The sequence below is a fragment of the Nocardioides sp. genome (assembly GCF_050246775.1).
Lineage (GTDB): Bacteria > Actinomycetota > Actinomycetes > Propionibacteriales > Nocardioidaceae > Nocardioides.
Genome location: NZ_JBFWVK010000005.1, coordinates 112,748 through 305,681, shown reverse-complemented (window position 1 = coordinate 305,681; position 192,934 = coordinate 112,748). Strand labels below are relative to the sequence as shown.

Below are 192,934 nucleotides of genomic sequence, written 5' to 3'. Positions count from 1 at the left end.
GCAACCTGCGCGATCCGCTGCTGGGGGTCATGGGCCCATCTTCGCTGATGCGCGGTCCCGGCACAGGGGTGCTGGGTCCACCCCCACACGGGGGCCTGCCGCCCCTGACGAGGGCAGCGCCCGTCGCGAGGCTGGAGTCCTCGACTCACCCATCTTCTCGAGGAGCACCGACATGGCTACCCACAACCCATTCGCGAACCTCCCTCTTCGGGCGGCACGCTGGAGCGCCACCCATCCCTGGAGGGCGATCCTGGCCTGGCTGCTCCTGGTCGCCGTGGCTGTCCTGCTGGCCATGTCGGTCCCGACCGTCACGACCACCGACGCCGACTACCGCCTCGGCGAATCCGGCCGTGCCGACGCCATGATCTCGGCTGCGGGGTTGGAGCACCCCGACGCGGAGAGCGTGCTCATCACGTCGTCCTCGGGCGGTGTGCTGGGCGACGACGCCCTCGCCGCGGCCCGCGGTCTCGCGGGCGAGCTCGCCGCACTCGAGGCGGTGACCGCGGTCTCGGAGCCGGCCTGGAGCCAGGACCGGACGGCCCTGCTCCTGTCGGCCCAGCTGGCCAAGGACCAGGATGACGCCGAACCCCTGCAGGACCTCACCGCCGCCGCCCAGGAACGGCACCCCGATCTGGAGATCCGCCAGGCCGGGGACCTGTCGGTGGACGCGGGCATCGAGAACCAGGTGGGTGAGGACCTCGGCGCTGCCGAGGGCATCAGCCTGCCGGTCACCGTGGTGCTGATGCTGCTGGCGTTCGGCGCTCTCATCGCTGCGGGCATCCCAGTGCTGCTGGCAGTCACCAGCGTCGCGGTCACCATCGGGATCACCGCGCCGCTCTCGCACCTGGTCCACGCCGAGTCCACCGTGAGCAGCATGATCGTGCTGATCGGCATGGCCGTTGGGGTGGACTATTCGCTGTTCTACCTCAAGCGCGAACGCGAGGAGCGGGCCGCGGGAGCCACGACGCTCGACGCCGTCGAGATCGCCGCGGAGACCTCAGGACACTCGATCATGGTCTCGGGCCTCGCCGTGATCGCGTCGATGGCCGGGCTCTACGTGATCGGTGGGGCCACCTTCAACTCCCTGGCCACCGGCGCGATCCTCGTGGTCGGCGTCGCGGTGCTCGGCTCCATCACGGTGCTGCCCGCCCTCCTGGCCAAGCTCGGGCGCTGGGTCGACCGGCCCCGGGTGCCGCTGCTGTGGCGCTTGAACCGTCGGGTCGGTCGAGGCGGTCTGAGCCGCCGCATCCTGGCGCCCGTCGTACGGCATCCCGCCCTGGCGTTGCTGATCTCCTCGGCCGCCGTGCTGGCTCTGTGCGTGCCGGCGCTGGGCATGAAGATCCACTCCGCCAACCTCGACACGCTTCCCGGCACGATCCCCGAGGTGCAGACCTACCGCGATCTCGTGGACAGGTTCCCGCAGGAGGGCTCGACGGCCAGCGTGGTGGCCACGGGCGAGCGTCGTGAGGTGCGTGCGGCCCTGGCTGACCTTCGCGAACGCGCCCGCTCCGACGCCGACTTCGTGGTCGAGGCGCCCGCGCCCATCGAGACCTCCGCCGATGGTCGGACGTCTCGACTCACCCTGGCCATGCCCTACGCGGAGTCGGACCCGCGGGTCGACGATGCCGTGACCCACCTGCGCACCGATCTCGTGCCGGCGACGTTGGGCCCGGTGACGTCGACGTACGCGGTGGGTGGCGGGCCGGCCGAAGCGCTGGACAGCTCAGACCGGTTGTCGACGTACCTGCCGATCGTGATCGGGTTCGTCCTGATGCTGACCATGCTGATGATGGCGCTCTCCTTCCGGAGTGTGCCGATCGCGCTGGTGTCGACCGGACTCAACCTGGTGTCGGTCGGAGTGGCGTTCGGCCTGATGACCCTGGTGTTCCAGCACGGGTGGGGACACCAGCTCCTGGACTTCACGACACCAGGACTCATCATCGACTGGATCCCGTTGTTCGTCCTGGTGGTGTTGGTGGGGCTGTCGATGGACTACCACGTCTTCGTGCTCAGCCGGATCCGGGAACACGTACGGCGCGGGCTGCCCGCAAGGCTGGCTGTCGAGGAGGGCCTGGTCGACACCGCTGGGGTGGTGACCAGTGCGGCAGCGGTGATGGTGTCGGTCTTCGCCATCTTCGCCACCCTGAGCATGCTCGAGATGAAGATGATGGGAGTCGGGCTGTCGGCCGCCATCCTCATCGACGCCACGGTGATTCGCCTGGTGATGCTGCCCGCGATCCTGATCCTGCTCGGCGACCGTGCGTGGTGGCCCCAGCGGCCGCAGCGTCCCGTGGGGGAACGGGTGGTCGAGGACGACCCAGCACACGTGAGACTGGTGGACGCCTGAGATGCAGGTCAGCTGGCCTGGATGAGCGGGAGGGTGGGCCACCGGTGGCTCGCCCATGCCGGCCAGCTGGCCAGGCCGGCCGGGGGACCCGGCATGGGGCCGTAGGAGAGCTCGTCGTCGGTGGGCGGCTGATAGTGGGAGACGAAGCGATCCTGATCCGCCTGGGTCATCTCGAAGGTGGTCTCGGGCGCCAGCAGCCAGCGACGATCGCAGCGGGCCCGTCGTTCGGACTCGGTGATCTCGACGTGTTCCAACGTGAAGTTCGCGTCGGCCACCTCCGCGATGGAGCGGATGGCGTAGCGCTCCTCGGGTGACCAGCATCCGAAGTCCAGCACGACCGACGCCCGACTCAGCAGCACCTGGTGGGCGACCCAGATCATGCGGCCTTCGAGGATGTCGCGGCGTCCGCCGGCGTCACTGTGTCCGAAGAGCGGCGCCATCCACTCGTCCGGGGTCAGCCGCAGCAGTGTCTTCTCGCGGGCCAGCTCCAGTGCGCGAGTGGTCTTGCCGGCACCGGGAAGGCCGACGGTCAGGAACAGTGTCGGGCGAGGGGAGGGCATGGACGACTGTGACTGCCGGATAGGCGGTCACGCAAGCCGATGGGCTCACGATGCAAACTCGTCCAGCTCTCGCACCATCAGCAGGGTGACGCCTTGGCCAGGGGCGGGTTCCCCCCGCCCCGACTCGAGGAACCCGAGCTTCGCAAGCACCCTTCGCGAGGGGGTGTTCCAGTCCCAGACCCCAGCCCGCAACCGTCGGTAGCCAGCCTCGCGGGCCCAGGCCACCACGGCCCGAGCGGCCTCTGTTGCGTAACCGCAGCCCTGAGTGGCACGCAGCAGCTCGAAGGCCAGCTCGGGCTCGTCGGGGGATCCTCGCCCGTGGGGGATCAACCCGCAGTAGCCGATCACGTCGCCGGTGCCCTTCCGCTCCACTGCCAGGATGCCTGGTCCCGGATCCTGCTGCGTTGCGCGGATCTGGAGGACGATGTCGGCCACCGTGGGTCGCCCCTCGGGGTCCACCCGTCGCCCCGCCGGCACGCGCTGGTCGCGCTCGAGCCACAGCTGCCGGTAGATCGCAGCCTCCTCTGCTCGGCGCGGCCGAAGGACGAGTCGATCCGTCTCGAGAGTCCCCAGGGAGCGACCCATGCGTCACCTCGCTCCGGTGAGTCGGCCCAGGGTCACGGTGGGCGTGCCCAGCAGTCTCTTGGCCTCGCGGACGCCGCTCGTCATGGCACCGTCGGCGTAGCCGAGGCGAGCGCTCTGCGTGTGCTCGCCGGCGAAGAGCAGGCGCCCGGCCACGGGCGTCGCGAGCAGGTCGACGTCGGCATCGCAGGAGCCTGGGGGTACGTGGGTGTAGGCGCCACGTGTGTAGGGGTCGTTCCCCCAGTCGGTCACGGCGACGGCGACCGGCTCGGGGCAGGACGCACCAAGCGCCGCCGTGAGCATGCCCATCAGCCACCGGGCCGCAGCGGTCGGTGAGGTTCCCTTCAGGTGAGCAGTGGCCGAGTGGAACGTGTGGCACACCAGGATCGGATCAGCACCGAACGCGTGGAGATCGAACACCCACGATGCGGGTTCGTCCGCCTCACGAGGGAACAGCACCAGGTGCGACCAGCCGGCTCGCTGCCAGAACGGTTCCTCGAACTTGAGCGCCACCTTCTCGTAGCGTCCGAAGCCCAGCCGGCCCACGGCCTCGGCCTGCTCGGTCGGAAGGGATGGCACGAATCTCGGTGACTCATTCTTGAGCGCACCGAGCGGGACCGCGACAACGACGTGGGAGCCGACCTCGGTGGCGCCGGACGCCGAGGTGAGGCTCACGGCTCCGTCGGCCACCTCCACACGAGACACAGGCCAGTCCTGGCGCACGTCGAGGCCGCCGGCCATGGCGTCGACCACAGAGGCATATCCGCCCTCAGGTTGGACGCCGAAGTAGTCGCCCCCGTACTCCGCCTGAGTCCAGAGCCACTGCAGCGACTGGTGCTCGGCGGCACCCGCAGCGTCCGCCTCCACGCTCGCGCGCAGCCCTTGCCGGGCTCGTCGTAGCGGCTCGCCCCTCAGGCCGGTCGCAGCCAGATGGGCTTCGATGCCCTCCGCCGCCGACGCGTCCGGCCCCAGCCGGGTGCGCAGCCCGCTGAGTGCCTGGGCGAAGCCCTCGAGCTCGACGGTCAGGCTGGCCTCGACGTCCGCATGCGACAGCCAGAGCCCGGTCCTGCAGTCGAAGGCGGTCAGCTCCGGGAGCGGGGTGGCGGATCGACTCCCGATGCCCGCTGTCTGTGCGAACCGCATCAGGGGGTTGCCCGTCGGGTGGTGGATCCACGAGCCGCCGAGGTCTACGGGTGATCCGGCCAGGTCCGTCGTGTACAGCCTCCCGCCGATCCGGCTCCGGGCCTCGAGCACCACGCACTCGACCGCCGCGTGGGCCAGCGCGTTCGCCACGGTGAGGCCGGCGATGCCGGCACCGACGACCAGAACACGCTCGACGGGCCCGACCACCCCGTCTGGGATCTCGGACTGTCCATCGTCGAAGAAGATTGCCATCGCGCCGTCCGGTGAGTCTGGCGAGTCCGGGAAGTCTAGACCGATGATCGCCTCTGGGCGCGTCGGCCGCGGCCGAGCCTTCAGGCGGTCACGGTCACCGGCACCCCGCTGAGGGCGGCGTTCCCGGAGATGTCGAGGAGCTCGGGATCGGTGAGGTCGTTGATGGAGACGCCCTCCACCTGCGCGGCGCCCTGCATCCTGGTGCCGGGAAGCTGGTGCCCGAAGCCGTGCGGCAGGGACACCACTCCGGGCATCAGGTCCGAGGTGGACTGCACTTCGACGCGGACCGTGCCCACTCGCGACGTCACGGTGACCGTGGAGCCGTCGCGCAGTCCTCGGGCAGTCAGGTCACCCGGGTTCATCAGGAGCTGGTGGCGTTCGCGGCCGCGGGTCAGCCTCGAGGCGTTGTGCAGCCAGGAGTTGCAGTCACGCTGGTGGCGGCGACCGATGAGAAGCAGGTCGTCAGTCGGTGGGGGATCAGACTCGGCGAGTCGCACCAGGTCGTCCATCACCAGGTCGGGCGCGGCCATCACGAGCTTGTGGGAGGTCTGCAGCCGGGCTGGGAAGGCGCCTGGCCGCAGTGGGCCAAGATCGACCCCGGACGGGTGGCGGCGCAGCTGGGAGATCGTCACGCCCGCCTTGTCGCTGCGCAGCAGTTGACCGATCAAGAAGGTCGGGCTCACAGCCAGGCGGGCCCGGCTGAGCAGGCGCTTCTTCAAGGGCGGCTTGCGGTTGAGTCGACGACCCAGCCGGCGCGCCACCTCGCGGTAGATCTCCCAGTCGTGACGCTGCTCGCGCGACTTGTCGAAGACCGCAGGAGTGAACCGGGCGGTGTTGCGCACCGCCAGCGTCTGGAAGACCAGGTCGTAGTGGTCCCGCTCCAGGGCCGTGGTCGGCGGCAGGATCACGTCGGCATGACGAGTGGTCTCGTTGATGTAGATGTCGACGGCGGCCATGAAGTCCAGCCCGGCCAACGCCCGATCGAGTCCGGCCCCGTCGGGAGTGGAGAGCACCGGGTTGCCCGACATCGTCAGGACGGCACGGATCTGGCCCTCTCCGGGCGTCTCGATCTCCTCACGCAGTGCGGCCACCGGCAGCTCGCCACCGCTTTCGGGAAGTCCGCGGACACGGCTCTTCCACAGCCCGTGGTGACCTTTGCCGATCAGCCCGCGACCCACCGCGTCGATCGCGGGCGAGGTGAGCATCGTGCCGCCTTCGCGGTCCAGGTTCCCCGTCACCAGGTTCAACACCTGGAGCGCCCACTGCGCCACCGTGCCCCAGGCCGTCGTGGAGACACCAATCCTGCCGTACGCCGCGGCGGCCGGCGCGGCGGCGAACTCACGAGCGATCCGCCGGATCTCGTCGGCCGAGACCCCGCTTGCTCGCTCGGCCCGCTCGGGGGTGAAGGCCGCGACGGCGTCGGCGACGACCTCGAGGCCGGTGACGAAGGCCGGGGGAGCGGTCAACGACTCCTCGAAGAGCACCTGAAGCATCGCGAGCAGCACGTGGACGTCACTGCCGGGCCGGATGAAGTGGTGCTCGGTCGCGACCTTCGCGGTCTCGGTGCGACGTGGGTCGAAGAGCACCATCGCACCGCCGCGGGCCTTGAGGTCGCGCAGTCGCTGCGGGAAGTCTGGAACGGTCATCAGGGACCCGTTGGAGGCCATGGGGTTGGCACCGAAGACCAGGAAGTACGAGGTTCGGTCGATGTCGGGCACCGGGAGCATCAGCTGGTGGCCGTACATCAGATGGGCGACGAGCTGGTGGGGAAGCTGGTCCACTGACGTGGCGCTGAACCGGTTGCGGGTCGGCAGGGTCTTGACCAACGCCTGACCGTGGGTCATCGAGCCCAGGCTGTGCACGTTGGGGTTGCCCAGGTAGATCCCGACGGCGTCGCGGCCATGGTCGTTGGTGGCTCGCGCCAGGCCGTCAGCCACCAGGTCGAACGCCTCCTCCCAGCCGATCTCGTCCCAGTGCGCCTCCCCGTCGAGCAGGATCCGCCGTACCGGCTTGCGCAGGCGGTCGGGGTCGGCGTACACGTCACCGATGGCCACGCCCTTGGGGCAGATGTGTCCTCGCGACAGGGGGTCGGCGTCGTCGCCGCGGACGGAGAGCACCGTGCGGTCCTCGACGGTCAGCTCCAAGCCGCAGATCGCTTCGCAGAGGTTGCAGACGCCGATGCGCTTCTCCATGCGGCCCATGCTGCCAGACGGCACAGACCGTCATAACCTACTAAACATACTGAACTAGTCATGTTACGGTCACATCATGAGACCTGAGACCTGAGACCTGAGACCTGAGACCTGAGACCTGAGACAGAGCCGGTCGCCAGCCGGCGCACCTTCCTGGCCGCGTCAGCACTCGCCGGCGGGGCGGCGTTGGGACTCCCACGGGTTGCCGAGGCGCAGGACGCCGGCCCCATCCTCAAGCCGTTGCCACCCAGCAGGTTCGTGGACTTCGGCACCAACGCCGAGATGCGCTGGGACTCCGTGCGCACCCGCGACTACCTCACCCGACAGTCACGGCTCTTCGTCCGCAATCACACCGCAACCCCGCTGATCGACGCCTCGACCTACACCCTGGCCATCTTCGGCGATGCGCTGCGCCTGGTGGTGCCCGGATGGGTCGGTATCGCCAGCATCAAGTGGCTGGGCTCGCTCGAGGTGTCGAGTGCCGAGCTGACCTCGCCGTGGAACACCACGTGGTACCGCATGACCGGACCCGGCTACCCGGCTGATGCGCCACCGCTGGGCGTCAACCCCGTGCGCTCCGCCTGGGAGCTTCCCTGGGACGCCGTCCTCCCAGCCCGCCCGCACCTCGAGGTGACGGGCCGCTCCTGGAGCGGAGCCGGCCCCGTTGCCCGCATCGACGTCAGCACCGACGGCGGCCAGTCCTGGTCGCGTGCCACGGTGCTGCGGCCGGGGCATCGAGGCGGATGGACGCAGTGGGCGCACATCTGGCGTCACCCGTCCTCAGGCGACCACGAACTCCTGGCCAGGGCGACGGACGTGCTCGGGCGCACGCAACCGCTCAGCACTCCGTTCAATGACGGCGGCTACTTCTTCGACGCGGTCGTGCGGCACCCGGTCACCGTCGGCTGAGCGCAGGCACCCTCAGTACGTCGTGATCCGTAGGGACCTCATCCGGGCATAGAGGGTTGTGCGGGACACCTCCAGCTCCGCTGCGGCGCGCACCTTGTTGCCGCCGCAGCGCTGGAGCGTGGCCACGATGACGTCGCGCTCGGCCTGCTCCAGCGGCGCGATCGGCTTCTCCGGGACTCCCGAGCGATACCCCTCCGGCAGGTCGCCCACCGTGATCGCGTCGGCCCACCGTCGCTGGACGGCGTGGGACATCACGGCCTTGAGCTCCCGCAGGTTCCCGTGCCACGACTGGGCACTCAATGCCGTGATGGCGCTCGGCGTCAGGTGCACCGGCGACCCTGGCTCCAGTTCCTCGAGCATCCGGGCTGCCAGGGCCGGGATGTCCTGGCGGCGGGCCGAGAGCGCCAACGTCTCCTCCCGTCGGGTCGCGGAGCCCGCCAGTGCCGCGGCGCGGCCCGTGAGGTCGCCGACCGGGCCGGAGGTGAAGATCAGGTGTGGACGGTCTCGGGTGTCGACCCGCAGGCCGACCAGCTCCAGCAACCTGTCGGACAACAGATCGATCCCGTCGATGCACACCGACCCGGTCTTGCGGCGCATCAGCGCCTCGAAGTCCCGCGCCCAGGCGGTGTCACCGTCCAGGAGCGCCGCGCCCGGGCTCAGCACGGTCAAAGGCTCGTGCTCGGCGAGCTCACGCGCCCGAGTCGTCCGGCCACTTCCGGGCGGGCCCCACACCAGAAGAGGGCTGGAGTACTGCTCGCGCGAAGTCCACGAGCGGCGCGTCACGGTCCTGGCACGGTCCTGGTCCAGCGGCTCGACATGGAGCAGCGCACCCCGGCGCGCGCCGGTGACGGGGGTGACCTCGACGGTGACCGCTCGACCCGACTCCAAGGAGAGATCCAACCGGGCGCCCCGGCGCTCGGCATCGATGGCGAGCATCCGCAGCATCGCCACGTCGCCTGGACCCAGCAGGTCCAGGGCTGCCTGATTGGACAGGACGACATCCTCGCCGATCGCGACCATGGCTCGGCGGTGGCGACTCGTTGCGGCCTGGAACGCGTCGAGGAGGCTCTTCTCGGACGCCCGGCTGCCATCGAGCAGTCGCTGCTCGATGTCGAGGACCGCGCGGTCGATCAGAGCGGGCAGCAGCGGGTTGGCCTCGGCCGCGATCGCCGTGATGTCCAGGACGCCTTCGATCCGCCGGGTCAGGGGATGGCGGATCGGGTGGCCGTAGCAGCTGAAACCGCGCAGCGCCTCCGCGTAGTGCTCAGCGCCGTTGATGAAGATGCTCTCCCGCGTCTCCAGGACGGTGCCGAGGGCGTTGGTCCCGATGTCCTCCTCGAGCAGGCTGGTGCCGATCCCCAGGTGCAGATCCTCGAACCCGGCGTCGATGCGACGGTCGTCGGACCAGCGCCGCACGATCCGGCAGTCGCGATCCACGAGGATCGTGGAGTACTTCGTGTCCCGCAGGCGCCCGTCCAGCTCGTCGAGGACCGGACCGGCAGCGATCATGAGGGTCCCCTCGGCATCCACGTCCACGCGCTCCAGGTGGTCGAACGTGGCAGCCGGGTCCAGGCCGACACGGTCGGCGCGCCGCCAGGACTGGGCGATCGCCGGACGCAACGGCAGGGAGGACTCGTCGGTCACGGGAACCGACATCAGCACCCTCCCGTCGTACGACACTCTGGTGGCGATCCGCGCCCCCAACGCAGTACGTTGCTCTTCACAGTAGCCCGCCGTCGGCTGCGCGGGAATGTCCAACTCCTGAACAGTCCGTCCGTGCAGGACATGTCAGTGTGGTGGGCATCACACGCCACCTGGAGGAATCCGCATGAAGACCATCGCCGCTGTCGTCTACGAACCGGGCAAGCCGATCGAGATCGAGGAACTCGAGCTGGACAAGCCGCGCGAGGGAGAGGTGCTGATTCGCTACACCCACGCGGGCCTGTGCCACTCCGACGTACACGTCGCCCACGGCGACCTCGAGGCCCGGCTGCCCATGGTGCTCGGGCACGAGGGTGCCGGGATCATCGAGGAGGTGGGCCCCGGCGTCACCCGGGTCAAGCCCGGTGACCACGTGGTGTGCTCGTTCATCCCCAACTGCGGGTCCTGCCGCTACTGCGCCTCCGGCCAGCAGTCGATCTGCGACATGGGCGCCACGATCCTCGAGGGCTACCTGCCCGGTGAACGGTTCCCGATCAGCGGGCCGCGCGGTCAGTACGGCGCCATGTGCATGCTCGGCACCTTCAGCCAGTACGGCGTGATCCACCAGAACTCGGCGGTCAAGGTCGATGACGACCTTCCGCTGGAGAAGGCCGTGCTGGTGGGCTGTGGGGTGCCGACCGGATGGGGAGCAGCCGTGAACACAGCGAACGTCCGGCCCGGGCAGACCGTGCTGGTCGTGGGGATCGGCGGCATCGGCATCAACGCGGTGCAGGGAGCCCGGCTGGCCGGGGCGAAGAACATCATCGCGATCGACCCCTTGGAGAACAAGCGGGAGAAGGCCATGGAGCTCGGCGCCACCCACAGCTTCGCCAGCACCGAGGCGGCGATGGAGGCCATCACCGACATGACCCGCGGGCAGATGGCCGATTCCGCGATCCTGACCCCTGGGCTGATGACCTCAGAGATCGTCGCAGGCGGCTTCCACGCCGTCGGCAAGGGCGGTGTGGTCGTGCTCACCGGTCTGAACAAGATCATGGAGCAGACCATCGAGCTGCCAGGCACGATCATGACGCTCTACCGCAAGTCTCTGAAGGGCAGCCTCTTCGGCGACTGCAACCCCACCGTGGACATCCCGCGGATCCTGGGGCTCTACCAGAGCGGTGACCTCAAGCTCGACGAGATCGTCACCAGGACCTACACGCTCGAGCAGGTCAACGAGGGCTACGACGACCTGCTCGCCGGCAAGAACGTCCGCGGCGTCGTGGTCCACGAGCACGCATGACCGGTGCCCAGCACCCCGTCGTCGACCGGGACCTGGAGGCGCAGCTGCTGGAGGCCGCGCTGCTCAGCGGCGCGCACGTGCTCCTCGAGGGACCGCCGGGGACCGGCAAGTCCACGCTGCTGCGCCAGGTGGCCTCGGGTCGGCACGTGCCCTTCGTCCTGGTCGAGGGGAATGCGGAGCTGACCCCAGCACGCCTGGTCGGGCACTTCGACCCCGCGTTGGTGCTCAGCAAGGGCTATCGGCCCGACATCTTCGTCGACGGGCCCCTGTTGGAGGCTATGCGCAGTGGTGGCCTGCTCTACGTCGAAGAGCTCAACCGGGTCCCGGAGGAGACCATCAACGTGCTGCTGACGGTGATGTCCGAGGCTGAGATCACGGTGCCGAGGCTCGGCCGGGTGCCGGCGGCACCCGGCTTCGGGCTGGTCGCGGCCATGAACCCGTACGACGCGGTGGGGACCGCGCGCATCTCCTCGGCTCTCTACGACCGGACCTGTCGGATCGCCATGGGCTACCAGTCCGAGGCGGCCGAGCGACGCATCCTGGCGATGCGCACCGACTGTCGCGACGAGCCTTGGCGAGACCGCATGGTGGAGCTGGTGCGAAGCACCCGAGATCACCCCGACGTTCGCATCGGGTCGTCGATCCGTGGGGGCATCGATGCGGTGGGGCTGGCCGGCGAGCTGGCCCGCCTGCGCGGCGTACCCCTCACGGACTGGACGGTGGGACTCCAGTCGGCCATGGCGGCCCTGACCGGCCGGATCAGGCTGCAGGAGTCGTGTCCGCGGACCCCCGAGGACGTGGTTGCCGAGCTCTACGAGAAGGCGTTCGGGCCCCGACCCGATCCCGAGAACGAGAGTGGGGACGCGCCACCGGGGGAAGCCTGAGCCCGCCTCCCGCGGCGGGCGCCCCACAGCCCCAGGGCCGGCCCCCACCGAGTCCCCGCGATCGGGAGCCGGGTCGACGTAGCACGGGGCGCAGCGAACTGGCGCGCAATCCGCGCTTCGCCGAGCTGTCCCCCGAGGTCGGGGAGCTCGACCACGAGGCCCTCCAACGAGCACTCGCCGAGGACCCGGACGACACCCTGACGCTGTTGGTCGCGATGGCCTCCGCCACCGACGAGAACCTCCGACGACTGGTCCGGGCACTCGCCCCACGACTGATCCTGGACCGGTGCCGGGTCGGCATGCCGCGGCGGCGCGGCGTCGGTCGCCCCCGCAACGTCGCGGCCCACCTCGGCGGCGAGATCGACATCGACGCCTCCATGGACGCGATCGCGACCGCCGCCGGCGAGGGACGCATGCCGGGGCTCGACGAGCTGACGGCGCGGGACTGGGGACGACCCGAGCTTGCGCTCTGCCTGGTGGTGGACCGCTCGGGCTCGATGTCCGGAGCTCGACTCGCCACAGCCGTGGTCACCGCGGCGGCCTGCCTGGTCCGGGCGCCCCGCGAGCACGCGGTCATCGCCTTCGCGAGGTACGCCGACGTCCTGGCCCCGCTGGGCGGCTCCACGGATCCAGGGCGGGTCGTGGAGGACGTGCTCGCGCTGCGCGGTCACGGCATGACCTCGGTCAGTGCAGCGCTCGAGCAGGCGCGCGTGCAACTGGCCGGATCGCGGGCCAGCCGTCGGGTGACGGTGTTGCTGTCGGACTGCCGCAGCACCGACGAGGTCGACCCGCTCCCCGCTGCCCTGGCCCTGGATGAGCTGGTGATCCTGGCCCCGGCAGACGATTGCGACGAGGCGCGCAGAGTGGCGCGCGAGAGTGGTGCGCGTTGGGGTGAGATCACTGGTGTGGACGAGGTGCCGGCACTGCTCGACCGGCTGCTGGATCACGCCTGACAGCCCCGCCGGAGCTCGGGCGGTGACGGCTGGCGGTGGCGGAGACCGCGTCACCCAAGGCGACCATCGACACCGCCAGCGGCAGGATGTCGACTGCTGACTGGGTCGGGGTCAGACCGCCACCGGAACGCACGAACAAGGTAACCCCCAGTTCGGCCTCGAGGGCACGCAACTGCCGGCTGATACCCGAAAGGCTGTAGGACAGTTGTCGCGCGGCGTCGGTGACCGACCCCAGCTCGGCGGTGACGATCAGTGCTTGCAGATGTCCCACGTTCATGTGACGGCTAGCCCCCTCGGTCGATCTCGGACAGCTGACAGCTCCCGATGTTCGGCGCCAGTTCCCTTGCCTACGAGCATGCTCGGAGCGGGACCGCCTCACCAGACGAACAACCGGCCACGGCAGGTTGTGACTCGGAGCGATAGCAAGCCCCGGTGTCTGCGTCAACGCCTGTGCGCACCTCCGCAAAAGACGGCCTCGTTCGTTGCGCTGCAGTCCCCGCCGTTCGATGGTCCTTGCACCCACAGATCGTGGGTTCGACAAAGTTGGAGGGTCAATCCATGGAAATGAAGAAGTCCGGAACTCTGGGACTCACGCTCATCCTGGCAACGCTCGGAATTGCCACGGCTGGTGTCGGACTTGCCTGGGTCGCCGGCTCCCTGGGCATCTCGGCGTCTGCAGCCAGTCAGATCGTCAGCGCGATCATGGCCGGTGGCTGGGCACTCACCGTCGTGATGGCCATCTTCGGCGGGGGCATCATCAGCGCGATCGCAGCGACGGTGCGCTGGTACGTCGTGAAGAAGGGGCGCGCGGTCGCGATCGTCTGAGCGTCGGCCAGGGACTTCGGAGGAGAGGAAGCAACCGTGGACGCGAATCGGTACCGACTGCACGAGGTCGCGACATCGCTGATGCTCGCGCTCGCCCTCTTCTCCGGAGTCGCCGCCCTGACGGCGGTCCTGGTGGACCCGTCGACGCTGTCCGGTGTCGATCCAGGAGCCCAGGCTCGCTCTCCGGGCTTCCTCGAGATCCTCGGCCGCAACCTGAGCGCCGCTCTGCTGCTGTACTCCGGGGTGGTGACGGTCGGCCTGACGGCGATCCTCGGACTGATAGGCGTCGGCGCGTTCGTGGGCGGCACCCTCGATGTCGCCGTACACAACGCGGGCTGGTCTGGCGTCCTCGGGTCGACGTGGCCCTACATCCTGCTGGAGTTCGGCGGAATGGTCCTGGCTGCCGCAGCCGGCCTGCATCCCCTCGTCAGCACGCTCCTCACCGCTCGGGACGGCGCTCGGACCCGAACCGTGAACCGCTACCTCGCTGCTCTGACTCCGAGCCTGAAGCTCCTCACCGTGGCGGCCGCCATGATCCTCAGTGGCGCGGCCGTCGAATCCCTCGTCATCTCCCGTCGCTAGTTCCCGGAGGACCCCTTGACCACACCAACGAGCTTCCCGAGAGCCTCGATGACCGTTGCGCCTCGAACGTCGCCGCCGCACCCGGAGAGGACCACCATCGAGGTGGAGCGCCGTCCCACGACGACGCGGATGTGGGTTGCACTGATCGTGCTGGACCTCGCCATGTCGGCTGCCCTCATCCCCAGCCTGCTGGAGGACCTGCGCGCACGAGTGCCCGCTGACATCGTCGAGGGGGTGGGCGACGACCGGCTTCTCGACCTTTCGCTCCGTGTGGGGGCCTATCTCTCGGTTCCGGTCCATGCGGTGGCCCTGATCGTGATCGCACTCGTGGCGCGAAGCCTGGAGCGCCACGTCTTCCGGGCTTCGAGGACCCTGACTCCATCGCTGCGCTTCGGAGCCTTCTGGCTCCTGGTCGCGGTCACGCTCGTGCCGATCCGAGTGCTGAGCCTGAGCGGGATGGAGCTGCCCAGTGGATGGTTCATCGCCCATCTGGTGGTCGCCACGGCGGTCATGCTGTGTGTGTTCTGGACCGATTGGGTCAAACTCGGTTCAGGATCCAAAGGCGTCACCCTGGCAACCTCGGTCCTCCTGGTCGCCGCCATCTCCTGGGGAAAGTGAGACAACTCGGTGTCAAACCTCACGATCATCAGCGTTCGCGCAGTGGCCTTCGTGGCGCTCGCCGTAGCACTCCTGAGCGTCGTCTCAGCCGTCACGCTGGGAGCCCACGATCCAGGGAACGGGGTTCCTGCGCAGGTCTATTCCAGTGTCGTCGCCGGGTTGTGGATCACTGCGGCACTGGCGGGCATGGTGGGGGGGCTGCCCCTCGTCAATCACCGAATGGGTGATTCGCCCAGGATGGCCGTCGTCTCCGCGGTCGTCCTTGCCTCTTGCCTCATCGCCAACGCGGTCGCCCTGAGTGGCGAGCTGTCCCGGTTTCCCCAGTCCTACACGTCCCTCCTCGCGGCCGTCCTGGCGCTCATCGGTGCGGTGTTCTCCGTGCTGTCGATGACTGCCGCTGAGTCAGGGCGAGATGACTACAGCAGTCTCTGAGGCCGGCTGCGCCGCAGAGGGACCCCTGAGCCAGCAGGAACGTGCCGTCCGCGAACTCCAGGCTTCAACGGTATGGATCGCGATGGACCTGTACCTCTGGGAGAGCCTCGTCGCACTCCGGATTCCGTGGACCCTGCGCACGTTCCGGCTGGTGGTTGTGGTGGGGGGCGCCGCGTGCTGCCTGGTGCTGTGGACCGTGAGCGCGTTGGTGGCCCACGCCCTGCTGGACATGAACGACCCGGGTCTCGCGCTGACCGTGGCGGTGACGGCCTCCCTCACGCTGACCTACCTCGCGTCTGCCCACGTCGTTCGTGACCTGCTGTCCGGCCTCAACCCGGCCACACGGCACGATCCAAGGCACGCGCTGCTCAAGGCCCTCGACCTGCCGATCGCGACCGTGGCGATTGTCTACGCGCTCGCGCCCCGGCTGCCGGTCGCCGTCGCTGGCACGGGAGTCGTCGGTGCGCTGTACCTGCCCCTGCGCGAGCAGCTCGGACTCACCATTCCTGAGCTGGTGCTGGTCCTCACTGCGCCGAGCCTGCTCGCCCTCGCCGGGGCCACGCTCGTTGCGGCGTCGGCCATCACACGCGTGGAGCGAGGCCTTCCTCGGCTACGCACCGTCCTGACGCTGGGGCTGATCAGTCTGGCGGTCGGGGGAGCCACCGGGGAGGTCGTGTCCGGACTCGTGCTCGTCAACACAACCGACCCCGAACCGCGATCAGTGCTTGCTTGGATGCCCCCCGCATCGGTGGTGCTGGCGGCTGTGAGCGCCGCGTGTGTCGTGAGGTTGGTGCGTCACCGCCCGGATCGGGTCGCGGTGCCGGGGGCCAGCGATGTCGGCCGGCGGTCATCGTCTCGATCTGCGGCGACCATGATGATCCGGGGACTTCTCGCCGAGGTGGTCGCGGCGCCCACATTCCCTGTGGTCCGCAACACGGTGGTCGGCCTGCTCTGTCTCGGTCTCGGCCTCACCGGAGCTTCGCTCGCTGGGTTGTCCTTGACAGACCTCCCGACGACCCAGGTCCGCACCGTCATGCTCACCGTGGTGGTGACCATGATCATGGCGCTGTGCGAAGCGCTGAGTCGGCCCGTCGGCCCGATCCGCCTTGCGCCGGTGCTGCGCCAGCTCTGGGAGCTCGGAGCTGAGCGAGGCCAGCTCGCCGTCGTCGTGCTAGCCGCCTACGCGCTGCCGGTGGGCACCTCGCTGGTGCTGTCGACACTGGCGTATGCGTTGGTGACCGGGACGCTCAGCATCGCCCCCGCGCTGGCCCATCTCATCGGCCTGGCCGCGTGGGTCATTGCGGAGTGCGTCGTACCGCCGGTGACGAACGCGGATGGATCGGCGATGTACAACGCCGTGACCGGGGTCGCGATCCTCACCATGACCGCACCCGTTCTCCTCGTCGTGCTCCATCCCTCAGTCGTCGTCGACGTTCTGCTCTGCGCCTATTCGCTGCTTCTGTCTGGAGGTGCTTTCACGTGTCTGTCCAACCGAGTTCTCCACATGCCGTCCGTCTCTGCGAGGTGACGGCCGGATACGTCACCGCCAGCCCCGTCTTCGACGGGCTGAGCGTCGACCTCACGGGGCCCGGACTCGTCGGCCTGCGCGGCGCCAACGGCACCGGCAAGTCGACGTTCCTGGAGCTGTGCAGCGGGTACCTGCGACCCATGGGCGGGTACGTCCTGGTCGATGGCGAGCCGGCGCACAGCCCACGTGCACGGGCGTCGCGGCGGGTGTGTCGATCGAGCGCGGCCCTCCTGCCTGAGATGTCGGCCCGTGACCACTTGGTCCTCGCCGCGCGAAGCAGCGGGACCGACCTGGCGCAGGCCATCGGGCGGGCGGATCGCTTCGGGTTGCAGCCGTGGCTCGGCGCCCGTGCACGCACTCTGTCGAACGGGAATCGCCGCAAGCTGTGGATGCTCATGTGCACACCGGGCAACTTTCGACACGTCTGGCTCGACGAGCCGTTCCAGGGGATGGACGAGGAGGGCGTCTGTGCCCTGATCGACGAGATCGGGCACTGGCGTCGCACCTCACTGGTGATACTGATCGCCCACGACTGGCCAGAGCAGCTCGTCCCCGACCTCGAGTGCGTCCTCGATCCGGTCGAGGGGGTGGCGTCATGACGCTCGTCGAGGCCCGGGCGGTCGGCAAACGGTACGGCGCGCACCTGGCTTTGTCGGACGTCTCCTTCACGCTGGTGCCCGGAGTGGTGACCGCCCTCGTCGGAGCAAACGGATCAGGCAAGAGCACCTTGTTGAAACGGATGATCGGCCTGGTGCTCGGCAGCGGTCAGACCACGTTCGACGGTCGTACCTATCCCTACCTGGACAATCCCGTCTCCACCGTGGGACTCGCCCTGGACGTGCAGCAGCTCGATACGGCCCAGACCCCCCGGTCCCACTTGACTCGCGTCGCGAGGGCATGCGGCGCCCCGGCGGCGGCCATCGACGAGTTCTTGGCCGTGCTCGACCTGTCCCACGTCCAGGGCAAACGGGTTGCCAAGCTCTCCCTCGGCATGCGTCAGCGGCTCAGCCTGGCCGCGGCGCTCCTTCCGGATCCCGAGGTCCTGCTCCTGGACGAACCGGGCAACGGCATGGATCCTGCGGGCCTGCACTGGCTTCAGGACTTGGTCAGGAGCCGCGCCGAGGACGGGCGCACGGTCCTGCTGTCCTCACATCTGCTCACCGATGTCGAGGCATGCGCCGACCGAATCCTCGTCGTGGACCGGGGGAGACTGCTGTTCGACGGTGATCTGGAATCGTTCGTCCGGCCCTGGGGTGCAGCCGAGAGAGTCATCGCGAAGTGTGGGAATCCGGAGTTGCTGCTGGAGGCGGTCCGGGGTTTCGGGGCGGTGAATGCAGCCATCGACGACTCAGGCTCGGTTGCGGTGGACGGGCTCGACGTACACGCGGTCGCCTCGGCCGCGGTCGCCGTCGGGGCCGTCCTGCACGAGGTGCGCCCCGACCGTCGTGACCTCGACACGGCGTACTTCGACCTCCTCGCCACTCGCACTGCGACACCGGCCCGAACAGAGGCGGTCGACCGTGTTCTGGCATGAGGTCCGGTGCCTGCTCCGCTCTCGCCTCTTCGCGATCTGTGCGGTCGCGGTGGGGGCATTCTCTGCCCTGGGTGGCCTGGTGTTCACCGGGGTGGGGCTCGCCATGATCGATGCGGGGGAGGTCCTGGGGCTCGACCAACTCGTGCGCGCGGCCGTCATCAAGGGGACGGCCGCCCCGGTGGTCTCCGGGGTGCTCGGTGCCGTGGCCGTCGGTCGGCTGTTCCGCAATGGAGGGCTCGCCACGTCCCTGTGGCTGGTGCCGCGGCGAGGCAGACTCTTCGCCGCGATGGTGGGTGCCGTCGCCGTGATCGGTGGACTGCTCGGGCTGGTCGGCTGTGCGGCTGTGGCCTCCGTCAGCCTGTGGGTGGGTAACGACCTTGACTCCCCGCCATCGGGCTCCGTGCTCGCGCTGGTCGCGCTGGCGCAGGTCGTGATCTGTGCGACGAGCGCTGCCGTCGGCGCAAGCGTGGCGATCGTGTTGCGGTCGCAGGCCGCGGCCATGGCCACCATGTTGATCGGTCCCCTGGTGCTCGAGCCGATGGTGCGAGCCTCAACGACCAATCTCGGAGGCGGCGGCCCCGTCGGTCTCGTTGCTGACTACCTGCCGGTCGCCCTGATGGAGCGAGTCCAGATCGACTCTGGAAACCCGGTGGTGCCCGTGTCGGCCTCTGCACCGCCCCTGGTCATCGCGGTGGGGGTCCTGACCTTGGTGCTGGCGGGCGTTCTGCAGGTGGCTCATCGACGCCTGGCAACTCTCGACGCCTGAGGTGCGTGCACCGCGGGGAGTACGCCGTGGTGGCGTTCGCGAGGTACGCCGACGCCCTGCCCACCCTCGGCGGCTCCACGGAGCCAGGGCGGATGGTCGGTGTGTCGCACTGAGGAGTACCGCGCATAACGTAGTACCGTGCAGTGCATGGACAGCACCCAACTCCTCAAGGGCGTACTCGACCTGACCGTCCTGGCGGTCCTCGACGACGAGGACGGCTACGGCTACGACATCGTCCGCAGGCTGCGCGCCGGCGGCCTCGAAGGAGTCGGGGACGCCTCGGTCTACGGCACCCTGCGCCGCCTCTATGCCGGCGGAGCCCTGACGTCGTACGTCGTCCCGTCCGAGGCCGGCCCCCATCGCAAGTACTACGGCATCAGCGCGTCCGGACGTTCGATGCTCAAACGACAACGAGACGACTGGCTCCACTTCTCCACGACCGTCACCACCATGTTGCAGACCAGGGGAGCATCCGCATGAACAACGATCTGGAAGTCGAGACGCGTCCGGAGATCGTCGGCTTCGTCGAGAGTGTGCGAGCCCGGCTCGCTTACCTCGAACCTGAGGTGCGCGAGGAACTGACCGACGGACTCGAGGCCGACCTCTCCGAGCTCGTCGCTGATCACGGGGGTGACCGACCGCTCGGAGAGGTCCTCGGCGACCCCGCCAGCTATGCCGATGAGTTGTGCGCAGCCGCCGGGCTGGAGCGTTCGCGCCCGACCCGACGCGGCCTGCACGGTCGCGGGGTCGGCCTGTGGGCCCGATCTGCTGCGGCAGTGGAGGCCGGAGGTCGCCGGATCGAGCGGGAGGTCTCGACCCGGCCGTGGGTACAGGCGCTTGTCGCCTTCCTCGTCGCGCTCCGCCCCGCCTGGTGGGTGCTGCGGGCCTGGCTGGCTGTTCAGCTGGTCGACCGGTGGTCAGGCCCCGACGAGACGTTCGAAGTGATCCCTCGGCTGGGCCTTGCGCTCGTCGGTCCGATCGTGCTGCTCGCCGCCGTCGTCGGCAGCGTCCAGCTGGGACGAGGAGCCTGGTGGCCGGCGACCCGGCAGGGCACCTCACGGGTCGCTCGAGGGGCCCTCGTCGCCGCCAACGCGTTCGCCCTCCTGGTCGCGCTGCCGTTGGTGCTCGACGGCACGGACAACGTCGCGTACACCTCCTCGGGTGGCGGGGGACGAGTCCCGGGGCTCGTGAACGACGGCCACTACGTGTCGAACATCTACGCGTTCGACAGTGACGGCACGTCGGTCACCGGAGTCCAGCTGTTCGACCAGGCCGGACGTCCGCTGTCGGTCGACCCGCAGTGGGCGGGGGGCTACCGGATCCCGGGCGAGCCCGGCCGGATGGCGCCGTACCCGTGGTTCAACGGCACCGCTCGGCTCTACAACGTCTATCCACTTCCGGTGCGGGCCCAGAGCTACGTCGCCTACCGGGCGAGCGCGTGGGACTCCGACCGACCGCCGGTGCTGCCGCCGGCTCTGTTCGCGAGCGTCCCGGGCGTGACCCTTCCCGGCGCGGCGCTTCCCGAGCCCCCCGAGCCGACCACCGAGCCGGTGCCCCAGAATCAGCCGACCGACGGGCGCTCGCCGAGGCAGCGATGATCGCTCGATTGGGACTTGCGTCCCGCGCGCTGATAATCTTCACCGGTTGTCCTTGACGGGACGACGACTGCCGTCGAACGGCCGCGGATCCAGAGCGCCCAGGTGATCAGCACCCGGGCACCGCGCAACGGATGAAACCGGAAGGAGCCCCGCATGTCTATCGGTACTGACGCGGAGACCAAGAAGAAGATCATTGCTGAATACGGCAAGTCCGAGGGTGACACCGGTTCGCCGGAGGTGCAGATCGCTCTGCTGAGCTTCCGCATCGCGCACCTGACCGAACACCTCAAGACCCACAAGCACGACCACCACAGCAGGCGCGGCCTGCTGCTCCTCGTGGGCCAGCGTCGCCGTCTGCTCAACTACCTGCAGAAGACCGAGATCGCGCGCTACCGCTCGATCGTGGAGCGTCTCGGCCTGCGTCGATGACATGAGGGGAGCGGTTGTCCGTCTGGACGGCCGCTCCCTTTGCTCTTGCTAGGCTCGAACCAGCAGAACTGAACACCCAAACCTCCCCAGGAGCGACCCGCACACGTCTGGCCCGGTCCTCGGTAGTGGCTCTCAGATTCTTGATCTGCGGGCCTCGATCGAAGACCGGCCCCCTTGAACACAAGGGAAGGCGGGTAGCACTTCGAGTACCCGCCTCGGGCTCAACAGCCCGGGCGCGACGAAGCGGCAAGCTCCGCTAACAGAAAGGGACACCCTTGACTGAGGGACCCGTCATCTCCGCCGTCGAAACCGTGATTGACAACGGCAAGTTCGGCACCCGCACCGTCAAGTTCGAGACCGGGCTCCTTGCCCGCCAGGCCGCCGGTTCGGTGACCGCCTACCTCGACGACGACACGATGCTGCTCTCGGCCACCACGGCCGGCAAGCAGCCCAAGGACCACTTCGACTTCTTCCCCCTGACGATCGACGTCGAGGAGCGGATGTACGCCGTGGGTCAGATCCCCGGCTCGTTCTTCCGCAGCGAAGGCCGTCCTGGTGAGGACGCGATCCTCACCTGCCGTCTCATCGACCGGCCGCTGCGTCCGACCTTCAAGAAGGGTCTGCGCAACGAGGTCCAGGTCGTCATCACCGTGATGGCCCTCGACCCCGACATGCCCTACGACGTGCTGGCGATCAACGCCGCGTCGATCTCCACCCAGCTCTCCGGCCTCCCGTTCTCCGGCCCGGTCGGTGGCGTCCGCGTGGCGCTCATCGAGGGCCAGTGGGTGGCGTTCCCGTCCCACAGCCAGCTCGAGAACGCCGTGTTCGACATGGTGGTCGCCGGGCGGGTCACCGACACCGGTGACGTCGCGATCATGATGGTCGAGGCAGAGGCCACCGAGCAGACCTGGACCTTGGTCCAGGGCGGCGTCCAGGCCCCGACCGAAGAGGTCGTCGCCGGCGGCCTCGACGCGGCCAAGCCGTTCATCAAGCAGCTGTGCGAGGCTCAGGCCGAGCTGGCCAAGGAGGCCGCCAAGCCGGTCGCCGAGTTCCCGATCTTCCTCGACTACGAGGACGACGCCTACGCAGCGGTCGAGGCCGCTGTGAAGACCGAGACTGCAGCCGCCCTGCTCACTGAGGGCAAGCTGGAGCGCGAGGAGAAGCTCGACGCCGTCAAGGCATCGCTGCTCGAGAAGGTCGGTGCCGACTTCGAGGGCCGCGAGAAGGAGATCGGCGCTGCCTACCGGTCCCTGACCAAGTCGCTGGTGCGCGAGCGCGTGCTGCGCGACAAGATCCGCATGGATGGCCGCGGGCTGGCCGACATCCGCCCGCTGCACGCCGAGGTCGGCGTGATCCCGCGGGTGCACGGGTCGGCGCTGTTCGAGCGCGGCGAGACCCAGATCCTGGGTGTCACCACGCTGAACATGCTCAGCCTCGAGCAGAAGCTCGACACGCTCTCCCCGGAGAAGACGCGTCGCTACATGCACAAGTACATCTTCCCGCCGTTCTCCACCGGCGAGACCGGTCGCGTCGGTTCGCCCAAGCGTCGCGAGGTCGGTCACGGTGCGCTTGCTCGCCGTGCCCTGCTCCCCGTGCTGCCGACGCGTGAGGAGTTCCCCTACGCGATCCGTCAGCTCTCCGAGGCCATGGGCTCCAACGGCTCCACCTCGATGGGCTCGGTCTGTGCCTCGACGTTGTCGTTGCTCCAGGCCGGTGTCCCGCTGAAGGCTGCCGTCGCCGGCATCGCCATGGGCCTGATCTCCGGAGAGGTCGACGGTGAGACCGAGTACGTCGCATTGACCGACATCCTCGGCGCCGAGGACGCGTTCGGGGACATGGACTTCAAGGTCGCCGGCACGCGGGAGTTCATCACCGCGCTCCAGCTCGACACCAAGCTCGACGGGATCCCCGCCGAGGTGTTGGGCGCAGCCCTCACCCAGGCCAAGGGCGCCCGCGTCGCCATCCTCGATGTGATGGCCGAGGCGATCGATGCTCCCGAGGAGATGTCGCTGCACGCGCCGCGCATCATCACCGTGCGCATCCCCGTCGACAAGATCGGCGAGATCATCGGCCCGAAGGGCAAGATGATCAACCAGATCCAGGACGACACCGGCGCCCAGATCTCGATCGAGGACGACGGCACGATCTACATCGGTGCCAGCAACGGCGAGTCCGCCGAGGCTGCCCGGACGATCATCAACGGCATCGCCAACCCGACGATGCCCGAGGTGGGCGAGCGCTACCTGGGCACGGTCGTCAAGACCACCAACTTCGGTGCGTTCATCTCCTTGATGCCCGGCAAGGACGGACTGCTGCACATCAGCAAGCTGCGCTCGCTGGCCGGCGGCAAGCGCGTCGACGCGGTCGAGGATGTCGTCTCGGTCGGTCAGAAGATCCAGGTCCAGATCGCCGAGATCGACGACCGCGGCAAGCTGTCGCTGATCCCGGTCGACGAGTCCGAGGCGGCTTCCGAGCCTGCCGAGGCCGCTTCCGAGTGACCTTGCACCACCTGACGACAGCCGGCCAGCAGAACTCTGCTGGCCGGCTGTCGTCTGCCCAGCAGATCGGCGGCACCCGCACCGTCCTGACCAGCGAGGACGGACTGGTCCGGCGCAGCGTCCTGCCCGGCGGGCTCAGGGTGATCACCGAGCAGATGCCCGGGGTGCGCTCGGCCAGCATCGGGGTGTGGGTCGGTGTGGGGTCGGTCGAGGAGACTGTCAAGCAGCACGGTTGCTCGCACTTCCTCGAGCACCTGCTGTTCAAGGGGACCCCCGAGCGCAGTGCCATGGACATCTCGGTCGCGCTCGACGCGGTCGGCGGGGAGTTCAATGCCTTCACCGCGAAGGAGTACACCTGCTTCCATGCCCGGGTGCTCGACCAGGATCTCCCGATGGCCATCGACGTCCTCGGGGACATGATCACCAACTCCACCCTGACCCCGGCTGACGTGGAGGCCGAGCGCGACGTCATCCTCGACGAGATCGCGATGCACGAGGACGATCCAGACGACGTCGTCCACAACCTGTTCGCCGAGCAGGCCTGGGGGAGTGCTCCCGTGGGGCGCAACATCGCCGGCAGCGTCGCCTCCATCGAAGCCATGACGCGCGGGCAGATCCTGCGGTTCTACCGACGCCACTACCGGGCCCCCAACATGGTGATCTCGGTCGCCGGCAACCTGGAGCACAGCGCTGTCCTGCAGGCCGTCGGGGCCGCGTTCGGTCGCAACGGCTTCCTGCTCGGCGACCAACTGCCAGCGCCGGTGAAGGGCACTCTGGTGCCGCGACGGGTGCATCCGGGCGTAGCACGACTGCACCGACCCTTCGAGCAGGTCAATCTCGTGCTCGGGATGCAGGGGATCACGCGCACCGACGAGCGTCGCTTCGCCCTGTCGGTGCTCAACGCGGCGCTGGGGGGTGGCACGTCGAGCCGGTTGTTCCAGGAGGTCCGTGAGGTTCGCGGCCTGGCCTACTCGGTCTTCTCCTTCGCCTCCCACCACGCTGACGCCGGGCTCGTGGGCATCTCGGTGGGCTGTTTGCCGGGCAAGATGGACGCAGTGCTGGAGACGGTGCGCGCCGAGCTCGCGAAGATCGCGGCCGAGGGGATCACCGCTCTTGAGCTGACGCGGGCCCAGGGCCAGCTCCGTGGCGGCATCGTCCTGGGCCTTGAGGACAGCGCAGCGCGGATGTCGCGGCTAGGCAAGGCGGAGCTGGTCTACGACGAGCTGCTGAGCGTCGACGAGGTGATCGGCCGGCTCGAGGCGGTCACTCTCGAGCAGGTGCGTGAGCTTGCGGCGGACCTGTTCAGCGCCCCCGAGATCCTGGCCGTCGTCTCCCCGGGGCCGTCAGAGCAGTAGGAGCACGGCTCCGGCGCACGCGGCCGCCCACAGGGCACTCGTGAAGGTCCCGATGATGAACCGTTCCGCGGTGCCGGAGTTGTGGCCACTGCGCAGCTCGGGATAGCGGCCCAGGCCCTTGAGGCCCAGCACCACGGCCAGTCCCTCGGGCCAGCCCGCCATCAGCGTTGCGAAGACCGCCGCCCGCTCGAGGACGCCGATCCACGCACCCCCACGCAGCACCTGCCCGGCCTCCTCCATCGAGCCACGGGCAGAGCCCTGGTCGGCTCGAGGACGGTCACGGCCATCGACGAGGCCGAACACGGCAGCCGTCAGCGGGCCGCCGCCACCCACGGCGAGCAGGCTGGTCGCGGCCAGCAGCAGCAATCGCAGCCACGGGGCCGGTGGGCCTGAGGGGTCGTGCACCACCCCGATGGCAGCCACGACAGTGAGCAGCGCCCCGGCGAGGCCGACGCCCACCAGTCCGGGACCTCGGCGCGGGCTGAGCCACCCGACGAGCACGGCCGCCAGAGCCAGCACGAGGAGCACCAGGCTCAGCACCACCATCACGTCCCTCCTTCGGCCATCATCTCTGCGATCAGCTGCCGGGCCAGCCGGGCGGCCCGGTCGCCCTCGACGACCCCCGCGGTCCTGGCTCGCTGGCTGACCGCGGACTGCGTCACGCCCAGCCGGGCGCCCGCCTCCGCGTGGGAGATGCCCTCGGCGATCAGGTCGGCCACCTCCCAGCCGCGTGCACTGCGTCGCTGGAGCAGATCGGCCCAGAGCCACAGGACCGTCTCCAACTGCTCGGCACGATAGCCGTCCACGCCGACAACGCTGACGTGCGCCGGGACGGTCTTGGCCCGGTTGACGGCCTCGCGGGCCTGCAGGTAGGCCGCACCGCGGCCCGCCCGTGCCTGGGGCGGAAGCGGGGTCTCGACCGGGCCGATGCCGATCCCGATGTTCCATTCAGCACCGCGCAGGAGCAACGCGAGGGCGGCCACCACGACGTCCGGGTCGTCGATGACACCTTGGATCTCGTCCCCTGCTGTGCGTTCGAAGGCTCGCAGGGTGGGGAGCGTGGAGAGCGCCTCGACGGTGGCCGGCACGAGGTCCGGCCGGGTTCGGCTGGCACGCTGGTCGACGGTGAGGACCACCAGATTCATCAGGCACCTCCATCAGGTCAGATGCTGATGAGAGTATACATAAGGTTTTGAACTTATGAAGTCCCAATAGAAGGTCTGAGGCTGATGTCAGCGTCGGCCGATGATCCCGATCACCGGTGGGTTGCGGCTCTCCACGACCGACACCCGGAATCCTCCGGCCGTGAGCGCGGCCGAGGCGCCCTCGACGATCTGTGGCACGCGGTCGCGGTGGGTGGCCTCGTAGAACAGGTAGACGCCACCACCGGGTGAGACCCGTTCGTGCAGCAGCGCCACCTCGTCGGCGCAGGCGCGCACCCAGAAGAGGTTGACGTTGAAGGCGAAGACCTTGTCGAGCCGCTTGACCGGCACCCGCAGGGTGGCCAGGTCGATCTGTCGCACCGTGAGCCGCCCGGCAGCGACGTACTTCGCGTTGCGCCGCTTCGTCCGGTCGACGCCGGACTCGGAGCGGTCGATCGCGAACAGCTTGCCCTTCTCGAGCCGGGCGCAGATCAACTCGGCAGCTGCGCCGGGTCCGCACCCGATCTCGAGGACCTGATCGGCGGGTTGGACGTCGAGAACCCCGACCGCCCATGTGATCCGCGCAGGGACCTGCTGCTGTGCCATGGGGGACAGCCTGCCACTACCGGGCGCTCGCGTCAGTCAGTGCCACGCTGGGACGGCTCAGAGTCCCCTGTCCGGTTCAGTAGGCTGACGGCCGTGAGTGGACTGCGAGTGGGCGTGCTGGGCGCGCGAGGCAAGGTCGGCGGCGAGGTCTGCAGGGCCGTGGACAGTGCTCCCGATCTCGAGCTCGTCAGCGCCATCGACGCCGGAGACCCGATCGAGCAGCTGCTGGAGGATCGGGCGGAGGCGGTGGTGGACTTCACCCATCCCGACGTGGTGATGGGCAACCTGGAGTTCTGCATCACCCACGGCATCCATGCGGTTGTCGGGACCACCGGCTTCGACGGGCCGCGACTCGCCCAGCTCGAGACGTGGCTGGCGCGCGCACCGTCCACCGGCGTCCTGATCGCCCCCAACTTCTCCATCGGTGCGATTCTGATGATGAGGTTCGCTGCGGTGGCCGCGCCGTACTACGAGTCCGTGGAGGTCATCGAGATGCACCACCCGGACAAGGCCGACGCCCCGTCCGGGACAGCGCGTCGTACGGCGGAACTGATCGCGGCCTCCCGGCGCGAGGCGGGGGCGGAGCCCATACCGGACGCCACCAGCACCTCGTTGGAGGGGGCCCGCGGAGCCGACGTGGATGGCGTGCGTGTGCACAGCGTGCGGGTGCGTGGCCTGGTCGCGCATCAGGAGGTGCTGCTCGGCGGTCTGGGTGAGACGCTGACGATCCGTCACGACTCCCTCGATCGGGTGTCGTTCACTCCCGGGGTGCTGCGCGGCCTGCGGGCCATCGGGGCCCGTCCGGGCCTCACCGTCGGCCTGGAGCACTTCCTCGATCTGGCCTGAGACAGCACGAGAGGCCACGCCGGTCGAGCGGTGTGGCCCCTCGTGGGTCCCGTGGGGTGTCGGTCAGGGAACGACCGTCACTTTGATGGCGCGCCCCTCCTTGACGATCTGGAAGGCCTCCAGGGCGCGCTCGAGGGGGATGTGCTCGGTGATCAGGTCCTTGACCGGCACCTGACCGGTGGAGATGTACTCCAGGGCGCGCTTGTTGTGCTCCGGCGCCGAGCCGTTGGCGCCGTGGATGTGCAGCTGTCGGTAGTGCACCAGGTTGGAGTCGCACTTGATGAACGGATCGGTCTTGGGCAGCCCGCCGAAGAACGAGATCCGACCGTTGCGTGCCGCCATCGAGATCGCCTGTTCCTGGGTCACGTTGGCTGCGGTGGCGGTGATGATCACGTCCGCGCCGCGGCCACCGGTCAGCTCCATCACCTTCTCCACGACGTCGACCTCGGCACCGTTGATGACCTCGTCGGGCTGGACCGCGTCCGCCGACATCTTGAGCCGGTCGGCGTTGACGTCGACGAGGAAGACGCGCCCGGCCTTGTGGACGCCGCGAGCGATCCGGATGTGCATGCAACCGATCGGGCCGGCGCCGAAGACGACGACAGTGTCACCCTCCTCGATCCCCAGGAGCTCCTGCGCGTTGATCGCACATGCGAACGGCTCGGCTGCGGAAGCCTCGTCGTAGCCGACGTTGTCGGGGATCCGGTTGAGGCCGTCGACCTTGAGCACCTGGCGGGGGATGATGATGTACTCCGCGAACCCGCCGTCGTACTGGTAGCCCACCGACGTCTGGTTCTGGCACACCGCCATCCAGCCCTTGTTGCACTCGTAGCAGTCACCACATGGCACCGCCGCGATCACCTGGGCACGGTCGCCCGGCTTCCACTCTGCGCCGTAGGTCGCGTTGACGTCCGCCCCTACCTCGACCACCTCACCGGCGATCTCGTGGCCCATCGTTGCCGGGGGAGTGATGTTCTGGTGCCCGTTGTAGAAGATCTTCACGTCCGTGCCGCAGGTCGAGCAGGCCTTGACCTTCAGCTTGACCTCGTCGGGACCGCATTCCGGCTCCGGGACCTCCTCGAGACGTACGTCCTCAGGGGCGTAGAAGCGCAGGGCCTTCATCTTCTCCTCCAGTTGCTGCTGTGGGTTCAGTCGCGGAGCCACGATCGTGGCGACGGTGTGGTCTGGCTCACTCTAACGGCGTGCCCGTCGAAGTCACCAGACTCGGGACCATACCTTATTTGCGTGGTTATCCCTGTGAACATGTTGGTTTGAGGGTCTTGACGTGGAGTGGGGTCACTAGATATAAACACAATCACAGATACGTGACTGGCATCACAGCCCCGTGATCCAGCTCCGGTCACCGCTCAGGGACACCGCCTCGCCGGTGTCGGTCCAAGGAAGGTCTTCATGGCCACATCAACGAGTACGTCCACCAGCAGTGGTGGCATGCGAGTCCACGTCCAGCGTTTCGGCACGTTCCTGTCCAACATGGTGCTGCCCAACATCGGCGCCTTCATCGCCTGGGGGCTGATCACCGCCCTCGTCATCAAGACCGGATGGATCACCCTGGTCGGCGACTGGCTGTTCCACGGCGGCGACAAACAGAACCCGGAGAACTACGGCATCATCGCCAAGCTCGGGGGCTGGTCCATCAACCCGGACTCCTGCTCGGCCACGATCACCGGTGTGGATGGCGTCGTGACCACCCTCGCTGACGGGCTCCAGTCCTGCTCCAACTGGGGCGGCATCGTGGGCCCGATGATCACCTACCTCCTGCCGCTGCTGATCGGCTACACCGGTGGCCGGATGATGTACGACGACACCATGCGAGGCGGCGTGGTGGGTGCCATCGCGACGATGGGTGCGATCGCGGGTGCCCCGGTGCCGATGTTCCTCGGCGCCATGGTGATGGGCCCGCTCGGTGGCTGGTCGATGAAGAAGCTGGACGCACTCTGGTCCCACAAGATCCGCCCCGGCTTCGAGATGCTCATCAACAACTTCTCGGCAGGCATCTGGGGCATGATCCTCGCCTTCGCGGGCTTCCTGGTCGCGGCGCCGTTCGTCAACGAGTTCAGCAAGTTCGCCTCGACGGTGATCGACAAGCTCGTCGAGAACAACCTGCTGCCGTTGACCTCGATCTTCATCGAGCCCGCCAAGGTCCTCTTCCTCAACAACGCCGTCAATCAGGGCATCCTGACCCCGCTCGGGGTCTCGGAGGCTGCCGAGAAGGGCAAGTCGATCCTGTTCCTGCTGGAGGCCAACCCCGGCCCCGGCGCGGGTCTGCTCATCGCGTTCATGTTCTTCGGCAAGGGCGCGGCCAAGGCCTCGGCTCCCGGAGCGCTTCTCATCCAGTTCGTCGGTGGCATCCACGAGATCTACTTCCCGTACGTCTTGATGAAGCCGAAGCTGATCCTTGCCACGATCTTGGGTGGCATGACGGGCATCGCGACGAACCTGGTCTTCGACTCCGGTCTGCGTTCGCCGGCTTCGCCCGGCTCGATCATCGCCGTCTGGGCAGCAGCTCCGCCCAGCAGCCTGTTCGGCGTGACCGCCTCGGTGGTCACCTCGGCCACCGTGTCGTTCCTGGTCGCCGCCTTCCTGCTGAAGACGGACCGCACCATCGACGAAGGCGACCTCACGGCCGCCACGGCTCAGATGGAAGCCACCAAGGGCAAGAAGTCCTCGGTCTCCGCGATGCTCGCCGGTTCCGCAGGGGCCAGTGGTGGGGCGATCCGCTCCATCGTGTTCGCCTGCGATGCCGGGATGGGGTCCTCTGCCATGGGCGCCTCGGTGCTGCGCAAGAAGGTCCAGGCGGCAGGATTCAGCGATGTCACCGTCGTCAACAAGGCGATCTCGAGCCTGACCGACACCTTTGACCTGGTGGTGACCCACCAGGACCTCACCACCCGGGCCCAGGCGAAGACCGGATCGGCGATCCACGTGTCGGTGGACAACTTCATGAACAGTCCGAAGTACGACGAGATCGTGGAGCTGCTCCAGCAGACCAACGTGCCGAGCTCCGTGGGTGCCGGCTCGCATGGCGCGCCGGCGGCTGCAGCACCATCCGCAGCGACCGGAGACTCGGAGCTGCTCTCGGCCAGCTCGATCGTCCTGGACCCGGGGGCCGACTCCCGCGACCAGGCCATCACCCGGGCCGGTGAGCTGTTGGTGGCAACGGGTGCGGTGGATGCGTCGTACGTCGCGTCCATGCATGCCCGCGAGGAGTCCGTGTCGACCTACATGGGCAACTTCCTGGCCATCCCGCACGGCACCAACGAGGCCAAGCCGTCGATCAAGCGGACCGCACTCTCGTTCGTGCGCTACTCCGACGGGATCGACTGGAAGGGCAAGGAGGTCAAGTTCGTGGTCGGCATCGCCGGCGCGGGCAACGACCACCTGAAGCTGCTCGGCCAGATCGCGGAGATCTTCCTCGACCCGAGTCAGGTCGAGCGTCTCGAGGCGGCCACCACGCCGCAGGAGATCCTCGGCGTGCTGGGCTCCGTGCAGACCCCCTGAAACACTGCCAGTGCTGCGGCCCTGGTCCGGCTCACCCGAGTCGGATCAGGGCCGCTGTGCTTGCTGCGGCGATCACCACCAGCAGGAAGGGCGCGCGCAGCAGGAGGGCCACGAAGGCCACGGCAAGTCCCGCCAGCCGAGCGTCCACCCCCAGCTGTGGCCCGTCGGTCCCGTTGGTCGAGAACACCTGGACGGCGATCAGTCCCGACAGCAGGGCGACGGGGAGCAGGTCGGCGACCCGGGACACGACGGGGTTGTCCAGCACCCGTGACGGGACCGACAGGCCAGCGAGCTTGAGCAGGTAGCAGCCGACCCCGCAGGCCAGCACCGCGAACCAGATCACGAGGCCTCCTGGCGGGTGAGGATCCCCATCGCGATGGCGACCACGGACGCCGCGAGCACGGGGACCCCGGCAGGCGTCAGAGACACCAGGCTCAGGGCGAGAGCCGCTGCGAGCAGGGCGACGAGGCGGTTGTGCCAGTCCGTGAGCCGGGGCCAGAGCAGAGCCAGGAAGGCGGCGCCCACGGCAGCGTCGAGCCCATAGCTGCGCGGGTCCCCGAGCTGGTCGCCGGCAAGAGCCCCGAGCAACGTCGCCAGGTTCCACAGGACGAAGATGCCGACCCCGGTCGAGACGAACCCGATCCTCGCTGCCTCAGGAGACTCGCGATTGACCGACATCGCGGTCGACTCGTCGATGAGGATATGGGCGCCGGCCAACCGGCGTACGCCGCGCAGACCAAGCAGGGGAGCGAGCCGCAGGCCGTACAGCGTGTTGCGGGTGCCGAGCAGCAAGCCGGTCAGCGCGCCCGACAAGGGGGCTCCTCCCGAACCGAGGACTCCGACCAGGGCGTACTGGCTCGCTCCGGTGAAGATGAGCAGGGACGCTGCACAGGCCTGCCAGACATCGAGTCCCGACGTGACGGCGATGGCCCCGAAGGAGATGCCGTAGGCGCCGGTGGCCACCGAGACGGCCGCGGCATCACGGATGATCTGACGTCGCCGCGCCGACGAGACTGCACCCATGCAGGATCAGCCGTCGAGCGCCGTGTGCAGGCGGACCTGCTTCACCGTGACCGAGCCGTCGCCGTACAGGTCGAGTTCGCGGTGGGCCTGGTCCGCACCCCACCCGGCCTCGACGAAGAAGGTGCGCAGTACGTCGTCGGTGGCGTTCACCCAGGTCACCGCCCGCGCGAACCGGTCGGCCACGAGCGTGTCGATCACCGCCTGCTGCAGCCGGGAACCGTGGCCCTTGCGTTGTTCCTCGGGCAGCACCGTGAAGTCCGAGACCTCCCCGTCGGCCACCGGGTCACAGTCGGGGTCCGCGGCGGGGGACACGATCGCGAAGCCGACGATCCGGTTGCGCTCGAGAGCCACCAGGACCCGGTTGCGAGCGTCCTTGGGTCGGGTCAGTGAGGCATGCCAACCGGCAGCGAAGGAGATCGGGTCGAAGCCGGCCAGCTCCTCGGCCGGCAGCAGACCGGCGTACGCCGTGCGCCACGCAGCGACCTGGACCTCCGCGATGCCGCGGGCGTCGTCAGCCCAGGCGATCCGGACCGAAACGTCTGCGGTGGGGGAGCTCATGCGGCTATCCTGCCCTGCTCGCGACTCAGGACGATCGTGGCCCCGGTGGCCACGACCAACCCGAGCAGCACAGCGGTCCAGGAGCGGACCCCGTCGCCCAGGGCGATCACGCCCACCGCCGCCGGGACGAACGTCTGGGCGACGATGAGCGGGCCCGTTGCGGCTGCGACCGAGGACCGGTCCAGCGCACTCGAGTAGATCCAGAAGGCCACCAGCCCGAGCACCGGGACGCTCAGTGCCGTGACGACCACCACGAGCGTCACCGGGGTCGCGACACCGCGCACGGCGATGGCCGACCCGGCGTAGCCCATCCCCGCCAGCGTGCCGAGCAGGCCCCCCGGCCACCCTCCCGATCGGAAGCCCAGGGCGACGATCAGCCCTGTGGCCGCCCAAAGCGCGATCGCGAAGCCAGCGGTGGCCTCGGCGGTCCCGGCCTCACCGGATCCGATCGCGAGCAGCGCCAGTCCGAGCGTGACGCCGACCACCGCGGCCCAACGCACGGCACCCAGCTCCTCCTGCAGGTGCACGATCGCGGCAAGAGCGGTGATCGGCATGGACAGCGAGATCGCGGCCTGGGCCAGGTAGAGCGGCAGGTACCAGATCGACACCGCGTGCAGCACGAATCCGCCGAGGTAGGCAGCGACGACCGCGAGCATCAACGGGTCGCGCAGGGAGTGCAGCACGAATCCGACCAGGCCGACCCCCGACGGCATCCGCCGGGCAGCCTGCGCCTGGACCACGGCGGCAACCCCGAACAGCAGGGCTGCCAGGAGTCCCGCAGCCAGACCGACGAGCACGTCAGCGGTAGGTCTCGGGCAGGTCCTGCCCGATCTTGACCCGCGACTTCGGCAGGCGCATGAACCGCATCTGCAACGCCCGCATCAGGGCGTAGTAGGTGGTGCCCTTCGTGGGCTCGTTGGGGAAGCGTCGCCTCAACTCGCGGCGCAGCCGGAGGCGCAGCATCACCATCTCCACCGCCACGAGCAGCAGGGTGCCGAGCAGGATGGAGTTGCCGATCCGGGCCGCTGCGTCGTTGCCGGAGTAGCCCAGGACCAGGGTCAGGATCATGAGGGGGATCATCAGCTCGACGAACGAGAAGCGGGCATCGACCATGTCGCGGATGAAGGCCTTGACCGGGCCACGGTCACGAGCCGGCAGGTAGCGGGGGTCGCCACCCTTCATCGCGGCCCGCATCTTCTGGCTCGAGTCCAGGCGCCCCTCTCGTTGCGCGGCCGCCATCTCCTTGCGGGTGCGCGGCGCCTTGGCGCGGGCCTTGGCAGCCGCCTCGGCCTCCTTGCGGGTGGGCGTTGCTCGACCCTTGCCGCCCTCCTTGACCTCGGAAGTGTTCGCGGCGTGGTCGGTCTTGGTTCTGCGGAACAACGAAGGGTCCTTCTCGGACTGCGGATGAGTGGTGCGCTGCCGGGTCCACCTTACCCGGCGTCCACTCTCGTCGGGACTTGCGTTTCCCTCTAGGGTTGAGCCATGAGTCTCATGCAACGCATCAGCCTGATCTTCCGCTCCAAGGCCAACAAGGTGCTTGATCGCGCCGAGGACCCGCGCGAGACGCTCGACTACAGCTATCAGCGCCAGCTCGACCTGCTGACGAAGGTGCGCCGCGGCGTTGCCGACGTCGCGACGAGCCGCAAGCGCGTTGAGCTTCAGGTCAAGCAGCTCGAGAGCCAGGCCGCCAAGCTCACCGACCAGGCTCAGAAGGCCATCGCCATGGGCCGTGAGGACCTCGCCCGCGAGGCCCTGACCCGCAAGTCGGGGCTGGCCCAGCAGATCACCGACCTCAAGGCCCAGCACGCCCAGCTCCTGGGCGAGGAGGAGAAGCTCACCCTCGCGCAGAAGCGCCTGCAGGCGAAGGTGGAGTCGTTCCGGACCCGCAAGGAGACCATCAAGGCGACCTACACCGCGGCCGAGGCCCAGACCAAGATCAACGAGGCGATGTCGGGCATCGGCGAGGAGATGGGCGACGTGGGCATGGCCATCCAGCGGGCCGAGGACAAGACCGCTCAGATGCAGGCGCGTGCCGGAGCCATCGACGAGCTGATCGCCTCGGGTGCGCTGGACGACGTCTCGGCTGTCGGGTCGGGCGACGACATCGCCCGCGAACTCGACTCCATGAGCTCCCAGGCCGATGTCGAGGCCGAGCTGGCCGCGTTGAAGGGCATCCCCGCCCCGTCCGCCTCGCCGGCCATCGAGGCCGGTCAGGACGGAGGAGACATCCTCCAGGTGGAGCCCACCAAGCAGGAGGGCCAGGCATGATCGTCCGGATCCTCGGTGAGGGCCAGTACGACGTCGACGACGCCGCGCTCGACCAGCTCAACACGCTGGACTCCGGGGTCGAGGCGGCTGTCGAGGCGGGCGACGAGCCTGCCTTCGCGTCGGCACTCGCCGCCCTGCTGGACGGCGTCCGTTCGGCAGGCACGGCGCTGGCGGATGAGGCTCTCGACCCCTCCGACCTGATCCTCCCGCCGGCCGACGCCAGCATCGACGAGGTGCGCGACCTCCTCAGCGATGACGGACTGATCCCCGGCTGACGGTGGCCAACTCCCGCTTCATCAAGGACACCGGACTGACCGTCCGGATGACCGCAGTGATGTTCTTCCTCGGCGCCCTCTTCGTGGCGGTCGTGGTGACGCTGCTGTTCGTGTTCCCGCCGCAGTACGCACCGTTCATCGGCCTGATCTCGTTGGGCTTCGTGTTCTACCAGTGGTGGACCTCGGACACGGTGGCGATGCGGGCCATGCGGGCTCGCGAGGTCAGCCCGGAGGAGGCGCCGGAGCTGCACGGGATGATCGATCGGCTCTGCCAGCTGGCCGACATGCCCAAGCCCCGGGTCGGGATCTCCGACATCGACCTGCCGAACGCCTTCGCCACCGGCCGATCACCCAACCGGTCCGTGGTCTGTGTGACGACCGGGATCCTGCAGCGACTCACGGCCGAGGAGCTCGAGGGCGTGCTGGCACACGAGCTGTCGCACGTGGCGCACCGCGACGTACTCGTGATGACGCTGGCGTCGTCGGCGGGCATCGTGGCCGGGATGCTGACCCGCTCGGCCCAGTACGGCGGCTTCGCGCTGGCCGGGCGGCGCAACAACAGTGACAACGGTGGCGCTCCGGCCTACCTGGTGGTGCTGGCCGTCAGCCTGGTCGTCTATGCGATCAGCTTCTTCGCGATGCGCCTGCTCTCGCGCTATCGCGAGCTCTGTGCCGACCGTTCCGGGGCCTACCTGACGCAGAAGCCGGGGGCACTGGCCTCCGCGCTGCAGAAGATCACCGGCGAGATGGCGGCGATCCCGCAGAAGGACCTGCGCGCCAGCAGTGCGATGAACGCGTTCTTCATCGCCCCCGCGATCAGCGGTGTCAGTCTGAAGACCCTCACCTCGACGCATCCGTCGCTGGAGCAGCGCCTGGAGCAACTGGCCGAGATCGCGACCGAGCTGGGGCGTCCCCTGCCGTGAACTTCATGGACTCGATCCTGGGGCGCAATCGCCCCCGAGCCGCCCGCCTGGACGCACTGTTCGGCCTGCCCAACGCGGCATTGACCCTCGAGACGACGTCAGGGTTCCGGCCGGTCGGGTCCGGGGCGGTGTGCTACCGGGCGGCCGAGGGCGCGGCTGCTGCCCAGACCCGCGCCGACATCATCGAGCTGCTTGATGCCGACGACGACGGCCCGGACCTCGAGACGGTCACCGACTCGTTCGGTTTCACCTGGCTCATCACCCGGCAGGACGACATGTCGGTGTTGTGCACCGACCTGCACGCCATCAACACCAGCCTCGAGGAGCAGGGCTTCGGGTCCGGTCTGCTGTGTTCGATGGTCCCGTTCGCCGACGCGCAGGGACGACACTTCGGACTGGTCTACCTCTACAAACAGGGCACCTTCTACCCCTTCGCGCCGAAGGAGCCGCCGACGCGAGACAACCTGCTCGAGCTCCAGGTCCGCGACCTGCTCGCCGGAGAACTCCCCGTGGAGAAGGACCTCACCCGGTGGATGGCGCTGTGGGGGGCGCCGGGTCTCTAGGTTTCCCCGGTCGCCCGGTGAAACTCGCGGTTGTCAGCCATCGCAACGGCTGACAACCGCCAGAACCCCCGGCCGACCGGTGATTCCTGGAATACAGAGTGACCTGGTGGCAGGCGCACACGCGCGCCCCTGCCGAGCTTCACACCCCGGGTCGCTTGTAACTTGGCCCCATGAACGATGTGCCCTGGATCGAAGCCGCCACCATCGGCAGCGAAGCCGCCCGGGAGACCTGGGCACTGGCCGCCCGGCACCTCCTGGCAGACGTCGCAGCCGACTATCACGCGGTGATGACGGTGCAGGAGCTCGGCGAGGGAGTGCAGCAGCGCAGCCGGATCCGGACCCGTCAGGCCGTCCACTACTGGATCGGCGACGTGCTGTTCCGGGTGGCTTCGGACTGCGAACGCCGACGTGAGCCCAACCTGGGGGCGCTGTGCATCCGTGCCGACGGCACCATGGGGGACTGGTACGCCGACACGATCCTCACCCTGCGCTCGGAGTCGGTCAACGACGCGGACGAGCACGCCGCGTTCGAGCGGCTTGAGTGCTACCGACGCCACGGTGCCGAGATCCCGCCCGGTGGGGGTGAGCCGGCTCGTACCGTGCGGGTGCCCGGTGCGCGCACACGCCCCACCAGCCGGGTCGGCGCCCCGGCCCGGAGCCCCCGGGCTGGGAAGCCGACCAAGCCGGCCCGGGTCGCCAAGAGCGACGCACCACCGCCCAAGGTCTGCGACCGCTGCTTCATGGCGCTCCCGGCATCAGGGATCTGCGACTACTGCGACTGATCAGCCCAGCACGGCCGCGATGACCACGATCAGTGGCACGCACAGGCACGTCGTCACCAGGATGGCGTCGCGTGCCAGGAGTTCGCCGCGGCCGTAGCGCGTCGCATGGGTGAAGACGTTCTGCGCTGTCGGCAGCGCACTGAGGACAGCGACCGCGAGCAGCGCTGTGCCCGACAGCCCCAACAGGCTTCCGGTGAGCGTGGCCACGAGTGGCTGCACCACGAGCTTCAGGGCGCTGACCACGGTGATCTCGCCGATGCTGCCGCCCGCGCCGAAGCCTCCACCCAGTCGCAGGGAGATCCCGTAGGCGACCAGCACCGAGGGCACTGCCATCGCCCCGATCAGGTCGATGGGAGCCAGCACCGGCCCCGGGATCGATGTCGCTGTCAGCGACAGGGTCAACCCGGCCAACACCGCGACCGTCAGCGGGTTGGCCAGGGGCAGCAGAAGGGCGCTGCGTGGGCGGTCGCGCTTGGCATCGTGGTCGAGCAGGCCCACGCCGATCGGGGTGAGGACCGCCAGTTGGAGCAGCAGCGTCGGCACGACGTACGTGACGTCGCCCAGGGCGTAGGCCGCGACCGGCAGCCCCAGGTTCCCGGCGTTGACGTAGGAGGAGCAGAATCCACCGATCACCGTGTCGCCCAGCCCACGGTGCCACACCCAGCGTGCGGCTGCGACGTAGATGGCCAGCGGGACCAGGACGCCGACGACGGTGGCCAGCAGTTGGCGCGAGAGCACGTGTGACACGTCGGTGCGCGAGACCAGCGACAGGATCAGCGCCGGGCTGGCCACGAAGAACGACACCTGCGACAGCACCCGGGCCGCGGAGAGGTCGACGATCCGCAACTGGGCGAGCAGGGCTCCCAGGGCGATCACCACACCGATGGTGGCGAACCCTTCAAGTACGCCGGACAACCGCCGGGGTCAGTTCTCAGTCACGGTGGGACTTGCCCGGAAGATCCAGCATCCGCTGCAGGGCGATGTTGGCCCAGTGCTCGGTGTCGGGGTCGACCGAGATGACATTGACGACGTTGCCGGCAACGAGGGACTCGAGCGCCCACACGAAGTGCGGGAGGTCGATCCGGTTCATGGTCGCGCAGTAGCAGACGTTCTTGTCGAGGAACATGATGTTCTTGTCAGGGTGGGCGCCGGCCAGGCGCTTGACGAGGTTGAGTTCGGTGCCGATCGCCCAGCTCGAACCGGCTGGCGCTGCCTCGATGGTCTTGATGATGAACTCGGTGGAGCCCACCAGGTCGGACTTGAGGACGACGTCGTGGGTGCACTCCGGGTGCGCCAGGATCTTGACGTCCGGCACCTTCGCGCGAAGCTCGTCGACCACGGCGGCGGAGAACCGACCGTGCACCGAGCAGTGCCCCTTCCACAGGATCATGCGAGCAGCGCGCAGCGCCTCGACGGTGTTGCCGCCGTTGGGCTGGCGCGGGTCCCACACGACACAGTCGTCGAGGGAGAAGCCCATCTTGAGCACGGCGGTGTTACGACCGAGATGCTGGTCGGGCAGGAAGAAGATCTTGGCGTCGGGCACCTGCTCGAAGGCCCATTCCAGGGCGACGTCGGCGTTGCTCGACGTGCACACAGCGCCGCCGTTGCGGCCGCAGAACGCCTTGATGTCGGCGCTGGAGTTCATGTAGGTGATCGGGACGACGCTGTCGGCGATCCCGGCCGCGACCATGGCGTCCCAGGCGTCCTCCACCTGGCCGAGCCGGGCCATGTCGGCCATGGAGCATCCCGCCGCCAGGTCGGGCAGGATCACCTGCTGGTCGGGAGACGTGAGGATGTCGGCGGACTCGGCCATGAAGTGCACACCACAGAACACGATGTATTCGGCCTCAGGTCGGGCCGCGGCGTCTCGGGCGAGCTTGAACGAGTCCCCGGTGACGTCGGCGAACTGGATGACCTCGTCGCGCTGGTAGTGGTGCCCGAGCACGAACAGGCGCTCGCCGAGCGCCGCCTTGGCTGCCCGCGCGCGCTCGACCAGGCTCGGATCCGAGGCAGCAGGCAGGTCTCCGGGGCATTCGACTCCGCGTTCGGAGTCGAGGTCCTTGCCTTTGCCGAGCGGGAGCAGGGGCAGGTCGATCGTCGTCATGGAGCCATCGTAGTCCGGCTCACAGGAAGGCTCCGTTGTGGAGGTACGGCGCGGGCAGGGTCATCCGGCGCAGCGCCAGGTACCCCTCCTGGTGCACATCGAGTCGGGCGGCGAGGCCCACGTCGAGCGCCCACTCGTTGGCCGCTGTGAGGTGGCCGACCGTGGCGGAGTCGCCGCTGCCGGCCAGGGCCTCCCAGAGCAGGCGTACGGCGGTGCGCCGGTTGGTCGCGGCCAGCAGCTGCACCTGCGAGCGTTCATCGAGATAGGCGTAGCCGGAGCCGGTCGTGGTGTCGGAGACGATGAGGCGCCACAGGGACTGCATCACCGCGTGATCGGGCCCATGGGCGGCGCCGCGGGTGCGCCGGTCGATCGAGTCCATGAGGTCGATGTCCGCGGTCGACCCCTCGCGCACCTTCTCGATCACCGGAATGGCGGCCCGGTCCACCGAGCCGGTCAGGAACATCTGGGGATGCAGTGAGAAGCCGGCCATCCGGTAGCGCCGCACTGCTTTGGGGTCTGACGAAGCCGCGATCATGCCGCGCAGCGAGCCGTCTCCGTGGCGCAGTGCCGCGGCGAGCAGTTGCTTGCCGATCCCGCGACCCTGCAGCCCGGGGAGCACGGCGTACGTCGCGAGACACCACAGCTTCTCCCGGTTGTACGACGTGGCGACCCCGAGCATCCCGCTGTCGTCCTCCGCGACCCAGGAGCCCCCTGGATCGGTCTGGAGGAAGTGGGTCGTGCGGGCGACCCACATGGTGGCCCGGTGCGGGGGGCGCAGCTCCGGCTCGGGCAGCGCCGGCGAGGCCGAGCGGAGGTCGAGCTCGTGGAAGCTGAGCGCGCTGAGGCGCTCCGCGGCAGGAACGTCCTCGGGTCGCATCGGCCGAATCGTCACCTCGGTCACCGGGCAAACCTAACGGGAGGTCAAGATGGGCGCATGCGGGTATTGATTGCTCCGGACAAGTTCGCCGGGACGCTGAGTGCGGTCCAGGCTGCCGAGGCCATCGCGGAGGGTTGGTTGCGCCGCTCGCCCGGCGACGAGCTCGATCTGGCCCCGATGTCTGATGGCGGTCCCGGCTTCGTCGACGTGATCCACACCGCACTGGGGGGCGAACTGCTCGCCGCCACGGTCGAGGGCCCTTTCGGCGATCCGGTGCCGGCGTTGATCCTGCGCGAGGCGGACACGGCGTACATCGAGAGCGCCCAGGCCTGTGGTCTGCCGCTGACCCGGGACGGCGACCCCGAGAAGGCGTCCTCGTACGGCGTCGGGCAGCTGCTGGCAGCCGCGATCGACATGGGGGCGCGGCGGATCGTGGTCGGCCTCGGCGGCAGCGGGACCACCGATGGGGGCGCGGGGCTCCTGGCGGCGTTGGGGGCCCAACCGGCCGAGCTGTTGCACGCAGGCGCCGCCGGCCTGGCCGGACTCGACACTGTCTTGCTCCCTGGCAGGCCGGAGGTGGAGATCGTGATCGCCTCCGACGTGGACAGCCCGCTGACCGGACTCTTCGGCGCAGCCAAGACGTTCGGCCCCCAGAAGGGCATCGCGGAGGATCGGCTGCCGGCTGTCGACGGCCTGCTGGAGCACTTCGCTGCCCGCACGGACCGCAGGCTCTCCCTGGAGAAGGGTGCGGGCGCCGCGGGAGGACTCGGTTTCGCGCTCATGCTGCTGGGCGGACGTCGAGAGCCGGGCATCGATCTGGTGGCCGGCATCGTGGGACTCGCCGACCGGGCCCGCAAGGCCGACCTCGTGGTCACCGGGGAGGGGGCGTTCGACTTCTCGAGTCGTTCCGGCAAGGTGCCCTACGGCGTGGCCGCGATCTCGGCCGAGGCCCTGCGGCCGTGCATCGCGCTGGCCGGTCAGGTGCTGATCGGTTCGAGGGAGATGCGGGCGTTGGGCATCGAGGCCGCCTACTCCCTGGTGGACCTGGTCGGGGAGCAGCGGGCCATGGGCGACCCAGCGGCGTCGCTGGCCGAACTGGCGCAGCGTACGGCGCGGACCTGGTCCCGATAGGGACGTTGTGTCAGTCCCGGTAGGGACGTTGTGTCAGTCCCGGTAGGGAGGCCCCGGGAATAACCGCCGGTGTGCGAAGATTGGAACCTGCAAGACCACAGACTTTGGGAGCAGACACATGACTGAGCAGGCATACGAGACCCGCACCGACCAGATCAACCTGTCTCCGGTGGCGGCCGAGAAGGTCAAGAGCCTCCTGGCGCAGGAAGGTCGCGACGACCTCGCGCTGCGGATCTCCGTCCAGCCCGGCGGCTGTTCGGGACTTCGCTACCAGTTGTTCTTCGACGAGCGCACCCTGGACGGCGACGTCGTGACCGACTTCGACGGCACGTCGGTCGTGGTCGACCGGATGAGCGTTCCCTACCTCAACGGTGCGGTGATCGACTTCGTCGACAGCATCGAGAAGCAGGGCTTCACGATCGACAACCCCAACGCGACCGGTTCGTGCGCGTGCGGTGACTCCTTCAGCTGAGACCACAGCACAAGAGCCCTGCCGGAGCGATCCGGCAGGGCTCTTGTGCGTTGAGTGACTAGTCCTGGTAGAGCGCGGCGGCCAGTCGGGCGGTCGCCTCGCTGACGGATATGTCGCGCTTGGCCACATCGACAGGGTGATCCTCGTAGCGCAGTGACGGCGCCGGCTGCGAGGCGGCCTTGGCGATCCGGTCGAAGCGGAGCTTGACCTCGATGCTGTGGCAGTCGGCGACCATGTCGAGGGGAGTGGCCAGGTCGTCGTAGGCGCGTCGGTCGGTGTCCATGGTTCGAGGCTAAGCGCTACTTGCCGGTATCCCCAGCGACACAGCCGGGTAGGGTTTCGCAACATGTCATTGCTGATCACCGGCTCCATCGCCACCGACCACCTGATGTCCTTCCCCGGACAGTTCTCCGACTCGTTGGTCGTCGATCAGCTCGACAAGTTGTCGGTGTCCTTCCTGGTCGAGGACCTCGAGGTGCGGCGCGGAGGCTGCGCTGCCAACATCTGCTTCGGTCTCGGCAACCTGGGCCTGCGCCCGGTCCTCGTGGGCGCGGTGGGCGAGGATTTCGCCGAGTACCGCTCCTGGCTGGAGCGTCACCTGGTGGACTGTGACTCCGTCCATGTCTCCGAGACCCGCCACACCGCACGATTCGTGTGCACCACCGACACCGCGATGGCCCAGATCGCGTCGTTCTACGCGGGGGCGATGAGTGAGTCGCGTGAGATCGAGCTCAAGCCCATCGTCGACCGGGTGGGTGCGCCGGACTACGTCCTGATCGGGCCCGATGACCCGGCCGGGATGCTGCGCCACACCGAGGAGTGCCGTCAGCGGGGCTACCAGTTCGTGGCCGATCCCTCGCAGCAGCTGGCGTTCGGCGACGGTGACCTGATCCGTCAGCTGATCGACGGGGCACACATCCTGGTCTCGAACGAGTACGAGGCCAGCATGATCACCCAGAAGACCGGCTGGACCCGCGATGACGTCCTCGACCGGGTCGGCACCTGGGTGATCACCCTGGGTGCGCAGGGCGTGGCCATCGAGTCCCGCAAGGCTGACCGGATCACCGTGGCGGCCGTTCCGGAGATCCGCAAGGTGGAGCCCACCGGGGTCGGCGACGCCTTCCGCGCCGGCTTCCTCGCCGCCCTCACCTGGGGCCTGGACCACGAGCGGGCCGCGCAGCTGGGCTGCCTGCTCGCGGTCTATGTGGTGGAGCAGGTGGGCACCCAGGAGTACGTGCTGTCGCGTGCCGAGTTCGTCCGGCGCCTCGAATCCGCCTACGGCCCGGATGCGGTCGCCGACATCGAACCGCACCTGGCCACCTTCCGCCCCTGACCCCTGCGTCAGCTGAGTCGACGCACCAGGTAGCGCGGGGTCCCGTCCTGGGCGGTGTCCTGCCCGACGTACTCCTGTGCCCGCATCCGGCACCAGGCCGGTACGTCGACGGCCGCGGCCAGGTCGGTCGACACGACCGCCACCATGCCCCCGACGTCGATCTCGGGCAGCGCCTTGGCGAGCTCGATGATGGGAAGTGGGCAGCGCAGGCCACGGCAGTCGAGCTCGGTGATCACAGCCCCGCCTCGCTGCGGATCCGAGCCACGATCCCTGGCAGGACGCGCAGGAACTCCTCCACCTGCGCCGAGGTCGTCTCGCGGGTCAGGGACACCCGCAGGTTGCCGTGCGTGAGCACCCCCATCGCCGCCAGGACGTGGCTCGGGGCCAGGGTCGATGCGGTGCACGCGGAGCCACTGGCCACGCTGAAGCCGTGGCGGTCGAGCTCGTTCACCAGGACCTCCCCGTCCACGTAGAGGCACGAGAAGGTGAGCAGGTGGGGGAGGCGGTCCTCGGGATGGCCCACCACCTCGACATCGGGAATCTCGCGCTGGACCACGGTTCTGATGCGCTCCACCAGGGCATGGAGGCGCGCCGACACCTCGCTGCGCTCGGCGACCACGGCCTGCAGGGCAGCGGCCGCCGCGAGCGCCGCCGGGACGTTCTCGTAGCCGCTGGTGCGCTCGTCGATCCGGTCATCACCCGGGAACGGGTTGCGCCAGCGGGTGCCCTTGCGCACCAGCAGCACTCCGACCCCCGAAGGCCCACCCCACTTGTGTGCTGACAGTGCGGCCGTCGACCAACCGGATGGCAGGTCGGTGTGCCCGGCCAGCGCGCATGCGTCGACGAACAGGGGTACGCCGTCCAGCCCAGCAGCCACCTCGGTGACCGGCTGGAGTGTCCCGAGCTCGTGGTTGGCCGCCTGCAGGGCGACTGCCGCGACCCCGGGCAGGGCTGCGGCCCGGATCGTCTCCGGTGCTGACACCCGGCCGAACCGGTCCACCTCCAGCGCGAGGTGGTCCTCGACCTTGGTCCATTGCAGGGCGTGCAGGACCGCCGAGTGCTCGACCGAGGAGTGGACGACCCGGTGTCCGCGCCGTACCTGCCCGTGAGCGAGGCCGAGCAGCCCGCGATGCACCGCGTCGGTGCCCGACGTGGTGAAGGTGACTTCGTCCGGCCGGACCTCGAGGCACGAGGCGAGGACCTCGCGTGCGTTGTCGAGCAGCAGACGTGCGGATCGGGCCGGGTGATGCAGCCGGCGCGGGTCGGCGTACCCCTTGTCCAGAGCGGCGGCGAACACGTCGCGAGCGGCGGGGTGCAGGGGTTGCGAAGACGCAGCGTCGAAGTAGCCACCGATGGAGCCGGGTCCGGCCTCCGACGCTTTTGTCACACGCCGAACCTACCGGGCGACCTGCCGTCCACACCGGGGGTGAAGTCCAGTAGTGTTCTTGCTGTCCGCTGTAGTTGAGAGAGGGGCTCGTTCGTGGGTCTGCACCTCCCCAAGACTGCTCGACGTCTCGGCGTCGTGGCACTGCTGGGTTTCAGTCTGCTGATGCTCGCCGGATGTTCCCAGGAGACCCAGGACCAGGCATCGCGTTTCGCCATGCCCGCGGACTCTCCCGCGACCATCCAGGGTCAACACATCGCAGACCTGTGGAAGTGGTCATGGGTCGCCGCTCTCGCCACCGGCATCGTGGTCTGGGGGTTGATCTTCTTCGTGGTGTGGCGCTACCGCCGCCGCAGCGACGACGAGATCCCGGTCCAGACGCGCTACAACCTGCCGCTGGAGATCTTCTACACCATCGCGCCGATCATCATGGTCGTCGTGCTGTTCCAGCACACCGTCCTGGCCCAGAACGCGGTCCTCAAGCTCGAGGACAACCCCGACCACGTCGTGAAGGTCGTCGGTCAGCAGTGGACGTGGACCTTCAACTACATGGACGAGGACGTCGCCGACGGCCAGGTCGTCTACTCAGCCGGCACGGCGCGCGACATCCCGACGCTCGTGCTGGTCGAGGGCCAGACCGTCGAGTTCCAGCTCAGCAGCCCTGACGTGATCCACTCGTTCTGGATCCCAGCCTTCCTGATGAAGATGGATGTCGTCCCGGGGCGCAACAACCGCTTCCAGGTGACGCCCAACCAGATCGGCGAGTTCAAGGGCAAGTGCACCGAGCTCTGCGGCGTCTACCACTCGCGCATGCTCTTCAACGTCGAGGTCGTCTCGCAGGCGGACTTCGACCAGTACCTCCGCGACCAGATCGCCAAGGGCTACGTCTCCGACGAGCCGCTGCTCGGCGGCGACGACGCCACCACCCTAACCGGCCTCAGCGACTCCGAGGGAGGCTCCGAGTGAGCACCGCAGCAGCAGTGGACCGCCCGGTCCGCAAGCCTCTGGGCCAGTTGCTGGTCCGGATGATGACCACGACCGATCACAAGCTGATCGGCAAGATGTACCTGGTCACCTCGTTCGCCTGGTTCCTGATCGGTGGCCTGATGGCCATGTTGATCCGATCCGAGCTGGCCTACCCGGGCATGCAGGTGGTCAACGACGAGGTCTACAACCAGCTGTTCACCATGCACGGCACGATCATGCTGCTGTTGTTCGCGACGCCGCTCTTCTTCGGGTTCGGCAACGTGATCATGCCGCTCCAGATCGGTTCGCCCGACGTCGCGTTCCCGCGACTCAACATGTTCAGCTACTGGCTGTTCCTCTTCGGCGGACTGATCGCGGCCTCCGGCTTCCTCACGCCCCAGGGCGCGGCCGACTTCGGCTGGTTCGCCTACACGCCGCTCTCCGACGCGGTGCGCTCGCCGGGCATCGGTGGCGACCTGTGGATCATGGGTCTGTGGATGGCCGGTCTGGGCACCATCCTCGGTGCGGTCAACTTCATCACCACGATCATCTGCATGCGCGCCCCCGGCATGACCATGTTCCGGATGCCGATCTTCGTGTGGAACACCTTGATCACCTCGCTGCTGGTGCTGATCGCCTTCCCGATCCTGGCCGGCGCCCTGCTGTCGCTCGAGGCTGATCGACTCCTCGGTGCCCACGTGTTCGACGCGGCCCATGGTGGGCCGATCCTGTGGCAGCACCTGTTCTGGTTCTTCGGACACCCGGAGGTCTACATCATCGCGCTGCCGTTCTTCGGCATCGTGACCGAGATCCTGCCCGTCTTCAGTCGCAAGCCGATCTTCGGTTACGTCGGCCTCGTCGGCGCCACGCTCGGCATCGCGATCCTGTCGGTGGCCGTGTGGGCCCACCACATGTTCGTCACCGGTGCGGTGGACCTCCCGTTCTTCTCCGGCATGACGTTCCTGATCGCGGTGCCCACCGGAGTGAAGTTCTTCAACTGGATAGGCACGATGTGGGGGGGATCTCTGTCCTTCGACACCCCCATGCTGTGGACGATCGGCTTCCTCACCACGTTCCTCTTCGGTGGGCTGACCGGCATCATCCTGGCCTCGCCGCCGCTCGACTTCCACGTCTCCGACTCCTACTTCGTGGTGGCGCACTTCCACTACGTGGTCTTCGGCACCGTCGTGTTCGCGATGTTCGCCGGGTTCTACTACTGGTGGCCGAAGATGACCGGTCGGATGCTCAACGAGCGCCTCGGCAAGATCCACTTCTGGTTGCTGTTCGTGGGCTTCCACACCACCTTCCTGGTCCAGCACTGGCTGGGTGTCGAGGGCATGCCGCGCCGCTACGCCGACTATCTGCCCGACGACGGCTTCACCACCCTCAACCAGGTCTCCACGATCGGCGCCTTCCTACTGGCGGCCTCGACGCTGCCGTTCTTCTACAACGTGTGGATCACCCGCAATGCGCCGATGGTGGGCGTGGACGATCCCTGGGGCTGGGGACGGTCCCTTGAGTGGGCGACCTCGTGCCCGCCGCCGCGACACAACTTCGTCAGCATCCCGCGGATCCGCTCGGAGTCGCCCGCCTTCGACCTGCACCACCCGGAGATCGCGGCCCTGGAGTACGACGACAACAACGGCCTGGAGACGGAGGCCGAGGTCGCTGACGCCCCAGCCATGGAGGGCCGGGCTGAGATGCTCAAGGACCGGATCGACGGCCAGGAGGACGACCACCGATGAAGGACGAGACCTGGATCTTCGCCATCACCACGGGATTCCTCGTGCTGGTGTCCCCGGCCTACTGGTTCATCACCGGAGACTGGACCGGGACCTCGGCACTCACCATGGCCACCCTGCTGGTGCTCATGATCTCGCTCTACCTCGGGTTCCACGCCTCCAAGATGGAGCCGAGGCCCGAGGACCGCAAGGACGCCGAGATCGCGGACGGAGCCGGGGAGCTGGGCTTCTTCCCGCCGTACTCCTGGTGGCCGCTGTGGTGCGGGCTCACCTTGGCCATCTGTGTGCTCGGAGTCGTCTTCGGCTGGTGGCTGTTCATCCTGGGCGCGGCGCTCGGCATCATCGCGCTGAGCGGTTGGGTGTTCGAGTTCTACCGCGGCGAGCACGCTCACTGAAGATCTCGCTCTCGCGTCTCTCTCGCGCAAGCAACCAATCCGCCCGGACTCGCGTCTAGAGTCCGGGCGGTGTTTTTGTGTTGTTTCGTCCGCCGCCTACCCTTTTACCTAGTCAACCTTCTCTGGGGGAACCGAACATGTCTGTGCGCCGAATCGTGACGGCGTTGAGCATCGCCGCTCTGACGACTGTCTGCCTGACAGCGTGTGACGGCAGTGCCGGCGCGCCTGCGGCCGAGTCGACTGACGGCAGCTCATCCTCCGGCACCCCGTCCACCTCTGATTCGTCTGAGGCCACGCCGGTGACGGTGACCGCCAACGTGAAGGGTCGCGGCGTCGCCGTCGACTCCGTGGTCAAGATCTCGGCCGAGGGCGGCACGCTGGAGAAGGTCACCGTGAAGTCGCCCGAGGGTGCACTGGCGGGGGCCATGGAGTCGGACGGCACCTGGGTGGCCAGCGACCTGCTGGAGCCCGGGACGACGTACGTCGTGAAGTCGGTGGCCATGGCCTCCGACGGTTCGAGCCAGCGCAGCCGCAGCCAGTTCCACACCAAGGACCTGACGCTCGACCAGCAGACCTATGCGTCCGTGGCTCCGCTCGATGGCGAGACCGTCGGTGTCGGCATGCCCGTCATCGTGACCTTCGACGTCCCGGTGACCGACAAGGCATCCATCGAGAAGCACCTCAAGGTCACCAGCACGCCTGCCCAGAAGGGCAGCTGGCACTGGATCAGCAGCCAGGAGGTCCACTGGCGACCGAAGACCTACTGGAAGTCCGGCACTGACGTCGCGGTCGACATCGACGTCAACAGTGTGCCGGCCGGCAACGGCATCTTCGGCCAGGAGGACCGGCACATCGACTTCCACGTCGGGTCGGCCAACATCTACAAGGTCAACGCCCAGACCCACCAGATGAAGGTCTACTCCAACGGCGAGCTGCTGCGGACGCTGCCGATCACCACGGGCAAGCCTGGGTTCACGACCCGCTCGGGCACGAAGGTGATCATCGAGAAGTTCTCCAGCAAGCGGATGAACTCCGAGACCGTGGGCATCGCCGCGGGAAGCCCGGACGCCTACGACATCGACGACGTCAAGTGGGCGATGCGGGTGACCTACTCCGGTGAGTTCATCCACGGGGCGCCTTGGTCGGTTGCCTCGCAGGGCTACGACAACGTGTCGCACGGCTGCACCGGTATGTCGGATGCCAACGCCAAGTGGCTCTACGACATGTCCAAGCGTGGCGACGTCGTCGAATACACCGGGACCGACCGGCAGATGACCCTCACGAACGGCTACGGCGACTGGAACGAGTCGTACGCGACCTACGCCGGCGGCTCCGCTCTCTGACCTGTCGCAGATGTACGTCTGATCCGCGCTGACCTGTCGCAGATGCACGTCTGATCCGCGCTGACCTGTCGCAGATGTACGCCTGATCCGTGCTGACCTGTCGCAGATGTACGTGGGCGCATGCCTGGCTGAGCACGGTTGTCCACAGAACGCTGATTTGCCGCTGGTGTGTGAGCGACAGCGGCGGCACCTTTGCGGGCATGCGCCCGATGCCACAAAGTCCGTTCCTCGACGACACCGCACCCGTCCCGCTGGACAGGCCGTTCTCCTCGGCCGAAGCGCGCGCCTGGGGGGTGAATCGACGGGTGCTGTCGCGCTGGGTGCGCGACGGTCTGCTCATCCATCCGATCCAAGGGGTCCATCATGTTGCTCAGCTTCAGGATTCACTGGAACTGCGGATCGCGTGCCTGCGGCTCGTCGTACCGTCGGACTCGGTCGTCACAGACCGCACCGCTGCCTGGTTGTTGGGCGCGCCCATGGCGCTGGCGCCCGGCGACCACCTTGTCGTGCCCAGGGTCTCGCTCTTCCGACCGCCGGGCTACCGCCTCCGCAACTCGCTCGCGGCCAGCGGAGAGCGGACCCTGGCAGCAGACGAGGTGACAACGGTCGGTGGTGTCCGGGTGACGACCGCGGTCAGGACGGCGTGTGATCTGGGCCGACTGCTGCACCGGGATCAGGCGCTGGCGGCAATGGACGCGATGATGCGCGCGGGCAGCTTCTCGTCCTCCGAACTGCTGGACAGCACTCGGCGCTTCAGGGGCTACCGGGGCATCCGCCAGCTCCGCTCGCTGGCCCCCATTGTCGATGGGCGCGCGCAGTCGCCGGGCGAGAGCATTCTGCGGCTCAGATGGATTGACTGTGGGCTCCCGACGCCCACCCCGCAACTCAGGGTCGAGGCACCGTCCGGCTTCTACTTCCTCGACCTGGCGGTGCCAGATCTTCGTTACGCTGCAGAGTACGACGGGGCTCAGTGGCACGGCCCGGAGCAGGAGCGGCATGACGCGACGCGGCGCGCCTGGGTGGTCGAGGCGTTGCACTACGAGTGCGATGTGTTCCGTGCTGCGAACATCCATGGTCCCCTTCAGGATGCCGACCTACGCCTGAGGGCGGGGATCGCGAGAGCGCGGCGCCGATTCGGTCGCGCAGCCTGAGCGCACATCTGCGACGGGTCGGCGTGAGGTGCGTGTACATCTGCGACGGGTCGGCGTGAGGTGCGTGCACATCTGCGACAGGTCAGGGGATGAGGGCGGGGTCGGCGAGGGTGCGGATGCTGGCGGCCGCGCCGTCGAACCCGTAGGTAGGGCCTTGGGCACCGCGATCCAGGTGAACTGCCTCGAGTCCGGCAGACAGCGCTCCCTGGACGTCGGTGGTCAGGTTGTCCCCGACCATCCGCAGTTCGGCGGGGGAGTGGCCCAGGCTGCTCGCAACGGCCCAGTAAGCGCTCGGGGCCGGCTTGGCGACCCCGAGGGCCGACGAGGCGAAGATCGGGCCACAGTGCTCGATCAGTCCCGTGGCCCGTAGTTTGGCGGTCTGTTGGTCGAGGTCTCCGTTGGTGAGGACAGCGACGTCAAGACCCGCCGCCTGGGCCCCGCGCAGCGCGTCGAGGGCGTCGTCGAAGGCGCGCCAGGCAGCTGAGTAGGCGGCCAGGTAGTCCAGGAACGCGCCCTCCAGGTCCACGGTCGCGTCCAGGCCCAGTGCGTGCACGAACTCCTGCATCCGCAGGCGGCGCTGGCCTGCGTAGCTCAGCCGACCATCGAGGTAACCCTGGTAGTGGCGGGCGTCGAGAGCGAACCACAGAGCCTCGATCTCCTCGGGCGCCAGTGACGTCGGGCCCAGGGTCGGCGCCCAGGTGCGGAGTCCGTGGCGCGCGGCACCCTCGTGGTCGAACAAGGTGCCGTCGAGGTCGAAGACGATGGCCTTGATCACAGGATGACACTCCCTCTCCGGGGTTGACGGGCAAAGCGAAGGCCCCCGATCCGCACAGCTGGATCGGGGGCCTTCGTCGTGGTCAGTGACCTGGGCGGATCGGCTCTTCGTCGATCGTGTGTCGCCCGTCGAACTGGTGACCGTCAGCCGGGTGGTCCAGCCCCGCCTCGAGCTCGTGCTCGTGCTCGGCGTGGTGGTGGCCCTCCTCGAGTTCCTCCGCGGTCGGCGGCGCGATGTTGTCGGCGTACATCAAGGTCGACAGCTTCGCGCGCAACTTCTCCTTCAGGGTCCCCGGAGCAGCCACGCCGTTGGCGTCGGTCGCGCCCGGACCCGTGTAGACCTGATCGGCTTCACGCGCGGTGAGCTTGTAGGCCTTCTCGACCGGGAGCGGCAGGTGCTTCTCGCTGTAGCCACCCTCGGGCGAGCGCATGATCACGCCCGACTCGTAGCCGTGCAGCACCGTCTCCTTGTCGTGACGCTGCAACGAGATGCACCAGCGCCGCGCGATGATGAAGGCGATCACCGGCCCCACGAACACAGCCACCCGGTTGAAGTAGGTGATCTGTTCGATGCTCAGGTGGAAGGTGATGCCGATGATGTCGTTGCCACCGGCCATCCAGAGGATGCCGTAGAACGTCATCAGCGCCACCATGACCGCCGTGCGCGTCGGAGCGTCGCGCGGTCGGTAGAGCAGGTGGTGATCGCGTTTGTCCTGGGTGATCCAGGAGTCGATGAACGGCAGCATCATCAGGATCGTGAACATCAACCCGGGCAGGACGATGATCGGCAGGAACACGTTCCACGACAACGTGTGGCCCCACAGGTGCGTCTCCCAGCCGGGCATGATCCGCAGGGCGCCGTCCGGCCAGCCCATGTACCAGTCGGGTTGGGAACCGGCGGTGACCTTGGAGGGATCGTAGGGTCCGAACTTCCACACCGGGTTGATCGTCAGCAGCCCGCCCATCAGGGCGACCATGCCGAAGACGATGAAGAAGAACCCGCCGGCCTTGGCGGCGTAGACCGGCAGCATCGGGTAGCCGACGACGTTGTCGTTGGTGCGTCCGGGGCCGGGCCACTGAGTGTGCTTGTGGTAGACGAGCAGCAGCATGTGGGCCGCGATCAGGGCGAGCAGCAGGCCCGGGATCAGCAGCACGTGGACGGTGTAGAGACGCGGGATGATCGACTCACCCGGGAACTCACCACCGAACAGGAAGAACGACATGTAGGTGCCGACCACCGGCATCGACTTCATGAAGCCGTCCGCGGCACGGATGCCGGTGCCGGACAGCAGGTCGTCGGGCAGCGAGTAACCGGTGAAGCCCTCGAGCGTGCCGAGCAGCAGCAGCAGGGAGCCGATGACCCAGTTGAGCTCGCGGGGCTTGCGGAACGCACCGGTGAAGAAGACCCGCAGCATGTGGATCATCATCGAGGCGACGAACAGCATGGCGGCCCAGTGGTGCATCTGCCGCATCAGCAGTCCACCGCGCACGTCGAAGGAGATGTCCAGGCTGGAGCGGAACGCCTCCGACATGGGTACGCCGCGCCACTGGGCGTAGGAGCCCATGTACTCGACCTCGGCCATGCTGGGGCGGTACCACAACGTCAGGAACACGCCGGTCAGCAGCAGGACCACGAAGCTCCACAGGGCGATCTCACCGAGCATGAAGGACCAGTGGTCGGGAAACACCTTGCGCAGGTTCTTCTTGGCCAGGGTGGCCAGGCCCAAGCGTTCGTCGGCCCACTCAGCTGCTGCGCCGGCCGGGTTGGCCTTCTTGGCCTTGGCGGCGGTCTTGCCGTTGGTGCTGGCGACCTGATCGGTGGCACTCATGACGAGTCACGCTCCCAGAAACTCGGGCCCACGGGTTCGGTGAAGTCGCTCTGTGCGACGAGGTACCCCTCTGAGTCGACCGCGATCGGCAGTTGGGGCAGTGCACGGGCGGCCGGCCCGAAGATGACGCGCCCGGAGTCGGCCAGGTCGAACGTCGACTGGTGGCACGGGCACAGCAGGTGGTGCGTCTTCTGTTCGGCCAGGGAGATCGGGCAGCCCACATGGGTGCAGATCTTGGAGTAGCAGACCACCCCCGACACCGACCAGTTCTCCCGATCCTTGTTGGGCACGATCTCATCGGGGTTCATCCGGATCAGGATGACCGAGGCCTTGGACTTGCCGACCTGCATTTCCAGGCCGGTGAGCTCGGGGTAGCCGTTCTCCTCCGTGGGGAATAGGGCTTCGGGCTGCGCGTTGGCCAGGTCACCGATCTGCAGGTCCGAGAGCAGGATCGGGGTGCCGGTGACATCGCGCACGATGCGCATGTCCTTCTCCCAGATGGTGCTCAGCAGCTTGTCGCCCGGTAGCGGGCCGAGGTCACGCAGCCCGACCACGAGCGGGATGCCGATCAGGCTCACCGCGCCCAGCAACGTGTTGCGGATCAGCGGGCGACGGCCGAGGCCGGACTCCTCGAGTCCCTGGGAGAGCGCCTCCAGGGTGACCTCGCGGTCTTCGTCGGACGACTTCGCCGGGTGCCGCATCTCGGAGATCTCATGATCGGCCATCAGCTTGCGGGCGAGCTGGATGATGCCGATGCCGATGAACAGCAGGGCGAGCCCGAAGGTCAGGCCCAGCGCCACGTTGGAGGCACCGAAGCCGGCGAAGACGGTGGCGTCCTCGCCGATGCTCAACGTGAAGTAGGCGACCACGAACAGCACGGTGCAGACCATCGACAGCCCGAAGAGCATGGCGACCTGGCGCTCGGCGCGCCGTTCGGCCTTGGGGTCGACGTCGGTGGGGCGCCAGTGGTGCTCAGGCATCCCCGGGTTGGGGATGACCTCGACGATGCCGCTCGTCTCAGCGGGCAGGTTGTCGTTGGATTCGCTCACGCGGACGCCTCCTCGTTCTTGGTCTTGCTCGATCGCGTGGTGTGCGCAGCGATCCACACGGCGAAGCCGACCAGGATGCCGATGCCGATCAACCAGGCCGCCATGCCCTCGGTGACCGGTCCGAGTCCGCCGAGACTGAGGCCGCCGTACTCCGGGGACTCGCGGATCGACTCGAGGTAGAGGATCACGTCGCGCTTGTCCTCGGGGGAGATGTTGCCGTTGGAGAAGACATCCATCTGGCCCGGGCCGGTGAGCATGGCCTCGAAGATGTGGATCGGGCTGGTCTCGGTGAGCGAGTAGGCGATCTTGCCCTCCGGCATGGCGCCACCGTTGCCGCCGAAGTTGTGGCAGGCGGTGCAGTTGGTGAGGAAGATCTGGCCGCCGTTGGCGATGGCCTTCTCCTTCTCCTCCGCACTCATGCCCTCACTGCTGAACTCCGACTCGTCCGGGATCGCCGGGCCGGGGCCCAAGGAGGCCACGTAGGCCGCGAGCTGGAGGATCTCCTCCTCGCTGTAGACGACCTTCTTCGGCGGACCCTGCGGGCCGGGCTGGGCCAGCGGCATGCGCCCGGTGCCGAGCTGGAAGTGGGCGGCAGCCGCGCCGACGCCGACCAGGGACGGCCCGAGCTGCTGGGTGCCGTCCTCGGTCAGGATGCCTTCGCCGTTCTGGCCGTGGCAGAAGGCGCAGCCGACCAGGAACAGCTTGCGGCCGGCCTCCACCTGTGCGGCGTCGGACTCCTGCTGACCTGCGTTGGCAGGCGCGAAGGCCGCGAAGAGTCCGCCGGTGAGCAGCAGGCCCAGCACGATGACAAGGAAGCCCGCGAGCGGACCTCGACGGTGCCGGGAGATTCGTCCGGCGGAGCGATTCAAGAAGCGCACAGATTCAGTCCTGGTTCTCGTCCGGGCCGGTGTTACTTGATCAGGTAGATCGTGGCGAACAGGCCGATCCACACCACGTCGACGAAGTGCCAGTAGTACGACGTGACGATGGCGCTGACGGCTTGTTCATGTGTGAATCGCCGGGCCAGGAACGTGCGTCCGAGCACGAACAGGAAAGCGATCAGACCACCGGTCACATGGAGGCCGTGGAAGCCGGTGGTGAGGTAGAACATCGTCCCGTAGGCCGAGTCCTGGATGGTGACGCCCTCGTGGATGAGCGCGGCGTACTCCGTTGCCTGGCCGGCGATGAAGACCGCGCCCATGACGTAGGTGAGCACGAACCACTCGCGAAGACCCCACTTGGAGACGTTGAACACCGAACCTGAGCGGCCGACCTGGCCGCGCTCCGCCGCGAACACACCCATCTGGCAGGTGGCCGAGGAGAGCACCAGGATGGTGGTGTTGGCGGCCGCGAACGGCACGTTGAGCAAGGCCGTGTTCTGCGCCCACAGTGCCGCCGTCTCCGGCGTCGCCGCACGGATCGTGAAGTAGCACGCGAACAGGGCCGCGAAGAACATCAGCTCACTGGAGAGCCAGATGATCGTGCCCACACTGACCATGCTCGGACGGTCATGATGTCCGTGCAGTCGGGATGCCGGGATAGCCGTTGCAGTCGCCACAGAGACATTATGTCCATGACCTGGCTGGGAGGGCACCCCGACCCCCTGACTTTCGTCGGGACTTAATGTTGCAGCGTGCTGATGTCCGTGCCCGACCTTCCCCGCTTCACTCTGTCGAGTGTCGTCACCGAGTGGGGGATCGACCCGCTGCTGTTCATCGGCACGGTCTGGGTGGCCGGTCTCTACCTGACCGGTGTGCTTGCGCTGCGCCGCCGGGGCGACGCCTGGCCGGTCGGGCGGACGGTCGCGTTCGTGGTCGGCGGCACGGGCAGCTTCTACGTCGTGACCCAGAGCGGCATCGCGACCTACGACACCACGCTGCTCAGCGTGCACATGGTGCAGCACATGGTGCTCTCGATGGTCGTGCCGCTGTTCTTGGCCCTCGGGGCTCCGGTGACCCTCGCCCTGCGCACCCTTCCCGGTACGCCGCGCCGCTGGTTGCTGGGGGTCCTGCACTCCCGGGTCGCGCGGGTCCTGTCCTTCCCGCCGCTGACGCTCGCGCTCTTCGTCATCTCGCCGTGGGCGCTCTACTTCTCCGGGTGGTACGAGGCCTCGCTGAACTCGGTGTTCGTCCACGAGATGATGCACGTGCACCTGGTCACGGTCGGCGCCCTCTTCTTCTGGCCGCTGATGGGCATCGACCCCATCCCAGGGCGGGTGGACTACCCGTTCCGGGTCCTGCTCGTGGTGCTCACCCTGCCGTTCCACGCCTTCCTCGGCGTCACGATCATGGGTGGCAGCACGCTGCTGGGTGGGGACTGGTACCCGTCGCTGCACGACGGACCCATGGGGTCGTGGCTGCCCGATCCGCTGGACGACCAGCACCTGGCCGGCGGCATCCTGTGGGGCGCCGGCGACTTCATCGGGCTGCTGTTCTTCGCGATCCTGTTCACCCAGTGGGTGCGCTCCTCGATGCGGGAGGCCGTTCGTGAGGACCGGCGGCTGGACCGCATCGACGCCCGCGACGCGCGGGCCGCGGCGAGCCCCCTCCCGGTCGTCGAGCCCGCTGCACCGGCGCCGCCCGATCCGGCTACGATGCACGAGTGACCGCCAAGGCCTTGCAGGTGCTCGTCTACAGCGACGACTCCAACACCCGTCAGCAGGTGATCCTCGCCCTCGGGCGGCGCCCGCACCCCGACCTCCCCGAGCTCGAGTACGTCGAGGTGGCCACCGAGCCCGTCGTACTCCAGCAGATGGACGCCGGGTCGATCGACCTGGCGATCCTGGACGGCGAGGCCGTGCCCGCCGGTGGCATGGGGATCGCCAAGCAGCTCAAGGACGAGATCTACCAGTGTCCGCCGGTGATCGTGTTGACCGGACGGGTGCAGGACGCGTGGTTGGCCACGTGGTCGCGGGCCGAGGCCGCTGTGCCGCACCCGATCGACCCGATCCAGCTGGCTGAGGTCGTCATCTCGTTGTTGCGCTCGCGCGCCGCCGTCTGACGATGAGCTTCACCTGGCCCGAGGTCCTGGGCTCCCTCGTCGCGGGTGTCGACCTGAGCGCCGAACAGGCCACCTGGGCCATGGCACAGGTGCTCTCGGGAGACACCACCCCGGTCCAGATCGCCGGTTTCGCCGTCGCCTTGCGCGCGAAGGGCGAGACCATCGAGGAGCTGTCGGGGCTGGCTGAGGCCATGCTTGCCGAGGCCAACCCGATCTCGGTGTCCGGTCGGGTGCTCGATGTCGTGGGGACCGGGGGAGACCGGTCGATGTCGGTCAACATCTCCACCATGGCAGCGATCGTTGCGGCCGGCGCCGGGGCCAGGGTCGTCAAGCACGGCAACCGCTCGGCCTCGTCCAAGGCCGGCACCGCCGACGTCCTGGAGAAGCTCGGGATCCGTCTGGACCTGCCACCGGCGCGGGTCGGTGCCATCGCCGAGGAGGCCGGCATCACGTTCTGCTTCGCCGCGGCCTTCCACCCGTCGTTCCGGCACGCCGCCGTGGCGCGTCGAGAGCTGGGCATCGCCACCAGCTTCAACCTGCTCGGGCCGTTGACCAACCCCGCCCGACCTGCCGCCCAGGCGATCGGCTGCGCCGACCGTCGTTCGGCTCCACTGATGGCGGGCGTGTTCGCGCGGCGCGGCGTCGATGCCTGGGTGTTCCGTGGCGACGACGGCCTCGACGAGCTCACCACGACGACCACGTCCTCGGTGTGGGTGGCCCGGGACGGGGCCGTCAGCGAGCGATCCATCGATCCGCGCAACTTCGGGCTGTCGCTCGCGAGCCCCGAAAGCCTCCAGGGCGACGACCCCGCGTTCAACGCCAACGTCGTGCGACGGCTCCTGGCGGGTGAGAAGGGCGCGGTGCGCGACGCCGTGGTGCTCAACGCCGGCGCGGCGCTGGCGGTGTACGGCGCCGCCACCGACAACCTCGACCAGGCGCTCAGCGAAGGGATGGCGCTGGCCCGTCAGGCCATCGACTCCGGCGCCGCTCAGGAGACGCTCGAACGCTGGGTGGCAGCGAGCTCAGCGGGCACCTGATGGTGCCGTGAGCAGCACGAGGTCGGGTGAGGACTGCACGACCTGCCAGTCCAGCTCGCTCTGGAGACGTTCGGCCAGGGCGGAGTCGGGCACCAGCAGCGCGTAGGAGGCCCCGGTGGAGGCCAGGGTCCGCTCCCATCCGGGGGCGGTGTCCAACAGGGCCACCAACCGGTCGATCTCGGGCTCGGTATAGGTGTCGACATACCCGTGCATCCCGATGTCCAGATCAGGGTGCCGCCACATGAGGTAGCCACCGTCGACCCACTGGTTCAGCACCAGCGTCCCGGCGGGCAGGTCATCGAGGGCCGGATCGATTCCGGGCTTCTGGCTGGGGGTCACGTCGATCAGGGGGAGCAGCGCCGCCAGGGCGACCAGCCCGGCAACGAAGCCACCGAGCACCAGCCTGCGTTCCCGCCTGGTCACGCGTTGACGCGGCGGGAGGACGCTCTGCAGGGCCTGGGCCAGGAGGGGGGCCACCACAGCTGCCGACACCGCTACGGTGCGGCCTGAGTAGACCGCCCAACCACCGGCCAGCAGCAGGAGCAGGGTCTCGGACCAGGACATACCACCGGTGCGTACTCGGATGAGCAGTAGCGCCGAGAACATCGCCGCCAGTGCCAGGGGGCCGATGGTGGTGAAGTCGGGCGCGGCCCACTCGGGGATGTAGGAGGCTCGTGACCCGACAGCCACCACCCCGCCGTACGACGCCAGCCCCAGCGGAGTCAGCCCGGCGGCCACCAGGGAGAGCAGTGGAACGGCCAGCTCCCGCGCCGACTGGCGCAGGGTCCGGTGCTCGGGGAACCCCCCGGCGACGGCGACCAGGCCGATCACGATGCCAACCGGCCACATCCCGTGGAGCATGGTCCATACCCAGGTCAGGGGGATCAGCCACCAGCGGACTCGTGCGTCGCGTCGGGTGCGCAGCCAGGCATCGGTGACTACGACCACCAGGACGTAGCTCAGCACCTGAGGCCGGCCCGAGAGCCCTCCGCCGGCAGCGATGACGGCCAGCAGGGTGGGGATGATCGCAGCCTGCGGCGAGCCCCAACGTCGGCAGGCACCGAACAGCACCAGGCCGAAGGTGAGCACCTGGAGGCCGGTCAACCAGGCCACGCCGCGCAGGCCGAACCAGTCCTCGAACCGGGCGAACACCACTTCTGAGAGCCACTGGGTGGGCACCCAGGGGCTGGTGGCGAGGCTGCTCACGCTGCCCGGGTGCCGCAGCGACCAGTCGGTCAAGAACTCATGGCCGAAGCGCAGATGGAACAACGTGTCGGCATTGTCCACCGGGACCGTGGCCGAACGCAGGAGGGCGGCGAACAGGCCCAGCAACAGGATGAAGGGGAAGACCCGAAGGACGCGGGCCACGAGCTCGTCCGAGCGCGGCTTGACATCAGGCGGCGTGGACACGGCAGAACGATCTCACGCACGCGGGCGCCGCCGTGGCGGAATGGGTCAGTGGGGCAGTTCGAGCACCCAGGAATCGCCTTCGCGCCGGAACCCGAGTCGGTCGTAGTAGGCGCCACGCATTCGCGCCGGGGTCACCACGCGGTTGACCTCGAGGCTGGCCAACAGGTCGCTCTGGCGCCAGACGAACTCACCGGGGGAGAAGTCCCGGAACCGGGGGGTCACGTAGTCGAGATCCACCAGGGCCGTGCCGTCCTTGACTCGCAGCACGACGACCCCCACGGTCTCGTCACCCTTCTGCACCAGGTAGACGACGCTGCCCGGCGCTGCACCGGCGAAGTCCGGCTGGAAGGACTCGATGTCGGCGCGGTGCACCCGTAGGACGTGGGCGAGGTAGGCGTCGGTGGAGCGCACCCGGAGTACGTCGAAGACCGCCTCGTCGTGACGCTCACGCAGCAGGGCCACGATGAACCACAGGTTGATGGCGCTCAGGACGGCGTTCATCGCCACCATCGGCCAGATCCCGAGGATGGCGTTGAATGCCAGGAGGATGACGCAGGCCACCAGGTTGAGGACCCGGAAGCGCAGTACGCGCGTCTGCAGCAGGGAGATGACGAGGAGGGCGCTGCCGCCCCAGCCCATCGCGTCGAGCCAGTTCACCCCGGGAGGCTAGCGGGCCAGGTGCCGGAACAGCGATCTGACGGCGACGCGGTCACGGGTCCGCACCGCCGCCGGGAGCAGGGCCGCGGCGTGCAACCGGGATGTGAGGTGCATCCGGGCCGCGCGGGCCGCACGCGGCCATCCGCGCTCGTCGAGCCGTTTCGCGACCTCTACGAAGAACGCCCGCTCCTCGGTGAAACGTCGGGTGTCGACGGCGGCCACGGACGAGGCGCTGTCGCCGTGGCGTCGGTAGGCGAAACAGACCTCCTCCAGCAGCACGAAGTCCGCTCCGGCTGAGACCAGGTCGAGGATCAGCGCGAGATCCAGGGCGAGGTCGAGTCCAGGACGAAACCCATGGTGGAGTGCCTGGCGGCGGTCCCAGCAGATCGCCGGGAAGTAGGCCCAGTTGCCCGTCAGCAGTCGACGAGCGAAGTCCTCACCCGACAGGGTCAGGCTGCCCTGGACATCGGGCATCAGTCGTCGCTTGACCGCGTCGGTCAACGTGCGCACGGGCTGCCCGTCAGCGTCGATGACCTGCACGTCGCACTGGACCATCGCTGCCGAGCTCCGGCGGGCCGCCGCACCCACCACCTCGACGTAGCGCGGCAACATGAGGTCGTCGCAGCCCAGGAAGGTGACGTGATCGGCCTCGGCAAGCTCCAGGCAGTGCTGGAAGTTCCGGTTGACCCCCAGGTTCTCGGGGTTGCGGGAGTAGACGATCCGGGACTCACCCAGGCTCGACAGCCAGGGTTCGACGGACTCACCCGGGTAGCAGTCGTCCACCACCAGGAGCCGCCAGTCCGCGCTGGTCTGGGCTTGCACACTCTCGACCGCCCGGCGCAGCAGCCCGGGGTCGCCGTAGAACGGCAGGAGGACGTCGATCACGCGCCCATGATCCTTGAACGCCAGACGATCAGTGGTCCTGACGCGCCCGGTCGGCCGTGCGCAGCGCCAGTTCCCTGGAGAGGTCCGTCAGGCGTCGCTCCAGCGTGTGCACCCGCTGGTAGAGCCCGATCGTCACGAAGAGGAACGCCACCACGAGGACGTAGAGCAGCAGGTCGGTGCCTCGTCCGACGCCGACGGCGTTGGCGGCGACCACGGTGATGTCGGGGAAGAGCACCGAGAGCGCGCCTGCCATGAGGAACGCGACGGCTGCGATCCGGCGAATGGCCAGGTGGTTGCCGCGGGCCTGGGTGCGCATCGCGAACCACACGGCACCCGCGAGGGCGGCGACGAGCAGGACCTTGATGATCATGCCGGCGACCAGAGACGCGTCAGGGCCAGGTCGACCACGATATTGACCGAGTTGAGGTTGCGCTGCCCCTTGCCGAGGCTGTAGTCGGTGTAGAGCACGGTGACCGGGTGTTCGGCGTACGTCACGTCATCGGCTCCCAGCGCGGCGATCAGCTCACTGGCATAGCCCATGCCGGCGATCGTGAGGCGTAGACGGGTGGCGAATCGCCTGCTCAGAACGCGCAGCCCGTTGTGCGAGTCGGTGAGCGCGACGCCGGTGGTGACCCGGGTGAAGAGGGCAGCAGCCCGGAGCAGCGCACGGCGACTGGCGGGCATGTCGCTCTCGAGACCCAGGAAGCGTGAGCCGAGCACCACGTCCAGATCGTTGGTGCGGGCGAGCTCGACCATGGCCAGTGCGTCGGAGACCTGGTGCTGCCCGTCGGCGTCGAAGGTGACGAAGTGCGTGGCGTCGGTGACCTCGCTCGCGTAGCGCAGGCCCGTCTTGAGGGCGGCGCCACCGCCGAGGTTCACCGGGTGGGTGACGACCAGCGCGCCCGCGGCCCGGGCGATGGCCCCGGATCCGTCACTGCTGCCGTCGTCGACGCAGACAACGTGGTCGAAGCACTGCACGAGCTCGGTGACGACGGGACCGACGACTGCTGCCTCGTTGTACATGCGTACGACGACACACACGTCAGTGCTCTTCATGGTGGTCCTCCCTACCCGTCGCTTCGAGGCTAAGGGCAGCGCCGCACCCGTGCTCCGGGTTCGTGGGCAGATGGCCCGTTCGGGCTATCTGGTTCGAACCGATCAGGCGACCCGGCGGCTGTGCAGCCCCGCTGCGACGAGGCTGTAGCCCGTGACGGTCAACACCACGACGATCCAGACCGGCCCGACCTGGCCAGGGGGATTCACGTTGTCGGAGAGCACCAGAGAACGAGCACCCAACTGCCCGATCAGACAGGCGGCACCGGCGATCACACAGCTCGACACAGCGAGCACGCGGCTGGGGGCCGACCACGCGCGGGTCCGGTCCAAGGCAAGCCCCGCAAGGAGGAACACCCCGAGGGAGACGGGGAAGCCGTAGCGCCCCTGCCACGCCACGCCGATCTGCTGATAGCTGGCCACCGTGAGGGCGACCGGAACGGCAAGGCTCACCGTCGCAACGAAGACCAGAGGCCCGCGACGTCGAGCGAAAAGACCTGCAGCGACCAGGGGGATCCAGAGGATGAGGAAGAGCAGGTAGGTGGTGGCGGGTGCCGGCTCATTGCGCAGGGGGAACGCCCCGATGGATTGGAAGACCCACAACGGGATCGCGGTCGGCAGCTGCGCCCAGACACTGCCCGGGGACGCGTCGCTGTCGCTGGCCGGGTTGTTGGGGTGCGCGGTCAGGGTCCAACCGGCACCCCATGCCAGTCCGGCTGCGGTCACCAGGCCAACCACCAGGATCAGGCGGCGGTGTCGCAGCCAGAGCTCGTGGCAGCCGTGCCGCCCGATGAGCCAGAGACCGGTGAGGAGGATCACGCCCAGCCACAGTGGCCCCAAGGACCGAACCGTGGCCAGACATGGCGCAGCGACGGCGGCGGCGATCAGCAGGTGTCGCTCCAGCTGCGGAGACGGCCGCGTGGACAGGCCCAGCAGTGAGATCCACAACAAGATGGCCGCCGACAACTCCACGCCGTTGGGTGCGGCGACGACGTTGGAGTAGGTGACGATTGGTGAGACAGCGGCAACCAGGGCCACGGCCGGCCAGACCGTCGTGCTCCATCGCCACATCAGACTGGCTGCGGCGGCGATCAGAACTGCGCACAACAAGGTTGCGACCGCACGCATGACGTAGAGGGCGGTGAATCCGTCGAAGGGTCGGGCCGCGGTGCCGATGATCCAGTAGAAGGCCGGGTTGTAGCGAGCTGCGGCGCTGGCCACCAGGACTTCGCCATTGCCCACGTCGCGGACTCCGCGGCAGTTGTCGGAGCCGTTGTAGACCAGCCACGTGCAGACCGGGTAGGCCGCCTCGACGACGTCCTGCCGCACCGGGATGAGGTCTCCGCGCCCATCACGTGGCGTCAGGTAGTCCGGTCGCCAGTGGCCCTCGGCCACCGAGGCAGCCCGATACGCGTGCTCGATCTCATCGACTCCGCGGAACGCGGGCACCACCAAGGCCCAGGCCAGTTGGACGAGGAGAAGGGCAACGAGGGTGAGCAGGAACGGGACACCGCCACGCAGTCGTGGCGAGGGTGCCTTCACTCGGCACCGAGGGAGAAGGCCGCTTCGAGGTCGTGGCGTGAGTAGGCACGGAAGGCGATGTGGGTCTCGGTCTCCGCGACTCCGTCGATCTTGTTGAGGCGGTCGGCCACGACGTTGGCGACGTCGTCGTGGTTCTTGACCCGGACCAGGGCGATCAGATCGATCTGGCCGGTGACGGAGTAGACCTCACTGACGCCCTCGAGCGCCGCGATGGCCTCCGCGACTTCCGGGATGCGCGCGACGTCGGCCTTCACGAAGACGATGGCGGTGATCATGGGCACACGCTAGCGGGCCGGGCGATGCTCCGGCGACCGGTCGCGCCGATCGTCGAAGGGCACGAGGCTCAGCCGTGATTGGTTGACCGCATCGTGCAGGGCGAGGTGTCGCGTCGCGCCGGCGACCGGACAGGTCCACTCGCCATCGACGTCGACGAGGCGGATGCCCGGCGACTCCAACCACCGCAGCACCCGCTCGGTCTCCTCCGCCGTGGCGGCAGGGGTGGGTCCTGGCGCTGACGGCACGGTCTCGGCCGACATCCGCAGACCGGCGACGTAGTCGCGGGCATCCGAACCGGGCGGAATCACGCCGGCGGCGGCCAGCCGCCCACGGCGCACGACGTGCACCGCCCAGCGCCCGTCGGACTCACGACGGGCCGCGACCACCTCGGGGCAGCGGGTGAGGGCGGAGAGCCGCTGGGTGCGCGCGGCGGCACGGATGAAAGCGGCCAGCCGGTCACGATGCACCCCCGCCTCCTCGAAGCGCTCGCGATCCGCCAGCGCGGACATGCGCAGGTTGATGGCATCGACCACCTGATCGGGGCGCTGGGACAGGGTGTCGCGCAGGGCACGCACGACGGCGCCGTACGCCGACTCGTCGGTGCTGCCGTCGCACGGCGACAGGCAGCGCCCCATCTCGGCCAGCACACAGGCCGATCGCGTGGGGGTGAGCGTGAGCCGGTCGGAGCACTGACGCACCGGGAAGGTCTCGTGGAGGGCGGCCAGGCACTTCTCGGCGGTCTTGCGCGAGGAGAAGGGCCCGAGGTAGTCGGCGCCGTCATCGAGAACCCGACGGACCAGGGACAGCCGTGGCCAGGCCTCCCGGGTCAGCTTGATGAAGTGGACCTTCTCCGGGAACCGGGATCGGCGGTTGTATTTGGGCTTGTGCTCGGCGATCAGGCGCAGCTCGCGGACCTCCGCCTCGAGCGGTGTGGCGCACTCGATCCCGGTGACGGAGTCGGCCAGCGCGACCATCTCGCCCATGCGGGTGCGGGTCTCCGAAGCGGTGAAGTAGGACCGGACCCGGGTGCGCAGATCGCGCGAGGTGCCGATGTAGAGGACCCGGCGCTGCTCGTCGCGAAACAGGTAGACCCCGGGGGAGTGTGGCAGCCCCTCGGCAAGGTGCCGCTTGCGGCGCTGGGCCGCGCTGACCCGGGCCGAGAAGGTCTGCAGCTCCTCAAGCGTGTGGACGCCCAGCCCGCCCAGCCTCTCCATGAGCCCGTGGAGCACGTCGACGGTGGCCCGTGCATCTGACAGCGCCCGGTGGTTGGGCGTGGTGGACGCGTTGAAGAGCCGCGCGAGCGAGGAGAGCTTGCAGTTGGGGGCATCGTCGCGGGTGATCACCCGGCGCGCGAGCTTGGCGGTGTCGAGCACCTCGAAGCGCGGCCAGGCCCGATCCTGGCGCTCGGCGAAGTGCTTGAGGAAGCCGACGTCGAAGGGCGCGTTGTGGGCCACGAGCACGCACCCCTGCGCGAACTCCAGGAAGGCGGGCAGGGCCGACTCGATGGTGGGGGCGTCGGCCACCATGTGGTTGCTGATGCCGGTCAGGACTGCGATGAAGGCCGGAATCTCGGTGTGCGGATTGACCAGCGTCTGGAACTCGCCCAGCCACTCGCCACCGCGGACCTTGACCGCGCCGATCTCGGTGATCATCGATCCACCGGCCGCCGATCCGCCGGTGGTCTCGAGGTCGACGACACAGAAGGTCACCTCGCGCAGGGGGCGGCCGAGCTCGTCGAAACTGCGTTGCGACTCCCAGCGGGAGCCTGCAGTCTGAGTCACCACCGCCATGCCCTGACCTCCATGACCTGGACGGTAGATGTGGGCACCGACAATCGGTGGACGCCGCGCGGAATAGGCTGGCGTCGACCGCCACTCCCACCAGGAGCACCCGTGAGCGCAGCACTCCCCGACGACACCCAGCGCTGGCGATGTGCGGGGTGCGGCAACCTCACCCGCTTCGACGTGACCCGAACCCGCCTTACCACGGAGTACTGGCACTTCGACCTCGGCGGATCCCATCGCGTCGAGGAGGTGAACCTCAGGTCGCAGACCCTGGAGACGGTCTCGTGTCGCTGGTGTGGCCGCGACGACGCCATCGAGGTGGTGAGCCGTGACGCGGGGGTCGGGGGCGATGGATCTGCGGTGCCTCCGCCGTGAGTGCCGACGCGTCCGAAAGCGCGGGGCTGCCGGAGCAGGTCCGCTCCCGCATCATCGCGCTGGCAGCCGAGGTGCTGCCGCAGGTGACACCTCTTCCCCCCTCGCTCAAGCGGGTGGCGGACTTCACCCCCGCCCGTCGAGCGCGGCTCGGCGGGCGTCAGATCGGTGTGACGATCGGACTCGACGACGAGTTCCGGGGTCATGTCGCGACCCAGGCCGCCGTGCTGGCTCCTGAACTGGCGGCGGCTGTGAAGGACGGGGAGGTGCCCGACACGGCCGACCCCATCGAGGTGTCCGCACTGCTGTGGCTGCTGCGTCCCGAGGGCTGGGAGGCCGCCCTGGCCTTGGCGACCGAACGCGTCGAGACGCGCCAGCACTCGAGCACGGTGGGCCGCGAGGCTGATGAGGTCGAGCGGCTCAAGGCCCGGTTGTCCGAGCGCGAGCAGGCGCTGCGCGAGCAACGTGCGCGGGCCCGGGAGCAGGTGGAGACCCTCAAGGCGGAGAACGCCTCGCTGCGTCGCAAGCTGGGGGAGGCGAGATCCGCCCAGCGCACCTCCCAGTCCACGGCGCTGGAGGCGGCCGCCACGTCGCAGCGCCTGCTCGGCGCCGCGGAGACCGCTACGGCGGCCGCCGAGGCGGAGGTACGTCGGCTTCGGGCCCGGGTCGCCGAGCTGGAGGCGGCGGCCGGCGCCGCTCGTCGTGAGTCGCGGGCAGAACGCGACGACAGCGCCCTACGCGCCCGGCTGCTCATGGACACCCTGCTGGAGTCGGCCCAGGGACTACGCCGGGAGCTGTCCCTGCCTGCTGTCCCTGGTGCGCCGGGTGATCGCCTGGAGGCTGAGCTCGCCGCAGACGAGCCTGGAGTGCGCAGCACGTCGGCGGCGGGCACGCTCGGCCCCTCGAGTCCTGCGCTCCTGGAGAACTATCTGGCGATGCCGCGAGCGCGCCTCATCGTCGATGGCTACAACGTCAGCAAGTCGGCCTGGCCGGAGTCCTCACTTGAGGCCCAACGCATCCGACTGCTGGCAGGGATCGCACCACTGGTCGCCCGCAGTGGTGCGGAGACGACTGTGGTGTTCGATGCGGCCGCGAGCGGCACGCGGCCGCCGGTCCATCCGCCGAGGGGCGTCAAGGTGATCTTCAGCCCCCTCGGAGTGATCGCCGACGACGTGATCCGCGACCTGGTGGCCGCCGAGCCGCAGGGCCGGCTGGTGGTCGTGGTCACCAGTGACCAGGAGGTCGTGCGCGACGTACGTCGGCTCGGGGCGCGCACGGCCGAGGCCGCGGCTCTGATCGGCGTGCTGACCCGTTAGGGCAGGTGAGCCAGCACGTTGAACTCGTTGTAGGTGAAGAATCTCCCGGTGGCTCGGGGGAACGGAAAACTGCGCCATGGGTCGGGCCGGAGTCCCACGTCGCGGGCCAGCGCCTCGAGGTCCTCGCCGGTCGTCCAGCGCTCGTGGGTCTCGTCCGAGGCGTAGCCACGCTCCTGTGGGCAGATGAAGAGGACCTTGCCGCCGGGCCGGAGGAATCCGAGGTAGTCCTGCACGAGGGTGACTCCGGCACTGGCGCTCATGTGCTCGATCACGTGCGCGATCAACAACGAGTCGAACGACTGGGCAGGGTAGGGGCGGGACTCGGCCCACTCGGCGCTCGTGTAGGCCTCGTGCCCGGCTCCGCGCGCAATGGCGATGGACGCGGGGTTGTGGTCGACCCCGACCGAGCCAGGAGCCAGGGACCCCAGGTTGCGCCCGATGCCGCAGCCCACGTCGAGCGTGCGCCCGAGGGCCTTGCGGCGCAGGTTCCACTGGTAGGGCGCCTGGACGTTGAGCAGGCGCTTCCAGCGCGCGCCGCTCTTGGTGCTGAGGCGGCGTGCGTAGTTCTCGCCTTGGGTGCCGGGCATGCCTGTGAGGATAGGCCTCCCGAGGTGACGCCGGGGCGCTTTGACCCCATCACCGGTCGCAGTGTCGGTGGCGTCTGCGAACGTCGGGGACATGACGACAAGAATCGACTGCGACACCTGCGTGGTGCGCGGACTGGCCTGCCACGACTGCGTGGTCACCGTGCTGCTCGGCCCACCACCCGAGCTTTCCTTCGAAGACGACGAGCGGGCCGCGCTCGATGTCCTGGCCCAGTCCGGGCTGGTGCCGCCCCTGAGACTGGTCACGCCGGTCTCGGGGCCCCAGACCGAGTCGGCGTGAGCAGGTGCGGCCGACACGATCCCCAGCATCCGGTCCGAGGGTTTGCCCGACGGTGTCCCGGCACCGTAGCCTTGTGCGCTCAGGCGCCCGTGCCAGCAGATCACACGGATTTGTGCGGGTGCCACGCCTAATTCAGGGCCATGGGCGGGGGAGTTCATGGGCCTGGAGCCGGGGACCCACATATCCCTGGGGTGAATCGTCTGCGAGGCGCTCGCGCGTGGAGCAGACGTAGGGCTTTCTTTGTGCCCGAACCCGTCAGCTCACCCGGTAGGCGTAGACAAAGAGGAGATCGTCCGCGCGTGCTTCACGGCCGGAAGCGAGCCACGCTCGCACTGACCGCCGCAGCAACGATTGTGTGTGTTGCGCTGGTCCCCATGTCCCCGTCCTCCGCCGAGCCCGACATCGACGATGTCAAGGTGAAGGTCGACCGCCTCTACGAACAGGCCGAACACGCCCAGGAGCGTCTCAACGACGCCAAGGTGAAACTGGCCGACGTCACCGCTGATCTCGAGGCTCTCCGTCAGGACCAGGCCCGTCAGCAGGCCCGGCTCGATGCGGTGCGCAGTCAGGTGGCTGGCTCCATCGTCGACCAGTACCAGGGCCAGGGCATCTCCGCCGTGGGCCAGGTCGTGGTCTCCGACGACCCGTCGGCGTTCCTCGAGCAGTTGACGACCATGTCGGAGTACAACGACATGCAGTCGGACATGTTCGGCGACTACGCCAAGGAGCTCAAGGCCCTCAACATCCGCAAGTCCGAGACGCGCGAGCGTCAGGATGAGGCTGAGGCACTCGAGAAGGATCTCGCCGCCCAGAAGGCCGAGGTCGACAAGAACTACGACGCCGCCAAGGCTCTGCTCGGAGATCTCGAGGAGAAGGAGCAGGCCGCCATCCTCGAGGCGTCGCGCAGCGGCGACATCAGTCGGTTGCCGGACATCTCCGCCTCCGGGCGAGCCGCAGCAGCCGTGCAATACGCGATGGCACAGGTGGGCAAGGCCTACGTCTACGGCGCTGCTGGCCCCAGCGCGTTCGACTGCTCCGGGCTCACCATGATGGCCTGGGCCCAGGCCGGCGTCGGCCTGCCGCACTCGTCGTCCGCTCAGTTCTCCTCGGGACCCCGCATCTCGGAGTCCGACCTGCAGCCGGGTGACCTGGTGTTCTACTACAGCCCCATCAGTCACGTCGGCATGTACATCGGCAACGGGCTGATCGTCAACGCCGAGAACCCCAGCGCCGGGGTCAAGGTCACTGGCCTGCACGCCATGCCGTACGTCGGCGCGGTTCGCCCTGGCTGATCCAGCCTTCGTGAAGGCCGGTCGTCCACGCTGGTGGGCGGCCGGCCTTTCGTTGTGTCTGCTCCTGGGCCTGTTCGCCGCCGTCGTCGTGACCCGGGAGAAGCAGCGCACCCCGGACCAGGCACCAGGCACCCACCCGGCAACCGGTCGACCGGATCGAGCGCAACGTGCAGCCCTCGCTGGCGACGCCCTGCGCAGACTGGAACGCGGAGTCAGGTCGGGATCCCAGTCTGACTCCCGGCCCGACTCCCAGGTCGAGCGCGTCGTCATCGACAACGCCCGAGCCCTGAGGGTCGTCGACTTCACGTTGCGCTTTCGCGCCGAGGAACCGGGCGCACTCACCGAGGGCACGGGCGAGTGGGCTGCCGAGGTGGGCGTCACCTGGTCCTTCGGGGGGGTCGACGACGGCGTGGCCGAGAGTCCCGTCTCGTTCACCTTCCGGCTCCAGGACGACCACGCCGTGGTCGCCGGCGTCGGGGGAGGCGCCCGGCGTACCCCCGTGTGGTTGTCACAGCCCGTCGAGGTGGCTCGGAGTCCGGGCGTCCTGGTGCTCACGGCCGGACAGCCGCCGGCACGCTACCTGCCCCTCGCGCGCCGGGCGGCAGGCAGCGTGCGGCGGGTGCTGGGTGACTGGCCCGGCGGACTTGTCGTCGAGGTGCCGTCGACGGCCACCGCCCTCAACCAGGCGCTGGGCGCGAGGTCGGGTGAGTACGACGACATCGCCGCCGTGACCACGACCGTGGACGGCTCACTGGACAGGTCCCGACCGGCGCACGTGTTCGTGAACCCTGAGGTCTTCGTCCCCGGTCGTGCGCCGGGCGCGCAGGTGGTGATCACGCACGAAGCAGTGCACGTCGCAACCGGGGCGGCCACGGCGACGGCGCCGCTGTGGCTGGTCGAGGGCTTCGCGGACTTCGTCGCGCTGCGTCACGTGGACCTGCCGTCCGGCCAGACCGCTTCGGCCATCGTGAGCCAGGTGAGGTCGCAGGGACTGCCCGAGACACTGCCCGCGGACGCCGAGTTCGCGACGACGGGCGAGCGGCTCGAGGCCTCCTACGAGGCTGCGTGGCTGGCATGCCGCACGCTCGCCCGGCTCGGCAGCCCGGACCAGCTGACCGCCTACTACCGAGCCGTCTCGGCGGGTGGCGATCCCCGCGCCGAGCTGCGCAAGATCTTCGGCACAACTCAGGCTTCCTTCATCACGGCCTGGCGGGTGCGCCTGCAACACTTGGCCAGGTGAAGAGCAGCCCCCGATCGATCGCCCTCGTCGTCACCGGGATCGGAGCGGTGGGGTTCGCAGGCCTGGCGCTGTGGCTCGTTCCGTGGCACCCGGTCCCAGGTGGAGTGCCGGCTCCTGTGCCGGCCAGCGAGGTGTTCTCGGCCGCCCAGATCGACCGTGCCGAGTCCTTCGCCCGGCAGGCGCGGCTGCTGAGTTGGGGTTCGCTCGCCCTGTCCCTGGCGGTCGCCTCTGTGCTGGGCTTCTCGCCGTTGGGAGCCCGGCTCATGGGCCGGCTGTTCGGTCCGTGGTGGTGCCGGGTGCTGCTCGGAACCGGACTGGTCCTGCTCGTGGGCCGGGTGATCACCCTGCCGTTGTCGCTGCTCCTGCGACGCCATTACCTGGCCTACGGCCTCACCAACCAGTCATTCGGTGGTTACGTGCGCGACCTGGCGACGAATGCGGCCATCGGCTGGCTGGTGAGCAGCCTGGTGCTGCTGGTGCTGATCGGGTCGGCGCGCCGCTGGCGGCGATGGTGGCCTGCGATCGCGGGCACCGCCCTGGCAGCGCTGGTGATGCTGGGAAGCTTCGTCTACCCCGTGGTCATCGAGCCACTGTTCAACCACTTCGAACCACTGCCCGACGGCACGCTGCGCACCGAGATCCTGGCCCTGGCGAGGACCGAGGGCGTTCGGGTCGACGACGTCCTGGTCAGCGACGCCTCGCGGCGTACGACGACCCTCAACGCGTATGTCTCGGGCTACGGGGACACCCGGCGGATCGTGGTCTACGACAACCTGGTCAACGACCTCCCGCAGGCCGAGACCCTCTCGGTGGTCGCCCACGAGCTGGCACACGCGAAGCACGACGACCCGCTCGTCGGCTCGGCGCTCGGAGCGCTCGGTGTGCTGGTCGCCGTGGGCCTGCTCGGCCTCGTGCTCGGCTGGCGGGCCGGCCGTGAGCGGCCGCGGATGGCGACGGCTGGGGTCGTGCCCCTGGTGCTTGCGCTGTCGGCCTGGGGGACGTTGCTGGTCAGTCCCATCCAGAACACGATCTCGAGGAATGTGGAGACCCGGGCCGATGTCGAGGCGCTGAGGGCGACCCGAGATCCCGAGGCCTTCATCGCCGTACAGAAGCAACTGGCGGTGCGGGGTCTGAACGACCCCACACCGCCAGCAGTGTCACAGTTCTGGTTCGGTTCGCACCCCACCGCGCTGACGCGGGTGGCCATCGCCGATCAGCGTGCCGCGGATCTCAGCAGCCAGTCCCCTTGATGGTGCCGGCCACGGTGCCGCAACTGTTCCCGAAGAGGTCGCCGATCACGTGTCCGAAGGAGAAGATGACCAGCACGACCACTGCCGCCACACCGGCGATCAGCAGGCCGTACTCGACTGCGGAAGCTCCACGTTCGTCACGGCGCCGGGCCGTTACGTCGTTGCTCTCCATGATTTCACCTTCTTTGTGCTCCAAGGCGTGGTGGCCGCGGCTCCGAAGAGTCCGCGGCCACCAGGCTCCGAACTGAGATCAGCAGGCAGAGCTGGCCGCAGCGCCCGACTTGACGGCGGTGCAGGTGCCCTTGAACACGTCGGAGATGACGTGACCGAACGCGAAGACGACGACGACGACGAGCGCCGCGATGCCGGCGATCAGCAGACCGTACTCAACGGCGGACGCGCCGCGCTCGTCCATCTTGGCCTTCTTGGCGTCGAGCATGATGATCAGGTAGTCCAACATAATAATTTCCCCTCCGGAAAGTTTTGGTTTCAATCCCACTTGAATTTGATTGCCGACCGGTGTGCAGGTTGGCAACCCGATCTGAGGACAATCTTGCTGCCTGCGAGCGGCCCCCGGTATCGGGTGTTCGTTTCGACCCCAGTAGTCACTTGTGACTACTCGCAGGTGTCCTGGGATTCGTGTCTGGGGGATCCTTCGCGAAACGCCCACATCGGGCGCCGAAACACGGTAGGCAGGACGTGTGGTTCAGCTGTTGGGGTTGACGCTGGAGAGCAGCCCCATGCGCATCGCGGTGACCAGGGCCTGGGCCCGGTTCATCGCCCCCAGCTTCTGGTAGATCCGGGCGATGTGGGTCTTGGCCGTCGATTCCGACATGTAGAGCTGACCGGCGATCGCGCCGGTCCCCAGACCCTCGGCAAGCAGGTCCAGGACCTCCACCTCGCGGGCTGACAGCTTCGGGACGTCGGAGGAGCCTCGCCGCAGCATGGCGCCTGCCAGGCCCGCGCAGAGGAACGATCTCGGCGACATGTAGGCGTGGCGTGCGGACGCCACCACCTCGCGCGAGGGGGCGTCCTTGCCGACGAAGGCCGAGGCGCCTGCCTCCATGGCAGCGAAGATCTGGTCGTCACCGGAGTGCATCGTCACCATCACCAGACCGACAGTCTCGTTCTCGGCGCGGATGGCTCGGATGATGTCGTGGCCGGAGCCGTCCGGCAACTGCATGTCGGTGACCAGGACGTCAGGTTGCTGTTCCTTCCAGGCGGCGAGCGCCTGGACGACGCTTCCGGCCAGGCCCACCACCTGCATGGACTCGTCGCGCTCGAACGCGCGGGCGAGACCCTGTCGGACCAGCTCGTGGTCATCGACGAGTACGACGCGGATCTTCTCTGTCTCGGTCATGGCAAGACGGATTGTTGCACCTCACCCGCAAGATGCGGGGCAGGAGACACCACGACACGCATGACGACCCCTCCACTCTCGCCGTTTTCGAGCGTGACGGCGGCGCCGATCAGGCGTGCGCGTTCGTGCATGATGCGTACGCCGTGCGAGTCGTGGCGCAGGTCGCCCAGGCCCCGGCCGTCGTCACGCACGATGACCTCCGCGGACGGGGCCGCGACCGTGCAGTGCACCCAGATGTTGTCTGCGCGGGCGTGCTTCACGGCGTTGTTCATGGCCTCCTGGGTGATCCGCAGGAGCTCGGCCTCGACCTCCCAGCGCAGGCGACTCGATCCCTCGTCCAGGGTGAGGTGCACCGGGATCCCGGCCACCGTGGTGACGTGGCGAGCCAGGGCGCCGATGCTCTCACCCAGGCTGCCGACCGTCGTCGCATCGTTGCGCAGGCTGAAGACCGAGCGACGCAGCTCTGCGACCACACCGGTGATCTCACGGCGCAGGATGCCGAAGAGCTCGACCTGGGTCGGGCTGGTGGCAGACTCCTCGAGATCGTCGACCATGTAGCCCAGCGAGGCGATGTCCTGCGCCACTCCGTCGTGAACCTCGCGGGCCAGGCGCCGGCGCTCCTCCGCGGTGGCCTCGGCCCGGACCGCGTCGAAGAGCAGGGCGGTGTCCAGCTGCAGTGCTTCGGGGCGGAAGCGCAGGGACAGCGCCTCGAGCGTCTCCTGCACCGGCAGCCGTGAGACGAGCTCGGGGGCGAGCCCGGCGGCCACCACGGCCACCACCCCGGAGTCGTTGCGCAGCGGGAAGGCGATCTCGCCGGCCTGGACGGCCGGCGCGGCGGTCGACCAGACCCGTTCGACGAGCTGTTCGCGCGAGCCGGTGTCGAGCCCGGCGTGCTCGGCGGATTGGAGCAGGGGGGTGAGCTCGTCGTCGCGGCGGACGTAGACGACCGCCCCCACGAAGGGCAGCTCCTCACGTGCCTCGGCGATGACGTTCTGGCTGATGGTGACGGCGTCCAGGCCGACACTGAGGTCGCCGGTGAGGTCCAGGAGCTTGGTGATCAGCGACTTGGCATCTCGGTACGGCGTCAGCTCGTCCTCGTCGGCGTGCTGCAACGAGCGCGCGAAGGAGGCAAGCAGCCCGAAGCCCAGCCCGGCCAGCAGCCAGGTGAAGATCGCGCTGCCCTGGGTGGGGTCGGGCCGTTGGGCGATGATGGCCATGGTGAGCGATACGGCGCCCAACTGGACGGCCAGCGTCTCGATGACGCCACGCACCCCTCTCGACAGTCCCCCCACGAAGGGAGTCACGGCGAGAGCGGGAGCCAGCAACAGGGTTGCCTGGAGCGAGGCACCGACCACGCAGCCGATCAGCCCCGCTTCGACCATCAACACGATCCAGCGGGGGATCCGGAAGAGACCGGCGACCGTCAGCGACCCCATCCACACCAGCGCCAGGCCCAGCACCCCGACGAGGGCGTCGGGCTCCAGGGCGGACCACATCACCGGGACGGCGATGGAGAGTAGGGCGAAGACCCGGGCTAGGCCACCGACTCCGATATAGCGGGTCTGCTTGCGGAGCAGGGTCACTACACGATTCCGCTGTTCATGATCTGGATGACGGCCGGCCCGAGCACCGCGATGAACAGACAGGGCAGGATGCAGAAGATCAGCGGGACCGTGATCTTGACCGGCACCTTCTGGGCCTGCTCCTCAGCCCACTGGCGACGCTTGATCCGGATCTCGTTGGACTGGACCCGCAGCACCTGGCCGACCGGGATGCCGAAGGCGTCGGCCTGCACCATGGAGGAGACGAACGACTTCAGGTCGGGCATCGAGTTGCGCTCACCCAGCGCTCGCAGGGCATCGGATCGGCCCATGCCGAGCTGCATCTCCCGGATCACCCTGCTGAACTCGCCCGCCAGTGGGCCATCGGTGTTGCGCGAGACCTGCATGAGCGCGGCGTCGAAGCCGAGCCCAGACTCCACCGAGATGGTCAACAGGTCGATGGCATCGGGCAGCTCGGACTGCATCCGCGCGGTGCGATCGAAGGCCTGTTGGTAGAGGTACATGTTAGGCCCGAAGAAGCCGGCCACCGTGCCGCCTGCGATCACGACCAGGGAGACCGAGAGCCCGAAGCCGAGCAACAGCGAGAAGACCCCGGCCATGCCGAAGCCGCAGACCGCGCCGACGATCTTCCCGGCAGAGACCCGGTCCACGGTCCACCCGGGAGGGTTGCCGGCCAGGTCGAGCTTGTGCCGGATCCGGTCGGCCGCGTCGGCGCCGGTGATCCGCCGCCCGAGCTTGGTGACACGCTCGTAGAGCGGCGCCAGGACTCGCTCGCCGAAGGGGGCGTCGTACTCCTTCGCCATCTCGGTCGGGGCGGAGGTCATCGCCTCCAGCACAGCCAGGGACCGGTTGACACCGCGAGTCTCGGACTGCAGGCCACCGATGGCCGCGAAGACCATGAAGAGTGCCACGAACACCAGAGCAGCACCGAGGAAGAACACCATGCCCGTCACACCTTCACCTTGATGACCTTGTTCATCCATAGGATGCCCGTGAACAGCAGCACCAGGGCGATTCCGAGCATGCCCCAGCCGATCGGCTCCTTGAACATGGGCTTGACATAGTCCCCGTTGGTGAGCAGCAGATAGACCATGAAGACCGGCGGCAGCCCGCCCAGCACCCACGCCGACAGCCGGCCCTCGGCCGAGAGCGACGCGACCTGGCGGCGCAGGTACTCGCGCTCGCGCAGGGTCGCGGCAACGGTCGTGAGCAGCTCGGCCAGGTTGCCGCCGACCTCTCGTTGGATCTTGATGGCCATGACCACCCAGGAGAAGTCCTTGCTCTGCATCCGTTCCGAGACACCTGCGAGCGCGTCCTCCAGGGTGACGCCGAGGCGCGCCTCCACCAGGACCCGCTTGAACTCGCTGGTCACCGGCTCGCTGCCTTCACGCACGATGGTGTCGACCGACTGGGCCAGGGAGAGGCCGGCTGACAGGCTGCCCGACATCAGCTGAAGCGTGTCGGCCAAGCCGGCGTTGAACGCCTTGAGGCGCTTCTTGCGTTTGCGGCCCAGCCACAGCCACGGAAGCAGGGCGCCGAGGACCAGGAAGATCAGCAAGCCGATGGGACCCCACAGGAGCACCCCGACGATGCCGGCCCCGAACGTGATGGCCGCGTGCACCAATAGCCACTCGGAGGGCTTGAGCGCCGAGCCCGCAGACTCCAACCGGTTGGCGATGCGGGCCTCGAGGGACTTGTTGCGCTCCAGCATCTGTGCGGCCGCGGTGGAGGCTTGGGCTCGCAGGTCGGTGTCCTTCTCGGACTTGCGCTTGCCTTCCTTGCGGCCGCTGGTGAACTGCGAGATCCGCGCCTCGGGGCTGTCGTCGCTCGGGCGGATCGTGGCCATCCGGGTGACCATGATGATCATGGCCAGCAGGCCGACGCCGAACGCCCCCAGACCGACCAGCATGAGGTTGCGGGTGACCTCCAGGCCGAACCACATGCCTGAGCTGCTCGGCGCGAGCTCCGTGGCCTGGTCTGCCGACTGGATCGGCACGAAAGCCTGCGCCTCGAGGTCGGCCCCGTCGCTCGTGGTCAGGTTGACCTCGACCTGGGCCTCCGTGGCCGTGACGCCCTCGGGGACCTGGGCGGTGATGAGGATCTGGCGGGCCAGGGCGTCGGCCTCGGCGGCGAACGTCGCGCGCAAGGCCTCGGGGTCGGCGTTGATCAGCTGCCCCTTGCCTGCCTGGGCCATGGACAGCAGCGGTCCGGACTCCTGCTCGGACTGCTCGAGGGCAACTGCCTCCACCAGGACGTCGGCGTCCTCGATGGCCGTGGTCACCGAGTCGAGTTCCGTGTCGCTGGTGTCGAGACCATCGGAGAGGATGAGGATGCTGCGCTGTCCCTCCGTGCCGGCCATCGCCACGGCCTCGAGCACTCCGTCGTACAAGCGGGTCTTGAGGTTCAACTGGAGACCATCGACCGTGGCGCGCGCGGCGTCGCGGTCCAGGCTGGGCTCCAGGACCCGCTGGACGGTGCTGTCGAAGGTCACGATGCCGACCATCACATTGCTGGGCACGGCGTCGAGGTAGGCGTCGGCCGCGAGCTTGGCCGCCTCGAAGCGGGCGCCGTTCATGCTCTTGCTGGTGTCGATGGCCAGCACGGCGGTGCGCTGGACCTCCTCGTCGGACGAGGCGGAGGTGGCGGTCGCGGGGGCATCCTTTCCAGCCACCGTGACCGACACCTGGTCGAGGTCGACCTCGGTGCCCTGGGGCACCGAGACCAGGATCTGGATCCCGTCGGCACTGGGCTCCACGTGCGAGATCGCCACGTCGTCGGCGGCCATGGCGGGTGCGCCGAGGACGACGACGAGACCGGCCAGGAGCCACAGCGCCGTGGTCCGGCCGAGCTGGCGCAGCAGTGCGGTCATCAGCGACCGTCCGTGGCGAACACCATCGGATCGACAGCGACGTTGGAGTGCAGCATCTTGTCGAGGAACTTCGGTCGCAGGCCGGTCGCGACCAGGCGGCCGCGGCTCTTGCCGTTCTCGTCGAAGCCGGCGCTGTGGTCGTAGACGAAGATGTCCTGCAGGGTGATCACGTCACCCTCCATGCGCTCGACCTCGGTGACGTGGGTGATGTGGCGCGAGCCGTCACGGAACCGGGCCTGGTGCACGATCATGTCGACCGCGGAGGCGACCTGCTCGCGGATGGCCCGGATCGGCAGGTCCATGCCCGCCATCAGCACCATGGTCTCCATGCGGGAGAGCGTGTCGCGAGGCCCGTTGGAGTGCAACGTACAGATCGACCCGTCGTGACCGGTGTTCATGGCCTGGAGCATGTCGAGCGCGGAGGCGTCGCGGACCTCACCGACGATGATGCGGTCAGGTCGCATGCGCAGGCTGTTCTTGACCAGGTCCCGAATCGCGACCGCACCCTTGCCCTCGATGTTCGCCGGGCGGCTCTCCAGGCGGACGACGTGGTCCTGGTGGAGCTGCAGCTCGGCGGCGTCCTCGATGGTGACGATGCGCTCGTCGGTCGGGATGAAGGACGACAGCACGTTGAGGGTGGTGGTCTTGCCGGCACCGGTCGAGCCGGACACGATGATGTTGAGCCGGCCCCGGACGCAGGCATCGAGGAAGTCACAGGTCCGCTCCGAGAGCGAGCCGAAGCGGATCAGGTCCGTGGCGGTCAGCGGGTCGGCGGAGAACTTCCGGATGGTCAGCGACGAGCCGTCGACGGCGAGCGGGGGCACGACGGCGTTGACGCGGCTGCCGTCGGGCAGACGGGCGTCCACCATCGGGCTGGACTCGTCGACGCGGCGACCGATGCGCGAGACGATCTTGTCGATGGTGCGGCGCAGGTGTGCCTCGTCGCTGAAGCGGGCGTCGACCTTGGTGAGCTTGCCGGCCTTCTCCAGGTAGATGCTGTCGAAGCCGTTCACCATGACCTCGGTGACGTCCTCGTCACGCAGGAAGGGCTCGATCGGCCCGTTGCCGAGGATGTCGTCGGTGATCTCCTGGGTGACCCGGGACCGGTCTGCGCCGGAGAGCGGACGCTCCTGGGCGCCGAGCACGTCCTTGAGGACCTCGCGGACCTTCTTGGCCAGCTCGGACTGATCGACCTTGATGTCGTAGAGCTGCGGGCCGAGCTGCTTCAGCAGCTCGGCGTGGATGTGCGACTTGAGCTCCTCGATCCGGTCGTTCTGGGTCGTGACGAAGGCCTTGCGGCGGACCTCGGCGTCGTGGGTGGCGCTCGCTGCGCTGCTGTTGGCCGTGGAGCTGTTGTTCGGCGGCGGCGGGGGCGGCTGGTGGCCCCGGACCGGCTCGGCGGTGACCGGGGCCAGCCGACGACCGGGTGAGGACTCGACGAACGGCGCATCGGAGGCCGGCTCGGCGGCCGTGCCCAGGGCGGCGTACGGCGACGGGGGAGCGGCACCGTCGGCGGCCACACCGGCCGGGGTCTCGGCACCGTCCTGACGCGAGGTGGCTGCGGCGAGACGGTCTCTCAGGCTGCCCATGGTCATCCCCTCCGGAATATCTTGCGGTTGCCGCGCCGTTCGGCGTCGGGCTTCTTGGTGCCGTTGCGGCTGGTCTCGGGATCCAGGACGTCGTCACCGGCAACCGCGCGCGCCAGGTCGCGGAATGCGCGGCTGGCCGCATGGTCGGCGTTGGCCAGCACGATGGGTCGCCCGGCGTTCGTGGCGGCGGCCACCTCGACGGCGGTCGGGATCGGCACCGAGATGGCCACCCCGAGGATGGCCTCGACCTTCGCATTGTCGAGACCAACCGCGTCGTCGGCCCGGTTGAGCACCAGATGACGGTGGTCGACGGCGATGCTCAACAGGTCCAGGGTCTCGAAGGCGACCTTGACGTTCTTGAGCGTGGGTACGTCGAGAGTGGCTACGATGACGCACTCATCGGTCTCGTCGAGGGCCTGCAGCGTCTGCTCGTCGAAGCTCGGAGCGGTGTCGACGACGACGAAGTCGAACTGCTGCTTGAGCGTGCGCAGCATCTTGGACACCAGGCGCGCGGTGATCCGGTCCCTGGCGTCGGGCAGCGCGGGCGCGGCCAGCACCATCAGCGAGTCCTCGTGGCGGGTCAGGAGGGTCTCGATCATGGCCTCGTCGAGTTGGTCCTCCGCCCCGATGGCCTCCTCGATCGTGTGTGCCGGCACCAGCTGCATGGTGATGGCGACGTCGCCGAAGGCCAGGTCGAGGTCGACCAGGCACACCTTGCGTGCACCGCCCTGGGACAGGGCGAGAGCGAGGTTGACCGAGGTGGTCGTCTTGCCGACGCCCCCTTTGGGTGAGAAGACGGTGATGATCTGCCCGACGTGGGCCGCTCCTCCGGGTCCACGTAGCGCCACCCACAGGGTCTGGGCGCGGTTCACCGCGGCGATCACCGCCCCGTGGTCGGTGGTGAGCACGACGTCGCGCGCGCCCGCCTGCATGGCCTTGGACAGGATCTCGGTGTCGACGACGTCACGCACGATGACGACCGTGGTGCTGGGCTGCGTGATCCTCAACTGGTCACAGAGCGCCGTGGCCTCGTCCATGGGCACGTTCGGACCGAGGAAGACGACGTACTCGTCACTGCGGTTGTTCAGCCACGCCAGCAGCCGGTCGGCGCTGTCGACCGCATGCGTGCCCGGAGGCAACATGGCGCTCAGTGTCGCAATGACCTGGGGGTCACGATCGACGATGACGGGCATCGGGATTCCTCACTTGAACAGTTCGGACTTGAAGACGTCGGGGTAGTAGATCCCCGGACCCTGCGGGACCTCGGAGTCCTCGGTCAGGAGACCGAACGCGATCTCGGCATTCTTCGTGGCATACAGGACCCGCTCCGCGTCTTCCTTGCTCACCGCGATCGTCAACAGCGCATTGGGCAGCACCTCGGTCGTGGCGGTGCCGTCGGTCGCGGTCGTCGTGGTCTTGCCTGGGGCCGTGGATCCGACACCGAGAACAGTGACGCGCGGCAGCATCATCCGTGCGAACGCCTGGTCCTGCTTGCGAGCGTCATTGCCCATGTAGAAGATGGCCACCTCTGCGCCGGGACTCACGAACCCGGCCACCCGGGCGGGGTCGGTGAGGTTGACCGTGACAGCCATCATGCCCTTCGGGATCGGGAGCACGTTCGACTCGGCGGTGCCACCGAACTTGGAGGCGATGATCTGCTCACCGGGGTAGATGGTCGTGGTCGCGACCTTGCCCTCGAGACTGGTGGTGTCGGCCAGCGAACCGGCGAGCACCTGGTTCTTGGGCACCGGCTGGAGCTCGAACTTGCCCGCGGCCTGCGCGTCCTCCACGGTCTCGCCCGGTGCGATCACCTTCACTGCGCGTAGCACGTCCACGGTCTCGAACGGCTCAGCGGCGCGGTCGTCGGCGCCGTTCACATAGAGGAAGACCAGCAGGGTGCCGAGCGCGGCAATGATCGCAGCGACGGTCAGGAGAATCCCGCGACGGGCCATGTTTGGGTACCTCTACTCGGTCAATTGACCGCGACGCTGGGCTGCTTCCCCCGGACGGCACGGCCACGCATGTGAACTCCGCCAACTTTGCCGAAACACCGACCCCAGTGACGGGCGAATCGCATCACACCACCCGGAATGACTACATATCGGGCACTAGTCTAGTCATTTCGGCTCATGCCGTTCGGACAAGTCAGGTGTAAAGCGCTGCGACATCGTCGCGGAAGGCCCGCATGACCACATTGCGCTTGAGTTTGAGGCTGGGGGTCAGCTCTCCGGTCTCCTCGGTCCAGTCCATCGGGAGGATGGTGAACTTGCGGATGGACTCGGCCTTCGACACCGCCTTGTTCGCGTCCTCGACGGCGGACTCGATCTCGGCACGCAGGTCGGGGTCGTCGACGAGATCGGCGATGCTGCCCGACTTCCCGTGCGCCTCGGCCCACGCCGGGAAGGCATCGGGGTCGATGGTCACCAGCGCCGCGATGTAGGGCTGCCCGTCGCCGACCACGATGCACTGGCTGACCAGCGCATGGGCCCGCAGCCGGTCCTCGAGCACGGCCGGGGCGACGTTCTTGCCACCGGCGGTCACCAGGATCTCCTTCTTGCGCCCGGTGATCCGCACGAACCCCTCGTCGTCGACCTCGCCCACGTCACCGGTGTGGAACCAGCCGTCGCGGGCCAGGCTCTCGGTCGTGGCGGCCTCGTTGTTCCAGTAGCCGGAGAAGACCTGGCCGCCGCGGAACAGGAGCTCCCCGTCGTCGGCGACGCGCACTGCCGTGCCGGGCAGCGGTCGCCCGACAGTGCCGATCTTGAGGGCGGTCGGCTGGTTGACCGTCAGGGCCGCGGTCGTCTCGGTGAGTCCGTAGCCCTCAAGAACGGTGACGCCGATGCCCCGGTAGAAGTGCCCCAGCCGGTCACCCAGCGGTGCGCCACCGGAGATCGCGTATTCACATCGCCCACCCAGGGCATCACGCAACCGGCCGTAGACGAGCCGGTCGAACACCGCATGCTGGGCGCGGACCTTCCACGACGCCTTGCCGGTGTCCTGGGCGCGCGACCAGGCGATGGCAGTCTCGGCGGCCCGGTTGAAGATCTTGCCCTTGCCGTCCGCCGTCGCGTTCTGCGAGGCGGTGTTGAACACCTTCTCGAAGACTCGCGGCACGGCGAGGATGAAGGTCGGCTTGAAGGCACCCAGATCGGCCACCAGGTGCTTGATGTCGGCCGAGTGCCCCATCCGGGCCCGCGACTTCACGCAGCCGATCTGCACGATGCGCGCGAAGACGTGGGCCAGCGGGAGAAAGAGCAGCGTCGAGGAGTCGTCGTGGAACAGCACGTTCAGCTCATCGACGCCCACGCCGAGCTCGAACATGAAGTTGCCGTGGGTCAGCATGCAGCCCTTGGGTCGCCCGGTGGTTCCACTGGTGTAGATCAGCGTGGCCAGGTCCAACGGGGTGGCAGTGGCACGCCGCTCCTCGAGCGCGGCGTCGCCGATGTCCTCGCCGAGGCGGACCAGGACCGAGATGGCGTTGTCGTCGAGCGACCAGACATGGTTGAGCTCGGTCAGGCCGTCGCGGACGGACCGGACCCGGGCCAGGTGGTCAGCGCCTTCGGCGACCACGGCCTTCGCCCCGGAATCCTGCAGGATCCAGCCGACCTGCTCCGCGGAGGAGGTCTCGTAGATCGGCACGGTGACCGCACCGGCGAACCAGATCGCGTAGTCGAGCAGGGTCCACTCATAGCGGGTCTTGGAGATCAGGGCGACCCGGTCGCCAGATTCGATGCCGGCGGCGACCAGGCCCTTGGCCACCGACTGGACCTCGCTCAGGAACTGGGCTGCCGTGACGTCCACCCAGGCGTCGCCGGTGTTGCGGCTGAACACCACGTCGGCGCCGTGCTCGCGGCCATTGGTGACCACGTCGTCGGTGAGGTTTCCGACCTTCGGGATCTCGATGGTCATGGGGGTGGAGAACTCGCGCACCCTGGCCTCCTGTTCGCTACCAGCCGTGTGAGGGTAACTGGAGGCAGACTACTCGTCCGTAGCGTTCCCGAGTCGGTGGGTCGATCACCGGGATCCGGTAGGGTCGGGCCACCACCGCTCATGAGTTGTCAGGGGTTCCACAATGGCCGAGCAGACCACCTCTTCGATCGTGATCGACGCCCCAGCGGCGGAGGTCATGGAGGTCATCGCCGACTTCGCGTCGTACCCCTCGTGGGCCAAGGGCGTGACCATCGCCGAAGTCCGTGAGACCCTCCCCGACGGGCGGGCCAAAGAGGTCTTCTTCAAGATCGACGTCTCGCCGATCAAGGACGAGTACACCCTTGCCTACGTGTGGGACGGCGACCGTGAGGTCACCTGGTCGCTGGTCGAGGGCAAGATGCTCACCGAGCTCGACGGCTCCTACCTGCTGGCCGACCTCGGCAACGGCACCACCGAGGTCTCCTACCGGTTGCTGCTCAACGTGTCGATCCCGCTGATCGGGATGCTCAAGCGCAAGGGCGAGAAGATCCTCATCGACACCGCCCTGAAGGGATTGAAGAAGCGCGTCGAGTCACTGTGACGTTGCCTCCTACTGGTCCCCGGATCCTGCTGTTCACCGGCAAGGGCGGCGTGGGGAAGTCGACGATCGCGTCCGGCACAGCGGCGCTGGCTGCTGCGACGGGTCGCCGGACCCTGGTGTTGTCCACCGACTCCGCGCATTCCCTGGCGGACGCGTTCGGCATCGAGGTCGGCTCGGAGCCGACGCCGGTGGCCGACAACCTCTTCGTGCAGCACATCGATGCCCAAGCCCGGTTCGAGCGCTCCTGGGCCGACATCCAGTCCTACCTGCTCTCGGTCTTGACCGTGGCCGGCGTCGACTCGGTGAGCGCCGAGGAGCTCACGATCCTCCCCGGCGCCGAGGAGATCTTCGCCCTGCTGGAGCTTCGCGAGCGGGCACTGGAAGGTGCCTGGGACGTCGTTGTGGTCGACTGCGCACCCACCGCCGAGACCCTGCGCCTCCTGGCGATGCCGGAGGCACTGGGGTGGTACATGCAGCGCCTCTTCGGACTCCAGCGCTCCCTGGTCGCCAGCCTGCGCCCGGTCCTCACCCGGGCCACGGGAATGCCACTTCCCGGCACTGCGTTCTTCGAGGCACTCCAGCGGCTGCACGGTGAGCTCGAGGAGGTGCGCACCCTGCTCAGCGGCCCGCGGGCCAGCATCCGGGTGGTGCTGACCCCGGAGCGGATGGTGGTGGCCGAGGCTCGGCGTGCCTACACGACCCTGTCCCTGTTCGGCTACCGCGTCGACGGTGTGGTGGCCAACCGGGTCTTCCCCGAGGTGGCCACCGGCCCGAGGGATTCGTGGCGAGACGGGTGGGTCGACGCCCAGCGGGGTGTGCTCGCCGACGTCGAGGCCTCGTTCTCGGGTCTGTCCATCTGGCGCGCGGCCTACCTTCCCGGCGAGCCTGCCGGGGTCACCGCGCTGCGCTCCCTGGCGACGGAGCTGTACGGCGCTGACGACCCCTTCGCCGAGCCTGAGGCGGGGCCGCCGCTGCGGATCACCAGCAGTGACCGGGGTGCCGTGCTCCATCTGTCCCTGCCCCTCGCCGGTCGCCGCGACGTCGATCTCGCCCGGACCGGGGACGAGCTGGTCGTGACCGTCGGTTCCTACCGTCGTCTGCTGTCGTTGCCCGCGAGCCTGTCTCGCCACCAGGTGAGTGCGGCACGCCTCGAGCAGGGCGAGTTGCAGGTCCGCTTCCACGAGGTGAGCGTGTGAACGGGGGCGGGGAGCAGGCCGGGGCGGATGGGCCCGAACCCGTGGGCAGTGTCGCGGAGGAGGCAGCGAAGCTGTTCGGCGCCCTCTCCGGCTGGGCTCGCGAGCACGGCGACGGTCTGGCCGACGTGGTCGGACACGGCTTCGCGGAGGCGGTGGGCGATCTCGCGGACGCGGCCACCGACGTCAACGAGCACCTGGCCACGGGCAGCCAGGAGTGCACCTACTGCCCGGTGTGCCGAGGGGTCCACCTGATCCGCAGCACGAGCCCTGAGGTGAAGGCCCATCTTGGTGCAGCGGCCTCGTCGCTGCTGCACGCCCTGAGCGCACTGATGGCGCCGCCGAGCGAGTCGAGCCGGGACGCCCGGCCGACGCCGGTGCAGCACATTGACCTGGACGAGACCGGGTGGACCGATGAGAGTGGAGACGATTCGTGAGTGGACTGGCGTGTGGCATCGATGTGGGTGGCACCAAGATCGCCGGGGGAGTGGTCGACACCGACGGCACGATCCTGGCGCAGGCCAGGGTGGAGTCCCCGGCCACCGACTCGGACGCGATCGAGAACGCCATCGAGCAGGTCGTCCGACTCCTCCAACTCGACCACGACATCACCTCGGTCGGGATCGGCGCCGCCGGCTTCGTCGACAAGCTGCGCTCGACGGTGATGTTCGCGCCCAACCTGGCGTGGCGCGACGAGCCGATGAAGGCAGACCTGGAGCGCCGGCTGTCGCTGCCGGTCGTGGTCGAGAACGACGCCAACGTCGCCGCCTGGGGTGAGTTCGAGTTCGGCGCCGGCAAGGACGTCGTCGACCTGCTTCTGGTGACGGTCGGGACGGGCGTGGGCGGTGGGATCGTGCTCGATGGCGAGCTCTACCGCGGTGGGTTCGGAGTTGCCGCCGAGATCGGTCACCTACGGGTGGAGCGCAACGGCCGTGCCTGCGGTTGTGGCAACCGTGGCTGCTGGGAGCAATACGCGTCCGGCTCAGCGCTGGTCCGGGGCGCCCGCAAGGCGGCCGAGAACGGTTCCCTGCTCGCGCAGGGCCTGCTGGACCGGGCGGGGGGAGTCCCCAAGGACATCACCGGGCCGATGATCAGCGAAGCAGCCGCCGAGGGAGATCGTTTCGCCATCGAGCAGATCGAGCTCCTCGGTCAGTGGCTCGGCGAGGGCATCGCCCAGCTCGCCGCAGTGCTCGACCCTGCCGTGGCGGTGATCGGTGGCGGGGTCTCCGAGGTGGGAGACCTGCTGCTCGACCCGATCCGGGCAGCCTTCCGCACCAACCTGACCGCTCGGGGACACCGCCCGGAGCTGGAGATCCGCAAGGCTGAGCTCGGCAACGCCGCCGGCATGATCGGTGCAGCGGACCTGGCCCGGCGCGGCTGACGGACTCGGCGCGCCTACTCGATCAGGCGGACCGGGTCGCCACCGATGTTGGCATCCCACGTGGTGAAGTCGGTCAGGTTGCTGCCGGAGCTGAACGTGATGGTCACCGAGAACCAGCACCCGCCCAACGTCGCGGGGTTGCAGTCGTAGTCGCTCGGCAGCGGGATCACCACATGCTGCAGCTGGCCGTTGTGGGTCGATGCCGTCACCGGCACACTGCAGTTCGTGAGCGCCGTGTAGGCGGCGTTGTTCAGGGCGCCCTTGCACCCGGGGATGTTCGAGGTCGCCTTGATGGAGCCGGTGGCGTCCGCTGGCGCGGTCACCTTCACGCTCCCCGTGCCCGACGATCCGTCGGCAGCGTCGAAGAAGTCGAAGGCGACGTACTGACCACGTGCGTTCGGGAGAGCCTTGATCAGGTTGAACGTCGCCGAGCTGGTGGTGGCGTTCTGCAGGATCGGCATCCGTGAGTAACCCGCGACCGAGATGTCATCGCGCAGTGCGGAGCTGGCGGGGACCGCACGCAGGGCGAAAGAGTTCAGGCCGAGGTCGTTCTCGTCGTCGCCGGTGGCCGCCGCTGCTGCGGCGTTGCCTGCGTAGATCAGGGACGGCTTGGTGACTCCCGACGAGTTGACGTTGGCGGCGGTGGTCCCCCCTGCCGCGACGTTGGTGCGGACCTGGAGGTAGTAGTCGCCGCTGCGGGTGGGAGTGAACGTGCAGATCGAGGTCCACGCATGGAAGATGCTGGCCAGCTGGGGATTGTAGGCAGAGTTGCCGGTGGTCAGCATGTTGACGGTCGGCACGGTCGAGCTGCCGACGTACTGCCGTGTGCACCCCGAGACCACGGCACCCTTCATGGGGTCGCCGGTGTCGGTCTGCTCGCGGACCACGAAGGAAGTGGTCGGTGGCGTAGCCGGTGCCGAGCTGAAGCCTGGGTTGTAGTCGCCCGAGCAGTACTTCTGGGCGCCGGCGTTGACCACCGAGCCCGAGGTGTTCTTCCACTGGGTGTAGCGCAGCTTGCCGTCCGTGGTGGCGTACGCGTTCATGTTGTTGGACAGCGAGCCGGTCGAGGGCAGCGAGGAGCAGCTGATGGTCGTGTAGATAAAGGCCGGGTCGTAGGCCTGGACGTCGATGGGGGTGTTGACCGCGGCCGGCTCGACGTGCAGGGCGAAGAAGTAGCCCTCCGGGTGCTTCTCGGAGTTGGAGTTCGAGGCACACCCGAAGGTCCCCGAGGTCGTGCACGGCGAGGTCATGTAGCGGTCGCCCTGCACCTTGTCGGTGGCAGGGCCCTCGATGGCCGCCCAGAACTGGGGCGTCGAGGTGCAGTTCGGGAAAGGCACAGCGGGCAGAGCGGTGCCGGTCGGCTGGGCAGCGCCGTCCTGGCTGGGGGGCTCGTTGCCGAAGGTGTTGCAGGGGCTGCCCATGGGTGCCGGAGCGGTGAAGTCCGCCACGGCATACCTGCTCACCGGCTGGTTGGCGGTGCCGATGAACTGTCCGAAGGCATTCTTCACCGAGCTGGTGATGGTGACCTTCAGTTGGCTGGCCCGATCACCCTGGGTCACCGAAACCGTGGTGGCGCCGCCGGTGGCGTAGCCGTTCTTGGCTGCCACGGCGATGGCCGTCGACTTGGCTGCGGCCAGATCGGCAGGGAGGTAGGGCACGCCAGCCAGTGCGGCGGCGTCGGCCGCCTTCTGCATGCGCTCCAGCTCGACGTACCAGCGGGCGGTGTCGACGCCGAGCGCAGCGAGTCCCAGGAAGACCGTAGGCACCAGCATCGCCACCATGATGGCGGCGTAACCCGCCTCGCGACGCCGCTTCCAGCGCGAGAGCGCCCACCTCATGTGTGGGCTCCTGGGGCGCAGGTCAGCGTGGGCAGCGGCTCGAAGGCGAACACGGCGTGATCGTCGATCAGCGTGCTGCTGGAGAACAGCCCGGTGAGGAACTTGTGGTTTGCCACGATGTAGATCCCCACCGAGTCCGGCGGGGAGGCCGCGCACCCGTTGACGGTACCGGAGAGCCAGGTGCCGCTGTAGTAGCGGAACTGGTCCTTCGCGGCGACCCACTTGTACTTCACGCAGTTGCTGCTGCAGGTCATGGTGGTGTTGCCGTTGGAGCCCGGGTATCCCTTGTCGTTGGCCTTGTAGACCCAGAACTCGGTGATCGAGTCCTTCGGCATCGCACTGCCGGCCTGCTGCACGGCGTTCGCGGCGAGCTGGGCGAACATCGGGGCGTTGGCCGGACTGCACGGGCTGACGCAGTCACCGGCCTCGTTGACGCCACCGGGGCCGGCATCGGCGTTGGCCGAGGCCACGCGCCCACCCGCGCGGGTGGCCGAGGTGAGAGCGGTGTCGTCACGCATCAGCAGTGCGAACTCGATGATGCCGAAGACGAGCATCAGCAGGAGCGGCGTGACGATGGCAGCCTCGACGGCCACAGCGCCTCGTTCGCCGCGCCGGGCGCGCAGTCTGTGCATGAACACGATTCCCCACCTCTTCTCGAGCACACAGTAGGAGGGACTGGGGTTGCGCATACCCGAAATCGGGGGATTCGCGCTCAAATGATCGTGAATGAGGATGAGGTGCGCCGACCCGGGTAGTCCGAACGGGCTATGGCACTCGTGTCGTGTCGCGGGCCCGGAACGTGCGCACCCGGCCCGCCGTCGGGGAGACTGTGCTCATGCTCGAGTCCCTAGCCCCGCCGGTGACCATCGGCGTCGACGTCGGCGGCACCAAGGTGCTGGCCGGTGTGATCGACGCCGACGGCTCCATCCGGCGTACGGCGCGCCGCTCCACCCCGGGGCGCCGCGTGCCGCCGGAACTGGTGGAACGGGCCATCGCCGAGGCCGTCGTGGAGGCCGCCGGAGGCGTGCCCATCGCGGCGGTCGGGGTCGCGGCCGCCGGGTTCGTGGACCGGGACGGTAGCCGGGTCATGTTCGCCCCGCACCTGCCCTGGCAGGGCGAGGACGTGCGGGTCCGGCTCCAGAAGCGGATCGCGGCTCCGGTCATCCTGGACAACGATGCCAATGCCGCGGCCTGGGCCGAATACCGGTACGGCGCGGCGCGTGGTGCGGGCAGCGCGATCATCGTGACCATGGGCACCGGGATCGGCGGAGCCATCGTGCTCGGTGGCCGGCTCTGGAGGGGTCGCAACGGCATGGCCGGCGAGTTCGGGCACATGCAGGTGGTGCCCGACGGGCAGCGGTGTGAGTGCGGCGGCCAAGGGTGCTGGGAGCAGTACTCGTCGGGCAACGCCCTGGTGCGGGTGGCTCGCTCCCGGATGGGCGTGGAGCCGTCAGTGCTGGAGGACCTCTGCTCGGGCCAGCCCGACCTCCTCAACGGACCGATGGTCACCGAGGCCGCCGAGGGGGGCGACCTGGTGGCGCGCGCCGCGTTCGCCGACGTCGGCGACTGGCTCGGCGTCGGCCTGGCCAACCTGGTGGCCGCCTTCGACCCGGACCGGATCGTGATCGGTGGAGGCGTCTCAGCGGCGGGGGACCGGCTGCTCGAGCCGGCGCGCCGGGCCCTGGTCCGCTCGCTGGTCGGGGCCGGTCACCGCGAGGTCCCGGACGTCGTACGCGCCGCCTTCGGGCCCGAGGCGGGCATGGTCGGTGCCGCCGACCTCGCCCGGCTGCACGGGGCCCGCGAGACCATCGGGTGGCGCTGGCGTCCGCGCACCCGGCGCCTGCTGGCCGAGGCGGGGGAGCCTACGACCGGTAGCCGGGCACGAGCTCGACGGCGAGCTGCTCGAGGAACAGACCGACGTCGGTGACGATGCCGCGGGCCTGGGAGGACCCGCGGTCCGACAGCTTGGTGACGGTCGCGGGGTTGATGTCCACGCACACCAGGGGGACCGAGGCCGGCAGGATGTTGCCCGTGGCGACCGAGTGCAACATGGTGGCCACCATGAGGCAGAACCCGACATCGGTGAGCTTGGCGCGCATCGCGCGCTGGCCGTCGATCACGTCGGTGTAGACGTCCGGCAACGGGCCGTCGTCGCGCACCGACCCGACCAGCACGAACTCACGTCCGTGGGTGACCAGGGCGTGCATGATGCCACCGGTCAGCGTGCCGCTCTCGACCGCGGCCCTGATCGAGCCCTCCTTGCGGATGGTGTTGAGTGCCCGGATGTGGTGCTCGTGGCCGTGTTCGACACCACGACCCATGGCCAGGTCGACCCCGAGGCTGGTGCCGTAGAGGGCGGCCTCGATGTCGTGGGTGGCCAAGGCGTTGCCGGCGAAGAGGACATCGACGAAACCGGCGTGCACCAGGGCCACCATGGCCGGCGCCGCGCCCGTGTGCACCACACCGGGGCCGCCGACCCACAGCACCTTCTTGCCGGCTGCCTTGGCATCGCGCATGCCTTCAGCCACCTGGCGCACCAGCACCGCCTGCGGCTTCTCGCTGGACACGTCGGACTCCATGAAGCCGAAGGCACCCTCGCGCTTCTCGGTCACCGGGACCTCCACGCGGATGCCGTCGGCCCCGACGACGACGTTCATGCCTGAACGCACGTCGGCCATCGGCAGCGTGTAGACCCGCACCGGCCGGCGGTCGTCGTCGAAGTCGATGATCAGGCCGCAGTCCATCTCCGGGTTCTCCACCGGGAACCACCGACCGCCCATCCTGATCCGGGTGACCAGGTTGGTGGTGGAGTAGAACCCGTCGGGGAACACGCCGTCCTGCTCGCAGGGCGCGACCCCGACCTCGCCGGGGTCGACCTGGTTGACGCCGCGAGTCTGCAGGCGCATCAGCAGGCGCTGCAGGGAGTCGTCGTCCTCGGCGCTCACCGTGATGGTCGCGCGCGAGGTGTCAGCCGCCTCGTGTCCCACGTCGAATCGGTCGATGACGTAGTCACCGCCGTACTCCCGGATGTCGTCGAGGATCCGGCTGAGGATGCCGGTGTCCATCAGGTGGCCGGTGACTTCTACGCTCTCGCTCTCGCTCACGCCCGGCAGCCTAGACCAGCGCTGGCGGGTTCAGAGCCGGGCGCCGTCATCCCACGGGTCGTCGCGCTGTTTCGGCATCTGGTAGACGAGATAGAGGAAGCCGCCGAGGAACCACATCACGACCAGGGTCGAGATCGTGGAGGGCAGCCGCAGGTTGAGGAAGAGGCTCACCAGCAGCAGGACGGGTGAGCCGAAGATGCCGAGCCAGGCGAACAGCCGGGCGCCGCGAGGACGTGGCAACGGCGGGGGGTCAGGCGGCACGAAGCGCTCGAGCTCGGGGACCTCGTCGGCCGGGTCGGCGAACGGCTCCGCCTCGGGTACGCCGGGCTCGGAGTCAGCCCCGGGCCCCGGCTCGTCGGCCGGCTCGTCGGGGAACTCCGGGGCATCGCCGTAGTGTTCGACGATCTGTCGCCAGGCGTCGTCGTCCCTGCTGCTCACCGGGTGCTCACTGCTGCGCGGTCACTCGCGCGATGAAGTCGGCCGACGAGTCGAAGATCGTCGGGGCGTCGTTGTCGAGGGTGGCCACGTGATAGCTGTCCTCCAACGCGGTCCGGGTGACGTCACGCGAGGAGATCCTGCTCAGGATCACGCGCTCGGACAGGCCGTCGACCACGTGGTCGACGCTCGAGCGCAGGTAGAGGATCGGGGCGGTGATCTGCGGCAGATCGGCGCGCAGGGCCTTGTAGCCGGCGAACATCGAGGCGGCCGCCCGCAGCGGCGTCCGGGTGTAGCCGTGCTCTTCGATGCCGGGCTTCTTGATGTCGTTGGCGATGCCCGGGAACGAGCCGATGACGTGCTTGAGGACCGGCAGGAGCAGGACGTCCTTGCGTTCGGTGCCGACGGCCGGGTTCACCACGACCACACCGGCGATGCGGTTGGGACGGTCTGCTGCCAGCCGGAGCACCAGGGCTCCGCCCATCGAGAGGCCGCACACCACGACGGCGTCGTTCTCGGCGTCGAGCTTGTCGAAGCAGCGCTGGATCTCGGCGTACCAATCGGCCCACGTCGTCTTGTTCATGTCCTGCCAGGACGTGCCGTGACCCGGCAGCCGGGGCACCTCGACGGCGTAGCCGCGAGCCGCGAGCGACTCACCCCAGGGCCGGATGGAGGCGGGGGAGCCGGTGAAACCGTGGGAGAGCAGCACCCCGATCCGGCGTCCTGCGGTGAGCTCGGGTCGGGCACTGGCCGACAGGGGTGTGGCAGTGGCGTCGATAGGCACAGGGTGATTCTGCCCCAGCCTCGCAACACTGTCAGTGCCCGACCGATTTCGCTCACCCCATCGGGAGCATTTCGGGGCTACTCTCATCGCGTGCTGTATTGGTTCATGAAGTGGATCGCCCTCGGGCCCGCGCTTCGCGTCATCTTCCGTCCCCAGGCCTCCGGCGTGGAGAACGTCCCCGACGAGGGGCCGGCGATCCTCGCCAGCAACCACCTCTCCTACGCCGACTGGCTCTTCATGCCCATGATGCTCAGCCGGCGCGTCACCTTCGTCGCGAAGGCCGAGTACTTCACCACCCCCGGGCTCAAGGGCTGGTTCCAGAAGAAGTTCTTCTCCGGTGCCGGCCAGGTGCCGATCGACCGGGCGGGGGCCAACGCCGCCGAGGGGGCGATGAAGTCCGCGGAGCAGATCCTGGCCAAGGGCGAGCTCTTCGGGATCTACCCCGAGGGCACCCGGTCCCACGACGGCAAGCTCTACCGCGGCAAGACCGGGGTGGCCCGGCTGGCGTTGGAGACCGGTGCGCCGGTCATCCCGGTGGCGGTGGTCGGGACCGATGTGGTCGCGCCTCCGGGGAAGAAGTTCGGCACGTTCACCCGGCCCCTGGTGCGGTTCGGTGAGCCCTTGGACTTCTCGCGCTACGAGGGCCTTGAGAACGACCGTTACATCCTGCGCTCGATCACCGACGAGATCATGTACGAGATCATGCGACTCTCGGGCCAGGAGTACGTCGACATGTACGCGACGCGCGCCAAGGAGGAGTCCAAGAAGCCGGCCGAGGCTCCCGCAGCGCCGGAGAAGAAGGCGTCCTGACCGCACAGCCCCGGCCGTGGGACGACCCCGCCGCCGTCGCCGTCGAGGACCGGATGTACCGCGCCCTCGCGGTCTTCCGGATCGTCCTGCTGCTCAACGGGATCGCCCTCAACTTCGTTCGGCGCGACAACTTCGAGCATCCCGCCTGGGGGACAGTCGCCGTCGTGGTGATGGTCCTGTGGACGGCCTTCGCCGTCTGGGCGTACGCCGCTCGCCGCAGGCGCGTCCCGGTGTTGCTCATCGCCGACCTGGCGGTGGCGATCGGGCTGATGCTGGCCTCACCGCTGATCAAGGGCGAGGGACTCCAGGCGACCGTCCCGGGGTTCTGGGTGGCGGCCACCCTCCTGGCCTGGGCCATCCACTGGCACTGGAAGGGTGGCCTGATCGCGAGTGGCCTGATCACCCTGACCGACGTGCTGATCCGCAACGAGATCACCCAGACCAACTACGGCAACATCTTCCTGCTGATGATCGGCGGGCCGATCGTGGGCTACCTGGCGGAGTCGATCCAGCGGATGGCGACCGAACGCGACCGCGCCGAACGGGCCGCCGCGGTGGCCACGGAGCGGGCGAGACTGGCCAGGGCCGCCCATGACGGGGTGCTCCAGGTGCTCGCGCTGGTCAAGCGCAAGGGCGCCGAGCTCGGAGGAGAGGGCGTCGAGCTGGCCCGGCTGGCCGGCGACCAGGAGTCGGCCCTGCGCGCCCTGATCCGACAGCAGGACGCCCTCGTCCAGGCCTCGAGCGACACCACCCGGGACCTCACCTCGGCGATCGAGGAGTGCGGAGCGGGCCGGTCTCTGGAGGTGAGCGTGGTGACGCCGGGCACCCCTGTGCTGCTGCCCGCCACCATGGTCGAGGAGCTGCTGGCGGTCGTCGGGGCGTGCCTGGACAACGTGGCGGTGCACGTCGGAGAGCTGGCCTCGGCCTGGGTCTTCCTCGAGGACCTGCCCTCATCGGTGGTCATCTCGGTGCGTGACGAGGGTCCGGGCATCCCCGAGGGCCGGCTGGACCAGGCCGTCGACGAGGGCCGGCTCGGAATCTCGGAGTCGATCCGGGGCAGGCTGTCCGACCTCGGTGGGCAAGCTGACCTCGACACCGGCGCGCACGGGACCGAGTGGGAGCTGACGGTGCCCAAGCCGTGAGCATCCACTCGAGCAACCCGTTCCTCGACCCCTCTCCGGACCAGGCCCGCCGGCTGCGCGGCCGCTTGGGTGGTGCGGTGAGCCTGTGGACCAGTGGGTCCGGACCTGGCCGGGCCGGGCTCACGGTCTCGAGCATCATGGTCGCCACGGGGGAGCCGGCGCAGGTCGTGGCGCTCGTCGATCCCGACGGCGACCTGCTCGCCGCCCTGACCGACACCGGCCGCGCAGTCGTCCAGCTGCTGGAGTGGCGTCATCGACAGCTCGCGGAGATGTTCGCGGGGCAGGCACCGGCTCCTGGCGGGATGTTCGCCCAGGCCACGTTCGTCGAGACCGATTGGGGTCCGCTCCTGGAGGGCGCAGGCACCTGGGCCGGGGTGGCTCTCGACGACTCCCGGGTGCTCGGATGGTCGCAACTGGTCCAGTGCACCGTCGAGCACCTGGTCGTCGGTCCCGACTCCGAGCCGCTCCTGCATCGACGCGGTCGCTACGAGCGACCGGCCGGGTAGGGTGCCGCTCGTGGACGAGCAGCCGATCCGGGTCATGGTGGTGGACGATCACCCGATGTGGCGTGACGCCGTCGAACGAGACCTGCTGGCCGCAGGCCTGCACGTGGTCGGCGTTGCGGCCAACGGCAACGAGGCGCTCGCCCGCTTTCCCGCGGCCCGTCCCCAGGTGCTGGTCCTGGATCTGCAGATCCCGGGGCCCAACGGGGTGGAGGTGACCGCCGAGGTGGTCAAGCAGGATCCCTCGGTGCGGGTCCTGATCCTCTCGGCCTCCGGTGAGCAGGCCGACGTGCTCGACGCGGTCAAGGCAGGCGCCACCGGCTACCTGGTGAAGTCCGCGTCGCGTGAGGAGCTGCTCGATGCGGTCCGCCGGGTCGCCCGCGGCGACACGGTGTTCACGCCCGGTCTGGCCGGGCTGGTGCTGGGGGAGTACCGCCGACTCCTCGACGGACCTGCCGACGACCCCGCCGCCCCGAAGCTGACCGAGCGTGAGACCGAGGTGCTGCGCCTGGTGGCCAAGGGGGTCTCCTACAAGGCGATCGCCGAGCGGCTCTTCCTCTCCCACCGCACCGTGCAGAACCACGTGCAGAACACGTTGCGCAAGCTCCAGATGCACAACAGGGTCGAGCTGACCCGCTGGGCCATCGAGCAGGGACTTGACGACGACGACGAGTGAGCTGGCGCCGTACCTCCTGCGACTGGGGTACGACGAGCCACCGCCGCCCACGCTGGAGACCCTGCACGACCTGCACCGCCGCCACCTCAGGTTCATCCCCTACGACAACCTGTCCATCCAGCTCGGTGACCCCGACCCCGTGGACCGGGCCTCCTGCCTGGAGCGGGTGGGCCGCACCGGGCGTCTGGGCTACTGCTTCCACCAGAACACCGCCGCCGAGGCACTGCTGCTCGGTCTGGGTTATGGCGTCGAGCGGCGCCACGGGCACGTGTTCGCCGCAGCCGAGGACGACGACGCCCTCAACCACTTGGTGCTGCTGGTGCGCGTCCCCGGTGCCGCGGGCCCACCGTGGTGGTTCGACGTGGGCCTCGGTGACGCGTTCGATGCCCCACTGCCCCTGGTGGCCGGTGCCGTGCGGGACCCGGCAGGCTTCGAGTACTCGCTGGAGGACGTCACCGAGTCCGGGTGGACGTTTCGTCATGATCCATCCGGGACCTTCGCCGGAGTCAGGGTGAGCCCACTGGACGCCGGCCCGCGGGCGGTCGCGCCCGCCCACCGGGTGCTGTCCACCGATCCGGCGTCGGGGTTCGTCCGGATCCTCGCGGTGCTGCGCCGCGACGCCGCCGGTGTCGACGTGCTGCGCGGGTGCATGCTGTCGCGGGTCCTGCCGGACCGCACCGAGGCCCAGGAGGTGGCCGTCTACGCCGACTGGCGCTCGGCTCTCATCGATGCGGTGGGGCTCCCGGTGGACGATGTGGAACCTCAGGCGCTGCGAGCACTGTTCGAGCGCACCCTCGCCGCCCACCGGGCCTGGACCGACGCCGGTCGTCCCTGACTCCCGCGGCGCCCGTCGCGTGCATAGAGTCAGCACCGTGAACCGGCTTCTCGAACTCGCGGACGAGCTCTACGCCCTGGGTCTGCCCGACTTCACACCCCGGCGCGACGACCTGGCCAAACAGCTCAAGGCCGACGACAAGGAACTGTCCGTGGCCGTCAAGTCCCTCAAGAAGCCGTCGTTGGCGGCCTGGGTGGTCAACCTGCTGGTACGCCGCGAGACCGCGCAGGTCGACCAGGTCCTGACGGTCGGTGTCGCCCTGCGCGAGGCCCAGGCCAGCCTGGACGGTGACGAGCTGAGAAACCTGACCCGGCAGCGACGTCAGCTGACCGCGGCCGTCACGACCCAGGCGCGCGCCCTCGCCGGCGAGGCCGGGGTCAAGGTCACCTCGGCCGTGGCGGACCAGGTGGAGGCGACTCTGACCGCGGCCATGATCGACGAGCGCGCAGCGGCAGCGGTCCGCAGCGGGCTGCTCGTGGCCCCGTTGAGTGCCACCGGCGTCGGCGAGGTGGACATCTCGGTCGCGGTCGCGGAAGCGTTGGGCTTCACCGCCAGCACCACGGTGGCCGAGCCCGTGGCGCGCCCCGAGCTGCACGTGGTGCCGGATCCGGATGCCGACGCCAAGGCACTGGCGGCGGCGCAGCGAACGCTCGAGGAAGCCGAGGGAGAGGTTGCCGAAGCCGCCGCCGCGCTCACCCGGGCCAGCACAGAGGTGGCCGAGCTCGAGGCGCGTTCCATGCAGCTCCAGGCCGAGATCGATGAGCTCAAGCGCAAGCTCGTCGAGCTCGACGCCGCGAGCGAGGAGGTCGACGACGAGCTCTCCGACGCCGAGGACACCAAGGCGGAGGCCGAGGACACGGTGCGCGCCCTCACCCGCGACCGCGATGCCGCCGCCGCCGCGGTCGCCCGACTCGAGCGATGATCAGGCGCCCAACCGCAGCGGCACGTCGAGGCCCAGGAACACCGAGGGTTCGGTCCGGCCCACCATCGTCCCCGCAGCGACCTTCTCGGGCAGCGCTACGGCCGGTGCGGCCAGATCAGCCTTGACGCTCACGTGCCAGGTGCCCCGGGTCAGTCGCGCCACCAGGTAGGACTCGAGAGTGCCCACCGCGTAGCGGCCCTGCTCCACGAGTGCCCAGGTGTGGGGTGCCTGAGTGGGGAGGAGGTCGAGCTCGGCCGGCTCCAGGAGGGGGCTCGGTGACCCGAGGGTCTCGACGTCCCACACCGCGACGAGGTCGCCCGGGCAGACCACCTCGAGCAGGGACACGACGTACGGTCCGGCCCCCAGGACGGCGCGGGTGGCGGTCAGCGCGGCTCTCCAGACCGAGTCGGGGGTCTCGTCGTAGGGCTCGACCCCGACCAGCGGGCCGAGCGTGGCGCTCACCTGATGTTCGCCCAGGAGGAGCCGGAGCATCGCCGGGCCGGTCAGGAGTCGCGCAGGATGGCCAGAATCCTGCGGTCGATCCAGGAGGCGTCCGCTGCGACCCGCATCTCATAGTTCTCGGTCCCGACCCACGCCAGGAAGTCCCGCGAGCCGGCGGCCCGTGCGGCCGCCTCGAGCTCGTCGCGCAGCTCGGTGGTGACCTCCACCTTCTCGTCGTCGCGCGACGCGGTCAGGTAGAGCCTGTTGAGCTCGAGCAGCCGGGCGAGCTCGTGGCACGGATCGGGGTGGTCGTCGACGCGCAGGTCGACCGCGATGTCGTCGTTGCCCCCGTAGCCGGCCTGGTCGCGAACCACGAGCAGCGCCGCGGACTGCCGACCGCGGCTGTCGCCACCGGCCGCGTCCCCTGCCTCCAGCGCCGCGAGCAGCCGGTCCTCGAGCGGTCCGTCGACCTCGGAGTCGAGGAAGGCTCGTTCCATGGCGGCCACGACCTCGGGACCGGTGAGGATGTTGCCCTGGATCGCATACCCAGCACCGGTCCGGCCGCCGGCCCAGTCCAGGCACTCGGAGCCCGTGTGGGTGGCCGCTGCGCCGTCCACGTCCACGATGCCGACCTGGCGGTGCTCTCGGCCGTCGTCCTCCTCGAGCAGGCGGGTCAGTGCCACCGAGGCGGTCGCGCCCTCGTCGAGATGCGCCAGCGCCATCCCCTTGTAGGCCACGTTGGCATCGGCCTGCGTCGCGATGGCACCGACTTGGGCCACCGCGGCCGGCACCGCCGAACCCACGGCAAGGAACTTCGAGGCCACCGCGACTCCCCAGGACTCGCCGTCTGCTGACCTGGCCACGATCGAGAACGTCATGGCATGAGCCTACTGACTTGTCCCGGTCCGATAACCGATGTCCTCATGGACGGCGGACGCCGCACAATGAGCGGGTGCTGCACAGACTCGGGTTCCCGTCGGTCGGACGCCATGGACGCTTCGTCACCGCCATCGCGGTGGACGCCGTGGGCAGCGGCGTGTTCATGCCGGTGGCGATCCTCTACTTCCTGGTGACCACCGACCTGTCCCTGGTGCAGGTCGGTGCCGCGATCTCGCTGGCGTCGGTGCTCGCGCTGCCGATCGGGCCGATCGTGGGGGGAGTCGTGGATCGCGTCGGCGCCAAGCAGGTGTTGCTCGCGGGCAACGCCCTGCAGGCGCTGGGGTACGCCGCCTACCTGGTCACCGACTCGTTCCTCGGCGTCGTCGTCTGGACGGTGGTCGTGACCGTTGGCCGGACCGCGTTCTGGGGCTCCTACGGCACCATCGTGGCGGCGATCTCGGTGCCGGGTGAGCGCGAGAAGTGGTTCGGGTTCCTCGGGGCCCTGCGCAATGTCGGCTTCGCGATCGGTGGGCTGGTGAGCGGGTTGGCGATCACCATCGGCACCCCGGCCGCCTATGCGGTCGTGGTGATCGTCAACGCGGCGTCGTACGTCGTCGCCTTCGCCCTGCTGCTGGCCGTCCCAGCCACCGCGCACACCCCGCACGCGCGCCGACCCGGCAGTTGGGCGGTCGTGCTCCGCGATCGTCCCTACCGCTGGCTCTTCGCCTGTCAGTTGGCCTACTCCACGGCGATGATGGCGCTGAACTTCGCCATGCCGGTCTACGCCACGACCGTGCTCGGACTGCCCGGGTGGGTGACCGGAGCGTTGTTCACCATCAACACCGTCATCGTGGGCTTCGGGCAGGGACTCGCGGTGCAGGCGATGACCGGTCGGGTCCGCTGGCGCGTCCTGGCGTTGGCCAACCTGGTGTTCGCCGCGTCTTTCCTGATCCTGCTCGGAGCCAACTGGCTCTCAGCGACCCTGGCCGCTGCGGTCGTCCTGGTCGGCTCCGCCATCTACACGATCGGGGAGGTGGCCGGAGGGCCGGTCCACGGGGCCCTGTCGGTCGAGGCTGCTCCCGAGCACCTGCACGGGCGCTACCTGTCCCTGGTCCAGCTGGCCTGGAACCTGTCCGGCGCCCTCGCGCCGGTGAGCTTCGCCTGGCTCCTGGAGCGGGGTGCCGCAGCGATCTGGCTCGCCCTGTGTGCGCTGAGCCTGGTGGGTGCCAGCCTCGCCGTCCGGCTCGGTCGTGCGATGCCCGCCGCCGCCGGCGTCGTCACCAACCGCTCCACCCAGGAGCCGGTCGGACCCTGAACCGGTCAGAACAGGTTGTTGAGCAGGCCGATCACCAAGGGCCCGAGGAAGACGAGCAACAGTGCCCACGCCACGATGCGATGGGAGAGCTTCGAACCGCTCAGGGACCCGGCCATGCCGATCAGTGCACCTTCGGTGGTGTTGCGATCCAGGCCGAGCATGCGGGCATCGTCCGGGATCCCCTGCATCGCGTGCACATGGGCATGGAGCTCCGGCACGTCGTCGACGTCGTCGCGATCCTCCATGCGCACACGGTAGCTGCTTCCCAGCCATCGGACAGTCGTGGTCGCCTTGCCCGCTGGTTCGTGGCAGGCTGTGACGTCGGTCATGTGAACGTTCCAACCTCAAGGAGAATCCCATGCGCGTCGGCGTGCTCACCGGTGGTGGCGACTGCCCAGGACTCAACGCGGTCATCCGCGCTGTCGTACGACGCGGGGTCCGTGAGTACGGCTTCGAGTTCGTCGGCTACCGAGACGGCTGGAAGGGTCCCCTCGAGGGCCTGACCATGGAGCTGGGCGTTCAGCAGTGTCGCGGCATCCTGCCGCGTGGCGGCACGATCCTGGGCTCCTCGCGCACCAACCCCTTCAAGGTCGACGGTGGCGTCGAGAGGATCAAGGACAACCTGGCCGCTGACGGGGTCGACGCCCTGGTCGCGATCGGCGGCGAGGACACCCTCGGGGTGGCGACCAAGCTGGCCGAGCTCGGCGTCAACGTCGTCGGGGTTCCCAAGACCATCGACAACGACCTGTCCGGCACCGACTTCACGTTCGGCTTCGACACGGCCGTCAACATCGCGACCGAGGCCATCGACCGGCTGCACACCACCGCCGAGTCCCACCACCGGGTGCTGGTGGTGGAGGTGATGGGACGCCACGCCGGGTGGATCGCGCTGCACGCGGGGATCGCGGGGGGTGCCTCCACGGTGCTGATCCCCGAACAGCCCTTCGACATCGCCGAGGTCTGCGCGTTGGTCGAGTCGCGCTTCGAATCGACGTACTCACCGATCCTGGTGGTCTCCGAGGGGGCGGTGCCCAAGGAGGGTGGCGACATGACGCTGGTCTCGGGCGAGAAGGACGCCTTCGGTCACGTGCGCCTCGGCGGCATCGGTGACCGGATCGCCAAGGAGATCGAGGATCGCACCGGCAAGGAGGCGCGGGCCGTCGTGCTGGGCCACATCCAGCGCGGTGGCACTCCGACCGCGTTCGACCGCTGGCTGGCCACCCGGTTCGGGCTGCACGCGATCGCGGCGGTCAAGGACGGCGAGTTCGGCACGATGATGGCGCTGCGTGGTGCCGACATCGTGCGAGTGCCGCTGATCGAGGGCACCGGCGAGCTCAAGCTCGTCAGCACCGAGGAGTACGCCGAGGCCAAGGTGTTCTTCGGCTGATCGGTTGCACGGTGACAGGGACTCCCGGCAGAGTGGCCCCTGACTCGGGAGGTCGACATGAGCACACAGGCAGCACCAGAGGCTGATCTCAACGGTTCCGAACCCGACCTCAAGCGGGTGATGGGGCCCAAGCTCCTCTTGTTGTTCATCGTCGGTGACATCCTCGGCGCGGGTGTCTACGCCGTGACCGGGAAGATCGCCGGTGAGGTCGGCGGGATGGCGTGGCTGCCCTTCCTGGTGGCGTTCATCGTGGCCACGTTGACCGCCTTCTCCTACCTGGAGATGGTCACGAAGTATCCCCAGGCGGCCGGAGCGGCGCTCTACGCCCACAAGGCCTTCGGCATCCACTTCGTGACGTTCCTGGTGGCCTTCACGGTGGTCTGCTCGGGCATCACCAGCGCCTCGACCTCCTCGGGCCTGCTGGCCTCCAACCTGCTCATCGGGCTCGACGAGGTCTTCGGCAGTGTGCCGACCGGGTCAACGGCATCGCTGATCGTCGCCCTGCTGTTCATGGGGCTGTTGGCCGTGATCAACCTGCGCGGGGTGGGGGAGAGCGTCAAGTTCAACGTGGTGCTCACCCTGGTCGAGATGAGCGCGCTGGCGATCGTGATCGCCATCGGCTTCCTGGCGATCGGGCGCGGCGACGCCGACCTGGGTCGGGTCACGGTCTTCGAGTCACCCGACGACAAGGGCATGTTCGCTGCGGTCACGGTCGCCACCGCCATCGCGTTCTTCTCGATGGTCGGCTTCGAGGACTCCGTGAACATGGTCGAGGAGACCCAGGAGCCCGAGAAGATCTTCCCGCGCACCATGCTCACCGGCCTCGGGATCGCGGTGGTGATCTACATGCTCGTGGCTGTCTCGGTGGTCGCGGTCATCCCCGCCGGCGACATCCTGACCCCGGAGAACCCGGATGCCGGGGTCCTCCTGGACGTAGTCCGCATCGGGGCACCCGACATCCCCATCGACAAGCTGTTCCCGTTCCTGACCGTCTTCGCGGTCGCCAACACCGCCCTGATCAACATGCTGATGGCCAGCCGCCTGATCTACGGCATGGCACAGCAGGATGTCCTGCCCCGCTCGCTGGGCAGGGTGCTCCCGGGGCGTCGTTCCCCCTGGGCAGCGATCCTGTTCACCACGGTCCTGGCGCTGGCACTCATCATCGTGGTGAGCACCCAGTCCGACAGCACCATCGTGGCTGCGCTGTCCGGCACCACGGGACTCCTGCTGCTGTGCGTGTTCAGTGTGGTCAACGTCGCCTGCCTGGTGCTGCGCCGCGATCCCACTCCGAGTCGCTTCCGCGCGCCGACCGCGATCCCGGTGATCGGAGCCGTGGCGTGCGCCTTCCTGGTCGGGCCGTGGGCGCGCAACGAGGCCGACTACGTGCAGTACAAGATCGCAGCCGGACTGCTCGCGCTGGGCATCGTGCTGTGGGCCCTGACCTGGCTCACCAACCGCGGCATCCGGGCCAAGAAGACCGGGTTCCGCGACATCGAGCACCTCGAGTAGGCGATCAGGCGTCCACGGTCGGGTCCGTGGGCGCAGCGCTCACGCCTCGACGCGTAGGCTGGGCCGGTGACTCGCAGCATCCCCGACCTTGCCTCCCTGCACGCCATGGGCGCAGCCCAGCAGCCGTCCTACCCCGACTCCTCGGCCGTCGACGCAGCCGTCGCCAAGCTCCGCACGGTGCCGCCGCTCGTCTTCGCCGGCGAGTGTGACGAGCTGAAGGAGAAGATCGCTGCCGTCAGCCGGGGCGAGGCGTTCCTGCTGCAGGGCGGTGACTGTGCCGAGACCTTCGAGGGCGTCACGGCCGACAACGTGCGCAACAAGCTGCGGGTGCTGCTGCAGATGGCGGTCGTCCTCACCTACGCCGCTTCGGTGCCGGTGGTCAAGGTGGGTCGGATCGCCGGACAGTACGCCAAGCCCCGCTCCTCCAACGACGAGACGCGTGGCGGCGTCACCCTGCCGGCCTACCGGGGCGACGCGGTCAACGGTTTCGACTTCACTCCCGCCTCCCGCATCCCCGACCCGCAGCGACTGGTGGACGTCTACAACTCCTCCGCGGCCACCCTCAACCTGGTCCGCGCCTTCGTCACCGGTGGTTACGCCGACCTGCGTCAGGTGCACACCTGGAACACCGACTTCGTGCGTGAGTCGCCGATGGGACAGAAGTACGAGGCGATGGCCAACGAGATCGAGCGGGCACTGACGTTCATGCAGGCCATCGGCGCGGACCCGGACGAGTTCCACCGCGTCGACTTCCACTCGAGCCACGAGGCGCTGGTGCTGGAGTACGAGCACTCCATGACCCGCATCGACTCCCGGACCCAGCAGCCCTACGACGTCTCGGGTCACTTCATGTGGATCGGTGAGCGCACCCGGCAGCTGGACGGCGCGCATGTCGAGCTCCTCAGCCACATCAGGAACCCGATCGGGGTGAAGCTCGGCCCGACCACGTCCCCGGACGACGCCCTCGCGCTGGCGGCGAAGCTGAACCCCGACAACGAGGCGGGTCGCCTGACCTTCATCACGCGCTTCGGTGCCGGCCGCATCCGCGACGGGCTGCCCAACCTGGTGGAGAAGGTCACCGCCGCCGGCATCCAGGCGGCCTGGGTCTGCGACCCGATGCACGGCAACACCTTCGAGGCCTCCTCCGGTTACAAGACCCGCCGCTTCGATGACGTCATCGAGGAAGTTCAGGGATTCTTCGATGTGCACCGCGCCCTGGGCACGTGGCCGGGGGGCGTGCATGTCGAGCTCACCGGTGATGACGTGACCGAGTGTGTGGGTGGCGGCGAGGAGCTGCTGGAGGTCGACCTGGGCAACCGCTACGAGTCGGCCTGCGACCCGCGCCTCAACCGGGTGCAGTCGCTGGAGCTGTCCTTCCTGGTCGCCGAGATGCTGCGCAAGGCATGAGCCTGGGCGACCGGTCGCGGGTCGACCTGCGCTCCGACACGCTGACCAGACCCACGGAGTCGATGCGGGCCGCCATGGCCCGCGCCGAGGTCGGCGACGACGTGTACGGCGAGGATCCGACCGTCCGGAGGCTCCAGGAGCAGGTGGCCGCGCTCTTCGGTCACGAGGCCGCGTTGTTCACGCCCACGGGGTCCATGGCCAACGTGCTGGCCGTCCGCACCCTGGTCGGTCCCGGGCAGGAGGTGCTGTGTGAGTCCAGCGCCCACATCGCCCGGGCCGAGCTGGGTGCCCACGCGGCGTACTCCGGGATCACGATGCGCACCTGGACGGGGGACCGTGGCGCTATCGACCAGCCCATGATCGAGCGGATCTTCGCTCCCGACATGGGCCCGTTCTTCGTGCCCACCACGGCGATCTCGGTGGAGAACACCCACAACTTCGGCGGTGGTTCGATCCAGCCGCTCGCCGACCTCCGGGCACTGCGTGCCTTCGCCGACGAGCGCGGTGTCGCCATCCACCTCGACGGAGCCCGGATCTGGAACGCCCACGTGGCCACCGGGACCTCGCTCGCCGACTACGGCCGTCTCGCCGACGTGCTCGCCGTCTGCCTCAGCAAGGGACTGGGGGCACCGGTCGGCTCCCTCGTGGTGGGCAGTCAGGCTGCCATCGACGAGACCCGCACCTGGCGCAAGCGCATGGGCGGCGGCATGCGGCAGGTCGGCATCCTGGCCGCCGCCGGGTTGCACGCTCTCGAGCACCATGTGGAGCGTCTCGCAGAGGACCATGCCCACGCCCGGCTGCTGGCCGAGGCGTGCGGGGTCGACCCGGCCACCGTCGACACCAACATCGTCGTCGTCCCTCGCGCCGACGCCCCGGGCTTCGTCCGGCAGGCCGCGGAGCAGGGTGTGCTGGTCTCGGCTGTGGGACCGACCGCCGTGCGGATCGTCACCCATCTCGACGTGGACACGGCGGCTGCCCAGCGGGCGGCGGCCGTGCTGGCAGATCTCACCGCCGGATCAGGGCGCCCGACGTAGCCTGCGCGTATGACCGCTCTCCACCGTTGGTGCATCGTCGCGCTCGGTGTGGTCCTGGGGGCGGGCACCCTGCTGGTCTGGCGCTCGCTCCCGGCCTCCGAGGAGGAGGTCAGCGCGGCCGAGCTGCTCTCGCGGGTCGAAGGATCCTCCGATGCCGCCTACTCCGGCTACGTCGAGACCCTGGGGACCCTGCAGCTGCCCGTGGCCGACCAGTTCACCGATGTCGGTGACCTGTTCGGTGAACGCACCCGGATGCGTGTCTGGTGGCGCAGCAGCGACCAGTGGCGGGTGAACAAGCTGCTTGCCGCGGGTGAGACCGACCTCATCCACCGGGACGACACCACCGTGCGGTGGAGCTATGAGTCGGCGAAGGCCACCCGTTACGTGGACCCCGACATCCGGCTCCCGCGCACCGCCGACCTGCTCCCACCCGCACTGGGGCACCGGCTGCTCGAGGATGTCGCCGCCGACGAGCTCTCCCGGCTGCCGGCGCGCACGGTCGCCGGGCGAGACGCCCTCGGCCTGCGAGTCTCCCCGGGATCACCCCAGTCCAGCATCGATCACGTCGACCTGTGGGTCGAGCCGGACAGCGGCATCCCGCTGCGGCTCGACGTGTACGCCGAGGACGGTCAACCCGCAGCCTTCACGACCGAGTTCCAGGAGTTCTCGGCGGCCACGCCGCCGTCGTCGCTGACGGCCTTCACCCCACCTCCCGGCGCCGACGTGTCCTTCGACGACGTGCTCGACATCGCCGACGCGGCGAACCAGTACGCCGACGTCGTGGCTCCCTCGCAGCTCGCCGGGCTGTCCAGGTCGGCGGACTCGCGTCGCGCCGTGGGGGTCTACGGCACCGGAGTCACCCAGTTGATCGCGATCCCCCTGTGGGACCGTGCCGCCGAGCCCCTGCGCGAGCAACTGGCGGTCACTCCCGGCTCGCTGGCCCTGGCGCAGGGCAGCTTCGTGCAGGTCGGCCCGCTCGGACTGCTCCTGACCGACCTGCCGGGTGGCGCCGGCTGGCTGGTGGCGGGCACCGTCACCCAGGAGACGCTCCAGAGGGCCGCCCGCACCCTCGACGACCAGGTCGAGGGTCGCCGATGATCCGGACGACCTCGCTCACCAAGCGCTACGGGCCGATCACCGCGGTCGACGGCATCGACCTCGACGTTCGTGAGGGTGACATCTACGGCTTCCTCGGAGCCAACGGCTCGGGCAAGACGACCACCGTCCGCATGCTGCTGGGTCTGGTGCTCGCCACGTCGGGGTCCGTCGAGGTGCTGGGGCACACGATGCCGGCTTCGGCGCGCACGGTGCTGCCGCAGGTCGGCGCCCTTGTCGAAGGTCCTGCTGCCTACCCCCAGCTGTCCGGGCGTGCCAACCTGGCGCTGTTCGACTCGATGGGAGCGGCGGGAGAGCGACGCACCCGGGCTGGTCGAGTCGACGACGTGCTGGAGCAGGTCGGTCTCGGGGGGGTGGACAAGCGACCTGTGCGCGCCTACTCCCTGGGCATGCGTCAGCGACTCGGGCTGGCCAACGCGCTGCTGGGCCGACCTCGGCTGCTGATCCTCGACGAACCCACCAACGGGCTCGACCCGCAGGGCATCCGGGAGATCCGCCGCCTCCTGCTCGACCTGCACGCCGGGGGCACCACGATCTTCCTGTCCAGTCACCTGCTCGCCGAGGTCGAGCAGCTGTGCACCCGGGTTGGCGTGCTCGATCGTGGTCGGGTCGTCCTTCAGGACCAGCTGAGCGAGCTCCAGAAGCCCACCGGACGCATCTTCGTGAGCACCCCGGACGTTGCCCGGGCCCGCACCCTGCTCGACGGTCAGGTGGAGGCCCACGACGCCTCCAGCATGTTGGTGCGGGTCAGCGACGCCGCCGCGCTCAACGCCCGCCTGGTGCAGGCCGGTGTCCGCGTGGAGGTGCTGACCCCGGAACGACACTCGCTCGAGGACGTCGTCCTGGCCGCGACGCAGGCCAGCCCCGACCGGGTGGAGCTGTCATGATCGCCGTCGAACTGCGCAAGATGGTCCGCAGCAGGCGGACCTGGGTCACGATCCTGCTCATCAATGCCCTGCCCACCCTCGTGGCGGTGCTGCTGGGCACCACCGACGTGGGTCCACGTCCGGGCACCGGGCCGGCATTCCTGTCGGCAGTCCTGACCGACGGCACCCTCTTCCCCCTTGCCGCGATCGCCATCGTGGTGCCGCTGCTGCTGCCGATCGCGGTCGCCATCACCGCCGGAGAGGCGATTGCGGGCGAGGCACAGGCGGGCACCCTGCGCTACATGCTGATCCGCCCGGTGGGCCGGACCAGGCTGCTCGTCGCGAAGCTGGTGAGTGTCATGGCGTTCGTCCTGCTCACGGTCGTCGTGGTGGCCGCCTCGGCCTACGTCCTCGGCGCTCTCCTGCTGGGCAACGAGCAGGTCGCGGCGGGGTCGACCAGCATCTCGGGCACCAGCCTGTCCACCCGGGAACTCGTGCTGCGCACCCTCCTGGCGCTGGCCTACGCCATGCTCTCGATGCTCGGAGTGGCAGCCATCGCCCTGTTCCTGTCCACGGTGGTGGACACGCCTCTGGCCGCTGCCCTGGGCGCACTGGCGGTCCTGATCGCCTCGTCCCTGCTCCTCACCCTGGACGCCGCTCAGGCATTGCAACCCTGGCTGCCGACGCGCTACTGGCTGGCGTTCGTGGACCTCTTCCGCGATCCGATCCTCTGGCGCGACGTGGTTCGAGGCGCCGGACTGCAGGTGCTGTACGTGGTGGTGTTCCTGGCGGCGGGCTGGGCCAACTTCACCACCAAGGACATCACCGACTGACGCACACCTTCGCGGTCGGGATCGCCGGTTCGCGCGCTCCGAGCTCGGCCAGCGTCATGGCGATCACCGACGGCGTGCGCGGCAGGTCCCGGTGGGCGACGACCTGACCGGGGCACACCGACTGGACCGTGAAATCCAGCGCCCCCTCGAGGGAGGCAGAGTCGGGCGGGACGACGGTCTGGTCGTCGGTGGTCCAGATCGAGACCCACTGAGGACCCGCCGGTGACTCGTCCTTGGCGTTGAGGCTGCGCAGCAGATCACTGTCGGTGGCCAGTTGCTGGCAGGCGACCGGGCACCGGTCGCCGGCGACGTCGAGGGCGAGGGCGGCCACGTCAGTGCCGTGGTGCGGAGAACCCAGGGTGACCACACGGCGCGCGACGTTGCCGCCCCCGTGGTCCCTCATCCACAGCCGTAGCGTCACCCCGCCGGCCGAGTAGCCGACCAGGTCGACCGATGGTGCCCCCGTGCGGTCGAGGACGCGCCGTACGGCGTCCTCCACCACCTGTGCCTGCTCGTTCAGGTCGCCCGTGCCGTCGCCCGCCAACTCCACCACGGTGGCGTCGCGACCCCGCTCACGCAACGCAGCCGCCAGGATCTCGAGTCCCGCCGTCGAGCCGCCGTACCCCGGGATGAGCAGGACCGGCCCCGGGCGGTCCTGCGCGACGGGAGTCACCGGCTCGTCGCGGCCCCGGAGACCCAGGGCCACAGCAACGACAACCGCGATCGCCGTCAGCGCGGCGATGCTCAGCACGAATCGTCGACGCGCGGGAGACAGGGAGGCGAGCACGCCACGATCCTGCCTGCTGCCACCAAGAGGGGTCAGTCGCTGAGTTCAGTGATCAGCTGGTCCTTGGACTTGCGGGAGTAGTTGGCGATGCCACGGGCCCGCGCGGCGGCGCGCAGGCGGGTGACGTTCCAGGTCGCGTCGGGCGCGTCGACCGCGTCGACCGCGGCCACGGGGCTGGCCACGGGGCTGGCCTCGCCGGCGGTCGGCTCGACTGCGGTGGGCTCGACTGCGGTGGGCTTCGCTGCCGGTGCGCTCCGCTGCTTCTTGCCCTTGGCTTTCGCCTTCGCCAGCGCCCGTTCGGCCTTGGCCAGCTGCTTGGCGTTGGCAGCGGCAGCAGCGGCGTGCTTCCTCGCCTTGGCCCGCCAGCGATCGGCCTTGGCCTCGGCCTTCTCCAGCTGGGAGCGCAACGATTTGATGGTGGAGTCGAGCTTCTTCGTCGATCCGGACTTCTTGGGCATAGTGCTCCTTTTGGGACGATACGGGTCATCTTGCCTGACCCGAGTGAACACCCCGTGAACGTCCCTGCCGAGCACACCTAGCCGCCGATCAAGGTGACCTCGCTGATCGGGGTGTAGTCGCGACCATTGCTGGACGCCGGTGCGGTGACCTCGAGCAGCCTGAGTCGCACCCTGGTGGTCCGGGTCGGCTCGATCTTCAGTGTCTGCATGCGCCGGGTGTCCTCGAGCTGCTGGTCCACCGTGGACCCGTCGTCGAAGAGCCAGCGAACCGCGGTGATCCGCCGGTTTCGCTCGTACCAGTTGATCGGACGCCCTCGTGGAGCCCGGTCGAGCTTGGCGTAGCCGTTGATCAGGCCCACCCGGGTCAGCACCGACTCAGAGGGCAGCGTGAAGGTCAGCGTGCGCCCGGTCCCGTCGCCGGGCATCCGCCAGGCCGTCGAGGCGATCTGGTCGAGCATGTTGGCGGCGTCGTAGCGCACCCGGTTGCCCCGGACGTCGAGGTTCGGGGGAGCGGTGATCGGTGCTTCGGCGCGCGAACCACCGGCCAGCTCCACCGGGTCGTCGGGGGCCGGTTCAGGCTCGCCCGTCCCTGGTCTGGTGCTCGCCGACCCCGCGGAGGGCTCGGCGCCCGGCTCGGCCGTGGTGGAGTCGTCCCCGGAGCCGAGCAGCCAGATCCCCCCTGCGACCACCAGCACGATGACGAGTGCTGCCCCGGCGAACACCGGCCAGAGCGAGCGCTGCCGCCTCGGCGGCTCCGCCCAGAGGGTCGCCGTGGGTGGTCCCGCGTGAGGGACAGCGTGTGGCTGGGTGACCTCGTCGGCGTACAGCGGGAACCGTGCGCCGTACGTCGGCGGGGGTGGCGGCACGTCGGGCATCGCGTCGGGAAACCGCAAGGCCGGCCGTTCGGCGGTGTCGGTGCGCTGCCTGTCGAGGTCGGCGACCGCCTCAGGCGCCTTGCTGGTTGCGTCCGGGTGAGGGCGCCCGCACTGCGTGCAGAACCTGCTGGTCCCGAGGGCGTGACCACACTCCGGGCAGTACGTCATCTTCCACCTCCTGCGCCGATCAGATTAGTGCACCGGGTCAGACGGCGATGTGGCCCACTTCGCCCTCGACCTTGCGTCGGGGCATGAGTTCGACGATGAGCATCGCCGAAAGCACCAGCGCACCGCCGGCCAGGAGTCTGGCGGTTGCCGACTCGCCACCGAAAAGGACGGCGAACGTGGCCGCGAACACCGGTTCCATGCTCATGATGATGGCGCAGCGGGTGGGGGATAGGTGCGCCTGCGCCCAGGTCTGGCCGGCCATGGCGAAGGCGCCGGCGAAGACGGCCATGTAGACGATCGCCAGCCAGTCACCGCCTTGGTCGGGTACGGCGATCCCACCTGGGGCGGCACCCGCCAGGCACACCACCGAGATGGTGGCCAGCTGCACGATCGACATGCCCATCGCCTCGCCCGGGGTCGACCAGGCGCCCAGCCCGACGATGTGCAGGGCGTAGCCGACCGCTGCGATGAAGGTCAGGGTCTCGCCGTACCCGAACGCGAAGCCTCCCGGCTGCAAGGTCAGCAGCGCGATGCCGGCCATGGCCAGCGCGACGGCCAGCCAGGTCAACCCACCGATCCGGGTGTGCAGGATGAGGGCGGCCAGGAGCGGCGTGCACACGACGTACATGCCGGTGATGAACCCGGATACCGAGGCAGCCGTGTGAGCCAGCCCGATGGTCTGCAGGATCTGGCCGAGCGCATAGAGGACGCCGAGGACGACGGCATGGCGGCGGGCCTCGGGACCGAGACGGCTGACCGCCTTCGGGAAGATCAGGAACAGTGCGACCGTCGCGATCGGGAACCGGATGGCGAGGAAGTCGATGGCGCTGACCCGGTCGCTGAGGTCGTGGATCAGGAAGAAGGTCGAGCCCCACAACGCGGTGACCGACAACAGGGCCAGGGTGGCCAGGAGGGCCAGGCGACGCTCAGTCATGGCCTGGCCGCCGCGCGCACCCGCTTGAGCAGGGGCAGGTCGTCGTTGCCGAGATCACGAGACCCGGGGGTCTCCAGGATGAAGGGCACGCCGACCGTTGCCGGGTGGGCGAAGAGCTCTGCGAAGGCCCCGACGCCGATGTGCCCCTCACCGATGCGCTGGTGTCGGTCGAGGTGGGCTCCGCGCACGTCCATCGAGTCATTGGCGTGGATCAGGCGTAGCCGCCCGGCGCCGCCGATCTCCACGATCCGGTCCGCGGTGTCCCTGGCACCACCGGGCTCGTCGAGCGGTGCTCCCGCGGCGAAGACGTGGCAGGTGTCGAGGCAGATGCCGGCCCGGGGATGGAAGTCCAGTGCGGCGAGGTATCCAGGGAGGTCCTCCACCCCTGCGCACAGTGAGCGTCCCTGGCCGGCCGTGGGCTCCAGCAGCAATGAGGGTGACTGGTCATCCAGCGCATCGAGCAGCGGCAGGAGTCCCTCGCGGACCTGGGCCAGCGCGTGGTCACGGAGGCCGTCATCCGGTTGCCCACGATCGACGTACGAACCGGTGTGGACCACGACTCCCTCGGCGCCGATCTCGACCGCCCGGCGCAGGTTGTGGGCCACGAGGGCCACGGAGCGCTCATAGGTGGCCGGGGTCGGGCTGCCGAGATTGACCAGGTACGGCGTGTGGATGAACGTGCGCATCCCGGCCGCCTCGGTCAGTGAGCGGAACCTACGGTCCTCAGCAGGATCCCCGCCCGACAGGGCCCAACCCCGCGGATTGCCCACGAAGACCTGGACGGCTTCGCAGCCGAGCTCCGAGGCGGTGACGAAAGCCCCGCTGGCCAGCCCGCGGCCCACCTTGACGTGGGTCCCGATCGGGTTGCGCCGCGCAGGCTCGAGCGCATCGGTGGTGGGCATGGAGACAGGAAACCAGATGTCAGATCAGGTACAGCGTGATGGTGCTGCCCTTCGGCACCATCTCACCCTGCCCCGGCGACACGGAGTAGACGAAGCCCAGCCCCAGTGAGTTGTCGGACTGCTTGACGTCGACTCGGAAGCCGAGGTCCTCCAGGGTGGTCCTCGCCGACTCGACGCCGCTCGCGATCAGGCCACCGGGGATCTCCACCAGTTCGGGTCCCTGGGAGACCACCAGGGTGACGTCGTCGCCCTTGAACAGGGTGCCGGAGTCGGGGTCCTGGGAGATGACCCGGCCCTCGGGGACGCTGTCGTTGTACTCCTCGGAGCGGTTCACGACCAGTCCGAGACCGCTGAGCACCGACTCGGCCCGGTCGGCGCTTCGACCGGTGAAGTCACGGATCTTGATGGGACGTGGTCCCTTGGACAGGATCAGGTCGACCGCGGTGTCCGGCTTCACGCTCAGGCCGGCCTTCGGATCCGACCCGATGACGGTGCCTTCGGGAAGCTTCTCGCTGTACTGGCCGATGCTGCGGCCGAAGCTCAGGTTGGCAGCGAGGATCGCGTCCTGCGCCTGGTCCTCGGTCTTGCCCCTCAGCTTGGGCACGTCGTAGCGTTCCTTGCCCAGCGAGACGACCATCGTGACCGTGCCGCCGTCGAGGACGTTGGCTCCTGGGTCGGGGTCGGTGCTCATCACCTGGCCCTTGGCCACGGACTCCGAGTAGACGCGCTCGCCGACCTTCGCCTGCAGGCCCTCGGCCTCGATCTTGCTGGTCGCCGCGGCTTCGGTGAGCCCGATGACACTGGGGGTGGGGGTGTAGCGACCGGAGCCGAACCACCACGCACCCACGCCTGCGCCGGTGGCGAGCAGGAGCGCCACGAGGAAGAGGATGATGCCTCGGCGGGACCGCTTGCGGGGCAGTGTGGTGATGGAGCCCGCAGCCACCGGAACGGCGGTGCGGCCGGGAGCAGGGGTGGCCGGTCCGGTGGAGGCAAGCGTCACGGTGTGCTCGGGGAGCGCGGGAATGCGCTCCAGCGTCGATTCGCTCAGGTCCTCGGGCACGTAGGCGATCTCGTCGTCCACCGGGTCGGCCGAGGGCAGCGGCATCAGGTCGGCGGTCAGTTCCGGGTCGTCCTGGACACCTTCGGCGAGCGCCTGACGCACCCGGTGCACCTGATGCAGGTAGACCCCCGCATCGGCCGGTCGGTTGTTGCGGTCGCGCGAGGTGCCGCGGGCCACGAGAGCATCGACGTACGCCGGCAGCCCCGGGACCTCGGCGGAAGGCGCTGGGACGTCCTCGTGCACGTGCTTGTAGGCGACCGCGATGGGCGACTCGCCCTCGTGGGGCTTGTGGCCGGTCAGCATCTCGTAGAGGACGACCCCGGCCGCGTAGACGTCCGCGCGGGCGTCGGACGTGCCGTCGATGACCAGCTCAGGCGCCAGGTAGGAGACTGTCCCGATGAGCACCCCGCCGGTGGCGGTGTGCTGGGTGTCGGTGCTGACGGCCTTGGCCAGACCGAAGTCGGCGACCTTGATCCTGCCGTCGTCGGCGATGAGCACGTTCTCGGGCTTGATATCGCGGTGGATGAGGCCCGCGCGATGGGCCGCGGCGAGTGCGGACAGCACCGGGTCGATCAGCGACATCGCCCGGGTGGGCGACATCGGCGCCTCCTTGCGGATGACGTCGCGCAGGGTGTGTCCCGGGACGTACTCCATCGCCAGGAAGACGGTCCCCTGATCGGTCCCCTGGTCGAAGACGCCCACCACATTGGGGTGCGACAGCCTGGCTGCCGCGCGCGCCTCGCGCACGAAGCGGGCCGCGAACTCCTCGTCGTCCCCGAGACCGGGATGCATGATCTTGACCGCGACCGTGCGGTCCAGCCGGATGTCGGTGGCCTCGTAGACACTGGCCATGCCGCCGCGGGCGATCCGTGGGCCGATGCGATAGCGGCCCTCGAGGACTCGACCGATCAGGGGGTCAGCGACTCGGCCATCACGCCGATCTTCGCGAGATGGCCCCTGGGCGTCGACGTCCACAGCGTGCCTCCAGACGACCGGACGGGGAAGGATCCGGACCCCTATCGTACGGTCGCGCCCGCCTCAGGGCCGATTTCCGGGCGGTCAGCGGCGTGGCGCAGCAGGTCGCTCACCCAGGCGGCAGGCCGCGTTCGAGGCGGTGCTTGATCGCACGCACATTCGCGACGTAGCGATGGGTGTCGTCGTACCAGCCGTCTTCGCGCACCGCGCCCACCCCCTGGTAGTAGCTGGCGATCAGGTCGCCGCGCCCACGGGTCATCTGCGCCAGGACCTTCAGGAGCAGGACGCCCGCGGTCACGTTGTCCCTGAGATGGCGCAGGTGCAGGGGTCGCCCGGCGTAGATCTCCATCCATCGTCCGGTGTCCTTGATCACCTGCATCGCCCCGAACGCGCCGGCACTCGACACGTGGCCCATCTGCCAGCCGGCCTCCTGCCAGGACACGGCCAGCGCGAGCTCGGGGTCGACTCCGTGGCGCTCAGCGGTGCGGGCGACGACCGCGCGCACGTGCGCGCGGCTGGGGCTGCGGCCGGGGCTGCGGCCGGTGGTGTGGCTGGCGGTGGCGTGATCGCGGGTCCCCGGCTTTGCGGGGCCCACCACGGGGATTCGGATCCGCTGGCCGACGTAGAGCCTCGCCGCCGGGCCGAGATGGTTGAGGGCGATGAGCTCCGCGGTCCACGCGTGGAAACGCACCGCCAGCCCGCTGGCCGTCTCGCCGGGGCGGACCACGTGAGGCACGATGTGGCGATCTTCGGCGCGGGAGGGAGCTGTGGCGTCCGCGTGCGGAGTCACGGTGAGGAGCAGGGTGCCCACCAGGATGGCTGCCAGGGAGCCGGTCAGCGTGCGGGTCGTGAAGGTCATGGGGAAGTCCCTTCCGGTCGGGCAGTGGCACGACAAGCCATCGACGTTACGCATGTGACGGGTGGGCTTCAAGTGACGACGGTCCCAGGCGTGTCCGAGAGCCCCTGAACGCGCCGATTTCAGGGGTCGCCGGGGTGGTGGAAGAGTGGATGCCATGAATGAGCACGAGACCTCGGTCGACCTCGGGGCCCTGGTGCCGCAATGGCTCGACTGGGCGGCCGCAGCCCAGGAACTGGGCGCCAGTGTCAACCAGATCCGGACCATGATCCGCGAGCATCGCCTGGCTGCCGCCGTACCGTCCCCCGGAGCCGGCCAGCAGATCCCGGCCGCCTTCATCATGGAGGGTGAGATCGTCAAGGGTCTGCCCGGCCTGCTGACCGTCCTGCACGACCACGGCTTCGATGACCGCGAGGCCATCGAGTGGATCTTCACCGATGCCGAGTTGCCCGGGGCACCGATCGACGCCCTGCGCGAGAACCGCGGGTCCGAGGCCAAGCGCCGCGCCCAGGCCCTCCTCTGAGTTCAGGCGCACCGATGTCGACGTCGCAGCGGCGGGCCCTGGCCGGCGTGGCACTGGCCCTGGCAGTAGCCGTGCTGACGTGGTGGGTCCAGGGCAACGACTCCTCGAACACCGAGGCCGACACGCGCACCACGCCGTCGATCGTGGCCGCTGCGTCGCCCACGGCCGACGGGGACTCGAGACTGGGGACGATGTCGGTCGGCGAACTGCCGGCCGAGGGCCAGGACATGCTCGACCTGATCGATCAGGGTGGCCCGTTCCCAGGATCCCGAGACGGCGTGACCTTCGAGAATCGCGAAGGCATCCTGCCCGATCACGAGCGCGCTTACTACCACGAGTACACCGTGCCGACCCCCGGATCCAACGATCGCGGTGCGCGACGAATCGTCGTCGGCGACTCCGGCGAGTTCTACTACACCGACGACCACTACGACTCCTTCAGGAGGATCGCGCGATGACGGGTTTGGCTTCGCTCATTGCCGGACGCCACGAGCCGGGCATCTACCGCTGGCACGCCGCCTTCGAGGTCGAGGACGTGCGCCACACCGTCGAGCACGCCGGGGCACGGTTCGCCTACCTCGACGGGTGGAAGACCGAGACCAAGGCCGAGTTCCTGACCGCCATCGGGGAGTCCTTCGGGTTCCCGGACTACTACGGGCACAACTTCGACGCCCTGCTCGACTGTCTGCGCGATGTCGGCAGCTATCCCGAGGATCCTGAGGAGCAGGGCGGCACCATCTTCCTGTGGGACGGGTGGGGGCCGTTCGCGCGGGCCGACGAACGATCGTTCTCCGTCGCGCTGAGCGTGTTGTCGCAACGCGTCGACGAGATCGAGGCGGGTCGTTTCAGCGTCCTGCTCCGCGGCGACGGCCCGGACCTGGTCGACGTCCCCTCGTTGGACTGAGCGGTTCCTCAGACTGACCGCTGGGTCACAGCGTCGGCCAGGGCACGTAGGGCGGCACGAGCATCGTCGTCGATGGCGGCCCGCTCCAGCCCCTCCAAAGACAGCCGGGTGAGCTCGTCGATGACGGACTCGACCTGATGACTGGCCCCGGACTCGGAGATGATCCGGCGCAGCTCCTCGACCTCATCGGGGCCGAGGGCGGTGCCGAGGGCTGCATCGAGATGTGCTCCGTCGGCCGCCGCGGCGGCGTCGAGCGTCAGGGCCACCAGCACGGTGCGCTTGCCTTCCACCAGGTCGTCGCCGGCAGGCTTGCCGGTGCTGGCGGGATCACCGAAGACGCCCAGCTGGTCGTCGCGCAACTGGAACGCTTCGCCGAGCGGGAGCCCGAAGGTGCTCAGCACGGCGAGCTGGTCGTCGCTGGCTCCGGCCAGCGCTGCTCCAATGTGCAGGGGCCGCTCGATGGAGTACTTGGCGGACTTGTAGCGCAGCACCGTCATGGCTGTCTCCACGTCGGCGCGTCCTCGGGCCTGCACCGAGACGTCGAGGAACTGTCCGGCGATCACCTCGGATCGGCACTGGTCGAAAACCTCCAGGGCCCGCGAGACCCGGTCGAGGGGGAGCCCACAGCGGCGCAGGAGCTCGTCGGCCCAGCTCAGCAGCAGGTCACCCAGCAGGATCGCGGCCGCGGCGCCGTACTGCCCCGGCTCGCCCTCCCAGCCTGCCTTGCGGTGCGCTGCCTCGAATGCCACGTGGGTGGAGGGACGGCCCCGGCGGGTGTCCGAGGCGTCCATCAGGTCGTCGTGGACCAATGCGCTGGCGTGCAGCACCTCGAGCGCCGCACAGGCACGCAGCAGCGCCGTCTCGTCTGCCACGCTGCCGGCGTGTGCCCGGAAGCCCCAGTAGCAGAAGGCGGCTCGGAATCGTTTGCCCCCCGTGACCGATCTCCTGGCCTCGGTCACCAGCGCCGCTGCGTCAGGTCCCAGAGGTGCCAGCCGGTTGGCCTGGTGGAGCACGAAGTCGTCGAGGACACCCTGGATCCGGGCGGCGAAGGCAACGGAGTCGAGGGGAGAGCTCACCGGGGGAGCGTATTCCCATGTGGAACCGGTCCGCGGTGCCGGGGTGGGCTTCCTAGACTGGTGCCATGAGTTCTCCCAGCAGACGCGGCATCGGGCAGCGCTTGCGGGAAGGGGAGCAGTCCTTCTCGTTCGAGTTCTTCCCGCCGAAGGACGAAGCAGGCGAGGCGCAGCTGTGGGACGCGATCCGCGAACTGGAGCCCTATCAGCCCACCTTCGTCTCCGTCACCTACGGCGCCGGGGGCACCAGCCGCGACACGACCGTGCGGATCACCGGTCGCATCGCGCGCGAGACCCCGATGCTCCCGCTGGGCCACCTGACTTGTGTGGGACACACCCGCGACGAGTTGCAGGCGATCCTGGCCTCCTATGCCGAAGCCGGCGTGCACAACGTGCTCGCCCTCCGCGGGGACCCGCAGGACGGACCTCGGGCGGAGTGGACCCCCACCCCTGGTGGTCTGACCTATGCCAGCGACCTCGTCGAGCTCGCTGCCCCGGACTTCACGGTCGGCGTCGCGGCGTTCCCCGATGGACATCCCTCGGCACCCTCCCTCGAGCGCGATGCCGAGGTCCTGCTCGCCAAGGAGCGGGCGGGCGCGGAGTTCGCGATCACCGACATGGTGTTCCGTGCCACTGACTACTTCGCGCTCCTGGAGCGAGCGAAGGCCGTCGGCGTCACCATGCCGATCCTTCCGGGCATCATGCCCATCCTCAATCTCGGCCAGGTGCGTCGGATGGCTGAGTTGTCAGGCCGGGATCTGCCAGCCGAGGTGGTCCAGCGCATCACCGCTCACGCCGACGACCCGGTCGGGCTGCGTGCCGAGGGCATCGCGGTGGCCGCCGAGATGTGCGAGGCACTGTTGGCGGGCGGAGCGCCAGGCCTGCACTTCTACACACTGAACCGGTCGAGGGCGACGCGCGACATCTTCACGGCCCTGCGGATCACGGTCTGACGATCTTGGTGCGGCCACTAGCCTTCACGTCATGACTCGTACCGTCTCTGTCACCGGCCGGGGCCATGTCCGGGTGATCCCTGACTCCGCAGTCGTCCGGGTGGCCGCCGCGCACCGTGCCGCCTCGGTGGGCGAGGCGTTCGCGGGGGTCGGCTCGGCCGTGGCTGCCATCACCGAGACCGCTCGTGGCGAGGTCGAGGAGTCCCGCATCGGTTCCAGCGACCTGAGTGTCTGGCCGGTCACCGACCAGGACAACCACCCGGATGGTTTCGAGTGCCGGCACGCGCTTGAGATCCGGTGTCCCTCCCTCGATGTCGCCGGCGCCCTGCTGGAGGCGCTGGTCGGAGCCGTCGGTGACCGACTCCAGGTCGAGGGGGTCTCGCTGGAGGTCACCGACAAGGGTGCGGCTCAGGTGCAGGCACGGGCGGCGGCCTACGCCGACTCGGTGGCTCGGGCCACCGAGCTGGCCACGCTGTCCGGGGCCCGTCTGGGCCAGGTGCTGTCGCTGGCCGAGGGAGACAGCCACTCCGGCGGGGTCCGAGCCTTCGCGGCTTCCGCCAAGGCGGACTTCCAACCCGGCGAGCGGGCGCTGGCGCTCTCGCTGGACGTCACCTTCGAGCTTCTCGACCTGTCGTCCTGACTCGTGGCCGGCGGACACTCCCACTCCCGCGGCGGCTCCAGTGACGTCGCGGCCAGCGCACGTCCGCGGCTGATCCTGCTCCTCGCCCTGGCCCTCGTAGCCGTGGCCACCCTCGTCGGCCTGTTCCGGCTGTGGCCGGACGAAGCCACCCTGCGAGAGGTTGGTGGGGAGGTGGAGTTCAGTGCTCCCGGCGTCACCTACCCACACGCGACGATCACCGAGGTCCAGCGGCCGTGTACCCAGGCGTCCGGTGGCGCGGACCAGGGTGCGAAGTCCTGTGGCCAGATGTCGGTGACCCTCGACACCGGCCCCGACAAAGGGACCGAGGTCATGGTGCCGCTGGTGGGTCCGCAGGCGCAGGCCGGCCTGCGCACCGGTGACAGTGTTCAGATGCAGCGGATCCCCGGCGAGGGCGGCGGCCCGGCCAGCTATGCCCTCTTCGGAGTCGATCGCGGCCACTCGCTGCTGTGGATGACGCTGCTTTTCGTCCTGGTCGTGGGTGCGGTGGCGAGATTGCGCGGACTCCTGGCGCTGGTGGGGCTCGCGTTCAGCGGTGTGGTGATCGTGAAGTTCATGATGCCGGCCCTGTTGTCGGGCGGATCCGGACTCGCGGTGGCCGTGGTCGGCGCCACAGCCATCATGTATGTGGTGCTCTACGTGGCCCACGGGCCGACGATCCGCACCAGCACCGCTCTGGCCGGCACGCTCATCGGCGTGGCGATCACGGCTGCGCTGGCCCACGTCGCCGTCGATGTCAACCGGCTCAGTGGGATCGGGGACGAGACCTCACTGAGGCTGCAGTCGCTCGTAGGGGACCTGGACTTCCGTGGCCTGCTGACCTGCGCGATCATCGTCGCCGGTCTCGGGGTGCTCAACGACGTGACCATCACGCAGTCCTCGGCGGTCTGGGAGCTGCGCGCCGCCGCGCCTGACCTGCCTCGACGCGAGCTCTTCACCAGCGCGATGCGGATCGGTCGCGACCACATCGCCTCCACGATCTACACGATCGTCTTCGCCTACGCCGGAGCGGCCCTGTCCGTGCTCCTGGTGCTGTACCTGTATGACCGACCGCTGCTCGACCTGCTCGGCACCGAGGACATCGCGATCGAGGTGGTGCGCACGCTGGCCAGCTCCATCGGACTGGTGCTCGCCGTGCCCGTCACCACGGCGATCGCCGTGGCCACCGTTGCCGGCCCCGGCGACGCGACACCACGCCGGCACCGGCACTGACTCAGTCAGAGGTCAGCGTGGCCAACAGTGCCGTGCTGACCTCGACGATCTCCTCCTGAGCGGCGCCACGGCTGACCGACGGCTCGCCGTCGCCGGGCTGCACACCGTAGTCGCCGAAGAAGGAATGGACAGCACCCTCGATCGCCACGAACGTGGCGTCCGGCGGCAGGTCGGCGCGACTGGCCTCGATGTCGGCCGGCGTCGCCAGGGCGTCCTGGGTCCCGGACACCGAGGTGACGTGAAGCTCGGTCATCGCGGCCAGCGAGTCGAGCGGGTAGGACGCCCACAGCAGCAGACCCGCGATCTGGGCGGGGTGGCGCTCGACGTACCAGGACGCGGCGACGCCGCCGAGACTGTGCCCTCCGAGCACCCAGTGGTCGATCTCGTCGTGGTCGGCGATGATGCCGGTTGGCGCGCCGAGGGCGGTGAAGCCGATCCCGAACGGCTGCTTCACGATCACCACGAGGTAGCCAGCCGCGGCCACCGGTTCGAGAAGCCGGAGGTAGGCACGTGGGTCCACCCGGGCACCCGGCTGGAAGATCAGCGCGGTGTCCGGGGCAGTGCCCACCGGGGTGAGGGTCAACCGTGTCGTCGAGTCGTCCACCCTGACCGCGCCGCTGTGATCCACCAGCGCGATCGCGTCGTCGGTGGCACTGAACGGACGCAGGTAGACCAGCGAACCCAGCACAGCGGCACTCACGAGCAGGGCGAGCCCGCGCCACGCGAGGACCAGCCACCGAGCGCGCGTCGGCACGGACAGCCCGGCCCGGCGTCGTGCGAGTGCGACGACTGCCAACGCCAGCACGATGACCCCCACCAGGCCGGCGAGGGCAGCCGTGACGGCATGGGCGGGATGACTGGCGAGCAGCACGTCGGCGCTGGTCACCCAGGTCCAGGTGGCCACCGACAGCCACGCAGCACCCAGGATTGCACGCCACCAGATCCGACCAGCCGGGACGTTGCTCTCGTTCACCCGGGCAGTCTGCCGCACCGGCCGGGGAGCTCCTCCGGGCGAGCCGAGGTCAACTAGGGTCTCGGGCATGGCGGGCGTGGTGGTGGTGGGCGGTGGCCTGGGCGGACTGGCCAGCGCGGCCCGCCTCGCCAAGCTGGGCCATCAGGTCACCCTGGTCGATGCCGGCCAGACCCTCGGCGGCGCCCTGCGACCGGTCGAACGCGACGACTACATGTGGGACTCGGCGGCCACGTACTCCCTCCTGCCCGCCGTCGTGCGCGACCTGTTCCGCAAGTCCGGGCGTCCGATCGAGCGTGAGCTGGAGCTGATCAAGGTCCCGGTGCTCCGCGAGCACCGGTTCGCCGACGGCAGTCGTGTGTCGGTCCATGGTGGTTCGAGAGCCGAACAGCTGGGTGCCTTCAATGCCCTCGGCCCCGGGCTCGGTGACCAGTGGTGCGACTTCGTCGCCGCCTATGCCGACGACTGGGAGCTCATCCGCCGCAACTACCTGGAGCGACCCTGGGCCCCCGACGTGGCGCCCCGCGAGCTCGCCCGCCGACTGCTCTCGCGTGAGTCGCTGCACCGCAGGATCACGGGTGTCCTGGCCGATCCGCGACTACGCGAGGTGGCAGCCTTCCCGCATGTGTACGCCGGGCACGACCTGCGCTCGGTCCCGGCCTGGCTGGGCACCACGTCGTACGTCGAGCAGGCCTTCGGTGGTTGGACGCTGCCGGGAGGCATGGCCACTCTGGCCACCGCGCTGACCAGGCGGCTGGCCACGCGAGGGGTCACGGTGCTCTCCGGCACCGTCACCGATCTGGTGGTCCGCCACGACCGGGTCGTGGCCGTGCGGATCGGTCCCGAGGAGCTCGCCGCCGATGCCGTGGTCGTGGCGGTGGACCCGAGGCGGCTGCCCGCCCTGGCACCCCACGTCCGCCGGACCATCCCGGTGACCCCACCGGCCACCACCTACCTCGGTCTCAGCGGGGAGGTGCCGGCTCTCGCCCCCGAGACCGCTGTGCACGGTGCGGGTCTCCTGGTGGTCCGTACCGGTGGCCGGGCCCCCTCGGGACACCACGCGTGGACGCTCCAGCATCGCGGCTCGCCAACCGACCCGGTCGAGGCACTGGCCGCCCGCGGGATCGACGTCCGTGAGCAGGTGGTGGTCCGGATCGACCGCACGCCGGTCGAGCTCGTGGCGGACTGGGGCGGTTCACCCGACGGTCTGCTCTGGCAGGGACGTCGCACCATCCGTGACCGACTGGGCCCCCGGACTCCGATCGGCGGGGTGTACGCCGCCGGCGCGCACGCCGCTCCGGGCGGGGGACTGCCGTTCGTCGGACTCTCTGCGGCTCTGGTGGCCCAGGCGATCGGGCCCGCGACCTGACTCAGCCCACGCCCTGGCGCACCGGCCCGCGGCCCTTCCAACGCCGCCACCCACGACGGATGAGCTTGGCGACGAAGTAGAGCAACACCAGCCCGAACGCCAGCAGCACGCCGGCGATGGCAGCCGCGGCCCGGGGATGCTCGATCGCGAACCACACCACCGACAGGACCGCGGCGTCCTCGGCCAGGCTGGCGCCGATGTTGGACAACGGTTCCGGGGAGGAGTTGATCGCCAGCCGACTGCCCATCTTCACCGAGTGCGAGGCCAAGGCGGTGCCGCCGCCGACGACTCCCGAGATCGCCTGGTCCAGGGACGTGGCGTCACCGGCCAGCAGCACGCCGATGACCGCGCCGACAGTGGGTCGGATCGCAGTGGAGATGACATCCCAGGTGGAGTCGATGAAGGGGATCTTGTCGGCGACGAACTCCATGGCATAGAGGAAGCCGGCGAGCGCGAGGACCTCCCACCGGCCCAGCACGTTGGGAATCTGGTCGAAGTCGTTGACCCGGTCGGCGATGCCGAGCACCAGCACCACGAGATAGCTGTTGATGCCACTGGCCCAACCGCTGGAGAACGCGAGCGCGAGTGAGTCCACGGAGGTCAGCATAGGGCTGGGCGGCGCTGGGCTCACTCGGCGTCACGGACTGAGTATCCGGACCCATCCGCCTGTCGGTGATCACCGGCAGGATCGGTCGTGAGCCCGGTCCGGGGCTCCACGGGGGTGGGTCCGGGCCGGGCTTCCAGCTGTCAGTTCACCGTGAGCTCACGGGCGCCGGTGAGTTCCTGGAGCTCGTCGTACGTCGTGGAGAACACCGCGGCCGGGTGCCCGGCCGCGGCCCAGAGCACCTCGTAGCCGCGCAGCGCCGTGTCCAGCCACGTCGGGACCGGAGCGGGGTGTCCGATCGGGGAGACCCCGCCGATGACCTGCCCGGTGTGCTCACGCACGAACTCGGGTGTGGCCCGCTTCAGCGCTCCGGTGTGCTCTGCCACGAGGGCCGTGTCGACCCGGTGTGCACCCGAGGTCAGGATCAGCACGGGGGAACCGTCGGACTCGAACAGCAGGCTGTTGGCGATGGCGCCCACCTCGCAGCCGAGGGCCTCGGCCGCCAGCGCTGCTGTGTGCACCGAGTCCGGGAGTACGACGATCCGGCCGGTGCCGCCGAGGCTCTCGAGAGTGGTCCGGAAGTGGGTGATCGAGGAATGTTCAGCCATGCAGGTGACCCTAGATGAGGTCAGCGGCCGGCGAGTGCAGCCAGACTGATCGCGCTGACGTGTTCGTGGTTGGTGCCGCAGCAGCCGCCCAGGACGCTCAGGTGCGGGAGGTCTGCCCGGAGCTCGGCGTAGTCCTGGGCGAGTTCGACCGGATCACCACCGTCGAGATCCTCGGCCTCGTCGAGCTCGGCATGGCTGAGTCGTGAGGCGTTGGCGCGAAGACCGCGGATCCGCTGGGTCCACGGTGCGTCTGCAGCCAGGACGTGTGCGAAGTGGCTCGGGTGGGCGCAGTTGACCATGTAGTACGCCGGGTAGCTGTCGGTGGCGGCGTCGACGGTCTCGATGGACTCGGCCAGGCTCTCTCCGCTCGGGAGCAGGCCGTCGATCTCGACGGTGAAGGAGATGACCGCGGGGATCCCCTCGGCTCGGGCGGCAGCAGCCAGACCGGTGGCCTCGGCCGAGTAGGTCATGGTGAGGCCGGAGACCAGGTCGGCCCCGGCTGCGCGGAGGGACCGGATCTGCGGGGCGTGATACTCCTGCGCCTGGCCGGCGGTCATGGCGGAATCGACGACGTAGCCGTCGCCACGGGGTCCGAGGCAGCCGCTGATGACCACGGGGGAGCCGGGCGTCTGCCAGCGGCCCCTGATCTCGTGCAGCAGGTGCACCGCGTCGCGGTTGGCGGCGTCGAGTGCTGATGGCGAGTAGCCCAGGCGCTCGGCCCAGTCGGGATTGGCACGCCACGTGGGGGTCTCCAGGACTACGCCCAGGTCGTCGCGGCGGGCGATCTCGGCATAGCGGTCGAAGTAGCGGACCAGGGCAGCGCGGCCGTCGGGGTCCTGGAGCAGGACGAAGGCGGCGAAGTCGGGGAGGTCGAGGCCGTCCTCGAAGATCAGGGTGGTCTCGAGGCCACCATCGGTCAGGAACAGATCTGCTTCGAGTTGCGGCATGGCGCTCACAGTCACTCCTCGCGGTGGGGACGGTCTCAGTTTCTCGGTTGGTGGCTGTCGTCCACAAGTGATCAGGAAGGGATTGACGGACTGTCGGCGGGCAGGTGTATCTTTGGCTCTGTTCGAACACGTGTTCGAACAACTCAGCTCCGGTGGGACGACCTCGACCCCCGTCTCGCCGGAGCTGCCCAGGGGTCGATCCGGTTCGCGAAGTGCTCTGGGGAAGGAGCGGTCGATGCGACGTTACGACGACCCTGTTGAAGTGCGTAGGGGCATGGTGGGGGAGCCAGCCCTGGAGGCTCCTGAACAGTTCCTCTGGCACGGGCGACTGTGGAAGGTGCGCGATGTGGTTGCGCACTGGGTGGAGACCGGGCCCTGGTGGCAGTCCAGCGGGGTTCGGGCCGTGATCGGGTCCGACGACCCCTCTACTCCCGAGCTCCGGGGGACCGACCTCCTGGGAGAACGCGAGTTCTGGCGGGTCGAGGCCGGTGTTGGGCCGGCTTCCTCCGGAGTCTTCGACCTGGCCTTCGACTGGGCCGATGGCAACTGGCAGCTCGTCGGCTGTGTGGACTGAGGTGATCTCGATGCCACCCATGGTGCTGCCAGCCACCACCCACTCCTACCTCGCTCGCGCCGCTGAGTCCTTGACCGAGGCCATGACCTCGACCGACGTTCCCACGCGCTATGCCTGTGCGCACGTGTCTGCCCTGCGGGCCACCGCTGCGCTCCTGGCGGCGCGGGCCCATCCGTCCCCGCCCCGGCGCAAGGCCCAGAAGAACGCGTGGGTCCTCCTGGCCGACGTGGCTCCCGAGCTCTCGGAGTGGGCTTCCTTCTTCGCCTCGGGCGCCGCCAAGCGTGCGGCCGCTGAGGCAGGGTCGCGACGGGCGGTGAGCGCCCGTGAAGCTGACGACCTGATCCGCGACGCCGATCGGTTCCTCGGGGTCGTCGAGATCGCACTCGGGCTCACCCCCCACGTCCCCTACGAGGAGCAGTTGTTCGCCAACAGGGGCGCCGGCAGGGGTAGGGGAGAGCTGAGTGCCTGACCCGTTCGTCCATCTCCACGTGGCGTCGGGTTATTCACTGCAGTACGGCGCCTCCCATCCCCACGTGCTCGTCGAACGAGCCGCGGAGCAGGAGATGGACACCTTGGCACTGACCGATCGCGACGGCACCTACGGTGCGATCAAGTTCGCCAAGGCCTGTCTGCGTGCCGGGATCCGCCCGGTGCTGGGTGTCGACCTGGCCTATAGCCCCCTGCTCCCAAGCCCGCCTGACGTCGTTCAGGTGAGACGTCGCAACCCGGTCCGGGGAGGGTCGTTTCGCGAACCCTGGCTCCCCAGGGCCACCTTCCTGGCGAGCGCAGGGTCGAGCGGCAGTGCCGGCTGGGCTGCCATCTGTCGCCTGGTCTCCACCACCCAGCTCGCCGGGGAGCGCGGTCGACCGGTGGTGTCACTCGACCAGATCGCCGAGCACCTCGCCGGCGGTGACGTGATGGTGCTGCTCGGACCCACCTCCGAGGTCGGGGTGGCTGCCGCTCAGCGGCGTGATGACCGGGCGCAGGCCGCACTCGCCCGGTGGCGCGAGATCGTGCCGGCGGAGAACCTCGTCGTGGAGGTCGTGTCCCATCGGTTGCCCAGCGCCTCGCACGGATGGGGGCCGGGGTCCTCACCCCACGCGGCCCGGATGACCGGACTGGCCCGACGGCTCGGGCTCGGCGTGGTGCTCACCAACGCCGTGCGCTACGCCAATCGGCTCGATGCGCCGACCGTCGATGTCCTCGACGCCGCTCGGCGACTGGTCGCCCTGGACCACCGCCATGTGGACCGGGGCAATGCCGAGGGCTTCTTGAAGTCCGGCAAACAGATGCACGAGATGGCCGAGGAGATCTGCCGCCTTGCCGGGTTGGGGGAGCGGGACGCCCGCGACCTGCTGGCCCGCACCCGCACCCTGGCCGACCGGTGTGCGCTCGACCCGCGTCGTGACCTCGGACTGGGGGAGGTGCACTTCCCGGAGTTCGAGCTGTCGGCAGCCGCGACCGGTTCGAGCACGGCTACCACAGCCGACGGTCTGCTGCGGGCGCGTTGCGAGGGGGCGATCGGCAATCGTTACGGCTCCGCTCCCCGACAGCGGATCTGGAAGCGGCTCGACGACGAGCTCCAGATCATCGGACACCTCGGCTACGCGTCCTACTTCCTCACCGTCGGTGACGTCACCGACCTGATCCGGAGGATGGGAGTGCGATGCGCTGCTCGCGGTTCGGGAGCAGGCAGCCTGGTCAACTACCTGCTCGGCGTCTCCGGGGTCGACCCGATCCGTCACGGACTGCTGATGGAGCGCTTCCTCTCACCCCTGCGACAGGCCCTGCCTGACATCGACGTCGACGTGGAGTCCGCCCGTCGGCTGGAGGTCTACTCCGCGATCCTCGACACCTACGGTGGTGAGCGCTGCGTGTGCGTCTCCATGATGGACACCTACCGGGTCCGTCATGCGGTCCGGGACGTCGGGGCAGCCCTGGGGATGCCGCCCGGCGAGACCGACGCCATCGCCAAGGCGTTCCCGCACATCAGGGCCCGAGACGCCCGAGTGGCTCTGCGCGAGTTGCCCGAACTTCGGGCCTCGGGGCTCGGGGAGGAGCGGCTCGACCTCATGTTCCGGCTCGTGGAGCGTCTCGACGGGCTGCCCCGCCACATCGCCGTTCACCCCTGCGGGGTGCTGCTCTCCGACGCGACCCTGCTCGACCGCACCCCGGTCGAGGCGAGCTATGCCGGGTTCCCGATGAGCCAGTTCGACAAGGACGACGTCGAGGACCTCGGCCTGCTCAAGCTCGACGTGCTCGGCATCCGCATGCAGTCCGCCATGGCTCACGCTCTCGAGGAGATCAAGCGGGTCGACGGGCCAGAGATCGATCTGGACGACGAGACCCAGGTGCCTTTCGACGACCCGGCGACGTACTCGATGATCAGTCAGGCCAAGACCCTCGGGGTCTTCCAGATCGAGTCTCCCGGCCAGCGTGAGCTGGTTGGGAAGTCCGGGATCGAGAGCTTCGAGGACATCATCACCGACATCTCGCTGTTCCGTCCCGGACCGGTCAAGAGCGACATGATCACCCCCTACCTCAATGCCAAACAGGGGTGGAAGGCACCCAGCTACCTCCATGACGACCTGCGGCCGATCCTCGGCCAGACCCAGGGCGTGGTGGTCTTCCACGAGCAGGTGATCGAGATGATCGCCCTGTTCACCGGTATCTCCTACGCGGAGGCCGACGAGAAGCGTCGTGCGCTCGGCGACGTCGACGGGATGGCCGAGACCAAGCTCTGGTTCTTCCCCCGGGCGATGGCACGCGGCTACTCGTCCCGGGTCGTGGAGCAGATGTGGAAGGTGTTGGCCGCCTTCGCGTCCTTCGGCTTCTGCAAGGCCCATGCGGCGGCCTTCGCGTTGCCGACCTATCAGTCCGCATGGCTCAAGGCACACTGGCCGGCGCACTTCCTGGCCGGTGTCCTGACCCATGACCCGGGCATGTACCCCAAACGCCTGATCCTCGACGACGCCCGCCAGTTCGGCATCGCCGTGCTCGGCCTCGATGTCAATGCCAGCGCCAAGACCTACGTCGTGGAACCGATGGGTCCCCTCGACGAACCACCACCGGGAGTACTGGGACAGGACCCACGTCCGGTGGAACCCGGGCTGCCCGACGGTCGGGCGTGGGGGATCCGGCTCTCGCTCTCAGAGGTGAAGGGCATCAACGAGGCCGAGGTCGACAGGATCATCGCGTCCCGACCGTTCCACTCCCTGACCGACTTCTGGCACCGGGCCCGGGTGTCACGACCGATCGTCGAGCGGTTGGTGCTGGCCGGTGGTTTCGACTCGGCCTACGGGATCGGCTCCAGTCTCGGAGCAACCGATGGCGTCCGCCGCCGCGGCAAGGTGACCCGCCGCGACCTGCTGCTCCAGGTCGCCGAACTCGACCGGCATGCCCGGGCGGTCGAGAAGGCTGGCCGCGGGCGTGGTCTGGCCGGTCGCCGGGTCGCACTGGCGATCCGGCCTGCCGACGTCACGGTCGACCAGGCCGGGGAGCGCAACAGCAGTGACCCGACGACCCGCGCCGGGTCTCGACAGGCTCGACCACCGAAAGCCGACGAGCACTTCGTCGACGGTCGACCGCCCCGCGACGGAGTCTGGGCCAAGGCCGCCGCCCAGTCGAGGGCGACCCGGACACCGCCTCCCGTGACCTCCGTCCAGCTCACTCTCGATCTCGGCGACGAACCAGGGGAGGGACAGGTGAGCGGACTGCCGGAGATGAACCCCCAGGAGCGCATGAAGGCCGAGCTCGAGATCCTCGGTCTCGATGCCAGTCGCCACGTCGTCGACTCCTACGCCGAGTTCCTCGACGAGCTCGGGATCACCCGCAGCAAGGACCTGCTCACCAGACGCAGCAAGTCCGAGCTGCTGGTCGGTGGCGTCAAGGTGGCCACCCAGACCCCACCGATCAGGTCCGGACGACGGGTCATCTTCCTCACCCTCGACGACTCCACGGGCCCGGTGGACGCGACCTTCTTCGAGGATGCCCAGGGCCCCTACGCCGCCACCGTCTTCCATTCCTGGCTGCTGGTGGTGCGCGGCGAGCTGCGGCGCACGGGGCGTCGTGGGGTGTCGCTGCGGGCCACCGGCTGCTGGGAGCTCCCTGACCTGCACGCCCGGTGGCGCAGCGACGGCATGGCTGCGGTCCGGGAGTTCATGGCGATGGTGCCCGAGGGCTACACCAACGCGAGCGAGGATGCCATCACAGGAGCGGCTGAGAGCCGCAGCACCCGACCGGTGATGGCGCCCACCGAGGCGGACGGCCGGGGTGCAGCCGGCGGTATGGGGCGACGGCGGGTGCTGGTTCACTCCAGCGGTTTCAAGATGTCTCCCTACTCCGACATCAAGCCGGCCGGGGAGGAGACTCGTGACGTCGCGCGCAAGTTGTGGCATCGCAGTCCGGGGAGCGCAGGATGAACCGGGGTGTCCCACTAGGCTGGGAGACATGTCGAGCGACCGTTCTGCCAGCGAACGCCGAGGTGCCGCCCGCACCGCTGTCGTCTGGGGCGCCCTGCACCCGGTCCTCGACGGTGACGGTCACAAGGACGTCCTCGACATCGGGGGCGGGACGGGAGGATTCGCCGTCCGGGTGGCCGAGCTCGGGCACCGGGTGGTGGTGGTCGACCCGAGCCCTGACGCCCTCGCGGCGTTGGGGCGTCGCGCCCAGGAGCGCGGAGTCCCCGACCGGGTCACAGGACACCAGGGTGATGCCTCCAGCCTGCTCGACGTGGTCGCCCCGGGCAGCGCCGACGTGGTGCTGTGCCACGGCGTCCTCGAGTACGTCGACGACCCGGCCGCCGCTCTCGCCTCGATCGCCGAGGTGCTCCGCCCAGGGGGCACGCTCAGTCTCCTGGTCAGCCAACGGCACGCAGCTGTCATCGCCCGTGCCATGGCCGGTCACTTCCAGCAGGCCCGGGCGCTGCTCGACGACGACACCATCGGTGCTGCCACCTCGATCGGTGGACGTGGCACCGGTCGCAGGTTCACCCGCGACGAACTCCTCACCCTGCTCCCGGCCGCCGGTTTCACCCTCAGCACGATCCATGGCGTCCGGGTGTTCGCCGACCTGGTCCCCGGCTCCCTGCTCGACCTCGAACCCGGTGCGGCCGCCGCCTTGGTCGATCTCGAGCAGGCGGTCGCCGAACGACCCGAGTTCCTTCCGCTCGCCACGCAGCTGCACGTCGTCGCCCGACGCTGATCGTCCAGATCACAGCGGGTCGCTCCCATGACCCGCCGGGACGACGCCCTGCGTGAGCAGTCGCGCGAGTGCCACATCCTGCACATCGACATGGATGCCTTCTATGCCTCCGTGGTGGTCCGCGAGCGACCCGAGCTGCTCGAGGTCCCTGTCATCGTGGGCGGCGGCAACCGGGGCGTGGTGCTTTCGGCCAACTACCTCGCCCGTCAGTACGGCGTGCACTCGGCCATGCCGATGACCCGGGCTCGGCGGGCCTGCCCCCAGGCAGTGGTGATCGCTCCCGACTACGAGACCTTCACGCTGGTCTCGTCCTCGGTGATGGAGAACTTTCGTCAGGTCACCCCGCTGGTGGAGGTGCTCTCCCTCGACGAGGCGTTCCTCGACGTCAGCGGTTCGACCCGTCGCCTCGGCACTCCCTACGACATCGGAGAGAACCTGCGCGCCCGGATCCATGACGAGCAGGGCATCACCTGCTCGGTGGGGATCGCCGCTTCGGTGTCGGTGGCCAAGCTGGCCAGCCGGCGCGCCAAACCCGACGGCCTGGTGGTCGTCCCCCCCGCCGCCGTCACCTCCTTCCTCCACCCACTCGACGTCGGCGACCTGTGGGGAGTGGGGGAGAAGACCCAGGCGATGTTGCACCGGCTCGGGCTGATCACGGTCGGCGACGTGGCGCACACCCCGTTGCCCACGCTGCAACGTGCAGTTGGCACGGCTCTCGGCACCCAGCTGCACGAACTGGCCTGGGGCACCGACCGTCGGGTGGTCAGCACGGGGTCGGTCGGGTTCTTCGGGCTCGGTGGCGGGGCAGACACGACGCCTGACAAGAGCATGGGCGCCCAGCAGACCTTCGGTCGCGACATCGACGATCGCGAGCTCGTGCTCCGCGAGGTGCTGAGGCTGACGGCGAAGGTGACCGGGCGGATGCGTGGGGCATCGGTGGCCGGCCGGACGGTCACCCTGACCGTCCGGTTCGCCGACTTCACCACCATCACCCGGTCTCGCACCATGCCCGAAGCCACCGACGTGACCCAGGAGGTCTACCGGACCGCCACCGCGCTCTACGATGCCCTCGGTCTGCAGCGCGCCCGGATCCGTCTGGTGGGGGTGCGCGTGGAGGGACTGATGGTGCGCTCCAGCGTGCATCGACAGCTCGTCCTGGGAGAGCCGGAACACGGGTGGTCCGACGCGGACCGGGCCGTGGACCGCGCCGTACGCCGCTTCGGAGCATCCGCTGTGGGACCGGCCAGCCTCATCTCATGATCAGGTACGAAAATTATTCCCGTTGCCTACCCCATATGTTGAAGGCCTGCCTAGACTTGAGGGTGGACCCGCAGACCGGGTGGATCCACGACAACGAGTTTCGAGCCGGGGAGGAAGACGTGCCGCTCTCGGAAGAAGAGTTGCGACTGCTCGAGCAGATGGAGCGCGCGCTCGTCGAGGAGGATCCCAAGTTCGCCTCGGCCCTGCGAGGCACGTCATTTCGTCGCAACGCCCGACGCCGAGCCATCGTGGCCGGGGTCGTCTTCGTGGCCGGGGTCGTCGGGCTGATGGCCGGTGCGGTGCTCAGCATCGCCCCCCTCGGCATCGCCGGGTTCGTGGTCATGCTGCTCTCGGCGACCGTGGGTCTGACTGCCATCCGCGGCCAGTCCAACCAGGCCACCACCACGGAGTCGGGTGAGGCCCACCCCGGCCTCCGCGTCGTCGACGGTGGCCGCAGCCGCAACCGCCGCAGCCGCAACCAGTCGCGCGGATCCTTCATGGACCGCATCGAGGAGCGGTGGCGCCGCCGCCGCGAGAACGGCTTCTGAGCCTCACTGCCCCACGTGCTCGACGATCTGGTCGGAGTTGGTGACTGACTCCACGTCGTCAGGGTGAGGACGAGCACTCGGTCGTCCGCTGACCAGCAGTGAGCGCGGCAACCACTCGGCCTGACGACGTCGGCGATCGTTGACCCCGTTGCGCAGCGCAGAGACACAGACGATCACGTCCTCGCGCAGTTGTGCCGTCGGGACCTCCAGTGGGCGGGGGGCATAACGCTCGATCTCGAGGGCCAGCACCAGCCGCTCCAGCGCGGCACTCGCCACCGGGTCCGTGGCGCGTCCCAGGACCGGGCGAGCCAGGTCGCCGACGGCCGCGAAGTGTTCGCCGAGCTGGTCACCGGTGGCCCGCGGCGAGCGCCCCGGAGGACACGGAACCCCCAGATCGGTCGCCGCATCACGCAGCTCGGCCCAAGCGGCCTCGGCTGTCCCCAACCGCCATCGCGCCTCGCGTCGCAGTCGACGCAGGGTGCGCGGCACCATCACCAGGACGACGAGCAGCATCAGCCCCAGGAGCAGCAGCAGCGCACGCACCCACGGGAAGCCACTGGTGTCAGCGCTGTCCGTGGCCCCCGCGTCCGGCGCCACCGTCGGCTTGTCCGCGCTGGCTGTCGCCGCCGAGGGCTCCTGGCTCTGAGACGCGCTGGCACTGGTCGAATCGGTCTGCTCAGGCTCCGGCAGTCCGCCACGGGTGTACGCCGGCGCAGCGCCGGTGCGTCCGCCCGGGCCACCGGGAGTGGGCTCGAAGCGCACCCAGCCTGAGCCTTCGAAGTAGAGCTCGGGCCAGGCGTGCAGGTCCTTCGAGGAGTAGACATAGCTGTCGACACCAGTCTGGTCGGGAATCAGGAAGCCCACCGCCACCCGCGCGGGAATCCCGATGGAGCGCGCCATCACCGCCATGGCCGAGGCGAACTGTTCGCAGTAGCCGACGCGACCATTGGGGCCGTCCGACAAGAACGCCTCCAGGTCGCTGGAGCCGTTGCCGCTCGACGTCGCCAGGCTGTACCGGAAGCCGCCATCGGAGCGGAACCAGTTCTGCAGGATCACGGCGCGCTCGAAGTCCGTGGTGCGTCCGACCGTCAGGTCGAACGCGAGTTTGCGCACCAGCGGCGGCAGGCCCTCGGGAAGCTCGGTGAAGTCGGTCAGGATCGACACCGGGGGAGCCCCGGCCGCCAGCAGCTGATCCTGCGTCAGATCAAGGTCGACGCCGGTCGCCGCATAGCTGAGGTCGGTGGCGAACTCGTTGTTCCCGGAGAGGAAGTCCATCGTCGAGCGGTCGTACTTCCACAGCCCCGGCGCCTCCACGGTGGCTGCGGGGAACGGCACCGGCAACCAGTAGGACCGGAAGTCGTCGGTGCTCTGGTAGGTGGCGTCGTACGTGGTGGTCGGCACCGACTTGTCGACCCCGACGGGGGCCGGCAAGTCCTTGCCGTTGGCGGTCTGGTCGCCAGGGATGGCCCGGTCTCCCGTGGTCCACTCACGACCGTTGAAGTTGGTGAGCACCGAGTAGCGCAGGTAGCTGGGGTCCGGCTGGTCGGTGGTGACGAAGAGGAGCGGCACGTCGCGCCCCTGTTTCAGGTCACGGCGCAGATCGGTCATGGGGTTGACGATGGTGACGTTGTCGCCGTTGCCCGGCCCGCGACCGTTGCCCAGCAGGTCAAGGCTGAGGGTCGGGATCAGGGCAGGCAGGATCAGTGCGGCGAGGGTGGCCGTCGCGCCCACCGTGAAGGCATTGCTCCGCGCAGATCCGGTCCGGACACCGAACCCGGTGTCGTTGGCCGCTGACGGCTCCGCGGTGATCTGCCGGCCCCATTGGGAGAACCGTTCGTCCTCGCGCAGGAACAGCATGACCAGGAAGCCACCGGCGGCGAGCACGAACACCGACCAGGTGATGCTGCGTCCCCAGATGGTGACCGGCAGCGTGTAGACCATCAGCAGCACCAGCCCGCTGGCCGGCACTCTGCCCAAGCCGCCGGCCAGGAGGTCGACGAGGATCAGCGCGAGTGCGCCACAGCCCACCAGCAGTGGGGCGACCGTCGGGACACCCGCGGGCACGGGGGAGGCGTAGTCGCGCGCCGTGGCGACCGAGTCGCGGATGGCCTGGATGGTGTCGGCCACAGCGGCCGGAGTCGGTAGGTGACCCGAACCGGAACCGTTCCCGAACCACGCCACCAGGACGAGGCCGGCAACAGCCAGCTGCACCAGGGGTACGACGAGGACCGGGGTCCGCAGCCACCGCAGGGCCGCGCCGCCGATGGGCAGCACCAGCGCCAGCACGAAGAGCGGGGTGAGGAATTCTCCTGACTCCTGGGCGAACCCGGTCCAGGTGAGCAGGGTGAACCAGACCGTGAGCCCGGTGACGACGGCGAAGAGGAGTCCCTGGCGTAGGGAGACCCGCGGCCGGCTCATCCCGACACCTGCCCGTGAACCTGGGCCACCGACAGCGACGCGCCGGAGCGACCCAGCTCCTGCCAGACGGTGGCCAGTGAGTCGCGCGGTCCCAGGGCGGCCGAGCGCCACCCCTGGCTCGACAACCAGCTCGGTTCGCGATGTGCTGAGGCGGTCGACGGTGACTCCCAACGGGCGACGTCCAGCGCGATGGCCAACGCGGAAGCAGCGTGCAGCTGCATCCGGCGCAGGGCTGCCTGGTCCTTCTCCGTGACAGCTCCGAGGACCGCCACCGTCAGGCCGGAGCGACTGCTCTCGGCCATCCACGAGGTGTTGATCCGTGCCTGGTTGGTTGATTCCAGGACAGCCAGGGACTCCAACAACGGGGTGGTGTTGGTCGAGGACGCCCGGTCGTGCCACACGGTGCTGGGATCCTCGCCGTGGGCGGTGACCAGGCGGACGGCGAAGCCGCGCTGGCTGAGGTGCAGGGCCACGGACGCGGCGGCCGACACGGCCGCCTCCAAGGAGGAGGCCACCCCGTGGCCGCGATGTGCGACGGCACGGTTGTCGATGAACAGGGTGGCGCGCGACTGCCAGGGCTGCTCCTCGCGGCGCACCATGAGCTCGCCGACCCGGGCGCTGCTGCGCCAGTGCACCCGGCGCAGATCGTCACCCTGCCGGTAGTCGCGCACCATGACGTCCTCCGCCGAACCGATGGCGAACGCGCGCGGGCGATTGTCTCCAGACCCGGTGAGGGCGCCGTTCAAGGGAATCGGTGGCAGGGGGACGGTTCGAGGGGTCACGATGAGTGGAACGCTGGTGTGGAAGGAGCGTCCGAGCTCCACCAGACCGAAGGGGTCGTTGACGCGCACGGTCATAGGACCGATCTCGTAGCGGCCCCGGATATCGCTGCGGACCTGGTAGGCGACGTGGCGCCGCCACCCACGGGCGATGCCCTCCAGGACGAACCGGGGTCGGTTGCCCAGCACGTAGGGCAGGTGCTCCTCCAGGAGCAGCACGCCGGTCGGCGCGCGGCCCTCGTTGGTGAGCTGGAGCTCCACCCGGGCCGGCTGGCCCGCTTCGATGATCTGGGGAGAGATCGTGCGCACGAGCGCGAACCGGTAGCGGGCCTTGCCGATCACGTAGGCGCTCATGAGGGGAAGGGCCACCACGAGCCCCCCGATGCGCACCAGCGACGACTCGCCGAGCACGATCGCGCACACGATGGCCGAGATGCCCGCTGCGAGGAACGCCCGCCCGCGGATGGTGAGGCCCGAGAGTCCACTTCGCACGGTGTCGCCCCCCGGACCCGTCAGCCCTGGGCTTCTGGCACGGCGACGGTGCCGATCACCTGGTCGAGGATCGTGGCGGCGCTGCGTCCACCCATCGCCGCTTCGACGCCGGGCAACAGTCGGTGCACGAGCACCGACCTGGCCAGGCGATGGATGTCGTCGGGGAGCACGTAGTCGCGCCCGGCCATCGCCGCGGAGGCCTTGGAAGCCCGCACGAGGTGAAGGGTCGCGCGCGGCGACGCCCCCAAGGTGAGGTCGGTGCTGCGCCGGGTCGCGGTGGTGAGGGCGACGGCGTAGCGCTGGACGCCCTGGGAGACGTGGACCTGCTTCACGATATCGATCAGCTTGCCGATGCCGGCCGCGTCGGTGACCGACTCCAGGTCGTCCATCGGGCTGACCCCGGTGTGGGTGGTGAGCATGGCGATCTCGGCGGCCTCCACCGGATAGCCCATCGACACCCGTGCCATGAAGCGGTCGCGCTGAGCCTCGGGCAGGGCGTAGGTGCCTTCCATCTCGATCGGGTTCTGGGTCGCGATCACCATGAAGGGGGTGTCGAGGTGGTAGGTCGTGTTGTCGACAGTGACCTGACGCTCCTCCATGCACTCGAGCAGCGCTGACTGGGTCTTCGGCGAGGCGCGGTTGATCTCGTCGCCGACGAGGATGTTGGCGAACACGCCACCGGGGCGGAACTCGAACTCGCGGGTGTTCTGGTTGAACACCGACACCCCCGTCACGTCGGAGGGCAGCAGGTCGGGGGTGAACTGGATCCGGCGTACCGAGCAGTCGATGGACCTGGCCAGCGCCTTGCTCAGCATCGTCTTGCCGACGCCCGGAACATCTTCGATCAGCAGGTGGCCCTCAGCCAGCATCACGACGAGCGCGGTGTTGATGACGTCGCTCTTGCCCTCGATGACGCGCTCGATGTTGGTGCGCACCTGGGTGGTGATGCGCGCCAACGTGTCGAGGTCGGCTCCCCCTGAGGTCGGATCCGTCACTGTCTGCCTCCGTAGCCACGCGAGCGGGCGACTGCTGCCCGTCGTTTTCGAGTCAACCGTATGCGTGCAGCCAAGTTGCCGCACTCCCCACCCTTCCCCCCACTTTGCACCACCCCTGTCGGATTCGGCCGCGATCGAGCCTGAGGACGCTGCTGCGACCGGGTGTGCGTGGGGAGCAGGCGGGTGCGAAAGAGGGTGCGTCGTGAGCGCAAAACACCCGGAATATGGTTGACGGTGGGTGAAAGTGGGGTAAGGTGGAGCGCAGTGGAGGAGCAAGGGTCAGGCGGGGAGGTGCTGGATGTTCTTCGGCACCTACACGCCCAAGTTGGACGACAAGGGCCGCCTGTTCCTCCCGGCCAAATTTCGAGACGGATTGTCGGAGGGGCTCGTGGTCACACGCGGACAGGAACGGTGTCTCACCGTCTGGTCCAACGCTGACTTCGACCGTCTGACCGAACGTCTCGGAGAGGCGTCGCAGACCAACAAGGGCACCCGGGACTACGTCCGGATGCTGTTCTCGGCCGCGACACAGGAAGTTCCCGACAAGCAGGGCCGCATCTCTATCCCGTCGGTGCTGCGCGACTACGCAGCACTGCGCAAGGACGTGATGGTCATCGGCGCGATGAACCGGATCGAGATCTGGGACCCGGCCTCGTGGCAGCAGTACTCGGAGGAACAGGAGCAGAAGTTCTCCGAGCTCAGCGACGAAGTCTTCCCCGGCATCTGACCCACACCAGCATCACTGCACGACAGCACCACGGAATCGCAGAACGAGGTCTCGAGCCCGCTTCCCGACGTCATCTGGAGCACCTTCCCCGGCGCCAGAGGACATCCCACCACTGGGAAGCGGGCAGGGACCTGGTTCGGCGAAGCCAGCCACCAGCCGGCACAACCGATTCATCGGGGTCGAGACCATGAGCATCACACCAGCAGCCCAGAGACTGGGCCCGCCCGCCGTACGACGGGTCCGGCACCAGGCCCGCGACGTCCTGGCGCTCATGGCCTTCTCGGCCGGCGCCTCCCTCGCCATCGCCCTGCTGCTCATGCTTCTCGCGGCTGCTGGTCGATAGGTCGCTGTGATGGTCAGCCCCAGCCACGTCCCGGTGCTCCTCGACCGGGTCGTCGCCCTCGTCGCGCCCGCGCTGCAACGGCCCGGCGCCACCCTGGTCGACGCGACGCTCGGCCTCGGCGGGCACACCGAGGCGATCCTCGAGGCCTACCCCGAGGTTCGCGTGATCGGCATCGACCGAGACCCGCACGCCCAGGAGCTCGCCGGTGCGCGACTGGCCCGTTTCAGTCACCGCTTCACCGGGGTGCAGGCGGTCTACGACGAGATCCCTGACGTCCTCGACGAGCTCGGCCTCACTGACGTGGCAGCAGTCTTCTTCGACCTCGGTGTCTCCTCGATGCAGCTCGACGTGCCCGAGCGGGGGTTCGCCTACTCCATCGACGCCCCGCTCGACATGCGGATGAACGACGGCGAGGGTCCCACTGCAGCCGACGTCCTCAACACTTACGCGGTGGGGGACCTCACCCGCATCCTGCGGGTCTACGGCGAGGAGAAGTTCGCCGGCCGGATCGCCCGCGCCGTGGTCGACACCCGCGAGAAGGCGCCGTTCGATCGCTCCGGACGGCTCGTGGAGCTTCTGTACGACGTCATCCCGGCCCCGGCACGACGTACCGGGGGACACCCTGCCAAGCGCACGTTCCAGGCCCTGCGCATCGAGGTGAACGACGAGCTCAATGTGCTGAGGCGGGCCATCCCGGCGGCCATCGACGCGATCGAGGTCGGCGGCCGGGTGGTCGTGGAGTCCTACCAGTCGCTGGAGGACCGGATCGTCAAGCACGCCTTCGCCGACGCCACCCGCAGTGACGTGCCGCACGACCTCCCATTCGTTCCCGCCGGCCACGAGCCGACGCTGCGCCTGGTGACCCGAGGGGCCGAGAAGGCCGACACCGCTGAGATCTCCGCCAACCCCCGCGCCGCCAGTGTCCGGCTGCGTGCCATCGAACGAATCCGCCTCGACCCAGGAGCCAGGTCATGAGCAGCCCCGCCCCCCAGATCCGAAGCCGGATGCCCCGCCTGGCCGAAGGTGCCGTCGACCGGGCCTTCAACCGGGCCCGCCTGACGGTGGTGCCGCGGGTGCGCAGTCGGGCGCCTCGTGTGCCGTTCGTGACGCTCGTGACCGTCATCATGCTGGCCGGGGTCGTCGGCCTGCTGGTGTTCAACACCTCGATGCAGCAGTCCTCGTTCGCCACGACCAACCTGCAGCAGGAGGCCACCAGCCTCGGACTGCGTGAGCAGACGCTGCAGCTTGAGCTGGAGAACCTGCGCGATCCCCAGCGGGTGGCGCTCAAGGCCCAGAAGATGGGAATGGTGCCGGTCGGGACGCCGGCCTTCCTCGACCTCGGCACCGGGAAGGTCATCGGCAAGCGAGTCCCTGCGACCGACACCGGCCTCCATATCCGCCCCTACGCGGCCCTCAAGCCGCGCTCGCTCAACCCTCCTCCGACGATCGTCACTGAGCAGCCGGCCGACGCAGACGCCAACCCCGATACCAACACCGATGCCAACACGAGGGCCGACACGGGCGCGACCTCACCGGAGCGACAGGGCGCAACCGGTAGGAATGACTGATGCGCAGCTATCGGGGCGGAGCCCGCGGGTCGTCCATGTTCCGCCTCAGGTTCGGGTTCGTGGTCATCGCCATGGTGGTCTCGGTCTTCGGCGCCCGGCTGATCCAGCTCCAGGGACTGGACCCGCACGCCTACGCTGCCGCGGCCGCTCAGGAGGGCCTCGTGGAGGCAGTGCTTCCGGCGCGCCGTGGCTCCATCAACGACCGCAACGGTGAACCCCTCGCCAACTCGATCGACGGCCTGATGATCGTGGCCGACCCGGTCCAGACCGACGAGCACGCCGCCGAGATCGCCAAGATCCTGGCCAACCGGCTGGGGATCGACTACCTCGACGCGAAGAAGGCCCTCACCCGCAAGTTGCTCCCGGGCACCAGCGACCAGTACTACCGCTTCGCCTACGTCGCCCGGCGGGTGCCCTCCACGCTGGCAGCAGACGTCCTCGCGGAGCTGCGGGCCGCGGGCTACAAGGGCATCGACACCCGCATCGACCCCGTGCGCGACTACCCGGCGCACGACGTGGCAGCCAACCTGGTCGGCTTCATGGATGCCTTCAACACGCCGTTGGCCGGCTTCGAGCAGGCCTTCGACAAGCAGCTGAGCGGCGTCGACGGGTCGGAGCGCTACGAGGTGGGCGGCGGCAATCGGATCCCTCTCGGTCTCAATGACCGGGTCGCGCCGGTCAACGGCAGCGACCTGAACACCACTCTGGACCGGGACACGCAGTGGTACGTCCAGCGGGTGCTGGCCCAGGCGATCCGCGAGGCCCGGGCTGACTCCGGTTCGGCCGTCGTGCTCGACACCCGCACCGGCGAGACCCTGGCCCTGGCCGACTACCCGACGTACGACGCGGACGAGCCGGGGGACTCCTCGGCCAAGGACCGTGGCACGCCGTCGCTGAGCAACCCCTACGAGCCGGGCTCGGTGGAGAAGACCCTGACCATGGCCGCGCTGCTCGACCAGCGACTGGTCACTCCGCTCACCAAGATCTCGGTTCCCTCCGACCTCGACGTCATGGGCGAGACCATCCACGACCACTTCGAGCACGGGGTGCTGGACCTGACCCTGACCGGGGTGCTGGCCAAGTCGTCCAACATCGGCACGGTGCTGGCCACCCAGAAGATCTCGGCCAGCCTGCTGCATCGCTACCTGGTGAGCTTCGGGCTCGGCCAGACCAGCAACATCGGTGTCCCCAACGAGTCACGCGGCATGCTGCCCGATGCCTCGACCTGGACCCCGCTCACCCGTGCCACCGTCGCCTTCGGGCAGGGCCTGGCGGTCAACGCCGTCCAGATGGCCGGCGCCATCAACACGATCGCCAACGACGGGGTCTACGTCTCGCCCAGCCTGATCCAGGGCTCGGCCACCAACGCGGCCGGAGAGACGGTCGGCACCGACACGAGCGTGACCCGGCGCGTGGTGAGCCCCCGGGCCGCCCAGCAGGTCGCCCGGATGATGGAACGGGTCCTCGACCCTGTCGACGGCGTCGCCCCCGACGCCGCTATCCCGGGCTACCGCGTGGCCGGCAAGACCGGCACGGCCCAGGTGGTCGGCAAGAAGTGCAAGTGCTACCTCGACAACGTGTTCAACGTGTCGTTCGGTGGCTTCGCCCCGGCCGACAACCCGAGGTTCACCGTCTACATCGTGGTTCGGCACCCGCGCAACGGTGGCGGTGGCGGAGCCGTGGCCGGCCCGGTCTTCCAGAAGATCATGAGCCACCTCCTGCGCAGCTATGGCATCCCGCCGACGGGCAGCGCACCGTCCTCCCTGCCGATCTGCGCGGACCACAAGGCCAGTGACTGCTGAGGCGAGTCTCGCGGGTAGCCTCGCAGCCGTGGTGACACGGTGCTGAGCGAAGAGGAGAGGGCTGCGACACGTCCTCGACATCTCGTCCCGATGCCGCTCACCGCTCTGGTCGACTGGCTCTCGGCGTCCTACGGACAGGTGCCCGTGGTGTTCGGTCTGCGGGGCCGTGACCCTGCCCTCACCGGCGTCTCCCTGAGCTCGCAGCGCATCTTACCCGGGGACCTCTATGCGGCGCTGCCCGGGACGAGGGCCCATGGTGCGTCCTACGCCTTCGAGGCCGTGGACTCCGGTGCGGTGGCGGTGCTGACCGACCCCACCGGGGCAGACCTCTGCACCGACCTGGGCGTCCCGGTCGTCGTCGTACCCACGCCTCGAGGCCTGCTGGGCCGCCTGGCGGCCCACGTGTACGGCGACCCCGCCGGGTCGCTGAGGCTCATCGGTGTGACCGGGACGCAGGGAAAGACCACCACCACCCGTCTGCTCGAAGGTGCCTTGGAGGCGACCGGCACCAGCGCAGCCGTCATCGGCACCGTCGGCACCCGGATGGCCGGACGCGACGTGAGAACCGCCCTGACCACCCCCGAGGCACCGGACCTGCACGGACTGTTCGCCCGGATGGTCGAGGACGGCGTCACCGCCTGTGCCATGGAGGTCTCCAGTCACGCCCTGGTGATGGGGCGGGTCGACGGCGTGGTGTTCGATGTCGCGGTCTTCCTGAACCTCGGGCGCGACCACCTCGACTTCCACCGCGACGTGGAGGACTACTACACCGCGAAGGCCTCCCTGTTCACTCCTGAGCGCGCCCGGACAGCCCTGATCAACCTCGACGACGACCACGGGCGCCGACTCGCCGCGGAGACCGTGCTGCCGGTGACCACCTTCGCGTTGACCGGCCCCGGTGCGGACTGGCGGGCCACCGAGGTCGACCTCACCGCCGAGGGCTCCAGCTTCACGGTGGTCGGACCTGACACCGAGTTCCGTGCCCACTGCCCACTGCCCGGCGACTTCAACGTCTCCAACGCCCTGGCTGCCCTCGCCGCCGCCGCCCGGGCCGGATTCGACCCGGTCGAGGTGGCTGACGGAATCGCTGCCGGCGCCGGGGTCCCCGGTCGGCTGGAGAAGGTCGACGGTGGGCAGGACTTCGTCGTCGTGGTCGACTACGCCCACAAGCCGGACGCGGTGGCCGCGACCCTGCGCACGCTCCGACCGCTGACCGACGGCCGGCTCATCATCGTGCTCGGTGCCGGTGGTGACCGGGACACCGGCAAGCGCCCGCTCATGGGCCGGCTCGCCGCCGAGCTCGCCGACGTGTTCGTGGTGACCGACGACAACCCCCGCACCGAGGACCCTGGAGCGATCCGCTCGGCAGTCCTGGCCGGTGCCCGGGAGGCCTCGCCCGCCACCGCCGAGGTGGTGGAGATCGGCGGACGGCGTGAGGCCATCCGGGCCGCGCTCGCGATGGCAGCTCCCGGCGACATCGTGCTGGTAGCCGGAAAGGGCCACGAGACCGGTCAGGAGATCGGTTCGGTCATCCACCCCTTCGACGACCGCGTCGTGGTGCGCGAGGAACTGGCTCGACGATGATCTCGATGACCCTGGCCGAGGTCGCCGCCGCCGTGGGCGGACAGGTGGTCGGCGACCCCGAGGTCGTGGTCACCGCGGCGGCGGCCGTCGACAGCCGGAGCGTGCCCGAGGGCGGCCTCTTCGTCGCGGTCGCCGGCGAGCACGTCGACGGCCACGACTACGCCCCAGCCGCGCTGAGGAGCGGGGCCGCCGCGGTCCTGGGATCGCGGGCGACCGCGGCGGCGACGGTCGTGGTGGACGACGTCGTGCTGGCCCTGGGTCGCCTGGCGTCGTACGTCGTGGGGCAGCTGCCCTCGACCACTGTCCTCGCGATCACCGGCTCCCAGGGCAAGACGGGCACGAAGGACTACCTGGCGCAGATCCTGGGTGCGTCCGGTCCGACCGTGGCGACGGCCGGCAACAACAACAACGAGATCGGCGTACCGCTGACCATGCTGCGGGCGACCCCGGAGACCCGCTACCTGGTGCTCGAGATGGGAGCACGGGGCATCGGACACATCGCCTACCTGTGCGACCTGGCCCGACCCAGCATCGCCGCGGTGCTCAACGTCGGCACCGCCCATGTGGGGGAGTTCGGTAGCCGCGAGGCGATCGCCGTGGCCAAGGGGGAGATCGTCGAGGGGCTGCCGGCCGACGGGGTGGGGGTGCTCAACGGCGATGACCCCTTCACCCGGGAGATGGGAGCCCGCACCGATGCTCGGGTCATCACCTTCGGGGAGGAGGTCGACAACGACCTGCACTTCGTCGACACCCTGGTCGACGACCTCGGCAGGGCCACGACCACCTACCTGTGGGAGGGCGTCGAGAGGCGGGTCAGCCTCACGCAGCCGGGATTCCACCAGGTCCTGAACGCAGCCGCGGCCGCGGCCATGGCGCTCGGCGCCGGTCTGGCCTTCGACGACGTGATGGACGCACTGGGCAGCGCGGTCAGCATGTCGAGGTGGCGCATGGAGCTGCACGAGAGCGCTGAGGGCGTGGTCATCCTCAACGACTCCTACAACGCCAACCCGGCCTCGATGCGGGCGGCGCTGACGACCCTGCAGGCCATCGGGGTGGAGCGAGGGGCGCGCACCATCGCCGTCCTTGGCGAGATGCGCGAGCTCGGTGCCGAGACCGAGGAGGCGCACCTCGCCATCGGCGCCTTCGCGGCAGCGCGGGGGATCGACACGGTGCTCGCCATCGGTGAGGTGGCGCGCCACCTCCTCGACGGGGTGATTCAGCACACGGAATCCTCGACGACCGGGGTGTACGCCGCCGACCGGGCCGCGGCTCTGGCATGGTTGCGCGAGAACATTGCGCCCGGAGACGTGCTCGTCGTGAAGGCGTCTCGTGGGGCCGAGCTCGACAAAGTGGCCGAGGTGCTGGTGGAGGAGAACCCGTGAAAGCGATCCTGTTCGGTGGCGGACTGGCCCTGATCATGTCGCTGGTCGGCACCCGTTTCGCCATCACCGTCCTGTCCAGCAGGGGCTACGGCCAGGAGATCCGCGAGGACGGTCCCACCAGCCACCACACCAAGCGCGGCACCCCCACCATGGGCGGGATCGTGATCATCCTCTCCACGGTCACGGCGTACTTCCTGGCGAAGCTGTTCAGCCAGGACGCGCCCTCCGCCAGTGCCCTGCTGCTGCTCTTCCTCTTCGTGGGGATGGGCTTCGTCGGCTTCCTCGACGACTTCATCAAGATCTACAAGCAGCGCAACCTCGGGCTGCGCAGCAAGGCCAAGATGATCGGCCAGACGGTCATCGCCATCATCTTCGGCTGGCTCGCCCTGTCTCCCATGCTGGAGGACGAGCGCGGTCGCACCCCGGGCTCGACCCACCTGTCGTTCATCCGCGAGATCCCCTGGCTGGCCTTGCCGATGATCGTGGCGGTCCTGCTGGTGTGGCTGCTGATCACCGGCTTCAGCAACGCCGTGAACCTCACCGACGGCCTCGACGGACTCGCCACCGGTGCCTGCGTGATGGTGTTCGGTGCCTACGCGTTGGTGAACATCTGGCAGAACAACCAGTCCTGCGCGATCGTCGGCGGGAACACCTGCTACGAGGTGCGCGATCCGCTCGACCTGGCCATCGTGTCCGCGGCCATCACCGGTGCCTGTTTCGGGTTCCTGTGGTGGAACGCATCGCCGGCGGCCATCTTCATGGGTGACACCGGCTCGCTGTCCCTGGGGGCCGCGCTCGCAGGCCTCGCCGTGCTGACGCGCACCGAGCTCCTGCTGGTGATCCTGGGTGGTCTCTTCGTGGTGGAGACCCTGTCGGTGATGCTGCAGGTGGGCTACTTCAAGGCGACCAAGGGCAAACGGGTGTTCCGCATGGCGCCCCTGCACCATCACTTCGAGATGCTGGGCTGGGAACAGGTCACCGTCGTGATCAGGTTCTGGATCATCACCGGGCTGTGTGTCGCGGCCGGGCTCGGAGTGTTCTACGCCGAATGGGTGGCCGGTGCCTGATCCCCACACCCGTGGACGGCACGACTCGTGGGACGGGGTGCGTGCCGTGGTGGCCGGCTTCGGCGTCTCCGGGTTCGCCGCCGCCGACAACCTCAACCACATCGGGGCCGACGTCATCGCCCTGGACGAGACGATCACCGACGACAAGGCCGCCAAGGCCGAGCTCCTCGAGGTGCTGGGTGCCACCATCCGACTGGGTGAGGGCGCCACCGCCGTCCTGCCCGACGACGTCGACCTCCTGGTGACCTCGCCCGGATGGCACCCGTCGGCACCGCTCCTGGCCCAGGCTGCGGCCCGGGGTATCCCGGTCTGGGGTGAGGTCGAGCTGGCCTGGCGCCTTCGCGACCCGGCCAACGCGGCACCGTGGCTGGCCGTCACCGGCACCAACGGCAAGACCACCACGGTCCAGATGCTCGACGCCATCCTCAAGGCAGCCGGGCTCCGGAGCGTCGCGGTGGGCAACGTCGGGCTGCCGATCGTCGAGGCCGTGATGGACCCCGAGCCCTACGACGTCTTCGCAGTGGAGCTCTCAAGCTTCCAGCTGCACTACACGCAGTCGATCAGCTGCGAGGCCGCCGCCGTTCTCAACGTCGCCGAGGACCACCTGGACTGGTATCCGTCCATGGACCAGTACGCCGCCGACAAAGGGCGGATCTACCACGACGTGCAACGGGCCTGCATCTACAACGTGCAGGACCCGGCGACCGAGCACTTGGTCCGTGAGGCGGACGTCATCGACGGAGCCCGCGCGGTCGGGTTCACCCTCGGCATGCCCGCAGTGGGGATGGTCGGCCTCGTCGAGGACATCCTCGCCGACCGGGCTTTCATCGAACAGCGCAGCACCAGCGCCGCGGAGCTCTGCACCGTCGGGGAGCTGGCCAGCCCGGCACCGCACTTCGTCGCGAACGCGCTCGCGGCGGCTGCCCTCGCCCGCTCCCACGGCGTGGCGCCGGCGGCTGTGCGCGAGGGGCTGCGCAGCTTCCAGCCCGACGGACACCGCATCGCGACGGTGGCGCAGTCCGAAGGCGTGACCTGGGTCGACGACTCCAAGGCGACCAATCCGCACGCAGCCCAGTCCTCCCTGCAGGCCTACGATCCGGTGGTCTGGATCGCCGGGGGCCTGGCCAAGGGGGCCCGCTTCGACGGCCTGGTCGAGGCCGTCCGGGACCGGTTGCGCGGCGTCGTACTGCTCGGAGCGGACCGCCACCTGATCGCCGCCGCGCTTTCGCGACACGCGCCAGATGTGCCCGTCATCGTGGTCGAGGGCGGGGAGACTGAACCACGACGAAACACCATGGACCGCGTCGTGGCGGCTGCGGCTGGCTTCGCCCACCGGGGCGACACCGTGCTGCTGGCTCCGGGATGCGCCTCCATGGACATGTTCGCCAACTACGGCGAACGTGGAGACGAGTTCGCTGCAGCAGTACGGCGGCGATTGGCCAACCCGGGAGCGCAGCCGGGGGACTGAACGGGAGGGGAAGCAGCAGTGACCACCGCGACCCCGGACGATGCGAACCAGCGGCCGCACCCGTTCCTCCGCTTCCGCCTCGAGGCTCGTGGGGCGATGGCCACCCTGCAGGCCGCGCTGCATCGGCCCCTGACGTCGTACTACCTCCTGCTCGCAGCCTCGGCGCTGCTGCTCACCATCGGCCTCATCATGGTGCTGAGCGCGTCCAGCGTGTGGTCCTACGAGAAGACCGGTGACGCCTACCTCATCGCCAAGCGCCAGCTGATGTGGGTGGCCGTCGGCATCCCGTGCGCCTGGATCGCCTCACGGGTGCCGGAGCGCTTCCTGCGCCGGTTGGCCTGGCCGGGCTACTTCATCGCCCTGGGCCTGCTCGGCGCGACCCAGGTGCCTGGGCTCGGCACGACCATCAACGGCAACACCAACTGGCTGGGTGTGGGTCCGTTCGTGATCCAACCCTCCGAGATCGCCAAGTTGGCCCTGATCCTGTGGGCGGCCCACGTCTATGCGCGCAAGGAGCGACTGCTCGAGGACTGGAAGCACTGCCTGGTGCCGGTGGTGCCCGGCGTCGGCGTGGCCACCCTGCTCGTGCTCGTGGGTGGCGACCTGGGCACCGCCCTGGTGCTCTTCGCCATCCTGCTCGGACTGCTCTGGGTGGTGGGGGCACCCCTGCGCCTCTTCACCCTCGGCATCTCGGCCATCTCGGTGGTGGCTCTCTGGCTCGCCTCGACCAGCATGGAACGTCGTCAGCGCCTGCTCACCTTCACCGACCCGTTCCAGGACTTCCACGACACCGGGTGGCAGCCGGCCCACGGTCTCTACGCCCTGGCCTCGGGCGGGTGGTTCGGACAAGGCATCGGTGCCAGCCAACAGAAGTGGGGCTACCTGCCCGAAGCCCAGACCGACTACATCTTCGCCGTGCTCGGCGAGGAGCTCGGCCTGCTCGGGACCCTGCTCATCCTGGCGCTGTTCCTCACCATCGCCTACGCCGCTGTGCGGGTGGCGGTCGCCACGGAGAAGCCCTTCGTGCGCTACATGTCTTTCGGCATCGTGATCTGGCTCCTCGGCCAGATGATCATCAACGTCGGCATGGTCCTTGCCCTGCTGCCGGTCATCGGGATCCCCCTTCCGCTGGTCTCCTACGGCGGCTCCGCACTCGTGCCCTCGCTGGTGGCCCTCGGGTTGCTCATCGGCTTCGCCCGCCGCGAGCCCGAAGCCGCCGCGGCGCTGGCGGCGCGGCGGCGCAACCGGTCCGCCGGGCTCAGCGCCGGCAACACCGGGCTCCCCAAGGCAGGAAAGCGGCTGTGACCCGGGTGCTGATGGCCGGCGGCGGGACCGCCGGCCACACCTCACCCCTGCTCGCGACGGCAGATGCCCTGCGCCGACTGGACAGCTCGGTTGAGATCATCGCCATGGGCACCGCGCGCGGGTTGGAGACCAGGGTCGTGCCCGCTGCCGGTTACCAGCTCGAGCTCGTGCCACCGGTGCCCCTGCCGAGGCGTCCCAACGCCGATCTCCTGCGAACACCGGGGCGGGTGCGGGCTGCCCGCAAGGCGGCCCTCGAGGTGGTGGACCGGGTGCGTCCAGACGTCGTGGTCGGTTTCGGTGGCTACGTCTCGGTGCCGGCCTACCTCGCGGCGCGCACGCGGCGACTGCCGCTGGTGGTGCACGAGGGCAACGCGCTGCCCGGGCTCGCCAATCGTCTGGGTGCTCGGTTCACCACGCATGTCGCCACCAGCTTCCCCGACACCAAGCTGCCGCACGCGACGTACATCGGGCTGCCCATCCGCCGCATGATCGCCACCCTGGACCGCGGCGCGCTGCGAGCCGAGGCCCGCGCGGAATTCGGTCTGGATCCGTCGGCCCCGACGCTCCTGGTCACCGGTGGGTCACAGGGGGCTGGCCGGATCAACACCGCGATGAGGGGTGCGGCCGGGGCGTTCGCGGCGGCCGGGGTGCAGGTGCTGCACATCATCGGGCCCGCGTTCGATGTCGCGGACTACGAGGCGCTGGTGCCGGGTTCCGCAGTGCCCTACGTGGTCCGCAACTTCGTCGATCGCATGGACCTGGCGTACGCCGCGGCTGACGCCGTGCTGTGCCGCTGCGGCAGCAACACGGTCACCGAGGTGTCGGGCGTGGGTCTGCCGGCTGTCTATGTGCCGCTGCCGATCGGCAACGGGGAACAGGCGCTCAACGCCAAGCCGGTGGTGGATGCCGGGGGAGGGCTCCTGGTGGCCGACGATGCGCTGAGGGCCGACTGGGTCTCGAGCACGCTGCCGGCGCTGCTCACGGACCCGGCCCGGCTCCGTGCCATGGGGGCGGCGGCGGCCGACCTGATCCCTCTCGACGCCGACGAGAAGTTGGCCAGGATCGTCCTGGACGCCTGCCGATGAGGATCGCGGTGCCTGACCTGCTGCTTCCCGCCGCCGAGCTCGGTCGCGTGCACTTCGTGGGCATCGGCGGTGCCGGGCTCTCCGCCATTGCCCGCATCATGCTGGCCCGGGGTCTCACCGTCTCCGGCTCCGACCAGAACGACTCGCCGACGCTCGAGGCCCTGCGAGCCCTCGGCGCCCGGGTGTTCCTCGGACACGACGCAGCCCACATCCACGACATCGACACCGTGGTCGTCTCGACGGCGGTCCGCGAGGACAACCCCGAGTACGTCGAAGCGATGCGCCAGGGGCTCCGCATCCTTCCGCGCTCGGCCGCCCTGGCCTCGGTGATGGCCGGTCGTCGGACGATCGCGGTGGCCGGGACCCACGGCAAGACCACGACGACGTCCCTGCTCACGGTCGCACTGCAGGCCGCGGGCCTCGACCCGACGTACGCCATCGGCGGCGAGCTGACCAGCACCGGGACGAACGCGGACGAGGGGTCGGGAGACTTGTTCGTCGCTGAGGCGGACGAGAGTGACGGTGCCTTCCTGGTCTACTCGCCCTTCGCCGCCATCGTCACCAACATCGATGCCGACCACCTCGACCAGTGGGGCACCGAGGAGGCCTACCGCGCCGCGTTCTCGGACTTCCTCGATCGGTTGGACCCGGCCGGCTTCCTGGTCGTCTGGGCCGATGCTGCCTCCACCCGCGATCTGGCGGAGCAGTCGCGGGCCAGGGGCATGCGCACCATCACCTACGGCGAGAGCCCGGATGCCGATCTCCAACCCATCAACCTGGACACCGAGGGTGGCCGGTCCCTCTTCACCGTCGTCGGTCACGGTGAGGTGAGCCTCCAGATCCCCGGTCGGCACTACGTCCACAACGCCCTCGCCGCCCTGGCGGTGGGTCTGGAGCTGGGAGCATCCTTCGATGACCTTGCGGCCGGCCTGGCGGCCTTCACCGGGACGCGGCGCCGCATGGAACTCAAGGGCGAGGTCGGTGCAGTGCGGGTCTACGACAGCTATGCCCACCATCCCAGCGAGATCAGCGGGGATCTTCAGGCCGCCCGTTCCCTGGCGGGCCAGGGCCGGGTCCTGGTGGCGTTCCAGCCCCACCTGGTCTCGCGCACCAGGATCTTCGGTGTCGAGATGGGACAGGCACTCGGAGCCGCGGACGCCGTGGTGGTCCTGGACGTCTACCTGGCCCGCGAGGAAGCCGACCCGGCGGTCACGGGTGAGCTGGTGGCTGATGCCGTTGGTCTGCCCGCACCCCAGGTGCGGTTCGAACCTGACTTCGATGCGGTGCCACAGGTGTTGGCTGACTGGGCCCGGCCCGGCGACCTCGTGCTGACCCTCGGGGCCGGCACCGTCACGGCGCTGGGCCCGCGGGTCCTGGCGGCGCTGTCCGCGAAGGCGAGCCAGTGAGCACCGACAGCATGGAGCGCACCCTCGAGCGCACCCGCAGACGCTTCATCCGCCGGCAGCGCACCCAGCGATGGTTGCGCTGGCGCGCGATCCTGGCCGTCGCCGTCGCTCTCCTGCTGGTGGCCGGCGCTGTGTGGACGGTGTTCTTCTCCAGCCTCCTCGCGGTGCAGGCGGTGGACGTGGAGGGCACGTCGTTGCTCAGCCCGGCGCAGGTGCGCTCGGCGGCCGCCATCACGCCGGGCGATCCGCTGGCGCGCGTCGACCTCGCCCGGATCGAGGGCCGGTTGATGGCCCTGGCGCCGGTCAAGGACGTCGAGGTGACCCGGGAGTGGCCGGACCGGATCCTGATCGTCGTCTCCGAGCGGGTCGCCGTGGCCGCCGTACCTGTCGGGTCGGGGTTCAAGGGCATCGACGCAGACGGGGTGTTGTTCCGCGACTTCGCCGCTCAGCCCAAGAACCTGCCACTGATCGTGCTGCCCGACGACATCGGTCAGGATGCGATGAAGGAAGGTGCCGACGTGATCGCCGCGCTGCCCACCGAGCTCCAGGCTCGGATCGACCACGTCGAGGTGGAGTCCGTCGACGGCATCTCCCTGGTCCTCGACGACGAGAAGGTCGTGGTGTGGGGGAGTGCCGAGCGATCCGCGGACAAGGCCCGTGTTCTGGACGCTCTGCTGAACGCCGCACCCCGGGCGAGCACGTACGACGTGAGCGCCCCGGGGCAGCCGACCACCAGCGACTGATCGGTCCTGCTCGCTCAGCCGGGCGTCAGGTTGTCAGCCGCTGTCCGCGGTTGTCAGGCATTGCTCAGGCTGACAACCGCGGGTTTCCCCGGTCAGCCGGGGAAACCCGCAGCAGAAATCCCGGAACGCTGCGGCATGTCGCGCGTGTTCGTGGGCCCGCGTTCCTTAACGTCTTTCCCAACGAGAGGTTGACATAACTATAACCCTCAGGCTCAGGGTTAGGGTTCCCGGGCCGAGACAGCCTCTCGACTTCCCCACGAATACCGGATCTGAACACCGACAGCGAGAGGCAAGCCGTCATGGCAGCAGCGCAGAACTACCTGGCCATCATCAAGGTCGTGGGTATCGGTGGTGGTGGGGTCAACGCCGTCAACCGGATGATCGACGTCGGTCTCAAGGGCGTGGAGTTCATCGCCATCAACACCGACGCCCAGGCCCTCCTCATGAGCGACGCGGACGTCAAGCTCGACATCGGTCGCGAGCTCACGCGTGGACTCGGCGCTGGCGCCAACCCCGACGTCGGGGCCAAGGCCGCCGAGGACCACGCCGACGAGATCGAAGAGGTCATCAAGGGCGCCGACATGGTCTTCGTGACCGCCGGCGAAGGTGGCGGCACCGGCACCGGCGGCGCTCCGGTCGTGGCGCGGATCGCTCGGTCCCTCGGTGCGCTCACGATCGGTGTGGTCACCCGCCCGTTCGCGTTCGAGGGTCGCCGTCGAGCCAACTCGGCGGAGGAGGGCATCGCCCAGCTCCGCGAAGAGGTCGACACCCTGATCGTGATCCCCAACGACCGGTTGCTCTCGATCAGCGACCGCAACGTCTCGGTGCTCGACGCCTTCAAGCAGGCCGACCAGGTGCTGCTGCAGGGTGTCTCGGGCATCACCGACCTCATCACCACCCCCGGCCTGATCAACCTCGACTTCGCAGATGTGAAGTCGGTGATGGCCAATGCGGGGTCCGCGCTGATGGGCATCGGATCGGCCCGTGGGGAGGACCGCGCGGTAGCCGCCGCCGAGATGGCGGTGTCGAGCCCGTTGCTCGAGGCCTCGATCGAGGGGGCGATGGGCGTGCTGCTCTCCATCGCCGGTGGTTCCGACCTCGGACTGTTCGAGATCAACGAGGCGGCCGCGCTGGTCGCGCAGTCGGCGCACGCCGAGGCCAACATCATCTTCGGTGCGACGATCGACGACGCGCTCGGTGACGAGGTGCGAGTGACGGTCATCGCCGCCGGGTTCGAGGGTGGCATGCCGAAGCGCCGGGACGAGGGCACCGTGCTGCGTCGCGAGCCACGTCCGGTCCAGACCCAGGAGGAGACCCGGGCCGCTGCCCAGGCGCTGGCCGCCCAGCGGGCCAGCGCGCCGGCTGCTCCGGCTCCACGCAGCGAGGCTCCGGCCAGCGAGACTCCGGTCCCGACGGCGGTCGCACAACCGGCCCGGCCGGCCCGGCAGGTGCAGTTCGACGACGACGACCTCGACGTGCCCGACTTCCTGAAGTAGGCGAACGCTCCACCGTGTTCCTCTTCCGCGACACCCGTGAAGGCGGCGTCGGAGACCCCCGGGTCACCCACGTCGCCTTCACTGATGCCCGCCTCGACCTGGCCGAAGGGGCGCCGGAGCAGGACCTTGTGCGCCTGCGCGAGGAGCTCGACGTGCCCATCGTCAGGATGCGGCAGGTGCACGGCTGTGAGGTGGCCGTCGTCCACGATGCCGAGCGTGTACCGACCGAAGCCGATGCCCTCGTCACCGACCATGACGGGATCGCACTGCTGGTCCGAGTGGCCGACTGCGTGCCGATCCTGCTGGCCGACCCCGCCCACGGGATGATCGCGGCGGTCCATGCCGGGCGCACCGGCATGGCCCTCGGCGTCGTACCCCGGACCCTCGAGCGGCTACGCGGCCTCGGCGCCGTCGAGTTGACCGCCTGGGTCGGTCCCCACATCTGCGGCGGCTGCTACGAGGTGCCCGACGCCCTGCGGTCGGAGGTCGCGGCGCTGGTTCCCGAGGCCTGGGCCCAGACACGGTGGGGGACCCCCGCCCTCGACATCGGCGCTGGGGTGTCGGCCCAGCTGCGAGCCGCCGGCTGCGAGGTGATCCCCGTCGGGCGATGCACCCTCGAGGACCCCGAGCTGCACTCGTATCGACGCGACGCTGCCGATTCCGGCCGCTTCGGTGGACTGATCTGGGTCGCCGCGTGATGGGCTCGCGTCGAGCCGAGCTGGAGGCGAACCTGGGTGTGGTCCGGGACCGGATCGCGACCGCCTGCACATCGGCTGGACGCGACCCGGGGGAGGTCACCTTGGTAGTGGTCACGAAGTTCTTCCCCGCCTCCGACGTCCGCCTGCTCGCCGAGCTCGGCGTGCGCGATGTCGGGGAGAACCGGCACCAGGAGGCGCAGGCCAAGGCTGCGGCGTGCGCGGACCTCGGCCTGCGCTGGCATTTCATCGGTGGGCTGCAGAGCAACAAGGCAGACGCCGTGGCCTCCTACGCCGACGTCGTCGAGTCGGTGGACCGTCTGAAGTTGGTCTCCGGGCTGCAGCGCGGCGCCCATGCCCGTGCACATGCGCTCGACTGCCTGCTGCAGGTCAGCCTGGACGAACCCGGATCGGGTGACCAGCGGGCGGGCGCGGCACCCGATGAGCTGCCGGCGCTCGCGCAGGCGGTGACCGGGTCCAGCATGCTGACGCTGCGCGGCCTGATGGCGGTTGCCCCGCTCGGTGCGGATCCGGACGAGGCCTTCGCCCGACTGGCTGGAATCGCCGCGGACTTCCGTGCCGATCACCCCGCCGCGACGTGGCTCTCGGCCGGAATGAGCGGCGATCTCGAGGCGGCTGTCCGATCCGGCGCGACACACGTGCGCATTGGCTCCGCGGTCCTCGGTCCGAGGCCTCTGATCAAGTAATGTCCACACCAATGAGCGCCCCGATGGGGGCGCAGGAGTTCGAGAGGTCACACCCATGAGCGGCGCGATGCGCAAGATCGGCGAGTACCTCGGCCTGCTCGAGGAATCCGACCGGTACGACGACGAGTTCGGCTACGACGAGGAGTCCGAGCACGTCACCGAACCGACCCCGGTCCGCAGCGCCCGGCCGGCGACCCGCGAGGAGCGGACCAAGCCGGCCCCAGTGTCCAGCATCTCCGAGCGCCGCCGCCCCACCGGGCCGGCCTCGGGACCAACCGGAGTAGTGGCTGAGTTGTCGCGCATCACGACCTTGCACCCGAGCACCTACAACGAGGCCCGCACCGTCGGCGAGAACTACCGCGACGGCACCCCGGTGATCATGAACCTGAGCGAGATGGACGACGCCGACGCCAAGCGGCTGGTCGACTTCGCCGCTGGGTTGATCTTCGCCACACGCGGCACCATCGAGCGCATCACCGCCAAGGTGTTCCTGCTCTCACCGCCCAACGTCACTGTGGCGGCCGAGGACAAGCAGAGGATCGCCGAGGGTGGCTTCTTCAACCAGAGCTGATCTGCTGCCAGCTCCTGCGTTGTACGGCGCCCGGTTGGTCCCTTCTGGCAGCCTTGCCCCATGACGATCGTCGGCAACATCATCGCGACCGTCCTGTGGCTGTTCATCGCGCTGCTGTGGATCCGGTTCATCGTGGACTGGGTGCAGGTGCTTGCGCGCTCCTGGCAGCCCCACGGGCCTGTGCTCGTCGTCCTTGAGATCGTCTACTCGATCACCGACCCGCCGATCAAGGCGATCCGGCGCATCATCCCGCCGCTGCGCATCGGCGGCTTCGCACTGGACCTGGGCTTCCTGCTCGTGATGATCAGCGCCTACGTGCTGCTTCGGGTGAATGCGGCGGTCTTCTTGTAGCGCGACGACACTCCGGGTGAGGGGCGGGATTATTAACAGCAGCCCCTGCAGTAGCGCTATGGTTCCTCAGACAGAGCTTTTCGCGACGATTATTGAATGGGTGAGGTCATGCCTTTGACGCCTGAGGACGTGAGCAACAAGCGGTTCACGCCCGTGCGCCTCCGCGAGGGCTACGACATGGGCGAGGTCGACCAGTTCCTCGACGAGGTCGAGGCTGAGCTGGCGCGACTGACGAAGGAGAACGAGGACCTGCGCTCGCAGTTGTCCGCGGCTCAGTCGGGAGCGACCACGTCGTTCACCAAGGCCCCCGAGCCGGTGGCGGAGGAGAAGGCCCCCGAGCCCGAGCCGGAGCCCGTAGTGGCGCCGGTGCCGGTCGCGGCGGCAGCTCCGGCTGCGCCTACCGAGACGATTCGGGTCGAGACCGTGCCGCAGGCGTCCAACGCCGCTGCCCGACTGCTCGAGATCGCCACGCGCAACGCAGACGAGTTGGTGGACGAGGCCAAGAACGAGGCCGACAAGATCATCGGTGAGGCCCGCACGAAGGCTGAGCGACTCGAGAGCGAGGCCAAGACCAATGCGGACCGCGCCGAGGCCGACGCCCGTCAGCGCTCGCAGATGCTCGACCAGGAGACCAGCGACCGGCGCACGCAGCTGTTCGGTGATCTGGAGAAGGAGCGCGACAAGCTCAACGGCGAGGTGGAGACCCTGCGTGCGTTCGAGCGCGAGTACCGCTCCCGCCTGAAGAGCTACTTCACGCAGCAGTTGGAGGCGCTCGACCACGGCGGCGAGTCCATTGCTCCGACCGGTGACGTCGCTGGTGCGGCGCCCAAGCGGCTGCGCTCGATCCTCGGTGACGACGAGGGCTGAACACCCGCACCTGACACACGACGATGGCCGGACCCCTCATCGGGGGCCGGCCATCGTGCATGTCGTGGGCGTGGCAGTTTGAGTACGCAGGATCGAGGGGCTAGCCTCCCCTCACTCGCTGTCGCGTCTCGTTGCGACAGTGGACATTTCCGGCAAAGACGCCACAGCAACGAACACGGCAGCACCGACCTCTGGGGTGAACAAGGTGACAGCGAAGAAGACCGCGGCGAAGCGGCCGCCGGCCAAGAAGGTGCCGGATGTGGCGAGTCTCGCCGTCAAGGAGGGTGAGGACGCCTGGACGCAGGCGGAGCTCGACGAAGTCCTCACCGAACTGCACGGGTACGCCGACCGCTTGACCGCTGAGCTGCACGACCAGGAGATCGAGCTGGCCGGCCTCATGCGTGACGCGGGTGACGGGGCCGGACAGGACCAGGCCGACCTGGGTGCCACCAGCTTCGAACGCGACCACGAGCTGACGGTGGTGAACAACTCCCGCGAGATGCTGGCGCAGACCCAACGTGCCCTGGCCCGGATCGACGACGGCAGCTACGGGGTGTGCGAGTCCTGCGGCAACCCCATCGGCAAGATGCGGGTCATGGCGTTCCCGCGTGCGACACTCTGCCTGTCATGCAAGCAGCGCGAGGAACGTCGCTGAACTCCGGCGACCACCCCGAAACCCCGATCTCACCTCCTCACCGGACCCGATTTCGGACGGTTTTCGTCGTCACCGCCCTCATCGCCTACGCCATCGACATCGGCACCAAGGTGCTCGCTGTCGAGCGGCTGACCGGCAAGGGGCGGGTCGACGTGATCGGCGACCTGTTCGGGTTCAACCTTGCCCGCAACCCGGGAGCTGCGTTCAGCACCGGCACGGGGTTCACCGAGGTGTTCTCCCTGCTGGCCATCGCAGCCACCCTGGTCGTGCTGTGGTTGTCCCGCCGATTGGGGTCGACCCTGTGGGCGATCGGTCTGGGTCTGCTCCTGGCCGGCATCACGGGCAATCTGACCGACCGGCTGCTACGGGCCCCGGGTCCGCTGCGCGGACATGTGGTGGACTTCCTCGAGCTGCCGAACTGGCCGATCTTCAACGTGGCCGACATGTGCCTGAACATCGGGGTCGCCATCGTGCTGATCCAGACGGTGCGCGGAGTGAGTCTCGACGGAAGCCGCGTCAAGGCCTCGAAGGACTCCGATGATCGTGAGCAGGACCCCGCGTGAGCGACCAGCGCACCGTCCTGGTGCCTGACGGGCTGGCAGGTGAGCGTGTCGACACCGCGATCGCCCGCATGTTCGGTCTCTCGCGCACCCGGGCGGCTGATCTGATCGCCCAGGGCCTGGTCCAGGTCGACGGGCACAACGTCGGCAAGTCCGACAGGGTGGACGTCGGTGAGGTCCTCGACGTGACCCTGCCGGCGGTCAGCTCGGGCGTCGAGGTCGTCCCCGAGGTGGTCGAGGGCATCAAGATCATCCACGACGACGACGCGATCGTCGTGATCGACAAGCCTGTCGGGGTCGCAGTCCATCCGTCCCCGGGCTGGTCGGGACCCACCGTGGTCGGACACCTGGCCGGTGCCGGCTTCCAGATCGCCACCAGCGGTGCTTCAGAACGCCAGGGCATCGTGCAGCGCCTGGACGTGGGGACGTCGGGGGTCATGGTGATCTGCAAGTCCGAGGTGGCCTACTCGGTGCTCAAGCAGGCCTTCCGCGACCGCAGCGTGGACAAGACCTACCACGCGCTGGTCCAGGGCCACCCGGACCCTCACGAGGGCACCATCGACGCGCCGATCGGGCGCCACCCCAAGGCCGACTACAAGTTCGCGGTCATGGCGGACGGCCGCCACAGCATCACGCACTACTCCACGCTGGAGGCCCATCGCTTCGCCAGCCTGCTGGAGGTCCATCTCGAAACGGGTCGGACCCACCAGATCAGGGTGCACATGAGTGCCCTGAAGCATCCGTGCGTCGGTGACCTCACCTACGGCGCAGACCCCGTGCTCGCCGCCCGTTTCGGGCTGGAGCGGCAGTGGCTGCATGCGGTCCGGCTCGGTTTCGAGCACCCGGAGTCCGGAGAGTACGTGACCTACGAGTCGACGTACCCCGACGACCTCGCGAGCGCCCTGGAGTCCGTCCGTGGGGCCGACTGAGCCGGACCTGCTGCTGCGTCCCGCGACGTACGACGACCTGGCCGCACTGGCCGAGGTCTATCTCGAGTCGCGTGGGGCGGCCCCGATGCCGCCGGGCGTGCACCCACCCGATGAGGTGCGGGAGTGGTTCGGGGGATGGGACCTGTCGGTGCTGCAGGTGTGGCTTGCCGCCGACGACGACGGCCCGGTGGGCTTCGCGGCGGTCCGCGACGACTGGCTGGAGTCTCTCTACGTCCTGCCGCGGGCTTCCGGCAGGGGCGTTGGCAGTGCGCTGTTGGACCTGGTGAAGGCGCTGTGCCCCGCAGGCTTCGAGCTGTGGGTCTTCGAGATGAACACCCCGGCCCGCCAGTTCTACGCTGCCCGTGGCCTGGTCGAGCTCGAGCACACCGACGGCCGCGGCAACGAGGAGCGGGAACCGGATCTCCGCCTGGGGTGGGTGCCGGCCAGACCCTGAGCTGGTCGCATGGACTGTCGGCGCTGCCTGTCACGATCGAGCAGTCAGGTCGCGTAGGCTGAGGCCCTTCCCCGATGATGGCTGAGTCAGCTGGCTCGACGCGGCGCTGATCGGTCCCATTTTTCGAGTTTGCGTTGGGAGAAGGTTCACCGGATGCCGTCTGGAACATCGGCTGACTTCGTGCACCTGCACGTCCACACCGAGTACTCCATGCTCGATGGTGCAGCACGACTCGGCGACATGTTCGCCCGCACCGCAGAACTGGGCATGGGTGCCATCGCGATGACCGACCACGGCAACGTGTTCGGCGCCTACGACTTCTATGCCAAGGCCACGGCTGCCGGCATCAAGCCGATCATCGGCATGGAGGCCTACCTCACCCCCAACACGCCCCGCCAGGAGCGCAAGAGGGTTCGGTGGAACAACGGTGGGGACGACGACGTCTCCGGGTCCGGCGCCTACACGCACATGACCCTGCTCGCCGAGTCCACCCTCGGCATGCACAACCTCTTCCGGCTGTCGACCCGCGCGTCGATGGAGGGCTTCTTCTACAAGCCTCGCGCCGACCGGGAGCTGCTGTCGCAATACGCCGAGGGCCTCATCGGCACCACCGGGTGCCCCTCGGGGGAGATCCAGACGTGGCTCCGGATCGGTGACTACGACAAGGCTCGTCAGGCAGCGGCGGACTTCCAGGACATCTTCGGGCGCGACAACTTCTTCCTCGAGCTCATGGACCACGGTCTCGACATCGAGACACGGGTCCGCGACGGCCTGCTCCGGTTGTCGGCCGACCTCGGGATCCCGCCGATCGCCACGAACGACTCCCACTACGTCAACCCGGAGGACGCGGGCTCCCACGAACACCTGCTCTGCGTGTCCAGCGGCAGCACGATGGCCGATCCCAAGCGCTTCAAGTTCAACGGGGACAGCTACTACATCAAGTCCCCAGCCGAGATGCGCGACCTGTGGGAGCACCGCAACGGGCTCAAGGCGGCCTGCGACAACACGTTGCTGATCGCCGAGCGCTGCGAGGTCGAGTTCACCGAGGGCAACGGCACCTACATGCCCCGCTACCCGGTGCCCGCGGGTGAGGACGAGAACTCCTGGTTCGTCAAGGAGGTCGAGCGAGGGCTGCAGGCGCGTTACCCCGCCGGCATCTCCGACGCGGTGCGCAAGCAGGCCGACTTCGAGGTCGGCGTCATCACCGCGATGGGCTTCCCGGGTTACTTCCTCGTCGTGGCCGACTTCATCAACTGGGCGAAGGAGAACGGGATCCGGGTGGGTCCCGGCCGTGGTTCGGGTGCGGGATCGATGGCGGCCTACGCCATGCGCATCACCGATCTCGACCCACTCCAGCACGGCCTGATCTTCGAACGTTTCCTCAACCCCGACCGGGTCTCGATGCCCGACTTCGACATCGACTTCGACGAGCGTCGTCGCGGCGAGGTCATCCGCTACGTCTCTGACAAGTACGGCGACGACCGGGTGTCGATGATCGTCACCTACGGCACCATCAAGGCCAAGCAGGCGGTGAAGGACTCCAGCCGGATCCTGGGCTACCCCTTCGCCATGGGCGACAAGATCACCAAGGCCATGCCGGCCGCCGTGATGGGCAAGGACGTCCCACTCCGGGAGATCTTCAACCCCGAGCACAAGCGCTACGGCGAGGGTGGCACGTTCCGCGCGCTCTATGACGGCGAGAGCGACGTCAAGACGGTGGTGGACACCGCGATCGGGCTTGAGGGGCTCAAGCGCCAGTGGGGAGTCCATGCCGCTGGCGTCATCATGTCGAGTGAGCCGCTGATCGACGTCATCCCGCTGATGAAGCGCGAGCAGGACGGCGCGATCATCACCCAGTTCGACTACCCGACCTGCGAGAAGCTCGGGCTGATCAAGATGGACTTCCTCGGGCTGCGCAACCTCACCGTGCTCGACGACGCCCTCATCAACATCCAGGCCAACCGTGGCGAGAAGGTGGTGCTGGAGGACCTGGCGCTCGAGGACGAGGCCACCTACCAGCTCCTGCAGCGTGGAGACACCCTGGGCGTGTTCCAACTCGACGGTGGTCCCATGCGCTCGCTGCTGCGCTCGATGCGTCCCGACGCATTCGAGGACATCTCGGCTGTGGGCGCGCTCTACCGGCCCGGGCCCATGGGCGCCGACTCCCACAACAAGTACGCCCGGCGCAAGACGGGCCGCGAGGAGGTCACGCCGATCCATCCCGAGCTGGCCGAGCCGCTCGCGGAGATCCTGGGGGAGACCTACGGCCTGATCGTCTATCAGGAGCAGGTCATGGCCATCGCCCAGAAGCTGGCCGGCTACACGCTCGGCCAGGCCGACCTGTTGCGGCGCGCCATGGGCAAGAAGAAGAAGGAGGAACTGGACAAGCAATTCGTCGCGTTCTCGGCCGGCATGACCGAGCGCGGCTACTCCATGAACGCGGTCAAGACCCTGTGGGACATCCTGCTGCCGTTCTCCGACTACGCCTTCAACAAGGCGCACTCGGCTGCCTACGGGCTGGTCTCCTACTGGACGGCCTACCTCAAGGCCAACTACCCGGCCGAGTACATGGCTGCGCTCCTGACGTCGGTGAAGGACGACAAGGACAAGATGGCGATCTATCTCAACGAGTGCCGCCGCATGAAGATCCAGGTCCTACCACCGGACGTCAACGAGTCCGCAGCCACCTTCACGCCGGTCGGCCATGACATCCGCTTCGGTCTCACCGCCATCCGCAACGTCGGGCACCATGTGGTCGACGCCATCGTGTCCGCGCGACGAGACCACGGTCGCTACGCCGACTTCAACGACTTCATGGAGAAGGTCCCGGCGCTGGTCTGCAACAAGAGGATGATCGAGTCGCTCATCAAGGCCGGCGCCTTCGATGAGATGAAGCACAAGCGCCGGGCCCTGGTCGCGATCCACGAGTCGGCAGTCGATCAATACGTCGACATCAAGAAGAACGAGGCCATCGGCCAGGACTCCCTCTTCGGCGGCCTGGACGACAGCGGTGCCAGCGGGTTCGGGATCTCGGTGACCATCCCCGACATCGACGACTGGGACAAGATGACCCTCCTGGGCCATGAGCGCGAGATGCTCGGGCTCTACGTGTCCGACCACCCCCTTCTCGGGCTCGAGCACCTGCTGGCCAACACGGCGGACTGCACGATCGGCCAGTTGATGCTCGACGAGGAGCGCACCGACGGGTCGACGATCACCATCACCGGACTGGTCACGTCGGTCCAGCGCAAGATCACCAAACGCGGCGATGCGTGGGCCATGGTGACCGTGGAGGACCTCGACGGTGCGATCGACGTCCTGCTCTTCCCCAGCTCCTACCAGCTGGCGAGCACCTACCTCGGCGAGGACAACATCATCACGGTCAAGGGCCGGCTCTCGCGGAGCAAGGACGTGCCCGAGATCCACGGCCAGGAAGTGAGCGTCCCGGACCTGTCCGACGGTCCCAGCGGGCCGGTTGTGATCACGTTGCCGGCGACGCGGTGCACCGGTCCGGTCGTGGAACAGCTCAAGGACGTGCTCGGCACCCACCCGGGCATGACCGAGGTTCGACTCAAGCTGCTCAACCGGGCGTCCACGACCGTCCTCAAGCTCGATGATCGCCTGCGGGTCACTCCGACTCCGGCCCTCTTCGCCGACCTCAAGCAGCTCCTGGGACCCGGATGTCTGGGCAGCTGAGCCACCCCGAGCCGATCGAGTCCGAGCCGCGCGCGGACCGGCCCGCCCGGCGCCGACTCCTCGCCGACATCCTGGCCATCCTGGCGACCTCGTTGGTGGTGGGGGTGGTCGCAGGCTTCGTCTGGGAGAGGATCTGGACACCCCCGACCGGGGCGGCCTTCCAGGGCAAGTGGATCCTCGATGGCGACGGCCTTCCCAAAGACTTCTCCAGCACCGGCATCTACGTGCTGGTCGCCGTGGTGGCCGGCCTGCTCGTGGGGACCGTCACCTCGCTGGCCTTCGATCACGACGAAGTGGTCACCCTGGCCGCGATCGTCGTCGGCTCCCTGGTCGCCACCGCGGTCATGTGGTGGGTCGGCACCACGCTGGGACCCCCCGATCCCGCGGTTCTGGCGAAGACAGCCGATGACTTCGAACCGATCGTGGGCGATCTCGGGGTGAGTGGCAAGGGTGCCTTCTGCGCTCTCCCGTTCGGCGCCGTGCTCAGCGCCGCAGCGGTGTTCTTCTTCAAGCCCCCACGGCGAGGGCCGGGCCCGCGTTAAACTCGCCGTCGCAACCGCAGCACCACCATCCAGGGGGAACCACCGTGTCCAGCAACTTCCCGCCTCCGGGCGAACAAGAGATCCTCGACTCCTCCGGTGGTGATCCGCAGGACGTGCGAGGCGCCCGACCCAGCCGGAAGGCGGCGCTGGCCGCCGGTGGCATCCTGGCCGGAGTCGTCATCGTGGGCGGCGCTGCCTGGGCGGCCTCCTGGTACCTCTCCTCCGGCGCCGATGCCGCTGAGATGCTTCCCGACTCGACCCTCGCGTTCGCCCAGGTCAACCTCGACCCCAGCGGCGAGCAGAAGATCGAGGCCCTCAAGACACTGAACAAGTTCCCGGCCATCAGGAGCGAGCTCGATCTCAGCAGCTCCAGCGACGTCCGCAAGTCGTTGTTCGAGCAGATCCAGAAGGACGGGACCTGCGAGGACGTCGACTACGACACTGACATCGCCCCCTGGCTCGGCAACCGGATGGCGATCGCAGCCATCGACACGGGCGAGGCCACCCCGGCCCCGGTCGGCATCGTCGAGATCACCGACGAGGACAAGGCCAAGGCAGGCATCGACACGCTGATGAACTGCGGTGACGACTCCGGAAGCGGTGGCATCGCGATCGAAGGCGACTGGGTCGTGTTGGCCGAGACCGACGCGATCGCCGACGACGTGGTCAGCGATGCCCTGGAGAGCAACCTGGCCGACGATGCGTCGTACCAGCGGTGGATGGACGAAGCCGGCGGTGACGGCATCATGAGCGCCTACATCGCGCCCAGTGCTGCAGTGAAGCTGGCCGACGCGCTTCCCGGCCTGCTCGACTCCAGCGGGGTCGACAGCGAGGCGGCGCTGACCGATGACCAGACGCAGGAGCTGAAGGACTTCGAAGGCGCGGCGATGAAGCTTCGCTTCGTCGACGGCTCGGTCGAGGCCGAGTTTGCCGGAGACCGCTCGAACAACCCGTTTGCCAAGGTGATCACCGCCAGCGAGGGTGCCGACGTGGTCGGCAGCCTTCCGGTCGACACCGCGTTCGCCCTGGGTGCCTCCCTCGGCGAGGGCTGGCTGCAGACCTACCTCGACGAGGTGGCCGGTGCCCTCGGATCCGGCGACGACCTCGACGCCGCGATGGCCGAGATCGAGGACCAGACCGGTTTGGCCCTCCCTGAGGACATCGAGGCCTTGACCGGAGAGTCCTTCGCGCTGGCCGTGAGCAGTGACATCGACGTCGACGCCTTGTCCAACGCCGACGACTTCAGTGACGTCGGGGTCGGCATGAAGGTGAAGGGTGACCCCGATGCGGCCGAGGCCACGCTCGAGAAGCTGCGCGCGCAACTGCCCGACGAGTCGTGGCTGCTGTCGAAATCCTCGGGGGACTACCTGAGCTTCGGTCCGGACCAGGACTGGCTCGACGCCTTGTCCGAGGACGGCGGACTGGGCGCGAGCTCGGACTACCAGCAGGTCATCCCTCAGGGCGACAAGTCGATCTACGTGGTCTACGCCAACGCCGACGCCGGCGATGACTGGCTGGTCAACGCGCTCAAGGACTCCGGCGCCGAGGACGACGTGATCGACAACGTCGCGCCACTCGGGGCGTTCGGCTTCTCCCTGTGGGTCGACGACGACGCGGTGCACGCATCGATCAAGCTCAGCACCGACTGACGCCAGTTCAGCCCCGGCCGATCTGAGCCGTGATCGCTGCGGTGATCCGGATCAGATCGGCCGGTCTCAGGGCCAGGTCCAGGCCGCGACGTCCTGCCGACACGAAGATGCTCGGGTGCGCCAGTGCAGCGTCGTCAAGGACCGTCGGATACTGCCGACGTTGGCCGATCGGGGAGATGCCGCCCACCACGTAGCCCGTGGCGCGCTGGGCGGTCGCCTGATCCGCCATCACTGCCTTGCTGCCGCCGAGGACACGCGCCAACGCCTTGAGGTCGAGCTGGCGATCGACCGGGACGAGGCCGACCGCCGGCCTCCCGTCCACTTCGGCCATCAGGGTCTTGAAGACCCGGTCCGGCGGCACCCCCAAGCCTTGGGCCGCCTCGAGCCCGTAGGACGCCGCCCGCGGGTCGTGGACGTAGGGGTGCAGCGTGAATTCGATCCCGGCGCGGCTCAGCGCGATCGTGGCCGGCGTACCGCCGCTGGAGCTGCGGGCCATGCCTAGTTGGGGCTCCACCGGTTGCGAGCCACGTCGATCGCCGGCAGCGACGGGATCGCGTGCATCGCCTGGATCTCGCGGCTGATCATGCCGGTGACCATCGCGAGCCGGACGGCCGCGTCGGTGGCCTCGAGCAGGTTCTGACGCTCACGCATGGTCAGCAGGCAGGTGGCAGCCAGGCTCCAGGACAGGTACGTCGGATCGTGGGGGAGATCGCCGACCAGGACCTCGGCGTTGCTGACCTCGGAGACGGTGAGGCGGTAGGTCTCGAAGATCGCCAGGGCGTCCTCGACGGTCTCGTCACGGATCGAGCCGTCGGTGTCCTCGAGTCGTTCCACACTTCCTTCGAGGACGGTGCCCGAGCCGTCGAGGGAGTCCAACCTGATCCGGCCTCGACCCACCGCGACGATGTCGAACGTGCCGTCGGGATTGCCGACGGCCTCGGTGAGCTGCAGGAAGCAGCCCACCCGGTGCAGGGACTGGTTGCCGTGCGAGCCCACCTCGTAGCCCTCCCGGATCGCGACCGACCCGAAGATGCGCTCGGCCGGGTCGTCGATGGTGAGCAGGCGATGCACCATGGCGCGGTAACGATCCTCGAAGACGCGAAGCGGCACCGAGACACCCGGGAACAGCACGGTGTTCAACGGGAACATCGGCATCGTCTCGCTCACCACTCCACCGTAGGTGAAACCGGGTGAGGTGTGTCAGCCGGCGCCTCTAGACTTGTCGACATGATGCGCAGGATCGACCTCCGAGGCACGGCCGGATCCGGCCTCGACTATCGCACCGCCCTGCCCCGGGCCGAGTTCGACATCGAGGCAGCGCTGCATGTCGTGCGTCCGATCTGCGACGACGTCCGCGATCGCGGCGTCGAGGCCATCCGGGACTACTCCCTGAAGTTCGACGGCGTTGATGTCCCCGACATCGCGGTGCCGCCCGCCGAGCTCACCGAGGCGCTGGCGCAGCTGGATCCCGCTGTCCGGGCAGGGCTGGAGGAGTCGATCTCGCGGTTGCGCGCGACGTGTGAAACAGAGTTGGAGCACGACGTGGTCACCGACCTGGGTCCCGGTGCCCGGGTCACCCAACGGATGGTCGCGGTGCAGCGTGTGGGGCTCTACGTCCCCGGCGGGATCGCTCCTCTGGTCTCCAGCGTCATCATGAACGTCGTTCCCGCCCAGGTCGCCGGCGTCCCCTCGATCGCCCTCAGCTCCAGCCCGCAGAAGGAGTTCCACGGCCGGCCCCACCCCACGATCCTGGCGGCCTGCGCACTGCTGGGGATCGAGGAGGTGTACGCCGTGGGCGGGGCCCAGGCGATCGCGATGTTCGCCCACGGTGCCGGTCCCTGTCGGCGCGTCGACCTGGTCACAGGCCCCGGCAACATCTACACGGTCTCAGCCAAGCGGTTGCTCAAGGGGATCGTGGGGATCGACTCCGAAGCCGGCACCACCGAGATCGCCGTACTTGCCGATGACACCGCGGACGCCGCCCACGTCGCTGCGGACCTGATCAGCCAGGCCGAGCACGACCCTGCCGCGGCCAGCGTGCTGGTGACCGACTCCCCACGGCTCGCAGACGACGTGGAGGCCCAGCTCGACAAGCAGGTCGCCGTGACCCGACACATCGAACGCGTCCGCACCGCCCTGACCGGACCCCAGTCCGGCATCGTGCTCGTCGACGACATCGACCAGGGGCTCGCCGTCGTCAACGGCTACGGCGCTGAGCACCTCGAGATCCAGACCGCCGACGCGGCAGGAGTGGCCGCGCGGGTGTTCAACGCCGGAGCGATCTTCGTGGGCGCCTTCGCGCCCGTCTCGTTGGGGGACTACTGCGCCGGCTCCAACCACGTCCTGCCGACCGGCGGATGTGCCTGTCACAGCTCCGGCTTGTCGGTGCGGGCCTTCCTCAAGTCCGTCCACGTCGTCGACTACTCCCGCGCGGCGCTGGCCGAGGTCGCCGACCACGTGGTGACCCTGGCCGAGGCTGAGGATCTGCCCGGTCACGGTGCCGCGGTGCGGGTCCGGTTCGAGGACTGACCCGGTGACCTTCCCTCCGCTCCGTGAGGAGCTGCGCGGCATCGCGCCCTATGGGGCGCCGCAACTCGAGGTGCCCGTGCAGCTCAACGTCAACGAGAACCCCTACCCGCCCTCGCCAGCGGTCGTGGCGGACATCGCGACCGCCGTGGCCCACGCCTCGTCCTCGTTGAACCGCTACCCCGATCGCGAGTTCAGCGATCTGCGATCCGCCCTGGCCGACTACCTGGGCCACGGGGTCCGCCCCGAGCAGGTCTGGGCGGCCAACGGCTCCAACGAGGTCATGCTCCAGCTGCTCCAGGCGTTCGGTGGCCCAGGGCGCCGGGCGTTGAGCTTCGCCCCGACGTACTCGATGTATCCGGAGTACGCGCGTGACACGGTCACCGACTGGGTGCTCGGACATCGTGAGACTGACTTCTCCCTCGACCTGGAAGCGGCCCGTCGCACTGTCGTGGAAGTCGCTCCGTCCGTCGTGCTGCTGCCCTCGCCCAACAACCCCACCGGCACCGCACTTCCCCCGGAAGCGGTGAGCATGCTGTGCGAGGCCGCCGGAGACGGGATCGTCGTCGTCGACGAGGCCTATGGCGAGTTTCGTCGAAGCGGCACGCCGAGTGCCCTTGAGCTGCTGCCCAGCCACCGCAACCTCGTCGTCACTCGGACCATGAGCAAGGCGTTCGCTCTGGCTGGTGCACGGCTCGGCTACCTGGCCGCCGCCCCGCAGATCTGCGACGCCATCCGCGTCGTCCGCCTGCCCTACCACCTGTCGGCCGTCACCCAGGCGGTTGCGTTGGCCGCGCTGCGTCACGCACCCGAACTGCTCGGCCGCGTGGATGACCTGCGCGCGGAGCGCGACGAGACCGTACGCTGGCTGCGCGAGGTCGGGCTGAGCGTTGCCGACAGCGATGCCAACTTCGTGCTGTTCGGCACCTTCGCCGACCGGCACTCGACCTGGCAGGCGCTCCTCGACCGGGGGGTGCTGATCCGCGAGACCGGACCAGAGGGTTGGCTGCGGGTCTCGATCGGAACAGCAACAGAGATGGCCGCCTTCAAGGAGGCGCTCACCGAAGCGATGGAGGAATCCAGATGAGCAGGACCGCCGAGATCACCCGGGCGACCAAGGAGTCGAAGGTCACCGTGTCGGTCGACCTCGACGGCACCGGCCGCTCGGACGTCTCCACCGGGGTCGGCTTCTACGACCACATGCTGACCGCCTTCGCCCGCCACTCCCTGGTCGACCTGGTCGTGCACACCGACGGCGACACCCACATCGACGCCCACCACACGGTGGAGGACACCGCCATCGTCCTGGGCGAGGCCCTGCGCGAGGCACTCGGCGACAAGACCGGGATCCGCCGCTTCGGCGATGCCACCGTTCCCCTCGACGAGGCTCTCGTCCAGGCCGTGGTCGACGTCTCCGGGCGGCCCTACTGCGTGCACACCGGCGAGCCCGAGGGCCAGATCTACGTCTGCATCGGGGGTGACAGCGGCCCGGGCTACCAAGGCTCGCTGACGCGCCACGTGTTCGAGACGATCTCGTTCCACGCCCACCTCGCGCTCCACGTGCGCGTGCTCTCCGGCCGTGACCCGCACCACCTCGTCGAAGCCCAGTTCAAGGCGTTCGCGCGTGCGTTCCGCGACGCCGTCGCGTTCGATCCGCGGGAGACCGGGGTCCCCTCGACCAAGGGCACGCTCTGAGCCCGGAGGCGCCGCGCGTCACCGTCCTGGACTACGGCTCGGGCAACCTGCGCTCGGCAGTCCGGGCGCTCGAGCGCGCTGGGGCCGACGTCACGCTCTCCGCGGACCGGCAGTCGGCCATGGAGGCCGATGGCCTCGTGGTCCCCGGCGTCGGCGCCTACGCGGCGTGCATGGCGGGGCTGCGTGCCGTCAAGGGCCACGAGATCATCGGTCGCCGCCTCGCTGGTGGCCGAGCCGTCCTCGGCATCTGCGTCGGCATGCAGATCCTCTTCGAACGCGGGGTCGAGCACGGGGTGTCGACCGACGGGTGCGACGAGTGGCCGGGTCTGGTCGAACGCCTCCAGGCGCCCGTCGTACCCCACATGGGGTGGAACACCGTGGCGGTCCCCGAGGGCAGCGTGCTCTTCGACGGAGTCGAGCACGAGCGGTTCTACTTCGTGCACTCCTACGGTGTGCGGGACTGGACCCTCGTCACCGACGGGCGCACGAGGGCGCCCCTGGTGACGTGGGCCGAGCACGGGGGTGACCGATTCGTCGCCGCGGTCGAGAACGGGCCGCTGACGGCCACCCAGTTCCACCCGGAGAAGTCCGGCGACGCGGGCGCGGCGTTGTTGCGCAACTGGGTCGCCACGCTGTGAACCGATGAGCAGAGAACGAGCTCGTCGTCGAGCGGAGCGTGAGCGTGAGCGGGCCGAGCAGGCGGCCGCCCGCGCTGCCGAGTCCGAGCGCCGCGAACGCAGGGAGGCACGTAGACGGGCCGTGACCTCCCGGCTGCCGCTGCCAGCCAGAGGGTCGAAAGGACCGTCCGGCGTGCTCGCCCAGCGTCGGCGTCACGAGCTGACCATGACCGCCATCCTGCTCGGGCTCGTCAACCTGGTGGTCTGGCTTGCCTTCTCCGACTGGGCACCACGGCTCCTGGCGCTGCTCGTCACCGTGCTCGTGGCCCCGGTCGTCCACCTGCTCCTGTTCCGCCGTCCGCGATAGTCCCGAACGTTTCGCATCTCGACACGCCCTGCTGCGGTGCCAAACGTTCGGGACTATCGCCAGTGGGTGGAGTGTCCACGGGGGTGACCGGCAAGGTGGAGGGAGACGAGGCAGCCCTAGGATTCCGGGCATGAGTGACTACCTCGAGCTGCTGCCGGCGGTCGACATTGCGGGCGGCCAGGCCGTTCAGCTGGTGCAGGGGGTCGCGGGATCCGAGAAGCGGTTCGGTGACCCGATCGAGGCGGCCCTGCGGTGGCAGGAAGCCGGCGCGGAGTGGCTGCACCTCGTGGACCTGGACGCGGCGTTCGGCCGAGGTCACAATCGGGAGCTCCAGGCCCAGATCGTGGGTGTCTTGGACATCAAGGTCGAGATGAGCGGTGGGATCCGCGACGACGAGTCGCTGGCGGCGGCGATGGCCACCGGTTGCCGTCGGGTCAACATCGGCACCGCCGCGCTGGAGCAGCCCGACTGGTGCGCCGCGGCGATCGCCGAGTACGGCGACCGGGTCGCCGTTGGGCTCGATGTCCGGGGCCGGACCCTGGCGGCGCGTGGCTGGACCCGTGACGGAGGCGACCTGTACGAGGTGCTGGCCCGGCTCGACGCCGAGGGATGTGCCCGCTACGTGGTCACCGACGTCAACAAGGACGGCATGCTGCAGGGCCCGAACCTCCCGCTGCTCGAGAGTGTCTGTGCGGCCACCGATCGCCCGGTGGTGGCCTCCGGCGGCATCACCGAACTCGACGACCTCGCCGCTCTTCAGGCGCTCGTCCCGAACGGTGTGGAAGGTGCGATCATCGGCACGGCACTCTACGAGGGCCGCTTCACCCTCATCGACGCACTGGCGCTGACCAAGCCATGAGTCTGGCCGTGCGGGTGATCCCGTGCCTCGACGTCGACGGCGGGCGGGTGGTCAAGGGTGTCAACTTCGTCGATCTCCGCGACGCCGGCGACCCGGTCGAGCTGGCACGTGCCTACGACGCCGAAGGTGCAGACGAGCTGACCTTCCTGGACATCTCCGCCTCGCACGAGGGTCGAGCCACGACCATGGAGATCGTCTCGCGCACGGCCGAGGAGGTGTTCATCCCGCTGACGGTGGGCGGGGGAGTCGCCTCGGTCGACGACGTCGATCGCCTGCTGCGTGCCGGGGCGGACAAGGTGGCGATCAACACCGCTGCCATCCGCCGCCCGGAGCTGATCTCCGAGATCGCCGACCGGTTCGGCAACCAGGTCCTCGTGCTGTCGGTCGACGCCCGCCGCGCGGACGCTTCCACCGGCTACGCGGGCGACTCCGGCTTCGAGGTGACGACCCACGGGGGCAGGACCTCCTCCGGTCTCGACGCGGTCGCCTGGGCCGTGCGTGCCGCTGAGCTGGGAGCCGGCGAGATCCTGCTCAATGCCATGGACGCCGACGGCACCCAGGACGGCTTCGACCTCGACCTCATCCGCGCCGTACGCCGCGAGGTCTCCGTCCCGATCATCGGGTCAGGTGGCGCCGGTGCCCTGGAACACTTCGCTCCGGCGGTCGAGGCCGGGGCCGACGCCGTCCTGGCCGCCACCGTGTTCCACTTCGCGACGCTGCGGATCGCCGACGTCAAGCAGAGCCTGCGGGCGGCAGGTCACCCGGTGCGCTGATCAGCGCAGGGACGCCAGCGGCAGGGCGTAGATTCGACGGCTCTCCGGATGGGTGACCACCAGGTGCCCCGCGACCACGGCAGCCCCGACGTTCTCGCGGGTGGTTCCGATCTCGTCCAGCACCACCTTCTTGCCCACGGTGCGCTGACCGGCGTCGATCCTCCAGACGGTGGGTCCCGCCTGTCCCACGGCGAAGACCGTGTCCCCGTCCGCCACCACGGCATCGGCAGCATCGAGCCCGTCGAAGGTGGCGACGACTGCGAGGGTCTGGGCGTCGAGCCCCAGCACCCTGTCCTCATCGGTGCAGGCCACCCAGATCACCGCCCCGGCCTCGGCCAGCCCCTGGGGCGAGGCGCACGCCGCCAAGTCCTCCGTGCGGACCCGGCCGTCACGAACGCGTGAGACGGAGCCGCCGTCGTAGTTGCTCACCCACACGCCGGACGGACCGCTGCTGACCAGCCGCGGCGCGATGCCCACGGAGACGGCGGGCCCGAACCGGCCCGATCGCGGGTCCATCGGCAGCACCCGATCGCCGGCCTGGTCGACCACCCACACGCTCTGCCCGTCATAGGCCAGCCCCTCGGGCTCGCTGCCCGCAGGCCGCAGCCGCACCCGGAGGTCGACCTTCCCCGAGCGGGGGTCGATCCGCACCAGCCGCCCCTCGCCGATGACGCTGACCCAGACCCCGGCCGGGGTGTCGACCAACCGCAGTGGTGCCTCACCGACCGCGATCCGCTGGTCGTCCGCCATCCTGACCTCCCCATCCTCGGTGAGGACGCTCCAGGCCTCCCCGCCCACCGCTGCGACGCCGACCGGGCCGGTGTCCAGCTCAGTGACCTCCATGTCCGGAGGAGCCACGAACGTCGCGCTGGGCGACGCGGAGGACTCCGCGTCGTCCTGCGCACCCGAACACCCGGCCGTCGCGAACAGGACCAAGACCAACGCAGGTGAGGCGAGGTTCATGGCCCGACGGTACTCGTCACAGGCCGAGTGCCGCGCCCTTCAGGGCCGCGATCTTCTGCTGGGGACCGGTGAACTCCAGGTCTCGGTGCTGGTCTCGTCCGTAGAGGAACATCGTCAGTTCGCAGGGCAGCCCGGTGACGACCACAGGCTCGTCGCCCGGGACCAGCACCGCGACCGCGTCCCTGTCGCTGCGCCTGATCGAGACGGGTACGCCGGCCGGCCGCGCCAGGGCCTTGCCGGTGAACCTCAGCCCACCCCACACCTGGGCCTGCTCGTAGGACGAGAGCCGGCGAGGAGTCCACTCGGGTTGTGCTCGCCGGATGTCCTCGTGGTGCACGAAGAACTCCATGGTGTTCAACAGGGTGTCCACCTTTCCGATCCACACGGGGGTGAACCTGGTGGAGCGCAGGCGAGCCACCATCGCCTCCAACCCGGGACGTTGCGCGCGGACCATCGCACGCTCGGTCAGACCGGAGAGCTGTGGGACCGCGATCCCGACGGAGAACGGGCTGCGCTCTCGGACCAGCAGGTGCGCGACGAGCTCCTGCACATTCCAGTCGCCGCACAGGGTGGGTGCTTCGGGACCGAGGTCCAGCGCCAGGTCGCACAAGCGCTGTCGTTCCTCGCGGGCCAGATGATGGGTGCTCACGACTCGCAGCATAGAGTCGGACGAGTGACATCGCGGACCTCCACCATGGGCGACGGGTTCGCCGTACTCGGGGTCGCCATCAAGCGTGAGCCGTGGATCTTCACCCTGTCGACGGTCGGCAGCCTGCTCTTCGGGGCGCTGACGGTGGCCGATGCGTGGGTGTTGGGGTGGGCCACGAATCACGCGGTGCTCCCGGCCTTCCGGGACGGGAAGATCGGCGACGGGGCGTTGTGGGCGGTGCTCGGCCTCTTCGTCGGTGTCGCCATCCTCAGGGCCGTCGGCATCGTCGCCCGGCGTCTGGGCGCGGGCATCATGCAGTACCGCATGCAGGCCCACTACCGACGCGCGGTGACCCGGCAGTACCTCACCCTGCCCATGGAGTGGCACCAGAAGCACCCCACGGGGGAGCTCCTGTCCAACGCCAACTCCGACGTCGAGGCTGCCTGGGCACCGATCGCGCCCTTGCCGATGGCGGTCGGCACCGTCGCGATGATGGTGATCGCGGTCGTCCAGATGCTGGTCACCGACCTGGTGCTCGCGTTGGTCGGGCTCCTGGTGTTTCCCTGCGTGATCGCCGCCAACGTCGCCTACCAGCGGCTCGCCTCACCCCTGATGACCAAGGCACAGGCACTGCGCGCCGAGCTCAGCGAGGTGGCCCATGAATCCTTCGACGGCGCCATGGTGGTCAAGACCCTCGGACGGGAGAGTGAGGAGACCGCGCGCTTCGCCCGCCGTGCCCACGAGCTCCAGGACGTGAACATCAGGGCGGGCCGGATCCGCGCCGCCTTCGATCCGACTCTCGCCGCCCTGCCCAACCTCGGGGTGCTGGTGGTGCTCGCCGTCGGTGTCTCCCGCGTGCTCGACGGGACCAGCAACCCCGGCGACCTGGTCACGATCGCCTACCTGCTCACCATCGTCTCCTTCCCGATCCGCTCCATCGGCTGGCTGCTGGGTGAGTTCCCCCGCAGCGTGGTCGGCTTCCAACGGGTGCAGTCCGTGCTGGAGGCCACCGGTGAGATGACCTACGGCAAGGCCGCGCTCGACGGCCGCGATCCGGCTCGGCTCCGGGTGTCCGGGCTGGCCTTCGCCTACGAGCCCGGACAGGCGCTGCTGGACGACGTCACCTTCGACGTCACACCCGGACGGACGGTCGCGGTGGTCGGCCCCACCGCGTCGGGCAAGAGCACCCTCACGAACCTGCTGACCCGGCTGGTCGACCCGGACAGCGGGAGCGTCCAGATCGACGGCATCGACGTGCGTGACCTGGCCCGCGGTGAGCTGGCCGGATCGGTCAGCGTGGTGCCGCAGACCGCCTTCCTCTTCGACGACACCGTCCGCGGCAACGTCACCCTCGGTGCGGACGTGGCCGAGGAGGTCGTCTGGGCCGCCCTGCGCATCGCCCAGGCAGACGGCTTCGTGGCCGCCCTGCCGGACGGGCTCGAGACCAGACTGGGTGAGCGTGGCACCAGTCTGTCCGGCGGACAGCGTCAGCGGATCTCGCTGGCCAGGGCGCTGGTACGTCGCCCCCGACTGCTGATCCTCGATGACGCCACCAGCGCCGTCGATCCCGAGGTCGAGGCCCGGATCCTGGCCGGACTGCGCGGTGCCGGTGACGGCGCTCCGACGCTGGTGGTCGTCGCCTATCGCAAGGCCACCATCGGCCTGGCCGACGAGGTCATCCACCTCGACGAGGGACGGGTGCTGGACCGGGGCTCCCATGTCGAGCTGCTGGACCGCAACCCGGCCTATGCGCGGCTGGTCAACGCCTACGAGCAGCCGCACGAGGTGGACGCATGAGCGCCACCACGGGCACCCGGATGGACTCCGGGGAGGAGATCAAGGCGCTGGAGACCATCCGGCGCGGGATCGGCTACTCGCCCGAGCTGCGTGAAGGCATCACGAAGACCTTCCTCCTGGCCCTGGTGGCCACCGTCGGCCAGGTGGTCGTCCCGATCTCGGTCCAGCAGACCCTGGACAAGGGCATCGGTGCCCCCGGCGGACCAGACCTGGCGTTCATGGTGCGGATCGGGGTGATCGCTGCGGTGGCCATCGTGCTGACCGGCGTGGCGTCGTACTTCATGACCGCGCGCCTGTTCAATGCAGCCGAGCGCGGCCTGGCCACGCTGCGGATCAAGGCCTTCCGCCATGTCCACGACCTCCCCCTGCTCACTCAGAACACCGAGCGTCGCGGGGCGCTGGTCAGCCGGGTCACCAGCGACGTCGACCAGGTCAGCCAGTTCCTGATCTTCGGCGGCATCATCTTCGTCATCAGCGTGGGTCAGATGCTGGTGGCGACCATCGTGATGGCCTACTACAGCTGGCAGCTCTGCCTGGTGGTCTGGCTCTGCTTCGTGCCGCTGTTCGCGTCGCTGCGCTACTTCCAGCGCAAGCTCTCCGCGGCGTACGGCGTGGTGCGTGCCCAGGTCGCGGTGATGCTCAGCGCCATCTCCGAGCCCGTGGTCGGTGCAGCGGTCGTGCGGACCTATGCCGTGGAGAAGCGGACGCAGGACCGCATCGACGCCGCGATCTCGGCCAACCAGGCCGCCAACACCAAGGCGCAGGGCTTCACGGTGCTCTCGTTCTCCCTCGGCGGCATCTCGGCCGGTCTGGCCAACGCAGCGGTTCTGATCCTCGGCATCAAGCTCGGCTTCGCCGGCGAGATCACCGCCGGCGAGGTCCTCGCCTTCGCCTTCCTGGTCACCCTGTTCGTCAACCCGGTCCAGATGGGCACGCAGATCCTCACCGATGCCCAGAACGCGATCGCCGGGTGGCGCCGGGTGATCGGCATCCTGGACACTCCGGCCGACCTGGTGGACCCCGGCCCCGAGGGGGCGATGCTGCCCAGCGGGCCGATCGACGTCAGGTTCGACCGGGTCGGATTCTCCTATCCGACCGGCCCCGCGGTCCTGCACGACATCGATCTCACCCTGGCGGCAGGCAGCCGGGTGGCGGTCGTCGGTGAGACCGGGTCGGGCAAGTCGACGCTGGCCAAGTTGCTGACCCGGTTGATGGACCCCTCCGAGGGGGCCGTCCTGCTCGACGGCGTGGACCTTCGGTCGGTGTCGGATGCGAGCCTTCGGCGCTCGGTCGTGCTGGTTCCGCAGGAGGGCTTCCTGTTCGATGACACCCTCTCCGCCAACGCTCGCTACGGCAAGCTCGACGCCACGGACGCGGAGATCGAGCAGTCGGCACGCGAGCTCGGACTCGACGACTGGCTCGCCGGACTGCCGCGTGGTCTGCGGACCATGGTCGGGCAGCGCGGGGAGTCGCTGTCGGCGGGGGAGCGGCAGCTGGTGGCGCTGTTGCGTGCGCACCTGGCCGACCCCGACCTGCTGGTGCTCGACGAGGCGACGAGCGCGGTCGACCCCGAGTTGGAGATGCGCATCAACCGAGCCCTCGACAGGCTCATGTCCGGGCGGACGTCGGTCACCATCGCCCACCGCATGACTACCGCGGAGAACGCCGACGAGGTGGTCGTGGTCGACAAGGGCCAGATCGTCCAACGGGGGCCTCACGCGCAACTCGTTGCCGAGGGCGGCGTCTACGGCGGCCTGCACGCCTCCTGGGTCAACCAGCAGGGGTAGTCGTAGCACCGATCGGAGCGCTCGGGCCTACGGCCCGACGTGACACCTGTGCGGCGCACCATCCCACGATGCCCGTGCCGCCAGCGATCACGAGGTCGCCCCAGGGCAGCGCAACGGTGCCCAACAGCTCCTGCAGGACCGGCAGGTAGACGCCCGCTACGGCAAGCAGGAAAGAACCGAGCACAGCGGCCGGGAGGAGCGGGTTCCCGAGGCCGAACTGACGCGGCCGCAGACCCAGGGCGACACCCAGCTGAAGGCTGGTCAGGGCAAGGAAGATCATCGTCTGCCACGCCCGGTCGGTGGCCTCGGCCCACAGCCCCAGACCCAGTGCGAACCCGGCCAGGACTACGCCCAGGGCGAGGACCCGCTGCCACAGCCCGGCGCCGAGCACGCTCTGCTCGGGCGGACGAGGTGACTGCGACATCAGGTCGGGCGCTGCCGGCTCGGCGCCCATGGCGACCCCTGTGAGCCCGTGGGTCAACAGGTTGATCCACAGGATCTGCGCCGCCAGCAGCGGCACGACAAGTCCCGTGAACGGGCCGAGCAGCATGACGAGGATCTCGGCGGCGCCGCCGGCGAGGCCGAACACGAGGAACATCCGGATGTTGGCGTAGACGCGGCGACCCTCCTCGACCGCGGCGACCAAGGTGCCCAGGTCGTCATCGGCGAGCACGAGCTGGGCCGCCTGGCGGGCGACCTCGGTGCCGCGGCCGCCCATGGCGACCCCGATGTCCGAACGATGCAGTGCGGGACCGTCGTTGACGCCGTCGCCGGTCATGGCAACGACGGCGCCGGCGTCCTGCCAGGCGCGCACGATGTCGAGCTTCTGCTCCGGGCTGGTGCGCGCGAACACCCTGGCCTGGGTCAGGTCCTGGGGCTCTCCGGCTGAGATCTGTGGCCCCGTGACGACGGCCCCGTCACCGGCACCCTCGACGACATCCAGTACGCCGACGCGCAGCGCGATGGCCCGAGCCGTGGCCGGGTGGTCCCCGGTGATGAGGACGGGAATGATGCCTGCGGACCGGCAGGCAGCGATCGTGGCCTTGGCGGCGGGCTTGGCCGGGTCGTTCATCGCGAACAGTCCCAGCAGGCGCTGCTCGGTGCCCTCCCAGTCCGCCGAGGATGCCGCCCGACCTGACGCCACCGCCAGCACCCGGTATCCCTCCGCGGCCATCGAGTCGGCCCAGACCAGGGCTTCGTGCCAGTCCTTCGACTTGCTTCGCGGATCATGACGCCCTCGAAGTGCCTCGATCGACCCCTTGGTCACCACCAGCAGCCCTTTGGTGTCCGGGTCCTTGCTTCGATGTGCGGTCGTCATCATCTGGGCGACGCTGTCGAAGGGCACCTCCCCGATCCTCGGGTACTCGACCGCGAGTTGCCCGCGGCTGAGCCCGGCCCACTCCGCGGCGCCCAGCATCGCCACCTCGGTCGGGTCGCCCATCCCGGCTGCCGAACCGTCGGATCCTCCGGGAGGCGCGAGGCTGGCGTCGTTGCACAGGACTCCGGCGCTGAGCAGCTCCACGACATCCGGCGCGTCGCACAGGCCCATCACTTCGCCGTGCCACGAGAAGACGCCGGACTCAGGGTGGGGCGTGACCGCTTGCCGTGCGGGGGTCCACAGTTCCTCGACGACCATCCGTGCCTGTGTCAGGGTGCCGGTCTTGTCCGTCGCCAGCACCGTGACCGACCCGAGCGTCTCCACGGCGGCCAGGTGTCGAACGACGGCATGACGCGCAGCCATCCGACGCGCACCCAGGGCGAGGCTGAACGTGACCACGGCAGGAAGCGACTCGGGCACTGCGGCGACCGCGAGGCTGATCGCCGTGATGACCATGAGTTCCAACGGCTGACCGCGGGCCAGGCCCAGCGCCAGCACCAGGGCGGAGAGTGCGATGGCCACCAGCGCCAGGGTGCGGCCCAGCCCGGCCAGTCGGCGTTGCAGCGGAGTGGCCTGGACGTCGCTGTCCATCAGCTCGGCGATGCGGCCGAGCGAACTGGCCCCGCCGGTCCGAGTCACGCGGGCGACGGCGCGTCCCTTGACCACCACCGTGCCGGACGAAACGGTGTCACCGGCCTGCTCGCCGCGGGCGGCGGTCTTGCCCACCGCGACCGATTCGCCGGTCAGGGCGGACTCGTCGATCAACAGCGACGACGCCTCCAGAAGGTCGCAGTCGGCCGGCACGACATCGCCCTCGCCCAGAAGGACGATGTCCCCGGGCACCAGCTGCGAGGCCGGGATCGAGCAGTCCACGCCCTCGCGCAGCACCCGCACCGCCGGTGTGGTGAGCTGGGTCAGCGCGGTGATGGCGCGATCAGCCTTGAGCTCCTGGGCCACGCCCACCGTGGTGTTGACCAACACCACGAGCGCGATCACGGCCGCGTCGGTCAGGTCACCGGTGGCCGTCGTCAGCGCACAGGCGGCCAGCAGGACCATGATCAGCGGATCGCGCAGCTGCAGGCCGACGCGCGACCACACCGACACCCGGCCGCGCTGGTGGATCTCGTTGGGCCCGTTCTCGCGGAGGAGGCGGGCCACCTCGACGTTGGACAGCCCTGACCTCGTCATGTCGTCAGGGTTGCGGCCGCTGGTCCTGGCGGCCAGAGTCGGAGGTCCTGTCCCAGCTGATCGACGGGCCAACCGACGGGCACCGGGGCCGCGCTCACCAGCTGGCGCGATACTGGTGCGGTGACCTCCCTGGACCCCGCCATCGCCGACCGGCTCAAGCGCACCGCGGACGGGCTGGTGGCTGCGGTGGTCCAGCAGCACGACAGCGGCGAGGTCCTGATGCTGGGCTGGATGGATGACGAGGCACTGGCCCGCACCCTGACCACCGGGCGGGCGACGTACTGGAGCCGCTCGCGCCAGGAGTACTGGGTGAAGGGCGAGACCTCCGGGCACCGTCAGTGGGTCAAGAACGTCCGCCTCGACTGCGACGGGGATGCCCTCCTGGTGACGGTCGACCAGGAAGGCCCCGCCTGCCACACGGGCACCCGCACGTGTTTCGACGACGGGCTCCTCACCGATGGCTGACGAGGTCGAGGAAGCGCCACGCAAACGCTCCACCTTCGGCCCGGTCCTGCTGCTGGGCCTCGGAGCCGGGGCGCTCACGGCGCTGGCTGCCAATCGAGCGACCGTAGGCGTGGACAGCGGCCCGGCCAGCGACGCCTCCGTCGTCCCGATCGACGCCACCTTGCCCCTGACGACGGCGCTGAGTCTCGTCGTGCTGGCCGCCTGGGGCGTGCTTCTCGTCACGAGGGGACGGTTTCGGCGCGCCATGGCCTGGCTGGTCGTGATCACCGCGGTCGGCGCGGCGGTCTCCGTGGTCGGTGCTTTCAGCAGCGCCCAGGACACGGTCCGCAGACAGCTTGAGAACAGCGGCATCACCGATGCCTCGGTGCACACCACGATCTGGTTCTGGGCCGCCGCGAGCGGTGCAGCCCTCAGCGTGGCGGCCGGGTGCCTTGCCGTCCGGCTGGTTGCTCGGTGGCCCGAGATGGGCAGTCGCTACGATGCCCCGGGCGCGGTACGCGAGGTGGAGCCCGAATCGAATCTGGATCTCTGGAAGGCCATCGAAGAGGGTCGCGACCCCACGGTGTGATGGTCGTGAATACACTGAGCCCGACCGACCCCGCACCGAGGAGCACACCGCATGTCCGCTGACAGTCACGGCAACACCCCGGCAGCCTGGACGGGCGTGTCCGTCGCCATGATCGGTTTCGTCGTCGCCGGCATCGGCCTCATGCTCTCGCCGATCAACCTGGTCGTGTTCTGGATCGGGATGGCGTTCCTGCCGCTCTCGCTCGTGGTGTGGCGGGCGATGGAGAAGATGGGCATGGGCGCCGCCCAGCACTGAGCCCATGACCACCGCGCACGCAGCGCCACGGGCGGCTCCGACTCGGCCACGCAGGCTGGTGCCGCCCGCGCTCACTGTCGCCGGGATCGGACTGGCGACGCTGGCGCTGCGGGTCCGTGATCCCCATGTGCCGGGGAACTGGGGCGTCTGCCCCTCCTACGCGGTGTTCGGCGTCTACTGTCCCGGTTGTGGCGGCCTTCGGGCCGTGAACGACCTGGCGCACGGCGACTTTGCGGCCGCCGCCTCGAGCAACCTGCTCTTCGTCGTCTCGATCCCACTGATCGTGTTCCTGCTGGGCCGATGGGCCTGGGACGCCTGGAGAGGGGTACGCCGCCAGCCGACGCGACTCTCGTCGTGGCCGGTCCTCGGCGTGGCGCTCGCGGTCGTCGTGCTGTTCAGTGTCGCGCGCAACCTGCCGACCGGCCACTGGCTCGCCCCGTAGGGCGAGCCAGCCGGCGGGTCAGCTGCTGTAGTTGTACTCGAAGTCGAACGCGTCGGTCGTGAGGGTCAAGATCCACCACACGATGCCCAGGGCGATGGCGACGAGGCCGAGGATGAACCCCGCCTGAGCCATGCCCCGGCCGCGCAGCGCACCACTGGAGGAGTCGATCTGGCCCTTGGCGATGAAGCCGGTCACCGAGGCCGCGATGGCGAACACGAAGCAGGAGTAGAAACACGGGATGATGGCCACGATCCCCAGGACCAGGGACACGATCGCGAGGGGGCTGTTGCGGGGCGGCTGGCCAGGCATCCCGCCGTACGGCTGCTGGCCGTAGCCCCCGCCGGGCGGTGGCGGTGGCGGATAGTTCCCACCCGGCGGTGGCGGTGGGTAGCCGCCTCCGGGGGGCGGTGGCTCTTGGTAGCTCATCGGTGACAGTCCCCTTCGTCCGACCGCACCAGGGTCAGGTGCGGCACTCGGGTGGTGGGCAGTGGTGCCCGAGGTTACACAGGGCAGCTACGCGTTGCTGCTCGACGCGACGGCCACGACGATCACGATGACGACGAGCGCGATGAGCGAGAGCACGGTCAGGATGATGGAGACCAGACCCAGGATCCAGCCCGCCTTGGCCATCCCGTCACCCGACAGGGTGCCGTTCGAGGCCGCGATCTCACGCTCGGCCCGCTTGCCGACGAAGTAGGCGGGCACGCCCGTGAACGGGCCGCAGAGGACGAAGCTGAGGATCCCCAGGATCAGGGCGGTCGTGGCCGAGGGATGCTGGGGCGCTGGGGCGCCGTACGGCTGCTGGCCGTAGCCGCCGCCCGGGGGTGGGGTGCCGTAGCTCATCGTCGTCAACCTTCCAGCTGGGATCGGCCCGGATCGGTCCGGTCGGTGTGGCAGGGAGGCTACACACGTTCCAGCCCCGGGAGCCACGGGGTCCGGCTGCGCAGCCGCGTGAGAGGCTTGACGTCGTCCCACCCACGTCAGCGAAAGTCAGCCCACGTGAGCTCAGTTCTCGACGAGATCGTCGACGGCGTCCGTCTTGACCTGGCGCGCCGTGAGGCAGCCGTGCCCTTCGAGCGAGTGCGTGCCTTGGCGAAGGCTGCTGCGCCGGCCAAGGACCCCATGCCCGCCTTCCGGGCACCCGGAGTGAGTGTGATCGCCGAGGTCAAGCGGCGCAGCCCCAGCAAGGGGGACCTGGCTGACATCCCGGACCCCGCAGCCCTGGCCTCGGCCTACAGCCGCGGGGGAGCCGCGGCCATCAGTGTGCTGACCGAGGAGCGCCGCTTCGGCGGCAGCCTCGAGGACCTCAGGGCGGTTCGCGCCGCGGTCGGCACCCCGCTGCTGCGCAAGGACTTCATCGTGTCCAGCTATCAGCTGGCCGAGGCCCGAGCCGCCGGCGCCGACCTGGTGCTGCTGATCGTGGCGGCACTGACCAGGCGCGAACTCCACGAACTCCACATCGAGGCGAGGGCCTGGGGTCTGACGGTGCTGGTGGAGGTGCACGACGAACCCGAGACCCGGCTGGCGGTCGAGCTGGGCGCCGAGCTGATCGGCGTCAACGCCCGCAACCTCAAGACGCTGGCGGTCGATGGCGACACGTTCGGTCGCCTCGCCCCGTTGATCCCCCACAGGATCGTGAAGGTGGCGGAGTCGGGCATCACCGGCCCCGCCGACGTGAGCCGCTTCGCCGCGGAGGGCGCGGACGTCGTGCTCGTCGGTGAGGCTCTGGTGAAGGACGGTGACCCCGAGGGTGCCGTCCGTGAGATGACAGGACTGGGTCGATGAGCACTGACCAGCGTGTGGAGAACCGGTACGACGCCGACGAGCTCGGCTACTTCGGTGACTTCGGGGGCCGATTCATGCCCGAGGCACTCGTGGCTGCGCTCGACGAGCTCACGCTGGCCTGGCAGGGCGCCATGGCCGACCCCGAGTTCGTCAGGTCCTTCGAGACCATCCTGCGGGAGTACGCCGGCACACCGAGCTCGCTCTATGAGGCAGAGCGGCTCTCGAAGCTGGTGGGCACCCGCATCCTGCTCAAGCGAGAGGACCTCAACCACACCGGGGCCCACAAGATCCGCAACGTTCTGGGGCAGGCACTGCTCACCAAGCGCATGGGCAAGACCCGGGTGATCGCGGAGACCGGTGCCGGTCAGCACGGCGTGGCCAGCGCCACCGCTGCGGCGTACTTCGGGCTCGACTGCACGGTTTACATGGGCTCGGTCGACACTCGGCGCCAGGCACTCAACGTGGCCCGCATGGAACTGCTGGGCGCCAAGGTCATCCCGGTCGACTCCGGGAGCGCCACGCTGAAGGATGCGATCAACGAGGCACTGCGCGACTGGGTGGCGAGCGTCGATCACACCGCTTACCTGTTCGGCACCGCTGCCGGTCCGCATCCCTTCCCGAGCATGGTCCGCGACTTCACGCGGGGGATCGGGGACGAGGCCCGGCAGCAGTGTCTCGACCTGACCGGCAGGCTGCCGGACGCCATCGCCGCCTGTGTCGGCGGCGGGTCCAACGCCATCGGTCTCTTCACAGCGTTCCTGGATGATCCCGACGTGGCGATCTATGGCTTCGAACCGGGCGGCGACGGCGTCGAGACCGGTCGACACGCGGCCACCATCCACGCGGGCGACCGGGGAGTCCTGCACGGCGCGCGCACGTTCGTGCTCCAGGACGCCGACGGCCAGACCGTCGAGTCGCACTCCATCTCCGCGGGCCTCGACTACCCCGGGGTGGGGCCCCAACACGCCCACCTGGCCACGACCGGGCGCGCGACCTACCGACCGGTGACCGACGCGGATGCGATGGACGCCATGGCGCTGCTCAGTCGCACCGAGGGCATCATCCCGGCGATCGAGTCGGCCCACGCGATCGCAGGCGCACTCCAGGTGGCTCAGGACATGACCGCCGACCAGGTCATGCTGATCAACCTGTCGGGACGCGGGGACAAGGACATGGGCACCGCGATCGAGTGGTTCGGACTCAGCACGAGCCCCGCCGAACTGGAGGACGACAAGTGACGCGCTCGGGAGCCGGCCCGTCCACGGCGTCCGCCTTCGCAGCAGCGCGTGCTGAGGGGAGAGCGGCCCTCATCGGCTACCTGCCGGCAGGTTTTCCCGACGTGGCGGGATCCATCGCGGCCATCCAGATCATGGTGGAAGCCGGCTGTGACGTCATCGAGGTCGGACTGCCCTACAGCGACCCGGTCATGGACGGGCCCACCATCCAGGCGGCAGCCCAGCAGGCCCTCGAAGGGGGGGTGCGCACCACCGACGTACTCCGGACGGTCGAGGCAGTCGCGGCGACCGGGACGCCCACGGTCGTGATGACCTACTGGAACCCGATCGAGAAGTATGGCGTCGAGCGGTTCGCCGCCGACCTGTCCGGTGCCGGAGGTGCCGGCCTGATCACCCCGGACCTGACCCCCGACAGCGGCGCGGAGTGGATCGCAGCCGCCGACGAGCACGGCCTGGACAAGGTGTTCCTGGTCGCGCCCTCGTCCACCGATGCCCGGATCGCCATGACGACGGCCAACTGCCGAGGGTTCGTCTATGCCACGGCTGTCATGGGGGTCACGGGAGCCCGCACCACGACCAGCGACCTCGCCGGACCGCTGGTGGCCCGTACCCGCCTGGCCACCGACCTCCCGGTCGGCGTCGGGCTCGGGGTCTCCAACGGATCTCAGGCCGCCGAGGTCGCGGCGTACGCCGACGGCGTGATCGTCGGATCAGCCTTCGTCAGGGCCCTCCTCGATGCCGGCACCGACCGGAGCGCGGGGCTGGAGTCCGTGGGTGCTCTGACCCGCGATCTGGCCGCCGGTGTGCGCGCGGAGGTCGTTCGTGCCTAAGGCGGTCGCCGTGTTGGTGTGCCTGCTCCTGCTCGGTGGCTGCGCTGGCAGCCAGGGGGTGGCGGACGGCTCCGACAGTCGCTCCGACGACGGCTACTACGGCGCCGTACTGGACAAGCAGTACGTCGTCCCCGACATCACGCTGACCGACGACACCGGTGCGCCGTACGACGTGGTCACCGACACCACGAAGCCGTTGACGCTGGTGTTCTTCGGCTACACCAACTGCCCCGACATCTGTCAGGCGGTCATGGGTTCCCTGGCCAGCGCGATGACCCGTCTCGACGATGCCCAACGGGCCGCGGTCGACGTCGTGTTCATCACCACCGACCCAGCGCGCGACGATGAGGCGACCCTGAAGCGGTACCTCGCGCGCTTCGACCCCGGTTTCATCGGCCTCACCGGGCCGCTGCGCGACATCCAGGCCGTGGGGGACCAGCTCGGTGTCTTCATCGAGAAGGGGGCCAAGTTGGCCAGCGGCGGCTACGAGGTGGACCACAGCACCCAGGTGATCGCCATCGACCAGGACGACCATTCCCCGATCGTGTGGACCTACGGCACCTCCTCGGCGCAGTTCGCCTCCGATATCATCCGTCTGCTCGACGACCCGTTGGAGGATTCGTGACCGCGGCCCTGTTCGGCCCCACCCTCGCCTGGACGATCCCAAGCCCCGGCCAGGGGGTCTGGCATCTCGGCCCGTTGCCGATCCGGGCGTATGCGCTGTGCATCATCGCCGGGATCATCGTCGCGATCGTGATCTCCGAGCGCAGGTGGGTGGCTCGGGGCGGCACGTACGGCGACATCCAGGATCTGGCGCTGTGGGCGGTCCCGTTCGGTCTCGTCGGCGGGCGGCTCTACCACGTGATCACCGACAACGATCTCTACTTCGGCAACCCGGACCAGAGTCCGTGGGCGGTGTTCTACGTGTGGAACGGCGGCCTCGGCATCTGGGGGGCCATCGCCTTGGGCTCCCTGGGTGTGTGGATCGGTGCGCGCCGCAAGGGGATCAGGATCCTTCCGGCGCTCGACGCCATGGCTCCCGGTGTGATCGTCGCGCAGGCGATCGGCCGGTTCGGCAACTACTTCAACCAGGAGCTCTACGGCAAGGTCACCGATCTGCCCTGGAAGCTGGCGATCACCAGGGATGCGTCGGGCAACCCGGTGCCGACCACCTACCACCACCCGACGTTCCTCTACGAATTCCTGTGGAACATGGGGGTCTTCGGACTGCTGGTCTGGGCGGACAAGAGGTTCACGCTCGGCTACGGGCGCGTGATGGCGCTGTACATCATGGGATACACCGCGGGGCGCGGCTGGATCGAATACCTGCGCGTCGACAAGGTGCAGATGAACGACGTCTTCGGGCTGAGGCTCAACGTGTGGACATCGATCGTCTTGTTCGTGGTCGGTGCGATCTGGTTCACCTGGAGTGCACGCAGGCATCCCGGCCGTGAGGAGAGCGTCTACCAGGACGGCTTCGGACCCGCCGCGACGGCGGACACCGCCCCCGCCGCGGCGGACTCCAGCACCGACGAGGAGGGCTGAGGATGCGTCAGCCCGCGGTGATCGGTGCCGCGATCGGCACGGTCCTGGTCGCGTTGCTGGCCGGATGCGGGAGCAGCTCACCGCCGCAGGCATCCACGCACTCCACGACGGGAACATCGAATCGGGCGGCTGCCGTCCGGGTCGTCGCAGCCGGTGACGTGGCCTGCGCCCCCGGCCAGGGCCCCACCCGGACGAGCTGCCGGCAGGCTGCGACGGCTCGACTGATCCGCAGCCTGGGCGTCGACCGGGTCCTGGCGCTCGGCGACCTGCAGTACGAGAAGGGTTCCTACTCGGCCTTCACCGGCTCCTACGACGACTCCTGGGGGACGTTCCAGGACGTCACGATCCCGGTGCCGGGCAACCATGAGTACAAGACGGCCGGCGCTGCGGGGTACTACCGCTACTTCGGGTCGGTCGCAGCCCCGGCTCCGGGTTACTCGGTGGCGACGCTCGGGGCCTGGCGGGTCTACCTGCTGAACTCGAACTGTGACGACATCGACTGTGGCGAGGAGCGCCGGTGGCTGGCCGACGACCTCGACACCAGTGCCACGACCTGCACGGCCATGGTCATGCACCATCCCCGCTACTCCTCCGGCCTCGAACACGGTTCGGACGCCAGCATGGCGCCCTTCTGGAGGATCGCCTACGCGCACGGCGTCGACCTGGCCCTGGCCGGCCACGACCACGACTACGAGCGCTTCGCTCCGATGGACGCCGGGGCCCACGCACGTCCACGCAGGGGCATCACCTCCTTCGTGGTCGGCACCGGCGGCAAGTCGCTCTACCACCGCGGTCGCGAGGCGCCGGGCAGCCGCTACTTCCGCGCCGACAGGTTCGGCGTCCTCGACCTGACGCTGGGGCCTCAGGCCTTCTCATGGAGGTTCCGGACGATCGACGGGCACGTCCGTGACGCCGGCAGACGGTCCTGCCACTGAGGTGGTGTCCGTCCCGACGCTCGTGCACCGGGTGCCGGTGGCGTCGGTGATAGCCTGAGTTTCGCGCTTGGGCCAACGTCGTCCCCTGCCCGAATCAAGCTCCAGACCGATTCGTCGCGAACCTTGCGACGCTGACGACGACGGGAGAATGCCCAGTGCCCGAAATGCACGCATTCCCGCCGCCCCAAGGGCTGTACGACGGACTCCACGAGCACGATGCGTGCGGCGTGGCCTTCGTGGCGACCCTGACCGGCGTGGCCAGCCACGACATCGTGGCCAAGGCGCTCACTGCCCTGCGCAACCTCGACCACCGCGGCGCTGCCGGTGCCGAGGTCAATTCCGGTGACGGTGCCGGGATCCTCATGCAGGTGCCCGATGCGTTCCTGCGCGAGGTCGCCCGTGACGCCGGCTTCGAACTGCCGGCCCCACACTTCTATGCCGTCGGGACCGCCTTCCTGCCTGGGGCCGAGGACGAGGTCGCCAAGACCAAGTCCCGGATCGAGGAGATCGCCGCCGAGGAGCGTCTCACCGTCGTGGGGTGGCGCGACATCCCTGTCATCCCCGACTCCCTGGGGCAGACGGCCCGTTCGGTGATGCCGTCCTTCAGCCAGCTCTTCGTCGCCGGAGCGGGTTCGCGGGTCAGCGGGATGGCCCTCGAGCGTCTGGCCTACTGCCTGCGCAAGCGTGCCGAGCTCGAGACGGACGTGTACTTCCCGTCCCTGTCCTCGCGCACCCTGGCCTACAAGGGGATGCTCACCACCGATCAGCTCGACCACGTCTTCCCCGACCTCGTCGACGAGCGGATCGCCTCCGCTCTCGCGGTGGTCCATTCCCGCTTCTCCACCAACACCTTCCCGAGCTGGCCGCTGGCCCACCCCTTCCGGTTCATCGCACACAACGGCGAGATCAACACCGTCAAGGGCAACCGCAACTGGATGCGCGCGCGCGAAGCCCTGCTGGAGTCCGACGTCATCCCGGGCGATCTCGAACGCCTCAACCCGATCTGCACACCGGGCGCCTCCGACTCGGCTTCCTTCGACGAGGTCCTCGAGCTGCTGCACATGGGCGGTCGCTCCCTGCCCCACGCCGTCTTGATGATGATTCCCGAGGCGTGGGAGAACCACACCGAGATGGACGAGAAGCGGCGCGCGTTCTACGCCTTCCACTCGGCCATGATGGAGCCCTGGGACGGGCCCGCGTGCGTCGTGTTCACCGACGGGTCCCAGATCGGTGCCGTCCTGGACCGCAACGGCCTGCGGCCATCGCGTTACTGGGTCACCGACGACGGCCTGGTCGTGCTGGCCTCGGAGGTCGGCGTGCTCGACCTCGATCCGGCCACGATCGTGCGCAAGGGACGGCTGCAGCCCGGCAAGATGTTCCTGGTCGACACCGATGAGCACCGCATCATCGAGGACGAGGAGGTCAAGGCTGAGCTGGCCGCCGAGCACCCGTACGACGAGTGGCTGCACGCCGGGCTCATCCACCTCAAGGACGTCCCCCAGCGCGAGCACATCGTGCACACCCACGCCTCGGTGACCCGCCGGCAGCAGATCTTCGGCTACACCGAGGAGGAGCTGCGGATCCTGCTCACCCCGATGGCCAACACCGGCGGCGAGCCGCTCGGGTCGATGGGCACCGACACCCCGATCGCGGCGCTGTCGGACAAGCCGCGGCTGCTGTTCGACTACTTCAGCCAGCTCTTCGCCCAGGTGACCAACCCACCGCTGGACGCCATTCGCGAAGAGCTCGTCACGTCACTCAACGGGACCATCGGGCCCGAGGGCAACCTGCTCGACCCCTCGCCGGCTTCGTGTCGCCAGGTGGTGCTGTCCTTCCCGGTGATCGACAACGACGACCTGGCCAAGGTGCGCCACATCAACCGTGATGGCGACATGCCCGGCTTCATCACCCATGTGTCTCGCGGCCTCTACGAGGTCGAGGGCGGGGGTGCGGCCATGGCTCGGCGCATCGACGAGATCTGCCAGGAGGTGTCCGCGGCGATCGCCGACGGTGCCCGGGTGATCGTGCTGTCCGACCGACACTCCACCGCCGAGCTGGCGCCGATCCCCTCGCTGCTCCTCACCGGTGCGGTGCACCACCACCTCGTCCGCGAGAAGACGCGCACCCAGGTGGGCCTGCTCATCGAGGCAGGTGACGTCCGCGAGGTGCACCACGTCGCCCTCCTGATCGGGTTCGGGGCAGCCGCGGTCAACCCCTACCTGGCCATGGAGAGCGTGGAGGACCTGGCGCGAGACGGCTACTACGTCACCACCGAGCCCGAGGTCGCGGTCAAGAACCTGGTCAAGGCGCTCGGCAAGGGGGTGCTCAAGGTGATGTCCAAGATGGGCGTCTCCACGGTGGCCTCCTACACCGGTGCCCAGATCTTCGAGGCGGTCGGCCTGTCGCACGCCGTGGTCGACAAGTACTTCACCGGCATGACCTCCAAGCTCGGCGGCATCGACCTGGACACCATCGCCGAGGAGGTGGCGCGTCGCCATGCGACGGCGTACCCGCGCGGCGGCATCGCGCCCGCCCACCGGGAGCTGGCCATCGGCGGCGAGTACCAGTGGCGCCGCGAGGGCGAGCCGCACCTGTTCGACCCCGAGACGGTGTTCCGGTTGCAGCACGCCACCCGGGCCGGGCGCTACGACGTGTTCAAGCAGTACACCTCGCGCGTGGACGAGCAGTCGGAGCAGCTGATGACCCTCCGGGGCCTGTTCCGGTTCGCCAGTGACCGAGCCTCGATCGACATCGCGGAGGTCGAACCCGTCTCGGAGATCGTGAAGCGGTTCTCCACCGGAGCCATGTCCTACGGGTCGATCTCCCAGGAAGCCCACGAGACCCTCGCGATCGCGATGAACAGCATCGGGGCGAAGTCCAACACCGGCGAGGGCGGCGAGGACGCCGAGCGACTCCACGACCCGAGCCGCCGTTCGTCGATCAAGCAGGTGGCCTCAGGACGCTTCGGGGTGACCTCGGAGTACCTCACCAACGCCGACGACATCCAGATCAAGATGGCGCAGGGTGCCAAGCCTGGTGAGGGCGGTCAGCTGCCCGGCCACAAGGTCTATCCCTGGGTGGCCAAGACCCGACACTCCACCCCCGGCGTCGGCCTGATCTCGCCGCCGCCGCACCACGACATCTACTCCATCGAAGACCTGGCTCAGCTCATCCATGACCTCAAGAACGCCAACCCTTCGGCGCGGGTGCACGTCAAGCTCGTCTCCGAGGTCGGCGTGGGCACCGTGGCGGCCGGGGTCTCCAAGGCCCATGCCGACGTCGTGCTGATCTCCGGGCACGACGGTGGCACCGGCGCCTCGCCGCTCACGTCGCTCAAGCATGCCGGTGGGCCGTGGGAGCTGGGCCTTGCCGAGACCCAGCAGACGCTGCTCCTCAACGGGCTGCGGGACCGGATCGTCGTGCAGGCCGACGGCCAGCTCAAGACCGGGCGCGACGTCGTCATCGCCGCTCTGCTGGGCGCCGAGGAGTTCGGTTTCGCCACCGCACCCCTGGTCGTCTCGGGCTGCATCATGATGCGCGTGTGTCACCTCGACACCTGCCCCGTGGGCGTAGCCACGCAGAATCCCGTGCTCCGCGAGAGGTTCTCCGGCAAGCCGGAGTTCGTCGTGACGTTCTTCGAGTACATCGCCGAGGAGGTTCGCGAGCTGCTGGCCGAGCTGGGCTTCCGCACGCTGGCCGAGGCCGTGGGCGCCGTCGAGGCGCTCGACATCGCCCCGGCCATCGAGCACTGGAAGGCGTCGGGTCTCGACCTGACCCCGATCCTGCACAAGCCGGCCCTGCCCGAGGGCACTGCCCTACGCAACACCACCGGTCAGGACCACGGCCTGGCCCGTGCCCTCGACATCGAGCTGATCGCCCTGGCCGAACCTGCCCTGGAGCGCGGTGAGCCGGTGCGTGCCCAGCTCGCCGTACGCAACGTCAACCGCACCGTCGGCACCATGCTCGGCCACGAGGTCACCAAGCGCTACAAGGCCGCAGGACTTCCGGAGGGCACCATCGACATCACGCTGACCGGTTCCGCGGGTCAGTCGTTCGGCGCGTTCCTGCCGCCTGGCATCACCCTGCGCCTGGAGGGCGACGCCAACGACTACGTCGGCAAGGGACTCTCCGGCGGGCGTCTGGTCGTGCGCACCGACAGGCGGGCGACGTTCAACGCCAACGAGCAGATCATCGCGGGCAACACGATCGGCTACGGAGCCACCTCCGGGGAGATCTTCCTCGGCGGGGGAGTCGGCGAGCGGTTCTGCGTGCGCAACTCCGGTGCCACCGCTGTGGTGGAGGGCGTCGGTGACCACGGCTGCGAGTACATGACCGGTGGCCGGGTCGTGGTGCTCGGCAAGACCGGGCGAAACTTCGCCGCCGGCATGTCCGGCGGTGTGGCCTACGTGCTCGACCTCAAACCCTGGCGGGTCAACCCCGAGTTCGTCGAACTCGGACCTGTGGACGCCGCGACCGGCCAGGAGCTCGAGGTGCTGGTGCGCCGGCACCACGAGGAGACCGGCTCGAAGGTGGCCGAGGACCTGCTCGCAGACTGGCCGGCGGCCCTGTCCCGCATCACCGAGGTGATGCCTCGTGACTACAAGCGTGTGCTCGAGGCCCGAGCCGAGGCCCTCCAGGAGGGCCTCAGCGAGGACGAGGCCTCGGCCCGGATCATGGAGGTGCTTCATGGCTGACCCCAAGGGCTTCTTGAAGGTGGGCCGCGAGGTGGCCGACCGCCGGCCGGTCGAGGAACGCGTCAAGGACTGGAACGAGGTCTACCCCGACGGCATCGGGCGTGCCCTGCTGCCGATCATCAGCAAGCAGGCCGGACGCTGCATGGACTGCGGGATCCCGTTCTGTCATCAGGGATGTCCGCTGGGCAACATCATCCCCGAGTGGAACGACCTCGTCTGGCGCGACGACTGGGAGGGCGCCATCGAGCGGCTGCACGCGACGAACAACTTCCCGGAGTTCACCGGACGCCTCTGCCCGGCACCCTGCGAGACCGCCTGCGTGCTCGGCATCAACCAGGACCCGGTGACGATCAAGAACGTCGAGGTCTCGATTATCGACCGGGCCTGGGATTCCGGGTTCGTTCGTCCTCAGCCTCCCGAATGGCTCTCCGGACGCACCGTGGCCGTGATCGGTTCCGGGCCTGCGGGCCTGGCCGCTGCCCAACAGCTCACCCGCGCCGGCCACACGGTGGCGGTCTACGAGCGGGCCGACAAGGTGGG

196 protein-coding genes and 1 riboswitch (1 of these 197 only partly in view) are annotated in these 192,934 nt (G+C 69.0%); of the genes, 121 read left to right on the top strand and 75 right to left on the bottom strand.

Annotated features, from left to right (window positions below):
• Positions 1 to 172 precede the first annotated feature (172 nt).
• A complete protein-coding gene (locus tag AB7I40_RS20110; protein WP_428345371.1) occupies positions 173 to 2,347 on the top strand; it encodes an MMPL family transporter in 2,175 nt (724 codons plus the stop codon).
• A gap of 8 nt (positions 2,348 to 2,355) precedes the next feature.
• Here the strand turns inward: AB7I40_RS20110 and AB7I40_RS20105 are convergent, their stop codons facing one another.
• The 4 genes from AB7I40_RS20105 to AB7I40_RS20090 form a co-directional block, all read right to left on the bottom strand.
• Positions 2,356 to 2,907 carry an AAA family ATPase gene (locus AB7I40_RS20105; RefSeq protein WP_428345370.1) on the bottom strand — a complete coding sequence of 184 codons (552 nt, stop codon included), beginning with the start codon at positions 2,905 to 2,907 and terminating at the stop codon, positions 2,356 to 2,358.
• A 45-nt stretch (positions 2,908 to 2,952) separates the two neighbouring features.
• The gene (locus AB7I40_RS20100) at positions 2,953 to 3,492 is read right to left on the bottom strand and encodes a GNAT family N-acetyltransferase (protein ID WP_428345369.1); all 540 of its coding nucleotides are present in this window, start codon (positions 3,490 to 3,492) and stop codon (positions 2,953 to 2,955) included.
• Between the two features lie 3 nt (positions 3,493 to 3,495).
• Positions 3,496 to 4,884, bottom strand: coding sequence for a flavin monoamine oxidase family protein (locus AB7I40_RS20095; protein WP_428345368.1), 1,389 nt, complete (start codon positions 4,882 to 4,884; stop codon positions 3,496 to 3,498).
• A gap of 80 nt (positions 4,885 to 4,964) precedes the next feature.
• A complete protein-coding gene (locus AB7I40_RS20090; protein WP_428345367.1) occupies positions 4,965 to 7,076 on the bottom strand; it encodes a molybdopterin-dependent oxidoreductase in 2,112 nt (703 codons plus the stop codon).
• A gap of 186 nt (positions 7,077 to 7,262) precedes the next feature.
• Here AB7I40_RS20090 and AB7I40_RS20085 point away from each other — a divergent pair, with 186 nt between their 5' ends.
• Positions 7,263 to 7,985 carry a molybdopterin-dependent oxidoreductase gene (locus AB7I40_RS20085; RefSeq protein ID WP_428345366.1) on the top strand — a complete coding sequence of 241 codons (723 nt, stop codon included), beginning with the start codon at positions 7,263 to 7,265 and terminating at the stop codon, positions 7,983 to 7,985.
• Positions 7,986 to 7,997: 12 nt separating this feature from the next.
• Here the strand turns inward: AB7I40_RS20085 and AB7I40_RS20080 are convergent, their stop codons facing one another.
• Positions 7,998 to 9,641, bottom strand: coding sequence for a sigma-54-dependent Fis family transcriptional regulator (locus tag AB7I40_RS20080; RefSeq protein ID WP_428345365.1), 1,644 nt, complete (start codon positions 9,639 to 9,641; stop codon positions 7,998 to 8,000).
• A 172-nt stretch (positions 9,642 to 9,813) separates the two neighbouring features.
• Between AB7I40_RS20080 and AB7I40_RS20075 the strand changes: the two genes are divergently transcribed.
• From AB7I40_RS20075 to AB7I40_RS20065, 3 genes are read left to right on the top strand one after another with little or no spacing between them, the layout of a single operon-like run.
• On the top strand, positions 9,814 to 10,929 hold the full coding sequence (locus tag AB7I40_RS20075; RefSeq protein ID WP_428345364.1) for a Zn-dependent alcohol dehydrogenase: 1,116 nt from the start codon (positions 9,814 to 9,816) through the stop codon (positions 10,927 to 10,929).
• The gene (locus AB7I40_RS20070; RefSeq protein ID WP_428345363.1) at positions 10,926 to 11,813 is read left to right on the top strand and encodes an AAA family ATPase; all 888 of its coding nucleotides are present in this window, start codon (positions 10,926 to 10,928) and stop codon (positions 11,811 to 11,813) included. The genes AB7I40_RS20075 and AB7I40_RS20070 overlap by 4 nt, the downstream gene beginning before the upstream one ends.
• Complete coding sequence (locus AB7I40_RS20065; protein WP_428348123.1) at positions 11,705 to 12,766, top strand: vWA domain-containing protein; 1,062 nt, start codon at positions 11,705 to 11,707, stop codon at positions 12,764 to 12,766. Before AB7I40_RS20070 ends, AB7I40_RS20065 begins: the two co-directional genes overlap by 109 nt.
• On the opposite strand, the gene AB7I40_RS20060 is transcribed toward AB7I40_RS20065, so the two are convergent.
• On the bottom strand, positions 12,711 to 13,043 hold the full coding sequence (locus tag AB7I40_RS20060) for a LysR family transcriptional regulator (RefSeq protein WP_428345361.1): 333 nt from the start codon (positions 13,041 to 13,043) through the stop codon (positions 12,711 to 12,713). The two genes, AB7I40_RS20065 and AB7I40_RS20060, sit on opposite strands and share 56 nt — an antisense overlap.
• A gap of 281 nt (positions 13,044 to 13,324) precedes the next feature.
• Here AB7I40_RS20060 and AB7I40_RS20055 point away from each other — a divergent pair, with 281 nt between their 5' ends.
• From AB7I40_RS20055 to AB7I40_RS19995, 13 genes are all read left to right on the top strand, one after another.
• Positions 13,325 to 13,591, top strand: a complete 267-nt coding sequence (locus tag AB7I40_RS20055) for an uberolysin/carnocyclin family circular bacteriocin (protein ID WP_428345360.1) — start codon at positions 13,325 to 13,327, stop codon at positions 13,589 to 13,591.
• 36 nt (positions 13,592 to 13,627) lie between these two features.
• On the top strand, positions 13,628 to 14,173 hold the full coding sequence (locus tag AB7I40_RS20050) for a stage II sporulation protein M (RefSeq protein ID WP_428345359.1): 546 nt from the start codon (positions 13,628 to 13,630) through the stop codon (positions 14,171 to 14,173).
• Between the two features lie 48 nt (positions 14,174 to 14,221).
• Positions 14,222 to 14,791 carry a hypothetical protein gene (locus AB7I40_RS20045; RefSeq protein ID WP_428345358.1) on the top strand — a complete coding sequence of 190 codons (570 nt, stop codon included), beginning with the start codon at positions 14,222 to 14,224 and terminating at the stop codon, positions 14,789 to 14,791.
• Between the two features lie 9 nt (positions 14,792 to 14,800).
• Positions 14,801 to 15,223 (top strand): hypothetical protein, encoded by a 423-nt coding sequence (locus AB7I40_RS20040; protein ID WP_428345357.1) that lies wholly within the window; start codon positions 14,801 to 14,803, stop codon positions 15,221 to 15,223.
• Positions 15,224 to 15,305: 82 nt separating this feature from the next.
• Positions 15,306 to 16,751, top strand: a complete 1,446-nt coding sequence (locus AB7I40_RS20035) for a hypothetical protein (RefSeq protein ID WP_428345356.1) — start codon at positions 15,306 to 15,308, stop codon at positions 16,749 to 16,751.
• Complete coding sequence (locus AB7I40_RS20030; protein WP_428345355.1) at positions 16,748 to 17,350, top strand: ABC transporter ATP-binding protein; 603 nt, start codon at positions 16,748 to 16,750, stop codon at positions 17,348 to 17,350. The genes AB7I40_RS20035 and AB7I40_RS20030 overlap by 4 nt, the downstream gene beginning before the upstream one ends.
• Entirely contained in the window at positions 17,347 to 18,285 is a 939-nt protein-coding gene (locus AB7I40_RS20025) for an ATP-binding cassette domain-containing protein (protein ID WP_428345354.1), read from the top strand. Before AB7I40_RS20030 ends, AB7I40_RS20025 begins: the two co-directional genes overlap by 4 nt.
• The gene (locus AB7I40_RS20020) at positions 18,272 to 19,051 is read left to right on the top strand and encodes a hypothetical protein (protein WP_428345353.1); all 780 of its coding nucleotides are present in this window, start codon (positions 18,272 to 18,274) and stop codon (positions 19,049 to 19,051) included. The genes AB7I40_RS20025 and AB7I40_RS20020 overlap by 14 nt, the downstream gene beginning before the upstream one ends.
• A gap of 147 nt (positions 19,052 to 19,198) precedes the next feature.
• Positions 19,199 to 19,531 carry a PadR family transcriptional regulator gene (locus tag AB7I40_RS20015; protein ID WP_428345352.1) on the top strand — a complete coding sequence of 111 codons (333 nt, stop codon included), beginning with the start codon at positions 19,199 to 19,201 and terminating at the stop codon, positions 19,529 to 19,531.
• Positions 19,528 to 20,649: a hypothetical protein gene (locus AB7I40_RS20010; RefSeq protein WP_428345351.1), complete on the top strand. Its 1,122-nt coding sequence runs from the start codon at positions 19,528 to 19,530 to the stop codon at positions 20,647 to 20,649. Before AB7I40_RS20015 ends, AB7I40_RS20010 begins: the two co-directional genes overlap by 4 nt.
• Positions 20,650 to 20,802: 153 nt before the next feature.
• Positions 20,803 to 21,078: a 30S ribosomal protein S15 gene (gene rpsO / locus AB7I40_RS20005; RefSeq protein ID WP_428345350.1), complete on the top strand. Its 276-nt coding sequence runs from the start codon at positions 20,803 to 20,805 to the stop codon at positions 21,076 to 21,078.
• A 275-nt stretch (positions 21,079 to 21,353) separates the two neighbouring features.
• Positions 21,354 to 23,576 (top strand): polyribonucleotide nucleotidyltransferase, encoded by a 2,223-nt coding sequence (locus tag AB7I40_RS20000; protein ID WP_428345349.1) that lies wholly within the window; start codon positions 21,354 to 21,356, stop codon positions 23,574 to 23,576.
• Positions 23,573 to 24,931, top strand: coding sequence for a M16 family metallopeptidase (locus AB7I40_RS19995; protein ID WP_428345348.1), 1,359 nt, complete (start codon positions 23,573 to 23,575; stop codon positions 24,929 to 24,931). The genes AB7I40_RS20000 and AB7I40_RS19995 overlap by 4 nt, the downstream gene beginning before the upstream one ends.
• Here the strand turns inward: AB7I40_RS19995 and AB7I40_RS19990 are convergent.
• The 3 genes from AB7I40_RS19990 to AB7I40_RS19980 all read right to left on the bottom strand — a co-directional run bounded on the left by AB7I40_RS19990 (position 24,920) and on the right by AB7I40_RS19980 (position 26,679).
• Positions 24,920 to 25,477 carry a hypothetical protein gene (locus AB7I40_RS19990; protein WP_428345347.1) on the bottom strand — a complete coding sequence of 186 codons (558 nt, stop codon included), beginning with the start codon at positions 25,475 to 25,477 and terminating at the stop codon, positions 24,920 to 24,922. The genes AB7I40_RS19995 and AB7I40_RS19990 overlap by 12 nt on opposite strands.
• The gene (locus AB7I40_RS19985) at positions 25,477 to 26,076 is read right to left on the bottom strand and encodes a transposase (protein ID WP_428345346.1); all 600 of its coding nucleotides are present in this window, start codon (positions 26,074 to 26,076) and stop codon (positions 25,477 to 25,479) included. Before AB7I40_RS19985 ends, AB7I40_RS19990 begins: the two co-directional genes overlap by 1 nt.
• Positions 26,077 to 26,163: 87 nt before the next feature.
• Entirely contained in the window at positions 26,164 to 26,679 is a 516-nt protein-coding gene (locus AB7I40_RS19980) for a class I SAM-dependent methyltransferase (RefSeq protein ID WP_428345345.1), read from the bottom strand.
• Positions 26,680 to 26,781: 102 nt separating this feature from the next.
• Between AB7I40_RS19980 and dapB the strand changes: the two genes are divergently transcribed.
• On the top strand, positions 26,782 to 27,525 hold the full coding sequence (gene dapB / locus AB7I40_RS19975; protein WP_428345475.1) for a 4-hydroxy-tetrahydrodipicolinate reductase: 744 nt from the start codon (positions 26,782 to 26,784) through the stop codon (positions 27,523 to 27,525).
• 63 nt (positions 27,526 to 27,588) lie between these two features.
• Here dapB and AB7I40_RS19970 read toward each other — a convergent pair whose 3' ends face one another.
• Complete coding sequence (locus AB7I40_RS19970; RefSeq protein WP_428345474.1) at positions 27,589 to 28,647, bottom strand: zinc-dependent dehydrogenase; 1,059 nt, start codon at positions 28,645 to 28,647, stop codon at positions 27,589 to 27,591.
• Between the two features lie 288 nt (positions 28,648 to 28,935).
• Between AB7I40_RS19970 and AB7I40_RS19965 the strand changes: the two genes are divergently transcribed.
• Positions 28,936 to 31,044 (top strand): PTS mannitol transporter subunit IICBA, encoded by a 2,109-nt coding sequence (locus tag AB7I40_RS19965; RefSeq protein ID WP_428345344.1) that lies wholly within the window; start codon positions 28,936 to 28,938, stop codon positions 31,042 to 31,044.
• Between the two features lie 31 nt (positions 31,045 to 31,075).
• On the opposite strand, the gene AB7I40_RS19960 is transcribed toward AB7I40_RS19965, so the two are convergent.
• Genes AB7I40_RS19960 through AB7I40_RS19940 form a run of 5 tightly spaced genes read right to left on the bottom strand, consistent with a single transcriptional unit; the run spans position 31,076 to position 34,005 of the window.
• Entirely contained in the window at positions 31,076 to 31,387 is a 312-nt protein-coding gene (locus tag AB7I40_RS19960; RefSeq protein WP_428345343.1) for an AzlD domain-containing protein, read from the bottom strand.
• On the bottom strand, positions 31,384 to 32,067 hold the full coding sequence (locus AB7I40_RS19955; protein ID WP_428345342.1) for an AzlC family ABC transporter permease: 684 nt from the start codon (positions 32,065 to 32,067) through the stop codon (positions 31,384 to 31,386). The genes AB7I40_RS19960 and AB7I40_RS19955 overlap by 4 nt, the downstream gene beginning before the upstream one ends.
• Before the next feature lie 6 nt (positions 32,068 to 32,073).
• Complete coding sequence (locus tag AB7I40_RS19950) at positions 32,074 to 32,625, bottom strand: N-acetyltransferase family protein (RefSeq protein WP_428345341.1); 552 nt, start codon at positions 32,623 to 32,625, stop codon at positions 32,074 to 32,076.
• A complete protein-coding gene (locus tag AB7I40_RS19945) occupies positions 32,622 to 33,422 on the bottom strand; it encodes a hypothetical protein (RefSeq protein ID WP_428345340.1) in 801 nt (266 codons plus the stop codon). Before AB7I40_RS19945 ends, AB7I40_RS19950 begins: the two co-directional genes overlap by 4 nt.
• Before the next feature lies 1 nt (position 33,423).
• Positions 33,424 to 34,005, bottom strand: coding sequence for a DUF3043 domain-containing protein (locus tag AB7I40_RS19940; RefSeq protein WP_428345339.1), 582 nt, complete (start codon positions 34,003 to 34,005; stop codon positions 33,424 to 33,426).
• A 102-nt stretch (positions 34,006 to 34,107) separates the two neighbouring features.
• On the opposite strand from AB7I40_RS19940, the gene AB7I40_RS19935 reads away from it, so the two are divergent.
• The 5 genes from AB7I40_RS19935 (at position 34,108) to AB7I40_RS19915 (ending at position 37,436) form a co-directional block, all read left to right on the top strand.
• Positions 34,108 to 34,893 (top strand): PspA/IM30 family protein, encoded by a 786-nt coding sequence (locus AB7I40_RS19935; RefSeq protein WP_428345338.1) that lies wholly within the window; start codon positions 34,108 to 34,110, stop codon positions 34,891 to 34,893.
• Positions 34,890 to 35,168 (top strand): PspA-associated protein PspAA, encoded by a 279-nt coding sequence (gene pspAA, locus AB7I40_RS19930; protein ID WP_428345337.1) that lies wholly within the window; start codon positions 34,890 to 34,892, stop codon positions 35,166 to 35,168. Before AB7I40_RS19935 ends, pspAA begins: the two co-directional genes overlap by 4 nt.
• A gap of 2 nt (positions 35,169 to 35,170) precedes the next feature.
• Positions 35,171 to 36,091 carry a zinc metalloprotease HtpX gene (gene htpX / locus AB7I40_RS19925; RefSeq protein WP_428345336.1) on the top strand — a complete coding sequence of 307 codons (921 nt, stop codon included), beginning with the start codon at positions 35,171 to 35,173 and terminating at the stop codon, positions 36,089 to 36,091.
• Between the two features lie 5 nt (positions 36,092 to 36,096).
• Complete coding sequence (gene pspAB / locus AB7I40_RS19920; RefSeq protein ID WP_428345335.1) at positions 36,097 to 36,654, top strand: PspA-associated protein PspAB; 558 nt, start codon at positions 36,097 to 36,099, stop codon at positions 36,652 to 36,654.
• 170 nt (positions 36,655 to 36,824) lie between these two features.
• Positions 36,825 to 37,436 carry a hypothetical protein gene (locus AB7I40_RS19915; protein ID WP_428345334.1) on the top strand — a complete coding sequence of 204 codons (612 nt, stop codon included), beginning with the start codon at positions 36,825 to 36,827 and terminating at the stop codon, positions 37,434 to 37,436.
• Here AB7I40_RS19915 and AB7I40_RS19910 read toward each other — a convergent pair whose 3' ends face one another.
• Genes AB7I40_RS19910 through AB7I40_RS19900 form a run of 3 tightly spaced genes read right to left on the bottom strand, consistent with a single transcriptional unit; the run spans position 37,437 to position 40,441 of the window.
• Positions 37,437 to 38,351 (bottom strand): AEC family transporter, encoded by a 915-nt coding sequence (locus AB7I40_RS19910; protein ID WP_428345333.1) that lies wholly within the window; start codon positions 38,349 to 38,351, stop codon positions 37,437 to 37,439. It lies immediately after the preceding gene.
• A 16-nt stretch (positions 38,352 to 38,367) separates the two neighbouring features.
• Positions 38,368 to 39,540: a quinolinate synthase NadA gene (gene nadA, locus AB7I40_RS19905; RefSeq protein WP_428345332.1), complete on the bottom strand. Its 1,173-nt coding sequence runs from the start codon at positions 39,538 to 39,540 to the stop codon at positions 38,368 to 38,370.
• A gap of 19 nt (positions 39,541 to 39,559) precedes the next feature.
• Positions 39,560 to 40,441 carry a GNAT family N-acetyltransferase gene (locus AB7I40_RS19900; RefSeq protein ID WP_428345331.1) on the bottom strand — a complete coding sequence of 294 codons (882 nt, stop codon included), beginning with the start codon at positions 40,439 to 40,441 and terminating at the stop codon, positions 39,560 to 39,562.
• Positions 40,442 to 40,474: 33 nt separating this feature from the next.
• Here AB7I40_RS19900 and AB7I40_RS19895 point away from each other — a divergent pair, with 33 nt between their 5' ends.
• Together AB7I40_RS19895 and erpA are read left to right on the top strand one after the other, a co-directional pair.
• The gene (locus AB7I40_RS19895) at positions 40,475 to 41,548 is read left to right on the top strand and encodes a glycerate kinase family protein (RefSeq protein ID WP_428345330.1); all 1,074 of its coding nucleotides are present in this window, start codon (positions 40,475 to 40,477) and stop codon (positions 41,546 to 41,548) included.
• Positions 41,549 to 41,666: 118 nt separating this feature from the next.
• The gene (gene erpA / locus AB7I40_RS19890; RefSeq protein WP_428345329.1) at positions 41,667 to 42,020 is read left to right on the top strand and encodes an iron-sulfur cluster insertion protein ErpA; all 354 of its coding nucleotides are present in this window, start codon (positions 41,667 to 41,669) and stop codon (positions 42,018 to 42,020) included.
• Positions 42,021 to 42,078: 58 nt separating this feature from the next.
• On the opposite strand, the gene AB7I40_RS19885 is transcribed toward erpA, so the two are convergent.
• On the bottom strand, positions 42,079 to 42,303 hold the full coding sequence (locus tag AB7I40_RS19885) for a hypothetical protein (RefSeq protein WP_428345328.1): 225 nt from the start codon (positions 42,301 to 42,303) through the stop codon (positions 42,079 to 42,081).
• 63 nt (positions 42,304 to 42,366) lie between these two features.
• Here AB7I40_RS19885 and AB7I40_RS19880 point away from each other — a divergent pair, with 63 nt between their 5' ends.
• On the top strand, positions 42,367 to 43,353 hold the full coding sequence (locus AB7I40_RS19880; protein WP_428345327.1) for a carbohydrate kinase family protein: 987 nt from the start codon (positions 42,367 to 42,369) through the stop codon (positions 43,351 to 43,353).
• A gap of 8 nt (positions 43,354 to 43,361) precedes the next feature.
• Here AB7I40_RS19880 and AB7I40_RS19875 read toward each other — a convergent pair whose 3' ends face one another.
• Together AB7I40_RS19875 and AB7I40_RS19870 are read right to left on the bottom strand one after the other, a co-directional pair.
• A complete protein-coding gene (locus AB7I40_RS19875) occupies positions 43,362 to 43,589 on the bottom strand; it encodes a sulfurtransferase TusA family protein (RefSeq protein WP_428345326.1) in 228 nt (75 codons plus the stop codon).
• Entirely contained in the window at positions 43,586 to 44,740 is a 1,155-nt protein-coding gene (locus tag AB7I40_RS19870) for a cysteine desulfurase family protein (RefSeq protein ID WP_428345325.1), read from the bottom strand. The genes AB7I40_RS19875 and AB7I40_RS19870 overlap by 4 nt, the downstream gene beginning before the upstream one ends.
• Positions 44,741 to 44,833: 93 nt before the next feature.
• Between AB7I40_RS19870 and ctaC the strand changes: the two genes are divergently transcribed.
• From ctaC to AB7I40_RS19845, 5 genes are all read left to right on the top strand, one after another.
• A complete protein-coding gene (ctaC, locus tag AB7I40_RS19865) occupies positions 44,834 to 45,703 on the top strand; it encodes an aa3-type cytochrome oxidase subunit II (RefSeq protein WP_428345324.1) in 870 nt (289 codons plus the stop codon).
• 59 nt (positions 45,704 to 45,762) lie between these two features.
• On the top strand, positions 45,763 to 47,448 hold the full coding sequence (gene ctaD, locus AB7I40_RS19860) for an aa3-type cytochrome oxidase subunit I (RefSeq protein ID WP_428345473.1): 1,686 nt from the start codon (positions 45,763 to 45,765) through the stop codon (positions 47,446 to 47,448).
• Positions 47,445 to 47,840 (top strand): cytochrome c oxidase subunit 4, encoded by a 396-nt coding sequence (locus tag AB7I40_RS19855; protein ID WP_428345323.1) that lies wholly within the window; start codon positions 47,445 to 47,447, stop codon positions 47,838 to 47,840. Before ctaD ends, AB7I40_RS19855 begins: the two co-directional genes overlap by 4 nt.
• 137 nt (positions 47,841 to 47,977) lie before the next feature.
• The gene (locus AB7I40_RS19850; RefSeq protein ID WP_428345322.1) at positions 47,978 to 49,183 is read left to right on the top strand and encodes a L,D-transpeptidase; all 1,206 of its coding nucleotides are present in this window, start codon (positions 47,978 to 47,980) and stop codon (positions 49,181 to 49,183) included.
• 170 nt (positions 49,184 to 49,353) lie between these two features.
• On the top strand, positions 49,354 to 50,334 hold the full coding sequence (locus AB7I40_RS19845) for a type IV toxin-antitoxin system AbiEi family antitoxin domain-containing protein (RefSeq protein WP_428345321.1): 981 nt from the start codon (positions 49,354 to 49,356) through the stop codon (positions 50,332 to 50,334).
• Positions 50,335 to 50,416: 82 nt separating this feature from the next.
• Here AB7I40_RS19845 and AB7I40_RS19840 read toward each other — a convergent pair whose 3' ends face one another.
• From AB7I40_RS19840 to ctaE, 5 genes are all read right to left on the bottom strand, one after another.
• Positions 50,417 to 51,109, bottom strand: coding sequence for an HAD family hydrolase (locus tag AB7I40_RS19840; protein ID WP_428345320.1), 693 nt, complete (start codon positions 51,107 to 51,109; stop codon positions 50,417 to 50,419).
• 82 nt (positions 51,110 to 51,191) lie between these two features.
• Positions 51,192 to 52,937, bottom strand: a complete 1,746-nt coding sequence (gene qcrB, locus AB7I40_RS19835) for a cytochrome bc1 complex cytochrome b subunit (RefSeq protein ID WP_428345319.1) — start codon at positions 52,935 to 52,937, stop codon at positions 51,192 to 51,194.
• Positions 52,934 to 53,986, bottom strand: coding sequence for a cytochrome bc1 complex Rieske iron-sulfur subunit (gene qcrA / locus AB7I40_RS19830; protein ID WP_428345318.1), 1,053 nt, complete (start codon positions 53,984 to 53,986; stop codon positions 52,934 to 52,936). Before qcrA ends, qcrB begins: the two co-directional genes overlap by 4 nt.
• Positions 53,983 to 54,864, bottom strand: coding sequence for a cytochrome bc1 complex diheme cytochrome c subunit (gene qcrC, locus AB7I40_RS19825; RefSeq protein WP_428345317.1), 882 nt, complete (start codon positions 54,862 to 54,864; stop codon positions 53,983 to 53,985). Before qcrC ends, qcrA begins: the two co-directional genes overlap by 4 nt.
• A gap of 32 nt (positions 54,865 to 54,896) precedes the next feature.
• Positions 54,897 to 55,544, bottom strand: coding sequence for an aa3-type cytochrome oxidase subunit III (ctaE, locus tag AB7I40_RS19820; RefSeq protein WP_428345316.1), 648 nt, complete (start codon positions 55,542 to 55,544; stop codon positions 54,897 to 54,899).
• A gap of 81 nt (positions 55,545 to 55,625) precedes the next feature.
• Between ctaE and AB7I40_RS19815 the strand changes: the two genes are divergently transcribed.
• Genes AB7I40_RS19815 through trpD form a run of 3 tightly spaced genes read left to right on the top strand, consistent with a single transcriptional unit; the run spans position 55,626 to position 58,023 of the window.
• Positions 55,626 to 56,591 (top strand): cytochrome c oxidase assembly protein, encoded by a 966-nt coding sequence (locus AB7I40_RS19815; protein WP_428345472.1) that lies wholly within the window; start codon positions 55,626 to 55,628, stop codon positions 56,589 to 56,591.
• Positions 56,588 to 56,986 (top strand): hypothetical protein, encoded by a 399-nt coding sequence (locus tag AB7I40_RS19810; protein WP_428345315.1) that lies wholly within the window; start codon positions 56,588 to 56,590, stop codon positions 56,984 to 56,986. The genes AB7I40_RS19815 and AB7I40_RS19810 overlap by 4 nt, the downstream gene beginning before the upstream one ends.
• Before the next feature lie 2 nt (positions 56,987 to 56,988).
• A complete protein-coding gene (trpD, locus tag AB7I40_RS19805; RefSeq protein WP_428345314.1) occupies positions 56,989 to 58,023 on the top strand; it encodes an anthranilate phosphoribosyltransferase in 1,035 nt (344 codons plus the stop codon).
• On the opposite strand, the gene AB7I40_RS19800 is transcribed toward trpD, so the two are convergent.
• The 8 genes from AB7I40_RS19800 to AB7I40_RS19765 form a co-directional block, all read right to left on the bottom strand.
• On the bottom strand, positions 58,009 to 59,433 hold the full coding sequence (locus AB7I40_RS19800; protein ID WP_428345313.1) for a hypothetical protein: 1,425 nt from the start codon (positions 59,431 to 59,433) through the stop codon (positions 58,009 to 58,011). The genes trpD and AB7I40_RS19800 overlap by 15 nt on opposite strands.
• 45 nt (positions 59,434 to 59,478) lie before the next feature.
• Entirely contained in the window at positions 59,479 to 60,090 is a 612-nt protein-coding gene (locus tag AB7I40_RS19795) for a hypothetical protein (protein WP_428345312.1), read from the bottom strand.
• 9 nt (positions 60,091 to 60,099) lie between these two features.
• The gene (locus tag AB7I40_RS19790) at positions 60,100 to 60,975 is read right to left on the bottom strand and encodes a glycosyltransferase family 2 protein (protein ID WP_428345311.1); all 876 of its coding nucleotides are present in this window, start codon (positions 60,973 to 60,975) and stop codon (positions 60,100 to 60,102) included.
• 28 nt (positions 60,976 to 61,003) lie between these two features.
• Positions 61,004 to 61,345 (bottom strand): DUF2304 domain-containing protein, encoded by a 342-nt coding sequence (locus AB7I40_RS19785; RefSeq protein WP_428345310.1) that lies wholly within the window; start codon positions 61,343 to 61,345, stop codon positions 61,004 to 61,006.
• Entirely contained in the window at positions 61,342 to 62,031 is a 690-nt protein-coding gene (locus AB7I40_RS19780; RefSeq protein WP_428345309.1) for a glycosyltransferase family 2 protein, read from the bottom strand. Before AB7I40_RS19780 ends, AB7I40_RS19785 begins: the two co-directional genes overlap by 4 nt.
• A gap of 102 nt (positions 62,032 to 62,133) precedes the next feature.
• Positions 62,134 to 63,570, bottom strand: coding sequence for a DUF2142 domain-containing protein (locus AB7I40_RS19775; protein WP_428345308.1), 1,437 nt, complete (start codon positions 63,568 to 63,570; stop codon positions 62,134 to 62,136).
• Positions 63,567 to 63,845 carry an Lrp/AsnC family transcriptional regulator gene (locus AB7I40_RS19770; protein ID WP_428345307.1) on the bottom strand — a complete coding sequence of 93 codons (279 nt, stop codon included), beginning with the start codon at positions 63,843 to 63,845 and terminating at the stop codon, positions 63,567 to 63,569. The genes AB7I40_RS19775 and AB7I40_RS19770 overlap by 4 nt, the downstream gene beginning before the upstream one ends.
• 9 nt (positions 63,846 to 63,854) lie before the next feature.
• On the bottom strand, positions 63,855 to 65,636 hold the full coding sequence (locus tag AB7I40_RS19765; protein WP_428345306.1) for a DEDD exonuclease domain-containing protein: 1,782 nt from the start codon (positions 65,634 to 65,636) through the stop codon (positions 63,855 to 63,857).
• Positions 65,637 to 65,738: 102 nt separating this feature from the next.
• On the opposite strand from AB7I40_RS19765, the gene AB7I40_RS19760 reads away from it, so the two are divergent.
• Entirely contained in the window at positions 65,739 to 66,005 is a 267-nt protein-coding gene (locus AB7I40_RS19760; protein ID WP_428345305.1) for a hypothetical protein, read from the top strand.
• Complete coding sequence (locus AB7I40_RS19755) at positions 66,002 to 67,318, top strand: NYN domain-containing protein (RefSeq protein WP_428345304.1); 1,317 nt, start codon at positions 66,002 to 66,004, stop codon at positions 67,316 to 67,318. Before AB7I40_RS19760 ends, AB7I40_RS19755 begins: the two co-directional genes overlap by 4 nt.
• Here the strand turns inward: AB7I40_RS19755 and AB7I40_RS19750 are convergent.
• On the bottom strand, positions 67,315 to 67,905 hold the full coding sequence (locus AB7I40_RS19750) for a class I SAM-dependent methyltransferase (RefSeq protein ID WP_428345303.1): 591 nt from the start codon (positions 67,903 to 67,905) through the stop codon (positions 67,315 to 67,317). The genes AB7I40_RS19755 and AB7I40_RS19750 overlap by 4 nt on opposite strands.
• 91 nt (positions 67,906 to 67,996) lie before the next feature.
• On the opposite strand from AB7I40_RS19750, the gene AB7I40_RS19745 reads away from it, so the two are divergent.
• The 4 genes from AB7I40_RS19745 (at position 67,997) to AB7I40_RS19730 (ending at position 71,985) form a co-directional block, all read left to right on the top strand.
• Complete coding sequence (locus AB7I40_RS19745; RefSeq protein ID WP_428345302.1) at positions 67,997 to 68,203, top strand: hypothetical protein; 207 nt, start codon at positions 67,997 to 67,999, stop codon at positions 68,201 to 68,203.
• A gap of 114 nt (positions 68,204 to 68,317) precedes the next feature.
• Positions 68,318 to 68,493, top strand: a riboswitch (cyclic di-AMP (ydaO/yuaA leader).
• Between the two features lie 84 nt (positions 68,494 to 68,577).
• Positions 68,578 to 69,495, top strand: coding sequence for an NlpC/P60 family protein (locus AB7I40_RS19740; RefSeq protein ID WP_428345301.1), 918 nt, complete (start codon positions 68,578 to 68,580; stop codon positions 69,493 to 69,495).
• A 10-nt stretch (positions 69,496 to 69,505) separates the two neighbouring features.
• Positions 69,506 to 70,735 (top strand): hypothetical protein, encoded by a 1,230-nt coding sequence (locus AB7I40_RS19735; protein ID WP_428345300.1) that lies wholly within the window; start codon positions 69,506 to 69,508, stop codon positions 70,733 to 70,735.
• Positions 70,732 to 71,985 carry a M48 family metallopeptidase gene (locus AB7I40_RS19730; RefSeq protein ID WP_428345299.1) on the top strand — a complete coding sequence of 418 codons (1,254 nt, stop codon included), beginning with the start codon at positions 70,732 to 70,734 and terminating at the stop codon, positions 71,983 to 71,985. Before AB7I40_RS19735 ends, AB7I40_RS19730 begins: the two co-directional genes overlap by 4 nt.
• On the opposite strand, the gene AB7I40_RS19725 is transcribed toward AB7I40_RS19730, so the two are convergent.
• The 10 genes from AB7I40_RS19725 to AB7I40_RS19680 all read right to left on the bottom strand — a co-directional run bounded on the left by AB7I40_RS19725 (position 71,966) and on the right by AB7I40_RS19680 (position 83,295).
• A complete protein-coding gene (locus tag AB7I40_RS19725; RefSeq protein WP_428345298.1) occupies positions 71,966 to 72,157 on the bottom strand; it encodes a Flp family type IVb pilin in 192 nt (63 codons plus the stop codon). The genes AB7I40_RS19730 and AB7I40_RS19725 overlap by 20 nt on opposite strands.
• A 78-nt stretch (positions 72,158 to 72,235) precedes the next feature.
• A complete protein-coding gene (locus AB7I40_RS19720) occupies positions 72,236 to 72,445 on the bottom strand; it encodes a Flp family type IVb pilin (RefSeq protein ID WP_428345297.1) in 210 nt (69 codons plus the stop codon).
• 246 nt (positions 72,446 to 72,691) lie between these two features.
• Complete coding sequence (locus tag AB7I40_RS19715) at positions 72,692 to 73,345, bottom strand: response regulator (protein WP_428345296.1); 654 nt, start codon at positions 73,343 to 73,345, stop codon at positions 72,692 to 72,694.
• Positions 73,342 to 74,928 (bottom strand): sensor histidine kinase, encoded by a 1,587-nt coding sequence (locus AB7I40_RS19710; RefSeq protein WP_428345295.1) that lies wholly within the window; start codon positions 74,926 to 74,928, stop codon positions 73,342 to 73,344. Before AB7I40_RS19710 ends, AB7I40_RS19715 begins: the two co-directional genes overlap by 4 nt.
• On the bottom strand, positions 74,928 to 75,851 hold the full coding sequence (locus AB7I40_RS19705) for a type II secretion system F family protein (protein ID WP_428345471.1): 924 nt from the start codon (positions 75,849 to 75,851) through the stop codon (positions 74,928 to 74,930). The genes AB7I40_RS19710 and AB7I40_RS19705 overlap by 1 nt, the downstream gene beginning before the upstream one ends.
• Positions 75,852 to 75,856: 5 nt before the next feature.
• Positions 75,857 to 77,776 carry a type II secretion system F family protein gene (locus tag AB7I40_RS19700; RefSeq protein ID WP_428345294.1) on the bottom strand — a complete coding sequence of 640 codons (1,920 nt, stop codon included), beginning with the start codon at positions 77,774 to 77,776 and terminating at the stop codon, positions 75,857 to 75,859.
• Complete coding sequence (locus tag AB7I40_RS19695; protein ID WP_428345293.1) at positions 77,776 to 79,365, bottom strand: CpaF family protein; 1,590 nt, start codon at positions 79,363 to 79,365, stop codon at positions 77,776 to 77,778. The genes AB7I40_RS19700 and AB7I40_RS19695 overlap by 1 nt, the downstream gene beginning before the upstream one ends.
• 2 nt (positions 79,366 to 79,367) lie before the next feature.
• Positions 79,368 to 80,558: an AAA family ATPase gene (locus AB7I40_RS19690; protein WP_428345292.1), complete on the bottom strand. Its 1,191-nt coding sequence runs from the start codon at positions 80,556 to 80,558 to the stop codon at positions 79,368 to 79,370.
• Positions 80,559 to 80,567: 9 nt separating this feature from the next.
• Entirely contained in the window at positions 80,568 to 81,317 is a 750-nt protein-coding gene (cpaB, locus tag AB7I40_RS19685) for a Flp pilus assembly protein CpaB (protein ID WP_428345291.1), read from the bottom strand.
• Between the two features lie 193 nt (positions 81,318 to 81,510).
• A complete protein-coding gene (locus AB7I40_RS19680; protein WP_428345290.1) occupies positions 81,511 to 83,295 on the bottom strand; it encodes an AMP-dependent synthetase/ligase in 1,785 nt (594 codons plus the stop codon).
• A 142-nt stretch (positions 83,296 to 83,437) separates the two neighbouring features.
• On the opposite strand from AB7I40_RS19680, the gene AB7I40_RS19675 reads away from it, so the two are divergent.
• Genes AB7I40_RS19675 through AB7I40_RS19660 form a run of 4 tightly spaced genes read left to right on the top strand, consistent with a single transcriptional unit; the run spans position 83,438 to position 86,449 of the window.
• Positions 83,438 to 83,875, top strand: a complete 438-nt coding sequence (locus AB7I40_RS19675) for an SRPBCC family protein (RefSeq protein WP_428345289.1) — start codon at positions 83,438 to 83,440, stop codon at positions 83,873 to 83,875.
• On the top strand, positions 83,872 to 85,071 hold the full coding sequence (locus tag AB7I40_RS19670; RefSeq protein ID WP_428345288.1) for an ArsA family ATPase: 1,200 nt from the start codon (positions 83,872 to 83,874) through the stop codon (positions 85,069 to 85,071). The genes AB7I40_RS19675 and AB7I40_RS19670 overlap by 4 nt, the downstream gene beginning before the upstream one ends.
• A complete protein-coding gene (locus AB7I40_RS19665; RefSeq protein ID WP_428345287.1) occupies positions 85,068 to 85,505 on the top strand; it encodes a hypothetical protein in 438 nt (145 codons plus the stop codon). The genes AB7I40_RS19670 and AB7I40_RS19665 overlap by 4 nt, the downstream gene beginning before the upstream one ends.
• The gene (locus tag AB7I40_RS19660) at positions 85,502 to 86,449 is read left to right on the top strand and encodes an ROK family glucokinase (protein ID WP_428345286.1); all 948 of its coding nucleotides are present in this window, start codon (positions 85,502 to 85,504) and stop codon (positions 86,447 to 86,449) included. Before AB7I40_RS19665 ends, AB7I40_RS19660 begins: the two co-directional genes overlap by 4 nt.
• Before the next feature lie 14 nt (positions 86,450 to 86,463).
• On the opposite strand, the gene AB7I40_RS19655 is transcribed toward AB7I40_RS19660, so the two are convergent.
• Both AB7I40_RS19655 and AB7I40_RS19650 read right to left on the bottom strand, forming a co-directional pair.
• Positions 86,464 to 88,287: a pilus assembly protein TadG-related protein gene (locus AB7I40_RS19655; protein ID WP_428345285.1), complete on the bottom strand. Its 1,824-nt coding sequence runs from the start codon at positions 88,285 to 88,287 to the stop codon at positions 86,464 to 86,466.
• Positions 88,284 to 88,919, bottom strand: a complete 636-nt coding sequence (locus tag AB7I40_RS19650; protein WP_428345470.1) for a TadE/TadG family type IV pilus assembly protein — start codon at positions 88,917 to 88,919, stop codon at positions 88,284 to 88,286. The genes AB7I40_RS19655 and AB7I40_RS19650 overlap by 4 nt, the downstream gene beginning before the upstream one ends.
• 203 nt (positions 88,920 to 89,122) lie before the next feature.
• On the opposite strand from AB7I40_RS19650, the gene AB7I40_RS19645 reads away from it, so the two are divergent.
• The gene (locus AB7I40_RS19645; RefSeq protein ID WP_428345284.1) at positions 89,123 to 90,214 is read left to right on the top strand and encodes an ROK family protein; all 1,092 of its coding nucleotides are present in this window, start codon (positions 89,123 to 89,125) and stop codon (positions 90,212 to 90,214) included.
• On the opposite strand, the gene AB7I40_RS19640 is transcribed toward AB7I40_RS19645, so the two are convergent.
• Genes AB7I40_RS19640 through AB7I40_RS19630 form a run of 3 tightly spaced genes read right to left on the bottom strand, consistent with a single transcriptional unit; the run spans position 90,150 to position 92,610 of the window.
• The gene (locus AB7I40_RS19640; protein WP_428345283.1) at positions 90,150 to 91,391 is read right to left on the bottom strand and encodes a TIGR00300 family protein; all 1,242 of its coding nucleotides are present in this window, start codon (positions 91,389 to 91,391) and stop codon (positions 90,150 to 90,152) included. The two genes, AB7I40_RS19645 and AB7I40_RS19640, sit on opposite strands and share 65 nt — an antisense overlap.
• 30 nt (positions 91,392 to 91,421) lie before the next feature.
• A complete protein-coding gene (locus AB7I40_RS19635) occupies positions 91,422 to 91,829 on the bottom strand; it encodes a hypothetical protein (RefSeq protein ID WP_428345282.1) in 408 nt (135 codons plus the stop codon).
• Between the two features lie 7 nt (positions 91,830 to 91,836).
• Positions 91,837 to 92,610: an alpha/beta hydrolase gene (locus AB7I40_RS19630; RefSeq protein WP_428345281.1), complete on the bottom strand. Its 774-nt coding sequence runs from the start codon at positions 92,608 to 92,610 to the stop codon at positions 91,837 to 91,839.
• 90 nt (positions 92,611 to 92,700) lie between these two features.
• Here AB7I40_RS19630 and AB7I40_RS19625 point away from each other — a divergent pair, with 90 nt between their 5' ends.
• From AB7I40_RS19625 to AB7I40_RS19600, 6 genes are read left to right on the top strand one after another with little or no spacing between them, the layout of a single operon-like run.
• Positions 92,701 to 93,420, top strand: a complete 720-nt coding sequence (locus tag AB7I40_RS19625) for a lysophospholipid acyltransferase family protein (RefSeq protein WP_428345280.1) — start codon at positions 92,701 to 92,703, stop codon at positions 93,418 to 93,420.
• Positions 93,421 to 93,473: 53 nt separating this feature from the next.
• Positions 93,474 to 94,562 carry a MacS family sensor histidine kinase gene (gene macS, locus AB7I40_RS19620; protein ID WP_428345279.1) on the top strand — a complete coding sequence of 363 codons (1,089 nt, stop codon included), beginning with the start codon at positions 93,474 to 93,476 and terminating at the stop codon, positions 94,560 to 94,562.
• Complete coding sequence (locus tag AB7I40_RS19615) at positions 94,559 to 95,068, top strand: flavin reductase family protein (RefSeq protein WP_428345278.1); 510 nt, start codon at positions 94,559 to 94,561, stop codon at positions 95,066 to 95,068. The genes macS and AB7I40_RS19615 overlap by 4 nt, the downstream gene beginning before the upstream one ends.
• A 34-nt stretch (positions 95,069 to 95,102) precedes the next feature.
• On the top strand, positions 95,103 to 95,741 hold the full coding sequence (locus AB7I40_RS19610; RefSeq protein WP_428345469.1) for a response regulator: 639 nt from the start codon (positions 95,103 to 95,105) through the stop codon (positions 95,739 to 95,741).
• Positions 95,722 to 96,576, top strand: a complete 855-nt coding sequence (locus AB7I40_RS19605) for an arylamine N-acetyltransferase family protein (protein WP_428345277.1) — start codon at positions 95,722 to 95,724, stop codon at positions 96,574 to 96,576. Before AB7I40_RS19610 ends, AB7I40_RS19605 begins: the two co-directional genes overlap by 20 nt.
• A gap of 37 nt (positions 96,577 to 96,613) precedes the next feature.
• The gene (locus tag AB7I40_RS19600; protein WP_428345276.1) at positions 96,614 to 97,498 is read left to right on the top strand and encodes a hypothetical protein; all 885 of its coding nucleotides are present in this window, start codon (positions 96,614 to 96,616) and stop codon (positions 97,496 to 97,498) included.
• Here AB7I40_RS19600 and AB7I40_RS19595 read toward each other — a convergent pair whose 3' ends face one another.
• Together AB7I40_RS19595 and AB7I40_RS19590 are read right to left on the bottom strand one after the other, a co-directional pair.
• Positions 97,499 to 97,990, bottom strand: a complete 492-nt coding sequence (locus AB7I40_RS19595) for a hypothetical protein (protein ID WP_428345275.1) — start codon at positions 97,988 to 97,990, stop codon at positions 97,499 to 97,501.
• Positions 97,991 to 98,001: 11 nt separating this feature from the next.
• Positions 98,002 to 98,817: a DUF1028 domain-containing protein gene (locus AB7I40_RS19590; protein ID WP_428345274.1), complete on the bottom strand. Its 816-nt coding sequence runs from the start codon at positions 98,815 to 98,817 to the stop codon at positions 98,002 to 98,004.
• A 74-nt stretch (positions 98,818 to 98,891) separates the two neighbouring features.
• Here AB7I40_RS19590 and AB7I40_RS19585 point away from each other — a divergent pair, with 74 nt between their 5' ends.
• Positions 98,892 to 100,133: an MFS transporter gene (locus tag AB7I40_RS19585; RefSeq protein ID WP_428345273.1), complete on the top strand. Its 1,242-nt coding sequence runs from the start codon at positions 98,892 to 98,894 to the stop codon at positions 100,131 to 100,133.
• A gap of 5 nt (positions 100,134 to 100,138) precedes the next feature.
• Here AB7I40_RS19585 and AB7I40_RS19580 read toward each other — a convergent pair whose 3' ends face one another.
• On the bottom strand, positions 100,139 to 100,378 hold the full coding sequence (locus tag AB7I40_RS19580) for a hypothetical protein (RefSeq protein ID WP_428345272.1): 240 nt from the start codon (positions 100,376 to 100,378) through the stop codon (positions 100,139 to 100,141).
• Positions 100,379 to 100,491: 113 nt separating this feature from the next.
• Here AB7I40_RS19580 and AB7I40_RS19575 point away from each other — a divergent pair, with 113 nt between their 5' ends.
• The 7 genes from AB7I40_RS19575 to AB7I40_RS19545 all read left to right on the top strand — a co-directional run bounded on the left by AB7I40_RS19575 (position 100,492) and on the right by AB7I40_RS19545 (position 108,285).
• The gene (locus AB7I40_RS19575; protein ID WP_428345271.1) at positions 100,492 to 101,520 is read left to right on the top strand and encodes a 6-phosphofructokinase; all 1,029 of its coding nucleotides are present in this window, start codon (positions 100,492 to 100,494) and stop codon (positions 101,518 to 101,520) included.
• 57 nt (positions 101,521 to 101,577) lie between these two features.
• Entirely contained in the window at positions 101,578 to 103,029 is a 1,452-nt protein-coding gene (locus AB7I40_RS19570) for an APC family permease (RefSeq protein WP_428345270.1), read from the top strand.
• A 66-nt stretch (positions 103,030 to 103,095) separates the two neighbouring features.
• Complete coding sequence (locus tag AB7I40_RS19565) at positions 103,096 to 104,436, top strand: class II 3-deoxy-7-phosphoheptulonate synthase (protein ID WP_428345269.1); 1,341 nt, start codon at positions 103,096 to 103,098, stop codon at positions 104,434 to 104,436.
• Positions 104,433 to 105,470 carry a threonine aldolase family protein gene (locus tag AB7I40_RS19560; protein ID WP_428345268.1) on the top strand — a complete coding sequence of 346 codons (1,038 nt, stop codon included), beginning with the start codon at positions 104,433 to 104,435 and terminating at the stop codon, positions 105,468 to 105,470. Before AB7I40_RS19565 ends, AB7I40_RS19560 begins: the two co-directional genes overlap by 4 nt.
• Positions 105,471 to 105,479: 9 nt before the next feature.
• Entirely contained in the window at positions 105,480 to 106,568 is a 1,089-nt protein-coding gene (locus AB7I40_RS19555) for a LolA family protein (protein WP_428345267.1), read from the top strand.
• A complete protein-coding gene (locus AB7I40_RS19550) occupies positions 106,565 to 107,473 on the top strand; it encodes an ABC transporter ATP-binding protein (RefSeq protein ID WP_428345266.1) in 909 nt (302 codons plus the stop codon). Before AB7I40_RS19555 ends, AB7I40_RS19550 begins: the two co-directional genes overlap by 4 nt.
• Complete coding sequence (locus AB7I40_RS19545; RefSeq protein ID WP_428345265.1) at positions 107,470 to 108,285, top strand: ABC transporter permease; 816 nt, start codon at positions 107,470 to 107,472, stop codon at positions 108,283 to 108,285. The genes AB7I40_RS19550 and AB7I40_RS19545 overlap by 4 nt, the downstream gene beginning before the upstream one ends.
• Here the strand turns inward: AB7I40_RS19545 and AB7I40_RS19540 are convergent.
• From AB7I40_RS19540 to AB7I40_RS19510, 7 genes are all read right to left on the bottom strand, one after another.
• Complete coding sequence (locus AB7I40_RS19540; RefSeq protein ID WP_428345264.1) at positions 108,275 to 109,072, bottom strand: esterase/lipase family protein; 798 nt, start codon at positions 109,070 to 109,072, stop codon at positions 108,275 to 108,277. The genes AB7I40_RS19545 and AB7I40_RS19540 overlap by 11 nt on opposite strands.
• Before the next feature lie 32 nt (positions 109,073 to 109,104).
• Complete coding sequence (locus AB7I40_RS19535) at positions 109,105 to 109,530, bottom strand: hypothetical protein (RefSeq protein WP_428345263.1); 426 nt, start codon at positions 109,528 to 109,530, stop codon at positions 109,105 to 109,107.
• Positions 109,531 to 109,607: 77 nt separating this feature from the next.
• Positions 109,608 to 110,573: an NADase-type glycan-binding domain-containing protein gene (locus tag AB7I40_RS19530; protein ID WP_428345262.1), complete on the bottom strand. Its 966-nt coding sequence runs from the start codon at positions 110,571 to 110,573 to the stop codon at positions 109,608 to 109,610.
• A 37-nt stretch (positions 110,574 to 110,610) separates the two neighbouring features.
• Positions 110,611 to 111,507, bottom strand: a complete 897-nt coding sequence (locus tag AB7I40_RS19525; RefSeq protein WP_428345261.1) for a DMT family transporter — start codon at positions 111,505 to 111,507, stop codon at positions 110,611 to 110,613.
• Positions 111,504 to 112,409, bottom strand: a complete 906-nt coding sequence (locus tag AB7I40_RS19520; protein WP_428345260.1) for a deoxyribonuclease IV — start codon at positions 112,407 to 112,409, stop codon at positions 111,504 to 111,506. Before AB7I40_RS19520 ends, AB7I40_RS19525 begins: the two co-directional genes overlap by 4 nt.
• Before the next feature lie 19 nt (positions 112,410 to 112,428).
• On the bottom strand, positions 112,429 to 114,444 hold the full coding sequence (gene pknB, locus AB7I40_RS19515) for a Stk1 family PASTA domain-containing Ser/Thr kinase (RefSeq protein WP_428345259.1): 2,016 nt from the start codon (positions 114,442 to 114,444) through the stop codon (positions 112,429 to 112,431).
• A 109-nt stretch (positions 114,445 to 114,553) separates the two neighbouring features.
• A complete protein-coding gene (locus tag AB7I40_RS19510) occupies positions 114,554 to 115,303 on the bottom strand; it encodes a lytic transglycosylase domain-containing protein (protein WP_428345258.1) in 750 nt (249 codons plus the stop codon).
• Between the two features lie 154 nt (positions 115,304 to 115,457).
• Between AB7I40_RS19510 and AB7I40_RS19505 the strand changes: the two genes are divergently transcribed.
• The 3 genes from AB7I40_RS19505 to AB7I40_RS19495 are packed head-to-tail and all read left to right on the top strand — an operon-like array spanning position 115,458 to position 116,727.
• The gene (locus AB7I40_RS19505; RefSeq protein WP_428345257.1) at positions 115,458 to 115,823 is read left to right on the top strand and encodes an Rv2175c family DNA-binding protein; all 366 of its coding nucleotides are present in this window, start codon (positions 115,458 to 115,460) and stop codon (positions 115,821 to 115,823) included.
• Positions 115,824 to 115,837: 14 nt separating this feature from the next.
• Complete coding sequence (locus AB7I40_RS19500) at positions 115,838 to 116,281, top strand: ribonuclease domain-containing protein (protein ID WP_428345256.1); 444 nt, start codon at positions 115,838 to 115,840, stop codon at positions 116,279 to 116,281.
• Complete coding sequence (locus AB7I40_RS19495; RefSeq protein ID WP_428345255.1) at positions 116,278 to 116,727, top strand: barstar family protein; 450 nt, start codon at positions 116,278 to 116,280, stop codon at positions 116,725 to 116,727. The genes AB7I40_RS19500 and AB7I40_RS19495 overlap by 4 nt, the downstream gene beginning before the upstream one ends.
• 8 nt (positions 116,728 to 116,735) lie before the next feature.
• Here the strand turns inward: AB7I40_RS19495 and AB7I40_RS19490 are convergent, their stop codons facing one another.
• On the bottom strand, positions 116,736 to 117,803 hold the full coding sequence (locus AB7I40_RS19490) for a polyprenyl synthetase family protein (RefSeq protein WP_428345254.1): 1,068 nt from the start codon (positions 117,801 to 117,803) through the stop codon (positions 116,736 to 116,738).
• Positions 117,804 to 117,868: 65 nt separating this feature from the next.
• Here AB7I40_RS19490 and metF point away from each other — a divergent pair, with 65 nt between their 5' ends.
• The 3 genes from metF to AB7I40_RS19475 are packed head-to-tail and all read left to right on the top strand — an operon-like array spanning position 117,869 to position 120,623.
• Complete coding sequence (metF, locus tag AB7I40_RS19485) at positions 117,869 to 118,753, top strand: methylenetetrahydrofolate reductase [NAD(P)H] (RefSeq protein WP_428345253.1); 885 nt, start codon at positions 117,869 to 117,871, stop codon at positions 118,751 to 118,753.
• A 31-nt stretch (positions 118,754 to 118,784) separates the two neighbouring features.
• The gene (locus tag AB7I40_RS19480) at positions 118,785 to 119,393 is read left to right on the top strand and encodes an SIMPL domain-containing protein (protein ID WP_428345252.1); all 609 of its coding nucleotides are present in this window, start codon (positions 118,785 to 118,787) and stop codon (positions 119,391 to 119,393) included.
• Between the two features lie 3 nt (positions 119,394 to 119,396).
• Positions 119,397 to 120,623, top strand: coding sequence for a YibE/F family protein (locus tag AB7I40_RS19475; protein WP_428345251.1), 1,227 nt, complete (start codon positions 119,397 to 119,399; stop codon positions 120,621 to 120,623).
• A gap of 1 nt (position 120,624) precedes the next feature.
• On the opposite strand, the gene AB7I40_RS19470 is transcribed toward AB7I40_RS19475, so the two are convergent.
• On the bottom strand, positions 120,625 to 121,596 hold the full coding sequence (locus AB7I40_RS19470; RefSeq protein ID WP_428345250.1) for an alpha/beta hydrolase: 972 nt from the start codon (positions 121,594 to 121,596) through the stop codon (positions 120,625 to 120,627).
• Positions 121,597 to 121,663: 67 nt separating this feature from the next.
• Between AB7I40_RS19470 and AB7I40_RS19465 the strand changes: the two genes are divergently transcribed.
• On the top strand, positions 121,664 to 122,962 hold the full coding sequence (locus AB7I40_RS19465; RefSeq protein ID WP_428345249.1) for a phytoene desaturase family protein: 1,299 nt from the start codon (positions 121,664 to 121,666) through the stop codon (positions 122,960 to 122,962).
• A gap of 1 nt (position 122,963) precedes the next feature.
• Here the strand turns inward: AB7I40_RS19465 and AB7I40_RS19460 are convergent, their stop codons facing one another.
• From AB7I40_RS19460 to AB7I40_RS19450, 3 genes are all read right to left on the bottom strand, one after another.
• Entirely contained in the window at positions 122,964 to 123,557 is a 594-nt protein-coding gene (locus AB7I40_RS19460) for a DUF4126 domain-containing protein (RefSeq protein ID WP_428345248.1), read from the bottom strand.
• A 152-nt stretch (positions 123,558 to 123,709) separates the two neighbouring features.
• A complete protein-coding gene (locus AB7I40_RS19455) occupies positions 123,710 to 124,174 on the bottom strand; it encodes a YbaK/EbsC family protein (RefSeq protein WP_428345247.1) in 465 nt (154 codons plus the stop codon).
• A 20-nt stretch (positions 124,175 to 124,194) separates the two neighbouring features.
• Entirely contained in the window at positions 124,195 to 125,121 is a 927-nt protein-coding gene (locus tag AB7I40_RS19450; RefSeq protein ID WP_428345468.1) for a homocysteine S-methyltransferase family protein, read from the bottom strand.
• A 235-nt stretch (positions 125,122 to 125,356) separates the two neighbouring features.
• On the opposite strand from AB7I40_RS19450, the gene AB7I40_RS19445 reads away from it, so the two are divergent.
• From AB7I40_RS19445 to AB7I40_RS19420, 6 genes are all read left to right on the top strand, one after another.
• Positions 125,357 to 125,695 carry a DUF6504 family protein gene (locus AB7I40_RS19445; protein WP_428345246.1) on the top strand — a complete coding sequence of 113 codons (339 nt, stop codon included), beginning with the start codon at positions 125,357 to 125,359 and terminating at the stop codon, positions 125,693 to 125,695.
• 10 nt (positions 125,696 to 125,705) lie between these two features.
• Positions 125,706 to 126,164: an SAV_6107 family HEPN domain-containing protein gene (locus AB7I40_RS19440; RefSeq protein WP_428345245.1), complete on the top strand. Its 459-nt coding sequence runs from the start codon at positions 125,706 to 125,708 to the stop codon at positions 126,162 to 126,164.
• On the top strand, positions 126,157 to 130,116 hold the full coding sequence (locus AB7I40_RS19435; RefSeq protein WP_428345244.1) for a DNA polymerase III subunit alpha: 3,960 nt from the start codon (positions 126,157 to 126,159) through the stop codon (positions 130,114 to 130,116). Before AB7I40_RS19440 ends, AB7I40_RS19435 begins: the two co-directional genes overlap by 8 nt.
• Before the next feature lie 28 nt (positions 130,117 to 130,144).
• Positions 130,145 to 130,897 carry a class I SAM-dependent methyltransferase gene (locus AB7I40_RS19430; protein ID WP_428345243.1) on the top strand — a complete coding sequence of 251 codons (753 nt, stop codon included), beginning with the start codon at positions 130,145 to 130,147 and terminating at the stop codon, positions 130,895 to 130,897.
• A gap of 27 nt (positions 130,898 to 130,924) precedes the next feature.
• Positions 130,925 to 132,157: a DNA polymerase IV gene (gene dinB, locus AB7I40_RS19425; RefSeq protein ID WP_428345242.1), complete on the top strand. Its 1,233-nt coding sequence runs from the start codon at positions 130,925 to 130,927 to the stop codon at positions 132,155 to 132,157.
• A gap of 62 nt (positions 132,158 to 132,219) precedes the next feature.
• On the top strand, positions 132,220 to 132,705 hold the full coding sequence (locus AB7I40_RS19420; RefSeq protein ID WP_428345241.1) for a DUF3040 domain-containing protein: 486 nt from the start codon (positions 132,220 to 132,222) through the stop codon (positions 132,703 to 132,705).
• A 3-nt stretch (positions 132,706 to 132,708) separates the two neighbouring features.
• Here AB7I40_RS19420 and AB7I40_RS19415 read toward each other — a convergent pair whose 3' ends face one another.
• The 3 genes from AB7I40_RS19415 to AB7I40_RS19405 are packed head-to-tail and all read right to left on the bottom strand — an operon-like array spanning position 132,709 to position 137,389.
• Positions 132,709 to 135,123, bottom strand: coding sequence for a transglutaminaseTgpA domain-containing protein (locus AB7I40_RS19415; protein WP_428345240.1), 2,415 nt, complete (start codon positions 135,121 to 135,123; stop codon positions 132,709 to 132,711).
• Positions 135,120 to 136,394, bottom strand: a complete 1,275-nt coding sequence (locus tag AB7I40_RS19410) for a DUF58 domain-containing protein (RefSeq protein WP_428345239.1) — start codon at positions 136,392 to 136,394, stop codon at positions 135,120 to 135,122. The genes AB7I40_RS19415 and AB7I40_RS19410 overlap by 4 nt, the downstream gene beginning before the upstream one ends.
• Positions 136,395 to 136,414: 20 nt before the next feature.
• Positions 136,415 to 137,389, bottom strand: coding sequence for an AAA family ATPase (locus tag AB7I40_RS19405; protein ID WP_428345238.1), 975 nt, complete (start codon positions 137,387 to 137,389; stop codon positions 136,415 to 136,417).
• Positions 137,390 to 137,687: 298 nt separating this feature from the next.
• On the opposite strand from AB7I40_RS19405, the gene mraZ reads away from it, so the two are divergent.
• The 26 genes from mraZ to AB7I40_RS19275 all read left to right on the top strand — a co-directional run bounded on the left by mraZ (position 137,688) and on the right by AB7I40_RS19275 (position 165,041).
• Positions 137,688 to 138,116 carry a division/cell wall cluster transcriptional repressor MraZ gene (gene mraZ, locus AB7I40_RS19400; RefSeq protein WP_428345237.1) on the top strand — a complete coding sequence of 143 codons (429 nt, stop codon included), beginning with the start codon at positions 137,688 to 137,690 and terminating at the stop codon, positions 138,114 to 138,116.
• A 187-nt stretch (positions 138,117 to 138,303) separates the two neighbouring features.
• On the top strand, positions 138,304 to 138,459 hold the full coding sequence (locus tag AB7I40_RS19395) for a hypothetical protein (protein ID WP_428345236.1): 156 nt from the start codon (positions 138,304 to 138,306) through the stop codon (positions 138,457 to 138,459).
• A gap of 9 nt (positions 138,460 to 138,468) precedes the next feature.
• Entirely contained in the window at positions 138,469 to 139,434 is a 966-nt protein-coding gene (rsmH, locus tag AB7I40_RS19390; RefSeq protein WP_428345235.1) for a 16S rRNA (cytosine(1402)-N(4))-methyltransferase RsmH, read from the top strand.
• Positions 139,431 to 140,027 carry a hypothetical protein gene (locus AB7I40_RS19385; protein ID WP_428345234.1) on the top strand — a complete coding sequence of 199 codons (597 nt, stop codon included), beginning with the start codon at positions 139,431 to 139,433 and terminating at the stop codon, positions 140,025 to 140,027. Before rsmH ends, AB7I40_RS19385 begins: the two co-directional genes overlap by 4 nt.
• Complete coding sequence (locus AB7I40_RS19380; RefSeq protein WP_428345233.1) at positions 140,027 to 141,829, top strand: peptidoglycan D,D-transpeptidase FtsI family protein; 1,803 nt, start codon at positions 140,027 to 140,029, stop codon at positions 141,827 to 141,829. The genes AB7I40_RS19385 and AB7I40_RS19380 overlap by 1 nt, the downstream gene beginning before the upstream one ends.
• Positions 141,830 to 141,919: 90 nt before the next feature.
• Positions 141,920 to 143,413: a UDP-N-acetylmuramoyl-L-alanyl-D-glutamate--2,6-diaminopimelate ligase gene (locus AB7I40_RS19375; protein WP_428345232.1), complete on the top strand. Its 1,494-nt coding sequence runs from the start codon at positions 141,920 to 141,922 to the stop codon at positions 143,411 to 143,413.
• A complete protein-coding gene (locus AB7I40_RS19370; RefSeq protein WP_428345231.1) occupies positions 143,410 to 144,795 on the top strand; it encodes a UDP-N-acetylmuramoyl-tripeptide--D-alanyl-D-alanine ligase in 1,386 nt (461 codons plus the stop codon). Before AB7I40_RS19375 ends, AB7I40_RS19370 begins: the two co-directional genes overlap by 4 nt.
• Entirely contained in the window at positions 144,792 to 145,862 is a 1,071-nt protein-coding gene (gene mraY, locus AB7I40_RS19365) for a phospho-N-acetylmuramoyl-pentapeptide-transferase (RefSeq protein ID WP_428345230.1), read from the top strand. Before AB7I40_RS19370 ends, mraY begins: the two co-directional genes overlap by 4 nt.
• Entirely contained in the window at positions 145,855 to 147,330 is a 1,476-nt protein-coding gene (gene murD / locus AB7I40_RS19360) for a UDP-N-acetylmuramoyl-L-alanine--D-glutamate ligase (RefSeq protein ID WP_428345229.1), read from the top strand. Before mraY ends, murD begins: the two co-directional genes overlap by 8 nt.
• A gap of 18 nt (positions 147,331 to 147,348) precedes the next feature.
• Positions 147,349 to 148,635, top strand: a complete 1,287-nt coding sequence (ftsW, locus tag AB7I40_RS19355) for a putative lipid II flippase FtsW (RefSeq protein WP_428345228.1) — start codon at positions 147,349 to 147,351, stop codon at positions 148,633 to 148,635.
• 11 nt (positions 148,636 to 148,646) lie between these two features.
• Positions 148,647 to 149,720: an undecaprenyldiphospho-muramoylpentapeptide beta-N-acetylglucosaminyltransferase gene (gene murG / locus AB7I40_RS19350; RefSeq protein WP_428345467.1), complete on the top strand. Its 1,074-nt coding sequence runs from the start codon at positions 148,647 to 148,649 to the stop codon at positions 149,718 to 149,720.
• Positions 149,717 to 151,126, top strand: coding sequence for a UDP-N-acetylmuramate--L-alanine ligase (gene murC / locus AB7I40_RS19345; RefSeq protein ID WP_428345227.1), 1,410 nt, complete (start codon positions 149,717 to 149,719; stop codon positions 151,124 to 151,126). The genes murG and murC overlap by 4 nt, the downstream gene beginning before the upstream one ends.
• Positions 151,123 to 151,869 carry a cell division protein FtsQ/DivIB gene (locus AB7I40_RS19340; RefSeq protein ID WP_428345226.1) on the top strand — a complete coding sequence of 249 codons (747 nt, stop codon included), beginning with the start codon at positions 151,123 to 151,125 and terminating at the stop codon, positions 151,867 to 151,869. Before murC ends, AB7I40_RS19340 begins: the two co-directional genes overlap by 4 nt.
• Before the next feature lie 299 nt (positions 151,870 to 152,168).
• Complete coding sequence (gene ftsZ, locus AB7I40_RS19335; protein WP_428348122.1) at positions 152,169 to 153,365, top strand: cell division protein FtsZ; 1,197 nt, start codon at positions 152,169 to 152,171, stop codon at positions 153,363 to 153,365.
• A 14-nt stretch (positions 153,366 to 153,379) separates the two neighbouring features.
• Entirely contained in the window at positions 153,380 to 154,063 is a 684-nt protein-coding gene (locus tag AB7I40_RS19330; RefSeq protein WP_428346890.1) for a polyphenol oxidase family protein, read from the top strand.
• Complete coding sequence (locus AB7I40_RS19325; protein WP_428346889.1) at positions 154,063 to 154,767, top strand: YggS family pyridoxal phosphate-dependent enzyme; 705 nt, start codon at positions 154,063 to 154,065, stop codon at positions 154,765 to 154,767. The genes AB7I40_RS19330 and AB7I40_RS19325 overlap by 1 nt, the downstream gene beginning before the upstream one ends.
• A 55-nt stretch (positions 154,768 to 154,822) precedes the next feature.
• A complete protein-coding gene (locus AB7I40_RS19320) occupies positions 154,823 to 155,338 on the top strand; it encodes a cell division protein SepF (RefSeq protein WP_428346888.1) in 516 nt (171 codons plus the stop codon).
• A 60-nt stretch (positions 155,339 to 155,398) separates the two neighbouring features.
• Positions 155,399 to 155,689, top strand: a complete 291-nt coding sequence (locus AB7I40_RS19315; protein ID WP_428346887.1) for a YggT family protein — start codon at positions 155,399 to 155,401, stop codon at positions 155,687 to 155,689.
• 108 nt (positions 155,690 to 155,797) lie between these two features.
• Positions 155,798 to 156,556 (top strand): DivIVA domain-containing protein, encoded by a 759-nt coding sequence (locus AB7I40_RS19310; RefSeq protein WP_428346886.1) that lies wholly within the window; start codon positions 155,798 to 155,800, stop codon positions 156,554 to 156,556.
• Between the two features lie 205 nt (positions 156,557 to 156,761).
• Entirely contained in the window at positions 156,762 to 157,211 is a 450-nt protein-coding gene (locus tag AB7I40_RS19305; protein ID WP_428346885.1) for a TraR/DksA family transcriptional regulator, read from the top strand.
• Positions 157,184 to 157,774 carry a signal peptidase II gene (gene lspA / locus AB7I40_RS19300; protein ID WP_428346884.1) on the top strand — a complete coding sequence of 197 codons (591 nt, stop codon included), beginning with the start codon at positions 157,184 to 157,186 and terminating at the stop codon, positions 157,772 to 157,774. The genes AB7I40_RS19305 and lspA overlap by 28 nt, the downstream gene beginning before the upstream one ends.
• Positions 157,771 to 158,700, top strand: a complete 930-nt coding sequence (locus AB7I40_RS19295) for an RluA family pseudouridine synthase (protein WP_428346883.1) — start codon at positions 157,771 to 157,773, stop codon at positions 158,698 to 158,700. Before lspA ends, AB7I40_RS19295 begins: the two co-directional genes overlap by 4 nt.
• Positions 158,687 to 159,154, top strand: a complete 468-nt coding sequence (locus tag AB7I40_RS19290; RefSeq protein ID WP_428346882.1) for an N-acetyltransferase family protein — start codon at positions 158,687 to 158,689, stop codon at positions 159,152 to 159,154. The genes AB7I40_RS19295 and AB7I40_RS19290 overlap by 14 nt, the downstream gene beginning before the upstream one ends.
• 153 nt (positions 159,155 to 159,307) lie before the next feature.
• Positions 159,308 to 162,850 carry a DNA polymerase III subunit alpha gene (dnaE, locus tag AB7I40_RS19285; protein ID WP_428346881.1) on the top strand — a complete coding sequence of 1,181 codons (3,543 nt, stop codon included), beginning with the start codon at positions 159,308 to 159,310 and terminating at the stop codon, positions 162,848 to 162,850.
• The gene (locus AB7I40_RS19280) at positions 162,835 to 163,392 is read left to right on the top strand and encodes a hypothetical protein (RefSeq protein ID WP_428346880.1); all 558 of its coding nucleotides are present in this window, start codon (positions 162,835 to 162,837) and stop codon (positions 163,390 to 163,392) included. Before dnaE ends, AB7I40_RS19280 begins: the two co-directional genes overlap by 16 nt.
• A gap of 44 nt (positions 163,393 to 163,436) precedes the next feature.
• A complete protein-coding gene (locus AB7I40_RS19275) occupies positions 163,437 to 165,041 on the top strand; it encodes a DUF3352 domain-containing protein (protein ID WP_428346879.1) in 1,605 nt (534 codons plus the stop codon).
• 7 nt (positions 165,042 to 165,048) lie between these two features.
• Here AB7I40_RS19275 and ybaK read toward each other — a convergent pair whose 3' ends face one another.
• Together ybaK and AB7I40_RS19265 are read right to left on the bottom strand one after the other, a co-directional pair.
• On the bottom strand, positions 165,049 to 165,537 hold the full coding sequence (ybaK, locus tag AB7I40_RS19270; protein ID WP_428346878.1) for a Cys-tRNA(Pro) deacylase: 489 nt from the start codon (positions 165,535 to 165,537) through the stop codon (positions 165,049 to 165,051).
• 2 nt (positions 165,538 to 165,539) lie between these two features.
• Positions 165,540 to 166,208 (bottom strand): LON peptidase substrate-binding domain-containing protein, encoded by a 669-nt coding sequence (locus AB7I40_RS19265; RefSeq protein WP_428346877.1) that lies wholly within the window; start codon positions 166,206 to 166,208, stop codon positions 165,540 to 165,542.
• Positions 166,209 to 166,268: 60 nt separating this feature from the next.
• On the opposite strand from AB7I40_RS19265, the gene hisD reads away from it, so the two are divergent.
• From hisD to hisF, 7 genes are all read left to right on the top strand, one after another.
• Positions 166,269 to 167,570, top strand: a complete 1,302-nt coding sequence (gene hisD / locus AB7I40_RS19260) for a histidinol dehydrogenase (RefSeq protein ID WP_428346876.1) — start codon at positions 166,269 to 166,271, stop codon at positions 167,568 to 167,570.
• A 4-nt stretch (positions 167,571 to 167,574) separates the two neighbouring features.
• Entirely contained in the window at positions 167,575 to 168,654 is a 1,080-nt protein-coding gene (locus AB7I40_RS19255) for a histidinol-phosphate transaminase (protein ID WP_428346874.1), read from the top strand.
• Positions 168,651 to 169,262 carry an imidazoleglycerol-phosphate dehydratase HisB gene (gene hisB / locus AB7I40_RS19250; RefSeq protein ID WP_428346873.1) on the top strand — a complete coding sequence of 204 codons (612 nt, stop codon included), beginning with the start codon at positions 168,651 to 168,653 and terminating at the stop codon, positions 169,260 to 169,262. The genes AB7I40_RS19255 and hisB overlap by 4 nt, the downstream gene beginning before the upstream one ends.
• Entirely contained in the window at positions 169,259 to 169,900 is a 642-nt protein-coding gene (gene hisH / locus AB7I40_RS19245) for an imidazole glycerol phosphate synthase subunit HisH (protein ID WP_428346896.1), read from the top strand. Before hisB ends, hisH begins: the two co-directional genes overlap by 4 nt.
• 4 nt (positions 169,901 to 169,904) lie before the next feature.
• On the top strand, positions 169,905 to 170,246 hold the full coding sequence (locus AB7I40_RS19240) for a hypothetical protein (RefSeq protein ID WP_428346872.1): 342 nt from the start codon (positions 169,905 to 169,907) through the stop codon (positions 170,244 to 170,246).
• A gap of 130 nt (positions 170,247 to 170,376) precedes the next feature.
• Positions 170,377 to 171,105: a bifunctional 1-(5-phosphoribosyl)-5-((5-phosphoribosylamino)methylideneamino)imidazole-4-carboxamide isomerase/phosphoribosylanthranilate isomerase PriA gene (gene priA, locus AB7I40_RS19235; RefSeq protein WP_428346871.1), complete on the top strand. Its 729-nt coding sequence runs from the start codon at positions 170,377 to 170,379 to the stop codon at positions 171,103 to 171,105.
• Positions 171,102 to 171,878: an imidazole glycerol phosphate synthase subunit HisF gene (gene hisF, locus AB7I40_RS19230; RefSeq protein WP_428346870.1), complete on the top strand. Its 777-nt coding sequence runs from the start codon at positions 171,102 to 171,104 to the stop codon at positions 171,876 to 171,878. The genes priA and hisF overlap by 4 nt, the downstream gene beginning before the upstream one ends.
• Here hisF and AB7I40_RS19225 read toward each other — a convergent pair whose 3' ends face one another.
• Both AB7I40_RS19225 and AB7I40_RS19220 read right to left on the bottom strand, forming a co-directional pair.
• Positions 171,879 to 172,841, bottom strand: coding sequence for a hypothetical protein (locus tag AB7I40_RS19225; RefSeq protein ID WP_428346869.1), 963 nt, complete (start codon positions 172,839 to 172,841; stop codon positions 171,879 to 171,881).
• A 16-nt stretch (positions 172,842 to 172,857) separates the two neighbouring features.
• Positions 172,858 to 173,490, bottom strand: coding sequence for a TIGR03085 family metal-binding protein (locus AB7I40_RS19220; protein WP_428346868.1), 633 nt, complete (start codon positions 173,488 to 173,490; stop codon positions 172,858 to 172,860).
• Positions 173,491 to 173,514: 24 nt separating this feature from the next.
• On the opposite strand from AB7I40_RS19220, the gene AB7I40_RS19215 reads away from it, so the two are divergent.
• Both AB7I40_RS19215 and AB7I40_RS19210 read left to right on the top strand, forming a co-directional pair.
• Positions 173,515 to 175,287: an ABC transporter ATP-binding protein gene (locus tag AB7I40_RS19215; protein WP_428346866.1), complete on the top strand. Its 1,773-nt coding sequence runs from the start codon at positions 173,515 to 173,517 to the stop codon at positions 175,285 to 175,287.
• Positions 175,284 to 177,074 carry an ABC transporter ATP-binding protein gene (locus AB7I40_RS19210; RefSeq protein WP_428346864.1) on the top strand — a complete coding sequence of 597 codons (1,791 nt, stop codon included), beginning with the start codon at positions 175,284 to 175,286 and terminating at the stop codon, positions 177,072 to 177,074. Before AB7I40_RS19215 ends, AB7I40_RS19210 begins: the two co-directional genes overlap by 4 nt.
• Here the strand turns inward: AB7I40_RS19210 and AB7I40_RS19205 are convergent.
• The gene (locus tag AB7I40_RS19205) at positions 177,058 to 179,640 is read right to left on the bottom strand and encodes a cation-translocating P-type ATPase (protein ID WP_428346863.1); all 2,583 of its coding nucleotides are present in this window, start codon (positions 179,638 to 179,640) and stop codon (positions 177,058 to 177,060) included. The two genes, AB7I40_RS19210 and AB7I40_RS19205, sit on opposite strands and share 17 nt — an antisense overlap.
• Before the next feature lie 120 nt (positions 179,641 to 179,760).
• Here AB7I40_RS19205 and hisI point away from each other — a divergent pair, with 120 nt between their 5' ends.
• Genes hisI through AB7I40_RS19185 form a run of 4 tightly spaced genes read left to right on the top strand, consistent with a single transcriptional unit; the run spans position 179,761 to position 181,370 of the window.
• Complete coding sequence (gene hisI / locus AB7I40_RS19200; RefSeq protein ID WP_428346861.1) at positions 179,761 to 180,105, top strand: phosphoribosyl-AMP cyclohydrolase; 345 nt, start codon at positions 179,761 to 179,763, stop codon at positions 180,103 to 180,105.
• Complete coding sequence (locus AB7I40_RS19195) at positions 180,098 to 180,673, top strand: Trp biosynthesis-associated membrane protein (RefSeq protein ID WP_428346860.1); 576 nt, start codon at positions 180,098 to 180,100, stop codon at positions 180,671 to 180,673. Before hisI ends, AB7I40_RS19195 begins: the two co-directional genes overlap by 8 nt.
• Before the next feature lie 51 nt (positions 180,674 to 180,724).
• A complete protein-coding gene (locus tag AB7I40_RS19190) occupies positions 180,725 to 180,928 on the top strand; it encodes an HGxxPAAW family protein (RefSeq protein ID WP_428346859.1) in 204 nt (67 codons plus the stop codon).
• A gap of 4 nt (positions 180,929 to 180,932) precedes the next feature.
• The gene (locus tag AB7I40_RS19185) at positions 180,933 to 181,370 is read left to right on the top strand and encodes a DUF2752 domain-containing protein (RefSeq protein ID WP_428346858.1); all 438 of its coding nucleotides are present in this window, start codon (positions 180,933 to 180,935) and stop codon (positions 181,368 to 181,370) included.
• An 18-nt stretch (positions 181,371 to 181,388) separates the two neighbouring features.
• On the opposite strand, the gene AB7I40_RS19180 is transcribed toward AB7I40_RS19185, so the two are convergent.
• Positions 181,389 to 181,796: a DUF4190 domain-containing protein gene (locus AB7I40_RS19180; protein ID WP_428346857.1), complete on the bottom strand. Its 408-nt coding sequence runs from the start codon at positions 181,794 to 181,796 to the stop codon at positions 181,389 to 181,391.
• A gap of 87 nt (positions 181,797 to 181,883) precedes the next feature.
• Entirely contained in the window at positions 181,884 to 182,213 is a 330-nt protein-coding gene (locus AB7I40_RS19175; protein WP_428346856.1) for a DUF4190 domain-containing protein, read from the bottom strand.
• A gap of 156 nt (positions 182,214 to 182,369) precedes the next feature.
• Between AB7I40_RS19175 and trpC the strand changes: the two genes are divergently transcribed.
• From trpC to AB7I40_RS19135, 8 genes are all read left to right on the top strand, one after another.
• On the top strand, positions 182,370 to 183,155 hold the full coding sequence (gene trpC, locus AB7I40_RS19170) for an indole-3-glycerol phosphate synthase TrpC (RefSeq protein ID WP_428346855.1): 786 nt from the start codon (positions 182,370 to 182,372) through the stop codon (positions 183,153 to 183,155).
• Positions 183,152 to 184,393 carry a tryptophan synthase subunit beta gene (gene trpB / locus AB7I40_RS19165; RefSeq protein ID WP_428346854.1) on the top strand — a complete coding sequence of 414 codons (1,242 nt, stop codon included), beginning with the start codon at positions 183,152 to 183,154 and terminating at the stop codon, positions 184,391 to 184,393. Before trpC ends, trpB begins: the two co-directional genes overlap by 4 nt.
• Positions 184,390 to 185,220, top strand: coding sequence for a tryptophan synthase subunit alpha (gene trpA / locus AB7I40_RS19160; RefSeq protein WP_428346853.1), 831 nt, complete (start codon positions 184,390 to 184,392; stop codon positions 185,218 to 185,220). Before trpB ends, trpA begins: the two co-directional genes overlap by 4 nt.
• Entirely contained in the window at positions 185,213 to 185,845 is a 633-nt protein-coding gene (locus tag AB7I40_RS19155) for an SCO family protein (protein WP_428346852.1), read from the top strand. Before trpA ends, AB7I40_RS19155 begins: the two co-directional genes overlap by 8 nt.
• A complete protein-coding gene (gene lgt / locus AB7I40_RS19150; protein WP_428346851.1) occupies positions 185,842 to 186,765 on the top strand; it encodes a prolipoprotein diacylglyceryl transferase in 924 nt (307 codons plus the stop codon). The genes AB7I40_RS19155 and lgt overlap by 4 nt, the downstream gene beginning before the upstream one ends.
• A gap of 2 nt (positions 186,766 to 186,767) precedes the next feature.
• Entirely contained in the window at positions 186,768 to 187,700 is a 933-nt protein-coding gene (locus AB7I40_RS19145; RefSeq protein WP_428346850.1) for a metallophosphoesterase family protein, read from the top strand.
• A gap of 164 nt (positions 187,701 to 187,864) precedes the next feature.
• Positions 187,865 to 192,394, top strand: a complete 4,530-nt coding sequence (gltB, locus tag AB7I40_RS19140; RefSeq protein WP_428346849.1) for a glutamate synthase large subunit — start codon at positions 187,865 to 187,867, stop codon at positions 192,392 to 192,394.
• Positions 192,387 to 192,934, top strand: partial view of a glutamate synthase subunit beta gene (locus AB7I40_RS19135; protein ID WP_428346848.1) — the 5' end (the start) only. It continues 919 nt past the right edge of the window; the window shows 548 of its 1,467 coding nt (coding positions 1–548); the start codon lies at positions 192,387 to 192,389; its stop codon lies beyond the right edge, outside the window. Before gltB ends, AB7I40_RS19135 begins: the two co-directional genes overlap by 8 nt.

What these genes read in the sequence shown, in the direction of transcription:
- rpsO (WP_428345350.1), top strand. Translation starts at nt 20,803, where the DNA reads ATGTCTATCGGTACTGACGCGGAGACCAAGAAGAAGATCATTGCTGAA.
- AB7I40_RS19385 (WP_428345234.1), top strand. Translation starts at nt 139,431, where the DNA reads ATGAGCAGCCCCGCCCCCCAGATCCGAAGCCGGATGCCCCGCCTGGCC.
- AB7I40_RS19990 (WP_428345347.1), bottom strand. Translation starts at nt 25,477, where the DNA reads ATGGTGGTGCTGAGCCTGGTGCTCCTCGTGCTGGCTCTGGCGGCCGTG.
- AB7I40_RS19505 (WP_428345257.1), top strand. Translation starts at nt 115,458, where the DNA reads ATGAATGAGCACGAGACCTCGGTCGACCTCGGGGCCCTGGTGCCGCAA.
- AB7I40_RS19205 (WP_428346863.1), bottom strand. Translation starts at nt 179,640, where the DNA reads ATGACGAGGTCAGGGCTGTCCAACGTCGAGGTGGCCCGCCTCCTCCGC.
- hisD (WP_428346876.1), top strand. Translation starts at nt 166,269, where the DNA reads ATGATGCGCAGGATCGACCTCCGAGGCACGGCCGGATCCGGCCTCGAC.
- AB7I40_RS20110 (WP_428345371.1), top strand. Translation starts at nt 173, where the DNA reads ATGGCTACCCACAACCCATTCGCGAACCTCCCTCTTCGGGCGGCACGC.
- mraZ (WP_428345237.1), top strand. Translation starts at nt 137,688, where the DNA reads ATGTTCTTCGGCACCTACACGCCCAAGTTGGACGACAAGGGCCGCCTG.
- AB7I40_RS20075 (WP_428345364.1), top strand. Translation starts at nt 9,814, where the DNA reads ATGAAGACCATCGCCGCTGTCGTCTACGAACCGGGCAAGCCGATCGAG.
- AB7I40_RS19560 (WP_428345268.1), top strand. Translation starts at nt 104,433, where the DNA reads ATGAGCCTGGGCGACCGGTCGCGGGTCGACCTGCGCTCCGACACGCTG.
- AB7I40_RS20100 (WP_428345369.1), bottom strand. Translation starts at nt 3,492, where the DNA reads ATGGGTCGCTCCCTGGGGACTCTCGAGACGGATCGACTCGTCCTTCGG.
- AB7I40_RS19395 (WP_428345236.1), top strand. Translation starts at nt 138,304, where the DNA reads ATGAGCATCACACCAGCAGCCCAGAGACTGGGCCCGCCCGCCGTACGA.
- AB7I40_RS19545 (WP_428345265.1), top strand. Translation starts at nt 107,470, where the DNA reads ATGATCGCCGTCGAACTGCGCAAGATGGTCCGCAGCAGGCGGACCTGG.
- AB7I40_RS20025 (WP_428345354.1), top strand. Translation starts at nt 17,347, where the DNA reads ATGACGCTCGTCGAGGCCCGGGCGGTCGGCAAACGGTACGGCGCGCAC.
- AB7I40_RS19480 (WP_428345252.1), top strand. Translation starts at nt 118,785, where the DNA reads ATGACTCGTACCGTCTCTGTCACCGGCCGGGGCCATGTCCGGGTGATC.
- AB7I40_RS19955 (WP_428345342.1), bottom strand. Translation starts at nt 32,067, where the DNA reads ATGGGTGCAGTCTCGTCGGCGCGGCGACGTCAGATCATCCGTGATGCC.
- AB7I40_RS19240 (WP_428346872.1), top strand. Translation starts at nt 169,905, where the DNA reads ATGAGCAGAGAACGAGCTCGTCGTCGAGCGGAGCGTGAGCGTGAGCGG.
- cpaB (WP_428345291.1), bottom strand. Translation starts at nt 81,317, where the DNA reads ATGGCCCGTCGCGGGATTCTCCTGACCGTCGCTGCGATCATTGCCGCG.
- hisF (WP_428346870.1), top strand. Translation starts at nt 171,102, where the DNA reads ATGAGTCTGGCCGTGCGGGTGATCCCGTGCCTCGACGTCGACGGCGGG.
- AB7I40_RS19280 (WP_428346880.1), top strand. Translation starts at nt 162,835, where the DNA reads ATGTCTGGGCAGCTGAGCCACCCCGAGCCGATCGAGTCCGAGCCGCGC.
- AB7I40_RS19495 (WP_428345255.1), top strand. Translation starts at nt 116,278, where the DNA reads ATGACGGGTTTGGCTTCGCTCATTGCCGGACGCCACGAGCCGGGCATC.
- AB7I40_RS19675 (WP_428345289.1), top strand. Translation starts at nt 83,438, where the DNA reads ATGGCCGAGCAGACCACCTCTTCGATCGTGATCGACGCCCCAGCGGCG.
- trpB (WP_428346854.1), top strand. Translation starts at nt 183,152, where the DNA reads ATGAGCACTGACCAGCGTGTGGAGAACCGGTACGACGCCGACGAGCTC.
- AB7I40_RS19325 (WP_428346889.1), top strand. Translation starts at nt 154,063, where the DNA reads ATGGGCTCGCGTCGAGCCGAGCTGGAGGCGAACCTGGGTGTGGTCCGG.
- ctaD (WP_428345473.1), top strand. Translation starts at nt 45,763, where the DNA reads ATGATGACCACGACCGATCACAAGCTGATCGGCAAGATGTACCTGGTC.
- AB7I40_RS19700 (WP_428345294.1), bottom strand. Translation starts at nt 77,776, where the DNA reads ATGACCGCACTGCTGCGCCAGCTCGGCCGGACCACGGCGCTGTGGCTC.
- AB7I40_RS19450 (WP_428345468.1), bottom strand. Translation starts at nt 125,121, where the DNA reads ATGCCGCAACTCGAAGCAGATCTGTTCCTGACCGATGGTGGCCTCGAG.
- AB7I40_RS19650 (WP_428345470.1), bottom strand. Translation starts at nt 88,919, where the DNA reads ATGCACAGACTGCGCGCCCGGCGCGGCGAACGAGGCGCTGTGGCCGTC.
- AB7I40_RS19765 (WP_428345306.1), bottom strand. Translation starts at nt 65,636, where the DNA reads ATGGCGGTGGTGACTCAGACTGCAGGCTCCCGCTGGGAGTCGCAACGC.
- AB7I40_RS20035 (WP_428345356.1), top strand. Translation starts at nt 15,306, where the DNA reads ATGGACCTGTACCTCTGGGAGAGCCTCGTCGCACTCCGGATTCCGTGG.
- pspAB (WP_428345335.1), top strand. Translation starts at nt 36,097, where the DNA reads ATGGACTCGATCCTGGGGCGCAATCGCCCCCGAGCCGCCCGCCTGGAC.
- AB7I40_RS19725 (WP_428345298.1), bottom strand. Translation starts at nt 72,157, where the DNA reads ATGGAGAGCAACGACGTAACGGCCCGGCGCCGTGACGAACGTGGAGCT.
- AB7I40_RS20010 (WP_428345351.1), top strand. Translation starts at nt 19,528, where the DNA reads ATGAACAACGATCTGGAAGTCGAGACGCGTCCGGAGATCGTCGGCTTC.
- AB7I40_RS20070 (WP_428345363.1), top strand. Translation starts at nt 10,926, where the DNA reads ATGACCGGTGCCCAGCACCCCGTCGTCGACCGGGACCTGGAGGCGCAG.
- AB7I40_RS20090 (WP_428345367.1), bottom strand. Translation starts at nt 7,076, where the DNA reads ATGGAGAAGCGCATCGGCGTCTGCAACCTCTGCGAAGCGATCTGCGGC.
- murC (WP_428345227.1), top strand. Translation starts at nt 149,717, where the DNA reads ATGAGGATCGCGGTGCCTGACCTGCTGCTTCCCGCCGCCGAGCTCGGT.
- AB7I40_RS19530 (WP_428345262.1), bottom strand. Translation starts at nt 110,573, where the DNA reads ATGACGTACTGCCCGGAGTGTGGTCACGCCCTCGGGACCAGCAGGTTC.
- AB7I40_RS19555 (WP_428345267.1), top strand. Translation starts at nt 105,480, where the DNA reads ATGACCGCTCTCCACCGTTGGTGCATCGTCGCGCTCGGTGTGGTCCTG.
- AB7I40_RS19850 (WP_428345322.1), top strand. Translation starts at nt 47,978, where the DNA reads ATGTCTGTGCGCCGAATCGTGACGGCGTTGAGCATCGCCGCTCTGACG.
- AB7I40_RS19695 (WP_428345293.1), bottom strand. Translation starts at nt 79,365, where the DNA reads ATGGGCAGCCTGAGAGACCGTCTCGCCGCAGCCACCTCGCGTCAGGAC.
- AB7I40_RS19525 (WP_428345261.1), bottom strand. Translation starts at nt 111,507, where the DNA reads ATGACTGAGCGTCGCCTGGCCCTCCTGGCCACCCTGGCCCTGTTGTCG.
- AB7I40_RS19965 (WP_428345344.1), top strand. Translation starts at nt 28,936, where the DNA reads ATGGCCACATCAACGAGTACGTCCACCAGCAGTGGTGGCATGCGAGTC.
- AB7I40_RS20080 (WP_428345365.1), bottom strand. Translation starts at nt 9,641, where the DNA reads ATGTCGGTTCCCGTGACCGACGAGTCCTCCCTGCCGTTGCGTCCGGCG.
- dnaE (WP_428346881.1), top strand. Translation starts at nt 159,308, where the DNA reads ATGCCGTCTGGAACATCGGCTGACTTCGTGCACCTGCACGTCCACACC.
- nadA (WP_428345332.1), bottom strand. Translation starts at nt 39,540, where the DNA reads ATGACGACGATCGACCTGCCCCTGCTCCCGCTCGGCAAAGGCAAGGAC.
- AB7I40_RS19440 (WP_428345245.1), top strand. Translation starts at nt 125,706, where the DNA reads ATGCCACCCATGGTGCTGCCAGCCACCACCCACTCCTACCTCGCTCGC.
- qcrB (WP_428345319.1), bottom strand. Translation starts at nt 52,937, where the DNA reads ATGAGTGCCACCGATCAGGTCGCCAGCACCAACGGCAAGACCGCCGCC.
- AB7I40_RS19880 (WP_428345327.1), top strand. Translation starts at nt 42,367, where the DNA reads ATGTCATTGCTGATCACCGGCTCCATCGCCACCGACCACCTGATGTCC.
- AB7I40_RS19885 (WP_428345328.1), bottom strand. Translation starts at nt 42,303, where the DNA reads ATGGACACCGACCGACGCGCCTACGACGACCTGGCCACTCCCCTCGAC.
- AB7I40_RS19610 (WP_428345469.1), top strand. Translation starts at nt 95,103, where the DNA reads ATGGTGGTGGACGATCACCCGATGTGGCGTGACGCCGTCGAACGAGAC.
- hisB (WP_428346873.1), top strand. Translation starts at nt 168,651, where the DNA reads ATGAGCAGGACCGCCGAGATCACCCGGGCGACCAAGGAGTCGAAGGTC.
- AB7I40_RS19690 (WP_428345292.1), bottom strand. Translation starts at nt 80,558, where the DNA reads ATGCCCGTCATCGTCGATCGTGACCCCCAGGTCATTGCGACACTGAGC.
- AB7I40_RS19705 (WP_428345471.1), bottom strand. Translation starts at nt 75,851, where the DNA reads ATGGTGTTCTTCCTCGGTGCTGCTCTGGTGTTCGTGGCACTCTTCATG.
- AB7I40_RS19815 (WP_428345472.1), top strand. Translation starts at nt 55,626, where the DNA reads ATGTCCGTGCCCGACCTTCCCCGCTTCACTCTGTCGAGTGTCGTCACC.
- AB7I40_RS19980 (WP_428345345.1), bottom strand. Translation starts at nt 26,679, where the DNA reads ATGGCACAGCAGCAGGTCCCTGCGCGGATCACATGGGCGGTCGGGGTT.
- AB7I40_RS19720 (WP_428345297.1), bottom strand. Translation starts at nt 72,445, where the DNA reads ATGTTGGACTACCTGATCATCATGCTCGACGCCAAGAAGGCCAAGATG.
- rsmH (WP_428345235.1), top strand. Translation starts at nt 138,469, where the DNA reads ATGGTCAGCCCCAGCCACGTCCCGGTGCTCCTCGACCGGGTCGTCGCC.
- dinB (WP_428345242.1), top strand. Translation starts at nt 130,925, where the DNA reads ATGACCCGCCGGGACGACGCCCTGCGTGAGCAGTCGCGCGAGTGCCAC.
- AB7I40_RS19465 (WP_428345249.1), top strand. Translation starts at nt 121,664, where the DNA reads ATGGCGGGCGTGGTGGTGGTGGGCGGTGGCCTGGGCGGACTGGCCAGC.
- ftsZ (WP_428348122.1), top strand. Translation starts at nt 152,169, where the DNA reads ATGGCAGCAGCGCAGAACTACCTGGCCATCATCAAGGTCGTGGGTATC.
- AB7I40_RS19935 (WP_428345338.1), top strand. Translation starts at nt 34,108, where the DNA reads ATGAGTCTCATGCAACGCATCAGCCTGATCTTCCGCTCCAAGGCCAAC.
- AB7I40_RS19535 (WP_428345263.1), bottom strand. Translation starts at nt 109,530, where the DNA reads ATGCCCAAGAAGTCCGGATCGACGAAGAAGCTCGACTCCACCATCAAA.
- AB7I40_RS19745 (WP_428345302.1), top strand. Translation starts at nt 67,997, where the DNA reads ATGACGACAAGAATCGACTGCGACACCTGCGTGGTGCGCGGACTGGCC.
- AB7I40_RS19415 (WP_428345240.1), bottom strand. Translation starts at nt 135,123, where the DNA reads ATGAGCCGGCCGCGGGTCTCCCTACGCCAGGGACTCCTCTTCGCCGTC.
- AB7I40_RS19185 (WP_428346858.1), top strand. Translation starts at nt 180,933, where the DNA reads ATGACCACCGCGCACGCAGCGCCACGGGCGGCTCCGACTCGGCCACGC.
- AB7I40_RS19225 (WP_428346869.1), bottom strand. Translation starts at nt 172,841, where the DNA reads ATGAACCTCGCCTCACCTGCGTTGGTCTTGGTCCTGTTCGCGACGGCC.
- AB7I40_RS19455 (WP_428345247.1), bottom strand. Translation starts at nt 124,174, where the DNA reads ATGGCTGAACATTCCTCGATCACCCACTTCCGGACCACTCTCGAGAGC.
- AB7I40_RS20105 (WP_428345370.1), bottom strand. Translation starts at nt 2,907, where the DNA reads ATGCCCTCCCCTCGCCCGACACTGTTCCTGACCGTCGGCCTTCCCGGT.
- AB7I40_RS19715 (WP_428345296.1), bottom strand. Translation starts at nt 73,345, where the DNA reads ATGACCGAGACAGAGAAGATCCGCGTCGTACTCGTCGATGACCACGAG.
- AB7I40_RS19785 (WP_428345310.1), bottom strand. Translation starts at nt 61,345, where the DNA reads ATGATCATCAAGGTCCTGCTCGTCGCCGCCCTCGCGGGTGCCGTGTGG.
- AB7I40_RS19520 (WP_428345260.1), bottom strand. Translation starts at nt 112,409, where the DNA reads ATGCCCACCACCGATGCGCTCGAGCCTGCGCGGCGCAACCCGATCGGG.
- AB7I40_RS19550 (WP_428345266.1), top strand. Translation starts at nt 106,565, where the DNA reads ATGATCCGGACGACCTCGCTCACCAAGCGCTACGGGCCGATCACCGCG.
- metF (WP_428345253.1), top strand. Translation starts at nt 117,869, where the DNA reads ATGAGTTCTCCCAGCAGACGCGGCATCGGGCAGCGCTTGCGGGAAGGG.
- AB7I40_RS19595 (WP_428345275.1), bottom strand. Translation starts at nt 97,990, where the DNA reads ATGCTCCGGCTCCTCCTGGGCGAACATCAGGTGAGCGCCACGCTCGGC.
- AB7I40_RS19970 (WP_428345474.1), bottom strand. Translation starts at nt 28,647, where the DNA reads ATGAAGGCCCTGCGCTTCTACGCCCCTGAGGACGTACGTCTCGAGGAG.
- AB7I40_RS19375 (WP_428345232.1), top strand. Translation starts at nt 141,920, where the DNA reads ATGCCGCTCACCGCTCTGGTCGACTGGCTCTCGGCGTCCTACGGACAG.
- AB7I40_RS20060 (WP_428345361.1), bottom strand. Translation starts at nt 13,043, where the DNA reads ATGAACGTGGGACATCTGCAAGCACTGATCGTCACCGCCGAGCTGGGG.
- AB7I40_RS19985 (WP_428345346.1), bottom strand. Translation starts at nt 26,076, where the DNA reads ATGAATCTGGTGGTCCTCACCGTCGACCAGCGTGCCAGCCGAACCCGG.
- AB7I40_RS19370 (WP_428345231.1), top strand. Translation starts at nt 143,410, where the DNA reads ATGATCTCGATGACCCTGGCCGAGGTCGCCGCCGCCGTGGGCGGACAG.
- AB7I40_RS19445 (WP_428345246.1), top strand. Translation starts at nt 125,357, where the DNA reads ATGCGACGTTACGACGACCCTGTTGAAGTGCGTAGGGGCATGGTGGGG.
- AB7I40_RS19310 (WP_428346886.1), top strand. Translation starts at nt 155,798, where the DNA reads ATGCCTTTGACGCCTGAGGACGTGAGCAACAAGCGGTTCACGCCCGTG.
- AB7I40_RS19855 (WP_428345323.1), top strand. Translation starts at nt 47,445, where the DNA reads ATGAAGGACGAGACCTGGATCTTCGCCATCACCACGGGATTCCTCGTG.
- AB7I40_RS19175 (WP_428346856.1), bottom strand. Translation starts at nt 182,213, where the DNA reads ATGAGCTACGGCACCCCACCCCCGGGCGGCGGCTACGGCCAGCAGCCG.
- AB7I40_RS20055 (WP_428345360.1), top strand. Translation starts at nt 13,325, where the DNA reads ATGGAAATGAAGAAGTCCGGAACTCTGGGACTCACGCTCATCCTGGCA.
- AB7I40_RS19780 (WP_428345309.1), bottom strand. Translation starts at nt 62,031, where the DNA reads ATGAAGAGCACTGACGTGTGTGTCGTCGTACGCATGTACAACGAGGCA.
- AB7I40_RS19180 (WP_428346857.1), bottom strand. Translation starts at nt 181,796, where the DNA reads ATGAGCTACCAAGAGCCACCGCCCCCCGGAGGCGGCTACCCACCGCCA.
- AB7I40_RS19895 (WP_428345330.1), top strand. Translation starts at nt 40,475, where the DNA reads ATGCGGGTATTGATTGCTCCGGACAAGTTCGCCGGGACGCTGAGTGCG.
- AB7I40_RS19570 (WP_428345270.1), top strand. Translation starts at nt 101,578, where the DNA reads ATGAGCACACAGGCAGCACCAGAGGCTGATCTCAACGGTTCCGAACCC.
- AB7I40_RS19770 (WP_428345307.1), bottom strand. Translation starts at nt 63,845, where the DNA reads ATGATCACCGCCATCGTCTTCGTGAAGGCCGACGTCGCGCGCATCCCG.
- AB7I40_RS19590 (WP_428345274.1), bottom strand. Translation starts at nt 98,817, where the DNA reads ATGACGTTCTCGATCGTGGCCAGGTCAGCAGACGGCGAGTCCTGGGGA.
- murG (WP_428345467.1), top strand. Translation starts at nt 148,647, where the DNA reads ATGGCCGGCGGCGGGACCGCCGGCCACACCTCACCCCTGCTCGCGACG.
- AB7I40_RS19315 (WP_428346887.1), top strand. Translation starts at nt 155,399, where the DNA reads ATGACGATCGTCGGCAACATCATCGCGACCGTCCTGTGGCTGTTCATC.
- AB7I40_RS19500 (WP_428345256.1), top strand. Translation starts at nt 115,838, where the DNA reads ATGTCGACGTCGCAGCGGCGGGCCCTGGCCGGCGTGGCACTGGCCCTG.
- AB7I40_RS19750 (WP_428345303.1), bottom strand. Translation starts at nt 67,905, where the DNA reads ATGCCCGGCACCCAAGGCGAGAACTACGCACGCCGCCTCAGCACCAAG.
- AB7I40_RS19740 (WP_428345301.1), top strand. Translation starts at nt 68,578, where the DNA reads ATGTCCCCGTCCTCCGCCGAGCCCGACATCGACGATGTCAAGGTGAAG.
- pspAA (WP_428345337.1), top strand. Translation starts at nt 34,890, where the DNA reads ATGATCGTCCGGATCCTCGGTGAGGGCCAGTACGACGTCGACGACGCC.
- AB7I40_RS19380 (WP_428345233.1), top strand. Translation starts at nt 140,027, where the DNA reads ATGCGCAGCTATCGGGGCGGAGCCCGCGGGTCGTCCATGTTCCGCCTC.
- AB7I40_RS20095 (WP_428345368.1), bottom strand. Translation starts at nt 4,884, where the DNA reads ATGGCAATCTTCTTCGACGATGGACAGTCCGAGATCCCAGACGGGGTG.
- AB7I40_RS19145 (WP_428346850.1), top strand. Translation starts at nt 186,768, where the DNA reads ATGCGTCAGCCCGCGGTGATCGGTGCCGCGATCGGCACGGTCCTGGTC.
- AB7I40_RS20015 (WP_428345352.1), top strand. Translation starts at nt 19,199, where the DNA reads ATGGACAGCACCCAACTCCTCAAGGGCGTACTCGACCTGACCGTCCTG.
- gltB (WP_428346849.1), top strand. Translation starts at nt 187,865, where the DNA reads ATGCACGCATTCCCGCCGCCCCAAGGGCTGTACGACGGACTCCACGAG.
- erpA (WP_428345329.1), top strand. Translation starts at nt 41,667, where the DNA reads ATGACTGAGCAGGCATACGAGACCCGCACCGACCAGATCAACCTGTCT.
- macS (WP_428345279.1), top strand. Translation starts at nt 93,474, where the DNA reads ATGTACCGCGCCCTCGCGGTCTTCCGGATCGTCCTGCTGCTCAACGGG.
- AB7I40_RS19915 (WP_428345334.1), top strand. Translation starts at nt 36,825, where the DNA reads ATGAACGATGTGCCCTGGATCGAAGCCGCCACCATCGGCAGCGAAGCC.
- AB7I40_RS19320 (WP_428346888.1), top strand. Translation starts at nt 154,823, where the DNA reads ATGAGCGGCGCGATGCGCAAGATCGGCGAGTACCTCGGCCTGCTCGAG.
- AB7I40_RS19210 (WP_428346864.1), top strand. Translation starts at nt 175,284, where the DNA reads ATGAGCGCCACCACGGGCACCCGGATGGACTCCGGGGAGGAGATCAAG.
- AB7I40_RS19195 (WP_428346860.1), top strand. Translation starts at nt 180,098, where the DNA reads ATGGCTGACGAGGTCGAGGAAGCGCCACGCAAACGCTCCACCTTCGGC.
- AB7I40_RS19580 (WP_428345272.1), bottom strand. Translation starts at nt 100,378, where the DNA reads ATGGAGGATCGCGACGACGTCGACGACGTGCCGGAGCTCCATGCCCAT.
- AB7I40_RS19190 (WP_428346859.1), top strand. Translation starts at nt 180,725, where the DNA reads ATGTCCGCTGACAGTCACGGCAACACCCCGGCAGCCTGGACGGGCGTG.
- AB7I40_RS19430 (WP_428345243.1), top strand. Translation starts at nt 130,145, where the DNA reads ATGTCGAGCGACCGTTCTGCCAGCGAACGCCGAGGTGCCGCCCGCACC.
- AB7I40_RS19655 (WP_428345285.1), bottom strand. Translation starts at nt 88,287, where the DNA reads ATGAGGTGGGCGCTCTCGCGCTGGAAGCGGCGTCGCGAGGCGGGTTAC.
- AB7I40_RS19645 (WP_428345284.1), top strand. Translation starts at nt 89,123, where the DNA reads ATGCTCGAGTCCCTAGCCCCGCCGGTGACCATCGGCGTCGACGTCGGC.
- AB7I40_RS19950 (WP_428345341.1), bottom strand. Translation starts at nt 32,625, where the DNA reads ATGAGCTCCCCCACCGCAGACGTTTCGGTCCGGATCGCCTGGGCTGAC.
- AB7I40_RS20045 (WP_428345358.1), top strand. Translation starts at nt 14,222, where the DNA reads ATGACCGTTGCGCCTCGAACGTCGCCGCCGCACCCGGAGAGGACCACC.
- lspA (WP_428346884.1), top strand. Translation starts at nt 157,184, where the DNA reads ATGCAAGCAGCGCGAGGAACGTCGCTGAACTCCGGCGACCACCCCGAA.
- AB7I40_RS19510 (WP_428345258.1), bottom strand. Translation starts at nt 115,303, where the DNA reads ATGACCTTCACGACCCGCACGCTGACCGGCTCCCTGGCAGCCATCCTG.
- AB7I40_RS19575 (WP_428345271.1), top strand. Translation starts at nt 100,492, where the DNA reads ATGCGCGTCGGCGTGCTCACCGGTGGTGGCGACTGCCCAGGACTCAAC.
- trpD (WP_428345314.1), top strand. Translation starts at nt 56,989, where the DNA reads ATGAGCTTCACCTGGCCCGAGGTCCTGGGCTCCCTCGTCGCGGGTGTC.
- ybaK (WP_428346878.1), bottom strand. Translation starts at nt 165,537, where the DNA reads ATGGCCCGCAGCTCCAGCGGCGGTACGCCGGCCACGATCGCGCTGAGC.
- priA (WP_428346871.1), top strand. Translation starts at nt 170,377, where the DNA reads ATGAGTGACTACCTCGAGCTGCTGCCGGCGGTCGACATTGCGGGCGGC.